Source organism: Novosphingobium sp., assembly GCF_965229225.1.
GTDB lineage: Bacteria > Pseudomonadota > Alphaproteobacteria > Sphingomonadales > Sphingomonadaceae > Novosphingobium.
In genome coordinates, this window is record NZ_OZ245867.1 from 2,259,601 (window position 1) to 2,490,286 (window position 230,686).

Here is a 230,686-nt window from a genome sequence, read left to right on the forward strand (position 1 = left end):
GGACGCCATCGCCGAAGGGATCATCGTGGCAGCCTTCCATGCGGTTCGCAATCGGCTGGAGGCCGAGGCCATAGGCGCAGAAAAAGCCATCGGGCTCGCCATTTTCGCCAACACCATTGTGCCCGTTGAGGCTCCACTCAGGGGTGGTGAGCGCGGCGTAGCTGGTGGGCGAGAGGAAGCCGCGCCCGCCGCGCGCGAGCATCTGGCCGATGCGGGCGAGATCGCGCATCGCAATGCGCAGACCGCCCTGCGGCGAGAACAGCGCGCCGTTCCAGCCGGGGGTATAGGCGGCAAGATCGCAGGGCTTGCCCTCGATCACCACGACCGGGCAGGCGGGCAATGCGCCCTTGAGATCATCCCGCGCGACGCTGCCATCGGCGCGGTAGAGCACCACCGCGCGGGCGGCTGCGGCGGCATCGCAGCCCGACCAGTTGTAGCAGGCGGAAAGCCGCAACGGCTTCAGGACAAGGCGCTGCATCAGGCGATCGAAGCGTTCGCCCGTGGCAGCTTCCATGACCGAGGCGACCACCGGGAAATTGAGGTTTGTATAATGGAACCAATCATCCCCGGGGCCATGCGCGGAATCCCAGGCGCGGGGATCGGCCAGGCGCTGGCGCAGCGTTTCGCCGAGCGGGATGATGTAGTCCGCGCCGTCGGTCAGGCCCGATCGGTGCGAGAGAAGCAGGCGCAGGGTGATCGGGCGATCCGGGAACTGCGGGTGGCGCAGGGGCCAGCCGAGCCAGACCGAGACATCGGAATCGAGATCGAGCTTCCCCTCGTCCACCAGCCGCAGCACGCCGAGCGTGGTGACGAGCTTGGAAATCGAGGCCACGCGGACCGGATCATCGGCAGTGGCCTTGCGGCCGGTGGCGCGGTCCGCCAGCCCTTCGGCGAGGACCGGACGGATCGTATGGCGATCAAATGTCACGGCGATGGTTGCGGGCGGCTCTGCCCGCACAGCTGCCGGGAGCAAGATCGCGGCGAGGAGGGCGAGAGCCGCCCTCACCCCTGGCCCGCCCCGAGCCCCAGCCCCAACCGAGCAAGGCGCGGGCGGACGTTGGGCACTGTCAGCATCGTGCTGGCGACGGCCATCAGCAGCATGGCGGTGAAGGTTTCCGCGGTGATGATCTGCTTGTCGAGCAGCACGTTGACGAAGATGATCATGATCAGCGCCTTGGTCTGGAGCATCCAGCCGATCACCGCAGCCTCGCCCTTTTTCCAGCCGAGAATGCGGCCGGCAAGATGCACGCCGGCAAGCTTGCCGATCACGGCTGCGGCAAGGAACAGCCCCGCCGCGCCGAATACGGCCGCGCCGCCAACGCCCCAGTTGGTGCGCAGGCCGGTCGAGAGGAAGAACACCGGCATGACCGCAAGCAGCAGGAATTCGCGAAAGGCATCGAGCCGCTCGCGGCTGTACCACTTGGCATCGAGCACCGCGCCGGCAAGGAACGCACCGACCATGAAGTGCAGGCCCGACCAGTCTGCCGCGAAGCCGCAGGCCGAGAGCCAGACAAGGCTGACGTACCAGCGGTCATTCTCGCCGATCCGAGCAACGAGTTGACGCACCGCCCAGGCCGCAGCCGTGAAAATGACGAGGAACAACCCCTGCCGCCCGACCCGCTCCCAATCCAGCAGGATCAGCGCGAGGACGCCCCAGATCAGCACGTCATCAAGGCTGGCATAGCGCAGCAGGCGTTGACCGAAGGGCGTGCGGAAGATGGCGAGCTTCTCCATCAGCAGCACGAGGATGGGGAGCGCCGTGACCGCACAGGCCATGCCGATGCCGAGCACGGCCTGGCCGAAGTTCCCCTTGGGCCCGATCCAGCCCGGCTCCTGTAGCAGGAGTGCGGCCACCCCCGCGCCAAGCAGGAGCGGGAAGATCAGCGCGCAGCCGGCAGTGATCGCCGTCTCGCGCCAGTTGCCGAGCGCATCGCCGAGATCGAGTTCGAGCCCTGCGGCGAACACGAACATCATCACCGCCCACCACGCCACACCGTTCAGCGCGCCGATGACCTGCGGGTTGAACACGAAGCTGTAGTATCCGGGAAACGCGGCGCCGAGCACGCCGGGTCCGAGGATGATGCCGCCGACGATCTGCACCACGACCAGCGGGGCGTAATGGTCCGTCCGCAGCAGGCGCCAGACCGCATAGGGCACGGCAAGGATGATCGTCAGCGCGATCAGGAAAATCTCGGAGGTGCTCATCGTCGGCATGACGTCAGGCTTCTAATGTCTCCGGCGGGCAAGGGCTATTGCCTTGCCCGCCGGGACGGCAGCAGGTCGGGGATAAAGCCAGGCGTTAACACCGGGCCGCTCTGGATCGCTTTGCTGCGCCCGCAATGACGAGGGAGGGGGCGGTATGCGAGCCTCTGCGATCAATCCAGATTGGGGCGCAGCCAGCGTTCCGTTGTTGCAAGATCGAAGCCGCGGCGGACAGCGTAGTCCTCCACCTGATCGCGGCCGATTCGGGCAACGCCGAAGTACTGGCTTTCGGGGTGCGCGAAGTAGAAGCCGGAGACAGCGGCGGTTGGCAGCATTGCCTGCGATTCCGTGAGCACGATGCCGGCATTGTCCTGCGCCTTCAGCAGATCGAACAGGATCGGCTTGAGGCTGTGATCGGGGCAAGCCGGATAGCCGGGCGCGGGGCGGATGCCGCGGTATTGCTCGCGGACCAGCGCCTCGTTGGTGAGCTGTTCGCCCGGCGCATAGGCCCAGAGCGTGGTGCGCACATACTGGTGCAGGCGTTCCGCGTAAGCTTCGGCGAAGCGGTCCGCGAGGGCCTTCAGGAGGATGTCGTTGTAATCGTCGTGCGCGGCCTGGAAGCGCGCGAGATGCGGCTCGATGCCGTGGATGCCGACCGCGAAACCGCCAAGCCAATCGCCCTGCGGATCGATGAAATCGGCAAGGCACATGTTCTTCCGGTCGCGGCTCTTGCGGATCTGCTGGCGCAGGAAGGGAAGCCGCACGTGGCGCTCTTCCTCAGGGAGGTAGAGCACGACATCGTCTTCCTCGCGGTGGCAGGGCCAGAAGCCCGCGACGCCCTTTGCGGTGAACCACTTTTCCGCGATGACCTGATCGAGCATCTTGCGCGCGTCGACAAAGAGCGAGCGGGCGCTTTCGCCGACGATCTCGTCATCGAGGATCGCGGGGTAGTTGCCGGCGAGTTCCCAGGCGCGGAAGAACGGGGTCCAGTCGATGCATTCGGCAAGGTCCGCAAGATCCCATTCGGGGAAGACGTGGATGCCGGGCTGTTCGGGCGGCGGCGCCTTTTCCGAAAGATCGGGCGCATAGGCATTGGCGCGGGCATCGGCGAGGCTGAGGAGGACCGAGGCCTCCTTGCCGGCGCGCAGATCACGCACGTGCTGGTATTCGTGCGCCGTCGTCTCGACAAAGCCATCGCGCTGCGTGTCCGAAAGGAGCTGGCTGGCGACACCGACCGCGCGGCTGGCATCAAGCACATGGACGACAGGGCCTTCATAGGCCGGATCGATGCGCAGCGCGGTGTGGACCTTGCTGGTGGTCGCACCGCCAATGAGCAGCGGGATAGTGAAGCCCGCGCGCTGCATTTCCTCCGCCACGGTCACCATCTCGTCGAGCGAGGGGGTGATCAGGCCGGAGAGGCCGATCATGTCGACATCTTCGGCCTTGGCCACTTCGAGGATCTTCGACCACGGCACCATCACGCCCAGGTCGATCACTTCGTAGCCGTTGCACTGGAGCACGACGCCGACGATGTTCTTGCCGATATCGTGGACGTCGCCCTTCACGGTGGCCATGATCATCCGGCCCTTGGGTCGCGCGCCGGGGAGCTTTTCCGCCTCGATGAACGGGATGAGGTGCGCGACCGCCTTCTTCATCACGCGCGCGGATTTGACCACTTGCGGCAGGAACATCTTGCCCGATCCGAACAGATCGCCAACCGTGTTCATGCCCTGCATCAGCGGGCCTTCGATCACTTCGATGGGCCTGCCGCCGCGCGCAAAGATTTCGGCGCGCGCTTCCTCGGTATCCTCGACCACATACATGTCGATGCCCTTCACAAGGGCATGCTCCAGGCGGCGGACGACGTCCCAGCCGCGCCATTCTTCGGCCGCCTTTTCGGCGACGGCATCCTTGCCCTTGTAGCTTTCGGCAAGGTTGATCAGCCGCTCGGTGGCATCCGGGTGACGCATGAGGAGCACGTCCTCGCAGGCCTCGCGCAAGGTCGGGTCGATCTGGTCGTAGATATCGAGCTGGCCGGCGTTGACGATGGCCATGTCCATGCCCGCGGGGATCGCGTGGTAGAGGAACACCGAATGCATCGCGCGGCGGACAGTCTCGTTGCCGCGGAAGCTGAACGAGAGGTTGGAAAGGCCGCCCGAGATATGGACATGCGGGCAGCGGGCCCGGATCTCGCGCGCGGCCTCGATGAAATCGAGCGCGTAGCGATCATGCTCCTCGATGCCGGTGGCGACGGCGAACACGTTGGGATCGAAGATGATGTCTTCGGCCGGGAAGCCGATGCCGAGGAGGAGATCATAGGCGCGCGCGCAAATCTCGACCTTGCGCGCCTTGGTATCGGCCTGGCCCTTCTCGTCGAAAGCCATGACGACGACGGCGGCGCCATAGTCCATGCACTTGCGCGCCGAGGTGAGGAAGGCTTCCTCGCCTTCTTTCATCGAGATCGAATTGACGATGGGCTTGCCCGAAACGCACTTGAGCCCGGCCTCGATCACCTCCCACTTCGAGCTGTCGATCATCACCGGCACGCGGGCAATATCGGGCTCGGCGGCGATCAGCTTGAGGAACGTGGTCATGGCGTGGACCGCATCGAGCAGGCCCTCGTCCATGTTGACGTCGATGATCTGCGCGCCGTTTTCGACCTGCTGGCGCGCGACTTCGACTGCCCGGGTGTAGTCGCCCGCGAGGATCAGCTTCTTGAACGCGGCAGAGCCGGTGACGTTGGTGCGTTCGCCGACGTTGACGAAGGATGAGCCGGTGGGGCGAGTTGCGGTATCGGTTGTCATTTCGGGTTCCAGTTCCCCTCCCGCAGGCAGGAGGGGCTAGGGGAGGGTGTGTTCGATTCGGGGAGCGGCAACAGGCCCTCCCCCGGCCCCTCCCGCAAGCGGAAGGGGAGATTGGTCAGGCCATCACGAACGGTTCGAGACCGGCCAAGGCTGTGGCGGTCTGGTGTCCAGGCAGCACGCGCGGCGGGAGGCCCTGCACCGAACGGGCGATGGCCGCGATGTGCTCTGGCGTCGAGCCGCAGCAACCGCCCAGCACGTTGACCTGCCCGTGTTCGGCCCATTCGTGGACGAGGCCGGCCGTGGTGGCGGGCATCTCGTCGTACTGGCCGAGTTCGTTGGGAAGGCCCGCGTTCGGGTAGACCATGATCAGCGTATCCGCGATCTGCGAGAGCGCGCGGACGTGGGGGCGCAGCTGCGACGCGCCGAACGAGCAATTGAGCCCGATGGTGACAGGGCGCGCATGACGCACCGCATACCAGAAGGCTTCGACCGTGTGGCCCGAAAGATTGCGGCCCGAAAGATCGGTCAGTGTCATCGAAAGCATGATCGGCACTTCGCGGCCGAGCTGCGCCTCGAGCAGGCGCACGGCCATGATCGCGGCCTTGGCGTTGAGCGTGTCGAACACCGTCTCGACAAGGATGAAGTCCGCGCCGCCTTCGACGAGCGCTTCGGCCTGTTCGCGGTAGACTTCGACGAGGAAGTCCCAGTCGATCTCGCGGAAGCCCGGGTCGTTGACGTCGGGCGAGAGCGAGAGGGTCTTGTTGGTCGGGCCGATGGCACCGGCGACGAAGCGCGGGCGGCCATCATCGGCCTGGAATTCATCCGCCACGCGGCGGGCGAGCCGGGCGCTTTCGAGGTTGATCTCGCGCACCAGATGCTCGGCGCCGTAATCGGCCTGGCTGATGCGGTTGGCCGAGAAGGTATTGGTTTCGGCAATATCCGCACCCGCCGCGAAATAGGCGCGGTGGATCGATTCGGGCACATGCGGCGCGGAAAGCGCGAGGATATCGTTGTTGCCCTTCTGATCGCGCGAAAGGCCGAGCGTGCCGGCGTAGTCGGCCTCGGTCAGCTTCCAGTTCTGGATTTCGGTGCCGAATGCGCCGTCGGTGATGAGGATGCGCTTGTTGGCCTGTTCGAGCAGAGCCGTGCGGGCAGCGGATGGGGAAATCGTCATGCAGCTTGCTCCAGCGGGGCGCGTTCGGGGCGCAGGCCGAGCAAGTGGCAGATCGCGTAGGAAAGCTCGGCGCGGTTCAGGGTGTAGAAGTGGAAATCGCGCACGCCGCCTGCGTAAAGACGGCGGCAGAACTCGGCGGAAATGGTCGCCGCGACGAGTTGGCGCGAGGCGGGATGATGATCGAGCCCTTCGAACAGGCCGTCCATCCAGGCCGGGATCTGCGCGCCGCAGGCCGCAGCAAACTTGCGCGTCTGCGCGACGTTGGAGACAGGCAGGATGCCCGGCAGCACCGGCGCGGTGATCCCGGCGGCGGCGAGCCTGTCGCGGAAGCGGAAGAAGGTCTCGGGCTCGAAGAAGAACTGGCTGATCGCGCGGGTGGCCCCGGCATCGAGCTTGCGCTTCAGGTTGTCGACATCCGCTTCGACGCTGGGCGAATCCGGATGGCTTTCGGGATAGGCCGCGACCGAGATTTCGAACGGCGCGATCTGCTTGAGGCCGGCGACGAGGTCCGCCGCATTGGTATAGCCATCGGGGTGCGGCGTGAAGGGTACGCCCGGCGCGCCCATGTCCCCGCGCAGCGCGACGATGTGACGCACGCCGGCTTCCCAGTAGCTTTCCGCCACTTCGCGGATTTCGGCCTTGCTGGCATCGACGCAAGTGAGGTGCGCGGCAGCGGGGAGGCGCGCTTCCTTGATGATGCGTGCGACGGTGCCGTGGGTGCGGTCGCGCGTGGAGCCGCCCGCGCCATAGGTGACCGAGACGAAGCTGGGTCGCAGCGGGGCGAGCGTGGTCACCACTTCCCACAGCTGCTCCATCAAGGGATCGGTGCGCGGGGGGAAGAATTCGAAACTGACCCGGATATCGCCCGGCAGTCCCGCAAACAGCGGGGTATCGAGCGCGGTGCGGGCTTCACGCAGTTGATCGAAGGTTGTGGTCATTGTGCTGCCAGTCTTGGAAACTCGGTGCCGGGAAACTTGCTGATGGCGGCGCGGCCCTCGCGGCGCACGCCGGTCCAGATCTTGACGATGAGTTCGTGCCCCGGAAGCGCGCGATCACCGGCGGGATCGAACCCGGCAGCGGTGAGCAGCGCGGCAACCTGCGCGTCGGAAAAGCCGAGGCGGGCATGGGCATGCGCGGTGCGCAGTTCCTCGCGCTCGTGCGAGGCGAAATCGACGATCACCACCCGCCCGCCCGGCGCGGTGACGCGCGCGGCCTCTGCCAGCACGGCCTGCGGGGCCAGCGCATAGTGGAGGACCTGGTGGAACAGCACCGTATCGAAGCCGGAATCGGGGAATGGCAGCTGCGCGAAATCGCCCTGCACCAGGCTGACATGCCCGGCCGGCAGATGCTGCAGCCGGGTGCGGGCAAGGCGCAGCATTTCGGGGCTCTTGTCGAGCGCGGTGACATGCTGGGCGCGCGCGGCAAACAGTTCGGCAATGCGGCCGGTGCCGGTGCCGACATCGAGCAGACGACCGATCTGGCCGGAAAGCATTTCGCCCAGCGCCGCCTCGACCGGGCCATCGGCGATGTGGAGGCTGCGCAGTTCATCCCATTCGGCGGCGTGACGGGCGAAATAGTCCGCCGCGCTGGCTTCGCGCGCGGAGCGGATCACACCGAGGTGCTGTCGGTCTTCGGCGCACTGGGCCCCGAAATCGGCATCTGCGGCCTCGGCACTGATCAGCACGCGGGCAAGCGCGGTGCCGAGCGCATCGGGCGCGCCGCCCTCGCTAACCGCAGCGCGCAGAAACACCCAGCCGCCTTCGCGGCGACGCTCGGCAAGGCCGGCATCGCAGAGGATCTTGATGTGGCGCGAAACGCGGGGCTGGCTTTGGCCGAGCACTTGCGCAAGTTCACCCACGGCCAGTTCCATGCTGGCCAGCAGCCGCATGATGCGAAGCCGGGTGGGATCGGCCAAGGCGCGGAGGGTTTCGAGCACGGACATCGTGATAGGCATATAAAGTCTTCTTTATATCATGCAAGCCATATAAGGAATTCCTTATATGGTATAACAGTCCGATAACAAGCCGGGTTGGTGGTTTGAGGTTTGCCATGGCAGGGAGGGCGCACTAGAACGCGCCGGCACAGCGGCAGTGTGCCGCGAGAACCGATCATATCGAACAGCCTGAGGGACTAACATGACCAAGACCACCCAGATCAAGCGCCTCGCCACCGTGCTGGCTTGCGCGGCCGCCTTTGCGCTGAGTGCCTGCGGCAAGACCGACGACGCTTCGGCCGGCGCGACTGCCGACAACGTCGAGATGCCCGCTGACGAGCTGCCTTCGGCCGAGCCTTCGGCTGCCGCCCCGGCCCCCGCCGCCGATGCCTCGCAGGCCGCGCTGAGCGCCGAGGACGCTGCCAAGAGCGCCGCCGACAGCGCGGTTTCGGCTGCAGAGGAAGCCAAGGCCGCAGCCGCTGCTGCCGCCGAAGAGCAGAAGCCGCAGCAGTGATCGGCGCGGGGAGCATGCGCGCGGCGCTGGCCGCCGCCACGCTGCTCCCCGCAGCGCTCTGCCTAAGCGGCTGTCAGAAAGACACCGATCCGGGACCGGGCGGAGTAACCGTGGGTGAAGCCCGCGCGCTTGATGAAGCGGCGGAAATGCTGGAAAAGCGCCCTGCCCCGCCGCTGGTGGATGCGACCGTCCCGGCGGATCTCGCGACGGTTCCGGCCGCCGGGGCAACGGGCAGCGCCAGCGCGAAGCCCTAGTCGAAACGCACTTTGCCGCGCCCGGCCTTGATGGCGCTGCGGTTCTTCTTGCCTGCCAGGCGTTCGGTCTTGCCCACGCGGTTGAGCCGGGATTTCGCGCGGCGGGCGGGTAATGTCGCGGCCTCGCGCAGCAGTTCGCCGAGGCGGCTGCGCGCGTCCTCGCGGTTCTGTTCCTGCGTGCGGTAGCTGCGCGCCGTCATCACGATCTCGCCGCGCGCGGTCATCTTGCTACCGGCGAGTTCCTTGAGGCGATGGAACACTTGCGGCTCAAGGCGCAGCGCGAAAACGTCGAGGCGGATCTGCACCGCCGTCGCCACCTTGTTGACGTTCTGCCCGCCGGGCCCGGCCGAGGCGATGAAGCTTTCCTCGATCAGGCCAAGGGCGCGGGCGATCAGTTCATCGGTGGACATGACTCGGCCTCGGGTTCGGCCTCGGGTTGGGCCGCGACAAACCCCAGCGCCGCGAAATCGGCCGGGAGCGGCGCGGTGGCGGCAATCGGCGCCTTGCCTTCGCGCGGGACGGTGAGCGCGGCGGCATGGAGCATGGTGCGCCGCGCGCCCCTCGCTGCATCGGCCCCGCTGCCGTAGATCGGATCCCCGAGCAGTGCCGCACCGAGGCCAGCCAGCGCATGAATGCGGATCTGGTGGGTGCGCCCGGTTTCGGGGCGGAATTCGACGAGGGTCATACCATCCTTGCGATCAACCACGCGCCAATGCGTGACGGCAGGCTTGCCGGCGCGCGCGGGGATCATCCGCCAGCCCTTCTCCGCGCTGCTGATCTTGGACAGGTTGAGCGCGATGGTTCCAGTGTCTTCCGCGACCGGCCCGGCGACGACGCCGAGATAGACCTTCTCGACCTGCCGCGCCTCGAACGCGGCGGCAAAGCGCTTGTGCGCTTTGACGTTGCGCGCGAGGAGCAGGCAGCCCGACGTATCCTGATCGAGCCGATGGACCGCGAGCGGCAAGCGCTGGAAGCCGAGGCGCAGGGCATCGAGATAGTTTTCGAGGCTGGTGCCCCCGGCGCGCGGGCGATCGATGGGCAGGCCGGCGGGCTTGTCGATGACGAGCGCCTCGGCGTCCTCGAACAGGATGGGAAGCGTGATCATTGCGCCATTGTCATTTCAGGGCCTTGGCGATGCGGGAGAGGGCTTCGGCAAGGCGGGCATCGTCTGCCGCAAAGCTGATGCGGAAACCTTGGCTGCCGCCGAAGGCCGAGGCCGCGACGACCGCGACGCCGTGGTCCAGCAGGTGCAATGCCAGCGCCTCGTCATCCCCAAAGCGCGCCATCAGCGGGCCGGCATCGACAAGGCAGTAGAACGCGCCATCGGGCACGGGGGTGGAAAGCCCTGACACGGCATTGAGCGCGGCGACCGACATATCGCGCCGCACACGGAAGCGCTCCCGCCAATCGAGCAGGAAATCCTGCGGGCCGGTAAAGGCCGCTACGGCGGCGGCCTGGCTTATCGAGCAGGGGTTGCCCGAGGCGTGCGACTGCAGCTTGGCCATCGCGCCGATCAGCCACCCTGGCCCGGCGGAGACACCGATGCGAAATCCGGTCATCGCATGGCTTTTGGAGACGCCCGAGACTGTGAGCACCCGTTCTGCCAGATCGGGGCAGACGACCGCGAGCGTGGCGTGCGCGCCTGCGCCATAGCGGAGCGGGGCATAGATATCGTCGCTGAGGACCAGCACATCCGGGTGGCGGCGCAGGACTTTGCCGAGCGCGGCGAGATCGTCCGCGGAATAGACCGCGCCGGTGGGGTTGCCGGGGCTGTTGAGCAGCAACCAGCGGGTGCGCGGGGTGATTGCGGCTTCGAGTTGTTCGGCACTGATGCGGTAGCCGGTCGCGGGCGTGGTCGGGATCGCGACCGGTTCGGCCCCGGCGAAGCGGACGATTTCGGGGTAGCTGACCCACCACGGCGCGGGGATCAGGACTTCGTCGCCCGAACCGACGGTGGCAGCCATCGCGAGGAAGATCGCCTGCTTGCCCCCCGCGCTAACGATGACCTGCGCGGGTGGCACTTCGATGCCGAGATCGCGCGCGAAGTGGAGCGCCGCAGCCTCGCGCAAGGCGGCGGTGCCGGGGACGGCGGTGTAGCGCGTATCGCCTGCATCGAGCGCGGCCTTGGCGGCTGCGATCACGTGCGGCGGAGTGGGAAAATCGGGCTCACCCACCGAAAGCGAGATGATATCGCGGCCTTCGGCACGCAGCGCGATGGCGCGATCGGTCATCGCCGTGGTGCGCGAGGCGGCGATGCGCTGCAATGCCGGACTAAGGTGGGCGGCGCTGTAGTGCGGTTCGCTCATGCGCCGAGCAGCTTTGCGGGCATCAGGCCGCGCAGGGCATTGCCGATGAAAAAGCCCGCCTCGAGATCCTGCATCGTGACATCACCTTCGACCGCACGGCCGCTTTCGAGGAGGCTGCGGCGCAGCACGCCGGGGAGCAGGCCCAAGGCGGCGGGCGGAGTGACCAGACCATCACCGCGCGGCACGAACAGGTTGGTGAAGCTGCCCTCGGTCAGCCAGCCATCATCGCGCAGCAGCAGTGCTTCGTGCGCACCGGCCGCCTTGGCCGCGCGCAAGGCGTCTTCGTAGAAGTGGCGGTCGCTCGTCTTGTGGCGGAGGCGCCAATCGCCCTCTGCCACGGGGAGCGGGAGCACCGCGCAGATCGCGGGATCGGGCATGGCGGGCGGCATGGGGGAGGCATCGAGCGCGTGGGCGCCGCCTTTCGAGACAAGCAGCCGCACCCGCGACGGCGCATCCAGATCGAAGCACAGAACGTGGATAGCGTTGCGCAAGGCGTGGCGATCAAATTCGAAGCCGAGTTCGACTGCGCTGGCCTTCATCCGTTCGAGGTGCAACTCCAGCAGCGCAATGCCCTGCGCGGGATCGAACGCCATGGTCTCGATCAGATCGGCGCTGCTGGCCTCCAGACGCAAGACATCCCCCTTCACCAGGCATTCGCGCCATTCTGCGAGGGCTGCGGAATCCGCAACGATTGCAGAACCGACCCCCATCGTGGCGCGCCCCCGGCCCGCCCCCGGGTAGTCCGGAAGCAGCCGCACCGTGCGAATTGCCACATTGAAGGCAGCGTCACCAGCCTGTTGATCTGCCGGAACATCGATCCGCCCGATCGCGCCGCAATAGAGCCCGCGCGCGTCGCGCTCGATATCGTCGATCAGTTCCATTGCGCGGATCTTGGGCGCGCCGGTGATCGAGCCGCAGGGGAAAATCGCGCGAACGAGATCGCGCGCATCCGCGCCGGGCTGGAGCCGGGCGTGAACCGTGGTCACCATCTGGTGGACGGTGGGGTAGGTCTCGACCGCGAAGGGGGCCTCCACCCGCACGCTGCCGGGTTCTGCCACGCGGGCAAGATCGTTGCGCATGAGATCGACGATCATCAGGTTCTCGGCGAGATCCTTGACGCTGGCGGCGAGCGCGGCCTTGTAGGCGGCGTCTTCCTCCGGCGTGCGGCCGCGCGGGGCAGTGCCCTTCATCGGACGGACTTCGGCACGGCCCTGAGCCAGCGTGAAGAACAGTTCGGGCGAGACGGAGAGGTGCCAGTGCGCGCCATCCCAGAGGACCGCGCCATAGCCCGAGCGGGCATCTCCGCGCAGTGCGCGGTAGATGGCGAGCGGATCACCAGCCCACGATCCGCCGAGTTCGAAGGTGTAGTTCGCCTGATAGATATCGCCCGCCGTGATTGCGGACTTGAGCCGGTCGAAGCCGAGACCGTAGCCGCCCGGCGAAACCTGCGGATCGAGCGGGCCGAGCCGACCCGTGCCTGCCGCCGCAGCATCGAGCCAGCTTTCCGCCTCCGCCTCGGTCATCTCGCGCATTTCGGCGAACCGCGCGAACCACACGAGCGGGCCAGCCGCTCCGGTGCGGGCGGGAAGCCGAGGCGCCAGACGCGGTTCGAGCGCAAGTCCTGCTTCGTAAGCGATAATCCCTGCCCAATGGCCGGGCGCGGCGCCAATGCTGGCGAGCGCGGCTTCCACTTCCCCTGGCTGGCGCGCGATGATGATCTGCTCGGGCACGGTATAGAGCCGCGCAAGGCTTGCCCCTTCCACGCGGGCATCGTCGAGCAGGATGAAGGGGGGCTGTGTCATGCTTGCCAGCGGCCTTTAGCGGCGGACTGATCCGGATGCAAAAAGCGCTTTCCTACTCTGGCATTCCGGAGGACAAGAAATCCGGGACGAGGAAGAAACAAGCAGAGGCGCGGAAATACTGCATATGGACGATATCTACATTGGCCTCGGTGCGGGGGGCGAACGCCAGGTGCTGCGACTGGACCGGGCAAACCGGCATGGACTTGTGGCGGGGGCCACGGGCACCGGCAAGACAGTCACCCTTCAGGGCATGGCCGAGCAGTTTTCCGCGCGCGGGGTGCCGGTGTTTCTGGCGGACGTGAAGGGCGATCTTGCCGGCATCGCGATGCCGGGCAGCCCGACCTTCAAGCACGCCGACAAGATCGAGAGCCGCGCCAAGGAGCTTGGCATCGATCCCTTCACTTATGCCGACAATCCAGTGGTATTCTGGGACCTTTATGGCGAAGCGGGGCACCCGATCCGCACGACGATTTCCGAGATGGGCCCACTGCTGCTGGCGCGGCTGCTGGGCCTTAACGAGACGCAGGAAGGCGTGCTCAACATCGCGTTCCGCTATGCCGACGACAACGGTCTGCTGCTGCTCGATCTGCCCGACCTGCAGGCGACCCTGATGGCCTGCGCCGAGAATGCGAGCGAACTGGCCGGCAAGTACGGCAACGTTTCCAAGGCCAGCGTCGGCACGATCCAGCGCCAGTTGCTGGCGTTCGAAAGCCAGGGCGCGGACCGGTTTTTTGGCGAGCCCGCGTTCGAAATCAACGACTTCATCAAGACCGACGATCAGGGGCGCGGTTTCGTCAACGTGCTCAGCGCCGAGAAGCTGATGCAGAGCCCAAAGCTCTATGCCACGTTCCTGCTCTGGCTGCTGAGCGAACTGTTCGAGGCGCTGCCCGAAGTGGGTGATCCGGAAAAGCCCAAGCTGGTGTTCTTCTTCGACGAGGCGCACCTCCTGTTCGACGATGCCCCGCAAGCGCTGTTTGACAAAGTGGAGCAGGTGGTGCGCCTGATCCGTTCGAAGGGCGTGGGCGTCTACTTCGTCTCGCAGAACCCGATCGACATTCCCGAGAAGATCGCGGGCCAGCTTGGCAACCGGGTGCAGCATGCGCTGCGCGCGTTCACCCCGCGCGACCAGAAGGCGATTCGCGCCGCTGCGGAGACGTTCCGCATCAATCCCGATCTCGATGTCGAAAAAGTGATCACCGAGCTGAAGGTGGGCGAAGCGCTGGTCTCGACACTCGATGCCGATGGCGCGCCGGGGATCGTGCAGCGCACGCTGGTGGCGCCGCCGCGCTCGCGGCTGGGGCCGCTGGAGCCCAAGGAAAGAGCTGTAATCCAGTCGGTCAGCCCGTTCGACGGCAAGTATGACGCTGCGGTAAACCGCGAATCTGCCGCCGAAGTGCTGGCGCAGAAGGCAGCCGATGCGGCGGCCGCCGCGCAGCAGGTCGAGGCCGAAGGTGTGGACGCACAGCGGGCCACCGCGCGCCAGACGCCTTCGATGTGGAGCAAGGCCGGCAAGGCTGCGGTCGGCGCGATTGCCGCGTCCGCCGGATCGGTGATCGCGGCGCAGATGACCGGCAAGAAATCCCGCGCATCGCCGATCGAATCCGGTGCCAGCGCGATTGTCGGCACGATCGCAACGCAGATCGGCGGTGCGGCCTTCGGGCGGTTCGCACGCGGGCTGCTGGGCGGGCTGCTGCGCTGATATTGCGCCTGCCTGTCGTTCAACGACGGGGCCATGCGGTTCGTCGAATCCAGTTGCGGATGCAACAGGATCGGGGCAGGCAGGCAGCATTCCAACCCGGGCCAGCCCCGGCTTGACCTGAAAGGTTTTCATGCATTCGATCATGCCCAAGGCGGCTATTCTGGCCGCGACATTGCTCGCCGGCACCTTCCTCGCTTCTCCTGCGCTGGCGCAGCAGCCGACTACCGAAGCTCCCATCCCTGCCGAAGCGGGCGTGATGCCCGCAGGCAAGCTCGATGGCGCGGTGGTGCCGCAAGGCTACCGGCTCGATCTCACCGTCGATCCCACCAAGGAGCGCTTCTCCGGGCATGTCGAGATCGATGCCGAGGTGAAGAAAGCCGGGCGCTATGTGTGGATGCACGGGCGCGACCTCAAGGTCGGCAAGGTGACCGCGATGGTCGGCGGCCAGCCGGTTTCGGGCACGTTCCGCCAGGTGGATCCGACCGGCGTGGCGCTTGTCACGTTCGATGCGCCGCTGCCGGCGGGCAAGACGACCTTTGCATTCGACTACGACGCGCCGTTCGGTGAAGGCCCGGCGGGCATGTTCCACCTCAAGGTGGGCGATGACTGGTACAGCTGGACCCAGCACGAATCGATCGATGCACGCGCCAGCTTCCCCTCGTTCGACGAGCCCGGCTTCAAGGTGCCGTGGAACGTGACCTTGCGGACGCCCGCGGGCCTCAAGGCCGTGAGCAACGCGCCCGAGGTGAAGACCGAGACCGCGAACGGCATGACCGTCCACACCTTCGGTCAGACCCTGCCGCTGCCAAGCTATCTCGTCGCGCTGATGGTGGGCCCCTTCGTGACCGTGGAAGGCGTGGTGCCGCCCACGCCGCAGCGCCCGACGCCGCTGCCGATCCGCGTGATTTCGACCAAGCAGAATGCCGGCAAGCTCGACTTCGCGCTGGAAGGCACGAAGGGTGTGGTGGAGCATCTGGAAGCCTATTTCGGCCAGAGCTTCCCCTATCCCAAGCTCGACCAGATCACGACGCCGATCCTGCCCGGCGCGATGGAGAACGCGGGCGCAGACCTCTATGCCGACAGCATCCTTGTCATGGATGACAAGGCCTCGACCGCCCAGAAGCGCCTCTTCGGCATGGTGGTGAGCCACGAACTGGCGCACCAGTGGTTCGGCGATCTCGTCACCCCGGCATGGTGGGACGACATCTGGCTGAACGAAAGCTTCGCCAACTGGATGGGCTTCCGCATCGGCAACGAATGGCGCCCCGATCTCAATATCGGCGCGGGCGCGCTGGCCGAAGGCTTCAACGCGATGGGCATCGATGCGCTGGTCGCGGGCCGGCCGATCCATCAGAAGATCGAGAAGAACGCCCAGATCGACGCCGCCTTCGACACGATCACGTATGGCAAGGGCGGCCATGTCGTCGCGATGATCGCGGCGTTCATGGGCGATACCAAGTTCCGCGACGGCGTGCGCGGCTATATGGCGGCGCACAAGTATGGCAACGCGACGAGTGCCGAATTCTTCAAGGCGATGGCCGAGGCGGCGGGCGATCCGCGCATCCTGCCCGCAATGCAGAGCTTTACCGATCAGCAGGGCGTGCCGCTGGTGACGCTGGAGAGAGCAGGACCGCAGAGCTGGAAGGTGACCCAGAGCCGCTACGTGCGCTACGGCATGAAGGGTCCGGTGACGAAGTGGGGCATTCCGCTGTGCCTGCGCCAGGGCGATATCCGCCAGTGCTCGCTGATGACCGACACCACCACGACGGTGACGATCAAGAGCGCCGGGCCGATCATGCCCAACGCGGGCGGCACCGGATACTACCGTTTCGAACTTCCCGCCAAGGACTGGGACGCGCTGATCGCGGCAACCCCGAGCCTGAGCGGCGGCGAGGCGCTGGCAGTGGAAGACAGCCTCAACGCGAGCTTCTACGCGGGCCGCGTCACGGCGGATCAGCTGATCGCTGGATCGCGCGCGCTAGCGGCCAATCCCGACAGCTATGCCAGCGGCGATGCCACCGGCTTGCTGCAGGCGATGGCCGCCCGCGGCGTGATTGCGGAAAGCGCCAAGCCGAAGTTCCGCGCCTTTGTCGACGGGCTTTATGCGCCGCAGCTCAAGGCGTTGGGGCTCGATCCGAAGGCGGGCGCGCATGCCGGAGATGATCCGGAGAAGCAGCAGCGCCGGGTGCAGCTGGTCGAACTGCTCGCCGGAACGGCACGTGACGCTGCGCTGCGCGCGCAACTGAGCAAGGCTGCCGATGCCTATCTTGGCGGCGATGCCGGTGCGCTCGATCCCGCGCTGTTCGGTGCGGCCTTCGACGCCTGGCTCGGCGAGCGCAAGCTCGACGGTGCCAAGGTGCTGATGGACAAGGCGCTGGCTTCGGAAGATCCGCTGTTCCGCCCCTCCGCGCTCGGCGCAATCGGCACGACCGGTGATGCGGCAACGGCCAAGTGGCTGCTCGACGAGTTTCAGGACAAGCGCCTGCGCCAGTCCGAGAAGCTCAATTTCGTGCGCTATGTGGTCTACACGCCCGAAACGCGCGACTGGGGCTACAGCTGGATGAAGGCGCACCTCGACGAGCTGCTCAATGGCGGCGCGGGCATCTTCTTCGGCGCGCGGCTTCCGCAGATCCTCGGCAACTTCTGCTCGGTTGCTTCCGCCGACGAGTTCGACGGGCTGCGCGCCAAGTTCGCGGGCAAGTCGGGCGCGCTCGAACTGGAGCGGACGATCGAACGCGTGCGGTCGTGCGGCAAGCTCAAGGACGTGCGCGGGGCCGAACTGACCGCGGCGATCGCGAAGCTCAACTAAGCGGCGATCCCCCCTCTCCCAACCCTCTCCCCTGAAGGGGAGAGGGCTATTGGAGCGGCAGGCGCAATGTGGCGGTGAGGCCGATGGTCTCGCCGCCATGCTGCCGATTGGCGAGGGTGAGCGAGCCGCCGTGCTGGTCGGCAATCGCGCGCGCAAGGGTCAGGCCCAGGCCCGCACCGCCAGTGGAAGAATTGCGCGAGGCTTCGAGCCGGGTGAACGGCTCGAGCATCCGGGTAATCTCGTGCTCGGGAATGCCGGGGCCATCATCCTCGACCATGAGCACGGCCTCGCCACCCTCGCGCCGGAGGGTGACGCGGGCGCGGCTGCCATAGCGCAGCGCGTTCGAGACGAGATTGCGCAGCGCGCGCCTGAGCCAGGTGGCGCGCAACTGCATGACTATGCGGGACGCATCACCCAGCGTAACGTCTTCGCCCATGTCTTCGTATTCGCCGACGACATCGGCAACGAGGGCGCTGAGCTCGGTCTGCTCGAGTGGATCGGACGGACGACCAACGCGCGCGAGGCTCAGGATATCGTCGAGCGAGCGGTTGATGTCCTCGATGGTGGCGGCCATGCGGCCGCGCTCGATATCGTCATCCACCGCCTCGATCCGTACGCGCAGCGCGGCTAGCGGTGTCTTGAGATCGTGGCCGATCGCGCCGAGCATCACGTCCTTCTCATCGAGCAGCGCGCCCACGCGGCGCTCCATCGCGTTGTGCGCGACGATCAGGCGGCGGATGTCGTCCGGTCCTTCCGGCTCCAACTGCCCGGCAAGCGCGCGCGAGCGGGCAAAAGCTTCGACTTGCGCGGTGAGTGCTTTGAGCGGGCGCGCTATGCGGCGCAGGATGAGCGCGACGGCGCCGACCAGCACCACATAGATGAAGAGCGTCTGCAGGATCAGCGTCGTCAGCATCGCGCGTTCGGTGCGCGGGGCGAGCAGACGCGCCGTGAGCCACGTGCCATCGGCGCGGCCTATCGCAGCAACAATCAGGCGGGGGCGCGGCATGCCCGGCGGGCGGGCCATGCGCGGTCCGCGCCGCGCCAGCCATTCGGTGATGACCGGATCGCGCGCCGGATCGCGCTCGGCCACGAAGAGCTGCGTGGCATCGACGCCTTGCGCTTCGAGCACCTGGCGCAGCGCCTGTTCGATTTCGGGCCGGCGGCGATCACCGGCAAGCTGCGGCGCGCGCGCTTCTTCCTGCACGCGCAGCGGGCGCGGCATGCGGAAGCCGATTTCGGGCCCCTCCCCGTCTGCCGGTGGCGGCGGACCAAACTGTGCGCGCGGATTGCGGCCGAGCAGGCTGAACGCAGCATAGTTGACGAGGCCGGCGAAGTGCCGCTCGTGCTGCATGCGCCACATCAGCGCTGCGGACAGCCCCTGCGCGACCATCAGTGCGAGCGCGATGGCAAGCAGCATCTGGCCTTGCAGGCTGCGCGGCCACAGGCGGAGGCCTTGTGCGGGTTCAGCCATCAGCAGGGACCCGGCGCACTTCGGCTGCGAGCATGTAGCCGCCGCCCCACACGGTCTGGATCAGTTCGGGATTGCGGCTGTCGCGCTCGATCTTGCGGCGCAGACGGCTGATCTGGTTGTCCACCGCACGGTCGAACAGATGCGCCTCGCGGCCCTGCACCATATCGAGCAGGCGGTCCCGGTCCAGCACCTGGCGGGGGTGATCGAGGAAGGCGACGAGGAGACGGAACTCGGCGGAAGAGATGGCGACGACCGCGCCTTCGCTGTCGATCAGCCGGCGGCGCAGCGGATCGAGCCGCCAGCCTTCGAAGGTGTAGTGGAACTCGTCCGCAGCCGCGCTGTCTGCCGTGCCTGCCGCACGGGCGGCGCGGCGGAGCACGGAGCGGATGCGGGCAACCAGTTCGCGCGGATCGAACGGCTTCACCACGTAGTCGTCCGCACCGATCTCGAGCCCGACAATACGGTCGGTCGCCTCGCCGCGCGCAGTGAGGAAGATCACCGGGAGGCCGCGCGCCTCGATCAGGTGACGGCAGAGCGAGAGGCCATCCTCGCCGGGCATCATGATATCGAGTAGGACGATATCGAAGGCCTCTGCGGCAAGGCGGGCGCGGGCTTCGGCGGCGCTGGCGGCCTGCTCCGCAGCAAACCCCTGGCGGACAAGATAGTCCGCCAGAGGCTCGCGCAGAGCAGCCTCGTCATCAACCACCAGCACGCGGGTGCTCACGGGTAGAGGTGCGGGAGCTGCCGCCATGCTTCAGGCACCCGGGGGTGGCGGCGGGGGCAGCATATCGCCCATGTCGCCGCCCATGCCGTGATGGCCGCGCATCCCGCGGCCCTGACCCCAACCGCCGTGCTCCTTGCGCATGGACATCCACGCAGCGCGGCGTTCGGCGGCAGTCAACTTGCCATCGTGATTGGTATCGGCGGCATCGAAGCGCGCCTTGGCGGCAGCATCGAATTCGGCGCGGGTAATCGTGCCGTCATGGTTCGCATCGGCCTTCTCGGCCATTTTGTGGAGCATGTGCGCGCCGGGGCCCATCATCATGCCCATGCCCTTACCCATGCCTGCGCCGGGAGGCGGCGGCAGCATATCACCGGGCGCGCCATCGCGGCCCTTTCCGCCCTTCCAGCCGCCTTCCATCATCTTCTTGTGGTGATCCATGAATTCGGCCTTGCTGATCGAACCATCGTGATTGGCATCAATCATGTCGAACATCTCGGCCATCTTGGCCTCGCGGTCAGCGGCATTGAGCACACCATCCTTGTTGACGTCCAGCTTCGTCCACATCGCGTCGGCCTTGGCCTTGGCATCGGCCCATGTCACCGTGGCGCCCCCCATCGGGTCGCGGCCAGGTTCGGCAAAGGCCGGGTAGACGGCATAGAGCGCCGTGGCGGCGGTGAGCACGACAGCCGCAGAGGCGGCAAGGGTGGTTTTCTTCATCGGTCTCGGTCCTTGTTCGGACGGAACTGGGAAAAAGCCCCTTTCCGGCTGTGTCCGTCCTAGGCCGGAGTTGTCGCGCAGTTATGCCGCCAGCAGAGTGTTTTGTCGCACTTTGTCGCGGAGGTTTCAGCGCGGGCGATGTTCGGTGCCGAGGCCGGCGGTGATGAAAAGCGCCGTTGCTTCGGCCGAAACCAGATCCATCGTATGCCACGCGCCGGGCGGATTGACCGCATATTCCCCGGCAACGAGGCGGACTTCGGCGGCTGATCCATCGGCGAATTCCTGATGCAGCACGCCCTCCCCGCTCAGCATCAGCACGACTTCATCGCCCGCCGGGTGCATTTCCCAGCTATCCCAGCTCTCGGTGAAAGAGTGCTGGCTGACGAGACGGCCCTCCGCGCCGTCAGCCCCGTGGCGGGCGATGTAATCGCCATACCAGTCCATGCCGGTGAACGGCGGCTGCGGCACGGCCCGCGCACCGGGCCCGATATGGATGGGTTGCCTATCGAGCCGGTGCGCCATGGCTTTCAGCTCCCCATCACGAAGGCATTGAGCTTGTTGCCATCGGGATCGCGGAAATAGGCGGCATAGAACCCGCCTTCCCCGCGCGGACCCGGAGGGCCTTCGCAGGTGCCGCCATTGGCGAGCGCGGCGGCGTATAGCCGGTCCACCTGCGCATTATCCTTCGCCTCAAGCGCGACCATCACGCCGTTGCCGACGGTGGCGGGCTCTCCGTTGTAGGGCTTCATCAGACCGATGCCAGCGGCACCGCCCGCTTCGCCCCACGCGATCGCGCCGTCCCATTCGTACATGCGCTTGGTGCCCAGTTCGGCAGCCAGCGCATCATAGAACGCGGCGCCGCGCGCCAGATCGTTGGTCCCCAAAGTTACGTAGCCGATCATGCAAACCTCCTCTTCGTCGAGTCGCGATAATCAGAACATAACACGAACAAAAAAGCTTACAACGGGGCGCAGGCAGCCTCCAGCCAGGCGAGGTCCGCGCCGGAGAGCTGCGGGGCGAGGAGCGCCTCGACCTTTGCGTGATAGGTGTTCCACCACGCGCGCTCGTGTTCCAGCAGCAGCGCAGGCTCGACCAGCGTGCGATCGATCGGCGCGAAAGTCAGGGTTTCGAAACCCATGAACATGCCCTCGGCGCCAGGGATCTGACGCTCCTCGACCAGCACGAGATTTTCGATGCGGATGCCGTATTCGCCCGCCTTGTAGTAGCCGGGCTCGTTCGAGAGGATCATGCCGGGAAGCAAGGCCTGGCCGGTGCCGGCCTGCCCGCCCGCCGCCTTGGCGATGCGCTGCGGGCCTTCGTGGACGGCAAGGAAGCTGCCGACGCCGTGGCCGGTGCCGTGGGCATAGTCGAGCCCCACCGACCACAGGAACTGCCGCGCGAAACTATCGAGCTGGCTGCCGTTTGTGCCTTCGGGGAACACCGCCTGATCGAGCGCGATATGGCCCTTGAGCACGCGGGTGAAGCGGTCCTTCACTTCGGCGGGTGGCGCATCGGGGCCGATCCAGACGGTGCGGGTGATGTCGGTCGTACCATCAAGGTACTGGCCGCCCGAATCGACGAGATAGACGCTGTTGGGCTCGATCTGGCGGTTGGTGTGCTCGTCCACCTTGTAGTGCGGGCTGGCGCCGTTGGGGCCGGCGGCGGAGATCGTGTCGAACGAAAGATCGCGAAGGAGGCCGGTCTTCTCGCGCTCGGCACGGAGCGCAGCGGCGGCGGAAAGCTCGGTTTCGGTGCCCTGCGGCGCGGCGTTCGATAGCCAGTGGAGGAAGCGGGTGATCGCAGCGCCATCGCGCGCCTGCGCGGCGCGGTGACCGGCCTGCTCGACCGGGTTCTTGCGGGCCTTGGGCAGCACCGTGGGATCGGTGACAGAGACGGTTTCAGCCCCGGCAGCGGCTAGCTGCTGATAGATGGCCGCGACCGCGCGTTCGGGATCGACCGCGACTTTCTTGCCCGCAAGCGCGGCCAGCGCGGGGGTGAAAGCGGCGCGGTCCTGCACCCGCACCGCGTTGCCGAGATGCTGGGCGAGTTCCGGCGTGACCTTTTCGGGCGCGATAAACAGGTCTGCCGTGCCGTCGGCATGGGCAAGCACGAAGGAGAGCGCGACCGGCGTGCAGTCCACATCCGAGCCACGCATGTTGAGCAGCCAGGCGACCGAATCGAGCGCAGAGATCACGGCGGCATCGAGCCCGCGCGCGGTGAGCCAGGCGGCGACTTCGGCGCGCTTTTCGTGGGCCGAAGCACCGGCATATTCGTCTGCATGGACGAGCGCGGGGGCGGCGGAAGGCGCGGGGCGATCCTGCCAGATCGCGTCGATCGGGTTTTGCTGGACGGCGACAAGCGCGGCCTTGCGCGCCTTCAGCGCGGCAGCGGCGCTATCGGCCCAGCCCTTGCCGTGGAGCCAGGCGTCATAGCCGATGCGGCCGCCTTCAGGGGCGTTTTCACCGAGCCATGCCGCGACCGAGGTCTGCGGCACCGACTGGTATTCATAGAGCCGCCCATCGACCTGTTCGCGCACTTGCAGCGTGTAGCGCCCGTCAACGAAAATCGCGGCCTTGTCCTTGAGCACGACAGCGGTGCCCGCCGAGCCGCCGAAGCCGGTCAGCCAGCCGAGGCGCTGGGCATAGGCGCCGACATATTCGCTCATGTGCTCATCGGAAATGGGGATGACAAAGCCATCGAGTTGCTGCCGCGCGAGTTCCTTGCGCAGGGCTTCGAGCCGGGCTTCGTGCCCCTGTTGTTCGACTTTCATCAGCATGGGTCGTGTCCTGAAGCGTATCACCCGCCTTGCGGGCTTATGCTGCACACCATAGATGCGGGGAATGACGGAAACCACCCCCACCGCGCCTCCGGTTGCGGCCAAGAAGCCCCACACATTCACCCATCACGGGGTGACAATCGAGGATCCCTACAACTGGCTGCGCGATCCCGGCTATCCCGAGGTAACGGACACCGAAGTGCTCGCGCATCTGGAGGCCGAGAACGCTTGGTTCGAAACGCGGATGAAGCCGCATCAGGGCACGGTTGAAACGCTGCTCGCCGAAATGCGCGGGCGGATCAAGGAAGCCGACAAGTCGGTGCCGCAGAAGGACGGCGACTGGCTCTACTGGATCGAATACGAGGAAGGCGCCGAGTACAAGAAGTGGTGGCGCAGGCCGGTCGCTGGCGGGCCAGACGAACTGGTTCTCGACGAAGTGGCACTGGCCGAGGGCACGGAATACTTCCGGCTGGGCGCGCTTTCGGTTTCGAACGATGGGCGCATGCTGGCCTGGGCGGTGGACGACAACGGATCGGAGCGCTTTACCGCGCGGATCAAGGTGATCGCGACCGGAGAAGTGCTGCCCGACGTAATTCCGGGCACGCTTTCGGCGCTGGTCTGGGCGGCGGGCGACAAGGCGCTGGTCTACAGCCTCGCCAATGCACAGTGGCGCACGGACAACGCGCGGCTGCACTGGCTGGGGACGCCGGTGGAAAGCGATGTCGAGCTTTATCACGAGGATGACGAGGGCTTCCGCGTTTCCGCCGGGCTTTCCGCCAACGACGAATGGCTGGTGATTGCGACCGGGGATCACGAGACGAGCGAAGTGCGGCTGGTGCCCGCTGCCGATCCGCTGGCCGCGCCGCTGCTGGTGAAGGCGCGGCAGACCGGCGTGGAGTACGATGTGGATGTGCGCGGCGAGACGCTGTTCATCCATACCAACGACACCCACGAGAACTTCCGCCTTGCCACGGCATCGCTCGCCAGCCCCGGCGAATGGACGACGCTGATCGAGGGGACGGAAGATTTCTATCTGACCGGCTTCGACCTTTTCCGCGATTTCTATGTGGTCGAAGGCCGGGTGCGCGGGCTCGATCGGATCGAGGTGCGGTATTACGACGATCCCAGCCGGATCGAACCCATCGCATTCCCGGAGGCGAGCTACGAGGCTTCGCTGGGCGACAACCCGGAATGGGCGATGGACAAGCTGCGGGTCAGCTATGAGTCGATGACCAGCCCGGCTTCGGTCTACGACTATCACGTGGCCGAAGGGCGGCTCGAACTGCTGAAGACGCAGGAAATCCCGAGCGGCTATGATGCCGCGCTCTATGAAACCGCGCGGCTGGAGATCACCGCGCGGGATGGCACGGCGGTGCCGGTCTCCGTCGTATGGCGCAAGGGCCGCAAAGCGAGTGGGCCGCTCTATCTCTATGGCTATGGCGCTTATGGCATTGCCATCGGGCCGGGCTTTTCAACCACGCGACTGAGCCTTGTCGACCGGGGCTTTGCCTATGCCATCGCGCATATCCGCGGCGGCGATGATCTGGGGCGGCGCTGGTACAAGGCCGGCAAGCTTGAGCAGCGCACCAACACGTTCAACGATTTCGTCGATGTGGCGAAGGGGCTGATCGCGGAAGGGTTCACCGCAGCGGGCCGGATCGCGATTGCGGGCGGCTCGGCAGGCGGCGAACTGATGGGCGCCGTGATCAATTCCGATCCCGAGCTGTGGGGCGCGGTGGCGGCGCATGTGCCGTTCGTCGATGTACTGGCGACGATGCTCGATGCCGAACTGCCGCTGACCCCGGGCGAGTGGCCCGAATGGGGCAATCCGATCGAGGACAAGGATGCGTTCGAGCTGATCCGCTCCTATTCGCCCTACGATCAGGTGCGCGCCCAGGCCTATCCACCGATGCTGGTGACGGCGGGCCTCAACGATCCGCGCGTGACCTATTGGGAACCCGCCAAGTGGGTGGCGAAGCTGCGCGAGTTGAAGACCGACGCCAACGAACTGCTGCTCAAGACCAACATGGGCGCGGGGCATGGCGGCAAATCGGGCCGGTTCGAAGGCCTGCGCGAGACGGCGGAGGAGTTTGCGTTCATCCTCGCGCAGCTGGGGGTTGCGGCCTGATCATGCATAGCATGACCTTCACCGCCGGGCCGGAGCACATCGACGTGCTGGGCCATGTGAACAACGCGGTGTGGGTGCAGTGGATGGAAGCGCTTGCCACCTCGCACTGGGAGGCGCTGGCCCCGGCGGCATGGCAGGCGGCTTACGTGTGGGTCGTGACGCGGCACGAGATCGACTATCGCGGCAATATCGCGCTGGGCGAAAGCGTGACGGGCGAGACCTTCGTGCCCGACGCCCCGCGCGGAGCGCGGTTCGACCGGCGGGTCGATTTCCGCAATTCCTCGGGCAAGGTGATCGTCAGCGCGCGGACGCAATGGGTGCTGATCGACAAGGCCAGCGGGCGCATCCAGCGTGTGCCGGCGGAGATGGCGGCGCTGTTTACCACTTAGCCGGTTCGCAACTGCAATTCTGGCGCAAAGCCGGTCAGCCGCTCGCGCATCGTGCGGTTGCGGCCCAGGCGCTTGGCTTCATAGAGCAGGCGGTCGCAGTGGCTGTAGAGCACCGCAAATTCCACATCGAGCGTGCCGGCGAGATCATGCTCGACAAGGCCCATGCTGGCGGTGACGACATGGCCGAGGCCCGGCACGGCAGCCGCGATCCGCGTGCTGAGCGCGCGGCGGCAGCGTTCTGCCCGCTCGGCGCTGCCGGGGCCGCGCAGCAGCAGCAGGAATTCCTCACCGCCCATGCGGATCGCGCAGGCTTCGGGATCTTCGGCCAGCGTGGTCGCGACCACCTTGAGCACCGCATCGCCGACCGCGTGGCCATGCAGGTCGTTGATCCGCTTGAAATGATCGAGATCGATCACCGCCATGGTGCGATAACCGAGGCAGAACAGATCGTTGAAGCGCCGCTCGATCGAATGGCGATTCCACAGGCCCGTCAGCGCATCGCGGCCGGCAACGCCTTCAAGCTCGGTCGCGCGCGCATTGGCAAGGTCGCGCTCGCGCCGCAGTTCAAGGAACCGGATCACGATGCCCAGCGAATTGGCGAGCACTTCGGCCGCAAGCGCAAGCTGGAAAATGACGACCGATTCCGTCGGTCGCGCGTTTGGCAGGAGGTAGCTGCCGATGCGGTAGACCCCTACCAGCAGCACAGGGCTCCAGCCGACCATGAGGAACGAGACGAGCTTGCTGCCGCGCCGCCAGGCATCGGTGATGCCGATAAAGATGATCACGATCGCGAGCGAAATGCCGGAGTAGATGCCCAGCGCGCTCCACGGGCGCAGTGCCTCGATCGGGAGCGCGGTGAAGATGCCTCCGGCCATGACCAGCGGCGCGCAGCCGATCATCAACCGGCGCAGCCACGGCGATAGCGCATCGGGTTCGAGGAAGGTGACAAGGAACATCAGCCCCGCCGCGGCCACCGCGCCAAAGCACAGGCTGTTGATCGCGATCTCGGTCGCCGCATCGGGGTCCGCCCCGATGTGGATGAAGCCGGTGCCGATCACGGTCTCCACCAGCATCAGCCCGACCATCACGATGTGCCACAGCACGAACGGGCGGCGCAGCACGAGGTAGAAGCCGAAGTTGAGCAGAAGCGGCACGACCAGCATGCCGCAGATCACCGCCATCGCGACCACCACGCCCATATCCCAGCCGGATCCTTCAGGCTCGCTATCGAGGCGCGCCTCGCTGGCGATGGTCTTGTTCCACGGCTGATCGATCCGCACGGTGACAAGGCGCGGGCGCGCCGGGGTCTGCGGCAGGGGCATGACCATCATCGGCCCGTCGATCAGATGATGGACCGAAGCCGGCGAATAGCGCTGCATGCTGACCGCGCCACCCTCGTCGACCACCCAGATCGTGATGGCCCGAAATGGCGAGGCATGGGTGACAAGGCTCTGCGCGCGTGGTTTGGCCGGATCGGTCAGGCGATAGCGGAGGAACAGGCTCTCGGGCCCGATGTCGTATTCGGAATCAGAGCACAACCACCGGTCCGGCGCGCGGCGCAAGTCTGCGTAGGTTTCTGCTGCGTCAGCCGAGGCATGGCATGTCTGGCTTGCGACAATGGGTGCCGCAGCGGCAGGCATGCCGAACAGGCCGGTCAGCAATGCCACCAGCCCGAACAGCACAAACCTGCGCCACATCCAGTCCATGAGCCCGATTCTAGCGAAAGGGGCTTATTGGGGAGTTAACTTGGCCGCCCGATCAGGCGGGGAGTTCCGCGAACGGGCGGTAAGCATACCCCAGCTCGCGCGCGACGGCTTCGTAGGTCACTTCGCCGGCATGGACGTTGAGCCCTGCGGCGAGGTGCGGATTGGCCGCGAGCGCCGCCTTCCAGCCGAGATCGGCGATCTTCAGCGCATGCGGCAGGGTCACGTTGTTGAGCGCGTACGTGCTGGTGCGCGCAACGCCGCCGGGCATGTTGGCGACGCAGTAGTGGACGATGCCATCGACCACATAGGTCGGTTCGGCGTGGGTGGTGGCGTGGCTGGTTTCGAAGCAGCCGCCCTGATCGATCGCGACATCGACCAGCACCGCACCCGGCTTCATCGTGGCAAGCATCGCGCGCGTGACCAGCTTGGGCGCGGCGGCGCCGGGGATCAGCACCGCGCCGATAACCAGGTCCGCTTCGGCGACGCAGTCTGCAAGATTGGCCTGATTGGAGAAGCGCGTCTTGGCGCGGCTTTCGAAGTGCGTGCCGAGCCGTTCGAGCACATCGGGATCACGGTCGAGAATGGTGACGTCTGCACCAAGGCCGGCGGCCATCTGCGCCGCGTTGAACCCGACGACGCCGCCGCCGATTACCGCGACCTTGGCGGGAAGCACGCCCGGCACGCCGCCGAGCAGCACGCCGCGTCCGCCATGCGCCTTTTCCAGCGCGGTCGCGCCGGCCTGGATCGCCATACGGCCCGCAACCTGGCTCATCGGCTTGAGCAGCGGGAGCTGGCCTCCCGGGCCGGTCACGGTTTCATAGGCAATGGCGGTGACGCCGGACTTCACGAGATCGGCGGTCTGTTCAGGATCCGGCGCGAGGTGGAGATAGGTGAACAGGATCTGGCCTTCGCGCAGCTGCGCGCGCTCGATGGCCTGCGGTTCCTTGACCTTGACGACCATTTCGCAGCCGGCGAAGATCGTTGCGGCATCGGGCTTGATCACCGCACCAGCGACTTCGTAGTCGCGGTCCGCCGCGCCGATGCCGAGCCCGGCGCCGGTTTCGACCCAGACTTCGTGACCATGCGCGGCGAGCTCGCGCGCGCTCTCGGGCGTCAGGCCGACGCGGTATTCGTGGTTCTTGATCTCACGGACGGTACCGACACGCATGGCAGGATCCTTTTCGTTCTCGGATGGCGAAAGGATACACGCTGGCGCGCGCGCTGTTTCACCTCATTGGCGGTATCGCGGTGCCAGTTTTGGTGATATTTCCTGTTGTAGCTCTATTTCACAGGAAAATCTTGCATGGATCGCATTGATGCCGCGTTGATTGATGCACTGCAGCATGACTCGTCGCGGCCCATTGCCGCTCTTGCCGAAGCTGTGGCGCTCTCGCCATCGGCCTGCCACCGCCGCATCCGCGCGCTGGAGGAAGCGGGGGTGATCAGCGGCTATGCGGCGAGGATCGATCCGAGACGCGTGGGCCTTGCGGTCGAGGTGTTCGTCGAGATCACGCTGACCAGCCAGAGCCGCGAAGCGATGGACCGGTTCGAGCGCGCGGTGGGGGATTTCGACGATATCCTCGAATGCCACCTGATGTCGGGCGGGGCGGACTACCTGCTGCGCGTGGCGGCGGCAGACCTTGATCAATATGACCACATCCACCGCGATTGCCTGGCGCGGTTGCCAGGCGTCTCCTCGATGCGATCGAGCTTTTCGCTGCGCCGGATCAAGCGGTTCGCGGGCTACCCGGTGCCGCGCGGGCGGCCATAGGCGGGGCCTTGCGGGAGCGCTGCGCCTTCTTGTCGGCGCTGTCGAGCAGGGTGAGATCGTTGCCGGGCTCATCCATGCGATAGCGCTCGCGCAGTTCGAGTTTGAACGCCTCGATCGCCTCCTCATCGGGCAGGTGATCGACCGTGAAGCGGCGCACGACGAATTCGCCGGCGCTGTCGAGCACAGTGAGGAAGCGGCCGCTCACGGTCTCGGCCAGATGCGTCATGTCGAGGCCGTCGGCAATCGTCCAGCGATGGCGGCCCCAGGTGACGATGCGGCGGCCGCAGTGTCGGCAGAGGCTGTAGATCCCGCCATCGTCCTCGTGCACGCGCCACGCCGTCGGCTGATGTTGCCGCGTGAACCAGCACTGGGACAGCGCTACATAGGGCACGCCGTGACCTTTCTCGCTCGTTGGACGCCATCCCGGACGAAAACCGGGAGACCGGCGGCCGCGCCGATGCGCAGAGCACAGGGGCGCCGATCATGAAGTGAGAACGGCGGCGGCTGGCAAGAATTAAGGGGACGCGAACGCGACCAGCGTTTTCACAGCGGATTGCCGTCCTTGTCGCGGTAAATGTCGCGCCGCCCGACATGGTTGGCTGGGCCGACGAAGCCGTCCGCTTCCATGCGCTCGATCCATTTGGAGGCGGTGTTGTAGCCCACGCCCATCTGGCGCTGGACCCAGCTGGCCGAAGCCTTCTGGCTTTCGAACACGAGCTGGCAGACCTGCCGGTACTTGCGCTCCTCGGGCGCGTCTGATGCGGTCGCGTCGAGGTCGTCGAAGCCGAAGCTGCCGTCTTCGGGCTCTTCCGTCACCGAATCGACGTAGTCCGGGCTGCCCTGCCCGCGCCAGTGATCGGCCACGCGCTCGACTTCCTCGTCGCTCACGAAGGGACCGTGAACGCGGCTGATCGCGCCGGTGCTGGGCTTGTAGAGCATGTCGCCCTTACCGAGCAGCTGTTCGGCGCCCTGTTCGCCCAGGATCGTACGGCTGTCGATGCGGCTGGTGACGGCGAAGCTGATGCGGGTCGGCAAATTGGCCTTGATCACGCCGGTGATGACATCGACCGAGGGGCGCTGCGTCGCCATGATCAGGTGGATGCCCGCCGCGCGGCTCTTCTGGCTGAGTCGCTGGATCAGGACTTCGATTTCCTTGCCGACGGTGACCATGAGATCCGCCAGCTCGTCGACGATCACCACGATCTGCGGCAGCACCTGATAATCGAGCTGCTGCTCCTCGAACAATTCCTCGCCGCTATCGGGATCGAACCCGACCTGGATGCGGCGGCCGAGCGGCTTGCCCTTGCTGGCGGCAGCGCGAACCTTCTCGTTGAAGCCCGAGATATTGCGCACGCTGACCGAGGACATCATGCGGTAGCGCCGCTCCATTTCCTCGACCGCCCACTTGAGCGCGCGGACCGCCTTCGACGGCTCGGTCACCACCGGCGAGAGCAGGTGCGGGATATCGTCGTAGGACTTGAGTTCGAGCACCTTGGGATCGACGAGGATCAGGCGGCACTGCTGCGGGGTGAGGCGATAGAGCAGCGAGAGCAGGATGCAATTGAGCCCGACCGACTTGCCCGAGCCGGTGGTGCCCGCGACGAGCAGGTGCGGCATGGTGGCGAGGTCCGCCACAATGGGTTCGCCCGCGATATCCTTGCCGAGGATGATCGGCAGCATGCCCTTCGAGTTCACGAACTTGTCGCAGGAAACGAGCTCGCGGAACGAGACCATGTCGCGCACGGCGTTGGGCAGTTCGATGCCCATGACAGTGCGGCCGGGGATCGAAGAGACGCGCGCGGAAATCGCGCTCATGTTGCGGGCGATATCGTCGGCAAGACCGATCACGCGGCTGGCCTTGATGCCGGGCGCGGGTTCCAGCTCGTACATCGTGACGACCGGGCCGGTGCGCACCGCAGTGATTTCGCCCTTCACGTTGAAATCGTCGAGCACGTTTTCCAGCAGGCGCGCATTGCGTTCGAGCGCCAGCTTGTCGATTTTCGGCCCCGTTGCGACAGGGAGTGGCTCGAGAATATCGAGCCCGGGCAGCTCGTACTGGTCGAACAGATCGCCCTGCCGTGCCTTTCCGGCGAGCTGCGCGGGCGCGGGCGGGCGCGAGGGATCGGTGATCTCGGTCGGGCGGCGGCGCGAGGGCGGCGAATCGGAGGCGACAACCACAGCGTCCTCGCCCGCTTCGGGGCGCGGTTTGGGCTGGCGCTTCGGCAGAAGCGCGGCGACACCCGCAGCAGCAGGAAGCGCCGGACGTTTACCGCGCCGCAGGAAGGCCGGCATGCGGGGCAGGCGGTGCCAGTCGAACGCGAAGACCTGCGCGGTGATGACGAGACCGGCGACCACGGTGACGACAGCCGCCCCGCGCTCGATCCACAGTCCGGCTGCCGGCAGCCAATGCGCCGCGCCGCGCACGAGCGCCGCGCCAAGCAGCCCGCCGAGCCCGCCCGCACCGGCGGGAAGCGTGCCCCCCGGGCCGGTGAACATCAGCGCGAAGGCCGTTCCGATCAGCGCCATGGCGAGCACGAGCATCGCCGAGAGGCGCCACCAGGCGGGCAGCGGCTGGAGTTCCTCGTCCTCCTCGTCGATATCGATCAGATCGCCGGCTGCATCCCACAGCCGCCGCGCGAAAACATAGAGCAGCGGCAGAAGCAGCACGCTGGGCAAGCCGAAGAACAGCAGCACGCGCTCGGCCGCCCAGGCGCCGGGCAGGCCCATCCAGTTTTCGACCGGGCTGCCGGAGGCGGTGCTGCCCGAAGGATCGGTCTGGGTATAGGTCGCCAGCGCGAGGGTGAGCGCGATCATCGCGGCAAACAGCAGGGCCGCCCCGATCAGCTCCGCACTGCGGCGGAAGCTGCGGCGCAGGATCGCGCGCCAGTCTGCGGCCTTGGCGGCGCGCCCTCCGGCGGGCGAAACGAGTGCGCGAGATGCCATGAAACCTGTCCCTTCCTGCGCTCTTCATGCGCCGAGAGTGGGGATGGCGTCAAGAATTCATGCCGGGCGAAACCCTAGGAATCCCGGCGAGTCGCGGGTTTCTGCGGGTTCTACGCGAGTCCGTCGATCGCCGCCCAGCCCCACACCGGCAGGCGCGCCGCCCGGCGTTTGGTCATGCCGCCCAGCGCGATGACCGGGAGCGGCGCGCGGCGGGCGAGCAGCAGGAAGCGGACCGGCCCGAGGACAGGTGCGCCGGGATGCGAGCGGGTGGGGAAGACTGGCGAGAGCAGGATGGCGCAAGCCCGCGCACGGACAGCCGCGCCGATTTCGGCAAGCGAATGGGCAGTGGCCAGATGCAAACCTGGGCGCAGGCCGGAGCCTCGGCCCAGATCGCGCGGTGCGCCGTAGTGCCCATCCGCGCGCCAGCCGCGCGCTTCCCCGGCGGTAATGACCAGCACGCCGCGCCGGGCGCAAAGCCGCCGCAGCGCCTCGAAACGCGCGCGGCGGGCAGCGGGCGGGAGGTGATAGTGCCGGAACACCAGCGCGCTGCCGCGCGGCATGCGCGAAATCGCCCATTCCAGCCGATGATCGTTGCGCGCATCGGTGAGCAGGACGACCCGCGGGACAGGATGACACCGGCGCATGCCGCGCCTATAGCACCGCGCCATGACCGATCCAGAGGCCGCATTGGCCGCCATGACCCCGCTTGCCGCCATCCGCGAGCGCATCGCCCACACCGCCGCCATCGCCCGCCGCAAAGCGGAGGACGTGACGCTGGTCGCCGTATCCAAGATGCACCCGGTCGAGGCGATCCTGCCGCTGATTGCCGAAGGGCAGCGCGTGTTCGGCGAGAACCGCGTGCAGGAGGCCGACGCCAAGTGGCCCGCGCTGCAGGAAGCCAACCCGGATCTGCAATTGCACCTTGTCGGCCAGCTTCAGTCCAACAAGGCGGAAGAGGCGGTGCGGCGCTTCGACTGCATCCATTCGCTCGACCGGCTTTCGCTGCTGACTGCCCTTGCCCGCGCGATGGACAAGACCGGCCGCCGCGTGCCGCTGTTCGTGCAGGTCAATATCGGCGACGAGGCCCAGAAGGGCGGCTGCGCGGTTGCCGACCTGCCCGCGCTGCTCGCCGAAGCGCGCGCTGCCGATCTGCCGGTGATGGGTTTGATGTGCGTGCCGCCCGCCGGGATCGAGGCAGCACCGTTCTTCGCGCTCCTCGCCAAGCTGGCGGACGACCATGGCCTGGCCAGCCGCTCGATGGGCATGAGCGACGATTTCGAGACCGCCGTGATGCTGGGCGCGACGCATATCCGCGTCGGCTCGGCGCTGTTCGGCGCGCGCGGCTGAAGGCAGGCGAAGCGCTGCGCGGGAGGCCCCCCGCGCAGCGCCGCTCATCAGAAGTCGGCGTTCACTTCGATGCCGAGCACCCGGCCGCGCGCCAGCGGCGAGAAGGTGCCCGCCTTGGGGTTCTGGCCGAACGGCTGATCCACTCCGGTCGAGAGCGGGCCACCGAAGACCGGAATCTGCGCCGCCGTGCCCAGCTGCGTATCACCGCCATGCTGGACCTGATCGAGCAGGTTGCGACCATAGACCGTGAAGGTCAGCCCCCCGGTCTTGTAGCTGAGCGAGGCGTCGAGGTTGTCTGACGCAGTGATCCAGCCGAAGTTGTTGTCGGTATAGGCGAAGCGGTCGCGGTGCTGGAAATTGGCCCGTGCGACGATCGCCTTGCCGCTGCTCAGCTTGAAATCGCCGACCACGCCGAAGCCATAGGTCCACTGCGGGGTACGCGGCAGCGCCAGTGCCTTGTCCGCCGCATCGACCTTGCCGTCGCTCGAGATGTCGAACAGCACATCAGTATAGCGGGCGTTGATGTAGCCGAAGTTCGCGGTGAGCAGGAAGTGCTTGCCCAGCGCGTAGCGGCCCTCGCCTTCGATACCGTCGATGCGCGCGTCAGCCGTGTTGAAGATCGACTGCGCCACACCAGCTGCCGAACCCTCGTTCACTTCACGCTGCATGTTGCCGACCTCGGTGCGGAAGGCCGCGAGGTTCAGCGTCAGCTTGCGATCGGGTGAGCGGTACTTCACGCCGAGCTCGAAGCTATCGACCTGCTCCTCATCGAACGAGAGACCGCGTGTAGCGGCAACCGCTTCGAAGGCGCGGGCGTTGGTGATGCGGAAGTTGTAGCCACCCGAACGGAAGCCGCGGGTCCAGTTGCCATAGGCCTGTGCGTCGCTGTTGAACTTGTACTGGAAGCCGAGCTTGGGGCTCCAGTTCTCCCACGAACGCTTGTCCTTGAAGCCGTTGTTCTCGTTGGGGATCAGCGAGTTGGTGCCCGAGGTGGGGCAGGTCCCGGCTACGACCGAGCAGCTGGTGCGAGGGCGAATGTAGGTCACCGCCACGTCCTTGGTCTCGCGCGACCAGCGGATGCCCGCCGTCAGGGTCAGCTTGTCGGTCGCGGCAAAGTCACCCGAGGCGAACAGGCCGAGCACGTCATGATCCTGCCGGCCGCCGCCGATCTGCGTCAGCGGGCTGATGAAGCTCGGGAAGAAGCGCAGTTCATCGTACCTGAGGTCCTGCGTGAACCAGAACCCGCCTGCGGTGAAATCGAGCGCGCCAAAGCGGTTGTTGTAGCGGATTTCATCCGAATACTGGCGCTGCTTGAACAGGGTGTTCGAGTGGAAGACGAACACGGGCTTGGCATCGATATCGCCGCCGGTCGCCGCGTCGAAATCGCGGAAGCCGAAGATGTTGGTGATCTTGCCGGTGCCGACGTCGATTTCGGTCTTGTGCGTCGCGAACCAGGTGCGGTTGCGGTAGAAACCGCGATTGTCGACCGCAAAATCGAAGGTGTCGCGCTTGTAGACGCCGTGGTTCTGGGCCGCCGGGCCATCACCATCGCTGTTGAAGTATTCCACCTTGGCGACCATGCGGATGCCGTCCGTCGGCAGGAATTCCAGCGCGCCGCGCACGATCTGGGTCTCCGCTTTGCCGAAGTTGCGGCCATCGTAGAGGTTCTTGAAGTAGCCCTCATCCTTGTTGACGTAGGCGCCGACCTTGAAGTTGAGCACGTCCTTGATCAGCGGACCCGACACCACGCCCTGCATGGCGAAGTTACCGCTGCCGCGTCCGGAATCGACCGGACCTTCGTAGAAGGCGCGGAAATTGGCTCGCACATCCGGTGTCGGATCCCCGGTATTGATCAGCACCGCGCCGCCGGTGGTGTTGCGGCCATAGAGAATACCCTGGGGCCCACGCGCAACCTCGACCGAGCCGAGATCGAACACATCGAACACGAGGCCGCTGTTGACGCCGATGTAGACGCCATCGACGAAGACGCCGACCGTGGGATCGATCGAGGGGATCGAGCTGTTCACGCCAAGGCCGCGGATCGAGAAGTTTGCCGTGCCGCGCGAGGTGCCGACCTGATCGAGCGAAACGTTGGGCGCGCTATAGGTCAGGGTCTGGAGATCGCGCACCTGCAGCGCCTGCAGGCTCTTCGCGTTGAAGGCGGTAATCGCAAGAGGGACGTTCTGGACGTTCTCGACGTCCTTCTTCTTGGTGGCGGTCACGATGATGTCCGCGTTGAGCACGTCGATCGACGATTGCTCCTCTTCCTGCGCAGCCTCTTGCGCCTGGGCGACGCCCGGACCGAAAGCTGATAGCGCAGCGGCAAGCGCGAGGGCGCTGAACCCGCCGGAAATTCCACGTGCGACCTTGTTTGTTCTGGTTGGCATTCACTGCTCCCGTCTTTGTTGGGGCGCTGTCAATGACAACTGATTGCAGCAATTCAATACGTTTTACCCGAAGCAACAATACCTTACATGGCAGCCTCAGGGCGTTTACATGCGGGCGCCTTGCGTCGGCAGCGGCACGCATGTGATCGGAGCACCACCTGTTTGCGCCGTCCGCTCTTGCGCTGCCAACCGGTTCACGGCGGCTTAAGGCGCAGATCCCTTATGGCCGGACATGGCCCGCACGCACCACATCCTCAACGCCGCCAGCAACCTCCTCGGCATCTCGCTGCTGCTCATTGCGGGGCTCAGGATATCCGACAGCGGCGGCAAGACCATGGCGGACGAGATCGCGTGGATGTCGGCCGCCGGTTTTTCGATCAGTTGCTTCTTTTCCTACCTCGCCCTGCGCGAGGGGCCGCGCGCCGAGGTCTATGAGGCTGTGGCGGACCGGAGCTTTCTGGTCGGCCTCGCCACGCTGGTTGTCGCGGTCGGCGTGCTTGGGATGGCCACCAGCTTGCGCTGACGGCAGCTAGCCGTGATGCTTGGTGAGTTCGTCACCGCTCAGGGTGACCATGTGCAGCAGGTTGGTCGAACCCGGAGTACCGAAGGGCACGCCCGCCAGCGCGATGAGCCGCGATCCGGCTGTGCCGAACGCGTGGCGAAGGGCCATGCGCTTGCCCTTGGCGATCATCTCCTCGAAGCTGCCGATATCCTTGGTGGCGACGGCATGCGCGCCCCATAGCAGGCCAAGCCTGCGCGCGGTGAGGGTGGATGGCGTGAGCACGAGCATCGGCACGCCCGGCCGTTCGCGCGCGACGCGCCGCGCAGTGGAGCCGGAGCCGGTGAACACGATGATCCCCGCAATCGGCAGCGCCTTGGCAATGCTGGCGCAAGCTTCGGCGAGCGCGTCGGCAGTAGTGGGATCGGGGCGCGTTTCGATGAAGTGGACGCGCGCAGCATAGCCGGGGTCGTTCTCGACCTCGCTTGCGATGCGGTCCATGATCGTGACGGCTTCTTCGGGCCACGCGCCGGCAGCGGTCTCGGCCGAGAGCATCACCGCATCGGCGCCGTCATAGACCGCGTTGGCAACGTCGGACACTTCGGCGCGGGTTGGCGTCGGGCTTTCGATCATCGATTCGAGCATCTGGGTCGCGACGACGACCGGCTTGCCCTCGCGCCGCGCCTTCTCGACGATGCGCTTCTGCAGCGGCGGGACCTGTTCGGGATTGAGTTCGACGCCGAGATCGCCGCGCGCGACCATCAGGCCGTCAGCGAGTTCGAGGATCTCGTCGAGCCGCGAAATCGCCGCGGGCTTTTCGATCTTGGCCATGAGCGCGCCGTAGCCGCCCATCAGGCGGCGCGCTTCGGCGACGTCTTCGGGCCGCTGCACGAAAGACAGCGCGATCCAGTCCGCGCCCTGGCTGACCGCGAACGCGAGGTCGCGGCGGTCCTTATCGGTCATCGCCGGGACCGGAATGACCGCATCGGGCACATTAACGCCCTTGCGATCGGAGATCACGCCGCCGACTTCGGCCGAGCAGAGGATCTCGTTTTCGTCGGCACGGATCACGCGCAGCCGCAGCTTGCCATCGTCGATCAGCAGGCGCTGGCCGGGCTGCAGGATACCGAAAAGTTCGGGATGCGGCAGCTGGACGCGGTTTTCATCGCCCAGTTCGGGATTGCGATCGAGCGTGAAGTGGCCCGAATGGCGAATCACCGCGCGGCCATCCTTGAACTGGCCGACGCGCAGCTTGGGGCCCTGCAGATCGCACAGCACGGTAATCGGCCGGTTGACCTTGCGCTCCAGCGCGCGAATCGCGGCGATTGTCTCGGCATGAACGGCATGCTCGCCGTGGCTCATGTTGACGCGGAAGGCATCCGCCCCGGCGCGGAACAGCTTCTCAAGCATCTCCGGCGACCGGCTGGCCGGCCCGACAGTGGCAAGGATCTTTACCTTGCGGCCACGGGGATCCAGTTTTGCCACGTCCATCACCTCGAATTGAATGCGCCCGCCGTATGGCCTACCTACCTGCAAAACCCAAGGACGAACCCAATGGATACGAATGCAGAAATCGCATCAACCGATGCCCTGGATAAACTCCCCGATTCCGTGGCTGCCGCCGCGTTCCGCCGCCTTGTCAGGCACTTGCGCCATCGGCACGACGCGCAGAATATCGAACTGATGGGCCTTGCCGGCTTTTGCCGCAACTGCCTGGCCGACTGGATCATCGATGCCGGCGCCCCGCTCGACAAGACCGCCGCGCGTGAGGTGATCCACGGGCTGCCCGCCGCCGAGTGGAAGGCGCGGTACCAGACCGAAGCCTCGCCCGAGCAGCTGGCCCGCATGGCCGAAAGCATGAAGCGCAACGCGCCGGGGCACTGAGGTACACACAAGAAAAAGGGCGCCGGGATGGTCCCGACGCCCTTTTTCTGTTTGAGCAGAAAGGCTTAGCGCTTCGAGAACTGGAAGCTCTTGCGCGCCTTGGCCTTGCCGTACTTCTTGCGTTCGACAACGCGCGGGTCGCGGGTCAGGAACCCGGCAGCCTTGACCGCGCTGCGCAGCGCCGGCTCGAACTTGGTCAGCGCCGTCGAAATGCCGTGCTTGACCGCGCCGGCCTGACCCGAAAGTCCGCCGCCCTTGACGGTGGCGACGACGTCATACTGACCCGAACGGTCAGCGACTTCGAACGGCTGGTTGATGACGAGACGCAGGGTCGGACGTGCGAAGTACACTTCCTGATCGCGGCCGTTGACGGTGATCTTGCCCGAGCCGGGCTTGATCCACACGCGGGCAACGGCGTCCTTGCGGCGGCCGGTGGCGTAGGAACGGCCCTGGGCGTCAACTTCACGCTCGCGCAGCGGCGCGGCGGGGCCGGTGGGCGCACGGGGCGCTTCGGGCGCGTCCGAAACAGCGGTGGTAGCGGCGGGAGCAGCCGAGGTCAGATCCTTGAGATCCGCGAGGCTGGAGACGGTATCGGTTTCAGACATGTCTTACGCACCCACCTTGTTCTTGCGGTTCATCGAGGCGACATCGAGCGCTTCGGGCTGGGTACCGGCATGCGGATGTTCGCTGCCGGCATAGAGATGCAGCGCGCGCATCTGCGCACGGCCGAGAGGGCCACGCGGGATCATGCGCTCAACGGCCTTTTCCAGCACGCGCTCGGGGAAGCGACCGTTGAGGACCTTGTCCGCGGTGACTTCCTTGATGCCGCCGGCATAACCGGTGTGCTTGTAGTAGATCTTGTCCTTGAGCTTGTTGCCCGTCAGCTTCACCTTGTCGGCGTTGATCACGACAACGTGATCGCCGCAATCGACGTGCGGGGTGTAGCTCGGCTTGTGCTTGCCGCGCAGGTGATTGGCGATGATCACCGCGAGACGGCCGACAACGAGGCCATCGGCATCAATGAGATGCCACTTCTTTTCCACCTCGGCCGGCTTAATCGACCGGGTGATTTTCGTGAGCGCCTTCATGGCTGAAACCCATCCTACGGAATGTGATACGCCATGATCAGGCCGAAGCCCGACGATTGGCGAGGAAGGGCGCCTTTGTTGCAAACATCGCAAAGAGTCAAGCAAACCGCAGGTTTTGAGAGAGGTAAAATAATACCTTGCCGTTAAACCTGTTTCCCGAGCCGGTGCGCGCCCCATGCCGTGCAGACCACAAGCAGCGCGCCGGTGAGCTGGTGGAGGACGGCGATCCAGATCGTCACACCGCTCATCACCGTCGCGATGCCAAGCGCGATCTGGGTGCCGAAGGCGCTGTGGATCGCAACCGAAACCGGGCGAGCGCCGCCGCGGCGCAGCTTGCGGCCCATGACGACGAGGACAGCGACGACCGCCCATGCCCACCAGCGATGGATGAAGTGGACGAGGTAGGGATCGGAGAACAAGGCATGGACCGCACCCAGTGACCATTCGATCCCTGCCGGAAAGAAAGCGCCCTGCATCAGCGGCCAGACATCCCAGTTGAACCAGCCGCCGCCCGCCACGGTGCCCGCGCGCATGCCCGCCAGCAATGCACCATAGAACAGCTGCACCAGCAGCATGGCGAGGGCCAGCGCGGCAAAGCCCGTCAGCCGCGCGCGCGGTTCGCCCCGCGCCAGCGCGCGCAGATCGAGCATGGTCCAGATGACCCCTGCCAGCGTGGTCAGCGCAACAAGAAGATGCGCGGCGAGGCGAAAGTGGCTGACCTTCACGTCGTGTGCGATGCCGGACTTCACCATCCACCAGCCGATCGCCCCCTGCAGCGCACCGAGCGCGAGGAGCGCGAACAGGCGCGGCTTGTAGCCCGCAGGGATCTGCCCGCGCAGCCAGAACCACGCGAGCGGCAGCGCAAAGGCCATGCCGATCGCGCGGGCCAGCAGGCGGTGGACCCATTCCCAGAAGAAGATGAACTTGTAGGTCGCCAGCGTCATGCCGGCAGGGCCGTTGACCAGCACGTATTGCGGGGTCTGGCGGTATTTGGCAAACTCGGCCTGCCAGTCCGCCTCGGTCAGCGGCGGCAGCGCGCCCGAAACGGGCTTCCATTCGGTGATCGACACCCCAGATTCGGTCAACCGGGTAATGCCGCCAACCACCACGATGGCGATGATCATCAACGCGACGACGAGCAGCCAGCGGGACAGCGCGAGCGGCGCGGGAGCGCGCTCAAGGGAACGGGTCGGGGCCATGGCAACAGCATCCATGGGCGCGCATCTGCTCGCGGGGCGGGCGAAACGCAAGCGCCAAAGGGGGCATACCGATAGGGGTTGCACCGGAGTTCGCCTTTAGCATTGCGTTATGTGATACTATTACATATAGCGACTGCCATGACCGACCGCTCCGACTCTACGCCTGAAATGCTGCGCGGCCGGTTTGATCGGCTGGGCGTGCTGATCAGCGGCCTGTGCATGGTTCACTGCGTGGCGGGGCTGTTCCTGATCGGCGTGCTGGGGCTTGGCGGCGGCGTGCTGCTTGATCCCGCGATCCATCGCTTCGGGCTGGTGGCCGCCTTCCTCGTCGGGATGTTCACGATCGGCGCGGGCGCGCTGCGCCATGGGCACCGGCTGCCGCTGGCGCTCGGCACCACCGGCCTGGCCCTGATGGCCGCCGCGATTGCCAGCGACCACGGCACGTCCGAGGCGATGCTGACCATCTGCGGCGTGCTGCTGGTTGCCTCCGCGCATATCGTGAACCTGCGCCGCAACACCTGCTGACAGCTTGCGCACGGCGGTGTGGGCGCTAAAGCCCGCGGTATGTCCACCGATACAGCAGCGACTCTCACCCTTACTATCAACGGCGAACCCCGCCGCGCCGCGCCCGGCTCGATCGCCGATCTTGTACGCAGCCTCGAGCTGGATCCCGCCAAGGTTGCGGTCGAGCGCAATGGCGAAATCGTGCCCCGCTCGACGTTGGCGACAGTGCAGATCGCCGACGGCGACGTGTTCGAGATCGTACACTTCGTCGGCGGCGGGCAGGATGACGATACCTGGCCAGAAGACACCTGGACTGTTGCGGGCCGCACCTTCCGCTCTCGGCTGATCGTCGGCACCGGCAAGTACAAGGACTTTGCGCAAAACGCGGCGGCGGTAGAGGCTTCAGGCGCGGAGATCGTAACCGTGGCGGTGCGCCGCGTAAACGTCAGCGATCCCAAGGCGCCGATGCTGACCGATTACATCGATCCGAAGAAGATCACCTACCTGCCCAACACCGCCGGCTGCTTCACCGCCGAGGACGCGATCCGCACGCTGCGGCTGGCGCGCGAGGCGGGCGGCTGGGATCTGGTGAAGCTCGAAGTGCTGGGCGAGGCGCGCACGCTCTATCCCAACATGATCGAGACCATCCGCGCGACCGAAGTGCTGGCCAAGGAAGGCTTTCTGCCGATGGTCTACTGCGTCGACGATCCGATCGCCGCCAAGCAGCTTGAGGATGCAGGCGCCGTCGCGGTCATGCCGCTGGGCGCGCCGATCGGCTCTGGCCTCGGCATCCAGAACCGCGTGACGATCCGCCTGATCGTCGAAGGCGCCAAAGTGCCGGTGCTCGTCGATGCAGGCGTGGGCACCGCGAGCGATGCCGCGGTCGCGCTGGAACTCGGCTGCGATGGCGTGCTGATGAACACCGCCATCGCCGAAGCCAAGGACCCGATTCGCATGGCCCGCGCGATGAAGGCCGCAGTCGAAGCCGGGCGCGATGCCTACCTTGCGGGGCGGATGGGCACACGCAAGTATGCCGATCCGTCGAGCCCGCTGGCAGGGCTTATCTAAGCCCGCGCTGCGGGGCGACCGGCTCAGCCGGCAACCCCCGCAGCCGCCAGCACCGCCAGCGTCAGGATATCGGGCGCGATCGAGGTCATGGCCGCGATCTGGACGGGCTTTTCCATGCCGATCAGCATCGGGCCGATCACCGCATTGCCCGCGAGTTCGCGCAGCAGCTTGGCGGAGATGTTGGCCGATTGCAGGCCGGGCATGATCAGCACGTTGGCCGGGCCAGAAAGGCGGCTGAACGGATAGCTTGCCATGACCTTGGGATTGAGCGCGGCATCGGGCGCCATTTCGCCTTCGTACTCGAAATTGGGCTTCTGCTCGTCGAGGATGGCGACCGCGCCGCGAATCTCATCCAACCAGCGCCCGCTCGGATTGCCGAAGGTGGAGTAGGACAGGAACGCGACGCGCGGTTCGTGCCCCATTCGGCGGGCGACGGCAGCAGTTTCGGTCGCGATATGCGCAAGCTCCGCCGCGTTCGGCCGCTCGTTCACCGTCGTATCGGCGAGGAACACGGTGTAGTTCTTCGCGATCATCATGTGAATGCCGAACGGCAGGTGGCCGGGCTTCGGATCGAGCACCTGGCGCACTTCCTTGATCGTCTGCGCGAAGGTGCGGGTCATGCCCGAGATCATCGCATCACCGTGGCCCAGCGCGACGAGCAGCGAGGCGAACACGTTGCGATCCTGATTGACCATGCGCCGCACGTCGCGCTCCATGAAGCCGCGCCGCTGCAACCGCTCGTAGAGGTAGGTCACCATTTCCGGCACGAGCGGCGAGACCGCCGAGTTGTGGATCTCGAAGCTGGAGGGATCGCCCACGCCGAGTTCGGTGAGGAGATCGCAGACCGCCTTGGTGCGGCCGACGAGCACCGGCGTGCCATAGCCGAAATCGCGGTACTGGATCGCCGCGCGCAGCACGACTTCGTTCTCCGCCTCGGCAAACACGACGCGCTTGGGGTTTTCCTTGACCTGCTGGTAGACGCTGGTGAGCGCGCCGGTGGTCGGATTGAGGCGGGCCTTCAACTCGGTGCGGTAGGCGTCGAAATCCTCGATCGGCTTTTGCGCCACGCCCGATTCCATCGCCGCCTTGGCGACGGCGGAGGAGACGACTTCCATGAGACGCGGATCGAACGGCGCGGGGATGATGTAGTCGAGCCCGAAAGTGTGGTTCTGGCCATAGGCGGCAGCCACTTCCTCGGGCACCGATTCGCGCGCCAGTTCGGCGATGGCGCGCGCGGCGGCGATCTTCATTTCCTCGTTGATTGCGGTGGCCCGCACATCGAGCGCGCCGCGGAAGATGAAGGGAAAGCCGAGCACGTTGTTGACCTGGTTCGGATAGTCCGAACGGCCCGTCGCCACGATGCAATCGGGACGCGCCGCCTTGGCTTCGGGCGGGGTGATTTCCGGATCCGGGTTGGCCATCGCGAAGATGATCGGCTGCGGCGCCATCTTCTTGACCATCGCCTGCGTGACGGCGCCTTCGACCGAAAGGCCGAGGAAGATGTCAGCCCCTTCCATCGCTTCTTCCAGCGTGCGGTGCGGGGTATCGATGGCGTGGGCAGACTTGAACTGGTCGATCCCCGCACGGCCAACGTAAATCACGCCCTTGCTGTCGCACATGGTGACGTTGGTGTGCCGCACGCCCATCGCCTTGATCAGCGCGGTGCAGGCAATTGCCGCCGCGCCCGCACCGTTCACCACGACCTTCACGTCGGCCAGGTTGCGCCCGGTGAGGAAGCAGGCGTTGAGCAGGCCGGCGGCGGAAATGATCGCGGTGCCGTGCTGGTCATCGTGCATCACCGGGATCTTGAGACGTTCTTTCAGCGCCTGCTCGATGATGAAGCACTCGGGCGCCTTGATGTCCTCGAGGTTGATGCCGCCGAAGCTCGGCTCCATCAGCGTCACCGCATCGATGAACGCCTGCGGGTCCTCGGTCGCGAGTTCGATGTCGATCGAATCGACGTCGGCGAAGCGCTTGAACAGCACCGCCTTGCCTTCCATCACCGGCTTCGAAGCGAGCGCGCCGAGGTTGCCGAGACCGAGGATGGCCGTGCCGTTGGAGATCACCGCAACGAGGTTGCCCTTGGCGGTATAGTCATAGGCGGCGGCCGGATTCTCGGCGATAACGCGGACCGGCACGGCAACGCCCGGCGAATAGGCAAGGCTGAGGTCGCGCTGCGTCGCCATCGGCTTCGAGGCGATGATCTCGATCTTTCCGGGGCGAATCGTGTTGTGGTAGAACAGCGCTTCACGTTCGGTGAAGCGGACATTGCTCTCGTCAGTCATCGTATCCCCCATCGGCGCGCGCGGCGTACTGGCCCGGCTGCATCCCCATGGCAAGATGGCTTGCCTGGGGGCGCGCGCCGCGGGCACTGTGTGATTACAAGTCTTTAGAGCGCCACTTCGGAAAACCCAAGGGCCGGACGGCGAAAAGCAGGCTGCGGCCTTCCTGCCAGACAAGCTGGAGCCGCGAATCCGGGTGGCGCGGCAGCCCGGTATCGATCAGCCATACGTAATCGACCCGCTCGATCGGGGCATATTTCAGCGCGGTATCGACGCTGCGCATGCGGCCGCCCTGACAGGCGCGCGACCACACGAATTCAGACGGATCGGCGGTGAAATTGCGCCCCGGACGGAAGCGCGGGATCACCATGTGCAGCCCGGGCACCGCCCAGTTGTCGTTGACCCAGGCCTGCCGGTAGAGCCCGGCCAGGCTGGCGAGATGGTCACGGCGGGTGTTGCGCCATGATTCCTCGATGCAGGAATGCTCGACGAAGGCGAGGACCCGGCTGCCGGGTTCGACATGATGGAGCGCCGAGAGCTGCTTGCGATAGTCGTCGGCATAGTCGGCAAAGCTGGCCCCGGTGACGATAAGCCGCGTGCCGAGCAGCAGCGCGCCGGCCAAAGCGATCATCCGCGCGCGTTCCAGCGGAACGTGGCTCCAGTCCTGCAGTCCGAGCGCGAGCATGCAGGCAACCGGCAGCAGGCGCACATCGACAAAGGCGCTGCCGTTGATATCGCTGGGGATCGCGATGAACAGCAGGAAGACGAGGAGGCCCGGAAGGCCCAGCTGCCACTTCCAGCGCGCACCGAGCACCCAGCCGAACAGGATGAGCGCGAAGCAGGCAATCGTCGTCGCCCCATCCAGCAGCAGCGACTGGTCGCGCAGGGTGAGCACGAAATACCAGGCCTTCTGATCCCAGCGCCAGCGGTTCATGCTGCGCGCAGGATCGGGCGAGAAATACTTCCACAGCAGGATCGTCACCACCGTGGCAATCAGCGGCCAGCACAGGATCAACAGCCGCTTGGCAATCGCGCGCCAGTCCTGCTCATCCCGCAAGCGCCGCCACTCGGACGGGTGCCACCAACCGGCGGGCAGGCGATCCAGCTCGCGGCCCAGCGCATTGGCGCCGACCAGCAGGCCCAGCAGCAGGCCGCCGATGGCATGGCACAGCAGGGCAATCGGCTGTGCGGCGATCAGCAGCGCTGCACGCTGCTTCGGCTTGTCTTCCAGCCAGACCGCCGCAGCAAAGGCCATCAGCGAAAGACCGGTGGCGAGGATGTAGTTGAGAAAGCCTGTGAGCAGCGGGAAGCTGAACACGAACATCAGCGCCCAGGGCGCGCCGTGCCCACCCTTGGGATTGAGCACGCGGATCGTGGCGAGGCAGCCGCCGGCAAAGAGGCCTGTCGCCAGCACCGTGCTCCACCAGCCCGCCGCCAGAATGCCGAACTGCGCGCCGATCAGCTTCGCCAGCACATCGCCGCCGATGTTGAGCGTGAAGACCCACTTCCACGAGAAGTACTTGAGCAGCGGATTGCCCGGACGCGCCGCCTCGATCGCGGCGGCGCCCATGTGGCCGGGAACGTCGATCAGCGGCGGCACTTCGACCAGCGCGAACGGCAGGCATACCAGCACGACGATGACGATGATCCCGGGCGCACTGAGCCAAGGGAGCGCCAGCACGCGCTCCCACACCCCCCGCAGGCTCATGGCCAAAGTTTTCTCGCGGACCTGCATCAACCCCAGCTCACTTTCGCATCGGTGCCGGTCGGAAGGATCGAAATGATCATCCCTCTGGCCCCCTGGAAGCACCCGCCTCCCAAGAACCCTTGAAGCATCCGCCCAGCCCATGCCCGGACCATTTACGACTTGAAGTGTCGATATCCGGTGTCGATCATTTGAGAAACCTGCGCGCGTGGTCTAGCCACGGCGGCTGTGAGCTCCCATGCCCCAACTCCGATGATGGCGCAATATCTTGCGCTGAAGCAGCAGGCCGAAGGCTGCTTGCTGTTCTACCGCATGGGCGATTTCTTCGAGCTGTTCTTCGAAGATGCGAAGATCGCCGCCAGCGTGCTTGATATTGCCCTCACCAGCCGGGGCGAACATGGCGGCGCGCCGATCCCGATGTGCGGGGTGCCGGTGCATTCGGCGGAAAGCTACCTCGCCCGCCTGATCCGCGCCGGGTGCCGCGTCGCCATCGCCGAACAGACCGAAACGCCCGAGGAAGCGCGCAAACGCGCCGGTTCCAAGGCCCTGGTGGCGCGCGATATCGTCCGCTTCGTGACGGCGGGGACGCTCACCGAAGATGCCCTGCTCGAACCGCGCCGGGCCAATGTGCTGGCGGCGGTCTGCATGGTGCGAGGGATTGCCGGTATTGCCGCCTGCGACATCTCCACCGGGCGGATGGAGCTGGAGGAATGCGCGCCCGAGGCCATCCCTGCCGCGCTTGCCCGGCTTGGCGCTACCGAGCTCGTCATGGCCGAAGATTCCGGGCTGGATCTGCCCGAGGCTGGCGAGCGCCCTGCCCGCGCCTTCGATTCGCAGCGCGGCGCGGATCGGCTGATGGCGCTGCACGGCGTTGCCACACTCGATGGCTTCGGCGCGTTCAGCCGCGCAATGCTGGCGGCGGCCGCAGGACTGATCGACTATCTCGAGCATGTCGGGCGCGGCAACCTTCCGCTGCTGCTGCCGCCGGTGGTGCGCGAGGCGGGCGCCTTCATGGCGATGGACGAGGCGACGCGCGCCAGCCTCGAAATCCTTGCCGCCAGCAGTGGCGGCCGCAAAGGCAGCCTGATCGAGGCAATCGACCGCTGCGTGACGAGCGCGGGCGCGCGGCTGCTTGCAGAAGACCTCGCCGCGCCGCTCACCAATCTTGCCGCGATCCGGGCAAGACTCGAACTCGTCAGCTGGCTGCACGACGATCCCCTGCTGCGCGGCGACTTGCGCGCCGTGCTGCGCGCCGCGCCGGATGTGGGCCGCGCGCTGGGGCGGATCGTGGCGGGCCGAGGCTCCCCGCGCGATCTTGGCCAGCTGCGCGATGGGCTGGGCGAGGCGCAGCGCCTGCAGGCGCTTCTCGCCGGGCGCGCCGACCGGCCTGCGCTGGCGGACAGCCTGATCCCCGCGCTGGGCGGGCACGGCGCGCTGATCGATCTCTTCGCCCGCGCGCTCGTCCCCGCACCGCCGACCGAGCGGACCAACGGCGGCTTCATCGCGGCAGGCTATGACGCCGCGCTCGATGCGCTGCGCGATGCGGCGGGCAACTCGCGCCGCGCCATCGCCGCGCTGGAGGCGCGCTACCGTGAGGAGACCGGGACGCCCTCGCTCAAGATCCGGCACAACGGCGTTCTGGGCTACTTCATCGAGGTGCCGGCGCGCCATGCCGATCGGCTGATGGCACCGGATAGCGGCTTCACCCACCGCCAGACCATGGCGGGCGCGGTGCGCTTCAACGCGCTGGCGCTGCATGAGGAAGCGAGCCGCATCGCCGAGGCGGGCGGACATGCGCTTGCGGCCGAGGAAGCGCATTTCGAGGACCTCACCGCCCGCGCCGTAGCCGCGCGCGAGGCGATTGCGACGACGGCGGCGGCACTTGCGCGCATCGACGTGGCAACCGGGCAGGCCGAGCGCGCGGCGGAAGGCGGCTGGTGCCTGCCGCACCTCAGCGAAGATACCGCGCTCACCATCCGTGGCGGGCGGCATCCGGTGGTGGAAGCCGCACTCGGGGCACGCGGCGAGCGCTTCGTCGCCAACGATTGCGCGCTCACCCCGCGCGACCGGCTCTGGCTGATCGGCGGGCCGAACATGGGCGGCAAGTCCACATTCCTGCGCCAGAACGCGCTGATCGTGATCCTCGCGCAGGCGGGCGGCTTCGTGCCGGCGGAGGCGGCAGAGATCGGGATCGTCGACCGCCTGTTCAGCCGCGTCGGCGCGGCGGACAATCTCGCGCGCGGGCGTTCGACCTTCATGGTCGAGATGGTCGAAACCGCCGCGATCCTCGCGCAGGCGGGCGAGCGCAGTTTCGTGATCCTCGACGAAGTGGGGCGCGGCACATCGACTTACGACGGGCTGGCGCTCGCCTGGGCAGTGGCCGAGGCCGTGCATGAAGCGAACCGTTCGCGCTGCCTCTTCGCGACGCATTACCACGAACTCGCGCGCCTCGCTGAAACCTGTGACGCACTTTCGCTCCACCACGTACGCGCACGCGAGTGGAAGGGCGATCTGGTGCTGCTGCACGAGCTTGCGGAAGGCCCGGCGGACAAGAGCTATGGCCTTGCCGTCGCGCGTCTCGCGGGGGTTCCGGCACCAGTGGTGAAGCGCGCGAAGTCTGTGCTCGACCGGCTGGAAAAGGGCCGCGCCGCGACCGGCGGGCTGGCGGCGGGGCTCGATGATCTGCCGCTGTTCGCCGCGGCGATCGAGGCGGCGGAGGAGAAGGTCGACGCGCTACGCGAGAAGCTTTCCTCCATCGACATCGATTCGCTGAGCCCCCGCGCGGCGCTCGATCTGCTCTATGATCTGAAGCGCGAACTATGAGAGTCTGGCGCGCCTTGTTGCTGGCCCTGCTGGCCAGCCTCGCGGTGCCGCTCGCCGCGAAGCCGCCCGCAAAGCCCGTCCAGCTCGATCAGGAACTCTACCGCACCGTCGTCGAACGCGTGCGCGGGGGCGAGAATTTCTACCCCGCCACGATGGCCGCGCAGCGCGAGCGGTCCTATCCGGTCCAGCCAGCGCTCGCGGTGCGCCCGCCGACGATGACCTATATGCTGGCGCTGCTGCCGAGCACGGTAACCCGCACCGCCGCGCTGATCGCGCTGCTGTTCGGCGCATTGATCGCGCTCAGGCAGAGCCTTGCGGACCGTGCTCCCGCCGAAACGCTCGCGGTCGTTGCACTGGCAGTGGCGGGGCTGTTCGGCGCGTTCTTTCCGGACAACGTCTATCTTCACGAGCAGTGGAGCGTGCTGCTCATCATGCTCTCGCTCGCCGCGCACCGGCGGCCCTGGCTCTCGGTGGGCCTTGCGCTGCTGGCCGTGCTAGTGCGCGAGACGGCGCTGGCGTGGCTCGCGGCGATCCTCCTCATGGCGCTGTGGCAGCGCGACGGGAAGCGCGCGCTCATGGCGCTCGGAGCCATCGCGCTGGCGGGCGGGCTCTGGCTGATCCACGCCCGGTTGGTGGCCGCGCAGGTTGTGCCCGGCGATCTCACCTCACCGGGCTGGGTCCGCTTTGGCGGACTGCCGCTGGTAATCGACGCGCTGCGCCGCAATCTCGTGCTGACCGGCCTGCCCGGCCCGCTGATTCTCGTGACAGTCGCCGCCTCGCTCGCCGCCATGCTGCGCTGGGGCCGCGAGATGGAGCGCACCGCCGCCATCGGCAGCGCCGGCTTTCTCGCCGCGCTCACCGTGTTCGGGCGGCCGGACAACGGCTACTGGGGCTTCATGGCCGCGCCGTTCGTGCTGCTCGGCCTGCCGCTATTGGCGCGGCAGGCGCTGCGTCGCCGTCCAGCCTAGCGGCAGCAGAGCGAAGCCGATCTGACCCGCAAGGCCGAGCAAACCGGCCGGTCTGCCCAGCGCGGCCAGCATCGCGGGTGGAGCTTGACCCAGTGCCAGCCCGAGCAGCACCTCACAAACCATCAACACCGCAAAGGCCGCAAGTCCCATCACGAGCGCCTCTACCGTCCCGGACACAGCCCACCGCCGAAGGCACCACCGCGCGAGCGGCGCGCAAGTCGCCAGCATCAGCGGGGTTTCGATGGCGACCGCAGCAAACGCACCGATGGCCGGGGCAACCAGCAGGGTCCGCACCACGCCAAACAGGAAGCCAAACCCGAAGCCGATCACACCGTAGGCGGCGCCCGCCCTTATCGCGGCAGGGCCGGTCATGGGTTCATACGCTGAGGAACATCCCCGCCAGCGCCGCGCTCATCAGATTGCTCAGCGCGCCGGCGGCGAGCGCCTTGAGCCCCAGCCTGGCAATCACTGGGCGCTGGTTGGGCGCAAGGCTGCCCGAGACCGCCATCTGGATCGCGATCGAGCTGAAATTGGCAAAGCCGCACAGCGCAAAGGTGACGATGGCGACGGTGTGCGCGCTAAGGTCCTTCGCCGTACCGAGATCGATGAAGGCGACGAATTCGTTGAGCACGATCTTCGTGCCGAACAGGCCGCCGGCTTGCGCAGCCTCGGCCCAGTTGGGCGCGCCGAGGAGGAGGAAGACCGGCGCGAACACGGTGCCAAGAATCTGCTGGAACGAGAGGCCGGGATAACCCAGCCTTCCGCCGATCCCGCCCAATATGCCATTGGCCATCGCCACCAGCGCCACAAAGGCCAGCACCATCGCGCCCACGGCGACGGCGAGCCGCACACCGGTCTGCGCGCCCTGGCTTGCGGCCATGATGAGGTTGGCTGGGCGTTCCTCGTCCGGTGCGGCGACGGCAATGTGGGGGTTGTGCAGCGGGGTATCGTCGTGCGCATGCAGGGGCGGCGGGACATCGGGCATGATCAGCTTGGCCATCAGCACGCCGCCCGGCGCCGACATGAACGCGGCGGCGACGAGGTAGTCCACCCGGATGCCCATCGCGGCATAGGCCGCCAGGATCGTGCCCGCGACGCCGGCCATGCCCACCGTCATCACCGCGAACATCTGCGAGGGGCTTAGCGCGGCGAGATAAGGCCGGATCACCAGCGGGGATTCGCTCTGGCCGACAAAGATGTTGGAAGCCGCGCAGAGCGCCTCGACCCGGCTGATCCCGGTGACCCATTCGAGCCCGCCGCCGATCCAGCGGATCACCAGCTGCATGATACCGAGGTAGTAGAGGATCGAAATCAACGCAGCGAAAAACACGATCGTCGGCAACGCCGAGATCGCGAAGCTGCGCCCACCGATCGCGGGATCGGCGAGCGGACCGAACAGGAACGAGACGCCCGCCTTGGCATAACCGAGCAGGCCCTCGACCCCTGCGGCAGCGCCCTGCAGCGCAGCATTGCCCGGCGGGAACCACAGCACCAGCGCGGCAAAGCCCACTTGCAGCGCAAAGGCGGGGGCAACGATGCGCAGCCGGATCGCCCTGCGATTGGAGGACAGCAGAACCGCCACGGCCAGGATCAGCGCCATGCCGGCGAGGCTCATCAAAACGCGCATCGCGGGCCCGCCGCTCCCTTGAAAGACACTGTCCCGCATCGCTTAAACGGGATTTGGCGCAGGGTCAAAATCCCGCTAACCCTTGCCAATGCAACACACGTCACGCGCCGCAACGCCCTTAACTTCGGGCATTCCCACCTCGCTCTTCGCCTTTTCGTTGCTCTATGGCGGGCTTGTCGTGCTGGCCGGCGTGCTTGGCACCAAGATCGCCGCGCTCGGGCACTGGCCACTGCTTGGCGATCTGGCGGTCGAAAGCGGGATCTTCGCGTTCCTGCTGCTGGTTGTCATGGCCAGCGCCGTCGCTGAACTCTACGGGCAGGACGTAGCCAACACGCTGGTGCGCTTCGGCTTCGTGCCGCTGATCGTCTCGATGCTGCTGCTTACCTTCGTGATCAAGGTGGTGCCCCCCGCGCCGTTCTGGGGCGATCAGGAAGCCTATGCGCGCCTGCTCGGCCAAGGCGCCCGGATGCAGTTTGCGGGCCTTATTTCCTACGGCACCTCGCAGACGCTCAATGTCTATGTCTTCTCGCGGCTTGCCGGTGGACGCGGGCGGCTGTTGATCCTGCGCGCCTGGATCGCCAGCCTCCTCAGCCAGATGGTCGATACGCTGATCTTCATCACGATCTCGTTCGCCGGAGTAACGGATGCTGCCGGCGTGCCGCTGCCGATTGGCGAGATCATGGCGGGCCAGATCGCCGCCAAGCTGCTGCTCTCCACGATCATGGTGCCGCCGCTGATCTGGGCCTTCGTCAAGTTGGGCCGCAAGCTCGACGGCCAAAGCCAGACATTCCGCTAAATATTGCACCTTCGGGCTGCTTGGTCCAAAGCGCGGCGCATCATGGCAACCACGCACGATCCCGCAGCCGACGACGCCGCCCATCACAAGGCGATGCTCGCCAAGGCCGAAACGCTCACCGAGGCGCTGCCTTACTTGCAGCGATATGCGGGCAAGACCTTCGTGGTGAAGTATGGCGGGCATGCCATGGGCGATCCCGATCTCGCGCAGGATTTTGCCGAAGACATCGTGCTGCTGAAGGCAGTCGGCATCAATCCGGTGGTCGTCCACGGCGGCGGGCCGCAGATCGGGCGCATGTTGAAGGCCCTCGGCATCGAATCGCGCTTCGTCGATGGCCTTCGGGTGACCGACAAGCAGACCGCTGAGGTCGCCGAGATGGTCCTCGCCGGCGCGATCAACAAGGAACTCGTCAGCTGGATCGCTCGCGCCGGAGGCAAGGCCATCGGCATTTCCGGCAAGGACGGCGGCATGGTGATCGCCCGCAAGGTCGAGGCGAAGAAGGCCCCCAAGGCGATCAACGACGCCGAAAGCGGAGAAGCCATCGTCGTCGATCTCGGCTTCGTCGGCGAACCGGCGAAGATCGACACCACGGTGATCGACACCATCACCGGCGCCAACATGATCCCGGTGATCGCCCCGATCGGCGTGGGCGAGGATGGCGAAACCTACAATATCAACGCCGACACCATGGCCGGTGCGATTGCTGCAGCGCTCGGCGCGGCGCGGCTGTTCCTGCTGACCGACGTGCCCGGCGTGCTCGACAAGGAGCGCCGCCTGCTGACCGACCTCACCCCGGCAGACATCACCCGCCTTGCCGAGGACGGCACGATCAGCGGCGGCATGATCCCCAAGCTCGAGACCTGCGTCCATGCGGTGGAAGCCGGATGCGAGGCGGCAGTCGTGCTTGATGGGCGCGTGCCGCACGCGATGCTGATCGAAATTTTCACTGCGCGCGGTGCCGGTACGCTGATTCGCGCGTGAAGCCGGGTGCGGCGCAGGGAACCGGCGCGGCTGCGGGGCGTTGGCCTTGCATGATACACCGCTTTCTCTGCGCTGCCGCCCTGCTCGCCCTCGCGGCCTGCACGGCCCGGGCTCCTGCACCTTCGCCTTCTCCCACAGGCTCGCCGGCGGTTTCCCCCGCGGAGTCGCCTGCCCCGGATACATCAGCAACGCCTGATGCGCGCCCACCGCCTGCGCCGGCCCGTCCCCCCGCTTCGCGCGATCCCGACGTGGTCCTGCGCGCATGGGGCGATGCGATCGAGGCGCGCGATTGGGTGGTGGTCCGCGCCTTCTGGGGTGATCTGGGCGCGCGCAGCGGCCTTTCGGAGGCCGACTTCGCGGCACGGTGGGCCGGGCTGCACTATCCGAAAGTGACCTTTGGCAAGGGTGAAAGCGAAGGCGCGGCGGGCTCGATCTACTACACTGCGCCGGTCACGATCACCGACGGTTCGCGCATCATCACGGGCGAAGTCGTGCTGCGCCGGGTCAACGACGTCGACGGTGCCACGTCGGAGCAACTGCGCTGGCACATCGAAAGCACCACGCTCAAGCTCTGAAAATCGGCATTCCCACGGGTAAGGGTCTGGACAAATTTGTATGCAACACATACAAGTTTGTCCATCGCCGTCGGTCGTTCGGCGAGGGGCCCCTTGTGGCTTCGGGAGAGGGTCGGCTAGGAGCGTGCACTCCTTGCTGACATAGGGAATGCGTAATGCTGTTGTTCTCGCTGATTGCAGCCCTGATCAAGCTTATTCAGCTGCTTCAGATCGTTGTAATCATTTCGTTTATTTTGAGCATGCTGATCGCATTCAACGTGGTGAGCCAGCGCAACAAGGTTGTTTCGGCCTTGCTGACAGCGCTCAATGCGATCCTTGACCCGCTCTTGAATCCCATCCGCCGGGCGATGCCAAACACCGGAGCCATCGATTTCTCGCCGATGATCGTGATCTTCGGCCTGGATCTGGTTGTCCGCGTTCTCATCTTCCTCGCCGACATGACCACGCCGTACTGATCCAACTGCAACCCGAGAGTACTGCAATGACTGCCGCGATGATCGATGGGAAGGCCTTTGCCGCAACGCTGCGCGCGAAGGTGGGAGAGCTTGCCGCCGCGTTCGAAGCCAAAGCAGGCCGCAAGGCAGGCCTTGCCGTGGTGCTGGTGGGCGAAGATCCCGCGAGCCAGGTCTACGTCCGCTCCAAGGGCAAGCAGACCATCGAGGCCGGGATGGCAAGCTTCGAGCACCGCCTGCCCGCTGAAACGCCGGAGGCCGATCTCCTCGCGCTGGTCGAGCAACTGAACACCGATCCTGCGGTCGATGGCATTCTCGTGCAGCTGCCACTACCTTCGCACATGGACGAGCAGAAGGTGATCTCCACGATCAACCCGGACAAGGACGTGGACGGTTTCCACGTGATCAGCGCAGGCCGCCTTGCGGTGGGCCAGCCGGGCTTCGTGCCCTGCACGCCGCTCGGCTGCCTGATGCTGCTGAAGGACCGGCTCGGTTCGCTCTCCGGCCTCGATGCGGTGGTGATCGGGCGTTCCAACATCGTCGGCAAGCCGATGGCGCAGCTGCTGCTGGCTGAGAGCTGCACGGTTACGATTGCGCACAGCCGCACCAAGGACCTGCCGCAAGTGGTGCGCCGCGCGGATATCGTCGTGGCAGCTGTCGGCCGTCAGGAAATGGTCAAGGCGGATTGGATCAAGCCCGGTGCGACCGTAATCGACGTCGGCATCAACCGCGTACCTGCCGCCGAGGCAGGCAAGACGCGGCTGGTCGGCGATGTCGATTATGCGGGCGCGATGGACGTTGCAGGCGCAGTTACGCCGGTGCCCGGCGGGGTCGGCCCGATGACCATCGCGGTACTGCTGCGCAATGCCCTCGTTGCCGCCTATCGGGGCGCCGGGCTGGAGTTGGCTGCGGACGCGATCTGAGGCGCTGCCTTTCTATTGCCGGCAGCCTGCTCTAGGCTTGCCCGCATGAAGCGCCTGCTAACCCTCGCCTTGCTCGCCCCCGCCCTGCTCACCCTCGCCCTGCCCGTTGCGGCGCAGGACCCGCGCGGGGGTCCAGCCAGCTTTGGCAGCGCCATCACCCCCATCGGCAATCCCAGCGCGCTGATTGCAGCGGAGAGCGCGTTTGCACGGCTGGCGCGCGAGAAGGGCCAGTGGTCCGCCTTTGCCGCGACCGCCACCGACGAGGCGGAAATGTTCGTGCCGCAGCGCGTGGCCGCCAAACTCTGGCTAAAGGGCCGCGCGAATCCGCCGCAAGCGGTGCAATGGCAGCCGAGCTCGGTCTGGATGAGCTGCGACGGCAGCGCGGGTGTGACCTTCGGCGGCTATCAGGCAGGCGCAGCAAATGGCTGGTTCTCCACCGTGTGGCAGCGCCAGCGCAAGAAGGGTGACTACAAGTGGGTACTCGATCAGGGCGGTGATCTCGCCGCGCCGCTGGCGGGGGCCGACTTCATCACCGGCAAGGTCGCCGATTGCCCGCCGCGCCCGCGCCGCGATCCGCTGGCGGACGCACCGCCCAAGCCCAAGCGCGGTGATCCGCCCCCGCCGCCTCGCCCGCTGGCCGGACCGATCCCGACGCTGACCGCTCCTGCCGGGTCCGATAGCAAGGATGGCCGCTCGATCGACGGCACGCTCGTCTGGCGCTCCACCGTACTGCCCGGCGGGACGCGCGAATGGACCGTGTGGCTGTGGCAGGACGGCAAGATGAACGAGGTGCTGAAGCGCACCGAAGTCGCGAAGAACGAGGGGTAGGATAATGCTGGCTCTGTTCCTCTCTGCCTTCACAACGCTGTTCGTGGTGATCGACCCGCCCGGCTGCGCGCCGATCTATGCCGGGCTGACGGCCAATGCCACGCCGCGGCAGGCCTTCATCATGGCCTTGCGCGCATGCCTGATCGCCAGCGGCATCCTCGTGGTCTTCGCGCTGTTCGGCGAGGATCTGCTCGGTGCGCTGCACATCGAACTCGACAGCTTCCGCATCGCCGGCGGCATCATGCTGTTCATGATCGCGATCGACATGGTGTTCGAGAAGCGCACCGAGCGGCGCGAGGAGCGGGCGGAGAAAGTGCGCGCCGCGCAGCCGCAGGTGGAGGACGTTTCCGTCTTCCCGATGGCCATGCCGATGCTGGCGGGACCGGGCTCGATCGCATCGGTCATGCTGCTCACCGCACGCGCGCATGGCTTGCCCGAGACGCTGGTGATCCTCGCAGCGCTCGGCGCGGTCATGCTGCTGAGCTTCATCGCGCTGGTCGCCGCGCGGCCGATCATCCGGGCACTGGGCTCGCAGGTCGAGGCGGTGATCACCCGGCTGCTCGGTGTGCTGCTGGCCGCGCTTGCCGCGCAGTTCGTGATCGACGGGATCAGGGCGCAGTTCTGAACTACTGCAGGGTCACGCGCCCGTCGTCCGAATCGCGGCGGCCGAAGAATTGCATGAGCTGGACCAGCAATTCGCACCGAGCAGCGAGGCTGTCGGCTTCGAGCAGGGCCTGCTTGGCGGCGGCATCGAACGGGGCGATTTGCGAGACGCCGTTGATCAGCGAGACATCGTCGAGCCGACCGACCGAATCCCAATCGACCGAATAGCCCTGCGCATCGGCAAAACGGCGCGCCTCGCGTTCGAACGAGGCGCGTTCGACCGCGCTGAGGCTGGCGCCCGCGTCATCCTCGATCAGCTCACCTTCGACCTGCCGGAACGGCGTGGTCACATCGAGTTCGCGCAGCAGGCGAAAGCGCGATAGCCCCTCGAGAATCACGTTGTAGCGCCCGTCCTCCATCGCTTCGACTTCGCCGATCTTGCCGACGCAGCCGATCTGGAACAGCGGGGCGCCATCATATTGGCCCTGCGGCTGGATCATTGCGATGCGCCGGTCACGCACCAGCGAATCGGAGATCATCGAGCGGTAGCGCGGCTCGAAAATGTGCAGGGGCAACTGCAGCCCGGGGAAGAGCAGCGCGCCCGTGAGCGGGAAGATCGAGAGGCGCACCGGCCTGCTGTCCTGCGCCATGGCTTAGCCGAACAGCACGGTGGAAAGCTTGCGGCGGGTGGCCGCAACCCACGGATCTTCAAGGCCGATGGCTTCGAATATCTGCAGCAGGCAGGTGCGCGCGGCGCCTTCGTTCCACGCCCGGTCGCGCGCGACCATGCCGAGGAGCAGGCCCGCCGCGCCATCGCGGTCACCGGCAGCATAGAGCCCGTTGGCGAGTGCGAGTTGCGCGTCCATGTCGTCCGGATTGGCGGCGACGGCGGCGCGCAGGCCGTCAAGCTCGCTGGGCTCGGGCGCATCGGCAGCGAGCGCGAGCGCGGAACGGGCCTGCGCCAGCGCGGGATCTTCAGCCAACTTGGGATCGAGCGCGGCAAGCACCTCCTCCGCCGCCGCCTTGTCGCCCGCCATGAGCAGCGCGCGGATCAGGCCGGACTGGGCGGCGGCATTGTCCGGCGCGATCTCCGCGATCTGGGAGAAGATGCCGACCGCGCGTTCACCATCGCCAAGCGCGAGCACTTCCTCACCCATGGCGAGGAGCGGGGCGATATCCTGCGCGGGTTCGTCCCCCGCCTGGATCGGAAGGCGCGCCAGCATCTGATCGAGCATCTGACGCAATTGCGATTCGCTGCGCGCGGGCGTCAGGTCCGCCACCGGCTGGCCCTGGAACATGGCATAGACCGTCGGGATCGAGCGCACCTGGAACTGCGCGGCGATGAACTGTTCCTCATCGACGTTGATCTTGGCGAGGACGACGCCCTTTTCAGCGTATTCGCCGCAGACTTTTTCTAGCAGCGGGGTGAGCGCCTTGCACGGCCCGCACCATTCGGCCCAGAAATCGAGCACGACGAGCTTGGTCATCGATGGTTCGACCACAGCCTTGCGGAAGCGGTCCACCGCTTTCTGCTCTTCGAGATTGAGGCCAAGGCTTGCCACTGGTCGGTCTCCGCGCTGAAACGTGAATGAATGTCTTGCCCCCATGTGGGAAGCGGGGGCGGTTCGGCAAGGGCATTTGCGGGCAAGAGGGCAAGCGATGGGGCCTGCGCGCATTTTTGCTGTTGCGCGGGCCAGCCCATGAAGCTAAGGGCGCGCTTCACCCCGGTCGGGGGCCTTCAGGCAGCCCGATCCGAAACGCACGAGCGGGCGTAGCTCAGGGGTAGAGCACAACCTTGCCAAGGTTGGGGTCGAGGGTTCGAATCCCTTCGCCCGCTCCAGTTTTCCCCAAGAAAACTAATTAGTTGCACCTCGCGTAGCTCGCGAGGGCTTGGTGACAAAGCTCCAATCGCTCGCCGTTGTCACCACATTGTCACCAATTCAAATCCAACTCAGGGCTGGTCAGGCGTTCTCCCAAGTTCAGCTTAGACTGATCGCATCGATCGCCGATCTCAAGCCTGTCGGCCCGAGTGAGCTACTTTGGCATAGGCACTGGTAGGCGGATCGCTCGCTCCGCCGCAGAACCATCCACTCGCATTAGCCGCTAATCCCTGGGCTCGAAGCCTGCCCTCCTTCAATCAACCCGTGAAGGGTCCGCTACGCGTGCGCGTGCGGCCGCAGCTTTGCTGCGGTGATTGCGGCCAGCCCCCGGCCTGTGGGGCGACTGTCGAGCGGGGTGGTCCCGCTCCTAGGCAGGAGCCGCAACATGCCACTGGCAACCGCACAATCGCTTGGCTGGAACCTCTCCCGGACGCTGATGACGGTCATCGTCCTCATCGAAACCAATCAGGGCTACTTCGTCATCCCCGCTGACGAATTTGACGGTGACCCCAAACAGGTGGTTCGCGAATATGACCCCTTCAGCCGCTAACCTCAGGCACATTTCGCCTTTTCGGCCTGTGCCCTGCCGTGCTATTCTTGCACCGCAGATTGCGCTGAGGAGGTGGTGGCGAGCGCGTCCAGACAAGGGACGCTTATGACCATTTTTCTCATCCTCGGGGCCGTGGCTGGCCTTTATGTGCTCGCGCTGCTCTTCCGCCTCGCCAGCTACGCGCTGCCTGTCTATGCCGGGCTCACTTGTGCTTTCCTGCTGCTCGGCCACGATGTTGGCCATCTCGGAGCAATCCTGGGCGGACTGGCGGCAGGCATTGCCACGCTTCTGATTGTGCAGGGCCTCATTGCCTTCATCCGCTCTCCCATGATCCGTGTCGGGATCGCGTGCCTCTTTGCCATACCCGCGGGCTTCGCCGGTTTTCAGGCCGCGCACGCGCTTGGATCACTGGCAACGGACAACAGCATGCTGCTGGCGATCCTTGGATACATCGCTGCTATGGCGACATCCCTCTCGGCATGGCGAAGCGTGACGATGTCGGAGCGTGATACGCACGTCACCTCACAGTTTGCCGGTCCCGTGGCTGGGCAAGCCTCTACAGGCCAATCCATGTCGGCCGAGTGATGGCGTGAGGGGCCAATACCGCCGGTCCGGTCGCTTCCTTTGCTTGACCGATTTTGAACCGAGGGTTCAGGGCCTGCGTTCACCCGAGCCAGTGCATGCGATCTGCATCTGGCGTCCTTCCCGGCAGAACCGACCAGTACGGCCTCTTTCGATCCGCGCCCATGTCAGCCAGACGCTTCGCTTGGCAGGCTTGCCGAAACGGTGCTTGCCGAACTTTCTTCCCCCGGCGTTCCGCCGTTCCTCGCGAGACAAGAAAGCCCGGCCACACCGTCCTTCGCTAACGCTGCGGGCTGACGCTGCGGCACCTTGCCACTGCCTGACCCTTTTCCGCGCATCGAGGCCGCACTGGCGCGGTCCCGTCCAACGGAAAGGAAATACCCATGGCAAAGATCGGCAACTTCAAAATGGTTTCGGGTGAACTCCGCGGCCAGATCGTCACTCTCGCACTTCAGGCCAAATCAGTCAGGATCGTCGCGGATGAAAACACCAGCGGCAATGCCCCCACCCATCGGGTCCTCATCGGCGAAGTCGAAATCGGCGCAGCCTGGAAAAAGCACACCCAGGACGACCGGCCGTACCTCTCGGTGAAGCTCGACGACCCCAGCTTCATGGCGCCCATTTTCGCCCAGCTCTTCGAAGCCGAGGACGGCAGTCACGATCTGGTCTGGAACCGCCCGAGCCGCCGCAACGACCATTGAATCGGCCAAGTCATCGCCCGGGTCACACCGGGCGATGACGAATCCCTAGTATATTGGGTGGCAGTATATTAGGGTTACGCCGACCCACGAAGCATGAGGCTTCGGGAGATTTTTGGGACGAATTTAAGGCGATTGCGACACGCCAGTGGGCTTTCGCAGGAGGAATTGGCGCATCGTGCCGGAATCAACCGAAACTATGTCGGCCTTCTCGAACGCGCAGCCAATTCGCCGACGCTCGACACAATCGAGCGACTCGCAGAAGAACTTGCCGTCGATCCCGTGCAATTTTTCGAAAAACCTGGCGGTCGTTGAACGCAAACCTACCGTCATTCACCGAATCTCAGCAGCAATTTTACAATTTCTGAACTACAACAGGCAGATCATTGCCTCTGGGAATGTTTTGTCCCGGCAATCTGGGCTCGGCATTATCCGATGCTGGGGATAGCGCTCTGCCCGATTGGGGATAAGTTCACCCTGCTTCTCTGCGCGCGTTGCAGGGGCGCAGTCACTAAACAGGTTTTGCTACAAGGAGAGACCCATGTCGGCTCCTGAGTTTGCCGATGAACCACCGCAGTCAGGCCGATTGAGCGAGTATGATGAGCGCCACCTCGTCACGTATCTTCGCCTGCTGGATGCTGAAAAGGACGGGGCTTCATGGGAAGAGGCGGTTTCGATCATCTTCGCCATCGATCCTGCCAGTGAGCCGGAGCGCGCGCGCAAGGTCTATGATGGCCATCTCGCCCGCGCCAAGTGGATGACGGAACACGGCTACAAACACCTTCTGGTCCCGCGAACCCAATAAAACCGGGTAGTTAAGACCAATATGGCGCAATCGATTGTGCCCCCCCTCGGGGGAGCCCGGAACTGACTCGAGCACTTCTCTCATCAGGGCTCCGACATGATCGTTCGACTCCAAAAAAACCTCATAGGAGAGGTGCGATGGAGAAGCCGCCCGACTGGCGTTCGGAGAATTACGCCAAAACGTTTGAAACCTATGACCGCGCAGATTTCGCGCAGGAGTTTCTTCGCCGCAATCCCGACTATCGCGACCAATATGCTGAAGCCGTTGACGCTGCGCCACTCGCGCTGAGTCGTCTGGCCCGGCACTGGGGGTTGGTCTTTCGCTGCGGACCCTGACCTCCCGGCCCACCATCTCCCGATCATCTGGCACCCATCTACCGCGGCCAGCGTCATCCTTTTGCGCCCGGCTCCTTTCCCTTGCGACGGCTGCAGCCAAGCCGAAATTGTCGACGGCATGAATATCGCGGCCGAGCACCGCGATGAGGAAGGGCGGCATCTCGTCCTCTCGACGGCGAAGCGCCGCTACCGCCTGAATATTTGCGGCGAGACAACAGAGACCGAACCGCTCGCCTATGTTCTTCCGGGCGACGCATTTTGGGAAACACGGAAGGCCGCCGTTTCCGATTTTCATGACCATTGCGGTCTCGGGCATGTGAAGAAGCTCCCGTTCTGCCTTGCGCCCGGTCCGTCAGAGCACTGGCGTCTGGTCCAATGGCTTCGGTTGCTCGATGCGCTGTCCGGCGGTGCAACCACGCGCGAATTGGCCATCGAACTTATCGCCCGCGATGCCGGGCGATATTCGGCCGCCGAATGGGACACGTCGAGCGAGCGTAAGCGGATTGCGCGCTGGCAGCGACAGGCGCTCGCTATGCGCGACGGCGGCTATATCGCCCTATTGAGCGGCCACTGATCGGGACATTCGGCAGCCACGCCTTATGTCCGTTCACCCAAATCCCTGAAAATCTCAAATCTCGCCTCCTGCTCGCCGGGCCAACCCCTTGTGTCCGGCACTTCACAGGAGACGTTTCATGGATGGAGATTTCGTCCCGGTATTCCCGCGCTATGTCAGGACGCCCGATGCTGCCGTGCATTTGGGTCTGTCAGCCCGCACGCTTGAAAAGCATCGTTGCTATGGGACGGGGCCGGCCTTTCACAAACTTGGTCGGCGGATTGTCTATGCCATAGTCGATCTCGATGCCTGGGCGCAAAATGGTCGCCGCAATTCAACATCCGATCCCGGACAAGGCATTTGCCTTTCAGCGCGACCGGTGCGCCGTTGATGCGAAGTTCAGCTGCCTCTTCCGCGCATGAAAAATGTGCGCAGCTCGACCTGTTCTACTCGATGCCCGGTGACATTGCCGCGCGCGATGCTCAGGATCTGATGTCCTGGCCCTTCTTCAGCCTTGCCAAGTCGCGGCGCTCCGCGCCGATCGACTTCGCAATGGGGGCCACATGGATCTCGGTCGAAGCCGTAGCCGAACACGGCATGGCGACCATCTGGGATGCCGACATTCTGATTTGGGCGGCGAGTCAGCTCGTCGAAGCGCGCGACGCAGGTCGCCCGACATCTCGGCACATCGCCGCCCGTCCGCACGAGATTCTGACCTTCATCGGGCGCGGGACTGGAAAGGACCATTATGAGCGGCTGCGCGCGGCGCTCGACCGCTTGCAATCGACGACCGTTGCCACGTCGATCCGCCAGCAGCACCAGCGCCGCCGTCACCGTTTCTCCTGGATCAACGAATGGCGGGAAACACTCGACGACCGTGGCCGCGCCGTTGGCATCGAGCTTATCCTGCCCGACTGGTTCTATGCGGGTGTGCTCGATCGCGGCCTGATCCTGACGATCGACCGCGCCTATTTTGCGCTGACAGGGGGCGTTGAACGCTGGCTCTACCGTATCGTGCGCAAGCATGGTGGACATCAGCGCGGTGGCTGGAGTTTCGACGTTCTGCACCTTCATCTCAAATCAGGTGCGCTTTCGCCGCTCAAGCAATTCGCATTCGAGCTGCGGACCATCGTCCGGCAGCAGTCTCTCCCGGGCTACCATTTGAGCCTTGAGCACAGCTTCGGCCGCGAGCGGCTGATCTTCAAACCCATCCCCGTCGACCCGTTCGTTGCCGCTGCCCGGCGCGTCGGTTTCCCTGTGGAGAAGTTGGCATGACATTCGGCCTATCAAAAACCGTCGGACTCGGCCCATCGAAAACCCGATCCTCGGCCTATCGAAAACCGGGACCATGCGGAAACCCGCAGAATTCTGAGGCAAATCGGCGCTCCTCTAACGATGCTAATAGAAAAGAATCCTTCGGATTCTTGCTAACCCTTTTGCAGCCTGTGGATAATCGCGGTGCCACCGTCCGCGTCAAGCCTGTCGGGTTCGCGGTGGCAGGAGCGCGGCCATGAGCGAGCCAACTGCGCAGCGGCACATCTCGTCGCACGCCATCAGGTCAGCAACAGCCAGCGCCCTGACCGAGGTCGAAGTGACCTGGATCGAGAAGCGCTACGAACAATGGATCCGCTTCGGGCGCATCGCGGCTGACACGATCATCAACCGCCGCACGCGCGTCATCGCATTCCGTCCCGGCGCGGTCTTCGCCTTCGTGCGCTGGTCGTCGAACGACTATGGCACCATCCATTCGTGCATCGACATCGTAACGGCAGTGGCACCAGGCGAGGCCTACACGACGTTGCCGTTTGTCCGTCCCGGCGCTGACATTCTGCTGCACATCGAGGGCTGGCCCAAGGTCGCACAGGTGTTGCAAGCCATTGACGCTGTTGAAGCCGCCGGGGTTGATCCGTGCGACGCATCGCCCGATCACTGGCGCCACGTCGGCAACCGGCTGAATGCCGGAATGCCGTTCCGGGCTTACACAGCGGAGCGGCACGCGGCCTGGCTCCGGCGCAAGGCGCTCGAAGCATGAGCCGCCGCCGCTATGTTCGCGCCACGATACTGTGGGCAGGCTTGTTCAGCGCCGGGTTCGCAGCAGTCGCCATGCTGTCGCCGCGACCGCGACTAATGTGGAACGCGAGCGCCAGTGCGCCCGTCGGCCTCTATCGCCTCGCGAGCGGCACACGCCCAAGGCTCGGCGAACTGGTCGCCATTGTGCCGCCGACTGCGACCGCGCGGATGATGGCCGAGCGCCATTATTTGCCAATCGGCGTGCCGCTTATGAAACATGTCGCGGCTTTGCCCGGGCAATGGTTGTGCCGCGCCGGCGCTGTCGTCTCGGTGGACGGCAACCGTGTCGCCATAGCCAAATCGCACGACAGATTGGGTCGGCCTTTGCCAAGCTGGCAGGGCTGTCACCGCGTTCGAACAGACGAATTGTTCCTGTTGAACCCGGCGCCTGATAGCCTTGATGGGCGCTATTTCGGTGCTCTGCCCGCAGCCGGCCTTATCGGCACGGCACACCCCATCCTTACCCGTGATGCACCTGACCAGCCCCTGCGCTGGCGTGGCTTTGGCGCATCCGCCGCTTCCCCAACCACCAACCAGGAGCACAGGCCATGATGATCGGCATCTTTCATTCCGCGCAAGACAGCTTCACCGGGCAAATCCGGACCCTCATGCTCGATGCTGTCGTGACGCTCGTCCCGGCCCCATCGAACGACAGCGACAATGCACCCGACTGGCGCGTGCTGCTCGGCGATGCCGAAACCGGCACTGAAATCGGTGCTGGCTGGAACCGCACAGGCGAACGCGCCGGTGCCTTTGTCGCGGTGCAGATCGACGACCCGGCCTTTGCCCAACCCCTGCGCGCCAACCTGCTTCGCTCCATGTCCCGTGACGACGAGCATCACCTGCTCTGGTCGCGTCCGACCAATCGCGATCGGAAATAGGCCATGACCGTTGCTTCGCTTCGCCGTCGCAGGTGTTCCGTAGTTCGGATTGCCGTTCGGCTGCGCCTTCACCTTCTCCTTCCCGGCACTTGTTTCGCTCTCAGCTTGGCAGCGGCGACTTCTCCGGTTGCCGCAGTTGCGACGGTGCCTGACCAGTTTGCAGCGCATCCTTATGCGCCGCATGTCGCAGAGGCATCGCAGCGCTTCGGCATTCCCGAGCTGTGGATATGGGCTGTGATGCGGGCGGAAAGTCGCGGCAATTCGCGTGCGGTTTCGCCTGCAGGAGCCGTAGGGCTGATGCAGATCATGCCCGGCACTTGGTCTATGCTGAGCGCGCGACATGGCCTTGGCTCTGACCCGTTCGATGTGCGTGCGAACATCCTTGGAGGTGCGGCATATCTGCGCGCCATGTGGGATCGGTATCGCAATGTCAGCTTGATGCTGGCGGCCTACAATGCCGGACCAAGCCGTGCCGATGACTATGCTGCCGGTCGTCGCAGTCTTCCGGCAGAAACCGTCAACTACGTCGCCCAGATCGCGCCAAGTCTTGGAATGGCCAGCATCGCTTCGCCTGCTGCCATGTCACCTGCCAATGCTCATCCTTGGCGTCAGGCTACATTGTTCGCACCGCGCGGCGATGGAGAAGCGAGCAGCACTGACGGTGCTGCCGATGTGCAGCCACAGCGCACCCAGCTTGCGTCACCGTCGGCCTCTTTGCCGTTATCAAGCCCCGCGCCGCACCCCCTGTTTGTGTCGCTTTCACCGCGAAATCCGTGATGGGTTACACCAGCGCATCTCTGACGGTTCGGGCGTCGTGTCGGAAAGGTACGGCGGGGAGGCATGTGTTTGAGCGAGAGGGCAATTTTGGAGGGCAAGATAAAAGGAGTGCCAGCACCTGGCCCTCATGTGGTTGTTGTAGCGAGATAATTCCGTATGGCACCGGGCAAAGTCTGCCATACGATGTTTCCCAATCACCCGCAAAACTGCGGCGTAATCGTCTGGCACCTTCAAAATGAGCCGCGACGACAATGAATTTCGGGTGCGGCCGGGAAGAAGCAGGGACAGCGGTGCAGCCTCCGGGCGGCGGAGCCAGAAGCTGGCGGCTCAGGTCCAGCGGGCCGCCAGCAAGGCGGGCCATGCGGGTTCACGGCGAGCGGGTCTGAAACGCGGCAGTGGCAGCGGCAAAGCCGCGCGCGGGCGTCGGACGGTTGCCGCGATGCGCCGCACACCTGGCCAACGCCGCGTTACTGTCATGGCGCGCATCGCTCGCCATAAAGGTGCGCATTACCGCGCCGCACCGCTGGCAAAGCACATCAAGTATCTTGAGCGTGACGGCGTGTCCCGCGACGGGCGCGATGCTTCAATGTTTGATGCCCGGACTGATGGAGCGGACCGCGATGCCTTTGCAGGTCGTTGCGAAGCTGACCGGCACCACTTTCGCTTCATCGTCTCGCCCGAAGATGCCGGGGACATGGAAGACCTGCGCAGCTTCACCCGCGAATTGATGGCCGACGCGGCCAAGGATCTTGGCACCGAACTGGACTGGGTCGCCGTTGACCATTGGAACACCGACAATCCGCACATCCATGTGCTGGTGCGCGGCGTTGCCAGCGACGGCACTGATCTTGTTATTGACCGGGGCTATATCAGCGAAGGGCTGCGGTTCCGGGCGGAAGAGCGGGTGACGCTCGAACTGGGGCCGCGCACCGAGTTGGACATCCGCACCGCGCTCGAACGCGAGGTCGATGCAGAGCGCTGGACCAGTCTTGACCGGCAGCTTGAACGCTTGGGTCAGGACACCGCAGGCCTTGTCGATCTGCGTCCAGGCGGCGACGCCGATCCCGAAATGCGCCGGCTGCTGTTGGGCCGCGCCGCCAAGCTGGAACAGCTGGGACTGGCGGCGCGCGAAGGTCCTGCGGTGTGGGCTCTGGAGCGCGGTGCCGAAACCACACTGCGCGATCTTTCGGTGCGCAACGACATCATCAAGACGATGCACAATGCCATGACCCGCGACGGCGGGCAGTTTGATGTTTCGGCATTGGCCCTGCATCAGGACGTTCCAAGCGAACCGGTCATCGGACGCCTGGTCGAACGTGGCCTCCACGACGAGCTGACGGGCAGTGCCTATGCCATCGTCGACGGTGTCGATGGCCGCACGCACCATCTGCGGTTCAAGGACATCGAGATGACCGGCGACGCCAAAGCCGGATCGATTGTCGAACTGCGCTCATGGGAGGATGCCAAAGGGCATGACCGCCTGTCGCTCGCTACGCGATCAGACATACCCCTCGAGGCACAGATCAAAGCACCTGGCGCGACGTGGCTTGATCGCCAGCTTGTTGCCCGCGATCCCGTGGCAACGGGCAAGGGTTTCGGGCGCGAGGTGCGCGATGCGTTGGATGCCCGCGCCAGCCATCTCGAAACGCAGGGGCTTGCCCGCCGGCAGGGCCAGCGGGTCATCCTTGCTCAGGATCTCGTCGGGACGCTGAAGAATCAGGAACTGACGGCCGCCACGCAGGCCATCGCCGCGCGCACGGGACTTGAGCACAAACCGTCGGGCGCAGGCGACTATGTCAGCGGCATCTACCGGGAGCGGGTGACGCTTTCGACGGGCCGCTTTGCGATGATCGACGAAGGGCTGGGCTTCCAGCTCGTGCCCTGGCGCCCGGCGCTCGATCAGCACCTCGGCCAGCACATCACCGGCACCATGTCGCCGGGCGGTACTGTCGACTGGGCCTTGGGCCGCGGACGCGGGATCAGCCTGTGACCCTCATTTACCCCCTCAACAGGAGTAACTTTCAATGAACGCCACCCGTATTCTCTGGGGTCAGGTCATCGCCGTCATCAGCGTCACCTTGCTTGGCATCTGGTGTGCCACCCAATGGACGGCCCACGCCCTTGCGTACCAACCCGAGCTCGGCCAGCCCTGGTTCTGGCTTGGTTCTTGGCCAATCTACCCGCCCTACGCCTTCTTCTGGTGGTGGTTTGCGTTTGACGCCTATGCACCACAGATCTTCCAGACCGGCGCTTTCATCGCGGTCTCGGGTGCCATGGCCGCCATAGTCATCGCGATCGCCATGTCGGTGTGGCGCGCGCGGGAGGAGAAGCAGTCAGAGACCTATGGGTCTGCGCGGTGGGCAACCGACAAGGAAATCCGCAAGGCTGGCCTCCTGAAGCAAGACGGTGTGGTGATCGGCTCGCACAAGAACCAGTATCTGCGGCACAATGGCCCCGAGCATATTCTCTGCTTTGCGCCGACCCGTTCCGGCAAAGGCGTTGGTCTCGTCATCCCGTCGCTGCTCGCCTGGCCGGGCAGTTGCATCGTCCACGATATCAAAGGCGAGAACTGGGATCTGACGGCGGGCTTTCGCGCGCGGCATGGCCGCGTCCTGCTGTTCGATCCGACCAACCCCGCATCCAACCCCTACAATCCGCTGCTCGAAGTCCGGAAGGGCGATTGGGAGGTGCGTGACGCCCAGAACATCGCAGACATATTGATCGACCCCGAAGGGTCACTGGAAAAGCGCACGCATTGGGAGAAGACCAGCCATTCGCTGCTCGTCGGCACGATCCTGCACGTCCTTTATGCCGAGAAGGACAAGTCGCTAGCCGGGGTTGCTGGCTTCCTTTCCGATCCGCGCCGTTCGATAGAAACCACGCTGCACCGCATGAAGACGACCCCGCACCTGGGTAAAGACGGTGTCCACCCCGTTGTAGCGGCCGCAGCACAGGAACTGCTGAACAAGTCTGACAATGAAAGGTCTGGCGTCCTGTCGACGGCGATGTCGTTCCTCGGCCTCTACCGCGATCCTGTAATTGCGCAGGTCACCGGAGCCTCGGACTGGCGCATCACCGATCTTGTCGATTCAACGGCACCTGTGTCGCTCTATCTGGTCATTCCTCCTTCCGATATCAGCCGGACCAAGCCGCTCGTCCGCCTGATGCTCAATCAGATCGGTCGCCGTTTGACCGAAGAACTGAGAGCCAAGGGTCGCCGGCAGCGCGTGATGTTCATGCTCGACGAATTCCCGGCTTTGGGAAGGCTCGATTTCTTCGAAAGCGCCCTGGCCTTTGTTGCAGGCTACGGGATCAAGGCATTCCTGATCGCGCAGTCGCTCAACCAGATTGAAAAAGCCTATGGATCGAACAACGCCATTCTCGACAACTGCCATGTCCGCGTCGCGTTCGCGGCCAATGATGACAATACCGCCAGCCGCGTTTCCAATGCCCTTGGCACCGCGACCCAGATGCGGGCGATGAAGAATTATGCCGGACATCGGCTCTCACCATGGCTCGGCCATATCATGGTTTCACGGACCGAGACCCCAAGGCCGTTGCTAACGCCCGGTGAAGTTCAGCAATTTTCTGAGCACGAGGAGATTGTACTGGTGGCCAGCACTCCGCCGATCCGCGCGGAAAAGGCAAAATACTTTGTCGACCCGAGGTTCCGCGCGCGCCTTCTACCGGCACCCACCCCCAAACCGCTGCACCCGAAAAAACGGCCAACGGACGACTGGTCCGCGCTCGCACCCATTGCGGCACCGCTGCCGACCAAACCAGCCCAGGCCGAAGCGAAAAGCTCCGAACAGCCGCCTGTTGATCAGCCAAAGCCGGATGTGCCGTCAGATGCCGATGGGGCCGAATCCGAAAATGATACGGCAAACTCCGGCATCAGGCGAGAACCCGAACTGGGGGAACATGAGGATGTCGTTCCCGCCCCCAAGCTACCGGTCAACGAGTTCGATCTTGATCGCGATGCGCCCGAGGATGACGCAGCCAGGGTCAAACGGGAAGCCGATCGCACTATGAACCGCAATGCCCGCAATGCATCGCTCGACCCCGATGACGGCATCGACCTGTGAGGAAGAAGCCCCACAGCAAACAAACCTTCCGGCTCGATATCGAACTGGCCAAATTGCTGGAGGAACGCGCTCATGCCCGCGGCGTCTCGCGCACCGAAGTGGTGGAGGCGGCGTTGATGTCCCTGCTTCAGTCCGATCAGGATGAGCGGATGGAAGCCGCTCTGGCAAGGCGGCTCGATCGCCTGTCGCGGCAACTGGACCGGCTCGAATGGCATGTGGAATTGACGAACGAAGCGATTGGCCTGTTTGTGCGCTTCTGGCTTACCAGCAATCCGCCGCTGCCCGACACGGCAATGAAGGCGGCGCAGGCGATGGGCAAGAAGAGGTGGCAGGGCTTCGTGGAATCACTCTCGCGGCGGATGGAGGCGGGGCCGAAGCTGCGGGATGAAGTCGAACTTGGGAAGTCCGACGCATCAATCAGCTGACCAGGGAGATCACCCTCAGCTTCATCAACACGCCAATCCCTGTCATGCAAACTCAAAGGCGCATTACCTGAAAACTGCCGGCTTGAGAATCGGAGCGCCGGGGCTCCGTTCATCATAACTGTCGCGTGCCCCCCCCGTCGATCTGCCTCTCAAGCCTCTCTTTGTTGGGAATCAGATCGGCGATGGAGAATTGATCCAGATGGCGGGAAAATGACTCCAAACCGCCTGTCAATACATGCCGTAACCCGCAGACTGGGGTGACTACGCAAGTGTTGGTTGCCGGGTCGAAACATTCAACGAACGTCCCTGTATCTTCCATGGTCCGGACAATGACGCCCACATTCAATTCGGCAGGCGCGAGCGCCAGCTTGAGACCGCCGCTGCGGCCCCGCACGCTTTCGACAAAACCTTCGGCGGTGAGCCGCTGAGCCACCTTCATCAGGTGGTTCTTCGAAATGCCATAGGCGCTGGCAATGTCGGCGATGGAATGATGGCCGTCTTTCACCGCCAAAAACATCAGCGTGCGCAGGGCATAATCGGTTTGAAGCGAGAGTCTCATAAAAGATGCATATCATATATTGCATTTAACCGCCAACCGCCTAAACGATGCATATGAAATACCTCTTAATCGAGTCGAGACTGTGACGGGGTCAGAGCATGTCGCGCAAGTGCGCGCTCGCAAGATGGCTGACGCATTCATTTCCCAGCTCGTAGAGCAATTCTACGGAGCTATTCGGGCTGATGAGATGCTCGGCCCGATATTTGGTGCAAAGGTCAGCGACTGGCCGCATCATCTGGCGCGGATGAAGGATTTCTGGGCCTCGATCATGCTGGAATCGGGTCGTTTCAGTGGCAATCCCATGCGCAAGCACACGGCTATCGGTGGGCTTGATGCAGAGCATTTTGCGCGGTGGCAGTCTTTATGGGACGTGACACTCACCCGGATCGCACCGAACGAGGAAGTGGCAAACCGGTTTCGCGACGCGGCGCGGCGCATTGGCGAAAGCCTGCTGACCGGCATCCAAATCGAGCGCGGTGGTCTCGCCGCAATTTCCGCCAAGGTGCTTGCCTGATGTCTGAACCTTATGCCTCATCCCCTATCTTCGACGAGCAGACTTTGCCCGATGCGCTGCGCAACGATCATCGCACCAAAACCGGGACGTGGGGCCTGCTGCGCGTCCTGGAAGGCGAAGTCCGGCTGATCTTCACCGAGCCGCATACGGAACACCGTGTCACGCCGGATAGTCCCGCCATCATCCCACCACAGGCGACGCATTATGTTGTCCCCGTCGGGGCAATGCGCATGCAGGTTGAGTTCTGGCGCGAACGGCCCGATCTGAGCAAAGGACCGGTCAATGGATGACCTTGTTCTGGCGCGCGCTATCCATGTGATCGCGGTGTTGTTCTGGATCGGCGGCGTCGGATTTGTCACCTGGGTTGTCATGCCCGCGCTGCGGGCCAGCGAACGCCCCGCAGACCGCCTTGCCCGGTTTCATCAGATCGAGGGCCATTTTGCATGGCAGGCGCGCATCTGGGTCACGCTGGCCGGGGCAAGCGGGCTGTGGCTGATCTACCGCGCCGATATGTGGAGCCGGTTTGCCGAGCTTCGCTTCTGGTGGATGCATCTGATGGTGGCGCTGTGGGCCGTGTTCGCGCTGATGCTGTTCGTGCTGGAGCCCTTGGTGTTGCATCGCCGCATGGCAAGCTCAACCACACCAGAAGCTGATTTCGCGCGCATGATGCGATTGCATCAGGTGCTGAGCCTTTTGGGCGTTGTGGCCGTGTTTGGCGCGGTTGGCGGCAGTCACGGCCTTTTCTGAACTTTGGGGGGACGACCATGGAAAGCTACGAAACGACATTCAGTATCAAGCGGCTGTGGTGGATCCTGACCGTTGGGATGGTTGTCATGTTCGGTATCATGCTGCTGCTTGGCCAGCAGATTTACCAGCAGGCTCCGCCCATCCCAGCAGCTGTGAAATCGACCAGCGGCGAAACCCTGTTTACGCGCGCGGACATCGAGACCGGTCAGAATGTCTGGCAGTCGATCGGCGGCATGGAGCAAGGCTCGATCTGGGGCCATGGCAGCTATCTCGCGCCCGACTGGAGCGCGGACTGGCTGCACCGTGAGGCATCGGCTTTGCTCGCTCTGCAAAGTTCTCACCCCATTGCAGGCGCCACTCCGGCGCAGAATGAAGCGATGCACAAGGCGGCGCTGCAAGAGGAAATGCGCACCAACCGCTATGATCCGGCAACCGGCATCATCACGGTCAGTGACACCCGCGCAGCGGCCATCAAACAAGTGCAGACGCATTTCGTCAGCCTCTACGAAGGCAATGACACCGCCGCGCTGGCGCTGCGCAAAGCCTATGCCTTCCCGGTCTATGGACAGCTGTCGCCTGAAGAGGCGCGGCAGGTTTCGGCATTCTATTTCTGGTCGGCCTGGGGCGCGACAACCAACCGCCCCGGCGACACCATAACCTATACCAGCAATTGGCCGCACGAACCGCTGGTCGGCAATGTCCCGACAACAGGCACGTTGCTGTGGAGTCTGGCCTCGGTCATTCTGCTGCTGGCAGCAGCAGGCGCTCTGATCGCCTATTATGCCAAGCAGTTTGACCTCTGGCGCAGCGACATATTGCCAGAACAAGGCATGGCGGCTTCCGATGTCCTGAGCGGGGCGGTCATCACCCCGTCGATGCGCGCAACGGCCAAATACTTCTGGGTGGTCTGCGCCCTGTTCGTCACGCAGGTGCTGCTGGGCATTGTCACCGCTCATTACGCGGTTGAGGGACAGGGGCTCTACGGCCTGCCTTTCGCCGAATACCTGCCTTATACAATAACGCGGACTTGGCACACCCAGCTGGCAGTCTTGTGGATCGCCACAGCGTGGCTCGCCACCGGACTATATGTCGCGCCAATGCTTGCCGGCCGCGATCCTAAATTTCAGCGGTTCGGGGTCAACTTTCTGTTCGTCAGCCTGCTGATCATCGTGATCGGCTCGTTTGCCGGGCAATGGGCGGCTGTCCATCGTTTCTTCCACGATTTGACCGCCAATTTCTGGTTCGGTCATCAAGGCTATGAATATGTCGATCTCGGCCGATTCTGGCAGATCTACCTGCTGATCGGACTGCTCTTGTGGGTCGCATTGGTCGTGCGCGCGCTGTGGCCCGTGCTTCAGGAGAAGGGCAGCAAATCGCTGATCTATCTCGTCCTGGTATCGGCGCTGGCCATTGGCCTGCTTTACGGTGCTGGGCTGATGTGGGGCCAGCATACCAACATCGCAGTCATGGAATATTGGCGCTGGTGGGTGGTGCATTTGTGGGTGGAGGGCATTTTCGAAGTCTTCGCCACCGCCATCATCTCGCTGCTGTTCGTCCGCATGGGTATTTTACGGACGTCCACCGCGACCGTGATGGTGCTGTTCGCCACAATCATCTTTCTGTTCGGCGGGGTGCTTGGCACTTTCCACCACCTGTATTTCAGCGGGACACCCACTTCGGTCATCGCGGTCGGGGCGATGGCTTCGGCTCTCGAAGTTGTGCCGCTGCTGGTCGTCGGCTTCGAGGCCTATACGCGCCACAAGGTTGAGCATGAAGCCGAGTGGGAGCGCACCTATCACTGGCCGTTCATGTTCTTCTCCGCCGTCCTGTTCTGGAATCTGGTCGGTGCGGGGCTGTTCGGGTTCCTGATCAACCCGCCCATCGCGCTCTATTACATGCAGGGGCTGAACACGACTGCCAATCACGGCCATGCTGCGTTGTTTGGAGTCTATGGGATGCTGGGGCTGGGGCTCACGCTCTACTGCATGCGCGGGCTCACCGACGTTACGACATGGAACCAGAAATCACTCAAAATCGCCTTCTGGTCACTCAACATCGGCATCGCGATGATGACGTTCCTGTCGCTGCTGCCGCAGGGTATCCTGCAAACCTATGCCAGTGTTGAGCATGGCTATGCCTATGCGCGTTCGGCGGAATTCATCCATAGCCCGATCATGCAGGCGCTGGTCTGGGCACGGGTGCCCGGGGATGTCGTCTTCAGCGTGGGTGTGTTTGCGTTCGCCTGGTTCATGTTCCGAGCATTCGTGCCAGGCAATCGGCAAAGCCGCACCTGACAGCACCGATTTCTTCGTTCCCAATTTTCTCAACCCACAACACCAAAAGGAATAACTGTGCGCAAACCACTGAGTGCCGAAACCAAAGCCATCGTAAAATCGACCGCGCCTGCATTGCAGCAGCACGGCCTTGCCATCACGACTCGCATGTATGAGCGGCTGTTCACCGACCCTGACGTGAAGGCCATGTTCGACCAAGCCGCGCAGGAAAGCGGGGAACAGCCGAAGCGTCTGGCTGGCGCTATCCTCGCTTATGCGCAGAACATCGACAAGCTGGAAACCTTGACGGCACCTGTCATGCGCATGGCTGCACGGCACGTGGAGACAGGTGTAAAGGCTGAACATTACCCGTTGGTGGCCAATGCCCTCTTGCCCGCGATCCGTGATGTTCTGGGCGAAGCTGCGACCGATGAGGTGCTTGGCGCATGGGGAGAGGCCTATTGGGCGCTTGCAGACATCCTCATCGGCAAAGAAGATATCCTGTACGCCGAGGTAGATAGCACTGGACTGGCTGGAGCCCTTGAACCAGCCTGAATCCAATGAAGAGCGAATTTGATGGCATCGAGGACACTGCTCCGCGAATAGTGTGGAGTCGCTACTACAGCATGTTTGTAGCGGCTCCGCCCGGACCCGGCGCGCGTGAGCGGTTGGTTGCGGTTGTAGGGGCCATCATCGGCATTGTGACGACGGGACTGCTGTGCGGCGTGCTGGCTGGTAGCGGCGCTGCACACCCTTTGTTAGTGGCGCCAATGGGAGCCTCGGCGGTTCTTTTGTTTGCCGTTCCAGCAAGTCCACTGGCGCAGCCTTGGTCGGTCTTGGGCGGGAATGTCCTGTCGGCCTTGGTAGGCATCGCCGTTGCCCTTGCCGTTCCTAATACTACCGTTGCAGCGGGGCTTGGTGTCGGCCTTGCGATTGCGATCATGTCGCTGGCGCGCTGTCTGCATCCGCCAGGCGGCGCGGTCGCCTTGTCCGCCGTGCTCGGCGGGGCCGCCGGAAGCGCGCATCCGTTCATGTTCGCGCTTTATCCCGTGGGTTTGAACTCACTGCTGCTGATCCTCGCTGGTCTGGCATTCCATCGCATGTCAGGCCACACCTATCCGCATCGAGTGAAGCTGACCGAAAGCACCCACGGCACGCAGGATTCTGCGCCGCTCAGCAGGAGCGGGGTGATGCCGAAAGACATTGATGCAGCGCTCGAAGGCTTTGGCGATACGCTCGATATCAATCGCGACGATCTTTTGCGAATCTTCGAATTGGCGGGCCTCAACGCGGCGGAGCGACAGGTCGAGCAGCTAAGCTGCAACGACATCATGTCACGCGACGTTATCACGATTGCGGCAACCGCACCGGTGGAGGAGGCGCATAGACTCCTGCGCGCAAGGCACCTGCGTGCGCTACCGGTAGAGAATGTCTCTCGCCAACTGGTCGGAGTAATCACATGGCCAGACCTCGATAAACAAGGGGCTTTTGCGGCGGAGATAATGGCGCCGGCAGATACGGCGCATGTGTCCGCGCCAGCGGCGGAACTGCTCGCCCCTCTCGCCAATGGTCACGGTCACGAGGTCATGATCGTGGACGACAACATGCAGTTGCAAGGCATCGTTACCCAAACGGACATCATTGCCAGTCTGATAACAAAAGCGGTCGCGCTCAATACAAAATGAGGGTTGTCACCTTTGGCTGCTGCTTCGGAGGCAGCCAAGCGTGACGCTCCACGGATATCCCGGCATGTCGGCCTTTAGGTTACAGCTTGGCTGTCAGACGCCGCGACCAGCTTATCGACCTTGGCGAGGAAAAAGCGCTCACTCCACAGATCAACCGATTTAAGATCGGCAGGACGCAGGAAGCGCTCGACATCGTTTGCCGCTTCCTTCCACTCGATCCGAGTGATTGCGCCAGAAAGCGCAGCCTTCAACCATGACATGTCGACGTGTAGCGACCCGTCACCGGCCCATGGCCCTGCCTGAACCAGCGCGTTTTGTAAGAGGACGAAATTGGGCTCGAGCCCGCGCGAAACATACCAGGAGAAGTCGAACCAGTCGCGACCTTTGAGGAAGCCCCGGCATAGCAGGGCATGAATCTTCAGCGCGAAATTGGATGCCAGATCCTGATGGCGCACCTCATAGTCGGCTGGAAAATCAAGATAGGTGGTCGCCTCGGCCGATCCTGCGGGCGGGTTCACATCAATTTCCAGCTTGATCTTGATCGCCTTGCGATGGCCGGTGCCTGCGAATGACAGGTCGAGCTGGCTGGCGATGGAATCGTCCTTGAGCAGCGCCTGGCGAATGGCCGTATCCATGCGCGGCTTGGGCTGCGCTTCCAACGTCAGCCCGAACTGGCCGAACACCTCGGTCATCGCCTCGAGGTAAGGGGACCAGTCGAAGTCCATGTTCGGCACGCGCAGGAGAAAGTCCAAGTCCTCGGAAAAGCGTGGCAGGCTGTGTAAAATGCGCAGGCTGGTGCCGCCCTGGAACAGGGCGCAATCGAAGAAATCGGCGCGCCACAGCGCGTATAGCGCAATCTCCTGGAGGATCTCCTTGAGCGCGTTTTCCTCTTCAAGCGCATTGGTGGCGCCATAGCGTCCGAGCTTTTCCTTGATGATGTCAATCATGCAGCGATCCCCTGCCTTGAGCCCGTTTTGCCGTCACAACCACATTTTCAAGCTCGGAAAGGAAGGCGTTGACTGCCTTGTGCTTGTAGACCGACTTCACTGCGGCAAAGTCCGTTTCCTTCAACGCCAGAAGCGCGTCGTTATCGATCCGCATGCCACTGGTCAGCCAATCGAGGCCAGACCATTCCACCTTGCGCAGGGCGACAAGATCCATAAGCGCGCGCAGCGGCCTGGCGACAAAGGCGGTGAGCTTGTCGAAGGTCACGCGCTCGACGCCGCTAAGGAAGCGATAATCGGCAATGGCCAGCGGATGATATTTGAAGGAGCCGAATTCGGTGGCCTGGATCTCCAGCGTTTTACGCCCCGGCGTCACGCTGGCAGTGACAAGCACGGCTTCAGGAATCCAGCCATGGTAAGCCAGCGCGCTTTCAAAGGAAATATAGCTTCCGGGAAGCAAAGCCTGCGCCACCGCGAAGGGATGCACAGGAGCGCTTCGATGCGCCTTGGCAAGCGTATAAACCCCGCGCTTCAGGCGAATGAGTGACCCGTCCTTGAGGGCGCGATTGACGAGGCCATAACGCCGGGCATCGCCTCCTCCCAGCAGGTCGCTGAGCTGGCGTTCATTGAAGACCCGATCGCGAAGCGCGCTTGCGGATACCTGTTGCGCTAGGCTGGACATAAAATTCTCAATACTTCCTAATAGTGAAAGTTTCAAGAATTTCTTCATCTCTGCCTTTGCGGACCGTTCGCGCTGCAATTGACTGCCTCAGGCGTGCGTCGGCGGCGCACAGGCCATCGTCAAAGCGTTTCGAACTACGCCCCTCCCTGTTTTTCTATCCCCCACTGCTACGACGCTAAATCCTTGTTGAATTAGCCCCTTTTCTGCGTCTCTTACTCGTCCCCGTTGAGCCGGACGGTCCTGTCCCGCTCCTGTAGCGGGGTATCCGATGGGCGCTGAGCCAGTCCGAATTGAAGCACGTTCACGCGGCGCACGCATGCTGCGCACGGCGATGGGCGTATCGATCGCGACCTGGCTGGCTGACCCGCAGGTCATCGAGATCATGCTCAATCCGGACGGACGCCTCTGGGTCGACCGATTGGGCATCGGACTGTCCGACAGCGGTAAACGCCTGACCGCAGCCGATGGTGAGCGCATCATCCGATTGGTTGCCCATCATGTGGGTGCCGAAGTTCACGGCGATGCACCGCGCGTGTCAGCGGAGCTGCCGGAAAGCGGAGAACGGTTCGAAGGTCTCCTGCCACCCGTGGTGGCGGCTCCCACCTTTGCCATCCGCAAGCCCGCCGTCGCGGTGTTCCTGCTCGAGGACTATGTCAGCGCAGGAATCATGGGCGTAGCTGAAGCCGACAGGCTTCGTTCGGGCGTTGCAGAGCGGCTGAACATCCTTGTCGCCGGGGGCACTGGCACCGGCAAAACGACGCTCACGAACGCCCTGCTCGCCGAGGTCGCCAAGACCACCGACCGGGTGGTTCTCATCGAAGATACCCGCGAGCTCCAATGCCGCGCCCCAAACCTTGTGGCGATGCGGACCAAGGATGGCGTTGCCTCGCTATCCGATTTGGTCCGCTCGAGCCTGCGCCTTCGCCCAGACCGGATTCCGATTGGCGAAGTGCGCGGCGCCGAGGCGCTTGACCTCCTCAAGGCCTGGGGCACCGGCCACCCTGGCGGGATCGGAACGATCCATGCTGGCAGTGCGATCGGTGCGCTCCGGCGGATGGAGCAACTGATCCAGGAAGCGGTCGTCACCGTTCCGCGCGCGCTGATTGCCGAGACCATCAACCTCGTCGCCGTACTGGTGCGCGATGGCACCGGGCGGCGCCTTGCCGAACTGGCCCGCGTCGACGGGCTCGACGCGGTCACCGGCGACTATCGCCTGATTCCCGCCACCCAAACCCAAGGAGACTCCCTATGATCCATGCCCTCCGGCGCGGCACCAATCGCGTTGCGCTCGCTGCTACCGCTGCCTTCGTGATGGTGGCCACTGCCACTCCGGCGCATGCCGGCGGTTCGTCGATGCCGTGGGAAGCTCCGCTGCAGTCGATCCTCGAGAGCATCGAGGGGCCGGTCGCCAAGATCGTTGCGGTGATCATCATCATCGTCACCGGCCTCAGCCTTGCCTTTGGGGACACGTCGGGCGGCTTTCGTCGGCTGATCCAGATCGTGTTCGGCCTCTCCATCGCCTTTGCCGCATCGAGCTTCTTCCTGAGCTTCTTCAGCTTCGGCGGCGGAGCGCTGATCTGATGACATCAGCCGACGACATCCCCGGCTTCTATGCCCCGGTCCACCGCGCACTGGCCGAGCCGATCCTGCTCGGCGGTGCGCCGCGCGCACTCGCCATCGTCAACGGCACGCTGGCGGGCGCGATTGGCCTCGGCTTGCGGCTCTGGCTCGCGGGCCTAGCCATCTGGGCAATCGGCCATATGCTTTCGGTCTGGGCTGCACGCCGCGATCCGCAGTTTGTCGATGTCGCGCGCCGCCATCTCAAATATCCGACCTGGGTGCGGCCATGATGTCGCTACAGGAATATCGGACCAAATCTGCCAGTCTCGCAGACTTCCTCCCCTGGGTCGCACTGGTGGGGCCGGGCGTGGTGCTCAACAAGGACGGGTCGTTCCAGCGGACAGCGCGCTTTCGCGGTCCCGATCTCGACAGTGCCACGCCCGCCGAACTCGTGGCCGTTACCTCCCGGCTCAATAATGCCCTGCGGCGGTTGGGCTCGGGATGGGCGGTTTTCGTCGAAGCGCAGCGCACGGCGGCGCAAGCCTATCCGCAATCCCGCTTTCCCGATCCTGTGTCGGCACTGGTCGACAGGGAACGCCGCGAACAGTTTCGTGAGGAAGGCGCGCATTTCGAAAGCGGCTATTATCTGACTCTGCTGTGGATGCCGCCGCCCGAGGAAGCGGCGCGCGCCGAAGGTTGGCTCTACGAAGGCAAGGCGTCGACCGGGGTCGATCCCAAGGAACTCGTCAAGTCCTTCGCCGATCGAACCGACCGCGTGCTGCATCTGGTTGAGGGATTTATGCCCGAGGCAGCGTGGCTCGATGACGCCGCCACGTTGACCTATCTCCACAGCACGGTATCGACCAGGACGCAGCGCGTTCGCGTGCCCGAAACGCCGGTCTATCTCGACGCGCTGCTGGCCGATGAGCCGCTGACCGGCGGTCTCGAACCCATGCTCGGCGCCCATCATTTGCGCACGCTCACCATCACCGGTTTTCCGACGGCGACCTTTCCCGGGCTGCTTGATGAGCTCAACCGGCAAGCCTTCCCGTACCGCTGGTCAACGCGGGCAATCATGCTCGACAAGACCGATGCCACCAAGTTGCTCTCGAAAATTCGGCGGCAATGGTTCGCCAAGCGCAAATCGGTTGCTGCCATCCTCAAGGAGGTGATGACCAACGAGCAGTCGGTGCTGATGGATTCGGACGCCTCGAACAAGGCGGCTGATGCCGACATGGCGCTGCAGGAACTCGGCGCGGATCATGCTGGCATTGCTTATGTCACTGCGACGGTCACGGTCTGGGACCGCGACCCGGCGCTGGCGGCGGAGAAGCTGAGGCTGGTCGAAAAGGTCATCCAGGGCCGCGACTTCACCTGCACGATCGAAGGCATGAATGCGCTCGAGGCATGGCTCGGATCGCTCCCCGGCCATGTCTACGCCAATGTCCGGCAGCCGCCCATTTCCACTCTCAATCTCGCCCACCTGATCCCCCTGTCAGCGGTATGGGCGGGAGCGGAACGGGACGAGCATTTCGGTGACGCCCCCTTGCTTTACGGCAAGACCGAAGGCTCGACCCCGTTCCGCCTTTCTCTTCATGTCGGCGATGTCGGACACAGCCTCATCGTTGGCCCGACAGGGGCAGGCAAATCCGTGCTGCTGGCGCTGATGGCGCTGCAGTTCCGGCGCTACAAAGGCAGCCAGATCTTCGCCTTCGATTTTGGTGGATCGATCCGTGCTGCCGCGCTCGGCATGGGCGGCGACTGGCAGGATCTCGGCGGCGCGCTGCATGCCGAGGAAGGCGACAGCGCTGCCGTCGCCCTGCACCCTCTTGCTCGGATCGACAACGCCGGCGAACGCGCCTGGGCCGCCGAATGGCTGGCGGCGATGCTGGCCGGCGAAGGGATGGTGATTGACCCTGCTGCCAAAGAGTATCTCTGGTCGGCCCTGACATCGCTTGCGTCCGCTCCGCCTGCAGAACGCACACTCACCGGCGTCGCGGTCCTCCTGCAATCCCAGGAATTGAAACAGGCACTCGCCCCGTATCTCATTGGCGGTCCATGGGGACGGCTGCTTGATGCCGAACAGGAACGTCTGGGCGAGGCGTCTGTGCAGGCTTTCGAAACCGAAGGTCTGATCGGCGCATCATCGGCCGCTGCTGTGCTCGCCTATCTGTTCCACCGAATCGAGGGGCGGCTCGACGGCTCGCCGACCATGATCATCATCGATGAAGGCTGGCTCGTGCTCGACAGCCCGGCCTTCGCCGCGCAGCTGCGCGAATGGCTGAAGACGCTGCGCAAGAAGAATGCGAGCGTCATCTTCGCGACCCAGAGCCTTGCCGACATCGAGACGTCGGCCATCGCGCCTGCCATCATCGAAAGCTGCCCGACGCGCATCTTTCTGCCGAATGAGCGCGCGGCCGAACCGCAGATCGCACGGGTCTATGAGCGGTTCGGCCTCAATGATCGCCAGATCGAAATCCTGAGCCGGGCTACCCCGAAACGCGATTATTATTGTCAATCGCGGCGCGGCAACCGGTTGTTCGAGCTGGGACTCGGCGATGTCGCACTCGCCTTCAGCGCCGCCTCTTCCAAAACCGACCAGATCCGCATCGCCGAGCTTGTCGCAGCCCATGGCCGCGAAGGCTTTGCAGCGGCCTGGCTCCAGAACCGCAGCCTCGAATGGGCGGCCGAGCTGCTTCCTCCCCCGTCGCCCGCCCTAACGGACAAGGAAAACCTCCCATGAAAATACTCGTCCTCCGCCGCGCTCTCATGGCGACGGCTATCGCCACTTCGCTGGTATCAGGCACCATGATCGCCGCGCCAGCGCAGGCCCAGTTTGGCGGGATCGTTTATGACCCCAGCAACTATGCGCAGAACGTGCTGACCGCCGCCAGGACGCTGCAGCAGATCAACAATCAGATCCAGCAGATCCAGAACCAGGCGACCAGCCTCATCAACGAGGCCCGCAATCTTGCCAGTCTGCCGGTCTCGACGATCCAGACGCTTCAGCAACAGGTCGACCAGACCCGCCAGTTGCTGAACCAGGCCCAGCGCATCGCCTATGACGTGACCGACGTGCAGCAGGTGTTCAACGGCCGTTACAAGGGGGCGGCACTGACCGGCGGGCAGGCCCAGATGGTCGCTAACGCCAATGCGCGATGGCAGGACAGCGTCGGCGCCTTCGAAGACGCCATGAAGGTGCAGGCCGGGATCGTCGGCAATCTGGGTGCGACCCGCAGCTCGATCACGACACTGGTCGGCGCCAGCCAGTCAGCGACCGGGGCTCTGCAGGCGGCACAGGCCGGCAATCAGCTACTGGCTTTGCAAACCCAGCAACTGGCCGATCTGACCGCCGCCATTGCGGCGCAGGGCCGCGCGCAATCGATCGAGGCCGCGCGCAATGCCGCGACCGAGGCCGAGGGCCGCGAGCGTTTCCGCCGCTTCCGGACCCGGAACTGACATGAGCCGGTCGGTCAAGCTGGCGGCAGCCGCCGCTTTTGGCGGATTGCTGATCGCGGTCGCGGTTGTTTCGGCAACGCGGCCGCCGGCTCGGCACGACACGACGACCTATGTCGCGGACGAGACAGGATCTCCGAACCCTCACGCCGCAGAACTCAAGCGCTGCAGCACGATCACCATGCCGGAATCGGGATGCGATGCGGTCTGGGAAGCTGAGCGCCGCCGATTTTTCCATGGAAGGGACCGGCAGCCATGAATGATACCGGCGTCATCGACCAGTTTCTGACGGTCTTCGCCCAGTATATCGACAGCGGCTTCGGCCTGCTCGGCGGTGAGGTCGGCTTCCTGTCGACCACTCTCATCGTGATTGACGTGACGATCGCAGCCTTGTTCTGGGCCTGGGGCACCGATGAAGATGTGCTGCAGCGCCTGATAAAGAAGACGCTCTACATCGGCACTTTCGCCTTCATCATCGGCAACTTCTCCAATCTCGCTGGCATTATGCTCCAGAGCTTTGCCGGGCTTGGCCTGCAGGCCAGTGGCAGCGGGATGGCCATCGGCGATTTCATGCGCCCCGGCGTTGTCGCCGCAACCGGTCTTGATGCCGGGCAACCGCTGCTCGACGCCACCGCCGATCTTGTCGGGCCGGTGGGTCTGTTCACCAATTTTGTGCAGATCCTGATCCTGCTGATCTCCTGGCTGATCGTCGTCATCGCCTTCTTCGTGCTGGCGATCCAGGTCTTCGTCACCATCATCGAGTTCAAGCTGGTGACCCTCGCCGGCTTTGTGCTGCTGCCGTTCGCCTTTTTCGGGCGCACCGCCTTCATGGCCGAGCGCGTCCTTGGCCACATCATTTCCTCCGGCATCAAAGTGCTCGTGCTTGCCGTCATCACCGGCATTGGCACGACCCTCTTCACGCAATTCATCAACGCCGGGATCGGGGTTGAGCCAGACATCCAGCAAGTCATGGCGATTGCGCTCGCAGCGCTGACTTTGCTCGGCCTTGGTATCTTTGGTCCTAGCATCGCCAACGGCATTGTGTCGGGCGGACCGCAGCTTGGCGCAGGCGCAGCGGCAGGCACTTCGATCGCTGCTGGCGCGACGATTGCGGGCGGTATCGCAGGTGCCAAGCTCGCGGCCGGTGCCGCCGGTTCTGCCATAGCGGGCACGGCCACAGGCGGTGCCCGCGCGGCAGGCGGCGCGTCGGGTGCCTATGCAGCCGGAGCCGCTGGCAAAACCGGACGGGCTGCGGCTGCCTCGGGTCTCGCCAATGTCGCAAAATCAGCCGCAAGCAGCGCGGCGTCACCACTTCGCCCGGCCGCAGAAAGCCTCAAAGCGAACTATGCCGCTGGCAAGGCCGGGACGCCCGCCAATGCGGCAGCGACCGGCGCCGCCGATGGCCCTCCTGCATGGGCCACCGCGATGAAGCGGCGTCAGGCGATGACGCAGAGTGCCAACATGGCCTCGCATACCCTCAAGGGCGGCGACAGCCACGGCGGCGGCTCTGGCCCCGACATCTCCGACAAAAGCTGAAACTTCCGAAAAGGATCCGACATGTTTCGACGCCCTTCCATCCGCTACGGGACCAGTCCCGAACCCGTCACACCCTATCAACGTGCCGCGCAGGTCTGGGATGACCGCATCGGTTCGGCCCGCGTGCAGGCGAAAAACTGGCGGCTCGCCTTCTTCGGTTGCCTTGCGCTTTCGGGAGGGCTGGCAGGCGGTCTCGTCTGGCAATCGGCGCGCGGCACGATCACGCCCTGGGTGGTCGAGGTCGACAAGCTTGGCCAGGTACAGGCCATCGCGCCTGCCGATGTCGATTATCGCCCGACCGACCCGCAGATGGCGTTCCACCTTGCTCGCTTCATCGAACAGGTGCGCGCCATTCCCGCCGATCCGATCGTGCTGCGGCAAGACTGGCTCAGGGCTTACGACTTCACCACCGACCGCGGCGCGCAGGCGCTCAATGACTATGCGCGCAACAACGATCCCTTTGCCCAAGTCGGCAAAGTGCAGGTCGCGGTCGATGTGTCGAGCGTCGTTCGTGCGTCGAACGACAGCTTCCGCGTTGGATGGACTGAGCGGCGTTACCAGGATGGCGCACTTCTCGAGACTTCGCGGTGGTCAGCGATCCTGACCACCGTCGTGCAGCCACCACGCACCCCCGATGCCCTGCGCAAGAATCCGCTCGGCCTGTTCATCAACGCCATCAACTGGTCAAAGGAGCTTAGCCAATGATCCGCCCGACGCGCGCCCTGCGCACATCGATTATGCTCTCAGCGGTAACGCTGATCTGCATACCTGCCCAAGCCATGGCGCGCGAACAGCGCGCTCAGCCACATGCAATTCCTGCTACATCGGCGCAGACCATTGAACCCGCCGACCCGCGCACCCGTGTTGGTAGAGCCAACGCCGCAGCGCGCGTGGAACCGGAGCGCACCAGCTATTTCAATGCCATCCAGCAATATGCCTACACCGATGGAGCCCTGTTCCAGATTTACACCGCACCGGGGCAGATTACCGACATCATGCTGCAGGAAGGCGAAGAACTCGTTGGACCGGGGCCGGTCGCATCGGGCGATACTGTCCGCTGGATCATCGGCGACACGGTAAGCGGTGCCGGAGCAGCGCGCCGCGTTCACATCCTCGTCAAGCCGACGCGGGCCGACATCCGCACCAACCTCATCATCAATACCAATCGGCGCACCTATCATCTTGAACTGAGCGCCACGAACTCGACCTATATGGCCGCGGTCTCCTGGACCTATCCGCAGGACGCCTTGATCGCTCTGCGTACTGCCGAGGCCGAGCGTGAACGCACGGCTCCGGTGGCGGCAGGCATCGATTTCTCAAGCCTGAATTTTCGCTACCGCATCGGAGGCGATCATCCCGGATGGCGACCTGTACGCGTGTTCGATGATGGCCGGCAGGTTTTCATCGAGTTTCCGGGTGACATTGCCAGCGGCGATATGCCGCCGCTGTTCGTGATCGGCGCGGACCAGGCAGCTGAGCTGGTGAACTACCGTGTGCAAGGCCGGTATATGGTTGTCGACCGGCTCTTTGAGCGTGCGGAATTGCGGCTTGGCGCAGGCAACAGCGCCAAGCAGGTTCGCATTGAGCGTGAACGCGCACGCCGCCGGAGCCGCTCATGAACACGCGACCGCAGGATGATGGCGTGCGACCGGTCTCCAACCGGATTGTTGAGGCTGAAGTCGAGACTGACGTTGAAACAGACGTTGAGGTCGATGCCGAAGGCGACGAGCCTGATGACGAGCGCCCGGTTGCACCGGCCAACCCCGACGGGTTTCGCCTTGGCGGGGAACCGCCGCGCGTCATGCGCTTGTCGCGCAAGGCATTGGCAATCCTTGGCGTCATCGCCAGCGTCGGGATTGGCGGTTCGCTGATCTACGCACTTCAGCCCAAGAACCACGCGCCAGCCGAGAATCTCTACGACACGAACAGCCGCAATCGCGCGGACTCGGTCAACGGTGCGCCTGCCAACTACGGCGACGTGCCAAAATTAGGTCCTGCACTGCCCGGTGATCTCGGCGGCCCGATCGTTGCCGCGCAGCAGCGCGGGCAAAATGTCCCGATCCCGCCCATTGGCACCGCCCCGGCCGCAGGACAGCCCGATCCGCGGATTGCCGCCGCCGAGCAAGCGCGTGAGCGCGCGGCGCAGGAGCGTGACAGCGCCCGGACCAGTCGCCTGTTTCTTGCCGGAGAGACCGGAGCGACCGACAGTCGGTCTGCAACCGCAGTAGGGCCAGCGCCATCAGCGTCGATACCAGGTGGCGATCCGTCTCAACCGTCTGCACCAACAGCCACGTCCAGTCGCCGCGCCTTTCTCGGTCAGCGGGGCAGTCGCAGCACGGAAAGCCCTGAGCGGATCATGCGCCTCGCATCGCCTTACGTTGTGCAGGCCGGCAGCGTGATACCGGCGGCGCTCATAACCGGCATCCGGTCCGATCTTCCAGGTCAGATAACAGCGCAGGTCACGCAGAATGTCTATGACAGCCCCACTGGTCGCATCCTTCTGATCCCCCAAGGCTCAAGGCTGATCGGTGAATATGACAGCGACGTAGCCGCCGGACAGAACCGCGTGCTGCTGGCGTGGGACCGCCTCATCCTTCCCGGAGGTCAATCGATCCTGCTTGATCGCCTGCCCGGCGCTGATGCTGCCGGTATGGCCGGCCTTGAAGACCAGACCAACTATCATTGGGGCAACATGCTCAAGGCCGCGCTCATTTCGACATTGCTGGGCGTTGGTACAGAGCTCATCTCGAACGGTGATAACGATCTCATTCGGGCGCTGCGTTTCGGCACGCAGGACACCGTAAGCCAGACTGGCAGGCAGGTCGTACAGCGGCAATTGAACGTTCCGCCGACCCTGACCGTGCGCCCCGGATTTTCGCTGCGCATCATCGTGACGCGCGATCTGGTGCTCGAACCTGTGCCTGCAGGAGGAACGCGATGACCCGTCTCAAACTGGCTGATCTGGCCGATGAAAAACCAGTGCGGCTGACCTTGGAGCTCTCTGCACGACTTCACCGCGATCTGGTAGCTTATGCGCTCGCGGTAAACGGCGGGGATGCCAAAGGTGCGCCGACCGCCGAGCGGCTCATTCCGCCCATGCTTGAGCGGTTTATCGCAACCGACCGGGCTTTTGCCAAAGCGCGCAAGACACCTCAGACGGGGTAACGCTCGTTGATCAGGGTGAAGAAGCGTTGCAGCGCCGGATTGTCATTGTCTTCGCGCCAGTAAACCGAAAATTCGAGGCGCGTCGTGCCGTTCTGATCGTGGATATCGCGGAAATGGAGATCCGGCCATGTCACGCCCTGCGAGGCTTCGGTTGCGATCGATATGAAACGACCGACCGACACAATGCTCAGCACGCTCTCGAGGCTGGTATTCTGCACGATGATGTTCGGCCGCCCGCCTTGTCCGGTCAGCCGAGCCGCAAGCAGATTGGCTAGAGTCGGACCAATGCCGCCGCCCGGCACCACGAACACTTCGCGGCGCAGATCACTCCAGTAGATCCGGTCGCTTTGAAGAAGCCGATGGCCCGACTGCAAGGTTACCATCAGCCTGTCAGACCAGACCGAACGCGCCAGAATGCCGCTCTCTTCCATCCCGGCCGGTGCCACCGCGACATCGATGGTCCGCGATTGCAAGGCATTCAGCAGCTTTTCGGGAGCGGCTTCCTCGCCATCGAACTGGACGTCAGGAAATCGGGTCAGATACTCGGAGAATGTCTGCTTCAGATTGCCTGCCATCAGTGACGAGCTGTAACCGACGGCAAGCCGTCCCTGCTCGCCATAGCTGACCGCCCGCGCGGTGGTTTGCAGATTGTCGATGTCAGTGATGATGCGCCGCGCAGACTCCAGAAAGACCTGGCCCATCTCGGTCGGCTCGGCTCCCCGCGTCGAACGCGTAAACAACTTGATGCCGAGTTTGTCCTCAAGTTGCGTAACCCGCAGGCTCAGCGTTGCCTGCTTCATGTTGAGCGCCGTGGCAGCACGGGAAAAGCTGCGGGTATCTGCGGTCAGAACGGCGTATCGGAGTTGCCGGACCTCGATCGTCATACTGCTATCGCTCCCCCATTCTCTTTCTTCCCGACATTGAGGCGCAATCGGACTGAAATCGCAATATAAATTCGCGATAATGGAATGAGGTCAGAGATCGATCCGTAAATTTACTTGCCCAGTCAGGCGGATGCCGGAATTTAACTTCAAATCTGTTTGATCTATTTTTGAGACAAATTTTAACGGCGGCGTGGTAAGGATTCAACATGTCGAATGAACCCCGTGCTCCACGTCTTGCTGTCCTCATCGACGCTGACAATGCCTCCTCCCGTATCGCTACCCGTCTGTTCGAAGAGATCGCCAAGATCGGTGAAGCCAGTGTGCGCCGGATTTATGGCGACTTCTCCGGAACCCGCCTCAAATCCTGGGCAGAGGTGCTTTCAACCCACGCAATCCGGGCGCAACAGAATTTCGCCTACACCACCGGCAAGAATGCGTCTGACATTGCGCTTGTGATCGACGCCATGGACCTGTTGCATACCGGGCGCTTCGATGCCTTCTGCCTGGTATCGTCTGACAGTGATTTCACAGGGCTTGCTGCCCGCATCCGCGAGCAAGGCATCGATGTCTATGGTTTCGGCGAGCAGAAAACCCCCGAGAGCTTCCGCCAGGCTTGCCGACGCTTCATCTACACGGAAAATCTTCTGCCGGAGGCTCCAACCTCTGAAGAGCCCGAACGCGCCGACCTGCGTCCCGCGACAGCCAAACAAGCCCCAAGCGCGGCCGCCCCGCTTATTCGCAAGGCCATCGCGCAGCTGGACGATGACGGTGGCTGGGTTCCCTTGGGGCGAGTTGGTCAGCGTCTCGCCGAACTTGCCTCGGATTTCGATCCTCGCACCTATGGTCAAGCCAAGCTCAGTGATCTCGTCGACAAGGCGGGCCCATTCGAATCGCGCCGCACTGAATCGGGCCACGTCCAAATTCGCTTGAAGGTGTCGGGCGGCAAATCAAAAGCTACGCCTCCCAGATAGCAAGCACAATCTAAGGACAGAGATCTGCCGCTTTGAAACGGCGGCAAGGACTGTTGCCATTTGATTTCGCCAGCAAGGCAAAATGCCTTTGCATTTATGGCCACTTTGGCCAAAAGTGGCGTATCAAGAGCGGGCGTCAAACCATGCAAACACTATCTGCCAAGGATGCGAAGTACAACTTCGGCAAGCTGATCGACATAGCGCGGGCTGAGCCCGTTACTGTTGAGAAGCATGGTCGGGCTGTGGTTGTTGTACTGGCGGTCGAAGAATATGAACGCCTGAAGGCGATTGAAGTGGGGCAGAATGGTTGATCAGGCGAACAAGGACGGGTTTCTGGAGGCGTTGACGCAGCTTGGCGGCTCAGCCGGGAATGTGCGCTTGCGCGAAACTCTGCAATGGGACGAAGAAGTCTACTCCAACGTCAAAGACGCACTGATCGAATCCGGCACGATCCTGACCGGGCGGGGGCGCGGTGGGTCCGTCTCACTAGCAGTCGGAGACAGCAGTGAGGCTCAGGCACGCCCCGCGTCCGTACCTAAGCCCCAGAAGGCCAAGGCGGCCAAGGCAAGCAGCAATTCAGGCGGCGATCTTGGCTTCGAGGCAGATCTGTTCAAGGCCGCGGACAAGCTGCGTGGCAACCTGGAACCGTCAGAATACAAACATGTCGCGCTTGGCCTGATCTTCCTGAAATATATTTCTGAGGCCTTCGAAGCACAGCATACCCGGCTGTCGGGCGAGGACTACGCCGACCCGGAGGATCCCGAAGAATATCTTGCCGCTAACGTATTCTGGGTGCCGCCGGAAGCGCGCTGGGCACACTTGCAGGCCAATGCGAAGCGCCCTGAAATCACGTTTGTTGACGTAACCACCAACCGCGAGAAGAAGGGCGACATCGGCGGGCTGATCGACAATGCGATGGAGGCAATCGAACAGGCCAACATCAAGGTGCTGAAGGACGTCCTGCCCAAAAGCTACTCCCGCCCACAGCTGGACAAGACCATGCTGGGCGAGCTTATCGACCTGTTTTCCAACGTCGATATGCGCGGTGATCATGGGCAAGCACGCGACCGGCTCGGCCGGGCTTATGAATACTTCATCTCGCAGTTTGCAGGAGCGGAAGGCCGGCGCGGCGGCGAGTTCTATACGCCTCGCTCGGTGGTCCAGACCATCGTCGAGATGCTCGAACCCGGTCAGGGACGCGTCTACGACCCCTGTTGCGGATCGGGCGGCATGTTCGTGCAGTCCGAGCGATTCATCGAGGACCATCAGGGTCGCCGATCAGACATTGCCATCTATGGTCAGGAGCGCAACCACACCACTTGGCGCCTCTGCCGGATGAACTTAGCGGTGCGCGGGATTGACGCTGACATCCGCTGGAACAACGAAGGCAGCTTCTTGCGTGACGAGTTCGCCCAGACGAAGTTCGACTTCGTCATGGCCAACCCGCCGTTTAACATCTCCGACTGGTGGCAGCCACAGCTGGAGGGGGACGTCCGTTGGACCCATGGCACTCCGCCGCAGGGGAATGCCAATTTTGCCTGGCTGCAGCACATCATCCATCACCTGGCCCCACGAGGGACAGCTGGCGTGGTTCTGGCCAATGGCTCGATGTCGTCGCAGCAATCGGGCGAAGGCGATATCCGTAAGGCCTTGATCGAGGCCGATCATATCGACTGCATGGTCGCCTTGCCTGGACAGCTGTTCTATTCGACCCAGATCCCAGCCTGCCTTTGGTTCCTTGCCCGCGACAAGAGCGCCAACGAACTGCGCAACAGGCGGGGCGAGATTCTTTTCATCGACGCCCGCAAGCTGGGCCATCTGGTCGACCGTACGAGGCGGGAATTTTCGGACGACGATATCGCGCTGATCGCCGACACCTACCACCGCTGGCGGGGCAAGCCCGAAGCAGTCGCGGCTGCGGGGCTGGAGCCTTACGTGGACGAGCCTGGCTTCTGCCGTTCGGCGACGCTGGATGAGGTGCGCGGGCACGGCCACGTTCTGACGCCTGGGCGCTATGTGGGAGCGGCTGACGTAGAGGATGATGGAATTTCGTTCGAGGAACGGTTCGGGGCATTGCGGGGAATTTTGGTACAGCAGTTTACCGCAGGACAAAAGCTGGAAGACGCGGTTGTTGCAGCCCTTGGCGGAGTGAAACAACTTGCCTGAATTCGCTACATCGAAGCTCGGTGAATTGGCATCTACAGATCGTTATGCGATTACGATTGGCCCATTTGGATCAAAAATGAAGGCAGACACTTACGTTGCTTCAGGCATACCTGTCATTCGCGGGACTAATATCGGAACAAGTCGAAGCCTTAAGGGAGATTGGGTCTATATTCCTCATTTGCTGGCCAAGACGATGCCGAATTGCTGCTTGAGCGAAGGCGATTTGGTATTCCCGCATCGTGGGGCTATCGGCGAGATAGCTCTGATCGAAGGGGAGAATTTGCCGCTTTTCCTATCCAGCAGCATGATGAAATTTCGTCCGAACCCTAAAAAGCTGCTGAGTCGATTTGCCTACTATTACTTTCGTTCGGATCTAGGTCGCCAAGAGATACTACGCTTTGCGTCGTCTGTTGGAACCCCTGGCATTGGGCAGCCACTTACATCCTTACGACAATTTTTGATCCCCGTTCCTCCTTTAGAAGAACAAGCTGAGATTGCTGCAATTCTCTCAGTACTCGACGATAAAATTGAATTGAACCGAGCGACGAACGAGACTCTGGAAGCGATCGCTCAGGCGATTTTCCGCGACTGGTTTGTCGATTTCGGCCCCGTACGACGCAAAATGGCAGGCGTGATTGACCCAGTCGCGATCATGGGCGGGCTGACGCCTGATCCGACAGACGCTGCGGAGCTGGCGGCGCTATTCCCCATGGACTTCGATGTTAGCGATTTTCCCGTTGGCTGGGATGTGGAGCCCGTCATTGACCAAGCCAATTGGGTTAATGGCGCCGCTTACAAGAAAATGCACTTCGTGGCCCCAGGAGAGGGGCTGCCGGTCATCAAGATTGCTGAGCTCAAAGCGGGTGTGACGTCCACGACAGGCTTCACCAACACTGATCTCGGAAGCCGTTACCGCATCGACGACGGGGAATTGCTTTTCTCCTGGTCAGGCAATCCCGACACCTCAATCGATACCTTCATTTGGACTGGCGGACCTGCCTGGCTCAACCAGCACATCTTTGCAGTTCGGCCGAACGGCACCCGAACCCTCGGCTTCCTCTTTGCTATGTTGAAATACCTCAATCCGACATTCGCCGAGATAGCTCGGGACAAGCAGACCACTGGGCTGGGTCATGTGACCAAGGAAGACCTGAAACGCCTTAGAGTGGTCGTGCCGCCAAAAACCATTGAAACAGCGTTCGACATGCTGATGACGCCAATTTTCCAGAAGTTGCAGGCGTCGCTCCTCGAAAATCGCACCCTCGCCGAAACCCGCGACTACCTGCTGCCCCGCCTGATGTCAGGCGAAGTGCGCGTGGGCTATGCCGCGCAGGAGATTGCCGCATGACCGAGCAGAGTATTGTTTCCCAGGACATGACCCTGAAACGCCTGTTTCAGGACTTCTACCGCGTGCCTGACTATCAGCGCGAATATGTCTGGGGCGAGGCCGACGCTAAGGGTGAAGGCGGCGATCAGGTCGACCAATTCCTGTCTGATATCTACATCGAGTTTGAGGCAGCAACCCAGCACTTCGCGCCGGAATATTTCATTGGCACCATCGTTGTTTGCAAGGGTGAAGATCAGGTCTTCGAGCTCATCGATGGGCAACAGCGTACAACCACCGCTTACCTTACCCTTTGTGCGATCCGCGATGCGCTGGCAGACCTCGGTGCAGCCGTACCCGAAGAGTTGGGCAACCAAATCGCGGCAAGCACGATCGATTGGCAAGGGCTGACCACCTATCGGCTGCGGCTGGATGTACAGTACGAAGATGCGGGCGGTGTGCTACAAGGCTATGCCGAGGCCAAGGCGGCGGATACCCCGCGTGATGGGTCACGCTCGATCCGCAATCTGGGCGGCGCCTACGACACCGTGCGGGAATTCCTCTCGACCACATTTAGCGACGACCAAGCCCAAGTGCTGCGGTTCTATGGCTACCTCACCAACAAAGTGAAGGTGATCCGGATCGAAACGCCGACCATCGCCAAGGCACTGAAAATCTTTGAAACGATCAACGACCGCGGCGTCGGGCTCGACGCGATGGACCTCCTCAAGAACCTGCTGTTCATGCACGCCAAGGGCCAGGAGTTCACCGAGCTGAAGAGTGTATGGAAGGCGCTGACCGACGAGATCTACGCCGTCAATGAGAAGCCACTGCGGTTCCTGCGCTACTACCTACTCGCCACGTTCGATCTCGACAGCAAGCTGCGCGAGGATGCGATCTACGACTGGTTCCAGAAGAACCCCAAGCTTACCGGCCATACGACCGAACCTTTGGCTTTTGCCAAGCGCTTGCGAGAAGCCGCCCGGGCCTATGCCAATTTTTCGCGCGGACAGAACGTTCTCGGTCAGCCCGAGCCGGGCATCGAGAATACACGCTTGCTGGGTGGGCAATCGATCAAACAGCATTTCATGTTGCTCCTGGCAGGTCGACATCTGCCTCCGGCGCAGTTTTCCCGCCTAGCGGCGGAGGTCGAAAAGACGATGTTCGTTTGGCTGGTCACCTGGATTTCCGCCAAGGAGTATGAGCGCAAAATCGTGGATGGCGCTCACAAGCTGCGCCACGTCAAACCGGATCAGTTTGACGGTTTCATCGCTGAGACCTTTGCCAAGGAGCGCGCAGACCTGGCGCCGCAATTTGCCCGTACGATGAAGGAGATGAAGTCCACCTGGCTGCGACAGTTCCGCCTTCGCTACCTCCTCGCGAAGATCACACAGGCCGTGGATATCCAAGCATATGGCCCAAGTGAGTCACGCGATCGGCTGGCTGACTACACGGCTGGCGGCAATGACATCGAGCATATCATGGCGGCTGGAGCGGATGCAGAGGCGGTCGCGGAATTTGGCGAACGTGCGCAGGATGATGCTGTGATCCAAAGCCTCGGCAATCTGTTGCTCATCGAAAAATCGATAAATCGCTCTATTTCGAACACGCGGTATTCCGAGAAGGTAAAGGGCTACGCGCAATCGAAATTTCTTCTGACGAGGTGTCAGGCTGACGCGCAGGCACAACTTGTTGGTGTGGCGGACCAGATTACCAAAACCGTTCAAGCACTCGAATGCTGGCCTAAGTGGAGCATGGAGGATGTCGAAGCTCGCCAACTGTTCCTCACCAAGCTCGCCTGCCGCGTTTGGGACGTGCCGACGATTGACGAGGTCATCCCTGTATGACCAAATTCTCCGAAGATATCGTCGAACTAGCCAGCATCGAGATCCTGCAGGATCTCGGCTGGAACTATCTGCATGGCTCGGTCATCGCGCCGGATGGTGTGGCGGCTGAACGCCAAGCCTTTTCCGATGTCATCCTGCTACCGCGCCTGGAGAATGCAGTGGCCGATCTCAACCCCACGCTGCCTGAAGCGGCACGGGCAGAGGCGATCCGTCGGCTGCTCACGAGTGAGACTGGCTCACTGGTCGAGGAAAACCGCCGCATACACCGACTGCTGACCGATGGCGTCCCTGTGGAATACCGCAATACGGATGGCCGCATTGTCGGCGACAAGGTCTGGCTACTCGATCTCGACAAAGTCGAGTCCAACGACTGGTTGGTAGTCAACCAGTTTACCGTCGTGGAAGGCAGTCAGAATCGGCGCCCTGACGTGATCCTGTTCGTCAACGGCTTACCATTGGCAGTGCTTGAACTGAAAAACGCCGCAGCAGAAAACGCCACAATTTCTGACGCGTTCCATCAGCTGCAGACGTATCTTGCTCAAATTCCCAGCCTGTTTCGCACCAACGCAGTGCTGATCACCTCGGACGGGATCGAAGCACGGATTGGCTCACTGACAGCTGACCAAGAACGCTTCATGCCCTGGCGCACGGTAACTGGCGAGGATTTCGCCCATCGCGGTCAACCGGAACTGGAGACCCTGCTGCGCGGCGTATTCACGCGTGCAAATATCCTTGCCCTGATCCGAGATTTCATTGTTTTCGGCGATGCGGGCGCGGGGCCGTTCAAGATCATTGCCGGCTATCACCAGTTCCATGGTGCGCGAAAAGCTATCCGCGAAGCTGTCGATGCGAGCAGCCCCTTGGGTGACCGAAAGATCGGCGTCATCTGGCACACGCAGGGATCGGGAAAGAGCTTCCTGATGGCGTTCTTCGCCGGGTTGGCGGTTAAGTCGCCGGAGCTTTCGAACCCGACGATCGTCGTGCTGACCGACCGCAACGACCTGGACGACCAGCTCGCCTCTACATTCAGCCTCTGCAAGGACCTTCTCCGCCAAAACCCCGAGCAGGCCGAGAGCCGCGAAGATCTGCAGCGTCTGCTGGCGCGGGCCTCTGGCGGGATCATCTTCACGACGATCCAGAAGTTCTCGCCCGAACGCGGGGAAGAGAGCTTCCCGATGCTGACCGACCGCCGCAACGTGATCGTCATGGCCGACGAGGCCCACCGCAGCCAGTACGGCTTCGACGCCAAGCTGGACGTCAAGACGGGCGCACGGCGTTACGGCTATGCCCACTACATCCGCCAGGCGATGCCGAACGCCTCGTTCATCGGCTTTACCGGCACGCCTATTGAGGCAGCGGATGTCAACACGCCCGCCATCTTCGGCAGGTACATAGACATCTACGATATCAGCCGTGCGGTCGAAGATGGCGCGACGGTCCCGATCTACTATGAGAGCCGTCTTGCCCGCATTGAACTGGACGAGGACGAGAAGCCGCTGATCGACGCCGAGATCGAAGCTCTGGTCGAGGATGACACCCTGACCGAAGCGGAGAAGGCCAAGGCCAAATGGTCAACGGTCGAGGCCCTGGTAGGCTCGGACAAGCGCCTCAAACAGATCGCCGCCGACATGGTGACCCACCTTGAGGCGCGCACCGACGGCACCGAATACAAGGGCATGGCCGTCTGCATGAGCCGGCGGATCTGCGTCGCCCTCTACAACGAGATCATCGCCCTTCGCCCGGACTGGCATTCCGATGACGATGCGGATGGCGTGATCAAGATTGTCATGACGGGTGCGGCGTCTGATCCGCTCTCCTGGCAGCAGCACATCGGCAACAAGCGCAGGCGCGACGGCCTGGCCAAACGTGCCCGTGACCCGAAAGACCCGCTGCGGCTGGTGCTGGTGCGCGACATGTGGCTGACCGGCTTTGACGCGCCGTGCATGAACACGATGTATGTCGACAAGCCGATGCGGGGCCATGGCCTGATGCAGGCGATCGCGCGTGTGAACCGGGTGTTTCGTGACAAGCCCGGCGGGCTGATCGTCGACTACATTGGCATCGCGCAGAACCTGAAGAAGGCGCTCAGCGACTATACCGACTCCGACCAGGAGAAGACCGGTATCGATGAGGCTGATGCCGTCGCCGCCCTGCTGGAGCGATACGAGATCGTCAGCGGCATCTTCCATGGCTTCGATTACCTGCCAGGCATCCACGGCGCACCGATGGAGCGCCTGCAGTGCCTCGCCGGCGCCATCGACTGGGTGCTCAAGTGGGCTGAAATCGAGGCGGGCAAGGCCCAGTCACCGGAGGACAAGAAGAAGGCTCATCGCCGCTATCTCGATCTCGTGCTGGAGCTGACCAAGGCCTATGCTCTCGCTTCGGCCAGTGACGAGGCCCGAGAAATCCGAGACGAGATAGGGTTCTTTCAAGCTGTCCGTGCTGCGATCGCCAAAAGCACGGCCACCGGCAAACTTAGCCAGGCGGATAAGACGTTCGCTGTCCAGCAGCTCATTGACCGCGCCGTCGCTTCGGCGGAAATTGTCGATATCCTTAAAGTTGCAGGCATCGACTCCCCAGACATCTCCATTCTGTCCGAAGAGTTCCTGCTGGAAATCCAGGGCATGGAGAAAAAGAACCTCGCCTTGGAAGCGCTCAAGAAGCTGTTGGCCGGAGAAATCACCAGCCGCATGCGGACCAACGTCGTTGAGAGCCGCGCATTCTCCAGACGGCTTGAGGATGCTGTGGCCCGCTACCATGCGGGCGCTTTGTCGGCCGCTGAGATGATCAATGAGTTAATCGCGTTAGCCAAGGACATGAAAGCTGCGCAGCGACGCGGCGAGGACCAGGGTCTCTCGCCTGAAGAAATTGCCTTCTATGATGCGCTTGCCGAGAACGAGAGTGCTGTCGAGGCTATGGGTAGCGAACAGCTACGCCTGATTGCTCATGAGCTGCTGGAACAGCTCCGACAAAACGTGACAGTCGACTGGCACCATAGGGAAAGTGCACGTGCCCGAATGCGGGTTCTAGTGAAGCGCATTCTCAAACGGTATGGTTACCCACCCGATCTTGCTGACGAGGCAGTGCAGACTGTGCTTGCCCAAGCAGAAGTACTTCTCAAAGAGGTTTCATAATAAAGTGCGGCACTTATCGCACCTCTTTTTTGGCTGCATTTTCATGCAAGCGAGCGGATCATTAGACAGGTGAATGGAATGGATGGCTTGCTTGAAAACGTCTTGGCTGGTGTTGGGGCACCTATTCACTGGGCCAGTCAGGCGCTTCTATTCTTTCTGCGCTATGACGCTAGCGTTTTCGTTTTGTGTGCCTTGGGGGCCTTCTGGTGCTGGCGTTTCATCAACCGCAATAAAAAATTGCATTATGACGAGGCAATGGCTGCGCTGCAGAGCCGGGAGGAGGCCTTATCGAAGGTAAGCACCGCACAGGATCCTGTTGAGGCCCAAGTCTGGTTTTCAGAAGATTTCGACAGCATCGCTGAGGTCATGGCGCGACCAGATCGACGGGAACTGGCGCTCGCATGGGAGCAATTCCGTGAGACATTCATCGACGAGAGCGAACCGACCATTCGGACGACGGCCAGAGCAGAGTCCTATTTTCTGCATCTCGCGGATGACACACGGGTGCTCGCTTGGGGAGCTAATATCGCCGTTGCCATCGGGCTAACAGCCACTTTCTTGGGTCTAATCGCCGCCCTCACCTCGGCGATGGGAACACTTTCAGGTGCTACGAACGGCACCGAGACGACCCAAGCTCTACAAGGCCTCCTACAGATCACTGCTGCCAAATTTTGGACTTCGGTCACCGGCATTATCTGTTCAATCGTTTTGAGGCGGACTGACCGGAGTTGGCACGAGAAGCTTCAGCATCGTCTTGAAAATATTTGCCAACTGCTGGACAGGGCGACCCTGTATACACCGCCGCAACGGATCGCAGTTGATCAGCTCCGTGAAATGAAGCGCCAAACTGAAGCGTTCCAGGTTCTGGGTACAGATCTGGCCACAGCTATCGATAATGCGCTGAACAATCGCATGTCACCAGTCGTGCAAGTCCTCGGTGACATCAGCACCAACATCGAGCAGTTTCGCAGCGGTGGGTTTGATCGCATCAGTCAGGACCTGGGATCAGCTCTGCGCGAGCACGCTGGACAAGAGATGCAGGCGTTGGCGCAATCGCTGACGGGCATGACAAGCAAGTTTGAGACGCTGTCGAGCGGACTTGCCAGTGTGCCACAGTCTCTGGAAACAAGCCTTCGTGACATTCGTCAGTCGTTCGAGACAGAACAGGAGGAAACGCGTCGTCGCCAGCGCGAGGCAGGCGAGCAAATGGCTGGTCAGCTGGAGCAGGTTGCCGCAAAACTGGAAGGCGTCACAGGTCAGTTCTCCGAAGATCTGGCGGGAAAGCTCAAAAACACCATCGAGACAGCAGCCGATACCAGTGGCGCAGCTCTTTCAGGCGCATTTGCGAAGTTCGGGGAGCAAATGTCGCAGTCCGCAGATGAACTGGTTAATCGCTTGGCCCTTCTTGCAAACAACGCAGGGCCCCTCAGCGAAGCCATGGCGCGCGCAGCGGATTCCACAAATCAGCAGGCACAAAGACTGGAGATTGCCGGACGATCTACTGAAGAAGCCGGGACCAAACTGTCAGCGGCAATAACTGAGCTGAACGCAGCTCTGGCACCAGTGGCCTCGGCAACCCGCTCTGTCAGCGAAGCCGCTACCTCGATTTCTTCGGCATTGAAATCGCACGAGTCCGCTACTGAAGAGCTCACTGGACAGTTGATCGCTACAGCGAGTTCCGCGGAGAAGGCCTGGGAAAACTACGAAGGCCGTTTTGCCGGCGTCGACGATGCGTTGGGCAAGACGCTCGATGGACTAGTGTCTGCAACTGCCGAGCATGCCACAGCCGTCAACCAACAAATCGGTGAGCTAGATAGCGAGCTGGCGAAGGCAGTAAGTAATCTCAGGGACGCACTTGAGCCGCTCGAGGAGCTTGCCGACGAAATTTCAGCCCTCCTTGAAAAGCTGAAGTCCTGACATGAGCGACACTTCGTTCAGACGCAGGCAGGGAGAGCCAGAAGAAGAGAGCTACTTCATCTCCATGTCCGACATGTTGGTAGGACTCCTTTTTGTGTTCATAATTTTGCTTGTTTATTTTGCAGTTACATTCAAGCAAAAAGAAGATTACTTAGTTGGTGCTGGAGAAGCCCGACGACGGCTATTGGAGCAGCTTGAAAAGGACATCGAGCAAAAGCTTCCAGGCGTGGATATATCGATTAATACAGAGACAGGCATTCTAAGACTGCCTGAAGAGGTACTTTTCAATTCTAACGAGTTTGAGCTTAGTGACCGCGGACGCGAGGCAGTTAGCCTCGTGGCGCAAGTACTCGCCATGCGCTTACCTTGCTACACAAGATCCACAAACTCAGCGCTGATTCGGTGTAACGGCCGAGAAGAAGAGCACAAGATCGATACACTTCTTGTCGAAGGGCACACTGACCGCGACCCCATCCGGGGGGACACGACTGGACTGGGCAATCTCGATCTTTCTGCCCGACGAGCTACACGGACCTATCTTGCCCTGACCCAAGCCCAGCCCGGTTTGGCGATACTGACAAACGGCGATGATGTTTATCCCACGCCAGTTCTCGGCGTTGCAGGCTATGGTCCATATCGACCAGTTTTGGGAGCAGGGGGGCGACCTTTGCCGGAAACGGAGAAGGCACGTCATCGCCGCATTGACCTTCGCTTTATCATGGTAACGCCTAAGAGCGATGCTGCCCAGGAAGCTGCCCAAATGCTGAGGTCCAAATAATGGCTGGCTTGCTCGCTGTTAGTGCGAAAATCACTAGCGATTGGGCAATGCCCCGCCCGCCGCAGATCCGGGCTCTGGCAAAGCTGACACGTGAATGGGGCGCGATGGGCACTGACGAGCGCGTCGACGCAGAGCCATGGCATCAATTTGTTCTGCGGGTAAATCCGTACAAGCCGTCCGAACTGGCTCGAAGAGATCTCAGGCGCTTGGCCAGCGAAATTTGGGACCACCCAGACTTAGAAGACTGTGTTCCCGACCTTCTTAGACACTGTTCTGCAATCGCGAAACGGACACTGGATCGACGGCTTGCCCGCGCATATTGGAATCGATTCAAAGTCGGCGTTCCATTATTTGTAGAACTCGGATTGTACTGCAAAAGTCGGCAAAAGCAGTTGGGTTCTCCATGGAGCGAACTCTCACGCACTATTCCAATTTGGGATTCCGAACTCGGTCCTGCTCGACTGGGCGACAGACTTTTGCGAGCCGAGGATCGCGAAGCATTCCTGGCAATGGCAAATCTACGCGTCCAAGACCTCAGCGGCGGCTTTGTCGACGCCGCGTTCGGTGCCCTCCTAAAGTCTCTCGCTGCAAAGCAGAATGTCCCACAGTCGCGGTCGGTCGGTCAGGTCGAGGGAGAGGGAGAGGGCATTCTGAGCCTGGGTGCATCACTCGGTGAAAGCACGATCAAGGCGAATGCCGAGTTACTCGCATATGTTCTGCTAAAGCCCTGGATAGCGATGGATCCCGACGATGCCTATCGGGACAAAGTCATGGCGCTACTCCTGGACAGGCTTGGCGACCCCCGGACGTCCCAAAACAATTGGGATACCTTGGCTGAAAAGCTGTCACGCATCCAAGGCCTTCGTGATGCGGCCGAAGTTCTAAGGGTGCTGCATCAGTGGATCACCGAGAAAACAGTCCGACTTTTTTTTGATCTCATTGCTCGGACGACGGATCGCCCCGATCAGTGGAAAGAAAGGCGCGCATTCTGGGAGGCTTATCTCGACAATAAGTTTGTCGAACGTGCCTGGTTCGCTCTCGGCCAAGATGCGCGAGGTCTGGCCCAGATCGCAAAGTCATCGCATGGATTGCTATTCGGTCGGGTAGGCGGCAGCGGTGCAGCATCCAGCCAGTCCGTTCTGCTCATGAAAATCGGCGACCTTATTGTTGCCGAATGGAGCGACAACGGCCGCGCGCGCTTCTGGGTCGATGCGGCAGAGAACTCGAGATTTTTGCCAAAATTCAACAGCAAATACTATGAAGGCCAGACGCTGCGTTCGATGAGTGGTGGAACGGGGTTTGAAGCGATCGCTCACCAAGGCAAATGGTACAGAAAGTTTGCAGATCACATCGCGACCACAACACGCATACCTTACAAAGGACCAAGGCCGGTATCGCTATGGGGATGGTAGGATTTTCGTCGAAGGCGGTTCCTGAAGGCGAACTGCTCACACTGATCGGCCATACTGGCGAAACTGTGCCATTCGACGATTGGGCACTCAAAGCACCAGCGCATTCGCGCGGCATCGCTGCTGACTTGCTCGATCGTTGGGCCAATGATGCTCGCGGCGTTGACGGGGCGCCTTTGATCACCCCAACAGATGATGGCTCTGTGCTCCTCCACGGTTCCGTTGTTGCGGCATTTTCGGAGCAGGAAGCAGCAGCTCTCGCACTCCCACCTGCAATTCGCATTCAGTTGGAGATCGAAACATCAGGCGTGTTTGGTCGTCCAGGATTCCGACTGGAAACACGATGGGTTCGACCAGGTGGTCTGGCTGCCCGCGTAACTCCGGTTGCTGGTCGCCTGCGCTTCAATGCCCAGGATTGGCGGTTAGCTGAACCACTATGGTCAACGCTCGAAGCTGTTCGGGCGGTAAACGGCGCTACGGATGACGCCGGACAACAGTTTGCGATGTCGCAGCTCCGCGAAACACTGAGTGCCGCAGAAGGGGATATCCTGCATCCCAATGGTTTCCTCAAGCGGTTGCGAATTAGCTATGCGGCTGGCTTCTCACTCGATCTCAAGACCGATGGCAGACATTTTGATTTCGACCCCATCCTCTTCAGTCGGGCGCGGCGCAACGCTGCCCAGGAAGGCGAAATGCCAGATGGGGAGGATGACGGTCTGTTACCTCCGTCGCTTCAGCAAAGGTTCGTTGAGAAGTTTCGTGGGTCTGATCGTGCCCTCAATGCCTATCGGTTAGACGATTGCACGATTGTCTATCTGGACCCCGAACTTAAAGGTGCGCTCGAAATTGTGCGCCGCGCTCAAGGGCTGGATGAGGAAAGCCGCCGCAAGTTTGCGTTGAGCCCGAGGCGCTACATCTCTGAAGCCATGCCGGACGGCGCATTGGCCGACGGGTCGGTCGACGCGCTCTTTATCGAGACGCAGCAATATTCTGAACGGGTCAACGGCATTGACATCTGGCGCAAGCCGGTTCTGCCTTGGATCAAGCCGAAAGCGAACAGCTGGCTTCCCGAAAGCTTTGGCCTCTATATCGGTGATCCTCCCGAGGGCGAGCAAGTCGATATTGCTGCTGAGCAGCTCGATGAAGCCATCGACGCTTTAGAGAAAGCTGTCGTGGAAGGGCAAGATAGCGTCCAGATTGGGAACGCCACAGTGCCTGCCACGGCACAGGCATTGGATTCGCTTCGTGCCCTTCGCGATCGGATCACCCCTGTAGCCGCATCATCGAGCCCAGACAGTGAACCGACTGACCTGGCATGCCCATTGTTCCTGACAGTGTCGGAAAACTTCGAGCAAGTTGAGTATGAGGAAAGTGCCCTTGGTGCTGTCCAGGCCTTCACTAGCCCTCAATTCCCGAATGCGGTTTCCAGCGAACCCAAGGATCATCAGCGAACAGGTTTTAACTGGTTAGCAGAAGCGTGGGCCAACCGGATGCCGGGCGTGTTGCTCGCAGATGATATGGGTTTGGGGAAAACGTACCAGCTCCTGTCGTTCCTTGCATGGCTGCGCCATGATCAGCGCGTAACAGAACCTTTTCTGATAATTGCTCCTACCGGCCTGCTCGAAAACTGGCGCCAGGAAATGCAGCTCCATTGTAGATTTGCGCTGAGAATTGACCCGGGAGGGGCATAATTTCCACTGAGAAGTGACCCATGTTCTGACCTTCCCCCTGGCTGCCTGGTCGGGGGACATTGGAGTGATCGACATGGCTTTATTGAGCGTTATCCGGCGCTGGCACTTTCGTGATGAGATGCCGATCCGGGAGATCGAGCGACGCACAGGTTTGTCGCGCAACACGATCCGCAAGTACCTTCGTGCCGGGACAGTTGAACCCAAGTTCAAGGTTCCCGAGCGGCCGAGCAAGCTGGACCCGTTCGCCGAGAAGCTGTCGGGTTGGCTGCGGATCGAGGCAGGCAAGTCGCGCAAGCAGAAGCGCACGGCCAAGCAGATGCACGCCGACCTCGTCGCTTTGGGATATGAAGGATCCTACGGCCGGGTGGCGACGTTTGTGCGGGGCTGGAAGGCGGACCGGCAGCGTGATGCCCAGACCAGCGGGCGCGGCACGTTCGTGCCGTTGGTGTTCGAGGCTGGTGAAGCCTTCCAGTTCGACTGGAGCGAGGACTGGGCGGTGCTTGGTGGTGAGCGGGTCAAGCTGCAGGCCGCCCACACCAAGCTCTCGCACAGCAAGGCGTTCATCGTTCGGGCTTATCAGCTGCAGACCCACGAGATGTTGTTCGACGCGCTGACCCAAGCGTTCCGTGTGCTTGGCGGCGTTCCCCAGCGCGGGATCTTCGACAACATGAAGACTGCAGTCGACCGGATTGGTGTCGGCAAGGCGCGACAGGTCAACGCCCGCTTTGCCGCAATGGCCAGCCATTACCTGTTCGAGCCCGAGTTCTGCAACCCAGCCTCGGGGTGGGAGAAGGGACAGGTCGAGAAGAACGTGCAGGATGCGCGTCGCCGATTGTGGCAGCAGCTGCCGAGCTTCCCGGATATCGATGCGCTCAATGCCTGGCTCGAGGAACAGTGCATCACGCAATGGGGCGAGATCCAGCATGGCGGCTTGCCCGGCACCGTGGCCGACGTTCATGCCGCGGAGGTGGACAGCCTGATGCCGCTGGGGCGGCCCTTTGACGGATTTGTCGAGCACACCAAGCGGGTATCGCCGATCTGCCTCGTGCACTTTGAGCGCAATCGCTACAGCGTGCCCGCCTCGTTCGCCAACCGGCCGGTCAGCGTCAGGATTTATCCCGAGCGGATCGTCGTGGCCGCCGAGGGTCAGATCCTGTGCGAGCATTCCCGGATCATCGACCGGTCCCACCACACTGGCGGGCGGACGGTCTATGACTGGAGGCACTATCTGGCGGTGATCCAGCGCAAGCCGGGAGCGCTGCGCAATGGCGCACCGTTCGCCGAGATGCCCGAGGCCTTCAGGCAGCTGCAAAGCCAGCTCCTGCGCCGCCCCGGCGGCGATCGGGAGATGGCCGAGATCCTGGCGCTGGTGCTGCAGCATGACGAGCAGGCGGTGCTTTGCGCAGTCGAACTGGCGCTTGAGGCGGGCGTTGCCACCAAGACCCACGTCCTCAACCTTCTCCACCGCCTGACCGACGGGAAGGCACCTCCAGCATCCCCGATAGATGCGCCTCAGGCGCTGCGCCTTGCTCAGGAGCCTCTGGCCAATGTCGGGCGCTATGATGCCCTACGCGATGGAGGGCTGCGTCATGCGTCATGATCCTGCCAGCGCCGCTGTTGTTGTCATGCTCAAGGCGCTGAAGATGTACGGCATGGCCCAGGCGGTCGGCGACCTTATCGAGCAAGGCGCGCCGGCCTTCGACGCGGCCGTGCCGATCGTCTCCCAGTTGCTCAAGGCCGAGATGGCCGAACGCGAGGTTCGCTCGATCGCCTACCAAATCAAGGCAGCCCGGTTCCCCGCCTACAAGGATCTGGCCGGGTTCGACTTTGCCGCCAGCGAGGTCAACGAAGCACTGGTCCGGCAACTCCACCGCGGCGAGTTCATCGATGGTGCCGATAATGTCGTTCTGATAGGCGGGCCCGGCACCGGCAAGAGTCACATCGCGACCGCGCTCGGCGTCCAGGCGACCGAGCATCATCGCAAGAAGGTCCGGTTCTTTGCCACAGTCGATCTGGTCAATGCCCTCGAGCAGGAAAAGGCCATGAACAAGGCGGGCCAGCTTGCCGAGCGCCTGCTGCGCCTCGACCTCATCATCCTCGACGAGCTGGGCTACCTTCCGTTCAGTCCATCAGGCGGTGCACTGCTGTTCCATCTGCTCAGCAAACTCTACGAGCGCACCAGCGTCGTCATCACCACCAATCTCAGCTTCAGCGAATGGGCCCAGGTATTCGGCGATGCCAAGATGACCACCGCACTACTCGATAGGCTCACCCACCACTGCCACATCCTCGAAACAGGAAATGACAGCTTCCGCTTCAGGGCCAGTTCCGCTGTCCCCAAATCCAGAAAGGAAAAATCACCGGCTTGACCTACGTCCCGTACAGCGGGACATAACTTCCACCCGGGTCAATTCTCGATGAAAATCCCGGGTCAATTCTCAACGCAAATCTACACCTGGGCCGTTGACGAGACATGGGATCTCGTCTCGGCGGCGGCTGAAGAAAACGATGCTGCCGTCCGCTTTCGCCGGGGCTGGTTTCTGGGTGACGGCACGGGCGCGGGCAAAGGCCGCCAGGTCGCAGCCATCATCCTCGACAACTGGCTTAAAGGCCGCCGTCGTTCGCTCTGGGTTTCGGTATCGGACCGCCTGCTTGAGGATGCTCAGCGCGACTGGTCGGCTTTGGGGCAGGAACGACTGCTGGTGACGCCCTTGTCACGCTACCGGCAGGGTTCCCCCATCAAGCTGGCGGAAGGCATCTTGTTCACGACCTATGCGACCCTGCGTTCGCAGGAGCGGGGCGGCAAGGCGAGCCGGGTCCAGCAGATCGTCGAATGGCTTGGCCGTGACTTTGACGGTGTCATTATCTTTGACGAGGCGCACGCCATGGCCAATGCAGCAGGCGGCAAGGGCGCGCGCGGCGATGTCTCAGCCTCGCAGCAGGGCCGGGCGGGCCTGCGGCTGCAACATGCCCTGCCCAATGCCCGCATCGTCTATGTCTCGGCCACCGGTGCCACGACGGTGCAGAACCTCGCCTACGCCCAGCGGCTCGGCCTGTGGGGCGGCGAAGACTTTCCGTTTGCCTCACGCGCTGACTTCGTGGCCGCGATTGAGGATGGCGGCGTTGCTGCCATGGAGGTGCTGGCCCGCGATCTGAAGGCGCTTGGCCTTTATGCGGCCCGTTCATTGTCATTCGACGGTGTCGAATATGACCTGCTCGAGCACCAACTGACACCTGAGCAAGTGCGTATTTACGATTCCTACGCCGGGGCATTTCAGGTCATTCACACCCATCTCGATGCGGCGCTCGAAGCATCGGGCGTTACCAGTGCATCACATGGAACCTTGAACGCACAGGCCCGGTCGGCAGCGCGATCAGCGTTCGAAAGCGCCAAGCAACGCTTCTTCAATCACCTGATCACCGCAATGCAGACGCCAAGCACCATTCAGGCGATGCAGCGCGATCTTGAGGCAGGCCATGCCTGTGTCGTGCAAATCGTATCGACGGGCGAAGCGCTGCAAGAGCGGCGGCTTGCCGAAATCCCGACCGACGAATGGGACGACGTTTCCGTGGACATCACGCCGCGTGAATATGTGCTCGATTATCTCGCGCACAGTTTTCCTGTGCAGCTCTATGAGCCGTTCACCGACAGTGAGGGCAATCTCGCGTCGCGGCCCGCATTCGACGCGGATGGCAACCCTATTCTCAATCGCGAAGCCTGCCGAGCCCGTGATGCGATGCTCGAGCGGCTTGCGGCTTTGCCGCCTGTGCCCGGCGCGCTTGACCAGATTGTCCAGCATTTTGGGAGCGATGCGGTTGCCGAGGTGACCGGACGTTCCCGTCGGATAGTGCCCCGCGCCAGCAGCGATGGTTCGGTGCGCTTCGCCGTCGAAAACCGGCCTGCTTCAGCCAATATTGCTGAAACCCATGCGTTCATGGATGACAAGAAGCACAGCCTCGTCTTCTCCGAGGCTGGCGGCACGGGGCGATCCTATCATGCCGACCTGGGCGTGAAGAACCAGCGCCGCCGCGTCCACTACCTGCTCGAAGCAGGCTGGAAGGCCGACACCGCCATCCAGGGCTTTGGCCGCACCAACCGCACGAACCAGAAGCAGCCACCGCTGTTCCGCCCGGTATCGACCGACGTGAAGGCGCAGAAGCGCTTCATCTCGACGATCGCCCGAAAGCTCGACAGTCTCGGAGCGATCACGCGCGGCCAGCGGCAAACCGGCGGCCAGAACATGTTCAGCGCCAGCGACAATCTGGAATCCTACTATGCCCGCGATGCCCTGCGCCAGCTTTACCAATTGCTGGTGCGCGGCAAGATCGATGGCTGTTCGCTGGCGCAATTCGAAACGGCCACCGGCCTGTCGCTGCTCGACAGTGACGGCGGGCTCAAGGACGAGCTTCCACCCATTACGACCTTCCTCAACCGGATGCTGGCGCTCACCATTTCCATGCAGAACATCCTGTTCGAGGCCTTCGAGGGACTGCTGACGGCCCGGGTCGAAGGTGCAATCGCCAGCGGGACCTATGAAATAGGCCTCGAAACCCTGCGCGCCGAATGCTTCTCGGTCTCCGACCGCAAGACCATCTACACCTATCCCGGCACCGGAGCTGTGACCCACCTCCTGACCATCGAACGCAAAGACCGGATTGAGCCGGTTGTGCTCGAGAGGGCGCTGGCCATGGCAGTGGATCGCGACGCCGAACTCGTGATCAACACCCGCTCCGGGCGCCCGGCAGTCAAATTGCGCGCGCGCAGTCTGATCGACGATGATGGCGGCATTCACCCGCGCATCCGCCTCGTCCGCCCTTTGGAGGCAACCAATATTCTCGCCGAGGTGTTCGCGACCAGTCATTGGGAGCCGGTGAACCGTGAGCGGTTCAGCGAAGTCTGGCAGGCCGAACTTGCCGATTTGCCCGAGTTCGAAACCTCGACCCTGCACATGGTTTCAGGCCTGCTGCTGCCGATCTGGCGGCAGCTCCCTAATGAATCGACCCGCGTCTACCGCCTGCAAACCGATGCTGGCGAGCGCGTCATCGGCCGCAAGGTTTCGCCCGCTTGGGTCGCCACGGTGATTGAGCAGGACACGGCGTCCGTCGTGCCTGCCGATGCTTGGGCGATGCTGTGTGCCGGAGATGCTAAATTGCATCTTGCCGAAGATCAGACGCTCGCCCGGGTGCGGGCCATGAACGACTGGCGGATTGAACTCACTGGCTTCAATGATCTTGGCATCGAGCGATTGAAGGCAATGGGCTTGATCTCCGAGATCGTCTCGTGGAAACTCAAGCTCTACATACCGACAGGGGCTGTCGGGGTGGATGTGCTCGCCAAGCTGCTCGACCGGTTTCCGATCCAGCGGATTGCGGCACGCAAAGCCGCCTGAAGGAGCCCCACATGGACAGTCCCGCCGCCGAAATCGCCCGCCGCCTTGCGGCCTCAGCCGAGGCGGTCTGCCGCCGTTACCTGTCCAATGGTCGCCGTGAAGGCCGCTACTGGCTGGTCGGCGATGTTCACAATTCTCCGGGTCGCAGTCTCTACGTCCGATTGTCAGCAACAGCCGAGAGCCGGGGAGGCGCGGGCAAATGGACAGATGCGCAAAGTGGCAACCATGGTGATCTTCTCGACATCATATCCGGGAGCTGTGCCCACCGGACCATGCGCGAGACACTTGATGAAGCCCGCCAATTCCTGAGCCTGCCGCCGCCACCGGAAACCGCGCCGCGCAACCCGACCACACGCAAGGCGCCGACCGGCACACCAGAAGCGGCACGGCGCCTATGGGCCGCTTCAAAGCCGATCATGAACAGCATCGCAGCGCGTTATCTTAGTCGCCGGTCGATCACCGATCTGTCCGGCATAGATCAGCTGCGTTTCCATCCGCGCTGCTACTATCGTCCTGCTGAAGATGATGTCCCTGGTGTGCGGGAGGCATGGCCCGCCATGATCGCTGCAGTCACCGATAATGAGGGCACTATCACGGGGGTTCACCGCACTTGGCTTGATCCGCAATCCCACGACAAAGCCGATGTCGCATATTCACGACGCGCCATGGGTCACTTGCTCGGCTCGGGTGTCCGGTTCGGCAAAGCGGACGGTGTCATGGTCGCCGGTGAAGGCCTCGAAACTCTCCTGTCGTTGCGGCAGGTGATGCCATCCATTCCCATGATTGCCGGACTTTCAGCCGCCCATCTCGCTGCCATCCAGTTCCCTGCCGCGCTACGTTGCCTCTATGTCGCGCGCGATGATGATCCTGCCGGGGCAACGGCATTGTCGACCTTGATCGAGCGCTGCGAACCGTTTGGCATTGCGGTCATACCTCTTGAACCCCGGCTCGACGATTTCAACAGCGACCTTACCGCCTATGGCCACGAGCGGCTGGCAGCGGCCATTCGGGTGCAGCTCAGCGCCGCCGATGCCGTGCGGTTTCTCAAAGAGTGAGCGAAGCTGGCCGGTAAGCGGGGGATTGTCCGGGGCAGTGGGGCGCATGGCCACCTCTCCCGGTCCTTGAAGGTCGCCACGCCATCGGCCTTCGGGAGGGGGCGACTGCGGCAGCGAACACGGGCACCGCAATGGCTGCGCTGCGGCTATTTTCCGCCGGGGCTGCGCCCCTTTGCATCGCGAAACAAAATTGCCTTGCTTCGCCATCCTCCGCTGGCGCTCCGGCCGCGCGTTTCCGCGCGGTGCAGACCCGTGCCCGCCGCCGCTGGTCGTCGCCACGAAGGCCGCGAGAGGCGCGGCTCAGGACACGGAGACCATCATGGCAAGCGCCCCAGATCTTCCCCTTGAAGACACCACCCCCGAACTCGGCTCAACCGCCTATCTCCTCCAGGAAATGCAACTCTACGGCTATCGACCCTTCGAAGACGAACCTGATGGCAGGCCGCTACCCGATGCCCGTCTTGCCGGTGGCGCGGTCGCCGACATGTTCGACGGGCTTGTCTCAGCTTTGATCGACACCCGCATTGAACCCGATCTCGAAGACCTGCTCTGGAACCTCGTCAACATCTTCCACCGCGCCGGCGAGCGGGTCGAACGCGATCTCGACGACAATGAACAGGCGCAAAAACGCCTTCAGCGCGAGCAGGATGGCAGCGAAGTGCGCTCGGTCGAACTTGAGCGCCAAATTGCTGAAGGCATCTCGCTCATCGAACGCCGCGACACGATGGAATTCTTCCGCGAAGCCGCCGCCGATCAATTCCGCATCTATGCCCACAAGGCCTGGACGCCCCGCACTGGATCCCGCGTCAACCGCAAGGCCATGACCTCAGCCATCATCGACAGCCGCGACTTCCTCGACAAACGCGCCAGAGAGAACGCCCGTGTACTGCTGCCCGAAGGCACCCGCATTGCTTTCACCGGTGGCCCAGATTGCAACGATCACTCGGCCATCTGGGATGTCCTCGACCGGGTTCATGCGCGTCATGCCGACATGGTCCTGTTGCATGGTGCCACACCAACCGGTGCCGAGCGCGCCGCCGCCTGCTGGGCCGATACACGCCGTGTGCCGCAGGTCGCTTTCCGTCCCGACTGGAACCGCCACAAGAAGGCAGCACCGTTCAAGCGCAACGATCGTATGCTCGAAGCTCTGCCAGTAGGTCTGGTCGTATTTCCGGGCACCGGCATCCAGGACAACTTGGCTGACAAGGCGCGCAAGATGGGCATTCCGCTCTGGGACTTCCGCGAGAAGCGGTGAGCGCCACGCCTGAGTGGTTTGCGGCGCCAAGCGGGCTGCGCTTGCGAATACGAGTCCTTGGCTGCACCAGGCATCTAAGCTGCATCCAGAATCTACCTGGAGAGTGGCATGCATGTCTTGTTCCTGACAGGGTGCGTCACGATAGGAACGGCGGTGATGGGGATGAGGCGGGATATGAAGCCACTTAGGGATCTGACGGCTGGAACCGATTATGACGATGCCGTTTGGCCGGAAGACCGCGTCGGGCCCTTCGTGCCGGTATCTGAGCACGATATCAGCGTGTTCAACGAGATCGTTGGTGACGAGATCGATTCCGATTTCGCCTCTAGCATCTGTTGCTGTAACTTCTGCTATGACGATTTCCGTAGGCGCTGGCCCAATACAACGTTCCGGCAATCCGAATTCCAAAACCAATCATTCGAGACGGAATATCTCCTTGAAAACAGCCGCGCTCCCGGCTGCTACAGCGATGGTGAGATGTCGACGCTTCGTCATTTCGTGCAATGTGAGCGCTGCGGCAGCTATACCAAGCAGGTCTGGATATATGAGCACAAATTTAGCGATCCCGAGGAAATCGAAGACGCGATCGACGAGCTGGTGACCATCGGAAAGCGAACTCCCTTTCTGCTGCTTGAGCACGAGTTCGCAAAGCGCGTTCTCGATCAGATTAGGCGGATGGCTGAGAGCCAGATCAAGGCCCCCTTCAGCGCCCCACTGTTTCGCGCTAGGACCAACGCAGATATTTTGAAATGCGGGCAGTCACCGACGGACTTGTCCACGTTCGGTCCGGCGCCAGCGCAATATGTCGGAGAAGGGCGTTTCAACCATGCGGGAGCGCCCCTGCTCTATGTCGCGAGCAGCCCGGAATTGGCGGCTGCAGAGATCGGGTGTCCTGACGAGTCCTGCACCGTCGGGGAACTCGCGTTTTCCGGGGAGATGAAGGCGCTAGACCTTGTCGACCTCGAAGATGGAGATGAGGGCGAAAATCTGATGCTTGCCCTCAGCAACTCCGCGCTGCTCTACGCGCCTCGAACGGGCGACGGGTGGATGAAGTCTGAGTATGTCTTTTCCCGGTTCGTTGCAGACTGCGCGCGAGCTGTTGGCTTCGATGCCATACGATACGGATCGACCAAACTGGTATCAGGCGTCAACTATGTCCTGCTGGATCCGGAGGCCTCATTCAAGGCGATCGCAACGCTCGTCGGCCACCGTCCCCTCATAGGTGGAAAGCCAGACCGTCGTTATTAGGCCAGACCTTGTCCTTCCAGTATGCCGAAAGCTGACTGCCTTGACGACAGCTTCTGGGAAATTTTTCGGCGACGGTGCGGCTGAGATTGGCGCGCAAGACAGCCAACACTTCAACTGTCCAACAACCGCTTCTCATAGACCGTACTGATTGCGCTCCCATCCCAGACATAACAGAGATGCCGTTCCTGACGGCAGTTCGACAACAGCCGAGGCCGGAAAACAGCGGCGCATTCGCCGCCGGGATCGCGGACGCTTTCATAGACCATCCCGTCCGACCCGGCATCGCGCAAGGTCCGCGCGGCTTCCTGCGACACGGCATAGCTGCTCGGATGGTACATCGCGGGCAACGCCTCGCGCTGCCCGCGGATGTCGTGAAGGCTCGCGTCGAGGTCTACGGCATAAACCCGCATGTCCAATTCCTGCGCCGGTTCGTCGGTGGCCTCAAGGAACTGCGTGCGGTGATGGCGGGTCTCGGCGATGGCGGTGGTCAGTGTCAGTCCGGCATAAAAGACGCCGTAGCTGCCGTCGGTGAAGCGGTCGCCGACCGGATTGAGGTGGGTGAACGCCGCCATGATAGGCGACGAACCGGGGCCTGAGACGCGGTCTTCAGGCGGCACGAGCGACAGCTCGCCTGCCTCGTCGCGCAGGCGGTCATTGGTCATCGCCTCGATGGCGTAGACCGCTTCGAGATCGGCAGGATCGGCAACCGCCTCGAACAGCGAGATCGGCGGAAATCGGCTCGGGATGATGCGGTAGCAGGGCGTCCAGCGGACTTTAGACGTGGGAATGTCCACGGGTCAGCCGCGCTGCCCGTCAACATACTGGCGCACGACATAGAGATCGGCGACATTGCCGGACATCATCCGGTCAAGCGCCGAGGCGCCGCCAAAGACTTGCGCCTTATTTGGCTTACGCACCCACTCATCGGCCGTCTTTGGCAACAGTATCTGCAGGCCTTTGTAGATGCCCATGACATAGGAAATCCGCTCCAGCGCATCCTTGGGCAGCGCCGCGACCACGCCGCGCTTCCAGGATTGGAAGGTCGAGCGGCTCTCCAGACCGAGCAAACGCATTTGCTCCTGCTCTTTCAGGCCCCAGGCCTCGGCAATGCGGAAGAACGTGCGCAGGGCTGGCCCCGTCAGATCCTTGCGATCAAGTCCCTTTGCAGGCGCTTTGGCTGCAGCTTGGATACCCATGTCGGCACATCCTTTCATGGCTTCATATGCTCATATTCTGGACAAAAGTCAATATGAGAGCTGATATTGCACATTTCTACCTGTGTGCTTCAGCGAGAGCCCTCTGCTGTTGCCCGTCCGCTGTCCAAGGCGACGACGCCACTCGATCAGCCAGTGGCTGCGTGAGAGGGATGATTGCTACTGCGTTCCACGCAGTGATCCGGCGGGGAGGAGGCCTCCGACTTTTGGTCGATGAAAACGGAGATAGCGGACTGACGTTCGTTCTCCGGTGGCGCGAAAACCACCCCTGTTTGTCGCCTGTCTGCGGGTCTCGTCACGCCTAATGCCGTCAACCCCGTGCGGGGTTCGCCCTTCGCTGACGCTGCGGTGACGGCGGCTCCCGGCCCCTTCTTTTGGCGCCATCGGGGATGGTCCCCGACCACCTTTAGGAGAAACGACATGGCTACCATCGCAAACCTCACCGTGAAGTCCGACGACAGCTTCGAAGGCAACCTCGCAACGCTGACCGTCTCTGCACCGATCGCCATCATCCCCAACAACCGCAAGACCAAGGACAGCGAACCCGACTACCGCATCGTCAGCCGCAAGAACGGCTTCGAACTGGGCGCAGGTTGGAAGCGCTTCTCGCAGAACACCGGCGCCGAATATGTCTCGGTCTCGCTCTCGGCTCCCGAATTTGGCACGATTTACGGCAATATCGCCAACGCGCCGGGCGATGATCCATCGAAGAAGGTCATCATCTGGAACCCGCCGGGCTGAAGCACCAGCGACGGCCCCGCCTCCGGGCGGGGCCATAGCATTTGTCAGCAATTCATCGCGCATCAGTTGAGACAAAATGACGGGCGTGCGTGAAAATCTCACTCTTCAACGCACGCCCGCCTCCATCGTGCGCCCAAAGCACGCACGCGGCCGGTCCATATGACGGCCGACCTGGTGGGCTTCTTGCGGGTTCGCCGCCATTCCCACCGCCATGCTCGATCCGCCCCTCAGTGCGGCGTCTCCCATGGTCCCCGCGCTTATCGGGTCCGGGTCCCCATTCTCTCATTCCGCGTTGGGCGTGGCCAGACGGCCAAGACTATCTATCTCCGCAATGCGCTGAAACTCGGTCAGGTATTCCGCGCGGTGAACCGAGAGCCAACGGACGATGCGCGCGTTTGCCAACAGCTTTCCGAGATAGCCCCGCGCGAAGGTCAAATGGAGGTTGTCGATGCCGTAGGTTTCCTCGACCGATTTGACCTGCGTTTGCAGAGCGGCAAGCTCGCGCTCCATCCGGCTGATCTGTTGGCTGGTCGGGCCAGTCACGTCGGGCTTGCGCGCCTTCTTGCCTGCGGGAACCAGCTGCTCTTCGGTCGTCGCCGCGAGCAGCGCGCGTGCGAACATCAGCGAGAAATTGTTCTGTCCGATCATCAGGTCGGCCGCCTCAATCTGCCGCAGCGCAGTCATGCGTCGCAGCAGATCGAACACCTTCATCGAGCAATTGGTGTCCTTGAGGGCATCGGCGGCCTCGGTACAGATGCCATCGAGCAGGCGGAATCGCGCGCGGATCGACTGCACTTCGAGACCGAGCGCATCGGCGATGACGGCTTCGGTCACCCCGCGCTCGATGGCGCGCACGATCATCCGATGTTCCTGAACCGGCGGGAGGCGGTTGACGCGCTTGTTGTAGGTGTAAGTCTCATCGTCATTGGAGATGAGGCACTCGACCGTTGGAATTTCGAGCTGGCGCAAGGCTTCGACCCGCAGATGCCCATCGAGCAGGAAATACTTGCCCGCATTCTTGGGATCGGGAGCGACAGCGGGAGCCTCGACAATCCCGATCGCCTTGATCGAACTGAGGATCTGGGCGAACTTCTTGCTCTCGCGCACGCCCTGCTGAAGTAGCTTCAACGGAACGAGCTGATCGAGCGCGACGGTGACGGTCTCGCGCTCAAAGCCGAGCCGGACGCGGTGGTCCGAGCCAGGTTCCATGTCTGGTGTGTTGGGTTCGGACCAGTCAGTCATCGCTCTCACCCGCAATTCGCATGGCCAGAGCGCGTGGCATCGTCTCGAGCGCCTCGGCGCGCAGCAGGGTCAGAAATCCCTCGTCGCCCAGCAGATCCTTGATGGCCTCGACGATGAACAGCAGCCGGGTCTGTGTGAAATCAGACTTCTTGACGAGCAGGCGCTGCTTCTCCGATTCCCGCTGGTAAACCTGCATGAGGTCGCTCGCGGTCAACTTGCGATTGGCGGAATGCCGACCGAGCTTTCCTGCGGGCATCGATTTGTTGTGCCCGCGCATCCGCAGCTCGAGCAGCCGTCGCACCGAAGCCAGCTTCTTGCCGCGCAGCTTGCCCGTCTCATAAGCGTCGAGCAGCAGGTTTTGCGATTCCTCGGATTCCGCGCGGGAGATTTCCATTGCCAAGCTGATCGGGATGAGACCTGTTTCCACCGCAGCAACGAGCCGTTCCTCGCCGCGCTCCAACAGCGAGACGATCATGCTGACCCATGAACTGCTGACCCCGATCTTGTTCCCGATCTGGGTTTCATTGTACCCGCGCCCGCGCAAGGCGCCGATCTCGCGCATCACGTCGATCGGGCGCGGCGTCCGGCGTGCGATGTTCTCGACCAGGCTCATCACCAGACAATCGCTCTCGCTTGCCTCGATGACGACGGCGGGAATTTCCGTCTGGCCCAGCATCTGAAATGCTTCGAGCCGGCCTTCGCCGCAGACAAGATCATAGCGAGGCCCGCCCGGACCCTGATGTCGGCTCACGGTGATCGGCCGCTTCAATCCGATCGACTCGATGTTGTTCACGATCTCACGGTGCTGACGCTTGTTGCGCGAGCGCGGATTGAGCACCGTAATCTTGGAGACCGGGATCATCTCGATCTGCTGGGGGCGCACAACGGGCATCAGGCAGCCTCCGGAATGGCGACGGGCGCCGTGATGTCATAGAAGAAGTCGACCGTGTCGAAGCGATAGGCGTCGAGGTGCAGATCGTTGTCCTCGGCCAGCCGCAGCCGTTCGCTGGCGACGTCGATCCTCGGGAACAGATAATAGTCGAACGGCGCACGGTTGTGCATGTCCATGCGCACGACGACGGTGATGTCTGCGAGGTGGCTGGTGTCGAAGCGGATCTTCCAGCGCAGGAGGCCGGTCGGTGTCGGTGTGCAGCGCACCAGAACAATAGCGAGGCTGAACTCGCCATTCACGCGGATGCTGTCGCTGGTGAGGTCCTGCCAGGCATCGCTCCCCTGGGCGTGAAGGCCACTCAACACGTCGCGGACGATGTCGGGGTGCAGGCGGCGCAGCGCCTTGTTGATGGCAACGTAGCGGTAATCGCGCTCCGGCGAAAAGCCCACCAGGCTGTAAGCGCGCAGGAGACTGCCAAATCGCGAGCTGAAGGCGCTGCTCGACGGCAATCCCTCGCATTCGTCGATAATGATGCCGGACAGCAGGCCCTTGCTGGCGTAGAGGCCTCGCAACGCTTCCAGCATCTCCTCGTCGGACAGGCGGAACGAGCGCGCAGCGATGATCGAATGGGCCGCCTCGAACAGCTCCCGCTCGACGATCCCCTCGAATGCACCCTGTGACCTGATCCACATGTCCGGGGCATTACGAACCCGCTTCTTCTTCAGTTTGAACGAACGGCGATTCCAGACATTGTCGCCGACATATTTTTCATTGATCAGGAGCTGGTGGACGGTGCCGCGTGTCCACGGGCGTTCGAGGTCGGAGAGGATGCCGCGATCATTCAGATCCTCGGCGATCTCGCGTTCGGTTCGCCCATCATGGACGAAAGCCTGGTATATCCCATGCACCACGCCGATCTCTTCTGGCGGTCCGGGTGTCAGGATGACGCGGTCGGTCTGGAGACTCTTCTGCTCGCCGCGGCCGAGCACCGCCTTGGTGTTGCCGTGCTCATCTATCAGCGTCCGCCGCAGGCCGAAACCGGCGGGACCGCCCTGGCGGTAGCCTTTCTCGATGAGCCGCCCCTGGCCGGCAAAAACCTTGACCGAAAGCTCGCGGCTGTATTCGCCAGCCATGGCGCGCTTGAAGCCCTTGAACATGGTGCTCATCGGCGACCCGTCATTTTCGAACTGTTCGGCGCAATAGGCGATCTGAATTCCGGCCCGGCGACAGATATATTCGTAGTAGGCGCTCTCGTCCGCGTCCTGGAAGCGCCCCCACCGGCTGACATCATAGACCAGGATCATCTCGAAATCGGCGCTGCCGGATTCGACGTCAGCAATCAGTCGTTGCAGTGAGGCGCGGCCATCGATCGACAGGCCGCTTTTGCCGTCGTCGGCATAGGTGCGGACAATTTCGATGCCCCGAGACGCCGCATAGTGGCGGATCGCGTCGGCCTGATTTTCCGTCGAGTATTTCTGATGGTCGGTGGACATCCGAACATATTCGGCTGCCCGCACCGTGGGCGGCTGTTCGGCGTCGCTTGGCGCGTCTTCTTGATCCCAACCCGCCAATGCGCGCCCCTTTCGAAATCCGGACTGCAGTGGCCAGGGCGGCCAACCGCTGCAGCGCGAAACACGGACCTCTCCGGCATTCCCGCACTCTCAACAGTATATGTGGGAAAGGACCGGAAGATGTTGCCGAAAAAGGGCAGGAAGTTGCCAGCTTGGGAAGGCGCGCTCGCCAGCCGCCAGGCCTATGCCGAAGTCATCGCCAATCTGCTGCGCAAGGAACATGGCGATACGCATCGCGCGGTCAAGCAACTGATGCGTCTGACCCATGCCAGTGAGCGGTCCGCCAAGCACTGGATGGCCGCGCAACATGGGCCGGACACGGTCTTCTTCTTGCGCTTGGTTGCGACGTCTCCGGTTATCCGGGCGTTCGTCCTGGGCATCATCGAAAGCCAGCAATCGGCCTTGACGGAGGCTGCCATAGCAGGGCCGAGCAGAGCATCTTTCGGGAATAGTCGCCGGGAAGAGATGGCTGCGGGCAGATATTGGCCGAATTCTGACCCTACAAATGACCCTGAAAGTGGCCCTGTAAATGACCCAATAACGGACGGGCTCAATGAGCGACAGCGCTGGATACTCGACCGAGTCGCGCGCGGTTTGCCGACGAGGGCGCGCGATGTTGCAGCGCATTGGCAGGTGAGCATCAAGTCGGCGCGGCGCGATCTTGCAGGACTGTGCACCTGCAATCTTCTGCACTTTGTCGGTGCCCGAAAAAATGGACGCTATCACCTCGTTCGCGCGTGAACGCAGATGATGTCGGCAGGACGAGGCCTCGCGCACGGAAGGCATTGATTGATCGCTGTCCTTCCGATGGGTCTGCAGTTAAGATCCATGCGATGAAACGTGACATGGATCTGGTCCGCAACCTGCTGCTGGAGATCGAGGACGGTCGGCGGGCGTTCGAGCTGATGACCCCGGAGATCGCCGAGATACTGGGCGAAAATGGTACAGGCAAAATGCCGCGCGATCAGGCTGAGCTGATCGAATACCATCTGGCTTTGCTTGACGAGGCGGGTCTCATCACGATCCAGGCGAAGCTGTCCGGTGCGGTCTGGCAAATCGGTCAGATCACCTGGGCTGGCCACGACTTCCTCGACACCATCCGCGACCCTGCCATCTGGCGCGAGACAAAAGCCGGGGCCAAACAGGCCGGCGGTTTCAGCATAGACCTCCTGAAAGCGCTCGCCAAAGGGCTGATCAAGAAGAAGATTGAGCAGCACACCGGCGTTGAGCTGGACCTCTGATCTTCAGCGGAAACTGCGCGATTGTAGCCTGATCCGTCCCTCGTGCCGGCCCGCTCCGCGTGGTTGGGCTATTCGCGGCACCCGTTCGCGGGGGGTCATCGGTGACCGCAATCCTACTTTTGCTTCTCGCTCTCTTGAGATGTGAAAAATGGGAAGAAGCTCTTCTGCTGCTTGAGCTTCAACATATCGCCGACAGCAATAGCGTTCGCGCTGCGCCTCTCGCCTCCGGCAGGCGTGATAACTTGCAGATCCGGATTTTCCATGATGGCCTGATGTATGTCTTCGCTATGTGCCGGCGTCGAATTGTAGATCCCGGCATAGAAATCGGCCACGCCGATCACATCGCCCGATTCCGAGACGAGGCGGGGGATGTCGGACATTAGCTGGGTGTGCGCACTTTGACGGCCAGACACATCGAAGAGGTACAGCGCGCCATCCTCGTGGCTCGGGTCATAGGCGAGCATGTTGAGGCCTGATCGCCCGAAATGCGCCTGCTCCGAGCTGTTGTCGTGCAGCACGTTGTTGTAGACCTGCCGGGCGCGGTGAGCATTCGCGAAGTGGATCAGCCAGTATCGCCACCCATCCGGATTGTTGATCGAGAACGGGCTGACAAAGGTGGCGCAGGTGCGGAATGTGTCGAACACCAGCCGTTCTGCTGCGCCCAGCCATTGCTGTTTCTTGATCCCGAAATCGAGAGCTTCGATATCCTTGGACTGGATGCCGAAGGGCTGAAGCTGCGCCGCGAGCCGTATCGGATCATGGGTCTGAAGGTACGTCAGGAGCGACTGGATCGCGAAAGTGTAGAAGACTTCGACCGACGGGTATGAGTGCATGATGTCGACCAGCGTCGACCGGCTGACCTTGCTGTGGCCGCATTGGTCGAGGTTGAACAGCACATTCCGGAAGCGGCCTTGTTCCAGGAATTGCTTCATTGCCGGATAGGCATCTTCGAATGGCTGGTTCAGATACTCAATGCGCAAATGAAGGCGCGGGACATTTTGGACGATTTCGGCCTGAAGCGGTGCAATATGCGCCTTGAGCGTTTCGAGAGCATCCCTGCTGAAATCATTCAGCACCAGCAGACATTCGACCTCAATGAGGCCGAGACCTTCCGCCGTCCGATGCATGTTGACCGCCTCGACTGCTCGTCGCAACTCCTCAATGAAGATGAGCGGCGAACCCGACGCGCCGCAGCGATATCGCCCTCCGCCGGCGAAGCCATCGACAATCGCCAAGCGGAACTTTTCCATCTGGGGGAGCTGGCAGCGAACCGTCAGGTACTGGAAGAAATACTCCCGGAGGATCTTGTGCTTGCGCCGCGAGTGGTCCTCCAGCGTTGCGCCATCCACCCACTCATACGGTTTTTCAGCCATTCATTCCCCTTGCCGATGACCGGCCTGTTGCATGTCACACGGCAGCGAGGAACGCCGACGGCATTTCATCCCAGGTTTTGCCCCGATACTCGCGGCCGTTGGCCTTCTTTGAGCGGCGCTTGTTATCTTTCCCCCAGGTGCCCCATTGCTTGAAGAAGAAAGCCGTCTCGAATGCGACGCATTGATCGTGAATCTCGTCAATCCACTCCTCCCTGATCGGTCGGGCAGAGCGGCCACTTTCACCCCCGACGATCGCCCAGTCTATTCCAGCGAGGTCGATCTCACCGACCGGCCCAATCAGCGGTTCGAAGGACAGAAAACGGATTGCAGCCGGTACGTTTCGCAGGTGGTCTATTCGCTCAACCACATCTGCATTCTCGATACTTGTTCCGAGCCACACATTGGGAAGGACGTCCTTGATAAGCCTGGTTGTAATCGACGCCATGCGGTCAGGGCGCTTCGTCAGAATCTGGTAGTTGTGATGTGGGGTTTCGCGCATCACCTTCCAGACGTCCAGAATGAAGGCGTCGCTGACCTGTTCGTGGAAGAGATCACTCATCGAGTTGACGAAGATCTTTCTTGGTTTGCGCCAGCGCAGCGGAATCAGGAGCGCATCGCGATCTTCCCGGATTACACCGTTCCAGATCGTGCGCTCGCCGCTCCGCCGTGTCAGCCCTGCGTACTTGCTGACGCCCATAGCTTCGAGGCGCCGAGCCATTTCCATAGCGTAGCAGTGCGTGCAGCCCGCGCTGACAATGGTGCAGCCAGCCACTGGATTCCACGTCGAATCCGTCCATTCAATCTGTGTTTCAGCCATTTCGACCTCGCTGATCTTGCTCAGCCAGCATCGCACCTACCACACATGGAACAAAGATAGAACATAGCATCTGCATCACGCGGCCTCGACGCCATGCGCTTCGAACGCCACGCCAAGGCGCTTGCGCACCGCGCCGAAGATCGCGGCGAGATTGTCCATGCTCGGATTGCCCTTCTCCGAAAGCATGCGGTGCAGGCTCTTGCTCGGCCGCTTGGTCTCACTGGCGAGCTCCTCGAACCCGACCGAGGCGTTGACGAGATCGCGCAGAATCAGGCGCGCGACATGCGGCTCGCCATTGAGAAAGGCGGTGGCTGCCTCATCTAGCATGGCTTTGGCAAAGGCTGGATCGCGCGCGGCACGTTCCTTCACCGTTTCCTTGAAATCGCGTGTCAGCGCCACCGTGCCTAACTCCTTGCCTTCTTCGCCTTGGCCTTGCGGCCCTTGTATTCGTCGAGCAATGCGCTCGCCTGCCTGATGTCCGACTGCTGCCGCTTCTTCGTCCCGCCTACGAAGAGGATGATCAGTTGACCTCCGTCCTGCGTCAAATAGAGCCGGTATCCCGGCCCCCAATCGATCCGGTATTCGCCAAGCCCGCCACCGATCCATTTGACGTTCGACAGGTTGCCCAGTTCCATGCGGACGATGGCGGTTGCCACCTTGGCTGCGGCCTGCACATCGAGACCGTCAAACCAGCCCCGGAACGGGCAGGTGCCATCTTCACAGACATACTCCTCAACAATCACGTTGCACCGCCTTTGGTAACATATTCGTTACCTTGTGTCGAGAGTTCAATTCCGGATCAGGCGGCGAGACTAGGGTGTCGCAAGCTAGCCGCCCCCTTATTGAGCAGACGAGCAATCTCGTCCGACGTCCGTTGGACTGCGAGCTTCAGCGCCTCATCGATATGGATGTAATCCTGGGTCACGTTTTGGGAGGCGTGCCCGAGCATGGCTCGGATCGTGAGTTCCGAAAAACCGAGTTCGCCTGCGATGCTCCCGAACGTATGCCGCAGGGTGTGAGGCGTTACGCCCGAAATCCCGGCGAGTTTGCAAACACGACCCAGACAGGAGCTCACGGCCGTGTACGGTCCAGCCCCGGCTTCCGATGGGAAAACGTGGGGGTTGCCTACGATTTCCGGCTGCCGCTGGACTATGTTGAGCGCCGCAGGACCAAGCGCGCGCACTTGCGCGCCGCCCTTGGTATCGGGAAAACTGACAAATCCGCCCGTAGCATTGACCCAGGCTCTTTGCATGGCTTGCGCCTCTTCCCGGCGATAGCCGGTCAGAAGAAGCGTTTGCAGGACGCCCAGGGCCACAGGATTTTCGTGATTTTGCTCGGCATAGGCAATCGCCTTCCCGAGCATCTCGATCTCGGCGACACTCAACCGCCGGGTCCGCTTCTTGCTGGCCAGCTTCTTGGCGCCTTGGGTGGGATGGGCAGCCAGCAATCCCTTGTGCTTGGCGTGGCCGATGATTGCCTGAATTGTGCCGAGGCAACGGGAGGCAACACCGGCTCCGCCAGTCGCCTTTCCACCGCGCCCACCAGTTCGGGCTTTGGCCGTTTTCCCATTCTTCACGTCGGATTGCATCTGCTCGACATCGGCGATGCTCAGCTGCGAAACCACGCGCTTGCCGAGGAGCGGGATGATGTGCGTCTTGATCCGGCTTTCATCCATATCAAGCGATGACGCCTTTATCGGCCTGTTCAGCCTGCCTAGAATGTTCCCGGCACGCGCCTCGATCAGATACCAGTCGCACATCTCGGCGACCGTCATACCTTTGCGTGCTCGGCGATTTTCGTCGGCGGGATCTTCGCCCTGGATAACAGACGCCAGGTGCAGTTTCGCCTGATCTCGAGCCTGATCAACTGTCAGAACGCCATATCGGCCAATGTTGATCCGCCGCTGGATGCCCTCAGGATTCCGATATTGCAGGATAAAGGTCTTTGTCCCCGAAGGCAGGATGCGTGCGCCGAAGCCCCTGACTTCCGTGTCCCAGAGTACGGCTTGCCCTTTGGCGGGAGGGAGCAGCCCATCGACGCTGCGTTTGGTTAGCTTGACCGTGGGCATGAACTTCCCCCGTTTGGTGACAAAATCTTCTGCCGAGCATTTTGTCACCATATTGTCACCAGATGCAAGCCCATTTAAGGCTACACGATCGCGGTCGGGAAAAGTTTCACTGCCTTATATCACTGGTTTTGCGTAATTAATCGAAGTCAGGCGCACTTGGGAAAAGTCAGGCGGCCTTCTTGCCAAGGTTGGGGTCGAGGGTTCGAATCCCTTCGCCCGCTCCAGTTTCATCCTTCAGCAGCATCATTTTCGTCGCTGAGCGCCAGTGGCGTTCGGCTTGTGGTGATTCGCGTTCGCGCCTCCCAATTCAGGTCAAGTTGACACAGTTGACACAGTCCTGAGCGGAAACTCCGGTGGGGGTCCGCCGGGGTTCCTTGCGGGCACGTTGCGGCAAATTGATGCGGGTCAAGGAGCATGGCGGGCGTTTACCGCAGAGCCCGCGCTGTAGGACAGGGGAAAGCCAAGCAAGCCCTTGTTTCCGCGCCCGCCAGCGATAGAGTTCGCACGCGGAGCGGCCTCCTGCGGCCACACCACGACCCCACGCTCGGGCGAGAGACCCGGCGGGACACACGAGAGGAACGAGCATGACCGGCGCACTGCCCCCGCATCCCTTCAAGGACTTTTACGGCAACTATATCGGCGGACGCTGGGTCGATGCCGCAGACGGGCGGCGGTTCGACAATTCCTCGCCGATCACGGGGCAAGTGATCACCTCGCTGGCGCGCTCTTCCGCCGCCGATGTCGAAGCCGCGCTCGATGCCGCGCACGCTGCCAAGGATGCGTGGGGCAAGACCAGCGCCGGTGAGCGCGCGCTGATCCTGAACCGGATCGCCGACCGGATGGAAGCCAATCTGGCGCTGCTGGCCACCGCTGAAACGTGGGACAACGGCAAGCCGATCCGCGAGACGATGGCGGCGGACATGCCGCTGGCGATCGATCACTTCCGCTATTTCGCGGGCTGCATCCGCGCGCAGGAAGGCGGGATTTCCGAGATCGACAACGACACCGTGGCCTACCACTTCCACGAGCCGCTGGGCGTGGTCGGCCAGATCATTCCGTGGAACTTCCCGATCCTGATGGCGGTGTGGAAGCTAGCCCCCGCGCTGGCGGCGGGCAACTGCGTGGTGCTCAAGCCCGCCGAGCAGACCCCGGCCTCGATCCACGTGCTGCTGGAACTGATCGGAGATCTGCTGCCCGCGGGCGTGCTCAACGTGGTCAACGGCTTCGGGCTGGAGGCGGGCAAGCCGCTCGCGCAGAGCCGCCGCATCGCCAAGATCGCCTTTACCGGCGAGACGACGACCGGGCGCCTGATCATGCAGTATGCCAGCGAGAACCTGATCCCGGTGACGCTGGAGCTCGGCGGCAAATCGCCCAACATCTTCTTTGCCGACGTGATGGATGCCGATGACGACTTCTTCGACAAGGCCTTGGAAGGCTTTGCGATGTTCGCGCTCAACCAGGGCGAGGTCTGCACCTGCCCCAGCCGCGCGCTGATCCAGGAATCGATCTACGACAAGTTCATGGAGCGCGCCGTCGCCCGCGTCGAGAAGATCGTGCAGGGCAGCCCGCTCGATGCCGCGACGATGATCGGCGCGCAGGCTTCATCCGAGCAGCTGGAGAAGATCCTCTCCTACTTCGAGATCGGCCGCAATGAAGGCGCCAAGGTGCTGACGGGCGGTGAGCGCGCGGTGATGCCGGGTGACATGGCGGGCGGCTTCTACGTCAAGCCGACGATCCTTGAAGGCCACAACAAGATGCGTGTGTTTCAGGAGGAAATCTTCGGCCCCGTGGTGGCGGTGACGACCTTCAAGGACGCCGAGGACGCGCATGCCATCGCCAACGACACGCTCTATGGCCTTGGCGCTGGCGTGTGGACGCGCAATGGCACGCAGGCCTATCGCACGGGCCGCGCGGTGCAGGCGGGGCGCGTGTGGACCAATTGCTACCACGCCTATCCGGCGCACGCGGCGTTCGGCGGCTACAAGCAATCGGGCATCGGGCGCGAGAACCACAAGATGATGCTCGACCACTACCAGCAGACCAAGAACCTGCTGGTGAGCTATAGCCCCAAGGCGCTGGGCTTCTTCTGAGGCCGATGCACAAGGTTGCAGCCACCCCGGCGGCGCTGGCCCTGCTTGGCGAGATCATCGCCGAGCATGGGCCGGTGCTGTTTCACCAATCGGGCGGCTGCTGCGATGGCTCTTCCCCCATGTGCTACCCGGCGGGCGAATTTCGCGTGGGCGAAAGCGACGTGCTGCTGGGGCAGGTGGGCGAGGCGCCGTTCTATATCGGCGTGCGCCAGTTCGAGGCATGGAGCGCGGCGGGCGAGGCGGTGGACCTGCTGCTTGATGCCGTGCCGGGGCGCGGGGGGATGTTCAGCCTCGATAACGGGCGCGAGCAGCGGTTTTTGATCCGGTCGGGGGCGTGTGCGGTTTAGGTTGGTTGTGTGAAGGCGTACGACTGTTTGCGCCCACTAGCAGCCGTTCGCATCAACCTCGAAAACAACTGGCTTGCCGCGCGACGATGGTTCCCAACCCGCAGCCAAAGCGGCGCGAACACCGTTCTCGATGATCCGTGCGTTGACCTGCGGGCGGCGGAGCTGCGGTTGCAGCTTCGAACGACGTGCTGATTGCATGGGAAACTCCAGAACCGCTTCGCGCTGTCCGTCATGCAGGCGAAGCGAGAACGTCATTCCTCTCCAGCCATCGACCGTGCACCACTGCGGCTCTCTTTGCACTGCCCATTCGTAGTGCGCGCCATCGACTTCGACGGTTCCGGAAAGATCGCGAGTATGCAGCATCCCTGAGGCTTTAGCAGCAATGTCCGCTGTCCACCACTTCCGGCCTTCGTGACTCACCTAATCGCGACCGAAAACCCACCGTCGCCCCGTGCTTGACACGGGGCTTGGCTACCTTTGGTCGCCGCCAGCCAGCGCCTCCGCCACCGGATACCACTGGTCCCAAAGGTCGAGCCAAACGTGAGGTTGCAAAGAAAGCCAAGCCCCGTGTCAAGCACGGGGCGACGGAGGACAGGTCGGTCTAAGGTCGCCGGAGCCTAGCGCTTGCCGCAGGGCTTTGAGCCGGAGGCCTGCACGACAGGCAGCAGGATCCACGGAAACAGGCCCGCGAAGAACACCGATTGCGCGGCGGTGGCGGCGAGGCCTGCGGGCACGACGAGGAACGCGAATGCGCCCCAGGCGAGGAGCAGGGCCCAGCCGAGCAGCCAGCTTTCCAGCCATTCCGGCTTGGCGCTGAGGCGTTCGAAGCAGAGGTGCAGGGCGGGCAGGCGGGAAAAGGTATTGCGGGCGGGTTTCATCGGTCTGGCTTTCAGAAGCCCAGCGCGGTGAGGCTGGGGTAATCGTCGGGGCGGCGGCTGAGCGGCCAATCGAGCTTGCGCTCGTCGGCACGGATCGGGTGTTCGTTGATGCTGGCGATGCGGCGGCGCATCAGGCCGTGTTCGTCGAACTCCCAGTTTTCGTTACCGTATGCGCGGAACCACTGGCCGCTATCGTCGTGGTATTCGTAGGCGAAGCGCACCGCGATGCGGTTGCCATCGTGCGCCCAGAGTTCCTTGACGAGGCGGTAATCGAGCTCGCGCGCCCACTTGCGGGTGAGCAGGGCCTCCACGGCTGCGCGGCCCTGCACGAACTCGGCGCGGTTCCGCCACTCGGTGTCCTCGGTATAGGCAAGCGCGACGCGCTGCGGATCGCGGGTGTTCCACCCGTCTTCGGCAAGGCGCACCTTCTGCGCGGCGGTTTCGGCAGTGAAGGGCGGGAGCGGCGGACGCGACATGACAGGGCCTTTCATCGAGGCGTGAGGGGACGGGTTACTTCAGGAAAGGGTGGCACCCGGGCGGGAGTGCGGGGGGGATGAGACCCGCCCGGGTGCTGGGGCTCTGTGCGGCCAGGGATGTGCCGCCAGAGCGCTGTGGCCGCCGGGAAGGGAGGGGGGAACCGGCGGCTGCAGGCTTTATTTAGGTATGGGGATGCGGCTTCGGTAGGGGGATAATCTGCAACACTACGTTCCATTTTCTGAAAGGGCGGCGAGCTGTGCTTCGAGAGCGGCGATCCGCGCATCGCGCGTCGCGAGCGCTGCGGCGACGTCGTCTGCATGGAAAAGCTGCGGGATGTGCTGCGGGCAATTCACGTCCCACGCGGTGATGGTGAACACCATCGCCTGCTCGGGCTTGCCGCGATAGCCGGGCACCGCGAGCGCGGCGTTGAGATCGGCATCGCCCTCGATCACCTCAAGCTCGCCCCAGATCTTGATGCGGCGGCGATTGGCGTAATCCATCAGGAAAATGAAAGCCTTCTTGTTCTCCGCTGCATTGCCGGTGGTGATGTACTGCCGGTTGCCGGTGAGATCGGCGAAGGCGAGGCGCTTGTCGTCAAGGATCCGGAGGAAGCCCTTCGGCCCGCCGCGATGCTGGATATAGGGCTGCCCGTCGGCGCTGGCCGTGGCGAGATAGAAGCTGCGCGCTTCGCCGATGAAGGCGGCGAGGCCGGGTTCGACCCGATCGGCCATGATCATCCCGGCATAGTGGTGGCGCGAGCCCTTGCGGATCTGCGCAGCCTTGACCGAGGGCGAGAAGGCGTGATCGGTGGGATCTGAGATTTCGGACATCAGAGCGGAACTTTCGAGCGGCGTTGGCCCCGTTGTAGCGCTGCTGCGCCCGGCCACCAGCCGCGCGCCGCGCAAGTCACCCTTGCGGAAAACGGATGGCCCAGCCCCCTCAGATCACCGAGAGCTGCGCCACGGTCGTCGTCTGAGTGCTGTCGCTGTAGAACGTGTAGTCATTCCCGCTCTGGGTGTAGAACGCGCCGTTGGCGATCTGCAGCGTATCGCCCGCATTGAAATCGACCGTGAGGTGCGAGGCATTGCCCGCCCCCGCCACGGTCTGGATGAAGCTGGCATCGACCGTGAGGCTGGCGTTGGTGCCGCCCGCGGTGAAGTCGATCGTCTCGATCCGGCTGAGCACGCTGGCCAGCTGCGCCGAGGTGACCGAACCGGAATTGACGGCGAGCGCGACTGTATCGCTGCCCGCCCCGCCATCGACCGCGAAGCCCGCGCCGAGCGTGAGCGTGAAGCTGTCACCAAAGCCGGAGCCGATCACGCTTTCGATGCCGGACAGCGTATCGCCTGCGGCATCGCCCGCGCTGCCGGTGCCGGTGCCCGCCCCTCCGCCGCCGAGCGATAGCGCAACGGCGCTGCCCGACTGGGCATAGTCGGCGATATCGGTGCCAGTTCCGCCGATCAGGCTATCCGCGCCCGCGCCGCCCACGAGGCGATCATTGCCGGCGCCGCCATCGAGCACGTTGGCCCCGCCATCGCCGGTAAGGCGATCGTTGAAGGCCGAGCCGATGAGGTTTTCGATGCTGGCATACGTATCACCCGCAGCTTCATTGGTGTTGAACGAGGTATCGGCGAGGTTGGCAGCAAGGCCGAGCGCCGAATTGGCATAAGTCGCCGTATCGGTGCCGGTGCCGCCATCGAGCACATCGCTGCCGAGGCCGCCGTTCAGCAGATCGTCGCCCGCCTCGCCGTAGAGCGTGTCGCTGCCAGCGCCGCCGGTCAGCGTGTCATCCCCGCCGCCGGCGCGGAAGGTTTCATCGGCGCCGGTGCCGAGGAAGGTATCGGCGAGCGCGGTGCCGATGACCTGCTCGATGCCGGAGAGAATGTCCCCCGCAGCATCGCCGCCGCTGGAGGCCGTGCCATCGAGCCGCGCAGTGATCGCAGCGATCGAGGCGGAGTAATCGATCGTGTCGAACCCGCCGCCGCCGGTGATCGTGTCTGCCCCGGTGCTGCCAAAGATCATGTCGTCGCCAAGGCCGCCGTCGAGCAGTTCGGCGGCGCTGCCGCCGCGCAGGGTGTCACCGAAGGCGGAGCCGACCACGCCCTCTATCGAGATGTAGCTGTCTCCCACCGCATCGGCGGCGGCAACGACGAGGCTGCCGGTGGCGAAGCTGGCGCTGATCGCGGCGGCGGAGTTGGCAAAGGAGGCGCTGTCGGCCCCCGCGCCGCCATCGAGGACATCCGCGCCCGCGCCACCGACCAGCACATCATTGCCGTTACCGCCCTGCAGGGTATCGGCGCCCGAGGTGCCCCACAGCACATCGTCGAAGGCCGAGCCGATCAGGATCTCGACCCCGGCAATCCGGTCGCCGGTGGCTTCGCTGCCCGAACCGGCCGTGCCATCGAGCCAGGCGGTCACCCCGCTGGCGGCATTGGCATAAGTGAAGGTATCGGTGCCCGCGCCGCCATCGACGGTATCGGCCCCGGTACCGCCGTTGATGAAATCGTTGCCATTGCCGCCACTGAGGATGTCATCACCGGCCGAGCCGCTGATCGCGTCATCGCCGTCACCACCACTGATCGTGTCGTCTGCGTTCGCACCGGTCAGCGTATCGTTGTAGGCCGAGCCGATGAGGCCCTCGACCAAGGTCAGCACATCGCCCTGGGCAAAGCCGCCGCTGGCCGAAGTGCCATCGAGATAGACCGAGACGGCAGCGTTCGAATCCGAATAGTCGGCAGTATCGAAGCCGGTGCCGCCGTTCAGAGTATCGGCACCTGCCCCGCCGCGCAGGAAATCATCGCCGCTGCCGCCGATGAGGCTATTGGCGTTAGCATCGCCGATAAGCGTATCGTCACCCGCCGATCCGGTCAGGTTTTCGATGGAAACGTAGGAATCGCCTGCCGCGTCACCAGCGCTGCCGCTGCCGGCGAGGAGGCTGGCGGTGACGCCCGGGGCGGCATTCGCATACGTGACGGTGTCGGAGCCGCTGCCACCATCGAGCACGTCGCTCCCGGCATCGCCGCGAAGGGTATCGTTGCCTTCCATTCCGTAGAGCGTGTTGCTGCCGCCATCGCCCCACAGGGTATCGTCGAACGCGGTGCCCTGCAAAATCTCGACACTGGTGATGACATCACCCTGCGCCTCGCCGCCGCTGCCGGTGCTGCCGTCGAGCCCGACCGTGACCGCGCCGGAGCCATAGTAGCTGACGGTATCGATGCCGCCGCCGCCGTTGATGGTGTCTGCCCCGCCAAGGCCGCGGAACCATTCCGCCGCGACGGTGCCCGTCACGCTGTCGGCCTGGTTGGTGAGGTAGACAATCTGGAAGTTCCGGTAGGTATCGCCCGCCGCATCGCCGCCCGAGCCGAGCGTGACGCCATCAAGATTGATCGTGACGCCGGTGGTGACCGAGACGCTGTCCGGGGCAATTGCATTGCTGCCGAAGAACAGCAGGTTGGTGCCCGCTCCGCCGTCGAGCACATCGGCCCCTGCCCCGCCCGAAATGCGATCATCGCCATTGCCGCCGAGCAGCGTGTCGTTGCCGCCAAGTCCGATCAGGAAATCGTTGCCATCACCGCCGGAGAGCACGTTGTTGCCGCTGCTGCCCTGCAGGATATCGGCGAAGGCCGTGCCGGTGAGGTTCTCGATGCTCACGAAGCTGTCACCCAGCGCATCGCCGAGAGTGCCACTGCCCGCGTTGAGGTCGATCGTGACCGCGCCGGTCGCGGCCGAGTAATCGACCGTATCGGTGCCCGCACCGCCATCCATGTAGTCGAAGCCGCTGCCGCCGAGAAACGTATCGTTGCCCGCATCGCCGAGCAGCGTGTCACTGCCGGCGGCGCCATCGATCTGGTCGTCGCCGTTGCCGCCGCGGATCGTGTTGCCGCCGCTATTGCCGACCAGGATATCGTTGAAGCCGGAGCCGATGAGGTTGACGAAATTCGTGAAAGCATCTCCCTGCGCATCGCCGAGCGTGCCGGTCCCCGTGGCAAGGCTGGCGGCGACGGCGGACGTGGCCGTCCCATAGCTCAACGTGTTGAACCCGGCCCCGCCGTTCATGAGGTCGGCGCCTGCACCTCCATCGACGGTATCATCGCCATCATCGCCGAAGAGCGTATCGGCGCCCGCGCCGCCGACGATGGTGTCGTTGCCGAAGCTGCCCCAGATCGTGTTGGCATCCCCATCGCCGGTGAGCGTATCGGCGCCATTGCCGCCCTGGATGTTCTCGAAGCCGGCCAAGGTATCGCCGGCCGCATCGCCGCCGCTGGCCGCGCCGGTGAGGAGATTGACGGTGACGCCGGCCGAAGCGGCGAGATAGCTCACCGTATCGATGCCGGTGCCGCCATCCATCGCATCGCCCCCGGCGCCGCCAAGGATCACGTCATTGCCCGCGCCGCCCTTGAGGTTGTTCGCGCCGCTGCCCCCGATGATCGTGTCGTCGCTGACCGAGCCGATCGCGTTTTCGATCGTGCCGGGCGCAAAGAAATCGCCTTCGGCATCGCCGCCGGTGTTGTTGGTGCCGGTGCCGAGATTGATGGTGATACCTGCTGAAGAGGCCGAATAGTCGACCGTGTCGATCCCGGCGCCGCCGTCGATGGTATCGGCACCCGCGCCGCCGGTCAGCGTATCATTGCCATTGCCGCCATAGAGGATATCGTTCCCCGCGCCGGTATCGAGCGCATCGTTGCCATCGTTTCCGTAGACGGTTTCGGCCCCGGCCGAGCCGATGAAGGTGTCGCCCAAGGCCGAAAGCGACCAGACCTCTATTTCAGCAAAGGTATCGCCCTGCGCGAGGCCGGTGGAGAGCGAGGCATCCGCGAGGTTGACGATGAGCGCGCCGGTCGAGCTGGAATAGTCCACAGTATCGGTGCCGGATCCGCCATCGAGCGTGTCCGCGCCGAGCCCGGGGGCGAGCATGTCGTCACCGCCGCCGCCGAGGATGGTATCGGCACCTGCCGAGCCGTATATCACATCGGACAGCGCCGAGCCGATCACGCGCTCCACGCTGATGAGCACATCGCCATTGGCTTCGCCCGCGCTGCCGGCGGCGCCGTCCATGCGCACGATGACACCGCCGGCGGTGCCGTAATCGGCGGTGTCGAAGCCATCGCCGCCATCGAGCGTATCCGCCCCCGCGCCGCCGATCAGCGTATCATCGCCCGTGCCGCCGATGAGCGTCTCGTTGAAGCCTGCGCCGATCAGGGTGTCCGCCAGCGCCGAGCCGATCACGCGCTCGACGCCGGTGATCGTATCGCCCTCGGCATCGCCGCCGCTGGAGGCGGTGCCATCGAGGCGGACGATCACGCCCGCAAGGCTGGCCGAATAATCGACAGTATCGGCGCCCGTGCCGCCGTCGATGGCATCGGCCTGGCTGAACGAGACGAAAGTATCGTTGCCGCCCCAGCCATGGAGCGCCGAAGCCGCCGTGAGGCCGCCGCGCAGCGTATCGCCATAATTGGCAGAGCCGTAGATCACCTCGACCCCGGAGAGGATGTCGCCCGCCGCCCAGCCGCCCACGCCTGCCGAGCCGTTGTTGGCGACGGTGACCGCAGCGTTCGAGTTGCGGTAGTCGGCAATGTCGGTGCCGAGCCCGCCGGTGACCTGATCGGCGCCGAGCCCGGTGATGATGATGTCGTCGCCCGCACCGCCATCGAGCACGTCCGCCCCGTCTGCGCCGGTCAGCGTATCGTTGCCGCCACCTGCCTGGATGGTCGAGCCGGAGGCGCCGGCGTAGATCGTGTCGTTTTGCGCCGAGCCGATGACCGTTTCGATATCGAACAGGCGGTCGCCCGCCGCATCGCCGATCGCCCCGAAGCCGCCGTCCATGTAGATCAGCATGCCGCTGCTGGTGGAGGCGGAGTAATCGGCCACGTCATTGCCCGCATCGCCGCGGTAGATATCTGCGCCGCCCGAGGCGATGAACATATCGTCACCCGCGCCGCCGACGAATTCCTCGTCCGCGCTGCGGCCTTCGAACCGATCGGCAAAGGCGGAACCGACCACGCGCTCGATACTGGCGAGCGTATCGCCCTGCGCATCGCCGCCGCTGGAAGTCCCGCCGGTGCGGATGGTGACGCCGGAGGCCGAAGCCGAATAGTCGGCGGTATCAGTGCCCGCGCCGCCATCGATGGTATCGGCCCCGGCACCGCCCGCGATGGTATCATCGCCGATCCCGCCGAGCAGCGTATCGTTGCCGCCGCCGCCGGACAGCGTGTCGTTGCCGTCGAAGCCGTCGAACCAGTCGTCCCCGCCCGCGCCGACGAAGGTATCGCCGCCGCGCGAGCCGGTGAAGCGCTCGATGGCGATGAAGGTATCCCCCGCCGCATCGCCGCCGGTGGCGGTGCCTGCGGCAAGATCGACAATGACCGCGCCGACCGCACCCGCATAGCTCACGGTATCGATGCCCGTGCCGCCATCGAGCACGTCGGCACCGCCGTCGCCCGAAAGGAGATCGTTGCCCGCGCCGCCCAGCAGCACATCCGCGCCGGTGCCGCCGGACAGGGTATCGTCACCGCCGCCGCCGCTCAGCGTGTCGTTGGAGAGCGCGCCGGTGATCGTATCGGCATAGGCCGAGCCGATTACGCCTTCGATGCCGGTGAGGCTGTCGCCTGCCGCAATGTCGCCGCTGCCCGCGCTGCCATCGAGCGCAATGACGATCCCTGCGCCCGCGCCCGAATAATCGGCTGTGTCGTTGCCGCTGCCGCCGAGCAGCGTGTCCGCGCCGGCGCCAGCGACGAGTGTGTCATCGCCCGCGCCGCCTTCGAGCGTGTTGGCTGCCGCGCCGCCGATCAGGGTATCTGCATGGTCCGAACCGACCAGCCGCTCGATGCCGGTGAGAACATCGCCAGCCGCATCGCCCGCGCTGCCGCTGCCGTTGCCGCCGCCTGCCGCAAGGCTGACCGTGACCGCCGCACTCGCATTTGCGTAGGACGCGGTATCGAAGCCTGCGCCGCCATCGATGGTATCCGCGCCCGCGCCGCCCTCGATCACGTCGTTGCCATCGTTGCCGACCAGTGTTTCGGCCATAGCGCCGCCCACGAGCGTATCGGCAAAGGCCGAACCGAGCACGCGCTCGATGCCGATCAGCAGATCGCCCGTGGCCGCGCCGCCCGAGCCGGGATCGACGCCGTTGTTGTAGATGGTCACGCCTTGCGTGCTGGCGGTGTAGTCCGCCGCATCGTAGCCGGCGCCGCCATCGAGCGTGTCGCTGCCGGTGCCGCCGATGAGCGTATCGTCACCCGCGCCGCCGAGCAGCGTATCCGCTCCGCCGCCGCCATCGAGCCGGTCATTGCCCTCGCCGCCTTCTAGAACATCAGCATTGGCCGAGCCGGTCAGCGTATCGGCAAAGGCCGAGCCGATGACGCGCTCGATCCCGGAGAGCACATCGCCCGCCGCATCGCCCGCGCTGCCGGTGCCCGCGCCGAGATCGACGGTGACGGCGCTTGAGGAAGCGGCATAGTCGGCAGTGTCGAAGCCCTCGCCGCCTGAGAGGACGTCCGCCCCGCCGAGACCCGCGAGCACATCGTCTCCCGACTGGCCGAGCAGCGTATCCGCGCCGGTGCTGCCGCCGAGGATATCGGCAAAGGCTGAACCGCGGATTGTCTCGATGCCCGTCAACACGTCGCCCGCCGCATCGCCGCCGCTGCCGGTGCTGCCATCGGTGGCGATAGTGATGCCGGTGGCAGAGTTCGCATAGTCCGCGATATCGCTGCCGGTGCCGCCATCGATGCGGTCTGCGCCGAGGCCACCTGCGATCGTGTCTTTGCCGCTGCCGCCGGAAAGCGTGTCGTCGCCCGCAGCGCCCTCGATCAGGTCGTCACCCGCGCCGCCTTCGATGGTGTCCGCCGCTACGGAGCCCAGCAGGCTATCGGCAAAGGCCGAACCGACGAGGCGTTCGATGCTGGTGAGGACATCGCCGAGGCCATCGCCGAGCGTGCCGGAAACGCCGTCCATGCGCACGGCAACGGCAGAGGCCGCGCCTGCATAGTCCGCCGTATCGAAGCCCGCCCCGCCAGCGAGCGCGTCCGCGCCCGCACCGCCGATCAGCGTGTCATCGCCATTGCCGCCGAAGAGACTGTCCGCACCGGCGGCGCCGGAAAGCGTATCGTCGCCATCCTGACCGAGGATCGTGTCAGCACCCGATGAGCCGATCACGGTATCCGCCAGGGCCGTGCCGATGACCTGCTCGATGCCCGAGAGCACGTCGCCTTCGGCATCGCCGCCTGAGGATGCGGTGCCATCCATGCGCACAGTGACTGCGACGCTTCCGGCGCCGTAATCGACGGTATCGAATCCGGTGCCGCCGATCAGCACATCCGCCCCGGCGCTGGCGTTGAACACGTCGTCGCCCGCGCCGCCATCGATCTGGTCGGCACCCGCCGAGCCATGGAATACATCGTTGAAGCCCGAGCCGATCACGCGTTCGACATTGCTGATGACGTCGCCATCGGCATCGCCGCCGATCGAGGCGGGGCCATCGAGATGGATCGTCACCGCGCCGAGCGAGGTGGCATAGGACACGGTATCGATGCCGAGGCCGCCATCGAGCAGATCCGCGCCCGCGCCGCCGACAAGCGTATCTTCGCCTTCCTCGCCGAAGAGCTGGTCGTCGCCGTCTCCGCCGGTAAGCGTGTCGTTGCCCGCTCCGGCCCGGAATGTTTCGTTGGCGCTGCTGCCGGTGAGGCGGTCGTCGAAGGTCGAGCCGATGAGCTGCTCGATGCTCACCAGCGTATCGCCCGCCGCATCGCCGCGGCTGCCCGCCGCGCCGCCGAGCGTGACGGTGACCGCACTGGCCGAGGCGGCATAGCTCGCGGTATCGAAGCCGGTGCCGCCGTCCATGGCATCGGCCCCCGCGCCGCCGATCAGCGTATCATCGCCCGCACCCCCGGAGAGCGTATCATTCCCAGCACCGCCGCTGATCGTGTCTGCCCCGGCCCCGCCGAGGATGATGTCATCGCCCGCCGATCCGCCCAGCGTATCGTCGAAGGAGGAGCCGATCAGCTGCTCGATCGTGGTGAGCGTATCGCCAGTGGCATCACCCTGCGTGCCGGCACTGCCATCGAGCGCGACGGCGACACGCGCGGTGGCAGCGGAGTAGTCTGCCGTATCAATGCCATCGCCGCCGACGAGCGCATCGGCCCCGCCGCCGCCGACAAGCGTATCGTCGCCCGCGCCGCCTTGCAGCGTCTCGTCCGCATCGGCGCCGATCAGCGTATCGCCTTGCGCCGAGCCGATCACGATCTCGATGCCGGTGAGCGTATCGCCTTCGGCATCGCCGCCTGCGCCCACGCTGCCATCCAGCGCAACGCGCACGGCCTGGATCGAGCCGGAATAGTCCGCCGTATCGGTGCCAGCGCCGCCATCGAGCACATCGCTGCCCGCACCGCCCGTCAGCGTGTCGTTGCCGCCCCCGCCCAGCAGCACGTCGGCATTGGCGGAGCCGGTGAGCCGGTCGGCCTGCGCGGAGCCGGTGAGCCGCTCGATGCCGATCAGCGTATCGCCCTGCGCATCGCCGCCCGTGCCGGTGCCGGTGGCGAGATTGACGATCACCCCGGCGCCGCTGGCCGAATAATCAGCCATGTCGAAGCCGGTGCCGCCGTCGAGCACATCGGCCCCCGCGCTCGCCTTGAGGATATCGTCGCCCGCGCCGCCGAACAGCATCTCCGCCCCGGCTCCGCCGCGTAGCGTGTCGCCGAAGGCCGTGCCGATGAGCACTTCGGCATTGGCAATCGTATCGCCCGCCGCATCGCCGCCCGCGTTGGCCCCGCCATCGAGCCCGGCATTCACGCCCGAGGCCGAAGCTGAATAGTCCACCGTATCGGTGCCGAGCCCGCCATCGAGCACATCGGCACCAAGCCCGCCGACGAGCATATCATCACCCGCCTCGCCGAGCAGCGTGTCCGCACCTGCGCCGCCGAGCAGGGTATCGTTGCCGCCGCCGCCTTCAAGCGTATCGTTGCCGTCCGCACCGCGCAAAGTATCGGCCTGGGCCGAGCCGACCACGCGTTCGATCGCGGTGAGGCTGTCGCCCGCCGCATCGCCGCCTGCGGACACCGTGCCATCGAGATTGACTACGACCCCTGCGGCAGAGGTGGAATAGTCGGCCGTATCGAAGCCATCGCCGCCATCGAGCGTATCGGAGCCTGCGGTGCCGACGAGCGTATCATCGCCCGCATCGCCCAGCAGCGTATCCGCACCGCTGCGGCCGGTCAGCGTATCGGCAAAAGCCGACCCCTGGAGCACTTCGACATTCGTGATCGTATCGCCCGCCGCATCGCCGCCGGTGCCGACCGTGCCGCCCAGCGAGGCGGTGACGCCTGCGGATGACGCCGCATAGGTCACGGTGTCGAAGCCGGTGCCGCCATCGATGCGATCGGCCCCGGCACCGCCCTCAAGCGTGTCGTCACCCGATCCGCCCAGCAGTGTGTCGTCGCCGCCCAGACCGACAAGCCTATCGTCACCCGCCCCGCCAGACAGCGTATCCGCACCATCGCTGCCGGCCAGCGCATCATCGAACGCCGAGCCATTGACGCGCTCAATCCCGGTGAGCACATCGCCTGCGGCGTCGCCGCCCTGCGCCGGTGAGCCATCGAGCACGATCTGCACCGCTGCATCGGACGCGCCGTAATCGGCGGTGTCGAACCCGTCGCCGCCAGACAGCACGTCTGCACCCCCGCCGCCGCGCAGCAAGTCGTCGCCCGCACCGCCGAGCAGGGTATCGCCGCCGCCGCCACCCGAAAGCGTGTCGCCTCCACCGCCGCCTTCGAGCGTCTCCGCGGCAGAGCCGCCGATGATGGTATCGCCAAAAGCCGAACCGACGACGCGCTCGATCCCGATCAGGCTGTCGCCCTCGGCATCACCGCCCGTCGCGGTCGAACCATCGAGTGTGATCTGCACCGCCGCCGCGCTGGCGCTGTAGTCGGCCGTATCGAAGCCGCTGCCGCCATCGAGCGCATCGGCCCCGGCACCGCCGCTGAGCACATCGTTGCCGAGGCCGCCAGACAGGGCATCGCTGCCCGCGCCGCCGGACAGCGTATCGTTCCCCGCGCCGCCGGACAGAACCTCGTCCGCCCCGCTGCCGGTGATGGTATCGTCGAAATCGGAACCCTCGACCTGCTCGATCCCGCCGACCTGATCGCCCGCCGCATCGCCGCCGGAGCCAAGCCCGCTGGAAAGATCGAGCCAGATCGCCGCGCCGGACGCCGCATAGCTCAGCCGGTCGAACCCGCTGCCGCCGTCGATCACATCCGCACCGCTGCCGCCGGTGATCGTATCATCACCGCTCCCGCCGAGCAGGGTATCATTGCCCGCGCCGCCGGAGAGCACGTCATTGCCCGCACCGCCTTCCAGCGTATCCGCGCCCGCGCTGCCGCCGAGTGTATCGGCAAACGCCGAGCCCACCACGCGCTCGATCCCGGCGAGCGTATCGCCCGCCGCATCGCCGCTGCTGCCCACGCTGCCATCGGTGGCGATGGTGACCCCGCTGGCCGATGCCGAATAGTCCGCCGTATCGAAGCCCGTGCCACCGATCAGCGCATCCGCGCCGATTGAGCCAGTGAGCATGTCGTCCCCGCCGCCGCCGTCCAGCGTCTCGCTCCCGATACCGCCCGCAAGGGTATCGCCGAAGCCCGAGCCGACGAGCCGTTCGATGCCCGAAAGGACGTCTCCCTCGGCAAAGCCGCCGCTGCCGGTGCGTCCGTCGAGCCCCGCGTTGATCGCGCCGGTGGAGCCTGAATAGTCGGCGGTGTCGGTGCCATCGCCGCCCACCAGCGCATCGGCACCGAGGCTGCCGACCAGGGTATCATCGCCATCGCTCGCACGGATAGTCTCGCTGCCCGCGCCGCCGCCGAGCCGATCATCGAAGCCGGAGCCGATCAGGACTTCGATGCTCATCAGCGTGTCGCCCGCCGCGCCGCCGCTGCCGGCGGTGCCATCGAGCGCGACGGTGACGCCGCTGGTCGAATCGGCATAACTCGCGGTGTCGCTGCCGAGCCCGCCGTCGATCGCATCGGCGCCGTCGCCGCCCACGATGTGATCGTTGCCCGCGCCGCCCAGCAGCGAGTCGTTGCCGCCGCCGCCGAGGATCGTGTCGTTGCCGGCCCCACCCTCGATCCGGTCGGCATTGTCCCCGCCAGCGAGCGTATCATCGAAGGCGGAACCGATCAGGCCCTCGATGCCGATCAGAACATCGCCCGCGCCATCGCCGCCGCTGCCGGCGCGGCCATCGAGATAAGCGGTGACGGCAGCGCCAGATGCGGCGTAGCTCACGGTGTCGAAGCCGCTGCCGCCATCGAGCAGGTCGTTGCCGGTGCTGCCAAGCAGATTATCGTCGCCCGCGCCGCCGAGGATCGTTTCCGCGCCGCTGCCACCGCCGAGCTGGTCAGCGAAGGCCGAGCCGATCAGACGGGAAATGCCGGTGAGCGTATCGCCGGTGGCCTCGCCTCCGGTGCCCGCCGCGCCGGAGAGATCGACCGCGACGCCGGTTGCCGCCCCGGCGTAGCTGGCGGTATTGTCGCCCGTGCCGCCATCGATGACATCAGCCCCGAGCCCGCCGGTGAGCACATCATCGCCGCCGCCGCCAAGCAGGATATCGTTGCCCGCGCCGCCGGTGAGAATGTCGTCACCCGCCCCGCCATCGAGCCGGTCGTCCGCCCCGCCGCCGATGATCGTGTCGTTCTGCGCCGAACCGATCACGCCTTCGATACCGGTGAGCACATCGCCTTCGGCATCGCCGCCGCTAGCCGGACCACCATCGAGCCGGACGATGACGCCCGCAGCCGAATCGGCAAAGCTCGCGGTATCGAAGCCGGTGCCGCCATCGAGCAGGTCCGCCCCGACGCCGCCGGTGAGGAGATCATCGCCCGCGCCACCGCGCAGCGTATCGCTGCCGCCCTGGCCGGAAAGCACATCGTTACCCGCGCCGCCATCGAGCAGTTCGCCCTGCGAGGTGCCGGTGATCGTATCGTCGAACGCCGAACCGATCGCATTCTCGATCGAGGACAGCGTATCGCCCTGCGCATCGCCGCCGGCCGAGAGCGAGCCATCGAGGTTGATCGCGATCCCGGCGGAAGACGTCGAGTAATCGGCGGTATCGGAACCTGCGCCGCCGAGCAGCATGTCCGCCCCCGCACCGCCGCGCAGCACATCGTTGCCGGTGCCGCCATCGAGCAGATCGGCCCCGGCCCCGCCATCGAGCACATCGTCTCCGCCGCGCCCGCGCAGCACATCATCGGCCGCCGCGCCCGCGATGGTATCGGCAAACTCGCTGCCCTCGACGATCTCGATGGAGATGAAGCTGTCGCCCGCCGCCTCACCGCCGCTACCGCCGGTGGTGAGGCTGAGCGCGACGCCTGCCGCTGCGCGCGCGTAGTCCGCCGTATCGGTGCCTGCGCCGCCATCGAGCACGTCCGCACCTGCGCCGCCGCGCAAGGTATCGTCTCCGCCGCCGCCGCGCAGCGTTTCGTCCGCCGCGCCGCCGGTGAAGATGTCGGCTTCGGCCGAGCCAAGCACTTCCTCGATGCCGGTCAGCACATCGCCTTCGGCAAGGCCCCCAGCGCTGGCGCCGCCGGCAAGCGTGACGTTGACGCCGACCAGCGAGGCCGAATAATCGACCGTATCATGCCCAAGCCCGCCGTCGATCACATCGGCCCCGGCGCCGCCGTCGAGCACGTCATCACCCGCTCCGCCTTCGAGGGTATCGGCCTGGGATGAGCCGGTGAGCTGGTCTGCGAAGGCCGAACCGACGAGGCGTTCGATGCTGTCGAGCCGGTCGCCCGCCGCATCGCCCAGAGTGCCGCGCCCGGTAGCGAGCGAGACGGCGACCCCGGATGCGGCATCGCTGTAGTCCGCCGTATCGAAACCGGTTCCACCGACAAGTTCGTCCGCGCCGCCACGCCCGGTGAGTACGTCGTCGCCCGCGCCGCCAACGAGGCTGTCATCCGCTGCGGTGCCGCGCAGGGTATCGGCAAAGGCCGAACCGACAAGGTTTTCGATATGGAGGAGGCGGTCGCCTTCCGCTGCGCCGCCGGTGGAAACAGAGCCATCGACCGAGACAGAAACGCCCGAGCTCGAACCCGAATAGTCGACGGTGTCGGCCCCGTCACCGCCATCGATGAGGTCTGAACCCGCGCCGCCATCGAGGAGATCGTTGCCCGCGCCGCCGCGCAGCGTATCATCCCCGCCGCCGCCCACCAGCACATCGTTGCCGGCCCCGCCATCGAGCAGGTTGGCCGCGCTGTTGCCGGTCAGGCGGTCGTCGAGCGAAGAGCCGATCACACCTTCGATGCTGACGAGCTGATCGCCCGCTGCTTCGCCGCCCACGCCGATCGAACCATCGAGCGCGACGGTGACTGCGCCGTCGCTGGCGCTGTAGTCCGCCAGATCGGTGCCGCTGCCGCCATCGAGCAAGTCGGCACCGGCACTACCCTGCAAGGTATCATCACCCGCGCCGCCAAGGATCGTCTCGCTACCCGCTCCGCCGCCGAGCGTATCGGCAAAGGCCGAACCGACGAGCCGCTGGATATCGCTGAGCATATCGCCGGCGGCCTCGCCCCCGCTGCCCGCCGCGCCGGAAAGATCGATGGCGACGCCCGAAGCCGCATCGGCATAGCTGGCCGTGTTGATGCCCGATCCGCCGACGATGATATCCGCACCGAGCCCGCCGGTGAGCACGTCGTCGCCGCTGCCCCCAAGCAGGCGGTCGTCACCTGCTCCGCCCACGATCACATCGTCGCCCGCGCCGCCCACAATGGTCTCGGCCGCCGCATCACCGATCAGCGTATCGTCATAGGCCGAGCCGGTGAGGTTCTCGATGCCGATGAGCTGATCACCTTCGGCATCGCCGCCGCTGCTGACCGTGCCATCGAGCCGGACTGTGACCGCTTGGGCGGAACTGCCGTAGTTGACGGTATCGATCCCGTCGCCGCCATCGATGCGGTCTGCGCCGGCTCCGCCATCGAGCACATCTTCCCCGGCGCCGCCGCGCAGATCGTCGTTGCCCTCACCGCCGACGAGCATATCGTCGCCTACGCCGCCGTCGAGCGTATCGTCGTTGAGGCTGCCGAGCAGGCGATCGCCGAAGGCCGAGCCGACGAGGCGCTCGATCCCGCTCAAGATATCGCCCTGCGCGTCGCCGCCGATGCCGATGCTGCCGCCAAGCCCGGCAACGATGCCCTCGCCGGAAGCCGAATAATCGACCGTATCGAACCCGGTGCCGCCGTCGAGCGTGTCCGCGCCCGCGCCGCCGTCAAGGCTATCGTTGCCCGCGCCGCCAAGGAGCACGTCCGCCCCGGCACCGCCGGAAAGGACGTCGTCACCGGCGCCGCCTGCGATGGTATCGTCGCTGGCTGCGCCGGAAAGCCGGTCCGCGCCGGACGAGCCGACCAGCTGCTCGATCGAGATCAGCGTATCGCCTTCGGCATCGCCGCCCATGCCGGTGCCGGTGGCGAGATCAACCGTCACGCCGATGGCCGAGGTGCTGTAGTCGGCGGTATCGATGCCTGCGCCGCCATCGAGCACGTCCGCGCCGCCGCGCCCGGTGAGCACATCGTTGCCGCCGCCGCCGCGCAGGGCTTCGTCTGCGCCCGCGCCGGTGAGGCGGTCATCATGGCCGCTGCCGATGACTTCCTCGATGCCCGCGAGCGTATCGCCGGTGGCCGTGCCGCCGAAACCTGTGGTGCCATCGAGATAGACGGAGACGCCCGCGCCGGAGAGGCTGTAGTCGGCGCGGTCGTACCCTGCGCCGCCATCGATGGCATCCGCGCCGGTGCCGCCGTCGATCACATCATCGCCCGCGCCGCCGAGCAGGGTATCGTCGCCAGCCGCGCCGCTCAGCATATCGTTGCCATCGCCGCCATTCAGCCGTTCTGCTGCAGCGCCGCCAGTCAGCCGATCATCGAAGTCCGAGCCGAGCACGCTTTCGATGCCTGAAAGCCGGTCGCCTTCGGAATCACCGCCCACGCCGCTGCCCGCGCCGAGATCGACGGTGACTGCGGCGGATGAAGCGCGGTAGTCCGCCGTATCGAAACCGCTGCCGCCATCGAGTGTGTCCGCGCCCGTGCCGCCATCGAGGATGTCGTCACCCGCATCGCCGATCAGCGTATCATCGCCGCCTGCGCCTGAGAGGCGATCATCCCCGCCGCCGCCTTCGAGAATCTCCGCCGCGCCGACGCCGGTGATGGTGTCGTTGTAGGCAGAACCGAGGATGCGTTCGAAACCGGTGACCGAATCGCCTTCGGCATCGCCGCCCTTGCCGACCGAGCCGTCGAGCGTCAGGGTCACGCCGCTACGGCTGTTCTCGTAGCTCGCGGTATCGATGCCGGTGCCGCCATCCAGCATGTCGGCCCCGCCGCGCCCTTCGACCACGTCGTCACCAGCCCCGCCGATCAGCGTATCGTTCCCCGCCGATCCGCCGAGCGTATCGGCAAACTGCGTGCCGATCAGGCCTTCGATGCCGGTGAGCGTATCGCCTTCGGCATCGCCGCCACTGGCACTGCCGAGCGAGAGATCGATGCGCACACCAGCACTGCTGGCGCTGTAATCAGCGACGTCCGCACCCGCGCCGCCATCGAGCACATCGGCCCCGGCGCTGCCGTAAAGAATGTCGTTGCCGCCCTGGCCGAGCAGGATATCGGCATCGGCAGAACCGCGCAGACTATCGCCGAAGTCCGAGCCGGAGATGCCTTCGATCCCGCCATAGGTGTCACCCTCGGCATCGCTGCCGGTGTTGGCGCCGCCATCGAGACCGGCGTTCACACCCGCGCCGGAGCGCGCATAGTCGGCAAGATCGGTGCCGAGGCCGCCGATCAGCGTGTCGGCACCCGCGCCGCCGTCGAGCCGGTCGTTGCCTGCGCCGCCATCGAGTGTATCCGCGCCCGCACCGCCGGTGAGGCGGTCGTCGAAGCCGGAACCCAGCACGCGCTCGATCCCGCTGAGCGTATCGCCCTGCGCATCGCCACCAATACCGACCGAGCCATCGGTGCCAACGACCACGCCGGTCGCGCTCTGGCTGTAGTCTGCGGTATCGAAACCGGTGCCGCCGATCAGCCGGTCCGCCCCGCCGAGGCCGGCGAGAACATCATCGCCCGCACCGCCGCCGAGCGTGTTGGCGCTGTCGTTGCCGGAAAGGCGATCGGCAAAGGCCGAGCCGGTGAGCGCCTCGATGCCTTCAAGCCGGTCACCCGCAGCATCGCCGCCGCTGCCTGCCGAGCCATCGAGCGCAACGGTGACGGCTTCGCCGGAGGCGCTGTAGTCTGCGGTATCGAAGCCTTCGCCGCCCTGCAGCAGATCCGCCCCGCCGCCGCCGCCGAGGATATCATCGCCGCCCCCGCCGGAGAGGCGGTTGGCCCCGGCATCACCGATGAGGCGATCGGCGTGGTTCGAACCGGACAAGTTCTCGATCCCGCTGAAGGTATCGCCCGCAGCGCTGCCGCCGGCACCCGCGTTTGCAGCGAGATCGACCTGAACCGCGGCGGCTGAATCGCTGTAGTCGGCCGTATCAGCGCCGGTGCCGCCGATGAGGGTATCCGCGCCGAGGCCGCCGCGCAGGGTATCGTCGCCCGCGCCGCCTTCGAGCGTGTTGTCGCCGCTGTCACCGATCAAGGTATCTGCATAAGCACCGCCCACAAGGCGCTCGATGCCGGAGAGCAGATCACCGTCGGCAATATCGCCCGACGAGGCATTGCCATCGAGCCGCACGGTGACCGCGCCGCCGGCGGAGGAATAGTCGGCAGTATCGAAACCGTCGCCGCCAATCAGTATGTCGGCGCCCAGATCCCCGGTGAGCGTATCGTCGCCCCCCTTGCCCATCAGCGTGTTGCTGCCCGCATCGCCGCCGAGGCGGTCGGAGAAGGCGGAGCCGCCGAGTGTCTCGATCCCGCGCAGCACATCGCCTTCAGCATCGCCGCCCAGCCCCGGTGCGCCATCGAGCGTGACGGTGACGCCGCTGCCTGAGCCCGCGTAGTCCGCCGTATCGATGCCGCCGCCGCCGATCAGCGTATCCGCGCCCGCACCGCCGGCGAGGATGTCGTTGCCTTCGCCGCCGACGAGCGTTTCGTCCGCGCCCGCACCGATCAGGCTATCGTCGCGCGCGCTGCCGATCACCCTTTCGATGCCGGTGAGCCGGTCGCCATCGGCATCGCCGCCTTCGGATGCCATGCCATCGAGCCGGACGGTCACGCCGAAGCGCGAGGCGCTGTAGTCGGCGGTGTCGAAGCCTTCGCCGCCATCGATGGTGTCCGCTCCGCCGAGACCGGCGAGCACGTCGTCCCCGGCAAGGCCGCGCAGCAGATCGCCGCCGGCCGAGCCGGCCAGCCTGTCGCCGAAGGCCGAGCCTTCGAGGCCCTCGATGCTGGTGAACACATCGCCGACCGCATCGCCGCCATCGCGCAGCGAGCCATCGAGCGCGACCTGCACGGCGGCGCCGGAACCGGCATAGCTCGCGATATCGAAGCCCGCGCCGCCATCGAGCGTATCCGCACCGAAGCCGCCTTCGAGCACATCATCGCCCGCCCCGCCCGAAAGGGTTTCATCGCCCCTTCCGCCGACGAGGCGATCATTGAAGGCGCTGCCCTTGAGGATCTCGATATTGGCGTAAGTATCGCCCTCGGCATCGCCGCCATGGCTGGCCCGGCCATCGAGATAGACTTCGACCGCGACCGCGCTGGTGCTGAAATCGACCGTGTCGATCCCGCCCGCGCCGTCGATCCGGTCTGCACCTGCACCGCCGGTGATCAGGTTGGCGCCGCCATCGCCGGTGAGTGTATCATCGAAGGCGGAGCCGACCAGATTCTCGACACCGGTGGCGCTATCGCCCTCTGCATCGCCGCCCTTGCCCGCGGTGCCATCGAGGCGAGCGTCGACTGCCGCAGCGGAGCCGCTGTAATCGAGCGTATCGGTTCCCGCGCCGCCATCGAAGCGGTCTGCGCCAGCGCTGCCGGACATGCGGTCGTCGCCCGCTCCCGCCTCGATCCATTCGTCCGCGTCGCCGCCATGGATCACATCGGCCCGGCCCGTTGCGATCACGTGCTCGATGCTGACGAGCGTGTCGCCCTCGGCCTCCCCCCCGCGCGAGGGGCTGCCATCGAGGAACACTTCTATGCCGGTTGTGCCTGCGGGCGCGCCATCTAGCGCGTGGGTATAGTCGGCCGTATCGCGGCCCGCGCCGCCATCGAGCACGTCGGCACCCCTGCCGCCGATCAGCGTGTTGTCACCAGCATCGCCGGTCAGCCGGTCGTTGAAATCGGATCCGACGAGACCTTCGATACTGGCGTAGCTGTCGCCTTCGGCCGCGCCGCCCTTGCCCGTGCCGGTGGCCAGGTTCGCATCAACACCTTCGCCGGAGAGGCGATAATCGACCACATCGGTGCCAGTCCCGCCGTCGATCTTGTCCGCCCCTGCCCCGGCGTGGATGTGATCGTCGCCCGCGCCAGCAGAGATGTTCGTGCCGGGCGGGTTGGCGAACAGGACCTGGATCGGATCGCCGGTGACGGGATCCTTCACTGTCATCCCGGCCTGATCGGTCACGTCCTTGATGCCGAAGGGCGTGGAGACCGAGACCGAATAGGTCGAGGTCTTGCCATCGGCGGAAAGGCCGAGCAGCACGGGGAAGAAGAACTCGTCCTTGAAGCCGTTGCTGGCGGCCTGCGCGGTGGTTGAAGGAAGCTTGTAGGTCAGTTCCAGATCGAACGCGAAGTGCGACTGGCTGGCGGGGACCGGCACGACCTTGCCCGCAGCGTCGGTCATCGTCGTCAGCTTCTCGATCTTGCCCTGATCGATCGAGACGAGCCAGCCCTTGTCGGTGAGCATGCCGTTGACGATGCCATAGCCCGCCGGCAGCGAAGGGATCAGCACCTGCAGCAGATCAAGGCCCTTTGCGGGCACTTCGGCGACGACATGCAGCACGCGCAGGCTGTTGCCCTGCGGCGCTTTTGCGGGATCATCGGCATAGAGCACATCGTTGCCCGAAGTGCCGTCGATGCTTTCCGGCGCGGACTGCGCCGCGAAGGCGGAATCCTTCGACGAGCCGGGGCCGCCGGTATCGCCCTTGATCACCGTCTCGCCGTTTTCGGTGCTGCGGGTGACGCCTTCGGAGTTGAACAGCTCGAACGTGAGCTTGGGCACGAGCTTGCCGATGCCGGCCGGGCCAAGGGCGTCGCCGGGCGCCGGTTCGGCCGACCGGGCGGACATGACGCCGGGCGAAGCAGGGCTCTGCGGCAGGGAATCGCTGATCTTCTCGGTCAGCGCCTTGCCTGTCAGATCGGATTTGTGCTGCTTCTGCTCCTTCGCGGCGGCCTCGGCCTGGGCCTGCGCCGCATCTTCGGGCTGCACCGCGCCGGTCGGCTCCTCGGGCGTCTCGACCGGCTTGGCCGCATCGGCGCTGCTGAGGTGGAGATCGAGGCTGGGGCTCTGCGGATTGATCTCGCCGACCATGCCGACGGTCTCGTCCGCCGAGAATTCCTTGTCTGCGAAGAGAATGACCGGCTTGCGACCGGAGAACGCGGCCAGCGCCATGCCCGGGATGATGATGCGCGAACCATCGGTGAAGACGAGCACGACATCGACGTCGGCGATCTCGACCTTGAACGGCGCGTACTTGATGCCGAGCCGGGCCTTGTCGTCGGCATCGAGCTGGACGACCTTGGCCCCGCCGTAGTCCTGCTTCGAACCAGCCGCACCCGCACTTTGGGCGGATGGCTCGGCACCGGGCGCGAGCTCGGGGGAACCCTTGCCGCCGCGCGGCGGGCCGGCGGACCCCGATTTGGCGCGAACGATCTTGACCATACGACCTCGAATGCTGGGCGGCCGATTCTAGCGCCCGCGAGCTTAGGGCTTGGGCCGCAGCGGGCTCCGGTGATTCACGTATTGCGGCACCCGGAGTCAGTCCCCGCCGCCGGGCGCGGGCTGGGCGAGATCGGGCAGGGGCTGGCCGCCGCTGACCAGATCGAACAGCCCGCCCAGCTTCTGCAGCACACGGTATTCCGCCGCACGCAGCGCAATCTGGTTGGCGGTCTGCTTCGCCTTCGCGGCGAACAGCAGCTGTTCTGCATCGAGCAGATCGAACACCGTGCGCCGCCCACCCCGGAATTGCTGCTTGTAGAGATCGGCAACGCGCTGGGCGGAGGCGATTTCGGCCTCGATCGTGGCGATCTTTTCGCGCGCGGCGCCAAGGCTGGCGTAATCGATGCGAATGTCCTGCTCCACCTCGCGGCGGCGGCGGTCGAGCTCGTAATCGGCCTGTCGCAGGCGTGCGGCGATGCGGCGCTTGGTCGCGGTGGCGGCCCCGCCGTTGTAGAGCCGATAGGAGAACGTAACCATTGCGCGGGCATCGATGGCGCGGCCGGTCGCGCCGAGCACGTCCTGCCGATAATCGCTGGCGATGGTGAGGCCGAGGCGGGGCAGCGCGGTATCGGCCTGGCTATCGTACTGCTTGTCGAGCGAGCGGCGATCCTCGACCGCCTGCGCCAGGCGCGGGCTGCGCGTATCGATGAGGTCTACCGCGATATCGGCGCTTTCGGGCAGCGCGGCCCCTGCGGCAGGCACTTCGGCGGCGCGCAGCGGCATGTGATCGGTGAGGCGCTTGTAGGCATTGCGCGCCTGTTCAAGCGCGCTCTTCCGATCGAGCAGCTGCGAGCGCACGTTGTCGAGCCGGGTCTGTGCGCGCTCGACATCGGCGGGGGTGGTGAGGCCGAGGTCCTTCTGCACGGTGACGATGCGCAGGATCTTGCGGACCGAGGCAATTTCGCCTTCCGCCAGCGTGACGAGGTTCTGCTGGAGCAGCACGCCGAGATAGGCATTGGCGATATCGTAGGAAATCGCCTCGATCCGCTCGCGCGTGCCCCATTGGGCGGAGCGGTAGCTGGCGCGGGCGCGCTTGATGTCGTTGATGGTGACGCCGAAATCCCAGAGATTCTGGTTGAGCGAGATCGTGGCTTCGCTGCGGAAGCGCTGGGTGGCCGCCTGCGGGATGGTGCGGGCGAACTCACGGCCCCAGGCGCCGGTCACGTCGATGCGCGGCAGGTAGCTCGCGCGGGCTTCATTGACGGCGTAGCGCGCGTCATCTTGCTGGGCGAGCGAGATCTGGATTTCGGGATTGCCCTTGAGCGAGGCAATGATCGCTTCGGTGAGGGATTCGGTGCCTTCGGGTGTGGCCGGTGCAAGTGCGGCAGGGGCCAGATCAGGCGCATCGGTATCAGCGACCGCGGGAGCGGGCGGCGGCGCAACTGGACGCCGGGCAGGGACCGGTCCGGGCAGATCGAGCTTCGAGAGGACAGTGCGCGGCGGCGGCTGCGCGTCTGCCACGGCGGGCTGCGCGGGATCGAGCGGGGGAAGCTCGGCCTCCCCGCCGGGGAGCGGCGCGGCTTCGTCCACCATGCGCGCGGCGAGAGTCGAGCCATCGGGCATCGGGCCCTGCGGCAGGACCGGCGTGCGCACTTCGGCGGGGTCTGGTTGCGGGAGCGGCAGAGGCGGTGCGGGAGCTGCCTGGCGGACACTGGGACTGGGCACAGTGACGAGATCAGGTCCATCGAGCCCTTCCAGAACGTATGCCAATTCGGGGGTGCGAGGAAGGGACGGCGCAGGTTCGGCAGCGCGCGCCGCAGACACCGCAAGCGCTGCGCCGGCGGCAAGGCCGGTCGCGAGCGCCGTCAGCGGCAGTCTGGCAAGACGATGCGGCACCAAGCTTCCTTCATGACCTCCTGGAACCCGCCTGACTGTGAAACCGGCGTGGTTAATTACGGCGCAAGCAGACCCTAGGGGATAGCGCTTGCAGCCCCGCAGGACGGGGCTTTGCACCGCCTTGCGCCGGGCTCAGGCAGCAGCAGGATCAGCCGCACCGTGGGCGAGCAGACGCGCCAGTTCGTCATCGCCGAGCGGCTGCTCGAACCGGACGCCGAAACCCAGCGGGGTCGTCGCGACAATCTCGCCGACAAGCGCGAGGCCAGCGGCCTGGACCAGCACGGCATCGCCGCGGCGGTTCATCAGATAGGCAAGACGCGGGCGAAACATCGCCCCCCCGCGCGAGAGATTGATGAGGCGGCCCTCGTAGCTCACCATCTTTTCGGTCAGCACGATCTCGCCGTCGATCCGGCAATCGTGGCGCACATCGGCGCGCGAGAACACCGGGCGGCGGCCAAACGGGTTGAAATGCAGCGCCATCGTCATGCTCCGCGCTGGGCGTTGGGGATGGCTTCGCCGGCCGCCGGGAGATCTTGTGCGGAATGCTCGAAACGCATGCCGAGGCGGCGGCGCAAACGCTCCATTTCAAGGCGCGCATCGCCCAGCTGGACGGAAGCGGCATCCGGCGGGAGCGCGGCGGCGGCGAAAGTTTCGAACGCAGCGCGGTGTTCGGCGCTGCGCAGTTCAAGCCTCGCGATGGCGTCACGGTGGTGCGCGGAGGCGACGGCGAGGCGCTCGAGCCGCCGGTCGAGCCGCGCGGCCAGCGCGCGCATCGCGCGGCGGTTGGCGGCGAGACCCGCCTGCACGTCTTGGCGCAACCCCCGCGCATCACCGAACTGGCGGCGCGGCGAGAGGCCGAGCCAGCCGCCGATGCGGGCCAGCGCGGAAGGCGGCGGCAGTGGCTCTGCCGCCGCTGGCGCGGCGTGCGGCCGGTGCTGCGCTTCGCCGGAAAGGGTGATCAGGCGATCGAGCTGACGGTGGATTTCTTCGCCATCGAGCACGGCGGACCGCTCTGCCAGCACGCCGAGCGCGGCAAGCGTCGCGCGGATATGCGCGCGGTCGGCCGCGGCATCCTCATGCAGCGCGGTAATCTGGGCAAGCATGTCGGACTGGTTGTGCGCCAGCTGCGCAACGGCATCGGAGACCGGCCGCAGCAGCTGGCGCGGATCGGAGAGGCCGGCGACGGCATCTTTCAGCGCGCCAATCGCGCCGGCAAGGCCCGCGATCTCCTGCTTGTTCGCTTGCGCGCCTTGGGCAAGGCCGGTGATGGCAGCACGCAACTCGGCAAGTTCGGCGGCACCGGCCTCGATCGCGCGGCGAACTGCGCCGAAATCGCGCGACGGGCTGGCGGAGGCCTCGTTCTGACCGGCTTCGAGCTGGGCGAGGTTCGATAGCCAGTGCTCGAATTCATTGCGCAGCGCCTTCATCGCGCTGGTCATGCAGCGCTCGAGCGCGCCAAGGACCATCGAGGTCATCAAGCCGAACAGCGACGAGGAGAAGCCCACCGACATGCCGTTGAGCGGGGCCTTCATGCCCTCGATCATCTTGCCGAAGCTGTCGGTTCCGGCGCTGCCCGAAACGTCCATTGCGCCGATCAGGTCGGAGACCGAGTGGACGGTCTTCATCAGGCCCATGAACGCGCCGAGCAGGCCGAGGAAGACCATCAGGCCGGAGAAGTAGAGAATGGTCGACTTGCGATCGTTGATGCGCAGGTCGACATCGTGGAGCAGCGTCTGGACAGTGTCCGCACCGATCTCGAGATGGTCCTGCTTGCCGAGCTCCTCAGCAATCAGGCGGTACCCCAGCCCGAGCAGTTCAGGCTCGGAGAAGACCACGGCGGGCTGCGCATAGGGATCGCGCGGGCGCTTGGCGCGCTCGCCGTAATCGACCTGGAGGGCGCGCAACGCCACGACTTCGTTACGCAGCGACAGCACGTTGCGGAAGGCGATCCCAGCCGCGACCCCGAAGATCGCGAAGATCGACAGGTTGAGCGCCAGCTTGGCCTTGACGCCGTCGATGACGAACTCATGAGCATAGATGCCGAGCCCGGCGAGGACCGCGATGATGACGGTCATCTTGAGGAACTCGGCGCGGAGCTTTCTTTCCACGGCGGAGGTTCCGGTGGCGGTCATGGCTTGATCACCACGCGGACCATGTGCCCATCAGACGAGGCCGCGTCCGTAACCCGGATCTGGGTGGTGACATCGCCGGGGGCGAGGCCGGCACGCAGGAGGAGATTGCGAGTCATCGCCGCGCGGTAGAACGCCACGCGCTGCGCTTCGGAGACCGAGCGCGTCTGGGGCGCGAAGGACCAGATCTCGTACTTCATTCCGGCGCGGGCCTTGCTCTTGATGAAGCTGATGACGCGGGCGGAATTGGCATCGTCATAGGTCGCGGCATTGGGCGTGAAGCCGACCTTGAGCAGGGTATCGGCAGTCGTGACCTCGACGCCCCTGGCATCGTCCGGCTGTTCCACCGCCCTGACCTGCAGCTTCAGCGTCTCGGGCGTGTCGCGCGTGCGGATCGAAAGGCGCTCGGCCCCGTCGGTCACGGTAGGGGAGCGCAGCACGGCGCCGAGTTCGGAGACCGAGGTGCCGGCTTCGGCATCGCGCGGAGACAGCACCGGCGCGGCACCGGGCGCGCAGGCGACGGGCTTGCCGTCCTTGCCAGTACGCTTCTGCTGCTGTTCCTGCTGGATCATCTGCTGCTTGAAATTGGCGATGACGCGCTGCGAAAGCTGCATGACCGCCGCACTCATGATCACGAGCAGGAACGTCACCACCATGATCACGGTGGTGAGCACGTCCACGAAAGCCGGCCAGTGATTGACTTCGCCTTCGGCGGATGCGCCTGCCACGTCATGCTCCTTGGGGTGGCCGCGCGGAACGGCGCTCTGCCATGCTTAACCGGCCATAAGGTGGTCTGTTTAAGGGGTCTGGCCGGGGCTGCTCAGGCAGCTTCCCTATGGGCCTGTTTACCATTCTGGCTTCCATTCTGACTGGCCAGCTGGGCGAGCACTTCGGCCTTGGGCCGGTCTGCCACGATGCGGCCTTCCTCCAGCCAGATCACGCGGTCGACGATCTCGAGCAGCGCGAGGCGGTGGGTTGCGACGACCAGCGTCTTGCCCCGCGTTGCTTCGGCCAACCCGGCGATCACCGCCTGTTCGCTGGCGACATCAAGCGAGGCCGTGGGCTCATCGAGCAGGAGCACCCTGGGATCGCGCACCAGCGCGCGGGCGAGGAGGAGCGACTGGCGCTGGCCGCCCGAAAGCGCGGAGCCGCGCGGGCCGACCTGGCGCATGTACCCTTCGGCAGTGCGGGCGACGAAACTGTCGAGCCCCGAACAGCGGATCGCGCGGTCTACCACGGCAGCCGCAGGTTCGGGCATGCCGAGCAGGATGTTGTGCCAGACAGTGCCTTCGAAGATCATGGCATCCTGCGCGCTGTAGATCACGTTCTGGCGCAAGTGCGGGATGGCAAAGCGGTCCAGCGCGTGGCCATCGAGCGTGATGAGCCCGTGCCCGGCAGGGATGAGCCCGGCGAGCAGTTGCAGGAGGGTCGACTTGCCCGAACCCGACTTGCCGATCAACGCGACGCGCTCACCCTCGCGCAGGCTGAACGTGAGGCCTGAAAGGCTTGGCGCGCCACTGCCGCTGAACGTGTGCGAGAGGCCTGCGACCGCGAGCGCGCCGCGTACCGGGGCAAGGCTGACGGCGGGATCGGAAACATCGCGCTCTGGCTCGGTCTGGAGCAGGCCGGCCAAGGCCTGAAGCTGCGCGAGGCTCTGGTAGGCGCGGGCGAACATGCTGACAGTGGCGGCAACGGGCACCATCGCGCGGCCGGTGAGCAGCACGACGGCGATCAGCGCGCCGGTTGTCATCACCCCTGCCTTGATCTGCAGCACGCCGATCACGACGACCATCACGGTGACCAACTGGACGAGCAGGCCCGAGGTGGAAGCGGGCAGTTCGGTCCAGTGTCGCGCTTGCTTGCCTGCCATGGCAAGATGATCGGAAATCACGTCCCAGCGGCCTTCGAACAGGCCTTCGGCGTGGTTGGCCTTGATCGTGGTCCAGCCGCTGGTGAGTTCGGCGGTCAGGTCGCTGCGCGCCTGGACGAGCTTCGAAGCGCGGCGGCTGGCAAGTTTCAGCGCATAGTTGCAGACCATGCCGACGAGGACGAGGCCCAGCGCGCCGAGGATGGGGCCGAGCACGGTGAACCCGCCGATGGCCGCGATCAGCGCGAAGAGCAGGACGACGAAGGGCAGATCGACGCAAACCGTGGCGATGGCACCCGGTACGAGCAGCGAAAGCTGCTCAAGATCGCGCAAGGCAGTCAGCATCGCGCTGAACCCCATGCCCTGCGTCGGCGCGCGGGCGCGCAGCACGGTGACGACCGCGCGGTGCTGCACCGCCTGCCCCACGCGCGTGGCCACCGCCTCGACAAAGCGCGCCTTGATCTTCTTGAGCAGCAGTTCGAAGACCAGCACGAGTCCGACCCCGATCGACAGCGCCCAGAGGCTTTCGATCGCGAGATTGGGCACCACCCGATCATAGATCGCACGCATGTAGAGCGGGATCGCGAGCGCGCAGAGATTGAGCAGCGCGCTGGCCAGCAGCATCTGCCCCAGCGGGCGACGCTCGGCGAGATAGGCGCCGAGCAGCCAGGCCCGAGGATTGCGGCGGATGAGATCGCGCTCGTGTGCGTCGGAGGCGCCATTCACCGGATCGACCGGCCCGCTGTGCAGCGCCTCTCCGCAGAGCAGCGGCCGCAGGGCCGCGAAAGGCAGCGCCTGCTCGCCTTGCGCATCGCGCACGATGACATGCTCCTCGGCGCGGCTGGTGATGAGCACCGCGCCGCCACCCGCCAAGGGCAGGACCAGCGGCAGGTCTGCAGCTTCGGGCACGCGGTGGCCGATCGGGCGCCAGTGCGCCTCGATGCCGATCCGTGCGAGCGCGAGCGGGGCGAGTTTGGTGGCCAGCGCTTCCTGCGCCATCGGCAGTGCCGCGCCCAGCGCCCCGCAGTTGGGCTTGGCCCCCCGCGCGGCGGCCAGCAGTTTGAGCGCGGCGAGCATCGGGAGCGGCGTGACCATGGGCTGGCCTTGCGGGCTCGGCGGCGGGCTGCGGCGGAAGAACCGGCCCAATAAACCTGCGCGGCGGGCTTCCGGCCGGACGGATGGCGGTTCGATCATGGCATTTACCCTGCTTTCGCGCCGGGAGTGCCAGCTTATGGAAAACGCCGGATAAAGCGGGGCCTACGGGACTGCGCGTAGCCCGGCGGCAAGCTGAAACGAGGATAATGAACGGTAAATTCTCGGCAACACTCTTGCCTTGACCGAGGTCCTGCCATGCGCTTCGCGCGCCTTCGCCAATCCCTTATCGTCTTTCTCGGCGGGGGCAGCCTGTTCGACGACTTGCGCCCCGGCGAGGCCGAGGACGTGCTGGCTGGCAAGCTTGCGCTTGCCAGCCAGCCGATCGGCGCGGCGCTGCCATGGAGCGCGCGGATCGGGATCGGCGCGCCCTCGCGCTTGCTCAGGGCGCTGGCGATCACCTTCGTGCTCGTCGTGCTGTGGATGGCGCTGTTCTGTGTGGACAAGGTGACGCGCGGCGCGGGGCGCGTGCTGCCGATGGCGCAAAACCAGCTGGTGCAGCACCTTGAAGGCGGGATCGTGAAGGAAATCCTCGTTCTGGAAGGCCAGCGGGTGCGCAAGGGCCAGGTGCTGATGCGCATCAGCAATGCCTCGACCGGCGCGGCGATCGAAAGCGCGCGGACCGATCTGGTCGCCAAGCGCATCATCCTCGCCCGGCTCGATGCCGAGATTGCCGGTGCAGGGAGCTTCTCCCCGCCACCGGAGCTCGCCGCGCAGGCCCCCGAGCTGGCCGCGAGCGAGGCCGGCCTGTTCGCCTCGCGCCGGGCGCAGCGGATGAGCCAGGTGGGCGTGATCAACCAGCAGGCGCGGGCAAAGTCGGCCGAAGTCGGCTCGCTTCAGGCGCGGCTCGCCAACTTGCGCAATGAGGAACGGCTGGCGATGGAGCAGCTCTCAAGGCTGGAGCGCGCCTATGCCGAGGATGCGGTTTCGGAGCGCGACGTGCTCGACAAGCGCGCGGCGCTGCTTTCGCTGCGCACGCGCATCGCCGATGTGGCCAACCAGATTCCGCAATCCTCCGCAGGCCTTGGCGAATCCGCCGCGCGGCGGGGCGAGATCTGGGCGAGCGACATGGAACAGATGCGCGCGCAGGCGGCCCAATTGCGGCTGGAACTTGCCAAGGCCGACGAGCAATTCGGCGCGGTGCAGGACCGCGTCGCTCGCGAAGAAATCCGCGCGCCGGTCGATGGCGTGATCAACCGGCTCAATGTGCGCACGGCAGGCGGGGTGATCCGTGGCGGTGAACCGGTGGCGGAGATCGTCCCCGCCGCCAGCCAGGTCATCATCGAGGCGCGCATAGCGCCCAAGGACCGCAGCAACATCTGGCCCGGCCTGCCTGCCCGGATCAAGATCTCGGCCTACGATTCCACGGTCTACGGCTCGCTCGAGGCCAAGGTGGTCGATGTCTCTCCCGATGCGATCCAGGACCCGCGCGGCGGGCTCTACTACCGCGTGCGGCTTGATGCGGGACGCGCGAGCTTCGGTGCGGGCATGCCGGTTATCCCGGGGATGACCGGCGAAGTGGCAATCCGTTCGGGCCGCCAGACCATCCTGAACTACATACTCGGCCCGCTCATCCGCATCTCGCAGGAGGCCCTGCGCGAGTAGGCGCTATGGCGCTTAAGGTCTTCAAACCCTAGCAAAAACGTCTGTGGCAGCGCCGCATCGAATAATAGCAAAAATGTCACACAATGTCTGGTTTCGCATCTGCGGCATGCGGATTGCCCTGCAAACCAGTTTACACTTTCAATCGAAGGAATATCCACAGCTCGCTTCATCCAGAGGCAGGCCGGGGGGGCACCATAGTGCCCGGCTGCTCAATTCAGGGGGTACCCTATCGTGCGAAACCTTTCCAATCTCGCCCTGCGCGGCGCGCTGCTTGCTTCGGCTGCCGCCTTTGCCGGCGTGGCCGCTCCGCAGGCCGCCTTTGCGCAGGAAGCTGCTGCAGCTCCTGACGATGCCGCCGCTGCGCAGAGCATCGTCGTCATCGGCACCCGCCGTACCGACCGCACCGTTGCTGACTCGGCTTCGCCGATCGACGTGATCAGCGCGGCTGACATCAGCTCGCAGCCGACCGCGAACCTGCTGGACTCGGTCCGCAACCTCGTGCCTTCGTTCTTCGTCGGCCAGAACTCGATTTCGGACGCCTCGACCTTCGTGCGCGCGCCTTCGCTGCGCGGTCTGCCGGGCGACCAGCTGCTCGTCATGCTTAATGGCAAGCGCTACAACCGCTCGGCCCTCGTGCAGGTCTACAACGGCGGTGACACCGGCCTCTCGTTCGGCTCGCAAGGCCCCGACATTTCGGCGATCCCGGCGATCGCGATCAAGGGCCTCGAAGTGCTGCGCGACGGCGCGACCGCCCAGTACGGTTCGGACGCCATCGCGGGCGTGCTGAACTACGGACTGCGCGACAACGGCGGCTTCGAGCTCGTCGGCCGCTATGGCCAGTTCTATGCCGGCGACGGCAAGAGCTATCAGGTGGCTGCCAACGCCGGCCTGAAGTCGGACCGTGGCTTCATCAACGTTTCGGGTGAATACAACAACGACGGCCGCACCAGCCGCGGTGTGACCCGCCCGATCGCCGCGCGCTTCGCCGCCGAGAACCCCTCGCTGGCCGACAAGCTGCCGTTCGCTCCGCTGCCCGCGCAGATCTGGGGCAACTCGCCGAGCGAGGGCTGGAAGGCTGTCGTCAACGCCGCGTATGACGTGACCGACAACAGCAAGATCTATGCTTTCGGCAACTTCGCGCACGCCCGGGCCGAGCAGAGCTTCAACTTCCGCTCCTCGTATCAGGGCTCGAGCAGCTTCGAATACGACGATGGCAGCGGCACGCTGAAGACCGGCACCATCGGTGGCCGCAACTTCTTCCAGGCCCCCTACTACCAGACGCAGTGCCCGGCCGGTAACCCCACCTGCCCGGCTGGCGGCTATGTCAAGGACAGCAATGTCTTCAACCTGACCTCGATCTACCCGGGCGGCTTCACGCCGATCTTCGTGGGCAAGACCGATCAGGCCATCGGCACGATGGGCTACAAGGGCAAGACCGACGGCGGCTTCACCTATGACCTCTCGGCCTCGCTGAGCCGCAACTCGCTCGACCTGTCGATGTACAACTCGATCAGCCCGTCGTTCGGCAAGGCTTCGCAGACCAGCTTCGAATTTGGCAAGCTGATCCAGAAGGAATTCGACGCCAACCTCGACCTGACCTACGCGGTCGAAGCTGGCCTCGCCAGCCCGATCACGTTCTCGGGCGGTGCGGAATTCCGCCGCGAAAGCTACACCTCGACCGAAGGCGATTTCCAGTCCTACGGCGCCGGCCCCTACGCGATTGCCCACGATCTCTACATCCAGACCGCTCCGGGTGTGTATGCCCCCGCAGATGAACAGACCGCATCGTATGATCCGGCTGCCAGCGGCTACGGCGGCACTTCGCCGAAGTATGCCGGCACCAGCCACCAGAAGAGCTATGGCGTATACGTGGGCGCAGAAGCCGACGTGACCAAGCAGCTGACGCTGGGTGCAGCCGGTCGTTACGAGCACTACGATTCGTTCGGTGGCCGCTTCGTCTACAAGTTCAACGGCATCTACCACGTGACCGACGAGTTCGCGCTGCGTGGCACCGTTGGTTCGGGCTTCCACGCCCCTACCCCGGGCCAGAACAACACCGCGGTGCTGACCACCAACTTCCTGCAGGGCAACTCGGTGCAGGTCGGCACCTTCCCGGTGACCAGCGACGTGGCGCAGTTCTTCGGTGCCAAGGCGCTGAAGCCTGAAAAGTCGACCAACTTCGGCGTGGGCTTCGTGTTCCAGCCCTCGAGCGCGCTGACGCTGACGGTTGACGGCTACCAGATCAAGGTGACCGACCGCATCTTCATCTCGAAGGCATTCGTGGTGAGCGCGGCCAACATCGCGGCACTGCCTGAGCTCGCTTCGGTGGGCGTGGGCGGCAACGTCCAGTTCTTCACCAACTCGCTCGATATCCGCACCCGTGGCGTCGACGTGGTGGGCAGCTACCGGACCGATCTGGCCGGCGGCAAGCTGAACCTGACGCTCGCCTACAACTACAACCGCAACAAGGTGACCAAGTTCGACGCCAACACGCTCGGCGATGCCCAGCGCAGCGACGCGGAAAACCTTGCTCCGAAGCACCGCCTCAACCTCCAGGGCAACTGGTCGATGGGCGCGTTCTCGGTCGGCGCGGCTGCGCGTTACTTCGGCAAGTGGCGCGTCGAGAGCGACTATCCGGGCCAGGAATTCGGTGCCAAGGTCACGGCTGACATGGACGTGAGCTACACCTTCATGGACAACTTCAAGCTGACCGTGGGTGGCAACAACATCTTCAACACCAAGCCCGACCGGATCAAGGCTTCGACCTCGAACCCGATCTACACGCTGACGGGCAGCACCGGCGACGGCCAGATCTATCCGCGTAACGGCGGTCCGTTCGGCTTCAACGGCGGCTTCTGGTACGTCCGTGCGAGCGTGAAGTACTGAGTTCGGCCCAACTGGCCAAACGAGATGGGGCGGGGAAGTTTCGGCTTCCCCGCCCCTTTTCTTTTGTTTCCGGCGGGGGCAGAGGAAGGGCCGAGAGGATACCGACCATGGCCCTGCGCAAGACCGCAATCACCGCCCTCGCGGCACTTTCCCTTGTTTCCGGCACCAGCCTGCCCGCGCCGCTCATGGCCGCATCGCAAGTGCCGGTGGGCGCAGAGCATGGCATGGTCGTCTCCGCCCACCGGCTGGCGAGCGATGCCGGGGTCGAGGTGCTCAAGGACGGCGGCAATGCCGTCGATGCGGCCATCGCGGTGGCTTATGCGCTGGCGGTCACCTTCCCGGAGGCCGGCAACATCGGCGGCGGCGGCTTCATGACGGTGCGCCTTGCCGATGGCCGCACCAGCTTCATCGACTTTCGCGAGACCGCGCCCGCAGCGGCCACGCCAACGATGTATCAGGACAAGGCGGGCAAGGTGATCCCGCTGCTTTCAACGCGCGGTCACAAGGCCGTCGGCGTGCCCGGCACGGTCGCGGGCCTTGAACTCGCGCGCGAAAAGTTCGGCACCCTGCCCCGCGCGCGCCTCATGGCCTCGGCCATCAGTCTGGCACGCGATGGTTTCGTGATGGATCAGGGCGATGCGACGTTCCTCGCCGAAGGGGCGGAGGATTTTGCCAGGGATCAGGCAAGTGCCGCCATCTTCCTCGACAATGGCAAGCCCTGGGAGAAGGGCCATCGCTTCGTGCAGGCTGATCTTGGCCGCATGCTTCAGCTGATCGCCGACAAGGGCGCGGACGTGTTCTACAAGGGCGAGATCGCCGAAAAGATCGCCGCATCGAGCAAGGCGCACGGCGGCATCCTGACCAAGGCCGATTTCGCCGCCTACCGCGCCATCGAGCGCGCGCCGCTCGAATGCGACTACCGCGGCTATCACGTCATCTCTGCCCCGCCGCCGAGCTCGGGCGGGGTCGTGGTGTGCGAGACGCTGAACATCCTCTCCGCCTACCCGATGGGTGAGCTGGGCTGGCATTCGGCGCAGAACATCCACTACCTGACCGAAGCGCTGCGCCGCGCCTTCCACGATCGCAACGTCAACCTCGGCGATCCCGGCTTCGTGAAGGCCGATGTCGCCAAGCTGATCTCGCCCGATTATGCGGCGCAGCTGCGCGCCGGCATCGCGGCGGACAAGGCCACACCGTCCGTCTCGCTCGGCGTGCCGGGGCAGAGCCACGAGGGCGCGAGCACCACGCATTTTTCGATCGTGGATGCTGCGGGCAATGCCGTATCGCTCACCTACACGCTCAACGACTGGTTCGGCGCGCGGGTGACGGCGGACGGCACCGGCATCCTGCTCAATGACGAGATGGACGATTTTTCGTCGAAGCCTGGCGTACCCAACATGTACGGCCTCGTCGAAGGTGCCAACAATGCCATCGCCCCGGGCAAGCGGCCGCTCTCCTCGATGACGCCGACCATCGTGACGAAGGACGGCAAGCTCGCCATGGTCGTCGGCACCCCGGGCGGGAGCCATATCCCGACAGGCGTGTTGCAGGTGATGCTCAACGTGATCGACCACGGCATGACAGTGACCGAAGCGACCGATGCCGCGCGCATCCATGCGCAGTGGCTGCCTGATGTGATCTTCATGGAGCCCAATGCGCTGAGCGCCGAAACCCGCGCCGCGCTGGAGGCCAAGGGGCACAAGCTGGAAGCAATGGACTACTGGAACCAGGTCGCGGCGATCCTCGTTGGCAGCCCAGCGCTGGGCAAGCCGCCAGTTGGCCGCGACCGGCTCTACGGCGCAATCGATCCGCGCCTGCCGGTGGGCAGCGTGGCCGGGTACTGATGCCATGGCGTTCACCCATGCCCTCGCGCAGGAGGAGGACCTGCCGCGTCTGCGCGCGCTGATGACGCGCGCCATCGAAGAACTGCAGCACGGCTTCCTCACCCCCGAGCAGGTCAAGGCGAGCCACCAGATCATGGGGCTCGATACCCAGCTGGTGAAGGACCGCACCTACTTCATGATCCTCGATGGGGGCGCGCTCGTCGGCTGCGGGGGGTGGAGCTGGCGGGCGACATTGTTCGGCGGGGATGACAGCATCGTGGCACGCGAACCGCTGCCACTCGATCCGGCGAAGGACGCCGCGAAGATCCGCGCGATGTACGTCGATCCCGCCCACGCCCGGCGCGGCATCGGCAAACGGATCATGGCCCTGTGCGAGGATTCCGCGCGCGCGGCCGGGTTCAGCCGTGCGGAGCTGATGGCAACACTGGCCGGCCTGCCGCTCTACAAGGCCTGTGGTTATACTCAGATCGAGGCGGTCGAGGCCACCTCGCGCGAGGGCGTGAAGGTCCCGATCATCCGCATGGGCAAGCCGCTTTAGAGGCGCTCCGCCGACGACCGGCACCGGGCGGCAGGCTGCCCTGCGGGAACAAACCGGCCCCGCCCGCCATTTTGCCCAAGCACACCGCGCGGAGCATACTGCCTGGAGCATGACCTGCGACGGGCCGCACGACTTGGGTCTTGAACCTTGCGGCGCGGCAGGCGAAGAGCATCGTGCATCTGCGCCCCTGCGATCGGGCTGCGTGCACGCACCTGCACCGATCCGGTGCAGGCAAACGGATCGGGACAATCGCATGGCGCAGATTACGGTGAAGGACCTCATGGCCGAGAGCGACGTGGCTTTCGGGACGAGCGGCGCGCGGGGCACCGTCGTCGCGATGACCGACCGGGTCTGCTACGGCTATACGCGCGGGTTCCTGTCGTACCTTTCCGGCCTTGGCGAGTTCCAGCCCGGCGGCCGCGTGGCCCTTGCCGGAGACCTGCGCCCCAGCACGCCGCGCATCCTTGCAGCCTGTGCCCGCGCTGTCCGCGATTGCGGCGGCGTGCCCATGTTCTGCGGCTATGTGCCGACACCGGCGCTGGCGCTCTACGGGTTCGCCGAAGGCATGCCCAGCCTGATGGTCACCGGCAGCCATATCCCGGCGGACCGCAACGGCATCAAGTTCTACCGGCCCGCCGGAGAAGTGCTCAAGACGGACGAGGCCGGGATGTCCGCCCAGCCGGTCCCGCTGCCGGAGGGCACTTTCACGGCGGAGGGCATGCTGACGCAGGCGGAAACGCTGCCGCCCGTCACCGACGTGGAGACCGCCTATGTCCAGCGCTACCTCGATCACTTCGGGCCGGGCGCGCTCAGCGGCAAGCGCGTCGGGATCTACCAGCATTCAGCAGTAGGGCGCGACATTCTCGCCCGCATCGTGCGCGAGCTTGGCGCGGAGATCGAGCTGCTCGGGCGCTCCGATACGTTCATCCCGGTCGATACCGAGGCGATCCGCGATGAAGACGTCGTCCTCGCGCGGGACTGGGCGCGCGGCGGCACGTTCGATGCCATCGTCTCCACTGATGGCGATTCCGACCGCCCCTTGCTTGCGGACGAGACCGGCACCTGGATGCGCGGCGATGTGCTGGGCATCCTTTCGGCAGCCCGCGTCGGCGCGTCGGCGGTTGTCACGCCCGTCAGCAGCAACACCGCGCTCGAACTTTCGCACCTGTTCCCGCGCTGCCGGCGCACGCGGATCGGTTCGCCCTATGTGATCGCCGCCATGAGCGAGGAGCAGCACGCGCCATCCGATGTGGTCTGCGGCTATGAAGCGAACGGCGGCTTCCTGCTCGGCTCGGACATCACCGGCGCGGGCGGCGGGACGACCACGGCACTGCCGACGCGCGATGCGGTGCTGCCGATCCTGCTGGTGCTGACCGCACCAGGCGGGAGCGTTTCACAGCAATTGGCGAGCCTGCCGCAGCGCTTCACGTTCAGCGACCGGCTTCAGGCATTTCCCCCGGCACTCAGCGAGCAGCTCTTCGCCATGCTGAAGGCGGGTTCGGCGGCCGAGCAGCTGGCGTTGCAAACGCGGCTATTCGGGGCCTTTGCCGGCGAGGCGACCATCATCGACACGACCGACGGGGTCCGCGCGACGTTCAGCAGCGGCGAGATCATCCACTTGCGCGGATCGGGCAACGCGCCCGAACTGCGCTGCTATACCGAGGCGGACAGCGAAGCGCGCGCTGCCGCGCTGAACCGCGATGCCCTGACCAGCGTGACGGCGGAGCTCGGTATGCCTGCGGATTGAGCCGGGCGGACCAAGCGCTTCTGACAGCAGACGACGCGCGGTTACGGGGTTATCGATCAAGGCGCTTCGGAAAGCCGGAGCGCGTTCTGCAAGGAGTGATCGCATGACCCGGTCCTGCCAGCTGTTTCAGCATGCCTATTTCGTGAAGAGCATCGACGCGGCGGCGGAGAAGTGGGCGGAGGCGTTTGGCGCCGGGCCCTTCTTCATGGCGCGCCACCATCGGTGCGAGGAATTCACCTATCGCGGCACCGCGGTCGAGGCCGATGTCTCCTACGCGTTCGGCTATCTCGGCGATACGATGATCCAGTTCATCGAACAGCATGACGACCAGCCGTCGATCTACCGCGACATGTACGGGGACGGCGAGGAAGGCTTCCACCACATCGCCTATCTCGTTTCCGACTTCGCCGCCGAGCGCCAGCGCTGGCTCGACATGGGCTATGCGCTCGCGACCGAACTCTACGCCGATCAAGTGAATGCCGCCTATTTCGACACCCGCTCGCTGAACGGCGGCTTCACCGAGATCCACGGCGATCCGCCCCATATCATGGGCCTGTTCGGCGTATGGAAGCGCGCGCACGAAGCCCGCGACGCAAACACCCCGGCGACGGTCGAAAGCGGGGCCATCAAGACCTACCAGCGCGCGCCACTTTTGCCGAAGTGATGTTCGCATCCAGCGGGCTTACGGCTGCGGCTGTTTCAGAAACTCCGATGCTTCGATGATCGCCTGTTCGGCTTCCGGCAGGATCCCGACAAAGACCGGCCAGACATGCGGCATACCCGGCCACAGGCTCAGTTTGAGCCAGCCACCCGCCTGCCAGACCGCATCGGCAAATCGCACCGCCTGTTCGCGCAGCGCCTCTGCGCCGCTTGCCTGAAGCAGCACTGGCGGAAAGTCTGCCAGCGTTTTGGCAGTGGTCCGCAGGACCGAGATTCTGGGGTCGAGCAGGTCCACCCCCGGAGCATAGATCTGCGCCACGCCCGCCGTGGACAACGGGTCCACCACCGGATCCCTGAGCGGCGCGGCAAATCGATCGGCCGGCAAGTCCGCCGCAAGAAACGGTGACACGAGCCAGAGCGCATGTGGCACCTGCAATCCTTCTTCGATGCAGCGGGCAGCGGCAGCCACGGCGAGATTCCCGCCGGCAGAATCCCCCGAAACCGCCACTCGGGCAGTGCCTTGTCCCTCTGGCCCCATGACCTGCGCATGGGCCAGCGCCGCCATCGCATCGTCGAGCCCGGCTGGGAACGGGTGTTCAGGCGCCAGGCGATAGGCCGGCAGCAGCACCGCCTGCCCGGTTCGGTAAGCGATTTCGGCCGCGAACGCGCGGTGGCTGGAAATCGAGCCGGCAGACCAGCCACCGCCATGCAGATGCACGATGCGCTGGCTGGTCGAGGCGCCGTGCGGCACCAGCCATTCGGCCTCGAGCGGACCAATCATGATCGGCAGACGGCGGCACGCGGCCAATCCTTCACCGGAGGCACCCATGCCGTAGTCTTCGACCATGGCGCGCATCGCCGCCAGCGGGCTGTCCCCGGCAGTGGGCGGCGATGCGAGGTGGGCAAAGATGCGGTCAAGATCGGGGCGATCGGCCATGGGCATCACTTCCTAGAAGCTGATATCAAGCGCAACGCCGAACGTGCGCGGCGGTTCGAGCGAGGCGACCCTGACCGATCCGAGCAAGGGCGAGACAACGGCCAGACCAGCCAGCACCCGCTCGTTGGAGAGGTTTCGGCCGAACGCCGAAACCTTCCAGCGCCGATCGGCGCTGGTCCAGTTGGCCGCGAGATCGAAGCGGGCAAAGCCGCCCTGCCGGGCATCGTCGGTATTGAATTCCGTGAAGAAGTATTCCGAACGGAATTGCACCGCGCCGTCCACCCCGATGGTGGCACCGGAGGCAAGCGGCAGCACGTACCCCGCCGAAACGCTGCCCTGCCAGCGCGACGTCAGCGGCAAGCGGTTCCCGGTCAGATCGAACCGCTGGAAGGCGCGCCGCTGATCGGTCGCGGAGAAGCTGCCGAAGCGCGCGTCGAGGTAGGAAAGCGTGGCGCCCAGCGTCAGGCCGCTGACCGGGCGAAAACTTGCCTCGGCCTCGATGCCCTTGATGGTGGAATCAGCCGCGTTGGCCAGGATCTGGCTGATCGGGCCGATCTGGACGATCTGGAGGTCCTTGTAGCTGCTGGTGAACGCAGCGAGGTTGAACCGGGCCCGGCGATCCGCCGTTTCGAGCTTTGCCCCGATCTCCCAGGTCACGTTGATTTCCGGCTTCACCGCTGGCGTAAAGGCACCAACGTTGAGCGCGCCCGACTTGAAGCCCCGCGCGACCGAACCGTAGAGCAGGATGCCCTTGGCCGGTGTCACGTCGATCCCGGCCTTGCCCGACCACTGGCCCCAGGACTTGGCCTGCGTGCCGCGGATGGTCGGCGCAAGGAACGTCAGGAATTCATCCGCCCGCTTGGCATCGTCGCTATACCGTCCGCCAAGTCGCAGCTTGATCGTGTCCGACAGCTTCAGCGAACCATCCGCATAGCCCGCCCATGCTTTGGTGTGGATCGTGCCGCCGCCATCGAAGCGGAACGGGAATGGCAGGGTGAGCGGCAGGGTCGGATCGAGGAAAGCTGCCGGCAGAAGGCCGGGCACAGTCGTCACCCGGGTCTGTTCGAATTCGAGGTAGTTGGCGCCGAACAGCCAATCGAACCCACCAGAACGCCCCTGGAGATAGCTCTCGATGCTCCATTGATGACTGCGCGTATCGAGTGTGGTGCGCGAAACCTCGCGCTCGGTGCCATCCTGATCATAGGTGATCGCGCGTTTCGAATGGCGGTAGTCGGCAATCAGGTTGACATCGATGGTGTTCGAAAGGGGCTGCTTGAGCGCGGCCGTTACCGACCACACGTCGCGCTTGTTCGCCGAAACCTGGCTCTTGAAGTTGCGCGGGCTGTCCGATGGGCGCACGCCAAAAAGGAACTGCGCAGGCTGGGGGAAGGGATCGGCAAGGATCTTCAACCCCGGGCCCACATCGTCCTGCGTGTAGCCGTTCGCGATCAGCCTCAGCGAACCCGCCCCGATCGGCACACGGACCTGCAGCCGCCCGGCAAAGCTCTTCTCGCCATCAAGCCGCGTTGGCAGCCCAGGCCCGGTAAGCTCGTTGCGGGCATAGCCGCGCAGCCGCCGCACCTGTCCGCTTGCGCGCACCAGAACGCCGCCGCCGATGTCGCCCGTGACAAAGCCGTCCGCTTCGATCCGGCCAAAATCACCAACCCGCAAGCCGACACGTCCGGCGAAAGCTGCTTCCGGCTCTGCCGAAACCAGATTGACCGCACCGCCCGTGGCATTGCGCCCATAGAGCGCGCCTTGGGGGCCGCGCAGGACCTCGACCCGTTCGAGATCGAGAAATGCGACCGCAGTGGCTTCCTGATCGGACAGATAGACCCCATCGGCATAGGTCGCGACCCCGGGATCGCCGCCGGGCGAGAAGAAGTTGTTGCCCACGCCGCGGATGAAGACCTGCGCAATGCCGAAACTCTGCGCGAAGGTCAGGCTTGGGACACGCTTGGCCAGATCGGACAGCCCGTTGTTGCCAGCGGCGCGCAATGCATCGCCGGACAAGGCCGAGATCGCGATGGGAACGTCCTGTACGCGTGAGGAACGTCGCTCTGCTGTCACGACGATGTCGGCGGCATTGTCTTGCGCCGCCGGGGCCGCGGAGGTCACCGGCTGTGCGGCCAGATCCGGCGCGAAAACCAGCGTGGCCGCTGTCGACACAATAAGCAGATGATTGCGCATGAACGATCCTCCCCTGTTGTTTTTCAGGAGTGTAGATCGCGGATCAGCGGGTGCGGAAGGACGGCAGCGCTGCCGTTCGGGCGGACAATTTCGCTCAATCTATCGGCATCTGCCGCAAGCCGGTCGGAGGTTTGCCGAACCAGCGGTTGGCGGCCCGGCGCAGGCTGCGGGCTTCCGAATAGCCCAGATCGCTGGCGATATCTTCGGTCTTGCGCCCGGCCACGATGCCGTCCCGCGCAAGCGACTGGCGCACCTCGCGATCGAGATCACGAAACCGATGGCCTTCATCCGCGAGACGCCGGCGCAGCGACGCGACCGAGATGGCCATCTCCCGGGCCACAGTCGCCTGATCGACGCGGCCCATCAGCAATCGCGCTCTCACCTGGTCCGCCGTTGCCGCAGATGCATCGGTCGCCGAATTTGCCAGTTGGCGATAGGCCTCGAAAACCAGCGTCGGCCAGAGATCGAAGGCTTCAGCCGACAAGGTGCGGGCTCCATCCGCAGCAGCATAGTGCACGGCAACGCCGTTGCCGCGCCGCTGGATCGGTGTGCCCAGCAGCGCGTATACAGCGCCCGAACCGGCTTCGGCACAAGGCGCCGCCATGATCGCGCGTGGCCGGAAGACGCTGCCGGTCATCCAGCAGATGGCGGCGTGGATCACAACGACGATCAGCTCGACATAAAGCGCCTGCTGCACACTGCGGACCGCGCCCGGCGCAAACTGCAGGACGAGATGGCGTCGGCGGTTGACGACAATTCCCAGATCGGGCCGGAGAATGCGCGCGGCGCCGGCAAGGCGTTCCAACCCGTCCGCGAGATTGGTGCCAAGCCGCATGGCGGCAAGCAGGAGCTCGAAACTGCCCTCGGGAACCACATTGGCGCCCAGTGCATGGTGCTCATCCCCCGTGCGCACGATATTGTCGCGCAGCAGGCGCCAGAACGTGAGATGGTCGATCTCGGCTGTGTCGAGCGGCAGATTCCCGGCTGCAAGCAAGGCAGCCGCACGCCCAGGCCCGAGAAGGCCTGTGAGAAGGCTGCTGGGAATCGATGGCGCTGGCATGGCGACATCTTGTGCATCGTGACCGCCGTTTTTGCTACTTGGTCCGACTTTTCCGATGCTGCGGCGTTCAATTTTCGACCGACAGCCAAAGTTGGCCCCCCCACTCGCGAATCGGCGCTCGCGAATCGGCGCCCGCGCAATGCGCCCAGCGCATTCCGCAGTCTCGATTTCTCCTTCGTGACCGGACTCGGTCCAGCCGCAGGCCCAGAGCGGAGCCATCCCGACACGCCGTGGATGTCGGCTACAACCCTGAAGCTGTCGTTGGCCGGCGCCTTCATGAATGACACATTTGCCCCAAAGAATGCCTTGCCATCGCTTGGCAAGGCGCACATCTCCCGTTCGCTGATGATCTGCAGATGAGGCCCGGGATCAAACTTCTCCGGCTCACGAAGGACTTGGCGATACGTCCGCTATGTCCCGTCGGCTGCTTGTCGAAGCCGACAGAGCCGCTGCAAGCAAACTTGGCAGGGCTCATTTGCCGTGCATTGATCCTCGCATACGCTTGTTTTCCGTACGCATTCCGTAAGGATTAGACCGGTTGCCGCTAGGGTTTTGAAAGGTGGTGCACCCGACAGGATTCGAACCTGTGGCCTCTGCCTTCGGAGGGCAGCGCTCTATCCAGCTGAGCTACGGGTGCCTGGGCAAACCGCCTAGCAGCGCCGCGCGCGGCATTCCAGTGGTTTATGGCCAGTGGTTTATGGCCAGTGGTTTATGGCCAGGGTCTCTATTGCCAGCGGATCGTAACCAGAAGTTTGCGGTTTAGCGATTTGGTAGCGGACGCGGGGATAGTCTCCCCCGCATGGCCACTCGCCCCCCCTCTCACGATGCGAATCGCGCTGGCGGCCGCGCGGCGGCGAGCCAGATGGCAATGAAGTGGAAGGCGGTACACCAGGCGGCGGCGGCGATCGGCGAACTTGCCGGAATTGCGCCCGAATACCGTTCGCCCGAGATTCGCAATTTTCCCGCGATGATGCGCGATACGGGCGGCTGGCGATATCGGCTGGCCGAACAGGGCGTGGACGATCTGGCCGCTATTCTCGAACCCGGTCTTGCCGCGCTGCTGGCACTGCATGGCAGCGGCGCGCCCGCAAGCGCGGCGGCGCTGGCGCTGTGGCAGGAATTCCACACGGCGCGCGCGGGCTTGCTCGCGCTGATCCCGCCGCTGGGGATCGAACGCTAGCGCTCTTCCCTTGTTCCATTTTTGTTCTTAAACTGGGGCCATGCTCGATTCGGCCCTCCCCGCTGCCACGCCCGTTCCCGCCGAGCGGGAGGCACAGGCCGTCGCGCGCGGGATCGGTCGGCTCTTTGCGCGCAACGGGATCTGGTGCCTGCCCGAAATGCCGCTGCGCTCCGGCCGGCGAGCGGACCTGATGGGGATCGATGGCAAGGGCCGGATCGTGATCGTGGAGATCAAGGTGGCGCGCGCCGATCTCCTCGGTGATGCGAAGTGGCCGGATTATCTGGAGTACTGCGACCGGTTCTACTGGGGGCTTGCCCCGCACCTCGACCGCGCGTGCCTCGAAACACCGGCGTTCCGGCCGGACCTGTGCGGAGTGATCGTGGCAGATGGCTATGATGCGGAGATCCTGCGCCCTGCCCCCAGCCTCCCCCTCGCCGCCGCGCGCCGCAAGGCCGAGACCGAGCGGCTGGCACGCGCGGCGCTGCGGCGGCTGGTGGTCAGCGGCGATCCGCAATGTGCCGGCTGGGGTGAGGAAAGCTAGATGACTCCCGCTGTCGCGAGCAGGAGCCAAAGGCCCAGCAGCGCGAACAGGAGCGCGGCGACCGTGCGCACGACGCCCAGCGGCACGCGCTTGACCAGTTCGCCGCCGAGCAGCACCGCAGGCACATTGGCGAGCATCATGCCAAGCGTGGTGCCCGCCGTGACCGCCAGCGCATCGTGGAAACGCGCGCCGAGCGCGATCGTGGCGATCTGCGTCTTGTCGCCCATCTCGACGAGGAAGAACGCGACGAGCGTGGTGAGAAACGCGCCGCCGCGCGAGACGGCGGGTGCTTCGTCATCATCGAACTTGTCCGGCACCAGGGTCCAGGCCGCCATGGCGAGGAAGCCGACGGCGACCGCATAGCGGAAGGCACGGCCATCGAACCACCCGGCCGCAAGCGAACCCGCCATCGCGGCGAGGAAATGGTTGGCAAGCGTGGCGACGAGAATGCCGGCGATGATCGGCAGGGGCCGCTTGAACCGCGCGGCGAGCACGATGGCGAGGAGCTGCGTCTTGTCGCCGATCTCGGCGAGGGCGACGATCGCGGTGGAGGTGAACAGAGCTTCGAGCATGGACATGTTCCGGGGCCGGGCGAGCTGATCGAGACAACGGCACCGGGCCTCCCCCGCCCGGCCGGACAGGGAAATACGGTGCCATTGGTCTCGCCCGGCAGGTGGAACGTCAACGCTCCGTGCCTGCCGCCTGCGCCATGGCCTCTCGACCAAGCATGTTGACGCGTCCGTCCGCTGGACGGGGGGACTGCGCGCGGGACGCGCAGCGGCTACTCCCCAAGTGACTGCCTGCGGCCCTAGGACCGTTTGGCACGGGCGGCAAGCCCGGTTGGACGGCGCGGCCGGATGCTCTATGCGCGGCACGGCGCGTTCACGCACCGACCCGACACCGGGAGGGGACGCGCCCCGGAACCTTGGAAGCGACCTTGACCGAGAGAGCCCTTTCCATTGCGGCGCTGGCCGCGCTTGCTGCTGCCGTGCCTGCCTCGGCAAAGCCCGGCCCCCTCGCCGAAGCGCTGGGGGCGCCCGAGGAGCTTTCGATCAGCGCGACCGTGCGCGCGCGGGTCGAGGGAATCGACGGGCAGTTCCGCCCCAGCCCTGCCGCTGCGGATTCGCTCTTTTCGCTGCGCACCACGCTCGCCATCGAATACGATGCGGGGCCGGTACGCTTCGGGGGCGAACTGTGGGATGCGCGCGCCTATGGCGAGGGGCCGACTTCGAGCATCACGACATCGGAGGTCAACACGCTCGAACTCGTGCAGGCCTATGCCAGGATCGAGTTGGGCGATGGGCGCAAGGGTGCAAAAGTCGGACACGGCATGTTGACGCTGGGCCGCCAGACCATGGATATCGGCTCGCGGCGGCTGGTCGCGCGCAACCGCTTTCGCCAGACCACCAACGGCTTTACCGGCGCGAACCTGGAATGGACCACGCAGGGCGGCACGCGGCTGCAAGCGTTCTGGACCATGCCCCAGATCCGCCGGCCCGACGATGCGCAAGGGCTGCGGGACAACCGCGTGAAGGTCGATCTGGAAACCACCCGCGTCCAGTTCTTCGGCGCGCATGCCACGTTGCGGCATGTGCTGGGCGGGACGCTCGAGACTTATGGCTACCGACTGGCCGAGCGGGACGGCGACAACCGGCAGACGCGCAACCGCCGGCTGTGGACCCTCGGCGCGCGGGCCTTCGCGCGGCCGCAGGCGGGCAAGTGGGACCACGACGTTGAAGGCGCCTACCAGTTCGGCACCGCGCGGCGCAGCGCTTTGGCGGCGGATACCGCAGACCTCGATGTCTCGGCGTGGTTCCTCCATGCCGAGGCGGGCTATACGGTGAAGGCGGTGTGGACGCCGCGCCTCGCCGCGCTGATTGACGCCGCCAGCGGCGATGGCGGCAAGGCAGGGCACTATGGCCGGTTCGATACGCTCTATGGTGCGCGGCGCTTCGATTTCGGGCCGACGGCGCTCTATGGTGCCTTGCAGCGGACCAACATCATTTCACCCGGGCTGCGGCTGGAAGCGGAGCCGGACAAGCAGACCGACGTGATGGTCTCCTACCGCGCGATGTGGCTCGAAAACCCGCGCGATGCCTTTGCGACGACTGGCGTGCGCGATGCGAAGGGCGCTTCGGGGCGCTTTGCCGGGCATCAGGCCGAGGCAAGAGTGCGGCACTGGCTCGTGCCCGCACTGCTGCAGGCCGAGACGGGCGGCGCAGTGCTGTTCAAGCACGGGGTCCTGCGCGATGCGCCCAATGCTCCGGCGAGCGGCAACAGCGTCTACGGTTATTTCGACCTGACGCTGACGCTCTGAAGGCGATCGCCCAACGCGCCGAGGATGGCGTGCTTCTGCGCGGCGCTGGCGGTGGGCCAGGCCATGATTTCCTCGATCGTGCGCGCACAGCCGCGGCACAGCTTCGTGAACGGATCGAGCGTGCAGGTGCCGGTGCAGGGGCTGGGCGGATGGTCCATCAGCGCTTTTCCGCCGCCAGCCGGCTCATGAGGAGCGCGGCGCGCTTGGCTTGCAGGGTGAGGCTGATGAGATCGACCGTCTCCGCCGGGGTATGATCCCCCTTGCTCGCGGGCCCAAGCCCGACGAGGCCCGGCACATCGGCGGCGACGAAGCTGATATCCCCCGCGCCGCGCTTGAGCGGATCGAGCGGGGCCATCGCGGGAAGGCCAAGCGCGGCGTTCACATCGTTGAGCCGGGCGAGCAGCGCGCGGTTGGCATCGGTCGGCGCCATCGGCGGGTAGCCATCCTCGAACACGATCCGGGCGGTGGCACCGGGGAAGGCGCGCGCGACGATTGCTGCCATCTTTTCCTGCGCACGGGTGTTCTGCTCGGGCGAAAGGGTGCGCAAGTCGCCACGCGCGACGGCCTTGGCCGGGATGATGTTGGTCTTCCCCGTGGCGGTGACGTGGGCCTGATCAGCGGCCAACGCAGCTTCCGCGCCGCCCGCGATCATGCCGACATTAAGCGTGAGATTGGGCTCGGGCACTTCGGCACGGATCGCGGCGAGCATGCGCGCGAGGGCATAGATCGCGCCATCGCCATCGGCACCGAACACGCCGCTCGAATGGCCGGACTTCGCGGTGACTTCGATGGTCCAGCTATAGGCCGAGCGGCGGGCGATCGAGCCCATGTCGACAAGTTTGCCATCCGGCCCGGCATCGCGGGCAAGGCCCTCGAAATCGAGTGCGACATCGGCTTTCTTGCCCTCGGCGATCAGATCGGCGCGCGCGGCGGACTGCGGATCGCCGGCGTCTTCCTCGTCGCCCGTCAGATAGGCGACGATGTTGGCCTGCTTGAGCGTGCCCGCCGCTGCCATCGCTCGCAGCGCAGCGAGCATGGCGACCACGCCGCCCTTGTTGTCCGCCACGCCGGGGCCGCTGGCGAAATCGCCCCGCCGCGTGAAAGTCTGGAACGGTGAATCCGGCTCGAACACCGTATCGAGGTGCCCGATCAGCAGCAGGCGTTTCGCTCCCGGCTTGCCGGTATGCGTGGCGACAAGATGCCCGGCGCGCCCGGTCTGTTCCATCGGCAGCCATTTCACGGTGAAGCCGAGCGCTTCGAATTCGGGCCGCACCATCGCGGCCACGGCCTTGACCCCGGCGATATTGCGCGAGCCGGAGTTCTGGTTGACCAGCTTCTCGAGCAGGGCGAGATCGCGCGCCTCGTTCGCCTCCACCGTGGCGACCATGCGCCTGTCAGGCGCAGTCAGTGCAGGCGCGGCAAATGCGCTGGCGGGGAGCAGGAGCGAGACGGCGAAGAGCGCGGAGGCAAGGCGGTGGTGCATGCCATCGTGATAGAACGAGAGGCCCGCACTTGGAAAGCCTGCAACCCTTCCGCGCAATTTCCTTGCTTTCCTGCGCAATTGCGCTTAAGCGCGGCACCAGCAGGACTGGCGAGCGGACGTTCCGCCGCAGGCCCGGGCAAGCGTGAGGTCCGCCGTTTCAGGGCGTGTACCCGCCCCGGTCGAACGGCTGCTTCGCTTGGCTTCCCCTTCACGCATGGGTCGCATGGTCGACCTTCTGCCTGCGCGCCGCATTGTGCCGTGCGCCCAAACACCCGATTGGATTCTACATGTCTTATTTCAGCGATCTCGGCCTTGCCGAGCCGATCCTCCACGCGCTTGCCAGCAAGGGCTATACCGACCCGACGCCGATCCAGCGCCAGTCCATCCCCGCGCTGCTCGAAGGGCGCGACCTGCTCGGCATCGCGCAGACCGGCACCGGCAAGACCGCCGCTTTCGCGCTGCCCTCGCTCCACCGCCTTGCGGCCGACATGAAGCCGCGCAAGCCCGCCTCGTGCCGCATGCTGGTGCTTTCGCCGACGCGTGAGCTTGCTGCGCAGATTGCCGAGAACATTGCGGCTTATGCCAAGAACCTGCGCCTGACGGTCGATTGCGTGTTCGGCGGCGTGCCGGTGGGCAAGCAGGCCCGCCGCCTCGTGCCGGGCTGCGACATCCTCGTCGCGACGCCGGGCCGCCTGCTCGACCTGATCGACCAGCGCGCGCTCACGCTCAGCCGGGTCGAGATCTTCGTGCTCGACGAGGCCGACCAGATGATGGACCTCGGCTTCATCCACGCGCTGCGCCGGGTCGCGAACCTGCTGCCCAAGGAGCGCCAGAGCCTGTTCTTCTCCGCGACGATGCCCAAGGCGATCGCGGATCTGGGCAAGCAGTTCATCAACAACCCGGTGCGCGTGGAAGTGACCCCGCAGGCGAGCACGGCCGAGCGCGTCGAGCAGTTCGTCACCTTCGTCAACCAGGCCGAGAAGCAGGCGCTGCTCACCTTGCGCATCCGTGCGCTGCTGGCTGATGGCAAGCTTGACCGCGCGCTGGTGTTCACCCGCACCAAGCACGGCGCGGACCGCGTGGTGCGCCACCTCTCTGCCGCCTCGATCAGCGCCCGCGCGATCCACGGCAACAAGAGCCAGGCGCAGCGCACCGCCGCGCTGGATGCGTTCCGCCAGGGTTCGTGCCCGATCCTTGTCGCCACTGATATCGCCGCGCGCGGGATCGACGTGACCGGGGTGAGCCACGTGTTCAACTTCGAGCTGCCCAACGTGGCCGAACAATACGTCCACCGCATCGGCCGCACCGCGCGTGCAGGTGCTGATGGCGAGGCAATCAGCTTCTGCGCGCCGGACGAGAAGCCCTACCTCAAGGACATCGAGAAGCTGACGGGCATCAAGCTCATGCCGCTGCCGCTGCCCGAAGGTTTTCTGGCCGAGGCCGCGAAGCTTCCCGCCGTCAGCCGTCAGCCCGAGGAAGCCGAGCGCGATGCGCGCCGCGATGACCGCGATGCGCGCGGACGTGGTGGCAACCGCGGCGGTGGTCAGGGACGTGGCGGCCAGGGACGTGGCGGAGAGGGTCGGGCTGCTGGACCCAATCCCAATCGGCGCGACGACCGTTCGCCCGGTGGCCGCGCGCAGGGGGTCGATGGACGTCCCCGCGATCCCAATCCGCGCAAGGTCGATGATCGTGGTCCCGTGGGCAACCCGGCCCGCGCCGAACGCGGCGACGGCCCGCAGGGCGAAAAGCCGCGCAGCTTCCGCCCGCGTGGTGGTGGCGGCGCTCCGGGTGTCGGCCAGCACCGCAACAAGGTCCGTCGGGCCATCTGATGACCGGACCGAGCCCACGCCGGCTTGTGGACTACCCCGAATGCGGGCTGTCCACGGCCGCGCGGGCTTGGCATAGGGGTGGGGTGACCCAGCCTTGCCCACTTGACCGCGCATGACCGAACTGTGGCTCTCTGCGCTGGTGATGACCGTGATCGTCGCGGTGCGCTATCTGGCGGTGAGCGGCCTGTTCGCGTGGCTGACCAAACTGGTGCGCCCCGGCCACTACAACGGGCTTGCCCGCCAGATGCGCAGCGAGATCACGTGGAGCCTTGCCTCTGCCGCGATCTACGGCGTGCCGGCAGGGATCATCGCCTGGGGCTGGCAGCATTATGGCTGGACGCGGGTCTATACCGACGTGAACGACTGGCCGCTGTGGTGGCTGCCGGTTTCCCTATTCGTTTACCTCGCGCTCCACGATACCTGGTTCTATTGGACGCATCGCTGGATGCACCGCCCGCAGGTGTTCCGGGCGGTTCATGCGGTGCACCATGCCAGCCGTCCGCCGACTGCGTGGGCGGCGATGAATTTTCACCCTGTCGAGGCCGCGATCGTCGGCCTGTTCATTCCTGCGCTGGTCTTCGTGGTGCCGATCCACGCCGGCGTGCTTGGCCTCGTGCTGATGGTGATGACCGTGATGGGCGTGACCAATCACATGGGCTGGGAACTGTTTCCCAAGGCCCTCGTTCACTCAACTGTAGGGCAATGGGTGATAACAGCCAGTCATCATCACCGTCATCACGAGCTCTATCGATGCAACTTTGGCCTCTACTTCCGCTTCTGGGATCACGTTTGCGGGACAGACAAGGGAATATCCGCGCCATGAAGCGAAAGGGGCTTACGCTGGGGCTCGCCTTGCTCACCGCGCCGCTGGCCATGGCGGCGGTGCCGCTGCCGCAGATCCAGCCGCGTCCGCAGGGGCCGGTGCAGGCCGGCCCGGCCGCGCCCAGCTCGATCCTCGTGGAGATCGACGGGCTGCGGTCCAATCGCGGCCAGATCATGGCCTGCATGACCGCCAATCCGAAGACGTTCCCCGATTGCCAGAAGGACCCCTACGCGCGGCATCTGACCGTGCCGGCGCTGAATGGCGAAACGGTACAGTTCAAGGACGTGCCGCAAGGCCGCTATGCCATCGCGCTGTTTCATGACGAAAACGGCAATGGCCGCATGGACAAGATGATGATGCTCCCGCGCGAAGGCTTCGGCTTCTCGCGCGATGCGCCGCTGCAGTTCGGCCCGCCCCGCTTCGGCGCGGCCTCGTTCCAGGTCGGCCCCGCGCAGCTGCGGACCGCCATAAAGGTCCGTTACATCCTGTAACAATCGCTTGCGCAGTGACGCGGCATCGGGAATGGGCGGGGGCCAATCGCCCCTACCCAAGTGCCCCATACTTTGTCGGAGAAGTGTGTGCCGGAATCCCTGATTCAAGCGCAGCCACTGCGCTCGCTGCTCTATATGCCTGCCAGCAACCGCCGCGCTATCGACAAGGCGCGTGCGCTGCCCTGCGATGCCGTTGCGCTCGATCTCGAAGATGCCGTCGCGCCCGAGATGAAGGACGAGGCCCGCGCCGCGCTGGTGGAGGAGCTGACGGCTGGCGGTTTCGGGCACCGGGAGATGATCGCGCGGATCAACCCGCTCGGCTCACCCTGGGGCAAGGCCGATCTCGCCGCGCTGGCCGGCTGCCCGCTCCACGCCGTGCTGGCGCCCAAGGTCGACGATGCCGCCGACGTCGTGGCGCTTTCGGTGGCGATGGACGGGGCAGGCTATGATCCCGCCGTCCGCCTGTGGGTGATGATCGAAACGCCCCGGGCGGTGCTCGCGCTGGAGCGGATCGCGGAAACGGCACGGCTCTCGCGGCTCGCCGGGTTCGTGCTCGGGCTCAATGATCTCGCCAAGGAAACCGGCATGGCGCAAGTGCCGGGTCGCGCCGGGTTCGTGCCGGTCATGGTGCAATCGCTGATGGCGGCGCGCGCGCATGGCCTCGTCCTGCTCGACGGGGTGTGCAACGCGATCGACGATCCCGCGCGGCTCGAAGCGGAATGCGTGCAGGCGCGCGAGCTGGGCCTCGACGGAAAGACGCTCATCCATCCCTCGCAGATCGAAACCGCCAACCGCGTTTTCGCACCGGCCGAAGCCGACGTGGCGGAAGCCGAAGCCATTGTTGCCGCGTTTGCGGACCCTGCGAACGCAGGCAAGGGCGCGCTCAAAGTGGGCGGCAAGATGGCCGAACTGCTCCACCGCGACATGGCGGTGCGGCTGCTGGCCAAGGCATCGGCCATCGCCGCGCGCTGATTGATCGCCCACCATTTTCGAACGCCCACCATATTCGAACGATTGCGTGCAGAGGCGCGGCGCAACTTAAACACATCTTTACCATGTTGCGCCATGACGGGACCCATCGGACGACCACGGGGACTGGTTCATGGATACGTATCGCGGCATCAGCAAGGACGGTTCAGAGGGCCAGGACCCTCTCGACTATGCCGCCGATTATACCGCTTACGAGGAATCGATCGACGAGCAGGGCACGGTCGCCGCGCCGCCACCGCCGATCGGGCAGGACGAGCGCCGCATGCAGGTGCGCGCCTACAATTTCTGGGCGAGCCTGCTGGATCAGGGGCAGTTCCCGCCTGTGCAATCGCTGCTCGATGGGCACTTGCCCGATTTTTCCGACCATTCGGTGCTGCTGCACTTCGACAACGGCATCGAGGATCCGGCGATCCCGTTCCTTGGCCAGGTGCTTGCCGATGAATGCGAGGCCGGCAGCCCGCTGCGCCGCCTGAGCGACATTCCGGGCCGCTCGCTGCTGTCGCGCATCACCGATCACTATTTGCAGATCATCGCCAACCAGGCGCCGATCGGCTTCGAGGCCGAATTCGTCAACCAGCGCGGCCGCACGATCCTGTACCGGGGCATTCTCCTGCCCTTCTCGACCGACAACACCACGATCGATTACCTTTACGGCGTGATCAACTGGAAAGAACTGGCCGACCAGCAGACCACCGACGCGCTGCTGCTGGAGATCGACCAGTCGCTGGATCAGCGCCCGAGCAGCGCCACGCTCGCGCCGCGCCGGGCAACGGTGCCGCTGGGCGGCTGGGCCGATGGGCCGGACGGAGAAATCGCCGGGTTCGAAGGCCAACAGCCACTCGATCTGGCCGAATTCGGCGCTGAAATCATCGCCGGTGAAGCGACCGATCCCGAGCACGTCCTCGCGCCGGGTGAGCTCGAACCGGCCTGCCTCGCGGACTGGCTCGCCTCGGCACGCGATCTGGCGCACATCGCCCACGCCAGCGAAGACCGCACGCGCGGCGCGCTCTATGCCGCGATCGGCCGGGCGTGGGACTTCGCACTCGCGGCCGAAGATGCGCCCGAAGACTATGCCGAAATGGTCGCCGATGCCGGCCTCACGATGCAGGCGCGTGCACCGCTGACCCCGCTGGTCAAGCTCGTGTTCGGCGCGGACTACGACAAGACGCGCATCGCGGAATACACCACCGCGCTGACCCATGCGCAGCGCCTGGCGCTCGGCTACGGCGAGCTTGGCGGTTACCTTGCCAAGGCGTCCGGCGGCCTCAAGGGCGTCGTTGCGCTGGAGCGCAAGCTGCGCCGCGAGGAAGCCGGCAAGACCGCGCCGGCGCCGCGCGCATCGCTGGTCGAGAACCTGCGCACGCTCGATCACAAGCCGCTCTATGCACTGGAACCGGACGGCGCCGAATTCGCGCTGGTGCTGGTGCGCCGTCTGGCGAGCGGCCCCGCGGTGCTGCTTGGCGAGATTGCCGATGACCAGCCGCTTCTGGAGCGCGCCGCGCGCCACCTGCTGGGCTGAGGGGCCGCTTTCCCGCCTGAACAAAACCGTCTAGCCATGCGCCATGGCTGACCTAACGATCCTGAAACGCGCACCCGGCAAGCCGCGCCGCCGCTGGCTCCTGTGGACGCTGGCCGTGCTCGCACTGCTCGGCGTGGGTGGGTTTCTGCTTTATCGGCAAGCGCTTGCGACGGAAGCCGTGGCGATGCTCGACAGCGCGGACCGCGTGCTGCGCGGGGGCGACGGCATGATCCGCGACGTTGCATCTGTGCGGTATGGCAGCGATCCGGCGCAGAAGCTGGAGATGTTCCTGCCTGCCGATACCGGTTCGGCGAAGGGACCGCTGCCGATCGTGGTGTTCATCCACGGCGGAGGCTGGCGCTCGGGCGATCCGCATGATTATCGCTTCATCGCCCGCGCGCTGGCACCGCAAGGCTATGCCGTGGTGCTGGCGGGCTACCGGCTCTATCCCAAGGCGCGCTATCCCGGGATGCTGGAGGATGGCGCCGCCGCGCTGCGCTGGGTGGCGGACCATGCCGCAAAGCTTGGCGGTGATCCTGCCCGCGTCGTGCTGATGGGGCACTCCGCCGGGGCCTACAACGCGGTCATGCTCGGGCTCGACAAGCGCTGGCTAGCGGCTCGCGGCCTTTCGGCGGATGCCCTGCGCGGGGTGGTCGGGCTTGCCGGTCCCTATGATTTCTATCCCTTCGATTCCGCCGCCACCAAGCTGAGCTTCGGCAAGGCGCCCGATCCTGAAGAGACCCAGCCGGTTGTCCACGCCCGCGCCGGGGGCCCGCCGCTGCTGCTCGTCCACGGCACCGCCGATACGCGGGTGCGCCCGCGCAATTCGGTGGAGCTTGCCCGCACGATGACCCGCGCCGGCGCGCCGACGCGGGCCGTGCTGCTGGACGGCGTGACCCACGAAGGCCTGATCATGATATTCGCGCGGCCCTTCTCGCACGATCCGCGCGCGCTGGATGCGGTGCTGCCGTTCCTGGCCAAGGTGACCGCTTCACCGGCGGTTCAGGCGCATGGCGGATAAGCTGCGCGCATCGTGACACGGTCCCTCCCCCGCCGCATCGGCCGCGCGTTGGCGGCCTCCATCGCCTTGCTGCTCGCTCCGATGCCGGCCGCGGCGCAATCGGTGCTGCGCGATGCCGAGACCGAAGCCTTCTTTCAGGACATGGCCGCGCCGATCGTGGCAGCGGCGGGCTTCAATCCGCGTGCGATCGATCTCGTGCTGCTCAACGATCCCTCGATCAACGCCTTCGTGGCGGGCGGGCAGGCGGTCTACATCCATTCGGGCCTGATCAGTGCGGCGGACAACGCGCAGGAAGTGCAAGGCGTCTTCGCGCACGAACTGGGTCACATCACCGGCGGCCACGTGATCCGGGGCGACGAGGGCGGCAAGCCAGCCACCGGCATAACCATCCTCAGCCTGCTGCTGGGCGCGGCGGCGGCGGCGGCCGGTTCCGGGGACGCGGGCATCGGCATTCTCATGGCCGGCCAGCAGGCCGCGCTCGGCAAGTACCTCGCCTTCAGCCGCGCACAGGAATCCTCGGCCGATGCGGCGAGCGTGGGTTTCCTCTCCAAGGCCGGAATTTCGGGCAAGGGCTCGGTCGATTTCTTCAAGAAGCTGCAGAACATGGAGTTCCGCTATGGCTTCAAGCGCGATGCCGATGCGGAGTTCTATTCGACCCACCCGATGACGGCAGACCGCCTGACGACGATGCAGGACAGCTTCTCGCAGGATCCGGCGTGGAATGCGCCGCCCGATCCCGCGCTGCAGGCGCGGTTCCTGCGGGTGAAGGCCAAACTGGTGGGCTATCTGGCGGAGCCTGCCGCCACGCTCGCCGCCTATCCCGAATGGATGCAGGACGCGCCCGCACACCTTGCCCGCGCTTATGCCTTCCACAAGGAAGCGCTGATGGACAAGGCGCTCGCGGAAACCGACGCATTGCTCAAGATGGACCCCAACGATCCCTACGCGCTCGAACTGAAGGGGCAGGTCCTGCTCGAATCGGGGCGGCCGAAGGAAGCGCTCGAACCGCTGCGCCGCGCGACCGAGCTGACCCAGAACACGCCGCTGATCGCCACCACGCTGGGCCATGCGCTGCTGGCGACCGAGGACAAGGCCAATTTCCCCGAGGCACAGCGCGTGCTCAAGACCGCTGTGGCGCGTGATCGCGACAATCCCTTCGCGTGGTACCAGCTCGGCGTGGTCTATGAAGCGCAGGGCGATATTCCGCGCGCACGGCTGGCCAGTGCGGAGCAGCAGCTGGGTGAAATGCAGCTGCCAGAGGCGCTGCGCAGCGCCGAGGCGGCAGAAGGCGCGCTGCCCAAGGGCTCGCCCGATTGGCTGCGCGCGCAGGATATCGCAATGTCGGCACGCGCGATGATTGAGCGGATGAAGAAGTCGCGGTAGCGCGGGGCAAGCGGCCCAGCAGGAGTTTGGTTGATGCGTTTCAGTCCGTTTCTTGCCCTTGCGCTGGTGATCGGCGCAGCGGGTGCCGCCGGCGGGTGGTGGGCGATGCATGGCCACGGCGGCGAAGCGGCAGCGCCCGCGCAGGACACCAGGCTCGAAAGCCAGCTGGCCGAGGCCGGGATCGATGCCCGCCAGCGCGGCGCGATCGAGGCGCTGGTGCGCAGCTACATCCTCGAGCACCCCGAAGTGCTGCCCGAGGCGATGGAAAAGCTCCAGGCGCGCGAAGCCGAGGCGCGGCTCGCCCCCTTGCGCGGCGCGATCGAGACGCCGTTCCCCGGTGCGGTGCTCGGCAATCCGCAGGGCAAGGTCACACTGGTGGAATTCACCGACTTTGCCTGCACCTATTGCCGCAGCAGCTTGGCCGATGTCGAAGCGCTGGTGAAGGCCAACCCCGATCTGCGCGTGGTGGTTCGCGAGCTGCCGATCATCGCGCCTGAAAGCGAACCCGCCGCGCGCATGGGCCTCGCCGCTGCGGCGCAGGGCAAGTATCCGGCCTTCCACAAGGCGATGTTCTCTGGCGAGCGGCCAAGCAGCGCCAGCATCGCAGCAGCCGCGACTGTGGCCGGCGTGGACAGCGCCGCCGCGAATGCGTTCGCGCAAGCGCCCGGTGTGCATCAGGAGCTGGAGCGCAACCTTGGTTTTGCGCGCCAGCTTGGCATCAGCGGCACACCGGCATGGAGCGTGGGCGGCAAACTGATGACCGGCGCCGTGGGGCGCGAGGCACTGCAACAGGCGGTCAACGCGGCCCGCAAAGGCTGATGCGCGCCCGGCGTACGTTTCTGGCGGCAGCGCTCGCCTTCGCGGTGCCAGCCGCCGCGCAACCGGTTGATGATCTCCAGCAGGATGATGCGCAGGTCCAGACGATCGGCTGGCGGCTGAGCCACGCCAATGCGCCCTATTGCGCACGCGGCGCGCCTGGGATCGGCTTGCTGCTGGGCGACGTGCAGACCTTCGCCGATCCGGCTGTGGCGCGCGCGATCTATGGCCTCACCGGGGATATCGCGGTGGCAGCCGTGGCGGCGGGTGGCCCCGCAGAAGCGGCGGGCCTGGCCGCCAACGCGGTGGTGCTGGCAGTCGATGGCGAACCGATTGGCCCGGCGCCGCGCCAGGGTAGCTGGGACCGCGTCTGGGCGCTGCAATCGCGGCTGGAGCAGGCGGCGGCGCAAGGCGGCAAGGTTGCGCTCTCGCTGGACGGCGGCCGTGTGGTGACGGTGCCCGCCGTGCCATCGTGCGGGGTGCGCTTCATCCTCGATGATGCCAAGGACAATGCTGGCGCAACCCGCAGCCAGGTGCGCATCGGCCGCGAGGCGCTGGACCAGCTCGGCGGCAACGAAGCGATGATCGCGGCGGTGCTGGCGCACGAACTGGCCCACGCCGCACTCGATCACGAAACCCTGCTCGGACCGGGCAAGCGGCCCACCGCAGCCGTGCGCCGCACCGAGCGCGAGGCGGACCGGCTATCGGTGTGGATCATGGCGAATGCCGGCTACCCGCCGGAAGCCGCGCTCACGATGATCCGCCGCATCGGTCCGCGCGGCCTGCTGGTGATCCCTGGCGCGAGCCACGGCAAGGCCAGCACCCGCGCCCGCGAGATGGCCGCGGAGATCGCGGTGATGCGCGCTTCACCCGATACGAACTGGGCGCTGCGATTCCGCCGCGAGCCTTAGGCTGGAACGCCGGCCTTAGCAGCGGTCGTTTCCATCGCCTTTATCGACGTCTCGCTGCGCGGGCGGGCGAGAACCCGGCGCACCATCGGCTCGAAGAAATCGAGCGGGAGGGTGTCGTAGTCCGGATCGAACGCGCTCTGGTCATACTTGGCGCAGAATTCGGCGCAGGCATCGAAATGGGGATTGTCGCGGTGCTTCTCGCGCACGTTGCGATCAATGCCGAGGTAGTGGAAGTAGTAGTAGCCCTGGAACGCGCCGTGGTTGCGGCAGATCCAGTGCTCTTCCTCGCTCACGAAGGGCTGGAGGATCGCGGCGGCGATTTCGGGGTGATTGTATGAACCCAGCGTGTCGCCGATGTCATGCAGCAGCGCCATCACGACATAGCTTTCCGGGCGGCCATCGCGGTGCGCGCGGGTCGCGGTCTGCAGGCTGTGGGTAAGGCGGTCGATCGGGAAGCCGCCGAAATCACCATCGAGCAGCTTGAGGTGCGCCAGCACCCGATCGGGCAGGCCGGCCGCGAAACCGACATAGTCGCGCGCGATGATCGCCCAGTCTTCCTGCGTGCCTTCTTCCATCGAATGGAACTGCGCGCGTTCTTCGGAACTGCCGTGATGATCCATGGTTCTCTCCCGTTTTGCGGGAGAATACCCGCTTTACCCAGCCACGCAATGCCATTGGTTGGTTCCGCTCCCGCGGAATGCGGCACCAGTCCACGCCCCAGCCGCGCGCAAAAGTGGCGCGATGCCGAACTGTGGGCTACACACCGCGCATGGCAATGAAGCTGCCGCTGCGCCCCACGCCGTTCTTCGGCAACAAGAACCGCGCCTTCTGGCGTCTGCAAATGCTCGGCTGGGGCGGCGCGATGCTGCTGCGCGCGCTCTCCAGCCTCGCCAACGCGCAGCCGTGGTCGTTCCTGATCATCGTGCTGATCGCCACGATCACCGGCTTTTCGATCAGCCTCATCCTCTCGGTCATCTACCGCGCGCTGATCAACCGCGCGCCGCTGATCACCTGGGGCATCACCTCGGTCGTGCTCGCCATTGCGGTCGGGCTCTATGCCTTCATCGATTCGTGGGTGATCAGCCTCTACCGCTCGGGCGGCGATTCCGGTTTTGCGCAGCTGTTCCTCGGCGTGTTCTACCTCGATCTCACGCTGCTCGGTGCGTGGTCGGCGCTCTATTACGCGATCAACTTCTATGTGCAGGTGGAAGAGCAGAACGACCAGCTGATGCGGCTCGAAGCGCAGGCGACCTCCGCCCAACTTGCCATGCTGCGCTATCAGCTCAACCCGCACTTCCTGTTCAACACGCTCAATTCGATTTCGACGCTGGTGCTGCTCAAGCAGACCGAGCCCGCCAATGCGATGCTGAGCCGGCTTTCCTCGTTCCTGCGTTACACCCTGATAAACGAGCCGACCGGGCGCGTGACGGTGGCGCAGGAAGTCGAGACGCTGAAGCTCTACCTCGATATCGAGCGGATGCGCTTCGAGGAGCGCCTCGGCACCGAATTCCGCATCGACGATGAGGCCTCGCCCGCGCTGATGCCCTCGCTGCTGCTCCAGCCGCTGGTGGAAAACGCGATCAAGTATGGCGTCAGCCCGCTCGAGGAAGGGGCCACGATCACCATTGCGGCGCAACTCGTCGGCCCGGTGCTGCGTGTCACCGTGTCCGACACCGGCCCGGGCTTGCAACCGGGCACCGACCCCTCGACATTGTTTGGCGTGACCAGTTCTCAATCGGACTCCACGCGTGTCGGCCTCGCCAATATCCGCGACCGGCTCGCCCAGGCCTATGGCGAGAACCAGCGGTTCGAAATCGGCGAGCGGCCGGGTGGAGGCTTCATGGTGGTGATCGAACTGCCCTTCGAAGCGCGTGAGATAGCCCCCCATCAGCAGTCTGCCGCGCAGCTCGCGACACAGCAAAGGTAGCGCATGACCATTCGCACGATCCTCGTCGATGACGAAAAGCTCGCGATCCAGGGCCTCCAGCTGCGGCTTGAAGCCTTCCCCGATGTCGAGATCATCGACACCTGCTCCAACGGGCGCGAGGCGATCCGCAAGATCAAGACCGAGAAGCCCGATCTGGTGTTCTGCGATATCCAGATGCCCGGGTTCGACGGGTTCAGCGTGGTGAGCGGGGTGATCGAAATCGATCCGCCGCTGTTCGTCTTCGTCACCGCCTATTCCGAGCACGCGATCCGCGCGTTCGAGGCCAACGCGGTCGACTATCTCCTCAAGCCGGTGGAGCCGGCCCGCCTGGCCGACGCGCTCGACCGCGCGCGCACCCGCCTTGCTGAAAAGCGCGGGCTGGAAGAGGCGGAGAAATTGAAGACCGTGCTCGCCGAAGTCGCTCCCGATGCGATGGATTCGATGCCCGACGACAGCGAGCCTGCGGTCGGCCGATTCGAGAAGCTCATCAACATCAAGGACCGCGGCCAGATCTTCCGCGTCGATGTCGACACGATCGAGCGGATCGAGGCGGCGGGCGACTATATGTGCATCTACACCGGCGACAATTCGCTGATCCTGCGCGAGACGATGAAGGACCTCGAACGCCGACTCGATCCGCGCGTGTTCCAGCGCGTCCACCGCTCGAAGATCGTCAACCTCGACCGCGTGCGGCAAGTGAAGCCGCACACCAATGGCGAATGCTTCCTCGTGCTCGACTCGGGCTCGGAAGTGAAAGTCTCGCGCTCGTACCGCGATGTGGTGGCGCGGTTCGTGCATTGAGTGCAGGATTGCGCCGCAGGCTTTGAAGGGGTTTCTCGCAGAGACGCAGAGAAAGAAGGAAGGGCGCAGAGTTGGCGCGCTTCCCCTCTGCGGTCTCCTTCCCCTTTGCGTCTCTGCGAGAAACTGAGCGAAGCACCTTTGGTGCAGTATCTCGACACACCTTCGGCGCGTGGGTAAGCGCTTCACATGACCACCTTCACCCTCCCCGGCTTTGATCTCGATGCCTTCGTCGCCGCCACGCTGGCCGAGGATCTTGGGCAGGGTCTGCCCGGCGGCGGGCATGACGTGACCTCAGAGAGCGTGATTCCGGCGGAGGCGCGCTTTGCCGGGGTGATGGACAGCCGCGATTCCATCACGGTCTGCGGTCTGCCGATTGCTGCTGCCTTCTTCCGCGCGCTTGATCCGGCAATGGAGATCGAGGTGCTTGTCGCCGAAGGTGCGCAAGTCGCCCCCGGCTCGGCGCTGATGCGGCTGACCGGCTCGGCCCGCGCCATGCTCACCGCCGAGCGCAGCGCGCTCAACACCGTGCAGCACCTCTCGGGCGTTGCCACGCTCACGCGCCGCTATGTCGATGCGATGGGGGACACGCGCGCGAAGCTGCTCGATACGCGCAAGACCATTCCGGGCCTCAGGCACCTCGAGAAGTACGCCGTGCGCACCGGCGGCGGGGTGAACCACCGCATGGGCCTGTGGGACGCGGCGATGATCAAGGACAACCACGTGCTCGTCGCGGGGGGCGTGGCCGAAGCGGTGCGCCGTGCGCTTGCCGCCGGGGTGCGCGAGGTGATCTGCGAGGTTGATCATATCGACCAGATCGAGCCCGCGCTGGATGCAGGAGCCACCCGCCTGCTGCTCGACAACATGGGGCCGGACCTGCTGCGCGAGGCCGTTGCGCTCATTGCAGGCCGCGCGCCGTGCGAGGCATCGGGCGGCGTGCGCCTCGAAACCATCGGCGCAATCGCCGCCTCGGGTGTGGACTACGTCTCTGTGGGCCGCCTCACGCAAAGCGCGCCGGCAGCCGATATCGGGCTCGATTTCACGCCGCTTTGAACTGTCTCGCAATTGCCGCCTGCCCGCTGCATGCTAGTCTGGCCGCACAGCGTTCACGGGGGCCCGCGCATTGAGACCGCAGTCGATCATCCGCTTCGAACAGTTCTACCTCGGTGGCACTGCAATCAGCCTGCTGACCCAGTTGCTCAATGCCGTCGGGCTGCTCGGCTTCAACAGCACTGACGGCATGAGCCCTTTCGCGCTGCTGATCCTGATGGCGTTCGGCTATGGGCTGACGTTCCTGTTCTGGTATCTGATCGCGCGCCGGGCCAGCAACATCGCGAAATGGCTTCTCGTGGTCATCACCCTGCTCGGCATGATCGGCACCGTCCCCTTGCTGGCGATGATGTTCTCGTCCTCTCCTCTCGAAGCCTTGCTGACCACGCTGGTGACGCTGCTGCAATTTGTCGCGGTGGTGTTCCTGTTCCGGCGCGATGCCGCCGATTGGCTGCGCAGCAAGGGGCAGAACCAGATGGTCGACGTGTCCACCTTCAACTGATGCGCGTGATCGCTCTTGCGGCGCTGGCCCTCGCGCTTCCCGCTGCGGCGCAGGCCGAGGTTCCGCAATGCCGCCTGCCGCCGCAGTTGGCCGCGCCTGCCCTGCCGGTGCCGGATGGCCCCCGCCGGGTGCTGCCGATCGCGGGCTACACCCTCGCGCTCAGCTGGTCGCCGGAATACTGCCGCAGCCGCGCGCGCGATCCGCGTGCCGCCTACCAGTGCGGCGGCGAACTGGGGCGCTTCGGCTTCATCCTCCACGGCCTGTGGCCCGAGGCCACGCCGGGCATGTGGCCGCAATGGTGCGAGGCCGCGCCGCTCTCCGCCGAAACGGTGCGCCGCAACTTGTGCATGACCCCCTCGCCCGGCCTCCTTGCGCACGAATGGGCCAAGCACGGCGCCTGCATGGCGGGCAGGCCGGAGGGCTACTTCAAGGCGGGCGCCGCCCTGCTGCGTTCGCTGCGCTATCCCGACATGATGCGCCTCTCGCGCCGCCCCGGCCTCACCGCCGGAGACCTGCGCACCGCGTTTCGCGCCGCCACCCCGTTCCTGCCCGCCGCCGCGATCCGCGTGAAGGCGAATGCGCGCGGCTGGCTGGAAGAAGTTCACGTCTGCTACGGCAAGGACTTCCTGCCTGCACCCTGCGCTGACCGGGGTGCCGGGGATGCCGCCCCGCTGAAGATCTGGCGCGGCAGCTAGCGCCGCTCGCGGAAGAAGCCTCGCAGCAGTTCCGCAGCTTCCGTCTCGCCGATGCCCGAATAGACCTCCGGCCGGTGCAGGCAGCCCGGCGCGTCGAACACCTTCGCGCCGTGCTCCACCGCCCCGCCCTTGGGGTCGCTCGCTGCGTAGTAAACCCGGTCCAGCCGGGCGTGGACGATCGCGCCCGCACACATCGCGCAGGGCTCCAGCGTAACCCACAAGTCGCAGCCTGTGAGCCGCGCCTGCCCCAGCGCCGCGGCGGCGGCGCGAATCGCCATGACTTCGGCATGGGCGGTGGGATCATGGTCTACGCGCGGCGTATTGTGCGCAGCGGCGATCACCACGCCGTCCTTGACGATCACCGCCCCGATGGGCACTTCGCCCGCCTCTGCCGCCTGTGCCGCGGCTTCCAGCGCCAAGCGCATGGGTTCGGGAAGGGGCCAGCGAGTCATGCCGGCGGGGCTAGCGCGGGTGGGGCTGCAAGCGCAACGTGCGAATCCTTGACTTTGCCCCCCGGATCGGCAAAAGCGCGCCCTTCCCGATCCATGATCGTTCAAATCCAAGCGAGTTTTCAGCCATGTCGCGCATCTGCGAACTGACCGGTAAGGGCCGCCAGGTCGGCCACAACGTGAGCCACGCCAACAACAAGACCAAGCGTCTGTTCCTGCCCAACCTGCAGAACGTCACGCTCATGTCGGAGAAGCTCGATCGCAGCTTCAAGTTCCGCGTCTCGACCCACGGCCTGCGCTCGGTGGAGCACAACGGCGGGCTCGACAACTGGCTTCTCAAGCAGTCGGACACCAAGCTCAGCCCGCGCGCGCTCAAGGTGAAGCGCGAGCTGGCCAAGGCGACTGCCGCCTGATCAATCCGCCGGGCGGCCAGCTGCCGCCCGCGCTGAACGGGCCGGGGTCTGACGGACTTCCGGCCCGATTCGCAGCTTGAGCAGTAGCGTTCGCTGCGCCCAGACCATTTCGTTGCTGTCCGAGATCAGCCAGATCGCCTGGCTGCCATCGGCTTCGCGTGTCACGGTCATCCCCTCATAGTTATCGCGGATGCGCGGATCATCGATCCGGGCGAGCACCTGCGGCGTCACCACAGCGCCGGGGCGGACATCCTGCGGGGCAAACACCACGATGACCGAGCGGAAGCCGAGGAGGCCGAAATGGCGCCCCAGCACGAGCAGCCGGCCATCCGGCATCTGCGCCAGTTCGCTCGGCCGGTAACCGTCCGGCATGATGAGCACAAATCGCGCCGGGTCCTCGGAAGGCCGGGGCGTACCCGGAAAGATCAGAGCCGGATGCCGGGTCCGGTCAAGCCAGCGGGAGTAGGTCTCGCCAATGATCAGGGTGCGCCCGTCGGCAAGGCGCGTCATCGCCTCGGCGCCCTGGTTCTCCGGCCATTCTGCCAGCGCTGGCAGCGGGATTGCCTCGTGCCGCGCAAGATCCGGGCTGAAGCGCTGCAGCATCGGCTTGTCCTCGTAGCCGACGACGAGATCGCCACTCGCCGGCTCCACAAAGACCGATTCCGCATCGGTGGCATAGCGGTGCTTGCGCCATTCGAGATGGATCAGACGATCGAGGTGCGCGTGCCCAGCCCCCGCCCTGTCAGGCCGCGTGAACCAGAGCACGCCGCCCCGGTCGCCCACGGCCACGAAGCCATCGTCCGTCCCGGCCAGCCCCGATAGCGTGCCAAGGCTGCGCGCACGCCCCTTGATCTGCCAGACGCCTGCCAGCTGCAATGCACCCATCTGCGGCAGATCGCTGCGCAGCGTGGGCATCAGATCGGCGAGATGGACCGCCGGATCGCTGGAGGGTTCCGGCTTCGGCGCCCGCAACCAGGTGGCCGGCACAAGCGCGAGGATCAGCAGGGCGAGTTTGAACGCGCGCATTGCGGCGGCGTTGCCACAGCGCACCACCAAAGGGTAGCGCCTTCAGGCCGGCACGAATTTCAGCGCATCACCATTGATGCAATAGCGCTTGCCCGTGGGCGGTGGGCCATCATCGAACACGTGGCCGAGGTGGCCGCCACAGCGCGTGCAATGCACTTCGGTACGGGTCGTGCCGAACGAGGTATCGACCGACGTGGCGATGCCGCCTTTGATCGGGGTCCAGAAGCTGGGCCAGCCGGTGCCACTGTCGAACTTGGTCGAGGAGGCGAACACGGCATTGCCGTCAGCCGCACAAGTGAAAGTGCCCTTGCGATGCTCCCGCAGCAGTGCCGAAGTGAACGGCCGCTCGGTCCCTTCCTCGCGCAGGATATAGTACTGCGCGGGCGTGAGGATCTTGCGCCACTCCGCTTCGGTGTGGCGCAGTGGGAAGGTTCCCTTGCGCGTCGCGGCGGCGGGCGCCCCGCAGGCTGCGGCTGCCATGGCCGCCGTGGCAGTGAGGAAGGCGAGGAAATTGCGGCGCGAAGGTTTCATGACAGCGGGTTCGGGGGAATGAGTCATTCCGTTACATTCCCTGCCATGCCGAGCCGATCAAGAGGACCGTTCGGGTGGGGCCAATCGGATGGGGAGATGTCCCGCCGGGTGGGCTGGGGAGGGGGGCGGGTAAGCCCACCGGCGGGACGCCACCCTCCTAGCCATGGCTACCTGAACCGAATCTGACCGAATCGGATAGGCAAAGCTCAACGCTTCTCGAGCACGACTTCCAGCTTGCGGAAGCCATGGACGAAGTTGGCGCGGACGCGCTTCACATCGCCGGAAACGCGCGCACGCATTCCCCGCTCGTGCATTTCCTCAAGCAGCACGCGCAGCTGCAGTTCGGCCAAGCGGGCACCGACGCAGCGGTGGATACCGTGGCCGAAGGCGAGGTGGCGGCGCGCATTGGGGCGATCGACGATCAGCTTGTCGGGGTTCTCGAACACGGTTTCGTCGCGATTGGCCGAAAGGTACCACATCACGACCTTGTCGCCGGCTTTGATCTGCTGCCCGAACAGTTCGTTGTCCGCCGTGCAGGTGCGGCGCATGTGCGCCAGCGGGGTCACGAAACGGAGGCATTCCTGCACCGCATTGGGGATCAGCGAAGGATTACCTTCGAGCAGCGCGCGCTGATCAGGGAACTGGTCGAGCGCATGGACGATGCCCGACATCGTGTTGCGCGTGGTGTCGTTGCCGCCGACGATCAGCAGCACGAGATTGCCCATGAATTCCTGAGGACTCATTTTCGACATCGCGGGCGAATGGATCATCATCGAGATAAGGTCCGGGCTGGGCGCCTTGCCCATCCGGTCCATCCACAGGCGGCTGAAGTAGTGCGCCATTTCCTGGAGTATGCCGAAGCGCGTATCGGCCAGATCCTGCGCCAGTGTCAGTTCGACATCGCCCGCCCAGTCCGACCAGAAGGTCAAGAGGCGGCGGTCCTTCCACGGGAAGCCGAACAGGATCGCCAGCATGCCGGTGGTGAGCTCGATCGAGACCTTGTCCACCCAGTCGAACTTCTCGCCCCAGGGCAGGCTGTCGAGCACTTCGCTGGTGCGCTGGCGGATCTCCGCTTCCATGCGGACGATCTCACCCGGCGTGAAGGCCGGGGCGACAGTGCGGCGCTGGCCGGTGTGATCGGGCCGGTCCATCGCGATGAACATCGGCAACTGGCGCTCGGCGAGCTTGACCGGATCGATATCCTCCGGCGGATCGCCGATGGTGATCCCGCCGTGCTGCCACGACGAGGAAAACAGCTCGGGCAGCGATTCGACGTGCTGGATCGCCTTGTGGGTCGTGACGTTCCAGTAATCGCCATAGGGCGTGCCGGTCACCTTGTTGATCGGTGCCTCACGCCGCATTTCAGCGAAGATCGGGCCCCAGCGGTCCTCGACATAGATATCGGAGCGGCTGACATCCCACTTGTGGGTGTGATGCGGCGCGGCCTGCGGATTGGCGGCGAGCCATTCCTCGAACATTTCGTTCGCGGTGGGAGAGTTCCGATATGTGAACGGCGCTTCGGGCGCGAGCTGGGTGGCCATGGCTATCCTTCCGATGCGGACGGCCCGTGCGCGCGAACCACCCTTCATGCGGTGGATACTATCCTTGCAACCTACATGGATGTCAATAAGCTATCGATGTGGGATTGAAGCTTAGCGCGCCTGTGCTCCCACCGGACGGCGGAACCAGCCCCGACGCCCCCGCGCCGGGCCTGATTTCATCACCGTCCGGCGGAACAGCTGCGCCCCCACGCGGATGATCACGCCGACCCACACCGCCTGATAGACAAGGGCAATGAGATGCGGCCAGAGCACGGGCGACTGCGCCGCCTGCGCCAGCATCGCGAAGGGCGAGCTGACCGGGAAGACCTGGCTCGCCGTCTCGATCCAGGTGCCGGGACGCGCCAGTGCATAGCTTGCGAAGAAGAACACCATGAGCTGCATCATCGTGACCGGCATCGAAAGCGTCTGCACTTCACGCACCGTAGTCGCCATGCCGCCGATCGAGAGGAACAGCGAGCCGAGCAGCAGGTAGGCCATCGCGAAGTAGAGGAAGCCGAGCACGCAGAACAGCGGCCAGCCGACAGCCGGCGTCGCCAGCAGCGGGATCGACTTCATGCCGCCGAGCATCAGCAAACCATAGACCGAACCCCAGACCGCGATGCCGACAAGGCTGACCGCGAGCATCGCGAAGAGCTTGCCGAGGAACAGCGCGTCCATCGGGATCGAGGCGGCGAGCACTTCGATGATCTTGTTGGCCTTTTCCTCGACAAGGTTGGAGAGAACCATGCCCGCCAGCAGCATCGTGAGGAGGAACAGCAGCACCTGGCCCGCTTGCGCCGTCACCGCGAGATCGACGTGCTGCTTGGCCGCGGTGGTGGCGATCTTGTCCTCGGTCACCTCCGGAAAGGTGCGCGGACCGCCGGAGCCGGCTTCTGCCGCGATCAGCGCGATCTGGCCGCGCCACTGATCGACGCGCTCGGAGCTGCCGGTCAGTACCGGCTTGTCGAGCGTTCCTGTCACGACGGCGGCAAGCTGCGGTGCACCCTTCACGCCCTTGCTGGCAAGCACGGTGCGCGCATCGAAGGTCTCACCCGGGGCGAGCCGCGCCAGCACGGTGTATTCAGGCACGAAGCCCGCCATCTTCGGCGCAAGGCTGCCACGCGCGGCGACGAGGGAGTCGCCCTGTTGCGCGGGCATCGCGACGCCGATCACCGGATTGTCGATATCGCGCGAGACCTGCGAGCCCACCGCCGCCGCCATCGCGCCGATGAATACCGGGAACAGCGGGCCGATCAGGAAGAAGATGAACGTCTTGGAGAAGATCACCGCGCAGAAATCGCGGCGCATGATCACCCACGCGGCGGCAAGATGATTGCGGAGCATCAGCGGCGACCCTTCTTTTCAGCGGCTTTTTCGGCCGATTCCAGCGCGGATTCCTCCAGCGCGCGGGCTGCTGCCTCGCCGGCAATGGAGACAAAAGCATCGTGCAGGCCCGGCCGCTCGATGGAGAGGCTGAGGATGCCGGCATCGCCTTCGATCAGCGCGCGCAGCAGCGGCTCGACCCCGCTTTCAGGCAGAGTGAAGAACCAGAAACGGCCTTCGTGGCGCGCATCGGCGGGCAGCGCAGCGCGCCATGGCCCATCCTGCACGCGGGTTTCGAGGCGCACTTGCGGACGCAGACGGTCACGCGCGGCATCGACTGGCCCGGCGAAGGGCACTTTGCCGCCCGCGATGATGGCAATCTGGTCGCAGAGCCGTTCGGCGTGTGCGATGACGTGGGTGGAGAAGATCACCGTCGTGCCGCGTTCGGCAAGGCTGCGGATCATCCGCTCGAGCTTGCCCTGGTTGAGCGCGTCGAGACCCGAAAAGGGCTCGTCGAACACCACCAGATCAGGCTCATGTACCAGCGTGCCGAGCAGCTGGACCTGCTGTGCCATACCCTTGGAGAGCTGCCGGATCTGGCGGTCCGCCGCATAGCCAAGGCCGTGCTGTTCGAGCAACTCGCGCCCCCGGCGGCGGCCTTCCTTAAGCGGCACGCCGCGCAGTGCGGCGAGGAACGCGATGGCTTCGGTCGCCTTCATCGCCGGATAGAGCCCGCGCTCTTCCGGCAGATAGCCGATGCGGCGCGCGACTTCGGTCGGGCGCTCATGGCCCAGCACGCGGCGATAGCCCGAATCGGGATCGATGATGCCGAGCAGCATGCGCAGCGTCGTCGTCTTGCCCGCACCATTGGGGCCAAGGATGCCGTAGATCGCGCCGCGCGGCACCGAAATGTCGACGCCGTCGACCGCAGTGAAGCCGTCAAAGCGCTTCACGAGGCCGCGCGCCTCGATAGCAAGTTCGGCAGAAGGAACGTTGTCCAGCACGGGCGTCCCGGTAAAGGAGGCAAAGGGTTCGATCTTCATGGTCTAGGCCGTTAACCGTAAGCAATGAACGAGGGGCGCAGCAAGTATGGTTAACAGCGCGGAAACCATGCTCGTCTCGCGGATCAAGGCCGAAGCGACCCGGCTCGGCTTCGCCGCCTGCGGGATTGCGCCTGCCACCGACGATCCGCTGCGCGCCGCACGGCTGGAGGCGTGGCTGGCAGGCGGCAACCATGGCTCGATGGAGTGGATGGAAACCCGGCTCGAGCATCGGCGCGGCCCGCAATCGCTGTGGCCCGCGGCGCAGAGCGTGATCGCGCTGGGCATGAGCTATGCCCCCGCCGCCGATCCGCTGGCGCTGGCCGATGCGAAGGACCGCGCGCGGATTTCGGTCTATGCCCAAGGGGCGGACTATCACGATGTGGTGAAGCGCGCGCTGAAGGCCCTTGCGCGCTGGCTCGTGGCCGAAGTGCCGGGGGCGGAGGTCAAGGTCTTCGTCGATACTGCGCCGGTCATGGAAAAGCCGCTGGGCGAGGCGGCGGGGATCGGCTGGCAGGGCAAGCACACGAACCTCGTCAGCCGCAGCCACGGCTCATGGCTGTTCCTCGGCGCGATCTACACGACGCTGGCGCTGGAGCCGGATGCGCCGCACGCCGACCGCTGCGGCTCCTGCACCGCCTGCCAGACCGCGTGCCCCACGCGGGCCTTCCCGGCGCCCTACCGGCTCGATGCGCGGCGCTGCATTTCCTACCTCACGATCGAGCACAAGGGGCCGATCCCGGAGGAATTCCGCGCTGCGATGGGCAACCGCATCTATGGCTGCGACGATTGCCTTGCGGTCTGCCCGTGGAACAGCTTCGCCAGCACGGCGGCGACCAACAAGGCCTTCCTGCCGCGCGCCGAACTGGCGGCACCGCGCCTTGCCGAACTGCTCGCGCTCGATGACGCGGGCTTTCGCGCGCTCTTCGCCGGTTCTCCGATCAAGCGGATCGGGCGGGACCGGTTCGTGCGCAATTGCCTCTATGCGGCGGGGAACAGCGGCACTGCGGCGCTAGTGGCCCCGGTGCAACGCCTGCTCGCCGATCCTGACCCCGCCGTGGCCGATGCCGCCAGCTGGGCGCTGGACCGGCTCTCCGAGGCTATGCCAGTTCCTTGAGCGGCGTGCCCGCGTCCGCCAGCTTCTCGGGCGCGATCACCGCGCCGGTTTCGACGAGCTTGCGGCCCTGCACGTAGTCCTTGATCATGTTGACGCAATCGAGCGCGACGACCTTGCCCGCCTTCAAGTAGATCACCGAGAAGCTGCGCGTCGCGGGATCGCCGCGCGTGACGACGGCATCGTGCCCGGTCGAAAGGCCGACGGTCTGGAGCTTGAGGTCATACTGGTTCGACCAGAACCACGGCACCGCGTGGTAGGTGGCCTCCACCCCGCAGATCGTCTTCGCTGCGACGGTTGCCATGTCATTGGCGTTCTGCACCGATTCGAGGCGGATCACCGCCCCGCCGGCAAAGGCGTTGGCATGCGCGGCGCAATCGCCGATCGCATAGACGTCCGGCAGCGAGGTGCGGCACTGGCCATCGACCGTCACGCCATTGGCGCCTTCCGCGCCCGCCGCGCGCAGCGGCTCGACGCAAGGGATGATGCCGATGCCCACGATCACCAGATCGGCGGGCAGCACGGTGCCGTCCGCCAGCTTCACGCCGGTAACCTTGCCGCCCTCACCCACCAGGCAATCGACCATGACGCCCGTGCGCAGATCGACGCCGTGGGCGCGGTGATCAGCCTCATAGAACGACGAGAGCGCCTCACCCGCCACGCGCGCCAGCACGCGCGGCAGGGCTTCGAGCAGGGTAACGTTGCAATCGAGCTTGGTCAGCACCGCCGCCGCTTCGAGCCCGATATAGCCGCCGCCGATCACGACTGCGCGCTTCGCTCCGGCATCGAGTTCGCCCATCAGGCGATCGACATCCTCGCGCGTGCGCACGGCATGAACACCGGCGAAATCGTGGCCTTCGCACGTCAGCTTGCGCGGATCGCCGCCCGCCGCCCAGATCATGTGGCCATAAGCGAGCGTGCGCCCATCACTCAGCGTCGCCACATGCGCGGCGGGATCGAGCGCGGTCACTTCGGTGCCGAGCAGCATGGTGACCGCCTTGTCCGCCCAGAACGCTTCGGGTCGGATCATGATGCGATCAAAGGTCTTTTCGCGCGCGAGGTATTCCTTGGAGAGCGGCGGCCGCTCGTAGGGCAGCTCGGGTTCGCGCCCAACCACGAGGATCGTGCCGGCAAACCCGTTCTGCCGCAGCGCGATTCCCGTCTGCGCCCCGCCATGGCCCGCGCCGACAATCACCACATCGGCCGTCAGATCCGTCTCGCTCATGCCCGCACTCCTTTTCGTGAGCGCGGATTTGGCGAAAAGTCGCGGCAGGTCAACTAGCCGAAAGCAGATTGTCCGCCCCGGCCCAGCACATCACCGCGCCAGCAAGGTTCGTGCCTGGCTTGCAAGCTGCGCCAGCATCGCCGGAGCAACCCCCGTCGTTGCCTGCGCCCGGCCCGTCAGTGCGCGGAAATTGCGCACCGGGGCGGCGTGAGCCTCCAACCACTGCGCCACCGCCGCGCCCGGATCCTGCCCGGCGGCGCGGGCGAGGAAATCGAGGCGCATCTGCTGGAAATCGCGCGCAAGGCCCGCGACGAGCAGGCGCTCCCACGGATCGGAGGGGCTCATCCGGCTGGCCGCCTGCTGCGCCCAATCGAGCCCGAGCGCAGCGCCGAGCGCCGAAAACGCTGCCGTCAGCGACGCCGGATCGATTGCGCGCGAGGCGGCCAACTGAGCAAGCCCGATGGCCCCGTCCATATCGACAAGGTGCGCGACGCGCTGCGCGACTTGGGGCGGAACGCCCAGATCGGTGAGTTCGGCGAGCAGCCGCCGCGCTTGCACTATGGCCTCGCCCTGCAGCAGTTCACCGGTGGACGCGGCGAGCTGCGAAACGCCCGGGGACAGCTGATCGATCAGCTTGCCGGGTTCGAGCGATCCGCGCCCGGCGCGCAGGACATCGGCGATATGGCCGCGCAGCACTTCGGCCACGCGGGCATAGAGCGACAGGCGCACCTGTTCGGGCATCGCGTCGCCGTCCGGCCCATCGAGCAGGGCCCAGATCCCCTTGAGATCGAGCAGCTTCGCCGCCGCCACGAAGGCCGACGCGACTTGCGCCAGGCTGCAGCCCTCTTCCTCAACCAGTTCGAAGGGATGAACGGGGCCAAGATCGTTGACGATCCTGTTGGCGAGCTTGGTCGCGATCAGTTCGCGGCGCAGGCGGTGGGTGCGGATATCCTCGGCGAAGGTCTCCCGCATCTGCGGCGGGAAAGCGGCGAAGAGATCGGCCTCCAGCACCGGATCATCGACGACCGGGCTGTCCTCCAGCGCGCGCTGCAGCACCAGCTTGGAGCTGGAAAGCAGCACCGCAAGTTCGGGCCGGGTAAAGCCGTGCCCGCCCGCTGCGCGGCGCAACATGTCTTCGCTGCTGGCAAGGCCCTCGGTCTTGCGATCAAGATCGCCGCCTTCCTCCAGTACATCGACCAGCCGCGCATAAGCCGGGGCCGCACCCGGTCCGCCGCGCTCGGCAATCGAGAGCGCGAGGGCCTGCAGGCGGTTGTCCTCCAACACGAGGTGCGAAACATCGTCGGTCATCGCCGTGAGCAGCGCGACGCGGCCCGGCTCGTCGAGCCGCCCGGCGCGCTTGGCCGAGGCGAGCGCGATCTTGATGTTGACCTCGTTGTCCGAGCAATCGACGCCCGCCGAATTGTCGATGAAGTCGGTGTTGATACGCCCGCCCCGGCCGGTCGCGCCGACCAGCGCATACTCGATTCGGCCTGCCTGCGTGGTGCCGAGATTGGCGCCCTCGCCGATCACCCGCGCCCGAACCTCCTCGCCGTTGATACGCAAGGCATCGTTGGCCGGATCACCCACCGCGACGTTGTTCTCGGCGGACGACTTCACATAAGTGCCGATGCCGCCGAACCAGAGAAGATCGACCGGTGCCTTGAGGATCGCGGTGATCAGGGCTTCGGGATCGAGCTCCGCTACCTCCAGCCCAAGCAGCGCGCGGATCTCGTCTGTCAGCGGTATCTGCTTCATCGTGCGCGGGAAAACCCCGCCGCCCTGCGAGATCAGCGACTTGTCGTAATCGTCCCAGCTGGAACGCGGCAGCGCGAACATGCGCGATCGTTCGGCCCAGCTCGCCGCCGGATCGGGCGCGGGATCAAGGAAAATGTGCCGGTGATCGAACGCGGCGACGACCTTGAGCGCCTTGGACAGCAGCATGCCGTTGCCGAACACGTCGCCCGACATGTCACCGCAGCCCGCCACCGTGATCGGCTGGGTCTGCACATCGACGCCCAGTTCACGGAAATGCCGCTGCACCGAAAGCCACGCCCCGCGCGCGGTGATGCCCATGGCCTTGTGGTCATAGCCCTTGGACCCGCCACTCGCGAAGGCATCGTCGAGCCAGAAGCCCTTGGACTCGGCAATCGCATTGGCGATGTCGGAGAACGTCGCGGTGCCCTTGTCCGCCGCCACGACGAAATAGGGGTCCTCGCCGTCGTGGATGATCACGCCCGCCGGGTGGACCACCTTGCCATCGACGATGTTGTCGGTGACGGACAGCAGCGTGCGGATGAACACTTCATAGCTCGCGCGCCCCTCGGCCAGCCATGCCTCGCGCGCGCGGACCGGATCGGGCAGCTGCTTGGGATAGAACCCGCCCTTCGCGCCGGTCGGCACGATCACGGCGTTCTTCACGCGCTGCGCCTTCATCAGGCCAAGCACTTCGGTGCGGAAATCATCGCGCCGGTCGGACCAGCGCAGGCCTCCGCGCGCGACCGGCCCGGCGCGAAGGTGAATGCCCTCGACGCGGGGGCTGTAGACGAAGATTTCCCGCCACGGCACCGGCCGGGGGAGGCCCGGCACCAATGCCGAATCGATCTTGAACGCAAGCGCCTCGTTCGCTGCCGGGCTGAACGCATTGGTGCGCAAGATCGCCTCGGCGAGCGCGCGGAACTGGCGCAGCAGGCGGTCGTCGTTGATCGCGGCGACTCCGGCGAGCCCGGTGCGGATCTGCTCGGCAAAGCCGGCCTCGGCCTCGGCGCGGTCTTCCGCGAAGGCCGGATCGTGGCGCGCGAGGAACAGGCCGATCAGTCCGCGCGTCACCGTGGGCGCGCTGCGCAGCGCATCGACCGCAGTGGCGATGGAGAAGGTCATCCCCGCCTGGCGCAAGTAGCGATACCAGGCGCGCATCCAGTTCGCCCCGCGCGCGGAGAGCCCGGCAGTCACGATCAAGCGGTTGAAGAGGTCATCCTCCGCCCCGCCGTTGAGCACGGCGGCGAGCGATTCCTCGATCACCTCACCGCGCGCGAGCAGCGCCTCGGCCTCGATCCCTTCAGGCAGCGCGACGAGGAAATCATGGATGAAGCCCAGCCGCCCCTTGTCGAGCGCGGTCGGCACTTCCTCGAGCACGCGGAAGCCGAAGTTTTCGAGCACCGGCACCGCGTCCGACAGGACGATGGCGCCTTCGCGCTGGTAGAGCTTGAGGCGCAGGCCTTCCTCACCCGGCAGGCGGTGGAGCCGCACCGCGCGGCGCGGCGCGCCCGCCCCGGTCCCGCTTGGCGGCGTCAGCGCGCGCAGCACGCGGATATCGCCTGCCGCTTCGGCCGGGCCATAGATGCTGCGATAACCGATCGGAAATGCCTCGGCATAGCGCGCGGCGATTGCGGCGGCGCGGGCCGGGTCCTCGCCCTTCGCAAGCTCAGCTTCCACCGCAGCACCCCAGCCGCGCACCATGGTCTGCAGCGCCGCGTCGAGCGCGGCTTCATCGGGCAGCGCGGCACCGTCGCGGATATCGATCACGAAGCGCATCAGCGCGAGCGTGCTGCCCTCGACCGAAAGGCTCCAATCGAGGATCGGCGCGTCAGTCGAGGCTTCCAGCATGGCCTGCACGCGGTGGCGCAGTTCGGTCGACTGCACATCGCGCGGCAGCCAGACAAAGGCGAACAAGTGGCGCGCAAGCGGCGCGGCTACCAGCGCGAGGCGGGGGCGCGGCCGATCGATCAGCGTCATCATCGTCGTTGCGACGCGTTCGAGATCGGTCTCGTCGAAGCTGATGAGGATATCGTGCGGCAGCGCGGTGAGCGCGTGCGCCAGCGCCTTGCCGGCATGGCCATTGGGGGCAAAACCGAACTTCACCATCAGCGCATCGAGCTGGCTGCGCATGCGCGGAATGCGGTCGGGCGTGGCGGCCAGCGCCGCACTGGTCCAGACGCCCGCATGGACCGAAAGCGCAACGACCTTGCCGCCTTCGAGCACCGGCACGATGAACAGATCGAGCGGCACGCGGCGGTGCACCCGCGCGATGCGGTTGGCCTTGACGATCAGGGGGGCACGCGGAACTTCGGTTCCGCGATCGCCCAGCCGGTCGAACCACGCAAAGGCGCGGTCGTAGCTCGCCTTCGCCAGCAGCGGCGCATCGCTGGCGCGGCAGATACCGAGCTGCTCGCCATGCGTCCCGTCTCGGTGCTGAACGACATGGCCGAGCTGGGTGAGCATCCCGTCCGCCAGCCAGCGCAGCAGCGCGGCGCCTTCCTGATCGGGCAGGGTGCGCGCATCTTCCTGCATCGCCGCCTGCATGCGCGGCCAATCGGCGACGGCAGCGTGAACATCGGCCAGCGTGGCTTGCAGCGCGGCGAGCAGTTCGCGGCGTTCACGCGCATCAACGCGCTCGGTCTCGAGATAGACCATCGATTCGCGGCGTTCGCCATGCGCCTCGCCTTCGGGCAGGCCGAGCAGCTTGCCGTCCGGATCGCGCCGCACGGCAACCACGGGATGCACCAGACGATCGATGGCAAGGCCTTGCGCCGAAATCGCGGCTGCGATCGAATCGACGAGGAACGGCATGTCATCGTTGATCACCGCGATGCGCAGATAGCGTGCGCCGCCGGCCGCGCCAGCTTGCCCGCCGATGCTTTCGATGGCGATGGCGGGTTCCGCTCCGGTGCGCTTGGCAGCAGCGCTCAGCGTAAAGCGCGCTGCGCCCGCCAGCCGCTCCGCCTCGAACTCGGCCGCCTCTGCGGGCAACAGCGACGCTGCAAAACGGGAAGCGAGCGCCTGCGACAGAATCGCATCGGCGCCGGAATCGGCGGTCTTCGTAGCCATGGTCGCTCCTGCATCCCGGCGCTGTCACCCCGCCTGAACGAAGCCCTGCGGAAGCGCGCCTTCATCTCGGTATGAGCGCGTAATTTTATGTCACACTCATGAACAAATCATGCGTAGCCTACTCCGGCATCGGCGCAGAGGCAAGCGGGAGGAGCCTTAAGTTTTTGCGCGCCAGCACTGTCACGCGGCGACGGCCACCTCGGGCTTCAAGGCTTCCATTGTCAGCGCAAGGCTGCGGTGGCGCAGCGCCGGATCGAACGTGGAGCCCGAAACGATCAGCTCGTCCGCCCCGGTCCGCGCCTGAAACGCTGCGATCCGCTCGCGCACCGTCTTGACGCTGCCGATGGCGCTGACTTGTCGCATGTGATCGAGCATGCCGAGCGAGGCGGGATGCAGGCTTTCGCGGTAGCCCGGCACCGGCGGTGGCAGCTTGCCCGGCGATCCGGTGCGCAGCCGCACGAAGGATTGGTCCATCGACGAAGCCAGCAGCACGGCCTCCTCGTCGGTATCCGCTGCAATCACATTGATGGCGGCCATCACGTAGGGCTCAGCCAGCCGCGTCGAAGGCTCAAACCGTTCGCGGTACAGCTTGAGCGCCGCATCGAGATGATCGGGCGCGAAGTGCGAGGCGAAGGCATAAGGCAGCCCCAGCATCGCGGCGAGCTGCGCGCCGAACAGGCTGGAGCCGAGGATCCACATTTCCGGATTGGCACCGAGGCCCGGCGTTGCCTGAAGCGGCAGACGCGGATCACCGGCGAAGAGCAATTGCAGCTCGACCACATCGTTAGGGAAGCTTTCCGCCGCTGTGTGAATGTCCTTGTGCAGCGCGCGCAGGATGCGCTGGTCCGCCCCCGGCGCGCGGCCGAGCCCAAGGTCAATCCGCCCCGGAAACAGCGCATCGAGCGCACCGAACTGCTCGGCAATCACCAGCGGGTTGTGGTTGGGCAGCATGATCCCGCCCGCACCCAGCCGGATGCGGCTTGTCGCGTTGCCGACATGCGCGAGCACGACCGAGACCGCCGCCCCGGCGATGCCTTCCATGCCGTGGTGCTCGGCCACCCAGAAGCGGTTGTAACCGAGGTCCTCCGCCGTGCGGGCAAGTGCCGCGGCTTCGGCCAGCGCTTCGCCCACGGCGCCGCCTTCGCGCACCGGGACGAGATCGAGGACGGACAGCTTGAGGTTCGCCAGATTGCCGTGCGGGGGGCTCATCGCGAGGTCTCCGGTGGAGCGGCAGGGGATGCTGCCGGACTCGATGTAGGTGCTGGCCCGATCTGGTCAAGATAACCCTTTGCGGTCGCTGCCTCGGCGCTGTCCGGCGCGAGCGCGACGACCGATTGCCATGACTTGCGCGCGGCATCCTCGCGGCCATCGAGCATGGCGATCACACCTGCCTCGAGCCCGATCGGCGCTCCCAGCGGATCGCCGTGCGCGGCAAGGCTCGCGGCCACCTCGATATCGCGCTGCGCCCGCTCCAGATCCTTGCCCCTCCGCGCCAGAGTGGCGGAAAGCAGCCAGCCTTCGGGATCATTGGGCGCCAGCCGGTGCGCTTCCTGCAGCGCGCCGCTCGCCTCCGGCAAGCGGCTCAGTGCGACGAGCGCGCGCGCGCGGCCGATCTGCACGGCGCCGCGAACCGCATTGTCCTCCGCGCTGGGGGCGCTGGCGGGCAAGGGCGAAAGCGCCTTGTCATACCAGGAGAGTGCGGTTTCGGCACGGCCTCCTGCCAGCGCCGCGTTGCCCGCCATGGTCTGCAGCGCAGCGGCTGCGGCGGGATCAGTGGCGGGCACCTGCCCGGCGCTTTCGATGAAGGCCGCTTCGGCACCGGCGGAATCGCCCTGCTGCAGCAGCAACTGGCCGAGGCACTGCGCGGCGGCGCCGTGTGCCGTGTCGGGCGTGGCAGCCTTGCTCGCTTCGGCAAGCCACGCGCGCGCGGCAGCGATGCCGGAGGTCAGATCCTTGTCACCTGCCGCAAGGCAAAGCGTGTAGCGTGTCAGCCTCGGCGCGGATGCCTGCACTGGCGCGGCGGGAATGCCGGTCTGGGTCGCGGGGGGCGTTTCACCGGGGACCGGCGGCGGCACTTCGGTCACGCGCTTGCGGCGCGGGATCGGCAGCGGTGAGGGTTCGTACTGTCGCGGGTTGGGGCCGATCTGATGCCAGACGTCCGGCGCCGCCTGCACTGGCAGCAGGGGTTCGGCGACGAGTGAGCCGGAGAGCAGGCCGGGGAGCAGGGCAGAAAGCAGGATGAGCATCAACGGTCCTTCAGGCCTCGCCCAGCGTGTTCAGCTGGCCAAGCAGCACGGCAATATCCGACCGGCGTGAGAGGCGGTGGTCCCCGTCCTTGATCAGATGGACCTGCACATCGGCTGAACGCAGCGCAGCGGCGAGCCGGATCGAAATGTCCCACGGCACATCGCGGTCCGCCTGCCCGTGGATCAGCCGCACCGGCCCATCGAACGCGATACTGCGCGCCAGCAGCAGGCATTCCTGCCCCGCCGCCCAGAACTTCGCATACGTGGGCGTCGGCTCCGGGCCATAGGGATTGTCCTCATAGACCGTCTCGCCGCGCGCAAACACGGCCTTCTGGGCTGCATCGAAGCCCCATTCGGAAAAATCGGGCGCGGGGGCGAGGCCGACAAGCGCGGCGACGCGGTTTCCAAGCGCCTCGGCCAGCATGAGCATCAGCCAGCCGCCCATGCTGGACCCGACGAGGATCATGCTTTCGATGGCCAGCGCGTCCAGCAGCGCGATCACCTCATCGCGCCACAGCGGCAGCGACTTCTCCGCAAAGTCGCCCTCGCTCTGGCCGAGGCCGGTATAGTCGAGCAGCAGGCAGGCTCGCCCCTTTGCCTCGGCATAGGCGATCACCGCCTGCGCCTTGCCCCCGCTCATATCGGACATGTAGCCGGGCAGGAACACGATGACGGGGCCTGTACCGGGCGCGAAACGATAGGCCATGCGTTCGCCCGAAGGCAGCGTGAAGTGCTGGATCATGCCGCCCTTGTGCCAGCGCCAGCCGAGAGGTCAAACGCTCACAATCACTATTGCCGAAAGCGCGCCGGTTTCTGGTCCCTTCCGGCGAAGGCCGGTTTCTGCCCCCTTCCGGCGAAGGCCGGTTTCTGCCAAAGCGCCCTTGATTATCAGCGAGAGCGTCCATGTCCGAAATGTTCAAGATCACCCTGCCCGACGGTTCCGTGCGCGAAGTCGCGCCCGGCACCACTCCGGCAGACATTGCCGCTGCAATCGGCCCGGGCCTTGCCAAGGCCGCGATTGGCGCGCGCGTGGATGGTGAACTGTTCGACATCACCCGCCCCTTCGAAGGCGATGCCGCGCTCGCACTCGTCACCGCGCGCGACGAGGCCGATGCGCTCGAACTCGTACGCCATGATTATGCCCACGTGCTGGCCGAAGCCGTGCAGGCGCTGTTCCCCGGCACGCAGATCACCTTCGGCCCGAGCACCGACGACGGCTTCTACTACGACTTCGCACCAAAGGACCGCGCCTTCACCGAGGACGACCTTCCGGCGATCGAGGAAGCGATGCGCAAGATCATCGCGGCGGACAAACCGCTTCGCCGCGAAGTGTGGAGCCGCGAGCAGCTGATCAGCCGCTGGCTGCAGCAGGGCGAAAGCTTCAAGGCCGAATGGGCCGCCGAACTTCCCAAGGAAGAGGAACTGACGGTCTACTGGTCGGGCGATGACTGGCTCGACATGTGCCGCGGGCCGCACCTTGCCTCCACCGGCAAGCTCGATCCGCAGGCCTTCAAGCTCACGCGGGTCTCGGGTGCCTACTGGCGCGGCGATCAGGCCAATGCGATGCTCAGCCGCGTCTACGGGACCGGCTGGCTCAACAAGAAGCAGCTCGATGCGCACCTCATGCGGCTGGAAGAAGCCGCCAAGCGCGATCACCGCAAGCTGGGTGCGGAGATGGACTTGTTCCATCTCCAGCAGGAAGCGCACGGCAGCGTGTTCTGGCACCCCAAGGGTTACCGCATCTGGCGCGAGCTGGAGGCCTATATGCGCCGCGCCATCGACGGCGCCGGCTACCGCGAGGTCAAGACCCCGCAGGTGATGGACGCGCGCCAGTGGGAGCAGTCCGGCCATTGGGGCAAGTACCGCGAGAACATGTTCGTCATCCCCGACGAAGTGCCGAACACCGAGGACGAAGGCCCGGTGATCAGCGGCGAGGCCGACTGGATGGCGCTCAAGCCGATGAACTGCCCGGCGCACGTGCTCATCTTCCGGCAGGGCCTCAAGTCCTACCGCGAGCTGCCCCTGCGCCTCTACGAAAACGGCTGCTGCCACCGCAACGAGCCGCACGGCGCGCTCCACGGGCTGATGCGCGTGCGCCAGTTCACGCAGGACGACGCGCATATCTTCTGCCGCGAGGACCAGATCGTCTCCGAAGTGCGCGCCTTCTGCGAACTGGCGGACCGTATCTACAAGGACTTCGGCTTCACCTATTCGATCAAGCTCGCGCTGCGCCCCGAAAAGCGCTTCGGCACTGAAGAAATGTGGGACATGGCCGAGACCGAGCTGCGCAATGCAGTGGTCGAAGCCGGTCTCGCCACGCCGGAATACGGCTGGGAAGAACTCCCCGGCGAAGGCGCATTCTATGCGCCGAAGCTCGAATGGCACCTGACCGACGCGATCGGCCGCACCTGGCAGGTCGGCACGATCCAGTCAGACCGCGTGCTGCCGGATCGGCTCGATGCCGCCTATGTCGGTGAAGATGGCGAAAAGCACCGCCCGGTGATGCTCCACCGCGCGATCTTTGGTTCCTACGAACGCTTCATCGGCATCCTGATCGAGCACTTTGCCGGCCGCCTGCCTGCATGGCTCGCCCCGGTGCAGGCCGTGGTCGCCACCATCGTCTCCGACGCTGACGACTATGCGCTCGCCGCCACCGAGCAGTTGCGCGCCGCCGGGATCCGCGTGGAATCCGATCTGCGCAACGAGAAGATCAACTACAAGGTGCGCGAGCACTCCTTGCAGAAGGTCCCCTACCTGCTGGTGGTCGGCAAGCGCGAAGCGGAGGAAGGCACTGTCGCCATCCGCACGCTGGGCGAACAGCACCAGAAGGTGGTGCCGCTGGCGGAGGCCATCGCGCTGCTCAAGGCTGAAACCACCGCGCCGGACCTGCGCAACTGATCGCACTGCTCGACCTGCCGATCCTCTCGCTGGCCCTCTGCGCGCTGGCGGCGTTCATTGCTGCCTTCGTGCGCGGCCTTGCGGGCTTTGGCATGGCGATCCTGCTGGTGCCGCTGATCGCGCTTGTTATCCGCCCGGGCGAAGCAGTGGTGGTCTCCAATATACTCGGCCTGCTGATCGGCCTCGTCGGCGCGCGCAAGGTGTGGAACGTGGGCGAGAAGAGTGCCGGCATGATCGGCGGCCTCGCCATGCTGATGACCCCGCTGGGCCTGCTTGCGCTGTTCGCGACGCCGCCTGCACTTGCCCGCGTCCTGATTGCAGTCGTGGCCATCGGCGCTTTCGTGATGGTCCTTCTGCCCGCAAAGCCCGGCCACGCCCCCGGCAACCTCGAAACCGGGCTGACCGGCGCGGCGGCGGGCCTTCTCACCGGATTCGCCGGAATGCCCGGCCCGCCCGTGGTGCCCTACTATCTCCGCCGCCCGATCCCGCGCGAGGTGGCGCGCGCATCGATGCTCACCGTGTTTTTGCTGACCTCCGCTGCGAGCACCACGGCCGCCCTCGCGCTGGGGCTCGCCTCGTGGCGCGATGCACTCTTCGCGCTGCTGCTGTTCGCTCCGGTGCTGGCCGGCAATCACCTCGGTTCGCTCGCCTTCGGCAAAGTCAGCGATCCCGTCTGGCGCACCTTTGTCGGTTTCCTGCTGGCGGCATCCGCGCTGATGGCCGTCCTGCGCCTGCTCAGCTGATCTGCCTGGCGCGCGGAGCGCCATGGGTAACGCCAAATAAACCCTCTCCGGTCCATAGCTCTGCACCACCAGACTAGCGGACGGACTGCCGATGACGATCAATTTCCCCGAGCTTGCTCGCCAGGCGGCTGCCGATGGCGTGATCACTGCCGATGAAGTGCTGGCGCTGCGCCGCGCCGCGTGGCCCGATGGCCGGATCGACCAGACCGAGGCCGAGGCCATTCTCGCGATCAACGATGTGGTTTCCGCCAAGAGCCCCGAATGGGTCGACTTCCTTGTCGAAGCGGTGGGCGAATACGTGCTCAATGGCACCGAACCGCGCGGCTATGTCGCCGATGCGACCGCCGATTGGCTGATCGCCCGGCTCGATCATGATGGCCGGCTCGATTCGGCAGCCGAACTCGAACTCCTCGTCCGCGTGCTCGAAAAGGCGCTCGGCACACCGGACCACCTCAAGGACTATGCGCTCGCCCAGATCGAGCGCGCCGTGCTCACCGGCGAAGGGCCGACCCGCGATGCCAGTATACTCGGGGGCGGCACGCTCAGTGCAGACTCGATCACCGAGGCCGAATGCAAGCTGCTGCGCCGCGTGATCTTCGCCAGCGGCGGCGACCGCCCGGCGGCGGTGAGCCAGCGCGAGGCCGAAATGCTGTTCCGCATCAAGGATGCCACGCTCGGCGCAGACAATACGCCCGAATGGCAGCGCCTGTTCGTGCAGGGCGTAGGCAATTACCTGCAAGGCTGGACCGGCGGCCGCGCGATCACCCGCGACCGCGCTGCCGAACTCGAAGGCTTCATGAACGACAGGTCGAGCAGCTTCGGATCGTTCTTCAGCCGCATGAGCCGGGTCGGCGCGAAGGATCTGCGCTCGGCGGCGCAGGAGCTGCTTGCGAACGCACCCGCGCGTGACTTTGCCGGCGAGGCGGGGGCAGAGGCAGCCCTCACTTCGCCCGAGCAATCCTGGCTGGATGGAAGGATCGGCGCGGACGGCCGGACCGACCCGCTGGAAGCGGCCCTGCTGGCGTTTCTTGCCGAGGGGTGAAGCCGCCCTTCACGTGAAATTAGCCATTGCCACAACAGGAAGCGTTTACCCGTGCTCCTGCATAAGGGCCCCATCGCAAGGGGATCTCTATGCACATTCCGGCCAGAATGCTGTCGCAAGACGTCGCGGTGGACAATCGCCGCGTGCAGCGTCAGCGCGGGGGCGATAGCGCCCCGGGGCGCGTGCAGCGGATCTTCGATATCTCGCGCTATGGCTGCCAGATCGAAAGCAACGACCTTGCCGATGGCGCGAGCGGCCAGTTCGTCGAGATCGATTTCGGCGGCGTCGTCACCCGCGCGATCATTCGCTGGTCAGACCGCGCGCGGCTCGGCGTCGAATTCGCACGGCCGCTGGGTTCGCGGCAGGTCGACGCGCTGCTGGCAGAGCCCGTGCCGATCCGGCTGCGGCGGCTATAGTTTGCTGGGTTGACGCGCAAGGCGGCGCCGGGCCGCTCTGTTTCGGCCACCCAGAGATAGCCGATCACGCTGCAGGCTTGTACTTCGCCGCATCGGTGGTGAATTCGGCATGCCCGAGGCTGCCGAGGTAGCCGCGCACTTTGCCGACCAGCCGCTGGTCCGCCAGGTGCCGCACCACCGGCGTCTTGGCCGCGACGCCATAGAGCCGCATCTGCCCCATCAGACCCACGCCGACCGCCGCCGCGCGCATCCTGTCTATGGCGCGGATCTTCACCCCGAAGCGCGCCGCCGCCTTCTCGCTGCCGTCGCAGAAGTTCTGCATGAAATAGACTTTGGCGAACGAGCGTTCGAGCCGCGCGCGCATCTGCCCTTGCGGGGTTGTCGTGTCGATCAGATCGGCTTCCATCGTTGCGCGCAGCAGGCCGCCGCAGGTTGCCTCATCAAACCCGGCGCGCAGCGAAAGCGCGCGGGCGTTCCACGCATCGACGATCCCTTGCGGCGTCTGCGCCAGCAGATCCTCCGGCAAGCCCAGCAGGAAACAGCGGTAGCGCGAAAGCTCGATCTGCGCGCGCTCTTCGGGAGTGAAATCGCTGCGGCCTTCCTTGAGCACCTTGGACGAAATGAGGAAGTCCGAGATCAGCCCCGCCGGCATCTGATCCACTTGCGGGATCGGAATGCCATAGACAGTCTGATCCCATTTGCCGTTCGACAGCACGTTGAAGCGCACCATCGAATGCATCAGCCGCACCATCGCCGCCGCCTTGAAACCGGGGCCGAAGCGGGCGAGCGCGCCGGGCAGCACCGAGGTGCCGAAGAAGGTCGCAGTTTCCTTGATCCGGCGTGCGGCGGTCTTGTTGGAAAGCGTGCCGGTCAGCGCCATGGGAAGCGCGGCGTACTTGTTCATGAAGGTGGCGATGAAAGCCCCGCGGATCGCCCAGGGCGCGACGTTGGCAAAGGCTACGCGCTGCAGCCGCGCGCCTTCCTCGACCATCGACATGTTCACCCACGCGGGCGTCGCTTCCATGGACCGGATGAACGTGACCAGTTCCGGCGGTGCGCCCTCAACTTTTTCAAGGCCTTTGTCGCAGGCCTCGACCAGCATATCGACCAGCCGCTTGAAGCCATATTCGGGCATCAACGCGGCATAGGGATCGGCCAGCACATCGCCCATCATCGTGTAGGCGCCCATGCGCTCCATCAGCGCGCGATCTTCGAGCAGCTTGGCCGCGACCTTGGGATAGGCGCGCAATTCACTGCCTGCGATGTTCCCATCGAGCAGCAAGCGCTCGGGATGAATCGCAAAATCGACCGCGCCATACATCGCCGGATTGTCGGTGCGCTGCGCGGCGATCCGCGCGCGCAGTTCGGCGATGGGTGTGGCCACTCCGGTCAGACCGTGAAGCTTTCCCCGCAGCCGCAGGAGCCCTTGGCATTGGGGTTCTGGAACACGAAGCCGGCGGTGAAATCATCCTCCTGCCAGTCCATCGTGCTGCCGATCAGATAGAGCACCGAGCCGCCGTCGATGAAGAAGGTGCCGCCCGGCGTCTCGATCCGCTCATCCATCGGATTGGCCGCTTCGACATAGTCCACCGAATAGGCAAGGCCCGAGCAGCCCCGGCGCGGGGTGGAAAGCTTCACGCCGATGGCCCCTTCCGGCGCGCTCGCCATCAGCTTGGCGATCCGCGCCTCGGCCGAGGGCGTGAGGATCACCGCAGCGGGGCGCTGGCGGACTTTGGGGCGGGCGGGGGCTTCGGTGGTCATGGCTTCACCTATATGGGGCTTGTTCAGAGCATACCAAGTTCAAGCTTGGCGTCATCGCTCATCTTCTGCGGGTCCCAGGCCGGTTCCCACACCAGATTGACCTCGGCGTCGCGCACGCCGGGCACCGCCTCCACGCGCAGCTCGACTTCTGCGGGCATCGATTCGGCCACCGGGCAATTCGGCGTGGTGAGCGTCATCGACACCACGACCGAGCCTTCGGGGCTGACATCGACCCCGTAGATCAGGCCGAGGTCATAGATGTTGACCGGAATCTCGGGGTCGAAGATCTCGCGCAGCGCGGCCACTACGCCCTCGTAGATATCGCCGCCCGGCTCGCCCGGCGCTGCATCTGCGGGCTTTTCCGAAAGGAAGCCCTCCAGATAGTCGCGCTTGCGCTCAAGCTTCTCAGCGGGGGTCTCCACAGCCTCCTCCACCCGCGCACGGCGCGGCGGTTCTACGCCTTCGACTTCCTCGATCTCGATCCGGTTCATCCGAATATCCTTAGGGTCCGCTCGATGCCGCGCACCAGCGCCGCGACATCGCTTTCATCACTGTAAATCCCGAAACTCGCGCGCGCCGTTGCCGGCACGCCCAAGTGCTCCATCAGCGGCTGCGCGCAGTGATGCCCTGCGCGGATCGCCACGTTCTCCTCGTCGAGGATCGTGCCGAGATCGTGCGGGTGCACACCTTCGAGCGCGAAGCTGACGATCCCGGCGCTATCCTGCGGCCCGAACAGGCGTACGGCATTCAGGCGCCCCAGTTCGGTGCGCGCCAGCGCCACCAGCCGCGCCTCGTGCGCGTGGATCACGTCCAGCCCAGTGCCGGTCAGGAAATCCACCGCCGCGCCAAAGGCAATCGCCTCGACAATCGCCGGGGTCCCCGCCTCGAAGCGCTGCGGTGCTGGCGCCCATGTCGTCTGCGCAAAGGTCACGCGGTCGATCATAGAACCACCGCCCTGCCACGGCGGCATCGCCGAAAGGATATCCGCCTTCGCCCAGAGCGCGCCGATCCCGGTCGGCCCATAGAGTTTGTGCGCGGAGAACACGTAGAAATCGCAGCCGAGCGCCGCGACATCGACCGGCAACCGCGCCGCGGACTGGCAGCCATCGAGCAGGATCTTTGCGCCGACGCCGTGCGCCAGCGCCACCGCGCGCGGCGCATCGAGCACCGAGCCGAGCACGTTGGAAACATGCGCGAAGGCCACCAGCTTGTGCGCCGGGGTCAGCATCCGCTCCGCCGCATCGAGATCGATGTGGCCGTCCTCGGTCAGCGGGCAGACGTCGATTTCAAGGCCGGTCCGTTCGCGGATCAGCTGCCACGGCACGATGTTCGAATGGTGCTCCAGCTGCGAGAGCAGCACGCGGTCGCCCGGTTTGAGGTTGGACACGCCCCACGACTGCGCGACCAGATTGATCGCCTCGGTCGCCCCGCGCGTGAAGACCAGCTCTTCCTCGCGCCCGCCGATCAGCGCCGCCACGGTGCGCCGCGCCGCTTCATAGGCCAGCGTCATGTCTGCCGAGCGGGTATAGACCCCGCGGTGGACCGTTGCGTAGTCCGTACCCATCGCTTGGCTCATGGCGTCGATAACGCTCCGCGGCTTCTGCGCGGTGGCGGCGGTATCGAGGTAGTGCCAGCGCTTGCCCTCCCCGTTCAGCAGGCCTGGCCATTCGTCGAGGCGGGCGAGAGTATCCGTACTCACAGCAAGTTCTCCAGCCCGGCCAGCGCCGCCTCGGTCAGCGCCTCGGCATCGGGCGCACCGACGAAGGCTTCGGCGATGAAGGCGTGGAGCATGAGCTTCTTGGCCTCGGCTGGCGGCAGCCCGCGCGATTGCAGGTAGAACAGGCCTTGCGGATCCAGTTCACCCACCGCGCAGCCATGCGCGCACTTCACGTCGTCAGCGTAGATTTCAAGTTCGGGCCGCGCATTGGCGGTCGCCGTGCGCTCCAGCAGCATCGCCCGGATCGACTGCTCGCCATCGGTGCCGATTGCGCCGCGCGCGACATGGACCTTGCCGAGATACGTGCCGGTTGCCTGCCCGCCGAGCACCGAACGCACGACCTGCCGGCTCACCGCATCGGGCTGCAGATGCCGCACCTCGGTGACGATCTCCAAGGTCTGCGCCCCGCCGCCAAGCTGCGCCGCGCCGAAGTGGAACGATGCGCCCTTGCCGAGCACGGCGGTGACGGCGATGCGGCCATAGGCATGGCCAGCGTTCAGTACGCGCAGGTCGAAGCTCGCTCCATCTTCCAGCGTGATCAGAAGTTCGCGCGCCTCGGCGCTGTCGGAGCGCGCGGTGATTGCCAGCGCCTCGCTCTGCCCGGCGGCGACGCGGATTTCCTGCACGGCCAGCGGCCACAGCGGTGCCAGCGCGGCCAGATCGGCATAGCGGTAGGCTTCATCCCTCTTCGTGGGCAGAGGGCGAGTAGGGAGCGCCAGACTAGCCATTGGACGTCTCGCAGCGCACCATCGGAATGGGGCTTTCCGAAACCTTGGCACCGCTGCGCTCCAGCACGTGCAGCACCAGCATCCGGCCATCGGGGCTCAGCACATAGTCCGCCGTCAGCGAAACGCCAAAATCGTCATCGCCTTCGCGCACCAGGACATGCCGTTCGCCCAGCGTCTCGACCGCCTTGATCACGCCCCAATAATCACCCTCGGTGTTCATCGATGCGGTCACGATGCGGCGCGCATACTTGTCGCCGCACAGCGCCCCGGAAGGCGCCCACTCGCCGAGAAACGCCGCTGGCATCGCAGGGGCCGGGGCAGCGGGCGCGGCAGGCTCCGCCGCCTGCGCAGCCGCTGCAAGGGCAAGCAGCAGGCTCATGCCGCCACCGCCTCATAGCCATGCTCTTCGAGTTCAAGCGCCAGTTCCGCCCCGCCCGACTTCACGATCCGCCCGCCCGCGAGCACGTGGACGAAGTCTGGCTTCACGTAATCGAGCAGGCGCTGGTAGTGCGTGATCAGCAGCACCGCCTTGTCGGGCTTCCTCATGATCGCGTTGATGCCCTCGCCGCAGATGCGCAGCGCATCGATATCGAGGCCCGAATCGGTCTCGTCCAGAATTGCCAGCTTGGGCGCGAGGATGCCCATCTGCACCATCTCGGCGCGCTTCTTCTCGCCGCCCGAAAATCCGACGTTCACCGGGCGCTTGAGCATGTCCATGTCAAACCGCAGCAGGCCCGCCTGCTCCTTGGCGAGCTTGATGAAGGCGGCGCCGGAAAGCGGCTCAAGCCCATGCACCTTGCGCTGCGCATTGAGCGCCTCGCGCAGGAACTGCAGGTTGGAAACGCCGGGGATCTCGACCGGATACTGGAAGCCGAGGAACAGCCCGGCCGCCGCACGCTCATGCGGCTCAAGCGCGAGCAGGTCCTGCCCGTCAAACTCCACCGAGCCGCCGGTCACTGCATAACCGGGCCTACCGCCCAGCGTGTAGCCCAGCGTCGATTTGCCCGCGCCGTTGGGGCCCATGATGGCATGGATTTCTCCCGCGTTGATGCTGAGCGAAAGCCCCTTGAGGATCGGCTTTTCGGCAACGGTGGCGGAAAGGTTGTCAATCTTGAGCATCAGTAGTTCCGGGGTGAGCGCGGCGCGGCGCGCCTGGGGGCAGATCGGCTGGAATTTGGCCGCTTGGCGCGGCGTTCGGAATGGCTGGCGCGCATCGCATCGGAAATGCGCTGCGCAGCGGCGGTGGGATCGGCGAGCACATCGGAAGCGGCAATGCGCACCACCCGGTAGCCCACTTCGGTCAGGCTCTTGTCGCGCGCGGCGGTGAAAGCCGCATCGGCATCGCCATCGATTTCGACCACCAGCATCAATTGCTTGCAGGCGAAATCGACGATTGCCGAGCCGATCACCGCCTGCTGCTTGAAGCTGTAGCCGCCGGTCTCGACGCGGGTGAGCGCATCGGCCAGCGCTTCCTGCGCCGGGCCGGGGTTGCGGCGCATCTCCCGCGCACGCTCATGCAACACATCGAGCCGCGATTCCGAAATCGCCCAGCCGCGCCCCTTCTTCTGCAAGGTCGGCGCATCGTCCCCGCCGAAACGCACCGAAAGCTTGCGCTTGGCCGGGGCTTCTGCTGCCAGCACGAACCGCTTGTGCACGCGGTCCATCGGCGTCCCGTCCTGGAGCGGCACGCCCGGCGTCACGCCATGATCGACGAAGCCCTGCTTGGTGTAGAACGCGAGGCCGCCAGCATTGTCGCCGCGGATCGTCGCGTTGATCGCGCTGAGACCCAGTTCAGCCGCGCGCTGGGCAGTCGCCGCAAACAGCGCCGAACCGATCCCGCGCTGCGTGCCGCCAATTCGCGCGAAAGTGCCGATATCGCCAACATCCTCGGGCAGGCCGGGATAGCGCCCCAGCGTCTGGAAGCCGAGCAAGGTGCCGTCCTCATCCTCCGCCACGAAGCAGCAGTGGACGTTGGGCCCGGTCAGATAGGCCGCATCCAGCGCCTCAGGCGTGAAGGGTTCCTGCAGCGCGGTCGTCCCGCCCGCGGCGATCACCGCGTTGAGCAGCTCGGCGAGTTCGGCGGCATCATCGGCTGCCACGGGGCGCACGGTAAGGGTCATCGCATCACTCACCCGACCGACCCCTCAAGCGAAATTCCCAGCAGCTTCTGCGCCTCTACCGCGAATTCCATCGGCAGCTGTTGCAGCACTTCGCGCGCAAAACCGTTCACGATCAGCGCGATGGCATCTTCCTGCGCGAGGCCGCGCTGCATCGCATAGAACAGCTGGTCATCGGAAATCTTGCTCGTGGTCGCTTCGTGTTCGATCGTCGCACTCGGATTGCGCACCTCGATATAGGGCACCGTATGCGCGCCGCACTCAGCGCCCAGCAGCAGCGAGTCGCACTGGGTGAAGTTGCGCACGCCCTCGGCTTGCGGGGCCACGCGCACGAGGCCGCGATAGGTGTTGTTCGATTTGCCCGCGCTGATCCCCTTGCTGACGATGGTCGAGCGGGTGTTCTTGCCGTTGTGGATCATCTTGGTGCCAGTATCGGCCTGCTGGTGGTTGTTGGTCACCGCCACCGAATAGAACTCGCCGACCGAGCCTTCGCCGTTGAGCACGCAACTGGGGTACTTCCATGTCACCGCAGAACCGGTTTCGACCTGCGTCCAGCTAACCTTGCTCCGCGCGCCCTGGCACAGCGCGCGCTTGGTCACGAAGTTGTAGATACCGCCCTTGCCATCCGCATCGCCGGGATACCAGTTCTGCACGGTCGAATACTTGATCTCGGCATCGTCGAGCGCAACGAGTTCGACCACCGCCGCGTGCAGCTGGTTCTCGTCGCGCTGCGGGGCGGTGCAGCCTTCGAGGTACGAGACATAGGACCCCTTGTCGGCCACGATCAGCGTGCGCTCGAACTGGCCGGTGTTCTCCGCATTGATGCGGAAATAGGTCGAAAGCTCCATCGGGCAGCGCACGCCCTCCGGGATGTAGACGAAAGTGCCATCCGAAAAGACCGCGCAATTGAGCGCCGCAAAGTAGTTGTCCTGCATCGGCACGACGCGGCCCAGCCACTTGCGCACGTGCTCCGGGTATTCGCGAATCGCCTCGCTGATCGAGCGAAAGATCACGCCCGCCGCTTCAAGCTCCTTGCGGAACGTGGTCGCCACCGAAACGCTGTCGAACACCGCATCGACCGCGACTTTGCGCGCGCCTTCGACGCCCGCGAGCACTTTCTGCTCCTCAAGCGGAATGCCGAGCTTCTCATAGATGCGCAGGATTTCCGGATCGACCTCGTCAAGGCTGCCGAGCTTCGGCTTGGCCTTGGGCGCTGCCCAGTAATAGGCTGCCTGGTAATCGATCGGCGGGATATTGAGCTTGGCCCATTCCGGCGTCGGCATCGTCAGCCAGTGGCGATAGGCCTTGAGCCGCCACTCCAGCATCCACTCCGGCTCGTCCTTCTTGGCCGAAATATAGCGCACCGTGTCTTCGGAAAGACCCTTGGGGCCATATTCCTGCTCGATGTCCGATGACCAGCCATGCTCGTAATCGGCAACGCGCGCCGCTGCATCACGCGCGGCCTGGTCCCGTACTTCAACGCCCATCTCGATGCCCGTTCCCTCACTCATGCCGGTGCTCCTGCCTGAGCCACTTTTGGCACCGGGCGCGTCAGTTGCGTCAGCGGCACGCCCGCGAGTGCCCCGCGCAGCGCGGCATCGACCTGCGGCCAGTGCGGGCGCACGGTGCAATCGGCTTCCAGCGTGCAATCATGGCGGCCATGCACGCTGCACGGCGCCAGCGCGATCGGACCTTCGACCGCCTCGACAATATCGGCCAGCGAAATCGCCGCCGCCGGCCGCGCCAGCTTGAGCCCGCCACCCAGCCCGCGCGACGATTTGAGCAGTCCGGCTGCGGCAAGCTTGCTCACCAGCTTCTGCACCGTCGGCACAGGCAGCCCGGTCTCGTCGGCCAGCTGCTGCGCCGAAACCCGCGCTTCGCCTGCGCCATGGCGCCCGCAATGACGCGCGGCGGCGGTCATCGTCACCACGGCATAGTCGGCCATGCTTGAAAGTCGCATTGCGGCTGTTCCCGGTATAATTCGATCCGATGTGAAATCGGACTGATATGCTCCGGTTATCTAGGCGATGGACGGCCCCAGCGCAAGCCGTGCGCCATGCCCGAAAATGTCAGGTGTGCGGGTGACCGTTCAGGTTCAGCGGGATGAGGGCGACAGACGAAAAAAAGGCGGCCGTGCCAGGGCACGAGCCGCCATGAAGTCGAGAACTCGAATGCATTTCTGCACCGAGCCCTTCGGGTCGCACATTTCGATTAGGACACTGCAACCCATAAGAATTGTACGGATTCGACAAAATCGGTGGCACACATGCCACAGCCGAACGAATTCAATGCTTACCAGGCGGTTAACCGATAAATTGGTTGTAATTGCAGCTTGGCGTGCTCGCGCGGGGCGGCAATAGAACGCAGCATCCCGTCAACGGGCCGGAGGGAAACGCCCAAGCATGCTCTACTCGATTTGCCGCCCCCTGCTGTTCCGCATTCCCGCCGAGACTGCCCATCGCCTCACGATCGCCGCCCTCTCCGCCGCGCCGCGTGCGGGCCGCGCCGCGCCGCAGCCATTGCTGTGCCAGCGAGTCGCAGGCCTCGTCTTTCCCAACCCGGTGGGCATCGCCGCCGGGTTCGACAAGAACGGCGAAGTGCCGGACGCGCTGCTCGGCCTGGGTTTCGGCTTTGTCGAGGCGGGAACGGTCACCCCGCGCCCGCAAGAGGGCAACCCCAAGCCGCGCCTCTTCCGCCTTGTCGAGGACAACGCGGTGATCAACCGCATGGGCTTCAACAACGCGGGCTCGCAGGTGGTGGCGGCACGTCTCGCCGCCCGGCAGAATCGGTCCGGGGTCGTCGGTGCCAATATCGGGGCCAACAAGGATTCGACGGACCGCATCGCCGATTATGCGGCAATGACCCGGATCATGGCGCCGCTTGCCAGCTACCTCACCGTCAACATCAGTTCGCCCAATACGCCGGGCCTCCGCGCGCTGCAGGATCCCGCCGCGCTGGCAGAACTGCTCGATGCCGTGATCGAAGCGCGCGGCGCCTTGCCGACCAAGCTGTTCCTGAAACTCGCCCCCGATCTCACCAGCACCGATATCGATGCCATCTGCAAGATCGCAATCGACAAACGGCTCGACGCGCTGATCGTGAGCAACACGACGATCACCCGCCCTTCGCTGCGCTCGCCGCTTGCGGGAGAGACCGGCGGCCTCTCGGGCGAGCCGCTGCGCCCGCTGGCATTGCAGGTGCTGCGCAATTTCCGCTCTGCCACCGGCGGCACCCTTCCGCTGATCGGCGTGGGCGGCATCGCCAGCGTGGACGATGCCTGGGCACGAATCTGCGCCGGGGCGAGCCTGATCCAGATCTACAGCGCGCTGGTCTATGAAGGACCGGGCCTCGTGCGGCGGATCGTCGATGGCCTCGCCAAGCGCGTGAGCGCCGCAGGCATGAGCAGCATTGCCGAGGCCGTCGGCAGCGCATAACGCTACACCATGGCTTTCCGTTTCGTCCGCTCGCTTGCGCCCGCCGCGCTGTTCGTTCTCGCCCAGGCCTGCGCGCCGCTGCCCAACGCGGCCCGGCCCGCCAACGCGCCTGCACCCACTGCATCGCTCGCCGCGGAGGAGATGGGCGTCGTCACCGCCGCCGATCCGCGCGCTGCGGCAGCAGGGGCAGAAATGCTGCGCCTTGGCGGATCGGCCACCGATGCCGCCATAGCCGTCATGCTCGCGCTCACCGTGGTCGAGCCGCAGAGCTCCGGCATCGGCGGCGGCGGCTTTCTCGTGACTGCCGACGCGGCTGGCACGGTCGAAAGCTTTGACGGGCGCGAGATGGCGCCTGCTGCCGCGACGCCGAACTGGTTCACTGTCGATGGCAAAGTGCTGAGCCACAGCGACGCCGTTCCCGGCGGGCGCAGCGTCGGGGTTCCGGGGAACTTGCGCCTTGCCGCCACGGTGCATGCCCGCAGTGGCAAGCTCCCTTGGCGCGTGCTGTTCGGCCCGGCGATCCGGCTCGCAGGCGATGGCTTCGCGATCACGCCGCGCCTTGCCAGCACGCTGGCCCTGGCGCCCGATATTGCCGGGCTCGATCCCGCCGGGCGCGCCCTGTTCTTCGGGGCGGACGGGGCACCGCTCCCTGTCGGCACCGTGGTGCGCAACCCTGCACTCGCCGCCACGTTCGAAAAGATCGCCGCGCTCGGGGCGGACAGCTTCTATCTGGGCGGCAATGCCAAGGCGGTCGCCGCCAAGGTCGGCACAAGCCCCCGCAACCCCGCACCGATGTCCACCGCCGATCTGGCGGGTTACAAGGCGAAGCGGCGCGATCCCGTCTGCGGCCGCTACCGTGTGTGGCGGGTGTGCAGCATGGGCCCGCCCTCGGCCGGCGGCGTGACCGTGCTGCAGACGCTGGGCATGCTCGAACGCTTCGATCTCAAGGCCATGGGCCCCGCCTCGCCCACGGCGTGGCACCTGATAGCCGAGGCGGAGCGGCTCGCCTTCGCCGACCGCGACACCTGGCTTGCCGATCCCGATTTCGTCCCGGTGCCGACCGCTGGGCTGATCGACCCTACCTATGTCGCCGCGCGCTCGGCGCTGATTTCGGATAGCGCGACGATGGCCGATGTGGCCCCCGGCAAACCCGCCGGCGCGAGCGACCGCTTCGCCATGGCCGGCCCCATCCCCGAGAACGGCACAACGCACTTCGCCGCTGTCGATCGCTGGGGCAATGCCGCGAGTTACACTTCCACCGTCGAAAGCGCCTTCGGTTCGGGCCTCGTGGTCGGCGGCTACTACCTCAACAACGAACTGACCGACTTCAACCTCGCCCCCGACCGCAATGGCAAGCCCACCGCCAACCGCGTCGAAGGCGGCAAGCGCCCGCGCAGCTCGATGAGCCCGGTCGTGGTCTATGGCCCCGATGGCCACCTGCGCCTGATCGCGGGCGCGGCGGGCGGCTACACCATCCCGCCGCAGGTGATCCGCGTGATCATCGGCACGCTCGACTGGAACCTCTCCGCCCGCGAGGCCATCGCTCAGGGCATCGTGATGCCCGCCCCCGGTGTGCTCGCGGTAGAATCCGGCACGCCGCTTGCCGCAATGGTCCCGGCGCTTCAGGCACTCGGCCACACCAAGGTCGTCGCGGTGCCGCTGCGCCTCAAGGCCAATGCGATCGAATGGGTGCCCGGCGAGAACGGCAAGTGCCACTGGGTCGGCGCTGCTGATCCCAGAAGCGAAGGCGCGACCGCCTCGCCCTGAACCATATCCACAGGGCTGCTTGCCCTTCCGCAACGGCACTCCTAGTTTCCGGGCCAAACAAAAGGCCCGCCCGCGCGGGCACCAATGGGCCAGGGGATCGTCATACCGTGCAGCTTTCCGATTTTGCGTCCTATCCCAATCTCGTCGCCATGTTCCTCGATCGGGCGGAGTTCTTCGGGGATCGTCCGTTCCTCTGGGCCAAGCGCGGCGGCAGCTGGACTTCGCTGAGCTGGCGCGAGGCGGCGGATCAGGTCTGCTGTCTTGCGGAATCGCTGCGCAGCCTTGGCCTCGATCCGGGCGACCGGGTGGTGCTCGTCTCGGAAAACCGCCCCGAATGGTGCATCGCCGATCTCGCGATCATGGCTGCCGGGCTCGTCACCGTGCCCGCCTATGTCACCAACACCGAGCGTGACCACGCCCATGTGCTCGAAAACTCGGGTGCGCGCGCGGTCATCGTCTCCAATGCCAAGCTGGCGCAACCGCTGCTCACCGCCTGCCTCAGCGCATCGCAAGTGGCGCACATCATCGGCATGGAGCCGCTGCGCCGCATGCAGTCCGAACGCATCGGCTTCCACGATTGGTCGGCGCTCATCGGCGGCGATGCCGTCTCCGCGCGCCTTTCGGTGGCGGCGCGCGTGGCCGCGATCAGCCGCAGCGAAACCGCCTGCATCATCTACACCAGCGGCACCGGCGGCGCCCCGCGCGGTGTGTGCCAGCACCACGGCGCGATCCTGTGCAATGTCGATGGTGCGGCGCACATCCTCGCCGAAGACCTGGGCTGGGATCCCACCGGCAAGGAAACCGAAGCGTTCCTCTCGTTCCTGCCCCTGAGCCACGCCTACGAACACACCGGCGGCCAGTACCTCCCCATCGGCATGGGCGCGCAGATCTACTATGCGGAAGGGCTGGAAAAGCTCGCCAGCAATATCGAGGAGACGCGCCCCACGCTGATGGTCGTCGTCCCGCGCCTGTTCGAAGTGCTGCGTGCGCGGATCATGAAGCAGGTCGAAAAGCAGGGCAAACTGCCCAACTATCTGATGGCCCGCGCCCTCGCGATCGGCGCGCGCAAGGCCGAAGGCGCCAATGTGCTGCGCCGCCTGATCGATGCGCCGATGGATTTCTTCATCGAACGCACCTTGCGCCCCAAGATCCGCCAGCGCTTCGGCGGCCGGATCAAGGCCATGGTTTCGGGCGGCGCGCCGCTCAATCCCGATGTCGGCCTGTTCTTCGATGCCATGGGCCTCACCATGCTGCAAGGCTACGGCCAGACCGAATCCGGTCCGGTGATCAGCTGCAACCGGCCCAAGGTCGGCCTCGCGATGGACACCGTTGGCCCGCCGATGCGCGGGGTCGAGGTGAAGATCGCCGATGATGGCGAGATCCTCGTGCGCGGCGAACTCGTGATGCACGGCTACTGGCACAACGATGCCGAGACGCTGCGCGCGATCCCGCAAGACGGGCCGCAGGCGGGCTGGCTGCACACCGGCGATATCGGCCACTTCGATGCAAAGGGCCGCATCAAGATCACCGACCGCAAGAAGGACATGATCGTCAACGACAAGGGCGACAACGTCTCGCCCCAGCGGATCGAGGGCATGCTCACGCTTCAGCCGGAGATCGGGCAGGCGATGGTCTCCGGCGACAAGCGGCCCTACATCGTCGGCCTGATCGTGCCCGATGCCGAATGGGCCATGGAATGGGCCCGTGCGCAGGGCGAGAAATACGACATGGCCGCGCTGTCGAACCTCCCCGCCTTCCGCACCGCGATCCGCGCGGCGGTGGACCGGGTGAACAAGGACCTCTCGGTGATCGAAAAGGTCCGCCAGATCGCGCTGGCGGATGAGCCCTTCACCATCGACAACGAGGAAATGACCCCCTCGATGAAGATCCGTCGCCACAAGATCAAGGCACGCTACGGCGCGCGGATCGACGCGCTGTACAAGGGGTGAGCAGCAATGGAAAACGCCGGGCTGCATGGGCAACCCGGCGCTTCCAGCCAAGCAAATTGGCCTTGACGCTTACATCCGGTAGGTCAGCCGCAGATAGCCAAACTGTCCCGGCACGTCATACGTGGTCGGATCGTAGTTGTTCAAGCTGCAGCTGAAGCACGCCGGCGGATCGACATCGAACAGATTGTTGACGCCCGCAGTGATCGCGAAGCGGCTGTCGAGGAACTTCGGCCGCACGATCAACTGGATGTCGGTGTAGAACCGCGAGGCGAGCTTCTTGCTGGTGTCCTGGATTTCGGTCACGCCACTGATGTAGCGTCCGGTCAGCGTCGCCGTGACTGGGCCCAACGTGTAATCGGCAACACCCGTCATCTTGAACCGCGGATAAGCCTGATCGGGGCTGCCGCGCTCGAAGCCCTGATAGGCGGTGGAGGTTACGCCGGAGGTTGCCGGCACACCTTCGACATAGCGGAACAGGTAGTTGGCATTGATCGCCAGACCACCCTTGTTTGCCCGCGCTGTCAGCGTGGCATCGAGCCCCTTGGTGCTGATCGTGCCGGTGTTGAGCAGCACGCCGTTGATCGACGAGATGAAGCCGCTCGGCGTACGCTTGACCGCGCTGCAGCTCAGCGCATCGCCCGAAAGCGCGCACCTGTTCAGCAGCACATCGGCACCGATCGAGCCGATCGCGCCCTTCACCCGCACGTCATAGTAGTTGAGCTCGAGGCTCACCTGGCGGTTGAGGAAGGCAGGCGCATAGACCGCCCCGAACAGTATGGTGCGCGAGGTTTCCGGCTGCAGGTTGGGGTTGCCGCCGGTCAGGACCGGGAGCTGGCCGCCTTGCGGTTCCTTGTAGCTGCCATTCGCGGGTACGCCATTGGCCGTGCAGTTCGCCCGCACCGTTGCCGAGCTTTGATAGAGCGAGCCGGCCACGTTGGTGCAGGGATCCGAAAGCGGCTGATCGAAGCGCGAGCGTGCGCCATAGAGTTCGCCGATGCTCGGTGCGCGCAGGCTCTGGCCATAGGAGCCCCGCAGCAGCAGATCAGCGACCGGCTTCCACTGCGCGCTGCCGGTCAGCGTGGTATTGCCGCCGAAAGTCGAATAATCGGAGTACCGCGCAGCGCCGCTCAGTTCGAGTAGCTGGAAGAACGGCCGATCCTTGAGCAGCGGCAGGCGCAATTCGCCGTAGACTTCATTGACGGTGAAGCTGCCACGCGCGGCTTGCGCCGGGATATCCGCACCAAGCCCGGCCTGGATCACCGGATCGGGATCGAAGCTACCGGTCTGCTTGCGGCGTTCCGCACCCAGCGCGATGCCGACCGGGCCTCCGGGCAGATCGAACAGTTCGCCGGAAATGTTCGCCTGAAAATCCTGAAGCTGCTGGCTGCTGCGCGCATGTTCGTCAAAGCCGACGAACTTGAGCATGTCAGGCGTGACCGAGCCGGCCCCGCCGAAGATGTTGAAGGGCACGCAGGATCCGGTGCACTGCGCCAACGGCCCGAGGGCCTGGGCCAGCTTCGCGGCGTTCACGTTGCCGGTGAACAGCTGCTTTGCGCTGTTCGTCCCGAACACTGCGTTGACGTCCCAGTACCAGTTATGCCCGAACAGGGCGAAGCGACCATCGAGCGTACCGGTGACGCTGAACGTATCGACATTCTGCGTGTAAGTGCGCTGACCGGCTTCGACCAGTCGGCGGGCGATGAAGGAGTAGTTCGACGAATCGAGCGTGACCCCGAATGGATTGTACGGGTTGGTCGCATCGATCTTGATCGTGTCGAGAAGGTTGCCGTTACCCGCATCCGGCCCGACGAAGAGCGGCAGGAACGCGGCCTGGTTCTGCGATTTGCGATGGTTGTAGACCAGCTTGAGCTTTAGGCTGACCGCATCGCTGAACTCGGCATGAGCGTTCACGAAACCGCCGTAGCGTTCGCTTGGCGTCTGGAAATAGTTGTAAGGCGCAAAGTTGAAGCGGTCCGCCGATGTGAACGCCTTGTAATCGCCGGTCGCCAAAGTCGGATCATAGACCGGCTTGCCACTCGTAACCGGCCCGCGCAGGGTCAGATTCTGGCCAAGCACGAGGAAGCGGCCAAGCGGGGTTGCGCTGCTGCAGCCGCCGATCGGATCGGAGCATGCCGTTTGCCCGGGATTGGGAAACTGCGAGATCGACCGGTTGCGCGCGCTGACCGAATCCTGCTTGGTATAGTTCGCCCCGAAGACGATATGGACCCCGTCTTTGCCGGTGCCGTAGCTCGCCTGATAGCTCTGCGTGCCGCCATCGCCCTTGCCGAGAAACTCGCCGTACTGTGCCGAGAGCTTGAGGCCGTCCTGCTTCGACTTGGTGATGATGTTCACCACACCCGCGATTGCGTCCGAGCCATAGAGCGGAGATGCACCCGATTGCAGCACTTCGATCCGGTCGATCATGCCTTCGGGAATCGAATTGAGGTCGACCGAGTTGGGGATGCCACTGGCCGAGGCACCGCTGACATAGCGCAGCCCGTCCACCAGAACGAGCGTGCGCTTGGCGCCGAGGTAGCGCAGATCGATTGTCGCCGAACCGGCACCGACGCCGCCGCCATCGGGCGGATTGCCGAGGTTGCCGCTGTTGTTGAAGCGGGTGTTGAGACCGCCCGCCGAGCTTGGCAGCCGCTGCAGGATATCGGCAACCGAGGAAAGCCCGGTACGGGCAATCGCCGTGTTATCCAGCGTGATAACCGGCGATGCCTGATCAAGAGGATCGCGGCGGATGCGCGAACCTGTCACGATGATTTCTTCTGCGGGTGCGGTGGCAGCGCCGGCATCGCTCGCCGGATCAGCCTGCGCCATGGCCGGCACCGCCGAAACGCCAATTGCAATAGCCAATCCTGCCGCGCTGCAGCGCAAAGTCCAATTCGCAATCTTCATTCTAATTCCCCTGTCAAAGCCCTGCAATCGCAAGTCGCAACAGCGATTTGAGCGTGTCAAAGTGTTAACGCTGGGCCATGACAATGCAATCGCGCTCTCAGGGGGACGAAAATAATTGCCACACTATGGCAAAATGGCATCATTAACTGCATAGTTAGCCTCATTAACTGAACTACGCGCTTTCCCTTATATCCCGGCCATCCACTTGATCTTGCCTCTTGAGAGAAACCGCGTTCTGACGATCACGCCTCGAACGTATCGATCCGCCTTACGGAAGCCGCCGTTGACCCATTCGGCGCGGTGTGGCAGCCCCAATCCCGGCCTGCCTGCAATCAACACAAGCCAAACCGCTCCGATTGGTCTATGGGGCGCGCATCTTCCGGCGTGGAGGCGGTGCGTTCTGGCCGCCAACGCATGTCCGGGCACACGTCCTTCCCCCGAAAGCCCTATGCCCTTTTCCAAACTCCCCCCCGCCCTCGGCGCCGCCGTGGCAGCACGCGGCTATGCCGCACCCACGCCGGTGCAAGCCGCCGTCCTCGAAGCCGAAGCCGAGGGGCGTGACCTTGTTGTCTCCGCGCAGACCGGCTCGGGCAAGACCGTCGCTTTCGGTCTCGCCATGGCCGCGCAGCTGCTCGCCAGTGAAGACCGCATGGGCCCCGCCGGCGCGCCGCTCGCGCTAGTGATTGCCCCCACCCGCGAACTCGCGCTGCAGGTCAGCCGCGAGCTGGAGTGGCTCTACGAACAGACCGGCGCGCGCATCGCCACCTGCGTCGGCGGCATGGACGCCTCGCGCGAACGCCGCGCACTGGGTTATGGCACGCACATCGTCGTCGGCACCCCGGGCCGCCTGCGCGATCATCTTGAACGCGGCGCGCTGCAACTCTCCGCGCTGCGCGTGGCGGTGCTCGACGAGGCCGACGAAATGCTCGACATGGGCTTTCGCGAAGACCTCGAGGCGATCCTCGACGCCACGCCGCAGGAGCGCCGCACGATGCTGTTTTCAGCAACGATGCCCGCGCCCATCGTCGCGCTCGCCCGCCGTTACCAGCACAATGCACTGCGCATTTCCACGGTCACCGAGGAACGCGGCCACGGCGATATCGATTACCAAGCGATGGCCGTCGCCCCCGCCGATATCGAGAACGCGGTCGTCAACCTGCTGCGCTTCCACGAAGCGGAAACCGCGATGCTGTTTTGCGCCACGCGCGACAATGTGCGCCGCCTGCATGCCAGCCTGACCGAGCGCGGCTTTGCCGTCGTCGCGCTTTCGGGCGAGCACAGCCAGAGCGAGCGCAACCACGCGCTGCAGGCCCTGCGCGATCGCCGCGCGCGCGTTTGTGTTGCCACCGATGTCGCCGCGCGCGGGATCGATCTGCCGTCCTTGAGCCTCGTCGTGCATGTCGAGATTCCGCGCGATGCCGAAACGCTGCAGCACCGCTCGGGCCGCACCGGACGCGCGGGCAAGAAGGGCACCGCCGTGCTGATCGTGCCCTATCCGCGCCGCAAGCGGGTGGAAGCCATGCTGCGCGGCGCGCGCATTCCGGCGCAGTGGGTGCCAGCGCCTTCCGCCGCCGATATCCGCGCGGCCGATAATGACCGGATGATGGCCGCGCTCCTCGCGCCGGTCGAGGCGAGCGAAGAAGACCGTGCGCTCGCGACCCGGCTCCTCGCCGAACGCAGCGCTGAAGATATCGCCGCCGCGCTCGTGCAGGTTCACCGCGCCCGCCTGCCCGAGCCCGAGGACATGATGAGCGCGGGCGATGCCGGCCCGCCCGCGCAGCGCGAGCCGCGCCCCGGCTTCGAGCAGAGCACCTGGATGCGGCTCAACTTCGGGCGCGACCAGAACGCCGATCCGCGCTGGATCCTACCGCTGCTCTGCCGCCGCGGCCATGTCAGCCGCAGCGAGATCGGCGCGATCCGTATCACTGCGCAGGAAACGATGTTCGAAGTGCCGACCGCGATCGCCGCCCGCTTCATGGACGCCGTGCGCCGCACCGCCGAGGAAGCCGACGAGTTCGAAATCGGGCCGATGGACGGTGCCCCGCGCGAGGAAGCGCGCAAGCATCGCCGCGAAGGCAAGCCGAACCACGCGCCCAAGCCCTATCGCCAGGCCGGCCGCCCCGAAGCGCCGAAGAAGCCGCACCGCAAGGGCACATGGCGCGCGAAGCCCGACCGGGCGAAGTAACAGCGAAGAGGCAGACAACTAACTTCGTCATTGCAAACGTAGTGATGCAATGACGAAGGGACGGTCAGCCTCAGGCGGCTTCTTCCATTTCGACATAGTCCGGGAAGAACCGCGGCGCGCACATCGACCAGGCAGGCGCGGTCGCGGCAGCTTCGCTGATCGACTGGAGCAGTTCCTTGCGGCGATCCGGACGGATGTGCGGCAGGGCGGCGGCGCCGCAGAACGCGCCCGGCAGCCAAGGGCGCACTTCGGCGCCGAGAAGGCGTTCGTAGAGGAAGCGATAGGCCGAGAAGCATTCGATTCGGCCCTGCGCAAGATCGAACGTGGTAACACGCAGCAGCGGGCCCATCACGGTTTCAAGGTCCTCGAGACCTGTGCCCTCGCCGGATTCGACTTCACTTTTCAGCAGGCTGCGCAGCAGCTTGAGGTCCTGGTAGATCACGTACTGGGTGCGGATCGAAGCCGATTCGGCAGGTCCGCGCGCCCAGCGCCGGAATGCGTCGTGGCGGGCGAGTCCGACATCGAGGCTGCGCCGAATATAACGCTGCTCGCACGGCGAAAATCCGGCAAACTCCCGCATCTCGGTCAGAATGGTCTGCGCTGTCCTCGTCGTGGCCATGAGCCCCTCGCTTCGCTTTTCCGGCCGGACAATCCCGTTCCTGTCCGGCGTATGGGCAGATGGTAAGCTTCCTTGGTTAGGAAGAGATTAATTGGTTAATGCGCTGCGTGCCGGGTGATCCCGGGCAAGGCATTGCAAGACATCGCAGGGTGCGAGCCGGCCAGCGCGCCGTCAGCGGCGGCGGTAGCGGAAGTACCACACCTCGTGCCCCTGCGCGCGGGCCTTGGCCTCGTAGCGGGTCTCGGGCCAGCCGCCGGGGCGGGTCTGGAAATCGCGTGGGCTTTGCGCCAGCCATTCGAACTGGTCGGTATGGCCGCGCATGATCATCAACGCATGGCGCAGATAGACCGGATGATCGGTTCCGAAGCGGAATTCGCCGCCCGGCTTCAGCTTGCGCGCGATGAGGTCCACCGGCCCGTCGTTCATCATCCGGCGCTTGGCGTGGCGCGCTTTGGGCCAGGGATCGGGGTGGAGCAGATAGACGAACGAGAGCGCGCCATCGGGCACCCGCGCCAGCACTTCCAGCGCATCGCCGTGGTGGATGCGCACGTTGCGGATCGGCATGCCAGCGGCGCTGCCATCAGACCCGCGCCCGCCATCGACGTGGACCAGCGCCTGCGCCACGCCGTTGAGGAAAGGCTCGGCACCGATGAAACCATGATCGGGCAGCATGTCCGCCCGCCCCGCCATGTGCTCGCCGCCGCCGAAGCCGATCTCGAAATGCAGCGGGCGCGCGTCGCCGAACAACGCCTCCGCCGTGACCGGCCCTTCATCAGGCACCGCGATCTGCGGCAGCAGCGTATCGATCAGGGCCTGCTGGCCCGCACGCAGGGGCTTGCCCTTGGCGCGGCCATAGAGACGGTTGATGGTGAGCGGATCGCCCGGCTTGTGCGCGGTCATGGTGCGCGCCTGTGGCAGCGAGGCCCCAAATGGTCAATGCGCATGATCGGGCCGCTCAGAACCCGCGCCTGATCCCGATCGTCCAGCGGCGCGGCGCACCCGGGCCGAGGAAGCGCGGCGAGGAAGCCCCCGGCGCTTCGGCGAGTGGAACCGAGCCGATCTCGCCAAAGGTGCCGAACGTGGCGTGCGCGCGGTCAAACAGGTTGCGCACTTCACCGAACAGCACGACATCGCGCAGGAGTTCGATCCCTGCGCGCACATCCACCAGTACATAGCCCGGCACCAGCGGGGCGCGGTTCGCTTCGTCGCCCAGCAAAACTTGCCCGGACCGCGCTGAAAGCGTGCCGCCGAGGCTGAAACGCCGCCCTGCGCCAGCCTTTCCGGCTCCCATCTTCCCGGCATAGTCCAGATTGAGATTGGCGCTGTGGCGCGGCACGCCGGGCAGCCGGTCGCCGGGCCGCACCGTGATCGCCCCGTCCGCTTCGGCGTCCGGATTGCCGTGGCTGGCGATCCGCACCAGCGAGCGGTTGGTGGCATCGGTGAAGGCATAAGTTGCGCCCACCCTGAACCCGCCGCGCTGTGCCGTCAGCGAGAGCTCGACGCCCTGCCGCCGCGCGTCACCAAGGTTCTGGAAATAGGCCCGCCCGCGCACGCCCGAGGCGATGCGGCGGATCTCGTCGCGGCTGTCCGCGCGGTAGACCGAGGCGAGCCATGTCAGCCGCCAACCGCCCGCCGCGCCCTTGCCCGATGCGCCCAGCTCCCACGTCCGCGC

196 protein-coding genes, 2 tRNA genes and 1 pseudogene (2 of these 199 running past the window's edge) are annotated in these 230,686 nt (G+C 65.0%); 110 read left to right on the top strand and 89 right to left on the bottom strand.

Annotation, left to right across the window (positions count from 1 at the left end; all coding sequences use genetic code 11):
• The 6 genes from ACO06X_RS10390 to ACO06X_RS10415 all read right to left on the bottom strand — a co-directional run.
• Positions 1–1,006, bottom strand: partial view of a serine hydrolase domain-containing protein gene (locus ACO06X_RS10390; protein WP_421836233.1) — the 5' portion only. The gene continues 176 nt to the left of window position 1, outside the view; only the first 1,006 of its 1,182 coding nucleotides appear in the window; the start codon lies at positions 1,004–1,006; its stop codon lies beyond the left edge, outside the window.
• Entirely contained in the window at positions 1,003–2,205 is a 1,203-nt protein-coding gene (locus ACO06X_RS10395) for a cation:proton antiporter (RefSeq protein WP_421839883.1), read from the bottom strand. Before ACO06X_RS10395 ends, ACO06X_RS10390 begins: the two co-directional genes overlap by 4 nt.
• Positions 2,206–2,375: 170 nt before the next feature.
• Positions 2,376–5,006: a methionine synthase gene (gene metH, locus ACO06X_RS10400; RefSeq protein ID WP_421836234.1), complete on the bottom strand. Its 2,631-nt coding sequence runs from the start codon at positions 5,004–5,006 to the stop codon at positions 2,376–2,378.
• A 115-nt stretch (positions 5,007–5,121) separates the two neighbouring features.
• Positions 5,122–6,180: a homocysteine S-methyltransferase family protein gene (locus ACO06X_RS10405; RefSeq protein WP_421836235.1), complete on the bottom strand. Its 1,059-nt coding sequence runs from the start codon at positions 6,178–6,180 to the stop codon at positions 5,122–5,124.
• Complete coding sequence (metF, locus tag ACO06X_RS10410) at positions 6,177–7,118, bottom strand: methylenetetrahydrofolate reductase [NAD(P)H] (protein WP_298168750.1); 942 nt, start codon at positions 7,116–7,118, stop codon at positions 6,177–6,179. Before metF ends, ACO06X_RS10405 begins: the two co-directional genes overlap by 4 nt.
• Positions 7,115–8,122 carry an ArsR/SmtB family transcription factor gene (locus ACO06X_RS10415; protein WP_421836236.1) on the bottom strand — a complete coding sequence of 336 codons (1,008 nt, stop codon included), beginning with the start codon at positions 8,120–8,122 and terminating at the stop codon, positions 7,115–7,117. The genes metF and ACO06X_RS10415 overlap by 4 nt, the downstream gene beginning before the upstream one ends.
• 193 nt (positions 8,123–8,315) lie before the next feature.
• Between ACO06X_RS10415 and ACO06X_RS10420 the strand changes: the two genes are divergently transcribed.
• Both ACO06X_RS10420 and ACO06X_RS10425 read left to right on the top strand, forming a co-directional pair.
• Positions 8,316–8,627, top strand: coding sequence for a hypothetical protein (locus ACO06X_RS10420; RefSeq protein ID WP_298168757.1), 312 nt, complete (start codon positions 8,316–8,318; stop codon positions 8,625–8,627).
• A 14-nt stretch (positions 8,628–8,641) separates the two neighbouring features.
• Positions 8,642–8,881, top strand: coding sequence for a hypothetical protein (locus ACO06X_RS10425; RefSeq protein WP_421836237.1), 240 nt, complete (start codon positions 8,642–8,644; stop codon positions 8,879–8,881).
• Here the strand turns inward: ACO06X_RS10425 and arfB are convergent.
• From arfB to pabB, 4 genes are read right to left on the bottom strand one after another with little or no spacing between them, the layout of a single operon-like run.
• A complete protein-coding gene (gene arfB, locus ACO06X_RS10430) occupies positions 8,878–9,291 on the bottom strand; it encodes an alternative ribosome rescue aminoacyl-tRNA hydrolase ArfB (protein ID WP_421836238.1) in 414 nt (137 codons plus the stop codon). The genes ACO06X_RS10425 and arfB overlap by 4 nt on opposite strands.
• A complete protein-coding gene (locus ACO06X_RS10435; RefSeq protein WP_421836239.1) occupies positions 9,273–9,986 on the bottom strand; it encodes an RluA family pseudouridine synthase in 714 nt (237 codons plus the stop codon). The genes arfB and ACO06X_RS10435 overlap by 19 nt, the downstream gene beginning before the upstream one ends.
• A gap of 10 nt (positions 9,987–9,996) precedes the next feature.
• Complete coding sequence (locus ACO06X_RS10440) at positions 9,997–11,187, bottom strand: pyridoxal phosphate-dependent aminotransferase (protein WP_421836240.1); 1,191 nt, start codon at positions 11,185–11,187, stop codon at positions 9,997–9,999.
• Positions 11,184–12,989, bottom strand: coding sequence for an aminodeoxychorismate synthase component I (gene pabB / locus ACO06X_RS10445; RefSeq protein WP_421836241.1), 1,806 nt, complete (start codon positions 12,987–12,989; stop codon positions 11,184–11,186). Before pabB ends, ACO06X_RS10440 begins: the two co-directional genes overlap by 4 nt.
• A 124-nt stretch (positions 12,990–13,113) precedes the next feature.
• Between pabB and ACO06X_RS10450 the strand changes: the two genes are divergently transcribed.
• Both ACO06X_RS10450 and ACO06X_RS10455 read left to right on the top strand, forming a co-directional pair.
• A complete protein-coding gene (locus ACO06X_RS10450; RefSeq protein ID WP_421836242.1) occupies positions 13,114–14,688 on the top strand; it encodes a helicase HerA-like domain-containing protein in 1,575 nt (524 codons plus the stop codon).
• Positions 14,689–14,818: 130 nt separating this feature from the next.
• On the top strand, positions 14,819–17,497 hold the full coding sequence (locus ACO06X_RS10455; RefSeq protein WP_421836243.1) for a M1 family metallopeptidase: 2,679 nt from the start codon (positions 14,819–14,821) through the stop codon (positions 17,495–17,497).
• A gap of 46 nt (positions 17,498–17,543) precedes the next feature.
• On the opposite strand, the gene ACO06X_RS10460 is transcribed toward ACO06X_RS10455, so the two are convergent.
• The 6 genes from ACO06X_RS10460 to ACO06X_RS10485 all read right to left on the bottom strand — a co-directional run bounded on the left by ACO06X_RS10460 (position 17,544) and on the right by ACO06X_RS10485 (position 23,185).
• Complete coding sequence (locus ACO06X_RS10460) at positions 17,544–18,968, bottom strand: sensor histidine kinase (RefSeq protein WP_421836244.1); 1,425 nt, start codon at positions 18,966–18,968, stop codon at positions 17,544–17,546.
• Positions 18,961–19,719 (bottom strand): response regulator, encoded by a 759-nt coding sequence (locus ACO06X_RS10465; RefSeq protein ID WP_421836245.1) that lies wholly within the window; start codon positions 19,717–19,719, stop codon positions 18,961–18,963. Before ACO06X_RS10465 ends, ACO06X_RS10460 begins: the two co-directional genes overlap by 8 nt.
• A 3-nt stretch (positions 19,720–19,722) precedes the next feature.
• On the bottom strand, positions 19,723–20,409 hold the full coding sequence (locus tag ACO06X_RS10470) for an EF-hand domain-containing protein (RefSeq protein ID WP_421836246.1): 687 nt from the start codon (positions 20,407–20,409) through the stop codon (positions 19,723–19,725).
• Between the two features lie 126 nt (positions 20,410–20,535).
• Complete coding sequence (locus tag ACO06X_RS10475) at positions 20,536–20,931, bottom strand: cupin (RefSeq protein WP_421836247.1); 396 nt, start codon at positions 20,929–20,931, stop codon at positions 20,536–20,538.
• 5 nt (positions 20,932–20,936) lie between these two features.
• Positions 20,937–21,311 (bottom strand): VOC family protein, encoded by a 375-nt coding sequence (locus tag ACO06X_RS10480; protein WP_298168880.1) that lies wholly within the window; start codon positions 21,309–21,311, stop codon positions 20,937–20,939.
• Positions 21,312–21,367: 56 nt separating this feature from the next.
• Positions 21,368–23,185: an aminopeptidase P family protein gene (locus tag ACO06X_RS10485; protein ID WP_421836248.1), complete on the bottom strand. Its 1,818-nt coding sequence runs from the start codon at positions 23,183–23,185 to the stop codon at positions 21,368–21,370.
• Positions 23,186–23,249: 64 nt separating this feature from the next.
• Between ACO06X_RS10485 and ACO06X_RS10490 the strand changes: the two genes are divergently transcribed.
• On the top strand, positions 23,250–25,313 hold the full coding sequence (locus ACO06X_RS10490; protein WP_421836249.1) for a S9 family peptidase: 2,064 nt from the start codon (positions 23,250–23,252) through the stop codon (positions 25,311–25,313).
• Between the two features lie 2 nt (positions 25,314–25,315).
• Positions 25,316–25,702, top strand: coding sequence for an acyl-CoA thioesterase (locus ACO06X_RS10495; protein ID WP_421836250.1), 387 nt, complete (start codon positions 25,316–25,318; stop codon positions 25,700–25,702).
• Here the strand turns inward: ACO06X_RS10495 and ACO06X_RS10500 are convergent.
• Entirely contained in the window at positions 25,699–27,399 is a 1,701-nt protein-coding gene (locus tag ACO06X_RS10500; RefSeq protein WP_421836251.1) for a diguanylate cyclase domain-containing protein, read from the bottom strand. The genes ACO06X_RS10495 and ACO06X_RS10500 overlap by 4 nt on opposite strands.
• Positions 27,400–27,460: 61 nt before the next feature.
• On the bottom strand, positions 27,461–28,576 hold the full coding sequence (gene ald, locus ACO06X_RS10505; protein ID WP_421836252.1) for an alanine dehydrogenase: 1,116 nt from the start codon (positions 28,574–28,576) through the stop codon (positions 27,461–27,463).
• Between the two features lie 135 nt (positions 28,577–28,711).
• On the opposite strand from ald, the gene ACO06X_RS10510 reads away from it, so the two are divergent.
• A complete protein-coding gene (locus ACO06X_RS10510; protein ID WP_298168898.1) occupies positions 28,712–29,179 on the top strand; it encodes an Lrp/AsnC family transcriptional regulator in 468 nt (155 codons plus the stop codon).
• Here ACO06X_RS10510 and ACO06X_RS10515 read toward each other — a convergent pair.
• The 3 genes from ACO06X_RS10515 to ACO06X_RS10525 all read right to left on the bottom strand — a co-directional run bounded on the left by ACO06X_RS10515 (position 29,136) and on the right by ACO06X_RS10525 (position 32,766).
• A complete protein-coding gene (locus ACO06X_RS10515; protein WP_421836253.1) occupies positions 29,136–29,570 on the bottom strand; it encodes a hypothetical protein in 435 nt (144 codons plus the stop codon). The two genes, ACO06X_RS10510 and ACO06X_RS10515, sit on opposite strands and share 44 nt — an antisense overlap.
• Before the next feature lie 152 nt (positions 29,571–29,722).
• A complete protein-coding gene (locus ACO06X_RS10520; protein WP_421836254.1) occupies positions 29,723–32,122 on the bottom strand; it encodes a DNA translocase FtsK 4TM domain-containing protein in 2,400 nt (799 codons plus the stop codon).
• 110 nt (positions 32,123–32,232) lie between these two features.
• A complete protein-coding gene (locus ACO06X_RS10525) occupies positions 32,233–32,766 on the bottom strand; it encodes a thiamine phosphate synthase (RefSeq protein ID WP_421836255.1) in 534 nt (177 codons plus the stop codon).
• A 22-nt stretch (positions 32,767–32,788) separates the two neighbouring features.
• Between ACO06X_RS10525 and ACO06X_RS10530 the strand changes: the two genes are divergently transcribed.
• Positions 32,789–33,469, top strand: a complete 681-nt coding sequence (locus ACO06X_RS10530; RefSeq protein WP_421836256.1) for a YggS family pyridoxal phosphate-dependent enzyme — start codon at positions 32,789–32,791, stop codon at positions 33,467–33,469.
• A 47-nt stretch (positions 33,470–33,516) separates the two neighbouring features.
• Here the strand turns inward: ACO06X_RS10530 and ACO06X_RS10535 are convergent, their stop codons facing one another.
• Positions 33,517–35,856 (bottom strand): TonB-dependent receptor, encoded by a 2,340-nt coding sequence (locus ACO06X_RS10535; protein WP_421836257.1) that lies wholly within the window; start codon positions 35,854–35,856, stop codon positions 33,517–33,519.
• A 232-nt stretch (positions 35,857–36,088) separates the two neighbouring features.
• Between ACO06X_RS10535 and ACO06X_RS10540 the strand changes: the two genes are divergently transcribed.
• Positions 36,089–36,379, top strand: coding sequence for a hypothetical protein (locus tag ACO06X_RS10540; protein WP_298168916.1), 291 nt, complete (start codon positions 36,089–36,091; stop codon positions 36,377–36,379).
• A gap of 6 nt (positions 36,380–36,385) precedes the next feature.
• Here ACO06X_RS10540 and pyk read toward each other — a convergent pair whose 3' ends face one another.
• On the bottom strand, positions 36,386–37,846 hold the full coding sequence (gene pyk / locus ACO06X_RS10545) for a pyruvate kinase (RefSeq protein WP_421836258.1): 1,461 nt from the start codon (positions 37,844–37,846) through the stop codon (positions 36,386–36,388).
• A gap of 63 nt (positions 37,847–37,909) precedes the next feature.
• Here pyk and ACO06X_RS10550 point away from each other — a divergent pair, with 63 nt between their 5' ends.
• Positions 37,910–38,239, top strand: a complete 330-nt coding sequence (locus ACO06X_RS10550; RefSeq protein WP_421836259.1) for a DUF1244 domain-containing protein — start codon at positions 37,910–37,912, stop codon at positions 38,237–38,239.
• A gap of 65 nt (positions 38,240–38,304) precedes the next feature.
• Here ACO06X_RS10550 and rpsI read toward each other — a convergent pair whose 3' ends face one another.
• The 3 genes from rpsI to ACO06X_RS10565 form a co-directional block, all read right to left on the bottom strand.
• Complete coding sequence (gene rpsI, locus ACO06X_RS10555) at positions 38,305–38,844, bottom strand: 30S ribosomal protein S9 (RefSeq protein WP_298168967.1); 540 nt, start codon at positions 38,842–38,844, stop codon at positions 38,305–38,307.
• Positions 38,845–38,847: 3 nt separating this feature from the next.
• Positions 38,848–39,327 (bottom strand): 50S ribosomal protein L13, encoded by a 480-nt coding sequence (rplM, locus tag ACO06X_RS10560; protein ID WP_421836260.1) that lies wholly within the window; start codon positions 39,325–39,327, stop codon positions 38,848–38,850.
• Positions 39,328–39,470: 143 nt separating this feature from the next.
• Positions 39,471–40,526: a COX15/CtaA family protein gene (locus ACO06X_RS10565; RefSeq protein ID WP_421839884.1), complete on the bottom strand. Its 1,056-nt coding sequence runs from the start codon at positions 40,524–40,526 to the stop codon at positions 39,471–39,473.
• 138 nt (positions 40,527–40,664) lie between these two features.
• Between ACO06X_RS10565 and ACO06X_RS10570 the strand changes: the two genes are divergently transcribed.
• On the top strand, positions 40,665–41,051 hold the full coding sequence (locus ACO06X_RS10570) for a MerC domain-containing protein (protein WP_421836261.1): 387 nt from the start codon (positions 40,665–40,667) through the stop codon (positions 41,049–41,051).
• Between the two features lie 39 nt (positions 41,052–41,090).
• Positions 41,091–42,098 carry a sulfur carrier protein ThiS gene (thiS, locus tag ACO06X_RS10575; RefSeq protein WP_421836262.1) on the top strand — a complete coding sequence of 336 codons (1,008 nt, stop codon included), beginning with the start codon at positions 41,091–41,093 and terminating at the stop codon, positions 42,096–42,098.
• Between the two features lie 23 nt (positions 42,099–42,121).
• Here the strand turns inward: thiS and ACO06X_RS10580 are convergent, their stop codons facing one another.
• Both ACO06X_RS10580 and ACO06X_RS10585 read right to left on the bottom strand, forming a co-directional pair.
• Positions 42,122–44,383, bottom strand: a complete 2,262-nt coding sequence (locus tag ACO06X_RS10580; RefSeq protein ID WP_421836263.1) for an NADP-dependent malic enzyme — start codon at positions 44,381–44,383, stop codon at positions 42,122–42,124.
• Between the two features lie 94 nt (positions 44,384–44,477).
• Positions 44,478–46,088 carry a hypothetical protein gene (locus tag ACO06X_RS10585; protein WP_421836264.1) on the bottom strand — a complete coding sequence of 537 codons (1,611 nt, stop codon included), beginning with the start codon at positions 46,086–46,088 and terminating at the stop codon, positions 44,478–44,480.
• A 249-nt stretch (positions 46,089–46,337) separates the two neighbouring features.
• Between ACO06X_RS10585 and mutS the strand changes: the two genes are divergently transcribed.
• Positions 46,338–48,908, top strand: coding sequence for a DNA mismatch repair protein MutS (gene mutS / locus ACO06X_RS10590; protein ID WP_421836265.1), 2,571 nt, complete (start codon positions 46,338–46,340; stop codon positions 48,906–48,908).
• Positions 48,905–49,876, top strand: coding sequence for a hypothetical protein (locus ACO06X_RS10595; protein ID WP_421836266.1), 972 nt, complete (start codon positions 48,905–48,907; stop codon positions 49,874–49,876). Before mutS ends, ACO06X_RS10595 begins: the two co-directional genes overlap by 4 nt.
• Here the strand turns inward: ACO06X_RS10595 and ACO06X_RS10600 are convergent.
• A complete protein-coding gene (locus ACO06X_RS10600; RefSeq protein ID WP_421836267.1) occupies positions 49,838–50,248 on the bottom strand; it encodes a hypothetical protein in 411 nt (136 codons plus the stop codon). The genes ACO06X_RS10595 and ACO06X_RS10600 overlap by 39 nt on opposite strands.
• A 4-nt stretch (positions 50,249–50,252) precedes the next feature.
• Entirely contained in the window at positions 50,253–51,503 is a 1,251-nt protein-coding gene (locus ACO06X_RS10605; protein WP_421836268.1) for a NupC/NupG family nucleoside CNT transporter, read from the bottom strand.
• A gap of 88 nt (positions 51,504–51,591) precedes the next feature.
• On the opposite strand from ACO06X_RS10605, the gene ACO06X_RS10610 reads away from it, so the two are divergent.
• The 7 genes from ACO06X_RS10610 (at position 51,592) to ACO06X_RS10640 (ending at position 56,683) form a co-directional block, all read left to right on the top strand.
• Positions 51,592–52,299 carry a queuosine precursor transporter gene (locus ACO06X_RS10610; RefSeq protein ID WP_421836269.1) on the top strand — a complete coding sequence of 236 codons (708 nt, stop codon included), beginning with the start codon at positions 51,592–51,594 and terminating at the stop codon, positions 52,297–52,299.
• A gap of 42 nt (positions 52,300–52,341) precedes the next feature.
• Positions 52,342–53,280, top strand: coding sequence for an acetylglutamate kinase (argB, locus tag ACO06X_RS10615; protein ID WP_298169009.1), 939 nt, complete (start codon positions 52,342–52,344; stop codon positions 53,278–53,280).
• A 248-nt stretch (positions 53,281–53,528) separates the two neighbouring features.
• A complete protein-coding gene (locus ACO06X_RS10620; protein ID WP_421836270.1) occupies positions 53,529–53,855 on the top strand; it encodes a hypothetical protein in 327 nt (108 codons plus the stop codon).
• A 155-nt stretch (positions 53,856–54,010) separates the two neighbouring features.
• Complete coding sequence (locus tag ACO06X_RS10625; RefSeq protein ID WP_421836271.1) at positions 54,011–54,310, top strand: YggT family protein; 300 nt, start codon at positions 54,011–54,013, stop codon at positions 54,308–54,310.
• A 26-nt stretch (positions 54,311–54,336) separates the two neighbouring features.
• Entirely contained in the window at positions 54,337–55,230 is an 894-nt protein-coding gene (folD, locus tag ACO06X_RS10630; RefSeq protein ID WP_421836272.1) for a bifunctional methylenetetrahydrofolate dehydrogenase/methenyltetrahydrofolate cyclohydrolase FolD, read from the top strand.
• Between the two features lie 45 nt (positions 55,231–55,275).
• Entirely contained in the window at positions 55,276–56,058 is a 783-nt protein-coding gene (locus tag ACO06X_RS10635; protein WP_421836273.1) for a hypothetical protein, read from the top strand.
• Between the two features lie 4 nt (positions 56,059–56,062).
• The gene (locus ACO06X_RS10640) at positions 56,063–56,683 is read left to right on the top strand and encodes a MarC family protein (protein WP_421836274.1); all 621 of its coding nucleotides are present in this window, start codon (positions 56,063–56,065) and stop codon (positions 56,681–56,683) included.
• 1 nt (position 56,684) lies between these two features.
• Here the strand turns inward: ACO06X_RS10640 and ACO06X_RS10645 are convergent, their stop codons facing one another.
• Both ACO06X_RS10645 and ACO06X_RS10650 read right to left on the bottom strand, forming a co-directional pair.
• Positions 56,685–57,311, bottom strand: coding sequence for an LON peptidase substrate-binding domain-containing protein (locus tag ACO06X_RS10645; protein ID WP_298169023.1), 627 nt, complete (start codon positions 57,309–57,311; stop codon positions 56,685–56,687).
• Positions 57,312–57,314: 3 nt separating this feature from the next.
• The gene (locus tag ACO06X_RS10650) at positions 57,315–58,223 is read right to left on the bottom strand and encodes a tetratricopeptide repeat protein (protein ID WP_421836275.1); all 909 of its coding nucleotides are present in this window, start codon (positions 58,221–58,223) and stop codon (positions 57,315–57,317) included.
• 203 nt (positions 58,224–58,426) lie between these two features.
• On the opposite strand from ACO06X_RS10650, the gene ACO06X_RS10655 reads away from it, so the two are divergent.
• From ACO06X_RS10655 to ACO06X_RS10735, 17 genes are all read left to right on the top strand, one after another.
• A tRNA-Gly gene (locus ACO06X_RS10655) sits at positions 58,427–58,501 on the top strand.
• 425 nt (positions 58,502–58,926) lie between these two features.
• A complete protein-coding gene (locus tag ACO06X_RS10660) occupies positions 58,927–59,091 on the top strand; it encodes a hypothetical protein (protein WP_421836276.1) in 165 nt (54 codons plus the stop codon).
• A 105-nt stretch (positions 59,092–59,196) separates the two neighbouring features.
• The gene (locus ACO06X_RS10665) at positions 59,197–59,676 is read left to right on the top strand and encodes a hypothetical protein (protein ID WP_421836277.1); all 480 of its coding nucleotides are present in this window, start codon (positions 59,197–59,199) and stop codon (positions 59,674–59,676) included.
• Positions 59,677–60,056: 380 nt separating this feature from the next.
• Positions 60,057–60,374: a DUF736 domain-containing protein gene (locus tag ACO06X_RS10670; protein WP_421836278.1), complete on the top strand. Its 318-nt coding sequence runs from the start codon at positions 60,057–60,059 to the stop codon at positions 60,372–60,374.
• 165 nt (positions 60,375–60,539) lie between these two features.
• Positions 60,540–60,686: a helix-turn-helix domain-containing protein gene (locus ACO06X_RS10675; protein WP_421836279.1), complete on the top strand. Its 147-nt coding sequence runs from the start codon at positions 60,540–60,542 to the stop codon at positions 60,684–60,686.
• A 226-nt stretch (positions 60,687–60,912) separates the two neighbouring features.
• Positions 60,913–61,176 carry a DNA -binding domain-containing protein gene (locus ACO06X_RS10680; protein ID WP_421836280.1) on the top strand — a complete coding sequence of 88 codons (264 nt, stop codon included), beginning with the start codon at positions 60,913–60,915 and terminating at the stop codon, positions 61,174–61,176.
• Positions 61,177–61,313: 137 nt separating this feature from the next.
• Positions 61,314–61,511, top strand: coding sequence for a transcriptional regulator domain-containing protein (locus ACO06X_RS10685; protein ID WP_421836281.1), 198 nt, complete (start codon positions 61,314–61,316; stop codon positions 61,509–61,511).
• A 118-nt stretch (positions 61,512–61,629) separates the two neighbouring features.
• Positions 61,630–62,085, top strand: a complete 456-nt coding sequence (locus tag ACO06X_RS10690; RefSeq protein ID WP_421836282.1) for a DUF2285 domain-containing protein — start codon at positions 61,630–61,632, stop codon at positions 62,083–62,085.
• A 118-nt stretch (positions 62,086–62,203) separates the two neighbouring features.
• Positions 62,204–62,455 carry a helix-turn-helix transcriptional regulator gene (locus ACO06X_RS10695; RefSeq protein WP_006964014.1) on the top strand — a complete coding sequence of 84 codons (252 nt, stop codon included), beginning with the start codon at positions 62,204–62,206 and terminating at the stop codon, positions 62,453–62,455.
• A gap of 62 nt (positions 62,456–62,517) precedes the next feature.
• Entirely contained in the window at positions 62,518–63,339 is an 822-nt protein-coding gene (locus ACO06X_RS10700; RefSeq protein ID WP_421836283.1) for a replication initiator protein A, read from the top strand.
• Positions 63,340–63,574: 235 nt separating this feature from the next.
• A complete protein-coding gene (locus tag ACO06X_RS10705) occupies positions 63,575–64,096 on the top strand; it encodes a DUF2840 domain-containing protein (RefSeq protein ID WP_421836284.1) in 522 nt (173 codons plus the stop codon).
• Complete coding sequence (locus tag ACO06X_RS10710) at positions 64,093–64,686, top strand: S26 family signal peptidase (protein ID WP_421836285.1); 594 nt, start codon at positions 64,093–64,095, stop codon at positions 64,684–64,686. The genes ACO06X_RS10705 and ACO06X_RS10710 overlap by 4 nt, the downstream gene beginning before the upstream one ends.
• Positions 64,683–65,015 (top strand): DUF736 domain-containing protein, encoded by a 333-nt coding sequence (locus ACO06X_RS10715; RefSeq protein ID WP_421836286.1) that lies wholly within the window; start codon positions 64,683–64,685, stop codon positions 65,013–65,015. Before ACO06X_RS10710 ends, ACO06X_RS10715 begins: the two co-directional genes overlap by 4 nt.
• Before the next feature lie 144 nt (positions 65,016–65,159).
• Entirely contained in the window at positions 65,160–65,792 is a 633-nt protein-coding gene (locus ACO06X_RS10720) for a lytic transglycosylase domain-containing protein (RefSeq protein WP_421836287.1), read from the top strand.
• Between the two features lie 235 nt (positions 65,793–66,027).
• On the top strand, positions 66,028–67,782 hold the full coding sequence (locus tag ACO06X_RS10725; protein ID WP_421836288.1) for a relaxase/mobilization nuclease domain-containing protein: 1,755 nt from the start codon (positions 66,028–66,030) through the stop codon (positions 67,780–67,782).
• Positions 67,783–67,816: 34 nt separating this feature from the next.
• Positions 67,817–69,877 carry a conjugal transfer protein TraG gene (locus ACO06X_RS10730; RefSeq protein WP_421836289.1) on the top strand — a complete coding sequence of 687 codons (2,061 nt, stop codon included), beginning with the start codon at positions 67,817–67,819 and terminating at the stop codon, positions 69,875–69,877.
• The gene (locus ACO06X_RS10735) at positions 69,874–70,302 is read left to right on the top strand and encodes a ribbon-helix-helix protein, CopG family (RefSeq protein WP_421836290.1); all 429 of its coding nucleotides are present in this window, start codon (positions 69,874–69,876) and stop codon (positions 70,300–70,302) included. Before ACO06X_RS10730 ends, ACO06X_RS10735 begins: the two co-directional genes overlap by 4 nt.
• Positions 70,303–70,414: 112 nt before the next feature.
• Here the strand turns inward: ACO06X_RS10735 and ACO06X_RS10740 are convergent, their stop codons facing one another.
• A complete protein-coding gene (locus ACO06X_RS10740; RefSeq protein WP_421836291.1) occupies positions 70,415–70,861 on the bottom strand; it encodes an RrF2 family transcriptional regulator in 447 nt (148 codons plus the stop codon).
• An 82-nt stretch (positions 70,862–70,943) separates the two neighbouring features.
• On the opposite strand from ACO06X_RS10740, the gene ACO06X_RS10745 reads away from it, so the two are divergent.
• Genes ACO06X_RS10745 through ACO06X_RS10770 form a run of 6 tightly spaced genes read left to right on the top strand, consistent with a single transcriptional unit; the run spans position 70,944 to position 76,080 of the window.
• On the top strand, positions 70,944–71,375 hold the full coding sequence (locus ACO06X_RS10745; protein WP_421839885.1) for a group III truncated hemoglobin: 432 nt from the start codon (positions 70,944–70,946) through the stop codon (positions 71,373–71,375).
• Positions 71,375–71,665 carry a DUF1971 domain-containing protein gene (locus tag ACO06X_RS10750; RefSeq protein WP_421836292.1) on the top strand — a complete coding sequence of 97 codons (291 nt, stop codon included), beginning with the start codon at positions 71,375–71,377 and terminating at the stop codon, positions 71,663–71,665. Before ACO06X_RS10745 ends, ACO06X_RS10750 begins: the two co-directional genes overlap by 1 nt.
• On the top strand, positions 71,658–72,122 hold the full coding sequence (locus tag ACO06X_RS10755; protein WP_421836293.1) for a hypothetical protein: 465 nt from the start codon (positions 71,658–71,660) through the stop codon (positions 72,120–72,122). The genes ACO06X_RS10750 and ACO06X_RS10755 overlap by 8 nt, the downstream gene beginning before the upstream one ends.
• A gap of 17 nt (positions 72,123–72,139) precedes the next feature.
• Complete coding sequence (locus tag ACO06X_RS10760; RefSeq protein ID WP_421836294.1) at positions 72,140–74,416, top strand: nitric-oxide reductase large subunit; 2,277 nt, start codon at positions 72,140–72,142, stop codon at positions 74,414–74,416.
• Positions 74,417–74,473: 57 nt separating this feature from the next.
• Positions 74,474–74,950, top strand: coding sequence for a globin domain-containing protein (locus ACO06X_RS10765; RefSeq protein ID WP_421836295.1), 477 nt, complete (start codon positions 74,474–74,476; stop codon positions 74,948–74,950).
• Between the two features lie 5 nt (positions 74,951–74,955).
• A complete protein-coding gene (locus tag ACO06X_RS10770; RefSeq protein ID WP_421836296.1) occupies positions 74,956–76,080 on the top strand; it encodes an HPP family protein in 1,125 nt (374 codons plus the stop codon).
• A 74-nt stretch (positions 76,081–76,154) separates the two neighbouring features.
• On the opposite strand, the gene ACO06X_RS10775 is transcribed toward ACO06X_RS10770, so the two are convergent.
• Entirely contained in the window at positions 76,155–77,027 is an 873-nt protein-coding gene (locus ACO06X_RS10775) for a nucleotidyl transferase AbiEii/AbiGii toxin family protein (RefSeq protein WP_421836297.1), read from the bottom strand.
• Positions 77,020–77,706, bottom strand: coding sequence for a type IV toxin-antitoxin system AbiEi family antitoxin domain-containing protein (locus tag ACO06X_RS10780; protein WP_421836298.1), 687 nt, complete (start codon positions 77,704–77,706; stop codon positions 77,020–77,022). Before ACO06X_RS10780 ends, ACO06X_RS10775 begins: the two co-directional genes overlap by 8 nt.
• Before the next feature lie 316 nt (positions 77,707–78,022).
• On the opposite strand from ACO06X_RS10780, the gene trbB reads away from it, so the two are divergent.
• From trbB to ACO06X_RS10835, 11 genes are read left to right on the top strand one after another with little or no spacing between them, the layout of a single operon-like run.
• The gene (gene trbB / locus ACO06X_RS10785; RefSeq protein WP_421836299.1) at positions 78,023–78,958 is read left to right on the top strand and encodes a P-type conjugative transfer ATPase TrbB; all 936 of its coding nucleotides are present in this window, start codon (positions 78,023–78,025) and stop codon (positions 78,956–78,958) included.
• The gene (locus tag ACO06X_RS10790; protein WP_104960090.1) at positions 78,955–79,287 is read left to right on the top strand and encodes a TrbC/VirB2 family protein; all 333 of its coding nucleotides are present in this window, start codon (positions 78,955–78,957) and stop codon (positions 79,285–79,287) included. Before trbB ends, ACO06X_RS10790 begins: the two co-directional genes overlap by 4 nt.
• Positions 79,287–79,556, top strand: a complete 270-nt coding sequence (locus ACO06X_RS10795) for a VirB3 family type IV secretion system protein (RefSeq protein WP_421836300.1) — start codon at positions 79,287–79,289, stop codon at positions 79,554–79,556. The genes ACO06X_RS10790 and ACO06X_RS10795 overlap by 1 nt, the downstream gene beginning before the upstream one ends.
• Positions 79,553–82,009, top strand: coding sequence for a conjugal transfer protein TrbE (gene trbE / locus ACO06X_RS10800; RefSeq protein ID WP_421836301.1), 2,457 nt, complete (start codon positions 79,553–79,555; stop codon positions 82,007–82,009). Before ACO06X_RS10795 ends, trbE begins: the two co-directional genes overlap by 4 nt.
• Positions 82,006–82,725, top strand: coding sequence for a P-type conjugative transfer protein TrbJ (gene trbJ, locus ACO06X_RS10805; protein WP_421836302.1), 720 nt, complete (start codon positions 82,006–82,008; stop codon positions 82,723–82,725). The genes trbE and trbJ overlap by 4 nt, the downstream gene beginning before the upstream one ends.
• 1 nt (position 82,726) lies before the next feature.
• The gene (gene trbK-alt, locus ACO06X_RS10810; protein ID WP_019054735.1) at positions 82,727–82,981 is read left to right on the top strand and encodes a putative entry exclusion protein TrbK-alt; all 255 of its coding nucleotides are present in this window, start codon (positions 82,727–82,729) and stop codon (positions 82,979–82,981) included.
• Positions 82,978–84,258, top strand: coding sequence for a P-type conjugative transfer protein TrbL (gene trbL, locus ACO06X_RS10815; protein ID WP_421836303.1), 1,281 nt, complete (start codon positions 82,978–82,980; stop codon positions 84,256–84,258). Before trbK-alt ends, trbL begins: the two co-directional genes overlap by 4 nt.
• Before the next feature lie 21 nt (positions 84,259–84,279).
• Positions 84,280–84,963 (top strand): conjugal transfer protein TrbF, encoded by a 684-nt coding sequence (trbF, locus tag ACO06X_RS10820; protein WP_421836304.1) that lies wholly within the window; start codon positions 84,280–84,282, stop codon positions 84,961–84,963.
• The gene (gene trbG / locus ACO06X_RS10825) at positions 84,960–85,877 is read left to right on the top strand and encodes a P-type conjugative transfer protein TrbG (protein WP_421836305.1); all 918 of its coding nucleotides are present in this window, start codon (positions 84,960–84,962) and stop codon (positions 85,875–85,877) included. The genes trbF and trbG overlap by 4 nt, the downstream gene beginning before the upstream one ends.
• Positions 85,874–87,199 (top strand): TrbI/VirB10 family protein, encoded by a 1,326-nt coding sequence (locus ACO06X_RS10830; RefSeq protein WP_421836306.1) that lies wholly within the window; start codon positions 85,874–85,876, stop codon positions 87,197–87,199. Before trbG ends, ACO06X_RS10830 begins: the two co-directional genes overlap by 4 nt.
• Positions 87,196–87,423 (top strand): DUF2274 domain-containing protein, encoded by a 228-nt coding sequence (locus ACO06X_RS10835; protein WP_006964542.1) that lies wholly within the window; start codon positions 87,196–87,198, stop codon positions 87,421–87,423. The genes ACO06X_RS10830 and ACO06X_RS10835 overlap by 4 nt, the downstream gene beginning before the upstream one ends.
• Here ACO06X_RS10835 and ACO06X_RS10840 read toward each other — a convergent pair.
• Complete coding sequence (locus ACO06X_RS10840) at positions 87,411–88,307, bottom strand: LysR family transcriptional regulator (RefSeq protein WP_421836307.1); 897 nt, start codon at positions 88,305–88,307, stop codon at positions 87,411–87,413. The genes ACO06X_RS10835 and ACO06X_RS10840 overlap by 13 nt on opposite strands.
• A gap of 206 nt (positions 88,308–88,513) precedes the next feature.
• Between ACO06X_RS10840 and ACO06X_RS10845 the strand changes: the two genes are divergently transcribed.
• From ACO06X_RS10845 to ACO06X_RS10920, 16 genes and pseudogenes are all read left to right on the top strand, one after another.
• Positions 88,514–89,278: an NYN domain-containing protein gene (locus tag ACO06X_RS10845; protein ID WP_421836308.1), complete on the top strand. Its 765-nt coding sequence runs from the start codon at positions 88,514–88,516 to the stop codon at positions 89,276–89,278.
• Positions 89,279–89,331: 53 nt separating this feature from the next.
• Entirely contained in the window at positions 89,332–89,589 is a 258-nt protein-coding gene (locus ACO06X_RS10850; protein ID WP_421836309.1) for a type II toxin-antitoxin system Phd/YefM family antitoxin, read from the top strand.
• Complete coding sequence (locus ACO06X_RS10855; RefSeq protein WP_421836310.1) at positions 89,582–91,444, top strand: type I restriction-modification system subunit M; 1,863 nt, start codon at positions 89,582–89,584, stop codon at positions 91,442–91,444. The genes ACO06X_RS10850 and ACO06X_RS10855 overlap by 8 nt, the downstream gene beginning before the upstream one ends.
• Complete coding sequence (locus ACO06X_RS10860; protein WP_421836311.1) at positions 91,437–92,792, top strand: restriction endonuclease subunit S; 1,356 nt, start codon at positions 91,437–91,439, stop codon at positions 92,790–92,792. Before ACO06X_RS10855 ends, ACO06X_RS10860 begins: the two co-directional genes overlap by 8 nt.
• The gene (locus ACO06X_RS10865; protein WP_013831707.1) at positions 92,789–94,615 is read left to right on the top strand and encodes a DUF262 domain-containing protein; all 1,827 of its coding nucleotides are present in this window, start codon (positions 92,789–92,791) and stop codon (positions 94,613–94,615) included. The genes ACO06X_RS10860 and ACO06X_RS10865 overlap by 4 nt, the downstream gene beginning before the upstream one ends.
• Positions 94,612–97,749 (top strand): type I restriction endonuclease subunit R, encoded by a 3,138-nt coding sequence (locus ACO06X_RS10870; protein ID WP_421836312.1) that lies wholly within the window; start codon positions 94,612–94,614, stop codon positions 97,747–97,749. Before ACO06X_RS10865 ends, ACO06X_RS10870 begins: the two co-directional genes overlap by 4 nt.
• A 78-nt stretch (positions 97,750–97,827) precedes the next feature.
• Complete coding sequence (locus ACO06X_RS10875; RefSeq protein WP_421836313.1) at positions 97,828–99,666, top strand: hypothetical protein; 1,839 nt, start codon at positions 97,828–97,830, stop codon at positions 99,664–99,666.
• A gap of 1 nt (position 99,667) precedes the next feature.
• Positions 99,668–100,444, top strand: coding sequence for an OmpA/MotB family protein (locus tag ACO06X_RS10880; RefSeq protein ID WP_013831710.1), 777 nt, complete (start codon positions 99,668–99,670; stop codon positions 100,442–100,444).
• On the top strand, positions 100,444–101,856 hold the full coding sequence (locus ACO06X_RS10885) for an EH signature domain-containing protein (protein WP_421836314.1): 1,413 nt from the start codon (positions 100,444–100,446) through the stop codon (positions 101,854–101,856). The genes ACO06X_RS10880 and ACO06X_RS10885 overlap by 1 nt, the downstream gene beginning before the upstream one ends.
• Entirely contained in the window at positions 101,769–103,544 is a 1,776-nt protein-coding gene (locus ACO06X_RS10890) for an SNF2-related protein (RefSeq protein WP_421836315.1), read from the top strand. Before ACO06X_RS10885 ends, ACO06X_RS10890 begins: the two co-directional genes overlap by 88 nt.
• Positions 103,545–103,617: 73 nt before the next feature.
• Positions 103,618–105,144: an IS21 family transposase gene (gene istA / locus ACO06X_RS10895; protein ID WP_421836316.1), complete on the top strand. Its 1,527-nt coding sequence runs from the start codon at positions 103,618–103,620 to the stop codon at positions 105,142–105,144.
• The gene (gene istB / locus ACO06X_RS10900; RefSeq protein ID WP_421839854.1) at positions 105,134–105,913 is read left to right on the top strand and encodes an IS21-like element helper ATPase IstB; all 780 of its coding nucleotides are present in this window, start codon (positions 105,134–105,136) and stop codon (positions 105,911–105,913) included. The genes istA and istB overlap by 11 nt, the downstream gene beginning before the upstream one ends.
• A gap of 87 nt (positions 105,914–106,000) precedes the next feature.
• Positions 106,001–108,934, top strand: a pseudogene (locus ACO06X_RS10905) (strawberry notch family protein); the annotation flags it as partial.
• Positions 108,935–108,945: 11 nt separating this feature from the next.
• Positions 108,946–109,989 carry a DUF7146 domain-containing protein gene (locus ACO06X_RS10910; protein WP_421836317.1) on the top strand — a complete coding sequence of 348 codons (1,044 nt, stop codon included), beginning with the start codon at positions 108,946–108,948 and terminating at the stop codon, positions 109,987–109,989.
• 319 nt (positions 109,990–110,308) lie between these two features.
• A complete protein-coding gene (locus ACO06X_RS10915; protein ID WP_421836318.1) occupies positions 110,309–111,244 on the top strand; it encodes a DUF2493 domain-containing protein in 936 nt (311 codons plus the stop codon).
• 108 nt (positions 111,245–111,352) lie between these two features.
• Positions 111,353–112,492, top strand: a complete 1,140-nt coding sequence (locus tag ACO06X_RS10920; RefSeq protein WP_421836319.1) for an RES family NAD+ phosphorylase — start codon at positions 111,353–111,355, stop codon at positions 112,490–112,492.
• 110 nt (positions 112,493–112,602) lie between these two features.
• Here the strand turns inward: ACO06X_RS10920 and ACO06X_RS10925 are convergent, their stop codons facing one another.
• Entirely contained in the window at positions 112,603–113,286 is a 684-nt protein-coding gene (locus ACO06X_RS10925; protein ID WP_421836320.1) for an RES family NAD+ phosphorylase, read from the bottom strand.
• 3 nt (positions 113,287–113,289) lie between these two features.
• Entirely contained in the window at positions 113,290–113,688 is a 399-nt protein-coding gene (locus ACO06X_RS10930) for an antitoxin Xre-like helix-turn-helix domain-containing protein (RefSeq protein WP_421839886.1), read from the bottom strand.
• 438 nt (positions 113,689–114,126) lie between these two features.
• On the opposite strand from ACO06X_RS10930, the gene ACO06X_RS10935 reads away from it, so the two are divergent.
• Positions 114,127–114,447: a DUF736 domain-containing protein gene (locus tag ACO06X_RS10935; protein ID WP_421836321.1), complete on the top strand. Its 321-nt coding sequence runs from the start codon at positions 114,127–114,129 to the stop codon at positions 114,445–114,447.
• Positions 114,448–114,729: 282 nt separating this feature from the next.
• On the opposite strand, the gene ACO06X_RS10940 is transcribed toward ACO06X_RS10935, so the two are convergent.
• The 3 genes from ACO06X_RS10940 to ACO06X_RS10950 are packed head-to-tail and all read right to left on the bottom strand — an operon-like array spanning position 114,730 to position 118,098.
• Entirely contained in the window at positions 114,730–115,689 is a 960-nt protein-coding gene (locus ACO06X_RS10940) for a plasmid partitioning protein RepB C-terminal domain-containing protein (RefSeq protein ID WP_421836322.1), read from the bottom strand.
• Complete coding sequence (locus ACO06X_RS10945) at positions 115,682–116,581, bottom strand: plasmid partitioning protein RepB C-terminal domain-containing protein (protein WP_421836323.1); 900 nt, start codon at positions 116,579–116,581, stop codon at positions 115,682–115,684. The genes ACO06X_RS10940 and ACO06X_RS10945 overlap by 8 nt, the downstream gene beginning before the upstream one ends.
• Positions 116,581–118,098: a recombinase family protein gene (locus ACO06X_RS10950; RefSeq protein ID WP_421839887.1), complete on the bottom strand. Its 1,518-nt coding sequence runs from the start codon at positions 118,096–118,098 to the stop codon at positions 116,581–116,583. The genes ACO06X_RS10945 and ACO06X_RS10950 overlap by 1 nt, the downstream gene beginning before the upstream one ends.
• Before the next feature lie 174 nt (positions 118,099–118,272).
• Here ACO06X_RS10950 and ACO06X_RS10955 point away from each other — a divergent pair, with 174 nt between their 5' ends.
• Positions 118,273–118,893 (top strand): hypothetical protein, encoded by a 621-nt coding sequence (locus ACO06X_RS10955; RefSeq protein ID WP_421836324.1) that lies wholly within the window; start codon positions 118,273–118,275, stop codon positions 118,891–118,893.
• A gap of 92 nt (positions 118,894–118,985) precedes the next feature.
• Complete coding sequence (locus ACO06X_RS10960; RefSeq protein ID WP_421836325.1) at positions 118,986–119,393, top strand: DUF2513 domain-containing protein; 408 nt, start codon at positions 118,986–118,988, stop codon at positions 119,391–119,393.
• A 113-nt stretch (positions 119,394–119,506) separates the two neighbouring features.
• Here the strand turns inward: ACO06X_RS10960 and ACO06X_RS10965 are convergent, their stop codons facing one another.
• From ACO06X_RS10965 to ACO06X_RS10985, 5 genes are all read right to left on the bottom strand, one after another.
• Entirely contained in the window at positions 119,507–120,766 is a 1,260-nt protein-coding gene (locus ACO06X_RS10965) for a three-Cys-motif partner protein TcmP (protein ID WP_421836326.1), read from the bottom strand.
• A 34-nt stretch (positions 120,767–120,800) separates the two neighbouring features.
• Positions 120,801–121,583 (bottom strand): DUF5131 family protein, encoded by a 783-nt coding sequence (locus ACO06X_RS10970; RefSeq protein WP_073974578.1) that lies wholly within the window; start codon positions 121,581–121,583, stop codon positions 120,801–120,803.
• Positions 121,584–121,658: 75 nt separating this feature from the next.
• Positions 121,659–121,982, bottom strand: a complete 324-nt coding sequence (locus ACO06X_RS10975; protein ID WP_073974572.1) for a DNA-binding protein — start codon at positions 121,980–121,982, stop codon at positions 121,659–121,661.
• A gap of 5 nt (positions 121,983–121,987) precedes the next feature.
• Positions 121,988–122,326: a type II toxin-antitoxin system RelE/ParE family toxin gene (locus tag ACO06X_RS10980; RefSeq protein ID WP_421836327.1), complete on the bottom strand. Its 339-nt coding sequence runs from the start codon at positions 122,324–122,326 to the stop codon at positions 121,988–121,990.
• 56 nt (positions 122,327–122,382) lie between these two features.
• Positions 122,383–123,651 carry a tyrosine-type recombinase/integrase gene (locus ACO06X_RS10985; protein ID WP_421836328.1) on the bottom strand — a complete coding sequence of 423 codons (1,269 nt, stop codon included), beginning with the start codon at positions 123,649–123,651 and terminating at the stop codon, positions 122,383–122,385.
• Between the two features lie 584 nt (positions 123,652–124,235).
• Between ACO06X_RS10985 and adh the strand changes: the two genes are divergently transcribed.
• Together adh and ACO06X_RS10995 are read left to right on the top strand one after the other, a co-directional pair.
• Positions 124,236–125,741 carry an aldehyde dehydrogenase gene (gene adh / locus ACO06X_RS10990; RefSeq protein WP_421836329.1) on the top strand — a complete coding sequence of 502 codons (1,506 nt, stop codon included), beginning with the start codon at positions 124,236–124,238 and terminating at the stop codon, positions 125,739–125,741.
• A gap of 5 nt (positions 125,742–125,746) precedes the next feature.
• A complete protein-coding gene (locus ACO06X_RS10995; RefSeq protein ID WP_298191031.1) occupies positions 125,747–126,088 on the top strand; it encodes a DUF779 domain-containing protein in 342 nt (113 codons plus the stop codon).
• A gap of 36 nt (positions 126,089–126,124) precedes the next feature.
• On the opposite strand, the gene ACO06X_RS11000 is transcribed toward ACO06X_RS10995, so the two are convergent.
• From ACO06X_RS11000 to ACO06X_RS11045, 10 genes are all read right to left on the bottom strand, one after another.
• Positions 126,125–126,451 (bottom strand): hypothetical protein, encoded by a 327-nt coding sequence (locus ACO06X_RS11000; protein WP_421836330.1) that lies wholly within the window; start codon positions 126,449–126,451, stop codon positions 126,125–126,127.
• Positions 126,452–126,705: 254 nt separating this feature from the next.
• Complete coding sequence (locus ACO06X_RS11005) at positions 126,706–126,966, bottom strand: hypothetical protein (RefSeq protein ID WP_421836331.1); 261 nt, start codon at positions 126,964–126,966, stop codon at positions 126,706–126,708.
• Positions 126,967–126,977: 11 nt separating this feature from the next.
• Positions 126,978–127,442, bottom strand: coding sequence for a DUF1348 family protein (locus tag ACO06X_RS11010; RefSeq protein ID WP_421836332.1), 465 nt, complete (start codon positions 127,440–127,442; stop codon positions 126,978–126,980).
• Between the two features lie 225 nt (positions 127,443–127,667).
• Positions 127,668–128,273: a pyridoxamine 5'-phosphate oxidase family protein gene (locus ACO06X_RS11015; RefSeq protein ID WP_421836333.1), complete on the bottom strand. Its 606-nt coding sequence runs from the start codon at positions 128,271–128,273 to the stop codon at positions 127,668–127,670.
• Between the two features lie 109 nt (positions 128,274–128,382).
• Positions 128,383–148,218, bottom strand: a complete 19,836-nt coding sequence (locus ACO06X_RS11020; RefSeq protein WP_421836334.1) for a hypothetical protein — start codon at positions 148,216–148,218, stop codon at positions 128,383–128,385.
• 96 nt (positions 148,219–148,314) lie between these two features.
• Positions 148,315–150,111 (bottom strand): TolC family outer membrane protein, encoded by a 1,797-nt coding sequence (locus tag ACO06X_RS11025; protein ID WP_421836335.1) that lies wholly within the window; start codon positions 150,109–150,111, stop codon positions 148,315–148,317.
• 132 nt (positions 150,112–150,243) lie between these two features.
• Positions 150,244–150,591 carry a PilZ domain-containing protein gene (locus tag ACO06X_RS11030; protein WP_421836336.1) on the bottom strand — a complete coding sequence of 116 codons (348 nt, stop codon included), beginning with the start codon at positions 150,589–150,591 and terminating at the stop codon, positions 150,244–150,246.
• Between the two features lie 2 nt (positions 150,592–150,593).
• Positions 150,594–152,219, bottom strand: a complete 1,626-nt coding sequence (locus ACO06X_RS11035) for a hypothetical protein (protein ID WP_421836337.1) — start codon at positions 152,217–152,219, stop codon at positions 150,594–150,596.
• A gap of 20 nt (positions 152,220–152,239) precedes the next feature.
• Positions 152,240–152,968 carry a hypothetical protein gene (locus ACO06X_RS11040; RefSeq protein ID WP_421836338.1) on the bottom strand — a complete coding sequence of 243 codons (729 nt, stop codon included), beginning with the start codon at positions 152,966–152,968 and terminating at the stop codon, positions 152,240–152,242.
• 92 nt (positions 152,969–153,060) lie between these two features.
• Complete coding sequence (locus tag ACO06X_RS11045; protein WP_421836339.1) at positions 153,061–155,301, bottom strand: ATP-binding cassette domain-containing protein; 2,241 nt, start codon at positions 155,299–155,301, stop codon at positions 153,061–153,063.
• 156 nt (positions 155,302–155,457) lie between these two features.
• On the opposite strand from ACO06X_RS11045, the gene ACO06X_RS11050 reads away from it, so the two are divergent.
• From ACO06X_RS11050 to ACO06X_RS11075, 6 genes are all read left to right on the top strand, one after another.
• Entirely contained in the window at positions 155,458–156,864 is a 1,407-nt protein-coding gene (locus ACO06X_RS11050; protein WP_421836340.1) for an HlyD family type I secretion periplasmic adaptor subunit, read from the top strand.
• Between the two features lie 231 nt (positions 156,865–157,095).
• Entirely contained in the window at positions 157,096–159,750 is a 2,655-nt protein-coding gene (locus ACO06X_RS11055; protein WP_421836341.1) for a TonB-dependent receptor plug domain-containing protein, read from the top strand.
• Positions 159,751–159,857: 107 nt separating this feature from the next.
• Complete coding sequence (ggt, locus tag ACO06X_RS11060; protein ID WP_421836342.1) at positions 159,858–161,594, top strand: gamma-glutamyltransferase; 1,737 nt, start codon at positions 159,858–159,860, stop codon at positions 161,592–161,594.
• Between the two features lie 4 nt (positions 161,595–161,598).
• Positions 161,599–162,132, top strand: a complete 534-nt coding sequence (locus tag ACO06X_RS11065) for a GNAT family N-acetyltransferase (protein ID WP_421836343.1) — start codon at positions 161,599–161,601, stop codon at positions 162,130–162,132.
• A gap of 253 nt (positions 162,133–162,385) precedes the next feature.
• The gene (locus ACO06X_RS11070) at positions 162,386–163,879 is read left to right on the top strand and encodes a phosphomannomutase (RefSeq protein WP_421836344.1); all 1,494 of its coding nucleotides are present in this window, start codon (positions 162,386–162,388) and stop codon (positions 163,877–163,879) included.
• A gap of 103 nt (positions 163,880–163,982) precedes the next feature.
• The gene (locus ACO06X_RS11075; protein ID WP_421836345.1) at positions 163,983–164,543 is read left to right on the top strand and encodes a VOC family protein; all 561 of its coding nucleotides are present in this window, start codon (positions 163,983–163,985) and stop codon (positions 164,541–164,543) included.
• An 18-nt stretch (positions 164,544–164,561) separates the two neighbouring features.
• Here ACO06X_RS11075 and ACO06X_RS11080 read toward each other — a convergent pair whose 3' ends face one another.
• The 3 genes from ACO06X_RS11080 to ACO06X_RS11090 all read right to left on the bottom strand — a co-directional run bounded on the left by ACO06X_RS11080 (position 164,562) and on the right by ACO06X_RS11090 (position 168,660).
• A complete protein-coding gene (locus tag ACO06X_RS11080; RefSeq protein ID WP_421836346.1) occupies positions 164,562–165,476 on the bottom strand; it encodes an alpha/beta hydrolase in 915 nt (304 codons plus the stop codon).
• A 12-nt stretch (positions 165,477–165,488) separates the two neighbouring features.
• Positions 165,489–167,666 carry a TonB-dependent receptor gene (locus ACO06X_RS11085; RefSeq protein ID WP_421836347.1) on the bottom strand — a complete coding sequence of 726 codons (2,178 nt, stop codon included), beginning with the start codon at positions 167,664–167,666 and terminating at the stop codon, positions 165,489–165,491.
• Positions 167,667–167,760: 94 nt separating this feature from the next.
• Positions 167,761–168,660 (bottom strand): helix-turn-helix domain-containing protein, encoded by a 900-nt coding sequence (locus ACO06X_RS11090; RefSeq protein WP_421836348.1) that lies wholly within the window; start codon positions 168,658–168,660, stop codon positions 167,761–167,763.
• On the opposite strand from ACO06X_RS11090, the gene ACO06X_RS11095 reads away from it, so the two are divergent.
• Entirely contained in the window at positions 168,613–169,086 is a 474-nt protein-coding gene (locus tag ACO06X_RS11095; protein ID WP_421836349.1) for a hypothetical protein, read from the top strand. The two genes, ACO06X_RS11090 and ACO06X_RS11095, sit on opposite strands and share 48 nt — an antisense overlap.
• Positions 169,087–169,286: 200 nt before the next feature.
• Here the strand turns inward: ACO06X_RS11095 and ACO06X_RS11100 are convergent.
• Positions 169,287–169,363: transfer RNA gene (locus ACO06X_RS11100), tRNA-Arg, on the bottom strand.
• Between the two features lie 162 nt (positions 169,364–169,525).
• Here ACO06X_RS11100 and ACO06X_RS11105 point away from each other — a divergent pair.
• Both ACO06X_RS11105 and ACO06X_RS11110 read left to right on the top strand, forming a co-directional pair.
• Positions 169,526–169,906, top strand: coding sequence for a hypothetical protein (locus tag ACO06X_RS11105; RefSeq protein ID WP_421836350.1), 381 nt, complete (start codon positions 169,526–169,528; stop codon positions 169,904–169,906).
• A 40-nt stretch (positions 169,907–169,946) separates the two neighbouring features.
• Positions 169,947–170,447, top strand: a complete 501-nt coding sequence (locus tag ACO06X_RS11110; RefSeq protein WP_421836351.1) for an MmcB family DNA repair protein — start codon at positions 169,947–169,949, stop codon at positions 170,445–170,447.
• Here the strand turns inward: ACO06X_RS11110 and ACO06X_RS11115 are convergent.
• A complete protein-coding gene (locus ACO06X_RS11115; protein ID WP_421839888.1) occupies positions 170,444–171,019 on the bottom strand; it encodes a TMEM165/GDT1 family protein in 576 nt (191 codons plus the stop codon). The two genes, ACO06X_RS11110 and ACO06X_RS11115, sit on opposite strands and share 4 nt — an antisense overlap.
• Positions 171,020–171,384: 365 nt before the next feature.
• Here ACO06X_RS11115 and ACO06X_RS11120 point away from each other — a divergent pair, with 365 nt between their 5' ends.
• Positions 171,385–172,764, top strand: a complete 1,380-nt coding sequence (locus ACO06X_RS11120) for an alginate export family protein (RefSeq protein WP_421836352.1) — start codon at positions 171,385–171,387, stop codon at positions 172,762–172,764.
• Here ACO06X_RS11120 and ACO06X_RS11125 read toward each other — a convergent pair.
• Complete coding sequence (locus tag ACO06X_RS11125; RefSeq protein ID WP_421836353.1) at positions 172,737–172,922, bottom strand: DUF1289 domain-containing protein; 186 nt, start codon at positions 172,920–172,922, stop codon at positions 172,737–172,739. The two genes, ACO06X_RS11120 and ACO06X_RS11125, sit on opposite strands and share 28 nt — an antisense overlap.
• Entirely contained in the window at positions 172,922–174,247 is a 1,326-nt protein-coding gene (locus tag ACO06X_RS11130; protein ID WP_421836354.1) for a M20/M25/M40 family metallo-hydrolase, read from the bottom strand. The genes ACO06X_RS11125 and ACO06X_RS11130 overlap by 1 nt, the downstream gene beginning before the upstream one ends.
• 287 nt (positions 174,248–174,534) lie before the next feature.
• On the opposite strand from ACO06X_RS11130, the gene ACO06X_RS11135 reads away from it, so the two are divergent.
• The 9 genes from ACO06X_RS11135 (at position 174,535) to ACO06X_RS11175 (ending at position 184,030) form a co-directional block, all read left to right on the top strand.
• The gene (locus ACO06X_RS11135; RefSeq protein WP_421836355.1) at positions 174,535–176,076 is read left to right on the top strand and encodes a DEAD/DEAH box helicase; all 1,542 of its coding nucleotides are present in this window, start codon (positions 174,535–174,537) and stop codon (positions 176,074–176,076) included.
• A 112-nt stretch (positions 176,077–176,188) separates the two neighbouring features.
• Positions 176,189–176,899, top strand: a complete 711-nt coding sequence (locus ACO06X_RS11140) for a sterol desaturase family protein (RefSeq protein ID WP_298172242.1) — start codon at positions 176,189–176,191, stop codon at positions 176,897–176,899.
• Positions 176,896–177,390 carry a DUF2141 domain-containing protein gene (locus tag ACO06X_RS11145; RefSeq protein ID WP_421836356.1) on the top strand — a complete coding sequence of 165 codons (495 nt, stop codon included), beginning with the start codon at positions 176,896–176,898 and terminating at the stop codon, positions 177,388–177,390. Before ACO06X_RS11140 ends, ACO06X_RS11145 begins: the two co-directional genes overlap by 4 nt.
• Positions 177,391–177,492: 102 nt before the next feature.
• Complete coding sequence (locus ACO06X_RS11150) at positions 177,493–178,362, top strand: HpcH/HpaI aldolase/citrate lyase family protein (protein ID WP_421839889.1); 870 nt, start codon at positions 177,493–177,495, stop codon at positions 178,360–178,362.
• A 130-nt stretch (positions 178,363–178,492) separates the two neighbouring features.
• The gene (locus ACO06X_RS11155; protein WP_421836357.1) at positions 178,493–179,899 is read left to right on the top strand and encodes a hypothetical protein; all 1,407 of its coding nucleotides are present in this window, start codon (positions 178,493–178,495) and stop codon (positions 179,897–179,899) included.
• Positions 179,900–179,942: 43 nt separating this feature from the next.
• Positions 179,943–180,920 carry an alpha/beta hydrolase gene (locus ACO06X_RS11160; protein WP_421836358.1) on the top strand — a complete coding sequence of 326 codons (978 nt, stop codon included), beginning with the start codon at positions 179,943–179,945 and terminating at the stop codon, positions 180,918–180,920.
• A gap of 81 nt (positions 180,921–181,001) precedes the next feature.
• On the top strand, positions 181,002–182,303 hold the full coding sequence (locus ACO06X_RS11165; RefSeq protein ID WP_421839890.1) for a M48 family metalloprotease: 1,302 nt from the start codon (positions 181,002–181,004) through the stop codon (positions 182,301–182,303).
• 33 nt (positions 182,304–182,336) lie between these two features.
• Entirely contained in the window at positions 182,337–183,122 is a 786-nt protein-coding gene (locus tag ACO06X_RS11170; protein WP_421836359.1) for a DsbA family protein, read from the top strand.
• Positions 183,122–184,030, top strand: a complete 909-nt coding sequence (locus ACO06X_RS11175) for a hypothetical protein (RefSeq protein WP_421836360.1) — start codon at positions 183,122–183,124, stop codon at positions 184,028–184,030. The genes ACO06X_RS11170 and ACO06X_RS11175 overlap by 1 nt, the downstream gene beginning before the upstream one ends.
• Here ACO06X_RS11175 and ACO06X_RS11180 read toward each other — a convergent pair.
• The gene (locus tag ACO06X_RS11180) at positions 184,027–184,650 is read right to left on the bottom strand and encodes an HD domain-containing protein (protein ID WP_298172221.1); all 624 of its coding nucleotides are present in this window, start codon (positions 184,648–184,650) and stop codon (positions 184,027–184,029) included. The genes ACO06X_RS11175 and ACO06X_RS11180 overlap by 4 nt on opposite strands.
• A gap of 149 nt (positions 184,651–184,799) precedes the next feature.
• Between ACO06X_RS11180 and ACO06X_RS11185 the strand changes: the two genes are divergently transcribed.
• The 5 genes from ACO06X_RS11185 to ACO06X_RS11205 all read left to right on the top strand — a co-directional run bounded on the left by ACO06X_RS11185 (position 184,800) and on the right by ACO06X_RS11205 (position 189,002).
• Positions 184,800–185,957: a sensor histidine kinase gene (locus ACO06X_RS11185; protein ID WP_421836361.1), complete on the top strand. Its 1,158-nt coding sequence runs from the start codon at positions 184,800–184,802 to the stop codon at positions 185,955–185,957.
• 3 nt (positions 185,958–185,960) lie between these two features.
• A complete protein-coding gene (locus tag ACO06X_RS11190; RefSeq protein WP_298172216.1) occupies positions 185,961–186,758 on the top strand; it encodes a LytR/AlgR family response regulator transcription factor in 798 nt (265 codons plus the stop codon).
• A 186-nt stretch (positions 186,759–186,944) separates the two neighbouring features.
• A complete protein-coding gene (nadC, locus tag ACO06X_RS11195) occupies positions 186,945–187,808 on the top strand; it encodes a carboxylating nicotinate-nucleotide diphosphorylase (RefSeq protein ID WP_421836362.1) in 864 nt (287 codons plus the stop codon).
• 70 nt (positions 187,809–187,878) lie between these two features.
• Positions 187,879–188,307 (top strand): hypothetical protein, encoded by a 429-nt coding sequence (locus tag ACO06X_RS11200; protein WP_421836363.1) that lies wholly within the window; start codon positions 187,879–187,881, stop codon positions 188,305–188,307.
• The gene (locus tag ACO06X_RS11205) at positions 188,307–189,002 is read left to right on the top strand and encodes a ribonuclease T2 (RefSeq protein WP_421836364.1); all 696 of its coding nucleotides are present in this window, start codon (positions 188,307–188,309) and stop codon (positions 189,000–189,002) included. Before ACO06X_RS11200 ends, ACO06X_RS11205 begins: the two co-directional genes overlap by 1 nt.
• On the opposite strand, the gene ACO06X_RS11210 is transcribed toward ACO06X_RS11205, so the two are convergent.
• Complete coding sequence (locus ACO06X_RS11210; RefSeq protein WP_421836365.1) at positions 188,999–189,454, bottom strand: nucleoside deaminase; 456 nt, start codon at positions 189,452–189,454, stop codon at positions 188,999–189,001. The two genes, ACO06X_RS11205 and ACO06X_RS11210, sit on opposite strands and share 4 nt — an antisense overlap.
• 125 nt (positions 189,455–189,579) lie before the next feature.
• Between ACO06X_RS11210 and rpmB the strand changes: the two genes are divergently transcribed.
• Entirely contained in the window at positions 189,580–189,864 is a 285-nt protein-coding gene (rpmB, locus tag ACO06X_RS11215; RefSeq protein ID WP_298172200.1) for a 50S ribosomal protein L28, read from the top strand.
• On the opposite strand, the gene ACO06X_RS11220 is transcribed toward rpmB, so the two are convergent.
• From ACO06X_RS11220 to ACO06X_RS11240, 5 genes are all read right to left on the bottom strand, one after another.
• Positions 189,865–190,890, bottom strand: a complete 1,026-nt coding sequence (locus ACO06X_RS11220; protein ID WP_421836366.1) for an esterase-like activity of phytase family protein — start codon at positions 190,888–190,890, stop codon at positions 189,865–189,867.
• A 42-nt stretch (positions 190,891–190,932) separates the two neighbouring features.
• Positions 190,933–191,421, bottom strand: coding sequence for a peptide-methionine (R)-S-oxide reductase MsrB (msrB, locus tag ACO06X_RS11225; protein WP_421836367.1), 489 nt, complete (start codon positions 191,419–191,421; stop codon positions 190,933–190,935).
• A 206-nt stretch (positions 191,422–191,627) separates the two neighbouring features.
• Positions 191,628–192,962 carry a cytochrome P450 gene (locus ACO06X_RS11230; RefSeq protein WP_421836368.1) on the bottom strand — a complete coding sequence of 445 codons (1,335 nt, stop codon included), beginning with the start codon at positions 192,960–192,962 and terminating at the stop codon, positions 191,628–191,630.
• Positions 192,963–193,073: 111 nt separating this feature from the next.
• Entirely contained in the window at positions 193,074–194,306 is a 1,233-nt protein-coding gene (locus tag ACO06X_RS11235; protein WP_421836369.1) for an ABC transporter permease, read from the bottom strand.
• Complete coding sequence (locus tag ACO06X_RS11240; RefSeq protein ID WP_421836370.1) at positions 194,306–195,328, bottom strand: ABC transporter ATP-binding protein; 1,023 nt, start codon at positions 195,326–195,328, stop codon at positions 194,306–194,308. The genes ACO06X_RS11235 and ACO06X_RS11240 overlap by 1 nt, the downstream gene beginning before the upstream one ends.
• A 46-nt stretch (positions 195,329–195,374) precedes the next feature.
• On the opposite strand from ACO06X_RS11240, the gene queG reads away from it, so the two are divergent.
• Positions 195,375–196,442 carry a tRNA epoxyqueuosine(34) reductase QueG gene (gene queG, locus ACO06X_RS11245; protein ID WP_421836371.1) on the top strand — a complete coding sequence of 356 codons (1,068 nt, stop codon included), beginning with the start codon at positions 195,375–195,377 and terminating at the stop codon, positions 196,440–196,442.
• Here the strand turns inward: queG and ACO06X_RS11250 are convergent.
• From ACO06X_RS11250 to ACO06X_RS11270, 5 genes are all read right to left on the bottom strand, one after another.
• On the bottom strand, positions 196,426–197,664 hold the full coding sequence (locus tag ACO06X_RS11250) for an NAD(P)/FAD-dependent oxidoreductase (protein ID WP_421836372.1): 1,239 nt from the start codon (positions 197,662–197,664) through the stop codon (positions 196,426–196,428). The genes queG and ACO06X_RS11250 overlap by 17 nt on opposite strands.
• Positions 197,665–197,754: 90 nt before the next feature.
• A complete protein-coding gene (locus ACO06X_RS11255) occupies positions 197,755–202,488 on the bottom strand; it encodes an NAD-glutamate dehydrogenase (RefSeq protein ID WP_421836373.1) in 4,734 nt (1,577 codons plus the stop codon).
• A gap of 180 nt (positions 202,489–202,668) precedes the next feature.
• The gene (locus ACO06X_RS11260; protein WP_421836374.1) at positions 202,669–203,697 is read right to left on the bottom strand and encodes an LLM class flavin-dependent oxidoreductase; all 1,029 of its coding nucleotides are present in this window, start codon (positions 203,695–203,697) and stop codon (positions 202,669–202,671) included.
• Positions 203,694–204,734, bottom strand: coding sequence for a tetratricopeptide repeat protein (locus ACO06X_RS11265; RefSeq protein WP_421836375.1), 1,041 nt, complete (start codon positions 204,732–204,734; stop codon positions 203,694–203,696). The genes ACO06X_RS11260 and ACO06X_RS11265 overlap by 4 nt, the downstream gene beginning before the upstream one ends.
• Before the next feature lie 10 nt (positions 204,735–204,744).
• Positions 204,745–205,476 (bottom strand): alpha/beta fold hydrolase, encoded by a 732-nt coding sequence (locus ACO06X_RS11270; protein ID WP_421836376.1) that lies wholly within the window; start codon positions 205,474–205,476, stop codon positions 204,745–204,747.
• Between the two features lie 161 nt (positions 205,477–205,637).
• On the opposite strand from ACO06X_RS11270, the gene thrS reads away from it, so the two are divergent.
• The 4 genes from thrS to ACO06X_RS11290 all read left to right on the top strand — a co-directional run bounded on the left by thrS (position 205,638) and on the right by ACO06X_RS11290 (position 209,833).
• A complete protein-coding gene (thrS, locus tag ACO06X_RS11275; RefSeq protein ID WP_421836377.1) occupies positions 205,638–207,632 on the top strand; it encodes a threonine--tRNA ligase in 1,995 nt (664 codons plus the stop codon).
• A 44-nt stretch (positions 207,633–207,676) separates the two neighbouring features.
• Complete coding sequence (locus tag ACO06X_RS11280; RefSeq protein ID WP_421839891.1) at positions 207,677–208,375, top strand: sulfite exporter TauE/SafE family protein; 699 nt, start codon at positions 207,677–207,679, stop codon at positions 208,373–208,375.
• Positions 208,376–208,466: 91 nt separating this feature from the next.
• On the top strand, positions 208,467–209,417 hold the full coding sequence (locus ACO06X_RS11285) for a hypothetical protein (protein ID WP_421836378.1): 951 nt from the start codon (positions 208,467–208,469) through the stop codon (positions 209,415–209,417).
• A 107-nt stretch (positions 209,418–209,524) separates the two neighbouring features.
• A complete protein-coding gene (locus ACO06X_RS11290; protein ID WP_421836379.1) occupies positions 209,525–209,833 on the top strand; it encodes a PilZ domain-containing protein in 309 nt (102 codons plus the stop codon).
• Positions 209,834–209,897: 64 nt separating this feature from the next.
• On the opposite strand, the gene ACO06X_RS11295 is transcribed toward ACO06X_RS11290, so the two are convergent.
• From ACO06X_RS11295 to ACO06X_RS11340, 10 genes are read right to left on the bottom strand one after another with little or no spacing between them, the layout of a single operon-like run.
• Entirely contained in the window at positions 209,898–211,217 is a 1,320-nt protein-coding gene (locus ACO06X_RS11295; protein ID WP_421836380.1) for an oxygenase MpaB family protein, read from the bottom strand.
• Between the two features lie 5 nt (positions 211,218–211,222).
• Positions 211,223–211,594: a HesB/IscA family protein gene (locus tag ACO06X_RS11300; protein WP_421836381.1), complete on the bottom strand. Its 372-nt coding sequence runs from the start codon at positions 211,592–211,594 to the stop codon at positions 211,223–211,225.
• Positions 211,595–211,617: 23 nt separating this feature from the next.
• Positions 211,618–212,085 (bottom strand): SUF system Fe-S cluster assembly protein, encoded by a 468-nt coding sequence (locus ACO06X_RS11305; RefSeq protein ID WP_298172149.1) that lies wholly within the window; start codon positions 212,083–212,085, stop codon positions 211,618–211,620.
• Positions 212,082–213,293: a cysteine desulfurase gene (locus tag ACO06X_RS11310; RefSeq protein WP_421836382.1), complete on the bottom strand. Its 1,212-nt coding sequence runs from the start codon at positions 213,291–213,293 to the stop codon at positions 212,082–212,084. The genes ACO06X_RS11305 and ACO06X_RS11310 overlap by 4 nt, the downstream gene beginning before the upstream one ends.
• Positions 213,290–214,039 carry a SufD family Fe-S cluster assembly protein gene (locus ACO06X_RS11315; RefSeq protein WP_421836383.1) on the bottom strand — a complete coding sequence of 250 codons (750 nt, stop codon included), beginning with the start codon at positions 214,037–214,039 and terminating at the stop codon, positions 213,290–213,292. The genes ACO06X_RS11310 and ACO06X_RS11315 overlap by 4 nt, the downstream gene beginning before the upstream one ends.
• Positions 214,032–214,418, bottom strand: a complete 387-nt coding sequence (locus ACO06X_RS11320; protein WP_421836384.1) for a hypothetical protein — start codon at positions 214,416–214,418, stop codon at positions 214,032–214,034. Before ACO06X_RS11320 ends, ACO06X_RS11315 begins: the two co-directional genes overlap by 8 nt.
• Positions 214,415–215,158: a Fe-S cluster assembly ATPase SufC gene (gene sufC / locus ACO06X_RS11325; RefSeq protein WP_421836385.1), complete on the bottom strand. Its 744-nt coding sequence runs from the start codon at positions 215,156–215,158 to the stop codon at positions 214,415–214,417. Before sufC ends, ACO06X_RS11320 begins: the two co-directional genes overlap by 4 nt.
• Positions 215,158–216,159, bottom strand: coding sequence for a GNAT family N-acetyltransferase (locus ACO06X_RS11330; RefSeq protein ID WP_421836386.1), 1,002 nt, complete (start codon positions 216,157–216,159; stop codon positions 215,158–215,160). The genes sufC and ACO06X_RS11330 overlap by 1 nt, the downstream gene beginning before the upstream one ends.
• Before the next feature lie 8 nt (positions 216,160–216,167).
• Positions 216,168–217,667 carry a Fe-S cluster assembly protein SufB gene (gene sufB, locus ACO06X_RS11335; protein ID WP_421836387.1) on the bottom strand — a complete coding sequence of 500 codons (1,500 nt, stop codon included), beginning with the start codon at positions 217,665–217,667 and terminating at the stop codon, positions 216,168–216,170.
• The gene (locus tag ACO06X_RS11340; protein WP_298172129.1) at positions 217,664–218,116 is read right to left on the bottom strand and encodes an RrF2 family transcriptional regulator; all 453 of its coding nucleotides are present in this window, start codon (positions 218,114–218,116) and stop codon (positions 217,664–217,666) included. Before ACO06X_RS11340 ends, sufB begins: the two co-directional genes overlap by 4 nt.
• Positions 218,117–218,558: 442 nt before the next feature.
• On the opposite strand from ACO06X_RS11340, the gene ACO06X_RS11345 reads away from it, so the two are divergent.
• From ACO06X_RS11345 to ACO06X_RS11355, 3 genes are all read left to right on the top strand, one after another.
• The gene (locus ACO06X_RS11345) at positions 218,559–219,590 is read left to right on the top strand and encodes a quinone-dependent dihydroorotate dehydrogenase (protein WP_421836388.1); all 1,032 of its coding nucleotides are present in this window, start codon (positions 218,559–218,561) and stop codon (positions 219,588–219,590) included.
• Between the two features lie 9 nt (positions 219,591–219,599).
• A complete protein-coding gene (ggt, locus tag ACO06X_RS11350) occupies positions 219,600–221,357 on the top strand; it encodes a gamma-glutamyltransferase (RefSeq protein ID WP_421836389.1) in 1,758 nt (585 codons plus the stop codon).
• Positions 221,358–221,464: 107 nt separating this feature from the next.
• Complete coding sequence (locus ACO06X_RS11355) at positions 221,465–223,306, top strand: AMP-dependent synthetase/ligase (protein WP_421836390.1); 1,842 nt, start codon at positions 221,465–221,467, stop codon at positions 223,304–223,306.
• A gap of 69 nt (positions 223,307–223,375) precedes the next feature.
• Here the strand turns inward: ACO06X_RS11355 and ACO06X_RS11360 are convergent, their stop codons facing one another.
• Positions 223,376–226,168 (bottom strand): TonB-dependent receptor plug domain-containing protein, encoded by a 2,793-nt coding sequence (locus ACO06X_RS11360; RefSeq protein ID WP_421836391.1) that lies wholly within the window; start codon positions 226,166–226,168, stop codon positions 223,376–223,378.
• A gap of 490 nt (positions 226,169–226,658) precedes the next feature.
• On the opposite strand from ACO06X_RS11360, the gene ACO06X_RS11365 reads away from it, so the two are divergent.
• On the top strand, positions 226,659–228,395 hold the full coding sequence (locus ACO06X_RS11365; protein WP_421836392.1) for a DEAD/DEAH box helicase: 1,737 nt from the start codon (positions 226,659–226,661) through the stop codon (positions 228,393–228,395).
• Positions 228,396–228,465: 70 nt separating this feature from the next.
• Here the strand turns inward: ACO06X_RS11365 and ACO06X_RS11370 are convergent, their stop codons facing one another.
• From ACO06X_RS11370 to ACO06X_RS11380, 3 genes are all read right to left on the bottom strand, one after another.
• Positions 228,466–229,014, bottom strand: a complete 549-nt coding sequence (locus ACO06X_RS11370; protein WP_421836393.1) for a hypothetical protein — start codon at positions 229,012–229,014, stop codon at positions 228,466–228,468.
• A 171-nt stretch (positions 229,015–229,185) separates the two neighbouring features.
• Positions 229,186–229,914: a tRNA (guanine(46)-N(7))-methyltransferase TrmB gene (trmB, locus tag ACO06X_RS11375; RefSeq protein ID WP_421836394.1), complete on the bottom strand. Its 729-nt coding sequence runs from the start codon at positions 229,912–229,914 to the stop codon at positions 229,186–229,188.
• Positions 229,915–229,969: 55 nt separating this feature from the next.
• Positions 229,970–230,686, bottom strand: partial view of a TonB-dependent receptor gene (locus ACO06X_RS11380; protein WP_421836395.1) — the final stretch only. It continues 1,626 nt past the right edge of the window; 717 of the gene's 2,343 nt are visible here — the last part of the coding sequence; the start codon falls outside the window, past its right edge; its stop codon occupies positions 229,970–229,972.

Excerpts from the sequence above, each read along its gene's own strand:
- ACO06X_RS11235 (WP_421836369.1), bottom strand. The coding sequence starts at position 194,306 with ATGCTCCGCAATCATCTTGCCGCCGCGTGGGTGATCATGCGCCGCGAT.
- ACO06X_RS11145 (WP_421836356.1), top strand. The coding sequence starts at position 176,896 with ATGAAGCGAAAGGGGCTTACGCTGGGGCTCGCCTTGCTCACCGCGCCG.
- ACO06X_RS11285 (WP_421836378.1), top strand. The coding sequence starts at position 208,467 with ATGACGATCAATTTCCCCGAGCTTGCTCGCCAGGCGGCTGCCGATGGC.
- ACO06X_RS10635 (WP_421836273.1), top strand. The coding sequence starts at position 55,276 with ATGAAGCGCCTGCTAACCCTCGCCTTGCTCGCCCCCGCCCTGCTCACC.
- ACO06X_RS10700 (WP_421836283.1), top strand. The coding sequence starts at position 62,518 with ATGCCCGGTGACATTGCCGCGCGCGATGCTCAGGATCTGATGTCCTGG.
- ACO06X_RS10865 (WP_013831707.1), top strand. The coding sequence starts at position 92,789 with ATGACCGAGCAGAGTATTGTTTCCCAGGACATGACCCTGAAACGCCTG.
- ACO06X_RS10625 (WP_421836271.1), top strand. The coding sequence starts at position 54,011 with ATGCTGTTGTTCTCGCTGATTGCAGCCCTGATCAAGCTTATTCAGCTG.
- ACO06X_RS10985 (WP_421836328.1), bottom strand. The coding sequence starts at position 123,651 with ATGCCCACGGTCAAGCTAACCAAACGCAGCGTCGATGGGCTGCTCCCT.
- ACO06X_RS10940 (WP_421836322.1), bottom strand. The coding sequence starts at position 115,689 with ATGACTGACTGGTCCGAACCCAACACACCAGACATGGAACCTGGCTCG.
- ACO06X_RS10880 (WP_013831710.1), top strand. The coding sequence starts at position 99,668 with ATGAGCGACACTTCGTTCAGACGCAGGCAGGGAGAGCCAGAAGAAGAG.
- ACO06X_RS11005 (WP_421836331.1), bottom strand. The coding sequence starts at position 126,966 with ATGAAACCCGCCCGCAATACCTTTTCCCGCCTGCCCGCCCTGCACCTC.
- ACO06X_RS10585 (WP_421836264.1), bottom strand. The coding sequence starts at position 46,088 with ATGAGCCTGCGGGGGGTGTGGGAGCGCGTGCTGGCGCTCCCTTGGCTC.
- ACO06X_RS11095 (WP_421836349.1), top strand. The coding sequence starts at position 168,613 with ATGGTCGATCTCGGCTGTGTCGAGCGGCAGATTCCCGGCTGCAAGCAA.
- ACO06X_RS10550 (WP_421836259.1), top strand. The coding sequence starts at position 37,910 with ATGGATACGAATGCAGAAATCGCATCAACCGATGCCCTGGATAAACTC.
- ACO06X_RS10970 (WP_073974578.1), bottom strand. The coding sequence starts at position 121,583 with ATGGCTGAAACACAGATTGAATGGACGGATTCGACGTGGAATCCAGTG.
- ACO06X_RS11125 (WP_421836353.1), bottom strand. The coding sequence starts at position 172,922 with ATGGACCATCCGCCCAGCCCCTGCACCGGCACCTGCACGCTCGATCCG.
- sufB (WP_421836387.1), bottom strand. The coding sequence starts at position 217,667 with ATGAGTGAGGGAACGGGCATCGAGATGGGCGTTGAAGTACGGGACCAG.
- queG (WP_421836371.1), top strand. The coding sequence starts at position 195,375 with ATGGTTAACAGCGCGGAAACCATGCTCGTCTCGCGGATCAAGGCCGAA.
- ACO06X_RS11190 (WP_298172216.1), top strand. The coding sequence starts at position 185,961 with ATGACCATTCGCACGATCCTCGTCGATGACGAAAAGCTCGCGATCCAG.
- trbF (WP_421836304.1), top strand. The coding sequence starts at position 84,280 with ATGTTTCGACGCCCTTCCATCCGCTACGGGACCAGTCCCGAACCCGTC.
- ACO06X_RS11290 (WP_421836379.1), top strand. The coding sequence starts at position 209,525 with ATGCTGTCGCAAGACGTCGCGGTGGACAATCGCCGCGTGCAGCGTCAG.
- ACO06X_RS11305 (WP_298172149.1), bottom strand. The coding sequence starts at position 212,085 with ATGAACCGGATCGAGATCGAGGAAGTCGAAGGCGTAGAACCGCCGCGC.
- ACO06X_RS10890 (WP_421836315.1), top strand. The coding sequence starts at position 101,769 with ATGGTACAGAAAGTTTGCAGATCACATCGCGACCACAACACGCATACC.
- ACO06X_RS11330 (WP_421836386.1), bottom strand. The coding sequence starts at position 216,159 with ATGACCCTTACCGTGCGCCCCGTGGCAGCCGATGATGCCGCCGAACTC.
- ACO06X_RS10755 (WP_421836293.1), top strand. The coding sequence starts at position 71,658 with ATGGATGACCTTGTTCTGGCGCGCGCTATCCATGTGATCGCGGTGTTG.
- ACO06X_RS10455 (WP_421836243.1), top strand. The coding sequence starts at position 14,819 with ATGCATTCGATCATGCCCAAGGCGGCTATTCTGGCCGCGACATTGCTC.
- ACO06X_RS10945 (WP_421836323.1), bottom strand. The coding sequence starts at position 116,581 with ATGCCCGTTGTGCGCCCCCAGCAGATCGAGATGATCCCGGTCTCCAAG.
- ACO06X_RS10740 (WP_421836291.1), bottom strand. The coding sequence starts at position 70,861 with ATGAGACTCTCGCTTCAAACCGATTATGCCCTGCGCACGCTGATGTTT.
- ACO06X_RS10855 (WP_421836310.1), top strand. The coding sequence starts at position 89,582 with ATGGTTGATCAGGCGAACAAGGACGGGTTTCTGGAGGCGTTGACGCAG.
- ACO06X_RS10640 (WP_421836274.1), top strand. The coding sequence starts at position 56,063 with ATGCTGGCTCTGTTCCTCTCTGCCTTCACAACGCTGTTCGTGGTGATC.
- ACO06X_RS10780 (WP_421836298.1), bottom strand. The coding sequence starts at position 77,706 with ATGTCCAGCCTAGCGCAACAGGTATCCGCAAGCGCGCTTCGCGATCGG.
- ggt (WP_421836389.1), top strand. The coding sequence starts at position 219,600 with ATGGCTTTCCGTTTCGTCCGCTCGCTTGCGCCCGCCGCGCTGTTCGTT.
- ACO06X_RS10840 (WP_421836307.1), bottom strand. The coding sequence starts at position 88,307 with ATGACGATCGAGGTCCGGCAACTCCGATACGCCGTTCTGACCGCAGAT.
- ACO06X_RS10730 (WP_421836289.1), top strand. The coding sequence starts at position 67,817 with ATGAACGCCACCCGTATTCTCTGGGGTCAGGTCATCGCCGTCATCAGC.
- ACO06X_RS11085 (WP_421836347.1), bottom strand. The coding sequence starts at position 167,666 with ATGCGCAATCATCTGCTTATTGTGTCGACAGCGGCCACGCTGGTTTTC.
- ACO06X_RS11165 (WP_421839890.1), top strand. The coding sequence starts at position 181,002 with ATGCCGGCCGCGGCGCAATCGGTGCTGCGCGATGCCGAGACCGAAGCC.
- ACO06X_RS10530 (WP_421836256.1), top strand. The coding sequence starts at position 32,789 with ATGACCGATCCAGAGGCCGCATTGGCCGCCATGACCCCGCTTGCCGCC.
- arfB (WP_421836238.1), bottom strand. The coding sequence starts at position 9,291 with ATGTCCACCGATGAACTGATCGCCCGCGCCCTTGGCCTGATCGAGGAA.
- ACO06X_RS10845 (WP_421836308.1), top strand. The coding sequence starts at position 88,514 with ATGTCGAATGAACCCCGTGCTCCACGTCTTGCTGTCCTCATCGACGCT.
- trbK-alt (WP_019054735.1), top strand. The coding sequence starts at position 82,727 with ATGAGCCGGTCGGTCAAGCTGGCGGCAGCCGCCGCTTTTGGCGGATTG.
- ACO06X_RS10580 (WP_421836263.1), bottom strand. The coding sequence starts at position 44,383 with ATGACTGACGAGAGCAATGTCCGCTTCACCGAACGTGAAGCGCTGTTC.
- ACO06X_RS11365 (WP_421836392.1), top strand. The coding sequence starts at position 226,659 with ATGCCCTTTTCCAAACTCCCCCCCGCCCTCGGCGCCGCCGTGGCAGCA.
- ACO06X_RS11115 (WP_421839888.1), bottom strand. The coding sequence starts at position 171,019 with ATGCTCGAAGCTCTGTTCACCTCCACCGCGATCGTCGCCCTCGCCGAG.
- ACO06X_RS10775 (WP_421836297.1), bottom strand. The coding sequence starts at position 77,027 with ATGATTGACATCATCAAGGAAAAGCTCGGACGCTATGGCGCCACCAAT.
- ACO06X_RS10715 (WP_421836286.1), top strand. The coding sequence starts at position 64,683 with ATGATGATCGGCATCTTTCATTCCGCGCAAGACAGCTTCACCGGGCAA.
- ACO06X_RS10660 (WP_421836276.1), top strand. The coding sequence starts at position 58,927 with ATGCCACTGGCAACCGCACAATCGCTTGGCTGGAACCTCTCCCGGACG.
- ACO06X_RS10695 (WP_006964014.1), top strand. The coding sequence starts at position 62,204 with ATGGATGGAGATTTCGTCCCGGTATTCCCGCGCTATGTCAGGACGCCC.
- ACO06X_RS11000 (WP_421836330.1), bottom strand. The coding sequence starts at position 126,451 with ATGCTGCATACTCGCGATCTTTCCGGAACCGTCGAAGTCGATGGCGCG.
- ACO06X_RS10565 (WP_421839884.1), bottom strand. The coding sequence starts at position 40,526 with ATGGCCCCGACCCGTTCCCTTGAGCGCGCTCCCGCGCCGCTCGCGCTG.
- ACO06X_RS10935 (WP_421836321.1), top strand. The coding sequence starts at position 114,127 with ATGGCTACCATCGCAAACCTCACCGTGAAGTCCGACGACAGCTTCGAA.
- ACO06X_RS10460 (WP_421836244.1), bottom strand. The coding sequence starts at position 18,968 with ATGGCTGAACCCGCACAAGGCCTCCGCCTGTGGCCGCGCAGCCTGCAA.
- ACO06X_RS10425 (WP_421836237.1), top strand. The coding sequence starts at position 8,642 with ATGCGCGCGGCGCTGGCCGCCGCCACGCTGCTCCCCGCAGCGCTCTGC.
- ACO06X_RS10965 (WP_421836326.1), bottom strand. The coding sequence starts at position 120,766 with ATGGCTGAAAAACCGTATGAGTGGGTGGATGGCGCAACGCTGGAGGAC.
- ACO06X_RS11300 (WP_421836381.1), bottom strand. The coding sequence starts at position 211,594 with ATGACCACCGAAGCCCCCGCCCGCCCCAAAGTCCGCCAGCGCCCCGCT.
- ACO06X_RS10790 (WP_104960090.1), top strand. The coding sequence starts at position 78,955 with ATGATCCATGCCCTCCGGCGCGGCACCAATCGCGTTGCGCTCGCTGCT.
- ACO06X_RS11110 (WP_421836351.1), top strand. The coding sequence starts at position 169,947 with ATGCTCGATTCGGCCCTCCCCGCTGCCACGCCCGTTCCCGCCGAGCGG.
- ACO06X_RS10395 (WP_421839883.1), bottom strand. The coding sequence starts at position 2,205 with ATGAGCACCTCCGAGATTTTCCTGATCGCGCTGACGATCATCCTTGCC.
- ACO06X_RS11045 (WP_421836339.1), bottom strand. The coding sequence starts at position 155,301 with ATGATCGAACCGCCATCCGTCCGGCCGGAAGCCCGCCGCGCAGGTTTA.
- ACO06X_RS11140 (WP_298172242.1), top strand. The coding sequence starts at position 176,189 with ATGACCGAACTGTGGCTCTCTGCGCTGGTGATGACCGTGATCGTCGCG.
- ACO06X_RS11065 (WP_421836343.1), top strand. The coding sequence starts at position 161,599 with ATGGCGTTCACCCATGCCCTCGCGCAGGAGGAGGACCTGCCGCGTCTG.
- ACO06X_RS10595 (WP_421836266.1), top strand. The coding sequence starts at position 48,905 with ATGAGAGTCTGGCGCGCCTTGTTGCTGGCCCTGCTGGCCAGCCTCGCG.
- ACO06X_RS10770 (WP_421836296.1), top strand. The coding sequence starts at position 74,956 with ATGAAGAGCGAATTTGATGGCATCGAGGACACTGCTCCGCGAATAGTG.
- ACO06X_RS11185 (WP_421836361.1), top strand. The coding sequence starts at position 184,800 with ATGGCAATGAAGCTGCCGCTGCGCCCCACGCCGTTCTTCGGCAACAAG.
- ald (WP_421836252.1), bottom strand. The coding sequence starts at position 28,576 with ATGCGTGTCGGTACCGTCCGTGAGATCAAGAACCACGAATACCGCGTC.
- ACO06X_RS11130 (WP_421836354.1), bottom strand. The coding sequence starts at position 174,247 with ATGCACCACCGCCTTGCCTCCGCGCTCTTCGCCGTCTCGCTCCTGCTC.
- ACO06X_RS10680 (WP_421836280.1), top strand. The coding sequence starts at position 60,913 with ATGTCGGCTCCTGAGTTTGCCGATGAACCACCGCAGTCAGGCCGATTG.
- ACO06X_RS10440 (WP_421836240.1), bottom strand. The coding sequence starts at position 11,187 with ATGAGCGAACCGCACTACAGCGCCGCCCACCTTAGTCCGGCATTGCAG.
- ACO06X_RS11020 (WP_421836334.1), bottom strand. The coding sequence starts at position 148,218 with ATGGTCAAGATCGTTCGCGCCAAATCGGGGTCCGCCGGCCCGCCGCGC.
- trbG (WP_421836305.1), top strand. The coding sequence starts at position 84,960 with ATGATCCGCCCGACGCGCGCCCTGCGCACATCGATTATGCTCTCAGCG.
- ACO06X_RS10510 (WP_298168898.1), top strand. The coding sequence starts at position 28,712 with ATGGATCGCATTGATGCCGCGTTGATTGATGCACTGCAGCATGACTCG.
- ACO06X_RS11105 (WP_421836350.1), top strand. The coding sequence starts at position 169,526 with ATGGCCACTCGCCCCCCCTCTCACGATGCGAATCGCGCTGGCGGCCGC.
- ACO06X_RS11050 (WP_421836340.1), top strand. The coding sequence starts at position 155,458 with ATGCGCTTCGCGCGCCTTCGCCAATCCCTTATCGTCTTTCTCGGCGGG.
- ACO06X_RS11030 (WP_421836336.1), bottom strand. The coding sequence starts at position 150,591 with ATGGCGCTGCATTTCAACCCGTTTGGCCGCCGCCCGGTGTTCTCGCGC.
- ACO06X_RS11230 (WP_421836368.1), bottom strand. The coding sequence starts at position 192,962 with ATGGCCACCCAGCTCGCGCCCGAAGCGCCGTTCACATATCGGAACTCT.
- pabB (WP_421836241.1), bottom strand. The coding sequence starts at position 12,989 with ATGACACAGCCCCCCTTCATCCTGCTCGACGATGCCCGCGTGGAAGGG.
- trbB (WP_421836299.1), top strand. The coding sequence starts at position 78,023 with ATGCTGCGCACGGCGATGGGCGTATCGATCGCGACCTGGCTGGCTGAC.
- ACO06X_RS11345 (WP_421836388.1), top strand. The coding sequence starts at position 218,559 with ATGCTCTACTCGATTTGCCGCCCCCTGCTGTTCCGCATTCCCGCCGAG.
- ACO06X_RS10645 (WP_298169023.1), bottom strand. The coding sequence starts at position 57,311 with ATGGCGCAGGACAGCAGGCCGGTGCGCCTCTCGATCTTCCCGCTCACG.
- ACO06X_RS10795 (WP_421836300.1), top strand. The coding sequence starts at position 79,287 with ATGACATCAGCCGACGACATCCCCGGCTTCTATGCCCCGGTCCACCGC.
- adh (WP_421836329.1), top strand. The coding sequence starts at position 124,236 with ATGACCGGCGCACTGCCCCCGCATCCCTTCAAGGACTTTTACGGCAAC.
- ACO06X_RS10485 (WP_421836248.1), bottom strand. The coding sequence starts at position 23,185 with ATGCTGATGAAAGTCGAACAACAGGGGCACGAAGCCCGGCTCGAAGCC.
- ACO06X_RS11265 (WP_421836375.1), bottom strand. The coding sequence starts at position 204,734 with ATGCTCATCCTGCTTTCTGCCCTGCTCCCCGGCCTGCTCTCCGGCTCA.
- ACO06X_RS10610 (WP_421836269.1), top strand. The coding sequence starts at position 51,592 with ATGCAACACACGTCACGCGCCGCAACGCCCTTAACTTCGGGCATTCCC.
- ACO06X_RS10955 (WP_421836324.1), top strand. The coding sequence starts at position 118,273 with ATGTTGCCGAAAAAGGGCAGGAAGTTGCCAGCTTGGGAAGGCGCGCTC.
- sufC (WP_421836385.1), bottom strand. The coding sequence starts at position 215,158 with ATGCTCAAGATTGACAACCTTTCCGCCACCGTTGCCGAAAAGCCGATC.
- ACO06X_RS10710 (WP_421836285.1), top strand. The coding sequence starts at position 64,093 with ATGAGCCGCCGCCGCTATGTTCGCGCCACGATACTGTGGGCAGGCTTG.
- ACO06X_RS11155 (WP_421836357.1), top strand. The coding sequence starts at position 178,493 with ATGGATACGTATCGCGGCATCAGCAAGGACGGTTCAGAGGGCCAGGAC.
- ACO06X_RS10910 (WP_421836317.1), top strand. The coding sequence starts at position 108,946 with ATGGACAGTCCCGCCGCCGAAATCGCCCGCCGCCTTGCGGCCTCAGCC.
- ACO06X_RS11270 (WP_421836376.1), bottom strand. The coding sequence starts at position 205,476 with ATGATCCAGCACTTCACGCTGCCTTCGGGCGAACGCATGGCCTATCGT.
- ACO06X_RS11320 (WP_421836384.1), bottom strand. The coding sequence starts at position 214,418 with ATGAGCCTGCTGCTTGCCCTTGCAGCGGCTGCGCAGGCGGCGGAGCCT.
- mutS (WP_421836265.1), top strand. The coding sequence starts at position 46,338 with ATGATGGCGCAATATCTTGCGCTGAAGCAGCAGGCCGAAGGCTGCTTG.
- ACO06X_RS11075 (WP_421836345.1), top strand. The coding sequence starts at position 163,983 with ATGACCCGGTCCTGCCAGCTGTTTCAGCATGCCTATTTCGTGAAGAGC.
- msrB (WP_421836367.1), bottom strand. The coding sequence starts at position 191,421 with ATGAAACCTTCGCGCCGCAATTTCCTCGCCTTCCTCACTGCCACGGCG.
- folD (WP_421836272.1), top strand. The coding sequence starts at position 54,337 with ATGACTGCCGCGATGATCGATGGGAAGGCCTTTGCCGCAACGCTGCGC.
- ACO06X_RS10435 (WP_421836239.1), bottom strand. The coding sequence starts at position 9,986 with ATGATCACGCTTCCCATCCTGTTCGAGGACGCCGAGGCGCTCGTCATC.
- ACO06X_RS11315 (WP_421836383.1), bottom strand. The coding sequence starts at position 214,039 with ATGGCTAGTCTGGCGCTCCCTACTCGCCCTCTGCCCACGAAGAGGGAT.
- ACO06X_RS10600 (WP_421836267.1), bottom strand. The coding sequence starts at position 50,248 with ATGACCGGCCCTGCCGCGATAAGGGCGGGCGCCGCCTACGGTGTGATC.
- ACO06X_RS10960 (WP_421836325.1), top strand. The coding sequence starts at position 118,986 with ATGAAACGTGACATGGATCTGGTCCGCAACCTGCTGCTGGAGATCGAG.
- rpsI (WP_298168967.1), bottom strand. The coding sequence starts at position 38,844 with ATGTCTGAAACCGATACCGTCTCCAGCCTCGCGGATCTCAAGGATCTG.
- ggt (WP_421836342.1), top strand. The coding sequence starts at position 159,858 with ATGGCCCTGCGCAAGACCGCAATCACCGCCCTCGCGGCACTTTCCCTT.
- ACO06X_RS10415 (WP_421836236.1), bottom strand. The coding sequence starts at position 8,122 with ATGTCCGTGCTCGAAACCCTCCGCGCCTTGGCCGATCCCACCCGGCTT.
- ACO06X_RS10480 (WP_298168880.1), bottom strand. The coding sequence starts at position 21,311 with ATGATCGGCTACGTAACTTTGGGGACCAACGATCTGGCGCGCGGCGCC.
- ACO06X_RS10690 (WP_421836282.1), top strand. The coding sequence starts at position 61,630 with ATGAATATCGCGGCCGAGCACCGCGATGAGGAAGGGCGGCATCTCGTC.
- ACO06X_RS11205 (WP_421836364.1), top strand. The coding sequence starts at position 188,307 with ATGCGCGTGATCGCTCTTGCGGCGCTGGCCCTCGCGCTTCCCGCTGCG.
- ACO06X_RS10465 (WP_421836245.1), bottom strand. The coding sequence starts at position 19,719 with ATGGCGGCAGCTCCCGCACCTCTACCCGTGAGCACCCGCGTGCTGGTG.
- ACO06X_RS11250 (WP_421836372.1), bottom strand. The coding sequence starts at position 197,664 with ATGAGCGAGACGGATCTGACGGCCGATGTGGTGATTGTCGGCGCGGGC.
- ACO06X_RS11160 (WP_421836358.1), top strand. The coding sequence starts at position 179,943 with ATGGCTGACCTAACGATCCTGAAACGCGCACCCGGCAAGCCGCGCCGC.
- ACO06X_RS10885 (WP_421836314.1), top strand. The coding sequence starts at position 100,444 with ATGGCTGGCTTGCTCGCTGTTAGTGCGAAAATCACTAGCGATTGGGCA.
- ACO06X_RS10870 (WP_421836312.1), top strand. The coding sequence starts at position 94,612 with ATGACCAAATTCTCCGAAGATATCGTCGAACTAGCCAGCATCGAGATC.
- ACO06X_RS10500 (WP_421836251.1), bottom strand. The coding sequence starts at position 27,399 with ATGTGGCGCAGGTTTGTGCTGTTCGGGCTGGTGGCATTGCTGACCGGC.
- ACO06X_RS10525 (WP_421836255.1), bottom strand. The coding sequence starts at position 32,766 with ATGCGCCGGTGTCATCCTGTCCCGCGGGTCGTCCTGCTCACCGATGCG.
- ACO06X_RS10540 (WP_298168916.1), top strand. The coding sequence starts at position 36,089 with ATGGCCCGCACGCACCACATCCTCAACGCCGCCAGCAACCTCCTCGGC.
- ACO06X_RS10570 (WP_421836261.1), top strand. The coding sequence starts at position 40,665 with ATGACCGACCGCTCCGACTCTACGCCTGAAATGCTGCGCGGCCGGTTT.
- istA (WP_421836316.1), top strand. The coding sequence starts at position 103,618 with ATGGCTTTATTGAGCGTTATCCGGCGCTGGCACTTTCGTGATGAGATG.
- ACO06X_RS11080 (WP_421836346.1), bottom strand. The coding sequence starts at position 165,476 with ATGGCCGATCGCCCCGATCTTGACCGCATCTTTGCCCACCTCGCATCG.
- ACO06X_RS10670 (WP_421836278.1), top strand. The coding sequence starts at position 60,057 with ATGGCAAAGATCGGCAACTTCAAAATGGTTTCGGGTGAACTCCGCGGC.
- ACO06X_RS11340 (WP_298172129.1), bottom strand. The coding sequence starts at position 218,116 with ATGCGACTTTCAAGCATGGCCGACTATGCCGTGGTGACGATGACCGCC.
- ACO06X_RS11015 (WP_421836333.1), bottom strand. The coding sequence starts at position 128,273 with ATGTCCGAAATCTCAGATCCCACCGATCACGCCTTCTCGCCCTCGGTC.
- ACO06X_RS10520 (WP_421836254.1), bottom strand. The coding sequence starts at position 32,122 with ATGGCATCTCGCGCACTCGTTTCGCCCGCCGGAGGGCGCGCCGCCAAG.
- trbE (WP_421836301.1), top strand. The coding sequence starts at position 79,553 with ATGATGTCGCTACAGGAATATCGGACCAAATCTGCCAGTCTCGCAGAC.
- ACO06X_RS11180 (WP_298172221.1), bottom strand. The coding sequence starts at position 184,650 with ATGGATCATCACGGCAGTTCCGAAGAACGCGCGCAGTTCCATTCGATG.
- ACO06X_RS10475 (WP_421836247.1), bottom strand. The coding sequence starts at position 20,931 with ATGGCGCACCGGCTCGATAGGCAACCCATCCATATCGGGCCCGGTGCG.
- ACO06X_RS10495 (WP_421836250.1), top strand. The coding sequence starts at position 25,316 with ATGCATAGCATGACCTTCACCGCCGGGCCGGAGCACATCGACGTGCTG.
- ACO06X_RS11070 (WP_421836344.1), top strand. The coding sequence starts at position 162,386 with ATGGCGCAGATTACGGTGAAGGACCTCATGGCCGAGAGCGACGTGGCT.
- trbJ (WP_421836302.1), top strand. The coding sequence starts at position 82,006 with ATGAAAATACTCGTCCTCCGCCGCGCTCTCATGGCGACGGCTATCGCC.
- ACO06X_RS10830 (WP_421836306.1), top strand. The coding sequence starts at position 85,874 with ATGAACACGCGACCGCAGGATGATGGCGTGCGACCGGTCTCCAACCGG.
- ACO06X_RS10760 (WP_421836294.1), top strand. The coding sequence starts at position 72,140 with ATGGAAAGCTACGAAACGACATTCAGTATCAAGCGGCTGTGGTGGATC.
- nadC (WP_421836362.1), top strand. The coding sequence starts at position 186,945 with ATGACCACCTTCACCCTCCCCGGCTTTGATCTCGATGCCTTCGTCGCC.
- thiS (WP_421836262.1), top strand. The coding sequence starts at position 41,091 with ATGTCCACCGATACAGCAGCGACTCTCACCCTTACTATCAACGGCGAA.
- argB (WP_298169009.1), top strand. The coding sequence starts at position 52,342 with ATGGCAACCACGCACGATCCCGCAGCCGACGACGCCGCCCATCACAAG.
- trbL (WP_421836303.1), top strand. The coding sequence starts at position 82,978 with ATGAATGATACCGGCGTCATCGACCAGTTTCTGACGGTCTTCGCCCAG.
- ACO06X_RS10420 (WP_298168757.1), top strand. The coding sequence starts at position 8,316 with ATGACCAAGACCACCCAGATCAAGCGCCTCGCCACCGTGCTGGCTTGC.
- ACO06X_RS10915 (WP_421836318.1), top strand. The coding sequence starts at position 110,309 with ATGGCAAGCGCCCCAGATCTTCCCCTTGAAGACACCACCCCCGAACTC.
- ACO06X_RS11135 (WP_421836355.1), top strand. The coding sequence starts at position 174,535 with ATGTCTTATTTCAGCGATCTCGGCCTTGCCGAGCCGATCCTCCACGCG.
- ACO06X_RS10835 (WP_006964542.1), top strand. The coding sequence starts at position 87,196 with ATGACCCGTCTCAAACTGGCTGATCTGGCCGATGAAAAACCAGTGCGG.
- ACO06X_RS10685 (WP_421836281.1), top strand. The coding sequence starts at position 61,314 with ATGGAGAAGCCGCCCGACTGGCGTTCGGAGAATTACGCCAAAACGTTT.
- ACO06X_RS11220 (WP_421836366.1), bottom strand. The coding sequence starts at position 190,890 with ATGCGCGCGTTCAAACTCGCCCTGCTGATCCTCGCGCTTGTGCCGGCC.
- rplM (WP_421836260.1), bottom strand. The coding sequence starts at position 39,327 with ATGAAGGCGCTCACGAAAATCACCCGGTCGATTAAGCCGGCCGAGGTG.
- thrS (WP_421836377.1), top strand. The coding sequence starts at position 205,638 with ATGTCCGAAATGTTCAAGATCACCCTGCCCGACGGTTCCGTGCGCGAA.
- ACO06X_RS10405 (WP_421836235.1), bottom strand. The coding sequence starts at position 6,180 with ATGACGATTTCCCCATCCGCTGCCCGCACGGCTCTGCTCGAACAGGCC.
- istB (WP_421839854.1), top strand. The coding sequence starts at position 105,134 with ATGCGTCATGATCCTGCCAGCGCCGCTGTTGTTGTCATGCTCAAGGCG.
- ACO06X_RS11255 (WP_421836373.1), bottom strand. The coding sequence starts at position 202,488 with ATGGCTACGAAGACCGCCGATTCCGGCGCCGATGCGATTCTGTCGCAG.
- ACO06X_RS10450 (WP_421836242.1), top strand. The coding sequence starts at position 13,114 with ATGGACGATATCTACATTGGCCTCGGTGCGGGGGGCGAACGCCAGGTG.
- ACO06X_RS10535 (WP_421836257.1), bottom strand. The coding sequence starts at position 35,856 with ATGCCAACCAGAACAAACAAGGTCGCACGTGGAATTTCCGGCGGGTTC.
- ACO06X_RS10665 (WP_421836277.1), top strand. The coding sequence starts at position 59,197 with ATGACCATTTTTCTCATCCTCGGGGCCGTGGCTGGCCTTTATGTGCTC.
- ACO06X_RS10725 (WP_421836288.1), top strand. The coding sequence starts at position 66,028 with ATGAGCCGCGACGACAATGAATTTCGGGTGCGGCCGGGAAGAAGCAGG.
- ACO06X_RS10920 (WP_421836319.1), top strand. The coding sequence starts at position 111,353 with ATGCATGTCTTGTTCCTGACAGGGTGCGTCACGATAGGAACGGCGGTG.
- ACO06X_RS10705 (WP_421836284.1), top strand. The coding sequence starts at position 63,575 with ATGAGCGAGCCAACTGCGCAGCGGCACATCTCGTCGCACGCCATCAGG.
- ACO06X_RS10875 (WP_421836313.1), top strand. The coding sequence starts at position 97,828 with ATGGATGGCTTGCTTGAAAACGTCTTGGCTGGTGTTGGGGCACCTATT.
- ACO06X_RS10605 (WP_421836268.1), bottom strand. The coding sequence starts at position 51,503 with ATGCGCGTTTTGATGAGCCTCGCCGGCATGGCGCTGATCCTGGCCGTG.
- ACO06X_RS11260 (WP_421836374.1), bottom strand. The coding sequence starts at position 203,697 with ATGAGCCCCCCGCACGGCAATCTGGCGAACCTCAAGCTGTCCGTCCTC.
- ACO06X_RS10930 (WP_421839886.1), bottom strand. The coding sequence starts at position 113,688 with ATGGGTATCCAAGCTGCAGCCAAAGCGCCTGCAAAGGGACTTGATCGC.
- trmB (WP_421836394.1), bottom strand. The coding sequence starts at position 229,914 with ATGACCGCGCACAAGCCGGGCGATCCGCTCACCATCAACCGTCTCTAT.
- ACO06X_RS11210 (WP_421836365.1), bottom strand. The coding sequence starts at position 189,454 with ATGACTCGCTGGCCCCTTCCCGAACCCATGCGCTTGGCGCTGGAAGCC.
- ACO06X_RS10470 (WP_421836246.1), bottom strand. The coding sequence starts at position 20,409 with ATGAAGAAAACCACCCTTGCCGCCTCTGCGGCTGTCGTGCTCACCGCC.
- ACO06X_RS10750 (WP_421836292.1), top strand. The coding sequence starts at position 71,375 with ATGTCTGAACCTTATGCCTCATCCCCTATCTTCGACGAGCAGACTTTG.
- ACO06X_RS10995 (WP_298191031.1), top strand. The coding sequence starts at position 125,747 with ATGCACAAGGTTGCAGCCACCCCGGCGGCGCTGGCCCTGCTTGGCGAG.
- ACO06X_RS11240 (WP_421836370.1), bottom strand. The coding sequence starts at position 195,328 with ATGAAGATCGAACCCTTTGCCTCCTTTACCGGGACGCCCGTGCTGGAC.
- metF (WP_298168750.1), bottom strand. The coding sequence starts at position 7,118 with ATGACCACAACCTTCGATCAACTGCGTGAAGCCCGCACCGCGCTCGAT.
- pyk (WP_421836258.1), bottom strand. The coding sequence starts at position 37,846 with ATGGACGTGGCAAAACTGGATCCCCGTGGCCGCAAGGTAAAGATCCTT.
- ACO06X_RS10490 (WP_421836249.1), top strand. The coding sequence starts at position 23,250 with ATGACGGAAACCACCCCCACCGCGCCTCCGGTTGCGGCCAAGAAGCCC.
- metH (WP_421836234.1), bottom strand. The coding sequence starts at position 5,006 with ATGACAACCGATACCGCAACTCGCCCCACCGGCTCATCCTTCGTCAAC.
- ACO06X_RS11010 (WP_421836332.1), bottom strand. The coding sequence starts at position 127,442 with ATGTCGCGTCCGCCGCTCCCGCCCTTCACTGCCGAAACCGCCGCGCAG.
- rpmB (WP_298172200.1), top strand. The coding sequence starts at position 189,580 with ATGTCGCGCATCTGCGAACTGACCGGTAAGGGCCGCCAGGTCGGCCAC.
- ACO06X_RS11170 (WP_421836359.1), top strand. The coding sequence starts at position 182,337 with ATGCGTTTCAGTCCGTTTCTTGCCCTTGCGCTGGTGATCGGCGCAGCG.
- ACO06X_RS11370 (WP_421836393.1), bottom strand. The coding sequence starts at position 229,014 with ATGGCCACGACGAGGACAGCGCAGACCATTCTGACCGAGATGCGGGAG.
- ACO06X_RS11175 (WP_421836360.1), top strand. The coding sequence starts at position 183,122 with ATGCGCGCCCGGCGTACGTTTCTGGCGGCAGCGCTCGCCTTCGCGGTG.